Genomic DNA, 230,686 nt, shown 5'->3' on the forward strand with positions numbered 1-230,686 from the left:
TGTCCTACATGGCCTGACAAAGTTTGGCTTGAAGGCGAGCGTGACACATTAGGTTTATACCTTACTGGTCACCCAATTAATCAGTATTTAAAAGAGTTAAGACAATACACTTCTGGACGATTGAAAGACGTTCACCCAACTGATCGCGGTAAAACCGTTAAAGCTGCAGGGTTAGTTATTGCTACTCGAGTGATGATCACCAAGCGAGGCTCAAAAATGGGCTTGGTCACTCTTGATGATAAAAGTGCGCGATTAGAAGTCATGTTGTTTACTGAGGCATTTGAGAAATTTAATCATCTTTTAGAAAAAGATCGTATTTTGATTTGTGAAGGTGAAGTGAGCTTTGATGACTTTGCTGGCGGTAACCGAATGACTGCACGCAATATTATCGAAATCGGTGAGGCGAGAAGTCACTTTGCTAATGCGGTAGAAATTAATGTTACAGCTGAGGATATTAACCCTGAGTGGCTGGAAAAATTTGAACAAGCGCTTTCGCCTTGGAAAAATGGTAGCGTACCAGTAGTGATTAATTATCAGCAGCGTGAAGCCGCAGGGCAATTACGTTTAGGGGATGAGTGGCGTGTTAATCCTACCGATGAGCTGATGTTAGCAATTGAAAGCTTGGTCGGCTCGAGTAACGTTAAGATTGTTTTTTAGTGTTAACTCTGCGTAACTTTGTCGTGTTAAGTGCGATGAGTAACGCACTGGATTAATCATAGTATGTTAAAAGGGACAAGCTGATGAAAATCATTAATATCTGTGAAGCGATTAAGCAGCACACATCAGCTTTGTTACCGATTAACAGCCCAGCTGGTGCTGTTAATGCTGCTCATCATTCATCGAATAAAATTGTACTGGCATACAGCGGCGGGGTTGACTCTGAGTGTCTTTGTTACGGCTTGAGCCAGTTTGCCCAGCAAAACCCGCATATTTCATGTTTATTGGTCCATGTGCATCATGGTTTAAGCCCAAATGCAGATGAGTGGGCGCAGCACTGTGTATCACAAGCGAGTCAATATCAACTCCCTATTCAAGTAGAACATGTCTCATTGACTAAAACATCTCGTACGAGTCTTGAAGCAATCGCCCGAGATGCTCGCTACCAAGTTTTTAAAAAGTACCTTAATCCCGGTGATATTCTCTTAACGGCCCATCATCAAGATGATCAGCTTGAAACGTTATTACTAGCGTTAAAGCGTGGTCAAGGCCCGAAGGGGTTGGCAGCTATGGGGAGCATCCAAGCATTTCATCAACAAAGTTGGGTCATTAGACCTTTGCTGGGCTTTTCTCGTAGTGACATTGAGGCATTTGCAATCGATAAGTCATTAATTCATATCGAAGATGAGAGTAACTTAGACACCCAGTATGATCGAAATTTTCTGCGTCAAGATATCATTCCTAGACTAAAGCAACGTTGGCCGAGTATTGCTGCAACAGCATCTCGCAGCGCGCAGCTTTGTGCGCAGCAGCAATCTATCGTTGACGCTGAAGTGACTCAGCGACTTCCTGAATTCATTACGTACTCTCCGAGTTTTAGTTTATCAGGCCCTGGTTTAGCGCTATTAACATTCAAAGAACAATCAAGTGAATGGCAAAACTTGCTTTTACGCGGTTTTATTTTAGCTCAAGGCTACAAATTACCGTCTCAGTCGCAGCTTGAGCAAATTGTGAATCAACTATTGTACGCTGCTAATGATGCCAACGTAGATGTCCAGTGTGCCGGATATTCGATTAAACGTTTTGCTGGATGTGCCTATGTTGTACCCAAGATCAGTAAAAAGGACTTAGAGGCATCACAGAGCATTGATGCTGAGTTGCTGACTAATGCGATTCAGCGGTTAGACATGCGAACTGAAGAGGTTTGTACTGTTAAGTTATCCAGTCTATCTATAAATAATTTAGAAGGTGAGCAATCACCTCAACCTTTACATGTCTCAGTGGGAGCGAGTACTCAAGGAGCGCGACTATCGATAACGGATTTAACCTCGATTAGCATTGTCTTTACAGCGAAAGGGAGCACCCGCTGTCAACCCCACTTTAGGGATAAAGGACGAGAGCTTAAAAAGATATGGCAAGAACTTGCCGTTCCGCCTTGGATGAGGGATAAAGTAGCTTTGGTTTTTTATGGCGAAGTGTTAGTTGCCGCGATTGGCTTGTGGGTCGATAAACGCTACTTAGCTAAAGCTGATGAAATCGGTTTACTATTAAACTATAAAATGCAGGCATCAGATTAACGTTTACAAACACTTACTGCATTTCTTCAAGGTAACTTAGTATAAAACGGCAATCTTTTTACTCACTAAGAACGCTCAACGTTAAAGTGATTTGCTAATGTAGCTAAACACTAACAACAGTTTTTGTGATTTATTATCAATAGTTTAACTCTGTTAAGTTTTGTCTATTCATAACTTAGTCATTGCAAATTCTAAAACAATTTCTGCCCGCATCTTTGGCTTCATATAACGCCATATCAGCACTTTCATACAGTTTATCTTGGGTTTGTGCGCCACTTGAACTTGCCACGCCTAAGCTGCATTTAACTTGAAAAGTGCTCATTAACGGATGTGAGTCCATGGTGTTAATGATACGCTGACACAAAGGCGTCATTTCGAGTGCATTTCCTTGAGCTATAATTATAAATTCGTCACCACCAATACGAAAAGCTTGATCGGTATTTCGAATAGCGTCATTAATCAGTTCAGCAAATGAAGATAAAATCGTATCGCCAAGTTTATGTCCGTGTTGATCATTTACACTTTTAAAGTTGTCTAAATCGAGCACGACCAAAGAGATATCACCTTGGTTTCTGTTGGCTCTGGCCAATGCGCTCTTGATACTTTGTCGATAATAATAGCGATTCCCTAAGCCTGTTAACGCATCAAACATGGCTTGATTCGACATTTGACTGTACTTAGTTGCATTTAAAAATGGTTGGCAAAACAATTTTTCAATTTCATTAAGCTGTATTAATTGGTCGGGTGTTAATGGCGAGCTGAGGTAATATTTGATGCTATAAGGCTCACCAAAGCCGCTAATCACTCTTTGTTGATTAAGTCCATGACAACGACCCCAGTTTAATTTTAGCTGGTGATTCAGTTGTACACCTTGGATCGGCAATAATTGGCCTAGTGACTTGCCGTAACTGGCAAATACCGTTCTTGGCTCTAAACTTGCGTGCATTTGCTGCAAGATTTCCATCAAATTATTATCTGAGTTGTGATCTTTGCCAGCTGTGTAAGGCGCTGATTTTCCCCAGTTTTGTTCTGGATATGGCTGTGAAGCTATGGCGTAATCCATTTTTACTACCTCATTTGATGCAAATACATGCGAATGCGAAACATATAAATAAAATTGTTTTTACCTGTATCAAAATGTAAGCAAAAACTGTGCCTGATATTTTTAGTTACTAATTATCATAAGGTTATTGTTAATTGGTTTTATTGTTAATAGACTGTTTCATTGGATCGCTATTTTATTGACTCGGAGAACTCGCATTTATGGAGCACAGCATCTTTATCCATATTCTCTCAATGCTCGTGATAGCTATTGTGGCTATTTCACTGCTAAGGCGATTTGGTTTACCTCCCATTCTTGCTTACCTACTCACAGGAGTAGTGAGCGGTCCTAGCGGTTTTCATTGGTTCACCCAGCAGCAAATGCATTCAGTGGCTGAGCTTGGCGTTGTGTTATTGATGTTCAGTTTAGGGCTTGAATTCTCTGTACCTAAGTTGTGGTCAATGCGAAGAACGGTATTTGGCTTAGGTAGTGCGCAAGTGACCTTTACTGCGCTTTTAGCTGGTTTGGTGGCATTGCTATTTGGCCAAGATATGATTTCAGCCATTGTTATTGGTTCTGCAGTTGCATTGTCTTCAACGGCGATTGTATTAAAGCTGGTTAACGAGCAAGGGTGGATGCGAAGACGTCACGGCGAGCTCTCTGTCAGTGTGCTGCTCTTTCAAGATATTGCAGTGGTGCCGCTATTAATTATCTTACCTTTACTATCAACCAATGGTGAGCCGATAGGCTTTCTAGATATTGCTTGGGGTATGCTTACAGGCATTTTGGCATTCATTGGTTTGATGTCTTTCGGTAAGTGGGTGTTACCTCGAATTTTTGACGAAGTAGCTCGTTCTCGTTCAAATGAATTGTTCGTGTTATCCACCTTAGTTGTTGTATTAGTCACAGGAGCCTTTACTCAGTGGTTAGGTTTATCGATGGCGCTCGGTGCTTTTATTGCGGGTATGTTATTGGGTGAGAGTCAATATCGTCGTCAACTTGAAGCTGATATAAGACCATTTAGAGATCTCTTAATGGGTCTGTTTTTTATCTCTATCGGTATGCTGCTAGATTTTACGATTGTTGCGCAATTTTGGTGGCAAATTCTATTAATTTTAGTTGCTGTTTTAGTGACTAAAACTGTCGTGGTATTCGGTATTTTAAAGTTGGGCGGTGAACAGTTTAAAGTGGCGTTAAGTACAGCCATTAGCTTGGCACAAGTGGGTGAGTTTAGTTTTGTACTGTTAGCGTTGGCGGTTAATTATCAGCTATTAGAAACTCAAATGAGTACCATTTTTGTCATGGTGGCCGTTTTGTCTATGTCAATTGCGCCTTGGCTTATCAGAAACAGTGTTGAAATAGCGCAGGCTATCGAAGGTAAAACATCACGTAAAAAACAGATTGAAGATGAGTTTCAATTGCCGCCACCAGAAGACGGGGATTTAGTATTAATTCTTGGTTACGGCCGAGTGGGGCAAACCATCGCCCGATTTTTGAAAAAAGAAGCAGTGCCATTTGTGGTGTTAGATCTTGACCCTACGAGAGTGTCAGAAGCTAAGAATGCTGGCGAACCTGTATTTTTCGGTGACGCTTGTAAAATGGGGTTATTAAAACAAATTGGTATACGTCGTGCCAGCATGGTGGTCATTACATTTGGAGAGTCTCGCCAAGTGGAAGATTGCCTGGCACTGTCGCGCAAATTGGCGCCAGATACTAAGATTTTAGTGAGAACCACGGATGATGCAGAGCTTGATAGTTTAAAACAGATGGGCGCCACGCAGGTTATTCCCGAAAAGCTTGAAGGCAGCTTAATGCTGGTATCCCAAGTGCTATACAAATGTGGGGTGCCACTACCAAGAATTATTAAGCGATTAGAATCAGAAAGGCGTAACCATTACCAATATCTTCATGGCTTTTTTACTGGGGCTGAGACGGATATGACCTTAGAGCTACTGCATGCGGTGTCGTTAGATACTGGTTCTAATGCGGTTGGTAAGCGCATCGCTAAAATCCCTTGGTCTCAGTTAGGTGTTGAACTTAGAGCGGTAAGAAGGAAAGGCGAGGAGATAAGTCCTGCACCAGAAGACTGGGTTTTCGAGCGAAATGACATCATCATGTTGGTTGGTAAACCACGCTCAATAGAGGCTGCAGAAGAGTATTTATTGCAAGGTTGATGGTTTTTTTGAAGATGACTAATTACAGTAGAATTTTGCCATCTTCTTCCATACAATGGCTAGTTACGTTTGTTGTTGAGTAGCCATGTGGTTACTGCTTGTATGGGATAGTCATGTCGGCCAAATTGTTTAATCTTCCTATCAAAATAAGCTTAGAGTTGATTGCTAAGTTATTTTCATCAGTTCAATTACAAAAAGCGCAGAATTATCTCATTGAAGGCCGAGTGCTTGAAGTGCACGCAAGCCAAGAAAATCATAATGTTGAATCTTATGTGGCTGGCTCTGCGATCGAGCCTTATCGCCAAGACATTACTCTGGTAAATGTAAATCACAAAATCGTGATGAAATCACATTGTACTTGCCCTGTCGGCTCCAACTGTAAGCATGTTGCTGCCGCCTTGTTAGCGCTAATTGATAAAAAACCAGTTGAAGAACAACGATTAAGCCAGTGGCTGATGCAACTTGAAAAGCAAGATTTAGTGCACGCCACAGAAGAAGATGAAGAAAAAGATCGAATTATTTTCACGCTTTCTAGCGACCATCATGGCATTTTTGTCGACTTTAAGCGCAGTAAGCTAAATAAAAAACAACAGTTTAATAAGGGCAGTAAAATTGCCTTAAATGATGTTAAATATCATCTACCTTGGTGGATCAGCCCTGAAGATAGTCAGATTATTAGCTTGCTGTTATCTTCTTCAAAAAGTGCTTCAAAAATATACCTTGAGGGCGAAATTTGCGCTCTTGCATTAACAAAAATGCTTGAACTTGGTACGTGCTTCTGGGAAGAGAATCGCACACCTTTAACGTTAACTTCTAAACTGGCTCCTGATTTTGTTTGGCAAGAAACTGACGCCCGTCATACTCAAATTAGCATGAGTATGCCAGAGTTAGATAATTGGGAGTTTATCGCTACCAACCCACCAATGTTCGTTGACTTAGATTATTTAAAAGTTGGCTATTTAGACACGGATTTATCAGTAGATAAATTAAAGCTGCTGCAGCAAATGCCGCCAGTGCCATTAGATAAGGTGGATGATATTAGCGATAAAATGCTGCGTCATTTTTCACCTAAAAGTGTGCCAGTTCCCAGTGAGATTGAATTTCATGAGATAGAAGATCCGCTCAAAGTCTCGCTAACCTTTACGATGGCACAGCTAAATGACAGTCCTATCATGCAGCCTGTGCTGCAAGTCGAGTTTCTGTATGGTGATATCAGCATTGCTGGTAGAAAAAGCCGAGAAAAAATTAATCTTATCAAACAAGGTAAGGTGCAATATCAAATACATCGAGAACTTGAGTTAGAAGCTCAAGCACTTGAATGTCTTGAAAGCCTACAGTTACAGGCGATTGATAACAGTATCCTGACCTATAACAATCAACATGTTAGCTATTTTAGCCTTGGTTTAATGCCAGAGATGGTTAACGAGTGGGCGCAACTCACGACTTTTGGCATTATGACCTTAGAAGATTTAGGCTATAACGTGGAGTTTGCTGCTGACTTTGACTTAAACATTGTTGATGCAGATATTGAGGTAGATTTAGATGACGATGAAGATAGTGGTTGGTTTTCGTTATCGTTAAATGCTGATATCGAAGGGCAGAGTGTGCCGCTGTTGAGCCTTGTTGCCCGTTGGCTCCAGCAAAATGGTGAGCCTGATGATGAGCAAGAGCTTATTTTACCCGGGCCAAATGGACGGTTTGTCAAAATTAAAGCCAAAACAATTAAGCCGCTAATTTCGGTGATTCAGGAGTTATTTCAGCGAGGCGGTGGTGATGTTCTCGAAGTCCCACGTAACCGAGCTGATTTGCTTAATGAATTGTCAGAAAGCGATATTAGATTACTCAATGGTGAAAGAGTCAGGCATTTAGCGACAAAATTAGCCGAGTTTAAAGGGATTGAGTCAGTTGCATTGCCCACAGGGCTTAATGCCACTTTGCGAGACTATCAAAAACAAGGGTTTGATTGGTTGTGCTTTTTAAAAGAATATCAACTGGGCGGTATTCTTGCTGATGATATGGGCTTAGGTAAGACGTTACAGACATTGGCATTTTTATTAAAATCCAAACAGATGAAAGCGCAAAATATTGACTCGAGCAGCACGACGTCATTAACACCAAGACCGAGTCTTATCGTTTGTCCTACTAGTTTAGTGGGTAACTGGTATAAAGAAGCTCAAAAGTTTACTCCCGAGCTAAAAGTGTTGGTTATTCATGGCAACAAGCGTCAAGCATTACTCGAAAAAATCGAAGAGTTTGATGTCATTGTCACCACATACCCTCTGATTTTACGTGATGAAATGGTGTATAGCGAATATAGCTTTGAGCACATTATTTTAGATGAAGCACAACAAATCAAAAATGCGCAAGCAAAGGTGACCCAAGCGTTAAAGACTTTTAAAGGTCAATTCCGTTTGTGTTTGTCAGGCACACCGTTAGAAAATCATTTAGGTGAATTAAAGTCGTTAATGGATTTTTGTTTACCAGGATTATTAGGCCAACATGCTTACTTTAATAAAGAGTTTCGTGGCCCAATTGAGAAACAAGCTGATACTGAAAAGTCAGCTATTTTGCTAAACCGAATTGCGCCATTTTTACTACGTCGTACTAAAAACGAAGTGATGTCGGAGTTACCTGAAAAAACCATCATAGTACAAACCCTTGAACTGGAAAAAGATCAACGTAACTTATATGAAAGTATCCGCTTAGTGATGGAGAAAAAACTGCGAGAACTGTTTGCAAAACAAGGTGTTTCAAGCAGTCATATTGAGTTTTTAGATGCGTTATTAAAACTACGCCAAGCCTGTTGCGATCCTAGACTGGTTAAGTTAGAACAAGCTCAATACGTTGAAGATAATGCGAAGTTAACTTGGCTGACGCAAAACGTGCCAGAAATGGTTGAAGAAGGCCGAAAGATCCTAATCTTTAGCCAGTTCACAGGTATGCTGGCATTGATTGAACAAGAGTTTATTCATATGGGTATTCCATATAGTAAATTAACTGGTCAAACTCGACAGCGCCAAGATGAAATCGATGCGTTTCAAGAGGGGGATGTGCCGGTGTTTTTAATCAGTTTAAAAGCGGGCGGAACAGGGCTTAATTTAACCGCTGCAGATACTGTGATTCACTTTGATCCATGGTGGAACCCCGCAGCAGAAAAACAAGCGACCGATCGAGCGCACCGCATTGGTCAACTAAATCCAGTATTTGTTTATAAGCTAATTGCTCAAGGTACAGTTGAAGAGAAAATTCAAGAAATGCAGCAACATAAACAAAGTCTTGCTGACAGTATTCTCGCTGGAAGTGCCAAAAGTCAGTGGCAAGGCAATGCCGATGACTTATTGGCACTATTGAGATAATACAGCTGCTAAGATTGACTGACTAAATTATCAAGTACAGTAAAGCTTTCAATATGCTGATATTGCCAATAGAGCTGAGTTAACTCAGCTCTATTTTTTTGTGTGTTAACGAGGCAATATTGGGGCTTTCACCCATGGTGTGCAAATACTTTAACAGTACATCAAATTCAAAAATGACTTCGCCTGCCATGGGGAGGCTCTCTGCGTAGGGGTAACACTGGCGGCTATCAGCTTGATATTCTTGATGATCGAATTGAAAAAACACAATGTCGGCTCGGGTCTGCAACATGTCTATGTATAAAGATGAATAGTCTGTGATCAGTAAATCAACGTCATTGATGATTTCATAAGTATCTTGCCAATCAGAGATATTAATAATATTTGGATAGTGACTAATATCATTGGCTAAATCAGCTTCATTAGGGTGTAAGCGCAATAATAATAGCTGCTTATTGTAGACGAGTGCTTCCGATAAGCTCTCAAAATTAATGGCTTGTAGATAAGGGTTAGTGCGAGTTTCCCTATCACCCGCAATGCCACTGTCGCGCCAAGAAGGGGCGTACAATAACACCTGCGACACATTATTATTCTGTTTCAATGTTTGTATTATGGATGTTGATTTAGGGTATCGCTGATAAAAATCTGTACGAGGATTGCCCGATAACAACATATGGTGCTCGCTAATATGAAAAGCTGTAGCAAATAATGCTGAGACTAAATCGCTTGGTGCAATCATGTAATCTGGAGCAATTCTTTGCTGGTGGTATTGCGTTACGGAGACAAACTTTTGATGCAAGCTTTGAGGGTGATAAACCGAGAATAATGGGCCGTTATTGATATCATATTCAATACGTTTTAATGGCGAGCCATGCCATAAATTAATCTTGACAGCTCCATTGGCAAAGTACTGATTCACATCTCCAATATAGCTGTTATACACGTAATATTTGGCAGTAAGGGCATGGAAAATGCCTTTTATACTCCAACGATAATAAGCTTCATAACCTTGAATGGTCAGTTGAGCAATGACATCTTTGTCACCGGAAATCCAAATAGAGCGAATCGTTTTCGCTTGTTGCCAATGCAGGTATAGGTACTTACTATTATCTGCGAATTTGTTTTTGTAGCTTCCCATCACAGCCTTTTGAGTTCTTGGAAACAAGGCTGCAATAAAATAGATGGATTGAGTGACTACATACCTGATGCTGTTGACAATGTATTGGCCCAATTTATGATCCCATAACAATTGAAAAGTCCGTTAAATACAGAATAGCACTAATCAAGTTAACTGCCAGATATAAAAGAAATTTATTAAAAATGTTACCTGCCTGCGATTAAGCAGGCACTGCAAGATTATTTTTAATTTCAGTCGTTGAAATATCATCGGTACGAGTAAGATATAACACATCACATTGACTTTTTAGATGATCAAATTGACCTTCCCAGTCGTCACCGATAGCAAAAACATCGACATCAAATTTCTCTATATCGGTGCTTTTTTGTTGCCAGTTTTGCTCAGGAATGACTTTAGATACATATTTACAAGCAGCAATGATTTCACTGCGTTGCTCATAACTGAAAAATGCAGCTTTGCCTTTCATCGCATTAAATTCGTCGGTGGACACACCAACAATAAGTTGGTCACACATTTCGCTTAAACGAGCCAGTAATCTAACGTGACCAAAGTGAAATAAATCAAAAGTACCGTAAGTTATAATCGTTTTCATAATGATATTCCTTAATCGTATTCATGCGATAAATGAGTATTAGGGTTAACCTTTTATAACGATGTCCGTATTGGCTTTATTCATTTGCTGTTGCAACAGGTTGACTAAATATTGTGGTTTATTCGCTTGTTCAAATTCTATTTCAACCATTTGGACTTCTTCTATTGGGGTTGTTTCATCAAAATTAAGTTGTACTGGTCCATAAACACCATATGGCGTTGAGCTATTGATTTTGCTTTGGAATTGCGTTGAGGCACCAAACAAGTTGAGGTCTCCTTTTGCTGCACTCCAAAGTTGAGGTAATAATGCAAAACTAGGGCTAGCAATATTGAACTTGTGTACTTTAATCGGTTGATTATCATTGCTAACAACGGTGTCTGTTACTATGGGTTTTCTGGGTTTATTAATGCATGCACATAAAAATAACGTCAGTAAAAGCGGCGATAATAGGACGTATAGTATGAGTAACCCTGCACGCTGAACTAACGTATTGTATTGCGTTGGCTCTTGAACTGACTTGGCAATAAGACTGGGATCTTCAATACGAGTCCAGCTATTGGTTTGCGGGTCTATCATCAAGTCTTGCGAGATGATTTTATTGTTTACACTGAGCTGTGGTCCGACATATGAGTTAGGTAATATGATGCTGTTTTGAATGGTGCTATCTTCAATAAAGCAGTACTCACCGACAACCACGCCTTCAGTAAGCGATGCTTTTGGAGATACTTTTGTAAACTCGCCGATGGCGCCATATACATCTGTTTTTGATAAATCAGGTAATTGACATTGCGCTTCAACAATCAAATGTTGCTTGGTATTGTTTGTCGCTATCGCACGACCTTTAACGCAAAAATCACGACTGTTGATAACATATTCAGATGCTTCAACATAGGCAGCTAAACTATCTAAGTAAAAGCATTCGCCATGAAGTAACTGCGCAACACTATCTGCATGGTTAACTTCTTTCGTCTCAAGCGGCCAGTTCATTAACTCATGATGTTTCCAACCAGCAGGTAGCATCATCATTGCTGGATTACGCTGTGACATTTTTGCATGCACAAACTTTGATGGCATTAAACTGGCAAATTCAATAAAACGACCCAAACAAGGACTGCGTAACATATCTCCACGAACCACTAATGCTTGGGTGTCTTTGTTGATGCTCATGCGAGACAGCACGCTATTAACTTGCTCTTCAGGTTTGCTTAAGAAGTAATCTATTTTTAATCCCCATTGCTGACCATTTCCGAGTTGACTTTCGATTTTTTTGCGTCGCTACAGATGACTAGCTTCACGTCGGTAACACCTGCTGACGCTAAGTCTTCTAAGGTATATTCAACCAATGCTTTATTAGCAACGGGCAAAAGCGCTGGGCAGTATTGTTGATTTAAAGGGGCTAATTCATTGCCTGTACGATTTGCAAATACGATAGCTTGCATAATGTCTCCTAGTAGGCGCCGCGCGCCAAAAGTACTGCCGGAATGGTTTTCAATAACAAGCTGATATCTTCTTTTAGTGATTGCTTGTAGATATAGTCAATGTCGAGTTCTACTTGCTTATCAAAAGGGATATCTGAACGTCCGCTAACTTGCCATATGCAGGTTATACCTGGTTTAACTCCCAATCTGCGACGGTCACTTAACTGATATTGGCTTACTTCATTAGGTAGTGCAGGTCTTGGGCCAACTAGTGACATATCACCAATTAATACGTTCCAAAGTTGCGGTAATTCGTCAATTGAAGCCTTTCTTATCAGTTTTCCTATCGTGGTGATACGCGGATCTTTTTTCATCTTAAAGATTACGCCACCTTGCATTTCATTGTTTTTTTTGATTTTTTCTAGTCTTTCTTCAGCATCAATATACATTGAACGGAACTTCCACATCGTGAATGGTTGATTATTACGACCACTTCGAGTTTGTGAAAAAAGATTGCTCCTTTTGATTCAACACGGATGCATAAGGCGGTGAGTAGGAACAAAGGCGCCAATAGGATTAGCAAAATGCTAGCGGCCACAATATCAAATGTGCGTTTTGCAAATTGACCACATTTAATTCTAAAGAAATACCAGCGACGCTTATGTTGGTTGTTCACTTGGCCTAGATTAGTTGCAATGTTTGTAGGTGCTTGTTCAATAGATGCATGACTTAAACGTTTTTGCTTTAATACTCGAGCGATAAAAAGTGGGTTTCCAACCACATAACGTTTCCACATACGTGTTGGCTCTTGGGCTAAGCGCCATACCCACTCCATACCGACTTGCCTTACTGCGATTGGTGCTCTAGAAACGTTATTGGCAAAGAAATCAAATAATCCACCCACACCAACAGCAACTCCAACGCTAAGTGCTGATTTATGCTGACGTATCCAAGCCTCTTGTTTAGGTGCGCCCATGCCAACTAACAAGATGTGCGCTCCAGATTGATTGATTTGTTCAATAACTTGCTGCTCATTTTCATCGGTTAAGTAACCGTGGTGACAGCCTACAATCTCAAGGTTTGGATATTGCGCAGCCAAGTTAGCTGCGGCTTCGTCGGCAGTGTTACCTTTGCCTCCTAAGAAGAATAATTTGATGCCAATTAAGGATGCTTTCTCGCAAAGTAATGGCAGCATATCTGTGCCGTTAACATTATCTTTAAGGCCGATATGATGTAGCTGGCAAGCAATCCTAATACCGCTTCCATCAGCAAACACCTGGTCGCATTGGTTTACCGTATCGCGATAGTCAGAGTCACTCACTGCAATGTTTAAACAATCAGCATTTACGAAAGCAAATTGTTTAGTGCTAGTTGATTGTGACGAATGGATAAGTAGCTCAATACTTTCATCCATGGTGTTGTTATCGATATCGACGCCTAAAAGATTAAATTGTTTTGGGTAGTTTAATTGTGTTGAAACAACCACTAACTTGCTGATTAGGCATTTAAAAATGTTCGATACATAACCGAAGAGGCCAAATGTTGGCACTGTGTTGGGGTTAGTATTGATATGCGTAATGCCCATACGACGCTGCATTTGTTCAACTGATAAGATCCCTGGGCGCTGGTTAGCGTGGCTTGGCTCAAATACAGCGTACTCAAATGACGTACCTAACAATCCAACTTGGCCTTTTAAGACACTGAACAGCAAAGGAAGTGTCGAAAATCGGCCTTGTGAGAATGTCCGAATCGCAACTTCCTTTCCACCAGAATGAATAAAAAGTGTTTCGAAAATAGGGTGCTTGGAACAGGCAAGGAATGCCACTTTCACTACCCAAATCGGGCTTGATAAGATCAGAATGCTGCATGCCACAACCCAGTCGAAAACTAAGATGCTAATAGGCGTTTTATTTGAATGAGTGTTGTTAGGTGCAGTTTTCATATGTTGCCTCACACAGGATCGACGTAATTGATACCTTGGTAAAGCAGGAAGCGTTCCAACTTTTTAAGTTGTTGTTATTTATGTATTTATTTTGGATTTTGCTGTATTAAGGAATGGATAAAAACAGGCGATTACCATAATGAAAAAAGTCGGCTTTGCAGATTGCAAACAAGTCTGCAAAGCCAAACAGGGAAGCTTTTTCATATATCGATAATTCACTCAAGTTTATCTTGGCCTTATAAAGGCATTTTATGGTCAGTGATGCGTTTACAGTTTGTTGTCTTGCATAAACTCACTTGATACGCCATCTTTCGCAATGCGAAGTTTTTGCATCATGCTAATACATTTTTGACCGACGCCTTCGATAACCAGGTATCCCCAAGAAGGCATTACCCATTGCGCATAAGCTGCAATTAAAGTGGTTACTGTACGACCCGTTTCAGATTGCAAAATACTTGGTGATGTCGAAATCGCTTGGTTTACCAGTTTTACCGCAGCTGCACCATCACCTAAGCGAATCGCTTGTCTTGATAAATAACGTAACTGGTAAGCACGCGCGGCTTTCTCATGGCGTGAAAGTAGCGTAGGGGCGAAATCACGTGCTTTTTCAATCATCTTTTCCCACGAAGCATATTGTTTCATTAGATTTGCAGATAAACCACCATGATTTAGACGGTAATATGTTAGTGGCTCTGGTAAGCCTTCAATTTTCCAAGAGGTAGTTGCAGCAATACGTAACCAACATTCAATATCTTCAGATTGACGGAAGCTCTCATCAAAATAACAGCTATAACGTTCTGCAGTACTCATTGATTGGTAGCGAATATCATTTAATGTAGTACGGCGAATGACTGGTGCGCTGCCATTACCAACAGGGTTGCGACATAATAAGTGTGCAGCATCAATATCAGTTAGTTTTGGCATTTGATAAAAATCAATAAACTTGCCTGTGTAATCAATGAAACTTGAGCGAGAAAAGCTAACACCGATTTGTGGATCGCTTTCTAAATGTGCCACGTGACGAGCTAGTTTTTCTGAGTGCCATAAATCGTCGGAATCAATAAAAGCGATATACTCACCTAGTGCATGACGTATACCAGTGTTTCTCGCTGCTGCTAACCCTTTATTTTTAGCGTGACGAATAATGTGCACACGTGGGTCACCAACAAATTGTTTACAGATTTGGATACTGCGGTCATCGCCGCGGTCATCAATAATAAGTAATTCAAAATTATCAAATGTTTGACTCAATACAGATTCAATTGCTGATTTAACGAATTTTTCAACATTATAAACTGGCATGACGACTGAGATTCTTGGAGACATAGTGTTTTCCTTAACTGTTTATAACAGTTGATTGAGTAAAAGTGATGCGGCTGCTGTACCAGCAAAGCCAAGGCATGATGATTAAGTAAGTCACCATTACGCTGCATGCGACGGTGGTTAAATCAAACTGGCTAGCGATACTGATAACCAGAGTTAAAAGGGCGGTGATAGAGATATTTAGTTTGAAATTTAAGTGGCTGTGTCCATGTGCCAACAGTAGTTGGCTGGCTGCTTCAGCCATCGGACGAACTAAACCGCTTAAACATAAAAATACGAAAACCGAAATTGCATCTGTGCTTATCCATTGCTCGCCGTAGACAAAAGGGACATACAATGGCGCTAAACTGGTTTGTAAGATAATGATTGGCGCAGCAATTGCAGTGATTGCTATGACACTACTACGATATTTCTGCTGTGCTGACTGATCATCTGATGTTGGGTTACTGCCACAAATGTGAGAGTAAAAAGCAGTGCCAAAACTTTGTACTAGACCAAGACTGACGCCCAAGCTGACGTTGTAAGCAAAGAAGTAAACGCCAAGTGCTTCAACACCCATGAAATAGCCAATAACAAGGTAATCAATGCTCTGTCTTAGGGTATTAATTAAGTCGCTTAAACTTACTGGTACACTAAAGTTAAGTAGTGCTTTAACTTGATTGGCAGACGGCTTTTGAGTGCTTACTGGTAATTTAGTGTCTTTTTTATGGATGTATATCCAAACCAATACCATCACCACTTTTGGGATAATAATGGCCCATAATCCAAAACCGCTTAAGGCTAAGGTTGCTGTTAACACGCCGTCACCTATGGTTTGCCATAAGTTAGCACTTGCCACTTTACGCATATTGTTATTACGTAAGTTGGCCGTTGCGTACATCATCCCAAAAGGTAAAAGTAGGTAGCTTGATGCAACAAAGATAATCGGCAGCACTAATTGCGTATCTTGATAGTAATATGCAAGTGGAACACTGATTAAGCTCATTAAAGCAAATGCAATCACACAGCTGGCAAGGTTGATAAGGTTAGCGCTGGCAAGGTTGTCACTAAAGTCGCTGTCATTCATACGAATTAACGCAGCGGAAGTGATACGTCTTGTAGGAGTGCAGATTAATTCAAATAAGGTTAATACGATTGCGACTTGACCAAATATCTCTGGGGTCAATAATCGAGCCGTTATAACGCTTGCACCTAGTCTCACTACTCGACCGCTGAATTGTGCACTAGCTAACCATAAAAGGTTTTTACCTAATGAACGTATGCCTTGATTAAGCATCTCATTAAGCGCTAGCTTTTGATTCAGTGTTTGCTTCGATTGTGATTGAAGCTTAGTGATGTTCTGCATGACCGCTATCCTTGATATTAAATTGCATTTTGCTGTTTAGCATTGAGAGCAAGTTGCGTTGATACCTAGGTATTACAGTTATTGTGCCAACTTTTAAGTTGTTGATTTTGTGTTGTTTTGTTTTTGTTTGTTAAAGCTGAATATGTGAAGTTAGCATTTTGAAAGTGGAGGATTGCAGAATGCAATTTGCAATAAATCTGCTTTTTGGAGGAAATTTCACGCTGTCAGTAAGGAAGTCTGTGGCTTGATGTCTGTCTAGCTCAAGTGATGAGTACGCTAATAATTTAAAAACGCGATGGATATGAGATCATATTAGGTGACTTCATATTAGGTGACTTCATATTAGGTGACTTTATATTAAGTGACTTCATATTAAGTGATATTTAAAGATAAACTTGTGCTGGGATAGAGCGATTAACCTTGAGGTATAAATAGTGATTAAAGTAAGAGCAATAAAATTAAAAGCAGCAAAAGCAATCAAAATGAGCTTCCCAGACCTAAGGTTATTGATTGGTACATTTCTGGTATCTGGGTTTCTGATAGGTTGCGGTGAAGAGCAAGACGTTGTTGCAAAAGAACAAGTTTCGGTAGAAATGCTGGAACAGTGTGGAGAGCAGGAGTTTTTAGTTATTGCTGAAAAAGTGAGTGCTGGTGACGGCCAAGGACATGGTCCAGATATTGGCTCAGATGAATGGCAATCAGTCATTGAATTTAAACTTGGCATTAGAGGGCAGGCAGACGTGCCTGCAAGAGATGATGTTCAATGGTGCCAATTTATTCTTAAAAAGCTATAAGCATTCATTTGTTATTGAGCATCCAGTGCATCTGCTTTAGCAAATACGTCGTCAGGCTCTTCAGCGCGAAGGGCCATGCCTAATACAATAAGGCCTGGCCAAAATAAATAGGCGAGAATTTCTAAATTTTCCCCAAAGGTATACAGTCCTAGCATAAGTAAGATAGCCATGCCTACTTTGGCTAATGGGTTGCTAAAAAGGCGTATTAGCAAGGTGATAAAGGTGACTAACATAGGGATGGCTAACGCGACAGCACCTACGACCCCTTTAACAAATAGCAATCCGTACCAAGTGTGATGCGAACCTATAGGCATATACTCCACCATATGTGGGCCTCGCTCGACAATACCATGGCCAAAAACAACTGCTTCGTTCATCCACCGTTCAACAGCAATATCTGCCAAAGCTTGTCTTACTCGAGTAGAGTCGGCACGAGCCGCTTTAACTGCATCGATACTTTGCTCAATTTTAGAAATGGTGGATTCACCGATAACACCGACAAATAACATCACAGGGCTGAGCAATAAGTACAACCAAGGAGAACGCACAAAGCGTAACGTCGTAAAAAAGCCAATTAATGCAAGGTAGCAGACAATGGCAAGTCGAGACTGTGACATGAGGATCATCAGTAAACTGCCGCCGTAGCCCCATCTTCTCCATGTTGCATTTTTTCTTGTAAGGCAAAAATAAAGTACAAATTCCCTAGCATCCCCAGTGCAGGTGCCCACGGAGTAAATAGTCGCCAACGTGGTACGCCGCTCCCTGGATCAATTTCATAAAGGCTGACACTAAAAAACTCAGGCCCTGGGCCACCAATGATGCTTAAAGGGGAAACATATAAAGTGCTAGGTAAACCAGCGACCCAAGCAAATACAAACACAGGGAATAACATAATGGTATGTTTGCAAACTCGACAACTTGCGCGGTAAATAATTTCAGGTCGAATAGGTAAGCAACCGATTAAAGGGAATATCGCTAATAAAGCCCAACCTTTAGCCCAGCCAATGGAGGATTTTATAAGTTTGCCCGTGCCAAGGCCAAATTGTAGGTGGCCAACAACCAACGCAATTAACATGACCCACATGCCTAGTACCCAAACATAATGTGTGATGCTAATACGAAATGCGGGTTGGTTATCTAACTTTTTGACAAGAAGTCGCAAAAATAGAATCCAAGCAATCACAGGTGCAATGACGTAAAGCGCACCTAATAACCAGAATAAGTAACTAAAACTTATGCAGTTGTAGATGATTTTTTCGTCAACATTTTCCGTAATAATGGTTTGCGAATCCATAAAATGCTTAGTCCTACTAATGACATGAATGATGCACATATACCGCCGAAAATAATCAAAATAATGGCGAGTTTATCGGGTGATGCAGGCAAACTTGGTGCTGACAGTAACTGCAACATTGGGTAAGCGGTGTAAATATCTGATTTACCAACATCCATTTTTGCCATGGCTGAAGTTAATACTGCCGAAGCTAATTGATGTTCTCGCTGTAAGTCTGCAAGTTTCGCTGCATCGTCATTGCTGTGTTGTAAACGTTGTTCCCATTGATTGATTTGAGCAGTTAACGAGTCAACTTCTGACTGGGTCGCTTTGCGATTAGAGGCGAGTGTGATGAATTCTTGCATCATTTCAGCTCGACCATCAACGTCATCAACAGTGAGCATCATGAGTAGTTTTTCATCTTGAAAACCGATCACGGTATTAAAGCGTTTTTTCATGCTGTCTAAAATACTGTCTAGCTCTGCTTTTAATGACACTAAAACAGGATGGCGGGCACCTAATCTGCCTGCATTTTCGATATACATAGTGTTTGCAGTATTGTGTTTTTCAACTAATTGTTGGAACAATTTGTCATTATTTAGCTTTAGCAACATTGCTGCTTGGGCATCACTTAAACCCAAGTGGTTTTCGTATAAAAAGTAACTTGCATTTAACCCTTGTAATTCGGCAAGCATAGTGACTTTACTGTGTCTCAGACGTTCGATAGTAATCGCTAACTCTTTAAATTGGTCAAGTGTGACTAAGCCGCGCTCAGATTGAAAATCTAAAAGTTGCTTTTGGGTTTCTTTTACTCGAGTTGAATAACTTTTAAGGCCTTCTTTTATCCCTATTTCACGTAAAGCAATTTCGTCTGCGCGTAAATCATCTAAAATATTTTGCAACGAGCGATACATTGCCCAGCCTCGCTCTTGAGCTGCTTCTGGACTGTCAGCTTTAATACTGTATTCCATTAAGCCTGTTTGACTAGGTAGTTTTAGTTTAGGCTTTTTAATGGCTGATGTTGGAACATCAAGATAGTGAGCTGCACTTTGCATTAACAAGGTGCTCATTGAAATTGCTTTGTAGTTTTCTCGTGGATCGATGGCAGAGCTCATGTAAGGCGAAATACTAGAGGTACTTGCTTGACCTAAGCTATCAAGGCTTAAAGATGATCCCGCTGCTGCACCAGGTAAAATAAGTACCCACTTGCTTACGTATTGCGTTGGCGTGAGCATAATGAAAATGCCTGCCAGTAACCAGATGATGAGTAATGCGCCAAAACCTGTTTTAAGGTAAAGGCGTTTACGCAATTTAGGCGTCAGTTTACTGCCTTCTAATGTGGCGCGTTTTATCCAATATAAGTAAGCAAGTTCAGAGAAACTTGTTTGCTCACTCGTTTCGTCATTGTTGTCGTCGGCTTTTTCTTGTTTAGTATTTTGTTGGTCAGTGTGTTGCTGGCTATCAGCAATGGCTTTTTCAATAGCCTGTTCTATAACAGGAGCCGCTTGTTGGCTATCCGTGCTGGTTTGAGTCTTATCTTCATCATGAATTCGGCTCATTGCTGACTCCTTACAACCATCCAATAAGGGTGGTTGGTACGACTAACTCAGTCACTGTTCTTGCTATTTCGCGCATGTTGGTAACACGAGAGTCATAACATGCAAGGCCATCACCAGGAAGTAACACTGGGTTTGATTGATCATTCCAAGCGCTTTGTATTAGTCCATCAATTGAACGCTCAACAACATCAATTTGATTTGAAAGTGGATTTTTGGTTACAAGTATCACATATCGACTTGCGTTAGTTGATTGCGCACCACCCACACAGTTAGCTGCGATAGCCCCATTGAGTAAGCGAGTACCATATGGAAAACGTGTTGCTTCACGATCGACCGCTGACTGACTGTTTGAGCTAGCTGGCTGTGTTAAATTTGACATAAATACCCTGATCCCTGGAGCTGTCAATTGTGAAGGTCTAGCAAGTTGATCATTAAATGAATGTGTCGATGGAACATGAACATGATCGCCAGCCATTAATGTCATGCTGGGTACTTTTTCACCTGTTAGCATACCACGTAAATCCATATTGAAAACCTGACCATTACGGATAACTTTAATCGCAGAAATATCAGCATCAGGGCGCACACCACCTGAAGATTTTACAGCGGCACCAATACTACGATTAATAGCTTGGTCACCAGCATAATTACTACCGTCATCTTTTAGTTCTATCGGTAGTTTCTTATTGATCATGTGTTGACCAGGTTCAAATACCGCACCTGAAGTCGTAATTTCAATTGGCGCCCAGCTGATAGGTAAAATACTAATGCGCACTGCGTGAGCTAACATTAACCTTTCATCAATTAGTAGCTTATTGATATATGTATTTAGCTGTTTAAGTGTTAAGCCTTTTGCTGCAATTGCAGGTAAGTAAGGTAGATAAATATTACCATCGGCATCCACTTCAACATCTTTACTGAATTCTTCACCGTTTAGGATGTTAATCGAGATTTTGTCACCTACTGATAATGACAATGCTTGATTACTTGCATCGACAATCATGGCTTTGTCACCAAAGATTGGAGCGGTTGGAAAAGTGGTATGGTTTGAGGTAACCGCACTGACTTTTCGATTGTAAGGTGTTTGCTGACCAAAATAGTGACAGCTAGTAAGTTGTTTTTCTAAATCACAAACGTCCTGTTGCGCTGGCTGCGAAGGGGTGACGCAAGCGGTTAAACTTGCGACCATTGCGATTGAAATTAGAGTATTAATCATTTTCATTGCGTTATTCCCTTTACGTTTAGTTTAGAAAAATTTCAGTTATTGTCAGTTTTTATTAACTGGCTAAATCAGCGATGACACGTTTATCAAAATCAGACTCTTCGACAATGCTGCTGTGACGTAAAAACTCGAGTGCTAATTTTTCCGTTTCAAAGATTTCGAAAATATGATGTAAACGTGTTAGTTCAATCAGTGATCTCACTGCGGGTGTTGGCGATAACAAAACAATGTTGCCTTGATAATTGAGTGCTTGATTTCTTGCAGATATAAGCACTGATAATCCACTAGAGTCGATATATTCAAGGTGCTGCATATCGATGACTAAACGGGTATGACCTCTATCGATATAATCAACAAGTGCGGCTCTATAAGTTGGTGTGTGCGCCATAAACATTCTGATTGGTAGGGTTACTACGCTCGCATGTTGCGCTACTTTTAATTCAAATTTCATAACGTGCTCCTAGACTGTAATGATGCTTCTATATGTATTGTTTATTTGAAGCTTGTAGTCTTTAATAGCAGGTACTATGCCAACTTTTTATTCGTTTTATTTCAGTCGCTTATTGGTTGGTTTTGTTTTTTTGCTATTTGAATTTGCTGTTTGCGAAGAGGGAAATTGCTGTTTGCAACAGAGGTTTTTGATGATATTTGCAGTTTGCAATTTGCAAAATGAACGCATATCAATTGATCTGAGGCAGAACTGTGACTGGCTATTACATTTTTAAGAGGCTGGAATGCTGGTGTTTAAATATGGAGATAAAGCGCAATATTGAAGTTATGTGTTAAGTGATATAAAAGGGTAAATAAGCAGGCTTAATAAAAAGCAAATATAAATAAGAGGCAAAGAGAAGCAAGAGCTGAGAGAAGTAACAGTGTTTCGATTCTATCAATGATTAAAGGAACGAGAATACGGCATGAGAAGTTGCAATAGTGGAGTGGTGACAAATAGTAAGGCTACAAGCTTAAACAATAATGATGGAGGTCGAATTCAGTATCATTCAGCAATAAGCTTGTTCTATGTAAACTTGTAGCCAGTCTTGCTCGGGGCTGTGCAATATTTGTTGGTCATCAAATTGCTGCCTTTTCTAATGAGAGTCGCAGGTGAGTGCCTAATACGGTGGCTTTCTTGTTTACCTTGTCCATCCATTGATCCATGATCCACAGGCCTCTGCCATTAGGTCTATCGTTAGTCGGGCACTTTTTAGGTGCAGAAAGCTCAACAAACTCTGCAGTATCAAGAATATCAACGACGATATTGTCTTTGTTATTTTGCACTAACAAGGTCACATCCTCTGTGTTATCAGGGCAATGCTGCGATACATTATTAACGGCCTCCAAGATACAGAGCATTAATTTGAACCTTTGCAGAGAGGCAATTTCGTTGGCAATTAAAAAGGCCTCAACTTCATCATAAATCTGTTCAGGTGTCATGAGCTGTAAGTTTAAATTCATTTGTAAACTATTCATTGTTAGTCCTTAAAAGTGGCTATAGCACTTTATGGTTTAGGTTACTTTGCAGTAAATGATTTAGTTATCAACGTTGGCATCAATCAATCTTAATTATCTGATTTTCTTGTATTTTGGCACCACAGCTACAAAATAGCGTTAGCCTGTTCATTGCGATACTTTTCTCATTACTATGCCTGTGTAATTCATAAGCTTAGTGACTAAGTTTCGGGTGCTGTAAACAATAACAGCGACATATCATCCTGAGGTTGGTTTTGCTTCCATAGGTTTAATACATAAGTAAGGTGTTTAAGTAGTTTATTGGCAGGCAAATTTTTGGCTTCTGCACAACGCTGCTTGAAACGTGCTAAGCCAAACATGCCATGTTGTGGATTATTGACTTCATAAACACCATCTGAAAAAAGCAGTAACTGTTCGCCTGGATAAAGCTGATACTCACCGGTTGAATATTGACTGTTTTTATCAATACCAATAGGGAGGCCAGAAGGCACAGATAATGTTTGGACATCATTTTTGGAAATGATTAAAGGCATAGGGTGGCCTGCACTAGACATGTAAACCTGATGAGTTTTAATATTGATTTTACCAAGGATCACCGTGGCAAATTGGCCTAAATTAGCGGGGTCATCAAACAATAAGTTTAATCTGTGCATTAACACTTCTGGTGCAAGCTGCCAATCCATTCTTTGAGGAGATAAGCCTTGAGCTAGAGTGAAACTTAGCATTGCTGCTCTAGCGCCATGACCAGATACATCAATCACATAAAAACCAATCCACTCTTCATTAATTTTAAAACACTGAAAAATATCGCCAGCAAGTTCTGCTGCTGGTTCAAAAAAATGCTTAACATGCCAATTATCGAATGATAAATCTTCTTTGGGCAGTAAAGATTGTTGTAAAGTCGCTGCTTGCTCAAGCTCAGTTTGCTTGTTGTTTAATTCAATTTCTAACTTTTGGTTATTATCTAATATTTTTTTTGGCTTGTATTAACCTCACTGCGGCTAAAACTTTTACCTTTAAAACAGAGGCTAAAAAAGGCTTAGTAATGTAGTCATCAGCACCAGTTTCCATGGCATAAACCATATCTTCAGTTTTATCGTTGCCAGTAAGCAAAAGGAAAAAAGCGGGATTATTTGAGGCTTTTAAACGTTTACATAATTCTACACCCGTCATATTGGGCATACGCCAATCACTGATGATTAAGTCAAAATCATGCAGTTTACAGGTATCAAGTGCTGTTAACCCATCTTCACATTGAGTTATTTCAAACTCGATGTCATCAGGTTGAAAGCTTTGGAGTAAACTTGCTATGTAGTAACGCTCACTAAAAGTGTCTTCAACTAATAATATTGACAACCTTTTGGGCGTTGTACTTGCATTTTGCATAGCTGTTTCCTAAAAATATAGAGATATGTCTGATAAAAGCAATTACTGTACCTAAATTTTTTTAGTGTTTAATATCAGTGTTATAGCGTATGTTGTTGTTTAGGTTTATTCATGTTTTTTCATTTTGCGAATAATTTTTTGCAAAATGCAACAAGGTGATTCATAGTGAGTTGTGGCGTGGTTATTGTCAGCTCTGTCAGCGCTTTTTCAGCTTGAAAACATGGATTGATTTGCAAAATGCAATAGGAGAAGGAATTTGTCTTTCAGATTAAAAGCCATCATTGCGATTGGATTGATGCAATCAGCACTATTACTGATGCTAATTTATAATAGCTTAGGGGTAATAAAGACCGCGAATCAAGCCGAAATCCAACAGCAAGGTCACCTGTCCGCAATACTCGTCGCCAATAGTGTTGATGTGAATGACCCTCGCCAATCCATTCTTTTACTCAAGCAATCCCTCGAAGAACACCAAATAAGCCATATAGAATCAGTGCAAGTATTTAAAGCTGATAAACGCTTATATGCCGCTGAGCGCAATAATCTTGGTGAGTTTGCCTTAATTGAACAGCCCGTTCGTACCGATAACCTAGTACCTATTGAAGCTCAATCTAATAATGGCAGTGGGGTGTCAATAAAGGTAATGGTGAATACTGACGAGTTTGATCACAGCGTTAATGGTGTCGCGATTAAATATAGTGCCTTGATGCTGCTCGTGATTGTGCTGATATCCATTTTATCTTGGTATCAGGGACTTAACCTTATCAAACATGTGTTCAATATCCAGCGGGCATCTAAACAAGTTCTCGAAGGCGATACAGGGGTTCAAGTTAACGAGCCAGGCACTCAAGATATTACAGATACCACCAATGCCTTTAATGAAATGCTGCAATTTTTAGATCAGCAGCGCCACGATCTTCAAGGTGCCAATGTCCGATTAAATACCATTTTAGATTCTGCAGCAGACGGCTTTGTGATTATTGACACTAGCGGTGTGATAACCGAAGTCAATAAAGCGGTAAGTAGTTTATTTGGTTATCAAAAAGAAGAATTAATAGACCAGAATGTATCCATTCTCATGCCGATGGCTGATAGGTTTATGCATGATGGTTATATTCAGGATTACTTAAAAGGCGGTGACGCCAAAATTGTTGGCTTAGGTGGTGGACGAGCATTAAAAGCTCAACATAAAGAAGGCCACCTTTTTCCGATTGAGTTGTCTATTTCCAAAATGGAAATCGATGGTGATGTGTTATTTCTTGGCTTTATTAAAGACATGTCTGAACTTAAAAAGGAACAAGCATCTGCGGCTCGAACTCAATCAATTCATTTAGCAACATTAGAAGCCAGCCACGATGCGTTAATCACGATTAATATCGCCGGGCGAGTAGAAGAGTTTAATGCTGCAGCTGTGAAGTTGTTTGGCTACGAGCGTGAGGAAGCTTTAGGCGAGTTACTTGAGGATTTGATTATACCTGAAGGGTTCCATAAGGCGCATAAAAATGGCATGGATCATCATCGTAAAACCGGTGAAGGGCCAGTGTTGAATAACCGAATAGAAGTGCCAGCACATAATAAAGCAGGAGACGAATTCCCTGTGGAGTTGCGGGTTATACCGATTCAATTAGATGACGAAATGTATTACACCGCTTTCTTACGTAATATTTCAGAACAGAAATCAAAAGAAGAAGAACTGCGCCAAGCTAAAGAGCAAGCCGAAGAGGGCAGTAAGGCAAAATCTCGCTTCTTAGCAACAATGAGCCATGAGATCCGCTCACCACTTAATGCGGTGCTCGGTAGTGTTGATTTATTGCTTGATTCTAGCTTAGAGAAAGGTCAGAGGATGTACGCTAGGACGGCTAAAGAAGCTGGTTCTGTGCTGTTAAGTACCATTAATGACATTTTGGACTTTTCTAAAATTGAAGCGGGCCAAATGGTGTTGGAGCCCAAAGAGTTTGAACCTGACGAGTTAGTAGCGCAAGTATTACAAATCTTATCCCATAAAGCCCATGATAAAGGGGTTCATTTAGCCAGTTATATCAACCGAAATGTACCGCAAAAGCTGGTGGGTGATGCGCAGCGTATTAGGCAGGTAGTGCAAAACTTAGTAGATAATGCGATTAAGTTTTCTACTGAGGGCTGTATCTCTGTGGAAGTTTGGATCCCAAATCGTGATATCGATAAAGTGCAATTATGTTGTCGAGTCACTGATCAAGGTATTGGTATTGGTGATGCCTCGCAGGAGAAACTGTTTAGAGAGTTCTCTCAGGTTCATGATACTCATACCACAAGTTACGCAGGCACAGGTTTGGGTTTAGCGATTTGTTCAGAACTTGCTCGAATGATGGGCGGTAACTTAGTGGTTGAAAGTAAGCTGGGTGAAGGTAGCCAATTTACCTTATCTGTATTGTTAGATGAATCTAGTCAAGCCAGTAATCACAATGTTCGCTTACCAGAGCACCCGCGTGTACTTCTTATTCACCCCGATGAAACCTTGTGTAAACTGATTAAGAAACAGTACAGTCAATATGGTGTTGAAACGAAGTATGAGCACCATGTTAGCGATATATTTAATAGTAAAATAGTGCGTGGACGATTTGATTTAATCATGCTCGATGATGCATGTCTCTTATCTGCTAAAGAAAAAGATGTCAGTATTTTACACAGTGATTATTTATTCGAAACTGGCTATATCGCAGCTCTTGCCACTGGCGTTAATAATGATGCGCAATCACTGATAGAAAAATTGGGCATTGAAGAATCGGTGAGTAAACCGCTAAGCCGTGCAATGCTATTGAGTTTAATTAGTGGCGCGACAGCTGAAAATAAACATGAAAAGCCATTAGAGAAAGTCGCTAGTTTACCTCAAGGCTGCCGCCTATTATTAGCTGAAGATAGCCCTGCTAATCAGATGGTCGCAGGTACAATGCTCACCAATGAAGGCGCTGTAATGACCTATGCCAATAATGGCGTAGAAGCTGTTGAATTAGCACTGAGTCAAGACTTTGATTTGATATTGATGGATATCAGAATGCCTGAAATGGATGGCTTAGAGGCATGTCAAAAGATATTAGCTCATAAACCAGATCAAATTATTCTGGCGATGACTGCCAATGTATTTAGTGAAGAAATCGCTGCGTGTAAAGCCGTTGGCATGCTTGATTGTATTGGCAAACCTGTGAATAAATCTGACTTAATCTCAGGTGTGAGTCATTGGTTAGGTCAAGTAAAGCAGGCATCTTCAATGGGAATGGGGATGCAAATAGAGTTAACTCATGACAAGTCGCAAGTTGAAAATAAAGATAAAGTGACAGCTGAAATAAGCGAAAAAAATACTGAATTATCCGCCCCCAAAGTCTCTACAAATACAGACACAGATGAATTGTTCACAGAGGTTTTGTTAGATGAGGCTGTTTTTGACGAATTACTCTCAGCTGTGGGTGAAGCTAGCTTAGCCAAAATGATGCAAGTGTTTTATCACGAGACGATAATGCGGGTTAATACACTTAAAGCCTTAACGCCTCAAGGAAGTCGTCATGATATCGAAACGGAAGTGCATACCATTAAAAGTAGTGCAGGTAGTTTCGGCGCTAAGACCTTAGCTGATGTTGCTGTTAGATTAGAAGCGGCTTCAAGAACAGAAGATGAGCCTTTAGATGCGTTATTTAATGAAATTTTTGCCGTTGCTGAACAGAGTTTAAACCTGATCCAGCAACGCTTTAATATTACTCAAAAATCAGAGTAATCGAATGAATGATAAGGAATGAACAAATGGGTTTTAGTGCCATTCTTGTAGAAGACAGTATGTCCTTAGGCGCACTTTATAGTGAGTACCTTTGCGCAGAAGGGGCTGAAGTCACTCTTGTTAACTTTGGTGAAGATGCGTTAAAAGAATTAGCGCGCAAGCAACCAGACTTATTAGTATTAGATATCAAGCTACCTGACATGTCAGGAATGGATATCTTAACGAAGGTGCAAAAAGAATACCCAAATATTACCGTTATTATGATCACCGCCCATGGCACGATTGATCTCGCTGTAGATGCAATGCGTGCAGGTGCATTTGATTTTTTGATCAAACCATTCGACAGTAAACGCTTATCGATTACCGTGCGTAATGCCTTAAAGCAAAGGGATTTATTAGCGTTAGTTTCCAATTATGAGAACAGTTTACCGAAAACCAATTTTCATGGTTTTATCGGTGACTCACTGGCAATGCAAACGGTATACAACACCATTGATTGTGTTGCTAACAGTAAGGCTTCTGTGTTTGTTGTGGGTGAAAGTGGCACAGGTAAAGAAGTGTGCGCACAGGCGATTCATGAAGCTGGAATTCGAGCAGAAGCTCCATTTATTGCCTTAAATTGTGCATCAATTCCGAAAGATCTCATTGAGAGTGAAATTTTCGGCCATACCAAAGGGGCATTTACTGGTGCTGTCAGTCATCGTGATGGTGCAGCTACTCGTGCAGACGGTGGTACGTTATTTCTTGATGAACTCTGTGAAATGGATTTAGAACTGCAAAGTAAGCTGTTACGGTTCATTCAAACGGGTGTTTTTCAGCGTGTGGGTGGCAGCAAAGAAGAAAAAGTCGATGTGCGTTTTATTAGTGCAACCAACAGAGACCCTTGGAAAGAAGTGCAAGAAGGGCGTTTTAGAGAAGATTTATATTATCGTCTTCACGTTATTCCGATTGAATTACCGCCATTAAGACAACGCGGTAAAGATGTTATTGCTATTGCTAAAAAGCTATTAAAGCAATACAGCAAAGAAGAAGGCAAAAACTTTAAAGGCTTTAGCAAAGAGGTTGAACGTTGTTTTGGCCTATATTCATGGCCTGGCAATGTGCGGCAATTACAAAATATTATTCGCCAAGTCGTAGTGTTAAATGTGGCTGATGAAGTTGCGATTACCATGTTACCCGCTCAAGTGACTGCGGCTTTATCTCAAGCCAATGTTAAATCTGTCGAGGTCAGTGAACAACTTGCACAAACAGCAGTAACGAGCGCAACAGTGACAGATATTCATGCTAAACCTCAAGCGCATGCTGTTGGTGAGAGTACCGTCGCAGCGGCGACATCGGATGGTATTGTTGATAACAATATGCCAGTTAATAGTGGAATAAACGTTATTGAATCGGAAGAAGATATTCAACCTTTGTGGCTTACTGAAAAAATCACCATTGAAACCGCCATTGAACAATGTGATGGCAACATCCCCAAAGCGGCTGCTTTATTAGATGTCAGTCCTTCAACGATTTACCGTAAAAAACAGCAGTGGGAAGACAAAGGTTTGTAGGGCATTATTTAATCACTGAAGTAGTTGAACAGAGATAGAAAATAAGCAGATAGCGTAAAAGGTTCGAATAAAAAGCCCATCATATGATGGGCTTTTTAAGTGAAAACGATTTTCAGCAATTAAAAATCTCGTTCCCAACCTGCATAAAAGGTCGTTTCCCAGTCACTACTGGTATCAATTTCTGGGTATTCACTGTAACCAATGGTACCGCCGACTTTTAACTTACCTGCATAGAATGGTCTATGGTAACTGGCATCGAGTTGATATAAGCGCTCGTAACGACCTGGTGAAACTGGGTTTCCACCAGAAGGATTGCCAGTATCTACTCCATCAAAGTTAAGTTTAGCGTAACGGAATTTGGTGCTTAGGCTCTGCCCATGCTCAAGCTGAGTGATCCCGCCTAATACCACCACTCTTGAGTCATTATCATAGGTGCTGCCCAGACTGCGGCCATAATAACGATATCCACTTTTGTAAAAACCGTGCTCATACATACAGTTATAAACGTCAGATTCGACGCCACATGATGCTGCAGTATCTGAGTATTCAGCAAAAAATCGAGTGTTTAAATCGGCAATGAAAATATCAACGCCACCCATGTTTGATGCATTAATTAAACGATTTTTACCTTTGTGATAATCTTCATGAATACGCTCGTAGTAAATGCCATAAGGCACTCCCCATGCGGTATCTGACCATCTGAAATCATAACCTGCGAGCATGTTTTCTTGGCCATTTTCTTTATCGCCTTCATTAACACCGCCGTTAAACAAACCATCCCACCAGTCTGAAAGGCTATTACCATAACCTTCGCCGCCCCATTGCATGGTCCATGAAAAACCTACCTCTAGTTTAGATATAGGTTTAAAGGTACCTCGAGCGCCCCAATGCTGGGTATCAGGTACATAACGCTCACTTTCCATTTGGCTAAAGCTTGTGGTGAAAGTCCACGGGCCAATCCAATTAAGCCAAGGCGTTTCAAATGCATTACTGTTGTTACGAGAAAAGGTTATGCCTGGCATTGGACGTGCATTCGTTGTTTGTATTAAACCTGAGTCCCAACCTGGCCCCCAGTATTTTTGGACTGCACCACCAGTCACAATCCAATTGCCCAACTTAACGGCAGCAAAGCTATTATCTAATCGGGACTCGTTACCATCAATGGCATCGTAATGATAACTGGCAGCTAAGCGCCCACTAAACCAGTCTTTGGTGACTTCAGCGGTGAACTCTACTTCGGCTTTATCGCGGTAATCATTACCATAGCCAATAAAGCGAGCTTCCTCGTTTGCCCCTGATAGGCTGGCACCTAAACTGACCGTTTGATGGTCTTTGTCGTAGGCCCGCATCACCCGATGAAAAGCATCTTTTTGATGCACAGTCATTGGGCTATCAACGGCATTATCTAAATCAGATTTTATCCCTGACCACATTAGAGGGAAGGTGGTGACTGGCTGAAGGATGATACCTGTATCAGCAAGTAATTGAATATCAGCGCGAAGCGGTAAGTCGGTAGGTTCAATCCACCAAGCAGCTTGTGTTGAAAAGCTGCTAAGTAATGCTATCCCTGCTAAAAATTTTAACTTCATTAGGTACTCTTTAAGATGAACAAATACATCAACTAATAAAAAAGGCTGTTATCGTTAATGATAACAGCCTATTGAATTAGAGCACTAATACTGAAGATAATTTTTCAATTTGTTAGGTAAGTATTGAAACAAGTGATGAGTTAGATGTGAATAATGTTGCTTGTTCGCTGCTTACACAGTTTCATTTATGCTTTTTGTTGTTTCAACATAAGCATTTAACATGTTTTGTTGATTATTCATATTTGCTGCATTGACAGTTGCAGCTCTGGCATCATCATTATTCTTGATGATATAAGCTGAAGTTGCACTTATCGAATCGTCACTGCCATTGGCTACGCCTGCTAAGTCCGAGTAAAACTGATATTGGGTCTGAGCTTTTTTATAGTGGACATAGTTCTCCACTTTTTCGCCGTTATTTGGCAAGCTAGGTTGTGTTTCAGGCTCTGATTGATTTTGTGATAAGGCCATGGCTTGAGCACTTATCGTTACTGAGTCTCGTTGAATCGTATTAAGATGACTGACCGGTTCACTTGACGGCTTATTTACTGACGTATTTTGTTGAGTGCTATTGGCTGGGCTAACAGTATTCGCACTCATTTGTTGAGCGGCAGTATAAGATTGAATTTGCATGATAACCCCTGTTTAAATAATGGTGACGAAAAACTTGATGCTATGCTAATTGGTATTAGCTGTACTGAAGTTGAACAAAACAGGCTGAACAATACAGCTTGACTAATATTTTTAACCAACAATTATTAATACAAAGGAACCGTTTTACCCCAGCTAAATGGGTTGTACCACTTAGATACTGACCGCATTTCGACTATTGTTTGGGTAAAGTCACAATGAGTTTGGCAACTTGGGCATAAGCATCCGCTTAATCCATCAGGATAGTAGCGAGTATTAGTCATGATGTGTTCTTTGCAATGACTGCAGTGCACTTTGACTTCTATTATCATTTTTAGCCCCCTGACTTGTTATTATCTCGCTTGGGACATGATGTAATTAACTCCAACTTGATTATTGAGCTAGTTACATAAGTGGCAAGGCGTAGATAATGTTAGAAAACGTTTGATATTTAATCAATATTTTAACCTTGAATATGAGATGTATTAAGTGTTCTGTTTGCTAATAAGAGAAATAACACCAGCGTTGTAACAAATGTGAACACTGGCAGCGTGAATGCGGTCGATTATTTAACAATAGATCGCGTGGTTAACATTACTGTGTCTGTGAAATGGAATAAGAGTCGATTAATAAGCTGCGCTTTGATGTTGGGCTATAAATTGATTGCGATTAGTATGCCAGCTGAAATCATGATGCTTCCAGCGGTGCGATTAATCACCCGGATGGCTTTAGCTGAACGAAATACTTTTTTGGCCTGTGTGGCCATTAACGAGTAGCCCAAATTGATACTGCCAAATGCCAATGTTGAAATCAGCATGACAAGAATAACATCGTTTAATGTGGTATGTATTGGAACAAACGCAGGGAAAAAGCCAACATAAAAAATAATCGCTTTGGGATTACTTAATCCAATCATTAATCCTGTCATTAGGTTTTGATATGCCGATGTTTTTATCCCTGTGGCCATTGGGTTAGATTGACGCTGAGCTTGAAATAATTGAAAGCCTAACCAACAAAGATAAGCCGCACTGACATATTTTATGACGATAAAACTGGGCCCCATTGCATTGGCTAAAGCAGATAAGCCAAATAAAGCAGTGCAAATGAAAATATAATCAGCAATTAATACCCCTAAAAACAGCTGCATAGCCGCAAGAAGGCCATGTGAAAATGACCGTGAAATAATTGCAAATACCACTGGGCCTGGAATGATAGCCAGCACTAACATGGTAAAGAGTAGACTTAATGATTGCTGCAATTCCATGTTTATTAAGTTCCCTACTTATCGCTGTTATCAATCAAGCTGAGTGTGCTTTAAGGTATTTCGTTGCTGAATTGTACCTGTTTTTTTCGCTAGTGTATTGGAGCTATCACTCTGAATAGTGATAACATTCAGTTTGTAAAATAGACTGCAAATACTGCGATATCCCTATTCTTATTCCTATTTACCTTGGCTCCTTATATGAAGATAGTGCTACTTACTCACCAAAAAGAAATCAGTCGGGTAAATAATACTGGCAGATGCGTGACCACCATTTTAAAAGATGATGCCTTGGTCGTGGTTTGGGATAGAGTAAACCCTGATCTTCAATTACTGAATATGATTAACACGTATAAAGTGGGTTTATTGTATCCTGATAATCAACAACTCAGTGATGCGAAAGTACCAGAAGCGACGGTTCAACAATCGCTTTGCCAAATGCATACAAACGTTGAGCAAATTAAAGAACATAGGCAAGAACAGCACCAAGAGAGAAACCAAGATCAAAACCGAGAGCAAGAGCAAAAAACAAATCAAGATAAGTTTGATGCGTTAATACTCATAGACGCAACATGGCAAGAGGCACGCAAAATATATAATCGCAGTGACTACCTAAAGACGTTACAAAAAATCTCGATATCTAGCCAGCATGAGTCGATTTATCAACTTAGACGAAATCAAATTGAAGGGGATTATGTACTGCAGAATGCGCAGCACATATACTTTTAGCTTCAGGTGAGCCCCAAAAAGCTGAGCAGATAATGGCATTACTTGTTCAGCAAATTGCTGATGAGCAAAGTCATCGAAACTAATGTATTATTTAATTAAATCAGTATATTCATTATTAATTTAAGATGAGCTGCTCCACTTTCGTCGCTAATAAGCTGTTTTGTAATTTAGCTTTATTTACATTGGATTTTTTTGGGATAATCTTAGTGGCAAGCACATAGGCTTTTGCATGATTGATAGCATCGACAGCGAGTAAAGTATCTCCTTTAAAGTACCAAACTGAAAATGACGTTGGCTTGTTTTTTTCAACTTGTTTAATGACTTCGTCATAGCCTTGAGCTAAGCCAACCATTTGTAATTTAGTATCAAATTGATCAGACCAAAACCAAGGTATGGCTTGGTATGTTAACTTTTCAATATCATTCAATGTTGCTTCAATACGCATTGAATGCGCTGTTAAATAGTGATCTTTTTGATTTTGTGCAATCACCTTTGCTGCAACTTTGGCTTGTTCAACCGCGTTCTGTACTGATTCAAGCCGAATCATACGGTCATAATGTGGATTGTGATGATATGTGCAGTCACCAATTGCAAAAATATTCTCGTCACTGGTTTGCAATGAAGAGTTTACCCATATCCCAGATTTAGGTGTGCTTTTAGGTTTATCACGGCCATTTGCTTCATTATGATTAGCCTGCTCATTAGGCATATCAGATGCGAGTTTAATCCCACACGCTTTGGCAAGCTCAGTGTTAACTGTAATACCAACGCCAATCACAATGACATCCGCAATATAGCTGCTGCCATCTGCGCAGGTAATCTTATGTGCTAATGGCATATTTTTATCATCATTCAAATTTGATGTGCTGATTTGTTGAACTAACTTGTCGGTTAATACCTCAACCTGATTTTCTTGATGCAATTGGGTAAAAATTCAGACATTAGTGGGGCAGTGACTCGAGCTAAAATACGTGGCTCTCTTTCTAATACCGTCACCGTTGCACCAAGCTTTTTTAATGAAGAAGCGGTTTCTAGTCCTACATAACCGCCACCAATAATAACGACGCGTTTTTGCTCACTTGTAGCTAAGGCCTGTTTAATGCGGCTGACATCACTAACGGTTCTTAAACAAAAAGCTTCTTTACAAGCTTTTAAGCCCGAAATTGGTGGAATAAAAGGTCTTGCTCCAGTGGCTAATACGAGCTTGTCATAAGCTTGTTTTGAACCATTACTTAATGTTACTTGTTTGGCGTTTCTATTAATTTCCGTTACCGTGAGCCCCAATTTAAGGGTGATGTTTTGCTTGCGATAACTATCTGGGGATTTTAGTTGAATACTGCTGGGGTCAAGATGGTTTTCATGGCTAGCGCATTTATTCACATTATGATTAAGTAAGAAAGCTTTCGATAAAGGAGGTCTGTGGTAGGGCAAATTTGGATCTGAATCAATCAAGATAATATTACCTTGCCAACCTTGTTTTCTCAGTGAAAAAGCAAGATTAACGCCGCCATGACTTGCTCCAATGATCACACAGGTATCATTTTTGGTTAACGTCTGTATTGCATTATCAGTAAGTTGAATAGTCATATTTGGCCTGTTTAATCAAATACTGTGGTTGAAGTTAATCGTTATTGGGTTAAATGAGTGGGTCGCGACTATTGCGAAAAACTATTGCAAAAACTATCGCGCTAACACTTTTGCACGAACACTATTGCACTAACACTATGGCGCTACGGTTAATATAAGACCGTCTACGTCATCAGATAGCGTTATCTGGCAGCAAAGCCGGCTTAATTCTGTGACATTATCATCAAGCTCTAACATGTCTTTCTCGATTTCACTGATAGCACCTGTTTTATCAAGTTGATTAGAGGCCACATATACATGGCAGGTAGCGCAAGAACAAACACCGCCACAATCTCCATCAATGCCTTCAATGTTATTTTCAACTGCTAGCTCCATGACTGAACCCTGATGTCCTTCAACTGTTGTTGATTGTTCATTTGAAGTAATAAATGTAATTTTTGCCATGGTAAATTCCTTCTATATTTAGTGTGGTGTTATCGGTAAGGACTGAATATCGCATTCAGTTGCTCATAGCCGACTTTTCGCTGAAATGCGCCCCAGTCTTCGATGTTATCTTGTTGTGATAGCACCTCAATCGTGTCAACTTTATTGGTTAGTGTCGTGATGAGCGTCTTGATTATTTGCCTTGCATGGGTGGCTCCAAGACAGTTATGGGGGCCAAAACCGAAAGCGACATGAGGGTTAATTTTTCTATCTAAAATGACCTCATTTGGCTGCTCGAAAACCGAGGCATCGCGATTTGCTGAAGCCCAGCAAAGTGATATTCGTGAGTCAGCTGTCACTCCCTGCTGAGCCACATCTGTATCTTGGGTAACGACTCGGCCCATATGAGTTAACGGTGAAAAATAGCGAATTAATTCCTCGACTGCTCTGGGTATAATTTCGGGCTCTTTTCTGAGTCTAGAAAGAGATGATGGCTGACTGGCTAAGTAGGCGATGGTATTTGTGACAGCATTAATCACCGTATCTCTGCCGCCTGCAAAGGTTAATATCATCACGCCTTTAATTTGCTCTTTAGATAGCTTTTTCCCGTCGATACTGGCATTAAGTAAGGATGAGTAAAGGCTGTCGCTTGGCGTTTTTATGGCTAATTCAATTTGATTATCAATATAATCGTATAAGATTGCGGCTTTTTCGCCGTCTAACTCTGACTCGTTACTGCGAAACACATGGGAGCCCCAATTAATCCAGACTAAGGATTCTTCATAAGGTACATTTAAAAGCAAAGTGAGTGCCCGAGATTGTAGTTTTAGCGAAAATTCGCTCACAATATTGGTCGAACCATGGTGAATAACATCATCAACGAGTTCTGCAATGATTTGTTGTAATGAGTTGATATAGCCTTGTTCCAATGGTCTTTTAAACCATGGATTAAGTAAATCACGAAAATGCTTATGCTCTGGCGGGTCGAGCTCAAAAGGGATTTGCCTTGTCTCTCTAATACTGACTTCTGAAGGAACAACGATGCGTCCTGGAACTGCCCCAGATTGGAATATCTTCCAGTTATGAGCACACTTTCGTACGTCTTTTAACCCTAAAATCATCGTGACAGGATCATCCTGATCTTCAATGAACTCCACTCCTTTTGTTATACGTGCTTGTTCAAAAACATCAGGCAACTGCTCAGTACGGTTAATAGGGCATCGATTTATCTGGCGATTCTTATTCATGTCACTATTTCCCTGTGTTGGCGACTAAAAACGGTTATCTTGTTAAATTAATAGTGTTAATCCTATGGCATCAATCGATGCCTAAATACTCATATTAGGGCTAGAAGTATCAAATATTTGCACTATTGACATGGTTGCAGTGAAATAGAAGCTGTCATTACAAGCGCATTAACCATAAGAACGGATTAACGGATTAACGGATGAAACAGATGGGATAGAGTCTGTTAGTGAATACTTTTTGGCATTGACTCTCGCAAAACAAGGATTGAAAGTGGTACACAAATTAACCACCATCACGCTGAGTATATATGCCTTGATAGCAGGGTGTTTATTATTGTTTTCATATGCAGACAAGACAATTTGGCAACAATTTATTTATGCCATTGTATTTATTGTTATTCCCATTATTGGCACGCTTAGTAGTCTTTATGGTGATAAAAGAGGTATTAGCTTAGTGTTATTACTCATGGCATCGCAGGTAATTAGACCCTTGACTCCGTTTGAGTTTTTTCCTTTTCATGCGCCTTTTTCTCTTGCTTTTCCTTTTGGCCAAATTGAGCAAGGAAAGGGGTACTTATTTGATATTTTTGCCTTTGTGATGTTGCTTCTCGTTGCTTTTATGTTGAAACCCAAAAAACAATAGCTTAAAGATTAGGGCTGACGGTTGAACTTGAAGCTGGCATTAATGTCTTAAAAATGGCCAATGTTTACATAAAATATGACGTATAAAATACGAGCCTATAGTAAACAGACGTTAGAAAATGAACATTATATAAACATCAAAGGAAGGAAAATGAGTGCTATCAAAGGATTGTTATATATTGCTGCAAGCGTCGTTGTTTTGTATCCATTATGGGGATTAATTCAACCCGCAAGTTATTTGACTGAAATTGTCGAGGTTTATCCTTTTGCTGGTGATGCTAATGAAGCTCAAGTTAGAGTCGCTGCAGGATTATTATTGTTGAGTAATACCGTGATGGGCTTATCTTTAGTAAGCATTGCTGGGTTTATCGCGCGGCCAACGTCTATTCATCTATTGAAGCTTTCCGCTTTGTTACTGATTACGTATCCGTTTCTATTAACTGTCGTTGAGGTGTTTTCAGCTAAAGCACTTTCAAGTCACCTTGAGGCATCTGCTGTAACAGTAGAGTTTTCAGCAATGAAGTTGTTTTATGTGATTTTTGGTATCGGGTTATTAGGCGTATTTAAAACAATTTCACTTAATGATGTTACAAAGGTCTAAATCAAAAACAGCGTAAACCGTGAGCCACTCAATCGGTATACGCTGTTTTAAATGCTGGATAAGATTCGTCTAGCAAGCCGTCTTGCTATTTTTGATAGTTAAAGCTTTTTTGCAAACGAATATCTTCTACTGATGAGCCAAGCATTACAGTAAATTTTCCAGCCTCTGCAAGCCAATCATTTGAGTTAATATCCCAAAAAGACAGGTCTCGCTGAGTTAAAGTAAAGCTAACTTGGCCCGTTTCGCCCGCTTTGAGCCATATTTTATCAAAACCTTTTAGCTCTTTTTGTGGACGCGATACGCTGGCTTTTATGTCATGAAGATATAGTTGCGCGACTTCGGCACCATCAATGCCACTAGTATTAGTAATGTCTGCTGTAATGGTCATTGTGCCACCTTCAGCCATTGTACTTTTAGATAGCTTGATATTGTCATAACTAAATTGACTGTATGATAGGCCATGGCCAAAAGGGAATGCAGGAGCAATTTTTTGTTGCTCAAACCAGCGATAACCAATAAACACTCCTTCGGAATATAACGACTCTGTTTCATTGTAGTCATTCAACGCTATTGGTGCGGTGTCCTGTAATGACTTAGGTAAAGTGATAGGCATTTTTCCACTTGGGTTGGCATCGCCAAAGAGGATGTCACTATAAGCATGGCCCGCTTCCATTCCGCCGTACCAGCCCCAAGTAATAGCGTTAGCTTTGTCTGCCCATGGCATTTCAACTGCCGAGCCACCAATGATAAACACAACAGTATTCGGGTTAACCGCAAGGAGTTTATTGATAATCTCATCTTGTTGACCTGGAAGCTTCATATCTGGGCGATCAATGGACTCACGATCATCAGCATGGCTCAGGCCGCCAAAATACAACACGGCATCGGCATTTTTGGCTGCTGCTAAATATTCAGCTTCATCGTTATATAAACTGTTTGGCGTTTCCCAGCCTAAAGTGACTTGCTGTTGACCTTGATAAATTAATCTAATGGCATAGGTCTCATCAGCAGTGAGATCAATGACATACTCGATAATGTTGGCTGGATTTGCTTTTTGATTGACTAATACCTTGTCATTAACAGCAAGGCTAACATCGCCATCCGCTAGTATTTTTAAGGTATGCTTACCTGATTCAACAGGCTTAATATTGGCTTTTATTTCAACGTTTTGAGGCCGATTTTTGGCATCGAATTGGGGATCGGCAATCCAAGATTCACTGGTTAGCTGATTAAGTTGTTTATCGGCATAGTAGTTAATCTGCCAAGAAGGGGTGCCTGTCCAATGACGTGTCGTAAGGTAATCATTAGGAATAGGCATAAACTGACTACTTGCAGGGCGCATATGCTGAATATTAACGTTTTTTCCAGCTTGTTTAAACTTGGCCTTGAGTCCGTCTAATGGGCTGATTTCGTACAGTGCTTTTACTTCTGATGAGCCGCCACCAAAGCCGTGACGTTTATCTGCATTAGGGCCAAGCACTAAGATATTGTTAACTTTTTGGGCATCTAAAGGCAGCACTTTACCGTCATTTTTAAGCAGTACCACGCCATTAGTGGCGATGGTGCGCGCATCATCTCGGTGAGCCTGAGTATTACGCTCTCCTGACAATCGCTGTTTATCCATCATGCCAATACTTAATTGTACTCTAAGAATTCGGCGTACTTTATCATCAAGCTCTGACTCAGGCACTTTGCCAGCTTTTATCATGTTTAGCAGCGGTGTTGCGAGAAAATACTCATCATAACTTGCGACATCTGTGCCCATTTCAATATCAAGGCCATTCATCGCAGCGTCATAGGTATTAATATCGACATTCCAGTCAGTCAATAACACGCCCTCGTAGCCCCATTCACCTTTTAAGATGGTTTTAATAAGGTGATGACTTTGGTTAGCGTTAGTTCCGCGAAATTCATTATATGCTCCCATGATGGCATAAACGTTGGCCTCTTTAACAGCAGCTTCAAAAGCGGGCAGGTAAACTTCACGTAATGTGCGTTCATCGGGTTTTGCATTCACTCCAGTGCGATTTAATTCTTGAGTGTTTAGCGCATAGTGTTTGACAGTTGCACCAACATCGTTGGCTTGAATGGCTTTGACAGTGGGGACAACCAAGGCAGCAGCGAGATAAGGATCTTCACCCATGTATTCAAAATTACGACCGTAAAGAGGTAAACGAGCCAAGTTGACACCTGGGCCGAGTATCAGGTCTTTATTACGGTGGCGAGCCTCAGCGCCAAGCACGTTGCCATGTAAGCTCGCCATGTTCTGATCCCAACTTGCTGCGACAGCGGTAAGTGGCGGTAAATAGGTCGAGTAGTCATTAGTCCAGCCAGCTGGTGCCCATGAATTTCTGTCAATTTCATAGCGTACGCCGTGAGGCCCATCCGACATCCACATTTCATGAATATTGAGCCTCTCGATAGCTGGGATATGGAATTTACCCCCTGCATGCACTAAGGAGACTTTTTCTTCTAAAGTCAGTTGTGGCAGTAATCTTTCAATTTCAGCTTCTACTTTCGATAGTCGAGTCTGTAAACGCTGCTGCTCAGATTGGCTTAATACAGAAAGCGCATGGATCTGATTAGTGTTCATCCCATCTGATTGAGCGAAACTGCTGAAAGTACTGATAAGCATTGATGCCGAAAGGGAAACAACCAGGGCGTGTTTAATACCTTTTGTAAGCGCTTTCATTTTATGGCGATGTTTCATTGTCATGTCAGAGTCCTTGCTGATTATTTTTATTTAATTTGGTTATTCACTGCAGCTGATTTCGAATTAGTGGATTCGAATAACGAGATAATTTGCTCAACGCTTATGTCACATTGATAAATATATTGGCGGTTAAGCGCCCGGAACTTGGATTACTATCTATATCCGTTTGTTGATCAACTAAGGTTGAGTGCAATAAGTTTCCAGGGTAAATGACTAATCGATGTTGTTTGTAATCGACTTGATGGTATTGCTGGTAGTATTCATTACTGTCAACGAAGTATTTCCCAGGAAAGGGCGCTAACGCCTGTAAATAGGGCTCAGCAGCGCGAAAATAATTATCCATATTCGCTTGTGTAATTCGCTCATAACCTGTTGGTTGATGCTTGAAAAAAGCCGTGGCGCCATGTGTACTGTCATTAAGGTATTGTAATAATGCAAAATAATATGGTGCTGGGGTGTCAAAATGAGGAATACGCTGCAAAGTCGTTAAACTTTCCGGTGGTCGGTTTATCAATGAAAAGTAGGTCGCTTGCGGCTTGATACGCAAGTTTTTAGGGATTTTATAGACATCGTAAATCAGCTGAAATACCTGATTTAGCACTTCAATGACGTAGTCTCTAGGGAGCTTGGCTCTAACACCTGGATAGTAAGAGCCTTTATCGAGATTAAAGTCGATTTGGTTAGCATAATTCTGTAACGCTGATAAATCGGTTGTAAAGTCATCGATAACAATCACAGGCGTTTGCTGCTCACCGATATAATGGATCTCAGGGTTCAAAGGCTTGTTGATTAACACCAATGAATCGAGATTTTTCATATCTTGCGCCCGTTGACGCTGTGATTGAGAACTGGTCATACTCTACCTTTACACTTCATTTAGTGACTTAATAACGTTCCTAACTTACTCACTGCATTGCAGACTTACAGCATTTTTGACTTGCAGTAATGCTGCACGAAATCATAATGATCAGGCAAGTTTGCCACTTTTTGTTTTGCTTTTGCCTTTATTGATGCAAGGAAGTTTTCTAGCTCATCATCTTCCATCATGTCAACAATTGGGTGGTATTGCTTTGGAGCAAGACCCTGTCCCATCATGACTTGAATCCAAGAGCTCTCACCAAATAACTCATTACCATGTTTATATACTTTGCCAGATGCATCAAACATATCGATTCGGTGTTGAAGTGATGCAGGTACACTCATGTTTTTACAATAACGCCAGAATCGGCTATCAGCTCGGTCAGTGACTTTGTAATGCAAAACAATAAAGTCGCGAATATTTTCAGTTTCGGTGCGAGTTTGTTCATTAAACTCATTAATGTCTTCTTCAACGAGCCCTTGAGAAGGAAACATTTGCAATAAGCGCACAATGCCACGTTGAATTAAATGAATGCTGGTGGACTCTAGGGGTTCTAAGAACCCGGAAGATAGACCTATAGCAACACAGTTCTTATGCCAGGTTTTACGGCGGCTACCTGTGCGGAATTTGATGACACGAGGGTCTGTTAATGGTTCACCTTCGATATTGTCCATCAAGGTGGCTTTAGCTTCTTCATCGCTCATGTACTTACTGCAAAATACTAAGCCATTGCCTGTCCGACTTTGCAGTGGGATGCGCCATTGCCAGCCTGACTCTCGCGCAATTGAGCGAGTATAAGGAATCGGTTTTTCAGTGGTTTTAGTTTGCACCGCAATGGCGCTGTCGCAAGGTAACCAGTGACTCCAGTCATCAAACCCGGTATTGAGAGTCTGCTCAATTAACAAAGCTCTAAATCCAGTGCAATCAAGGAACAAATCACCCTCGATAACGTCTCCTGATTCAAGGGCTAATCCACGAATATTACCAGTATCATCATGCTGGAGGACTTCTTTAATTTTGCCCTCAATTCGGGTGATACCATGTTGCTCAGCAATACCCCTTAAGAATTTGGCGTACAAAGTGGCATCCATATGGTAGGCATGGTTGTAATCTTGATTAGGTAATACGGCAAAACGCCCCTCACGAGCCGCTAAATGCTCGGTACAGTAATCACCAATTTGGCTAACGATACCGCGTTGTTGCCCTTTGAGCCAAAAATGTTGAAATCCACATGCCCAACAGTCTTTGCCTAAAAAACCAAAGGAGTGAATATAATCTTTACCTACGTCATGCCAGTTTTCAAAAGCAATTCCGAGCTTGAAGGTCGCATTGGTCGCAGCCATGACATCTTGTTCTTTAATGCCAAGTAAACGGTGAAAGATGTGTAGCGTTGGAATCGTGGCTTCACCAACTCCAACGGTGCCTATTTGGTCTGACTCAACCAGCACCACTTCTAGGTGTTTTCCCAGTAACTTTGTTAATGCAGCTGCAGCCATCCAACCCGCAGTACCACCACCGGCAATCACGACTTTTTTAATCGGTTTGTTTGAACTTGTTGTATTTGAAGCTTGCTTTTGCATAACAAAATGTCCTTTGAATCAACTTATACCCGAGGTAATTTTATTTTCGTTGTTGATTTTGTTCGTTAAGTTGCTGTTTGTGTAAATCAAATGGCCGCACATTAGTATCACAGAGGCGATTACCGCTTGAGCTTGTTTATTAAGTCTGCTCTTAACTTACGTGCGTTTAATTCATCCAGTGGCTTAGTTTGCATGCCCTGAGCTGACTCAGGTATATGCGATACGTCATCGTCATCATGGTCAAAAATATAATGATTAAAATGCGCCTTCCAAGCTTGTCGTTGCGCTTTAGGTAAAGAGCGTAAGCTGAGCATTGCCAGTGCTAGGGCGTTATTGGGTCTTCCTAGGTAAGCGGGTGTATCTCGCCACCAATGGGTAATGAGTACATTAAAAGCTTCGATACCACTGACTTGATGCCACCACATGCTTGGAACATACAGTACATCGCCAGGCTCTAGCTCGGCAGTTTGAGCAGCGTTGAGGGCATGTTGGTATTTGGGGAATTTTTCAAAGTCAGGATTATCAAAATCCACCATACTGATTTCTTGGCCGCCGGGTGCAAATTCCATTGGGCCAGTATATAAATTACCTACTTGCTCAGGAGGGAATAAGGTAAATGTTCGCTTTCCCACAACGTTACAGGCTAGATTCTGAGGAAAATCAAAATGCGCCGCAATACGAGATTGATTGCCTAACCACACACTTGTCAGAGGATGAATCTTGTCAAATGTTAGACTGTTTTCAGCAGCAAGCCCTGGCAGAAACTGATTAATTTCTGTTGATCCCATATAAATACTGGGTGGAAAGGCATCGTCTTTATGGGTAAATAGCTTATCAATGACTTGGCGTAAGTTTAGCTGCGCTGCTTGATAGTTAAAACCATTGACTTGCTCGTTATAAAAAACACGCCCTTTATGCTCCGGGGAAACATAATAGGCGGTAACTGGTGCTTCTTGATAAAATGTCAGTAAGTATTGTGCTGCGGCTTCTGCACTTTGTTGTCCTGCTTGCACAATAGGCCAATGGGCACATGCGCCTTTAAAAATCACAGGCTCATCTGTGTTATCAATCACTTCTAAAATATGACTGATTTCAGTGTTATCAATGACCCTGACTGCCTGCTTTTTTTCCATTGACTACAACCTTTTAAATAATCCTAACGAGACATTGCTATCTATTGTGCATTTTTAAAGTTGAGTAATTGTCTGATATTGGATTGTGATGCCAATGTCATATAAATTGCGTTCAAATAGCCGTTTTGATGCAGCTCACCTAAAGTTTCGGCAGGTAAGCTTGCTAAGGTTTCTTCATTGATGGTGTAAAAACCTATCATTTGGTGTTTGGCGCCATTATCAAGTTCAATATCTAAAGTGAATGATTCAAGCAGTTCTAGCTTGATGAGTGTTTCAATGAACTGTTTACTGTCAATTAACCCATGATGGATCACTTCAAGCATTTCACCGACTTCATCTAAATACGGTGTATTACCGCCGTATGGAAAAAATAGCGGCTCACCTTCAGTTTCATTAATACGAGGATGATTAGGGTCAAGGTGAATCACACGTTGTACTTGCTCTACACCGTCTTCTTGAATAGTTTGTTGGCCGATTAAAAATGGCTGACGACGAACGGTAAGCGGGATATAAGATGCTTGCCATTTGCCATCTTGTAAAAACAAATTCTCTTTATGTTGAAAACCAAACATGGCAACAGAGTAAAACTGACCTGTATTACTGTCTTTTTGAAAAAAGATGGGATAGTGCGCTTGAACACTTCTGAATTCAGCTGGAAAAGTCACTGTATACCATAGGTTATCACCGTACTTTTCTGAGCGTTCGGTAATAATTTTAATATCTTTATGATCGACACTGTTGAGTAATACTGGTTTGTTCATGCTGACATCCTAATCAAATATTATTGGTTTTTGCTGTTTTTCAATTGTTCAAAAGAAAACAGTTATTGTTATCTTGTTGCTAAATATGGGGCAAGCCATATTGACGAATTTTATTGAGCAGCTCGCGATTGGTTGGCAGGATTTGCTTTAATCCCTGGGTTCGCTTGATATTTTCAGTAAACAATTGCTGAGCACGCTGTTGAAGCGTTGGTTTTAGGTGAGTTGGCACATGGGTCTCAAACGCCATTCCGTATAATACAAACTGAAAACTTGCAGCGGGAAATAACACGTCAGTGTGCTGAATATCATGCTTATTGGGCGTTTGGGTTCGCCATAGAGCTATCTGCTGTTGCAATGATTCTGGTATGGTCGATGACTCTCGATGATCATGCCAATAATCACTATCGCTGCGCTGACTTAATACATAATGTAACTTTAAAAATTCAATAATTTGTTGCCAATGCTGAGAAAATCGTTGATTGACTCTACTGGCAACAATATCCATAACTTGTCTATTGGCAGGTAGTTGCTGCGCTAAGGTATTGGCGCTCCATTCAACTAATGCTAATGCAGAGGCTTCTAACGGCTCAATAAAGCCCGATGCCATACCAATTGCCATACAATTGTTTTTCCAGCAAATTTTTCGGTGACCTGGTGCTATTGATAGTTTTCTAGTATCAAGGTTATCGAGGTCAACATTGACACTGGGTCTTAAGTAGTCAATCAATTGCTGTTCAGCTTGCGCTTGGTCAGTATGGCTAGATGAATACACATGGCCCACACCACGTCTTGTCGGCAAGCCAATATCCCATATCCAACCATTGGTTTGCGCGGTTGAATGAGTGCATGAAGCAATCTCAGTATCATCAGTTGGGTAAGGGACTTGAATCGCTAACGCTGAATCGTTAAATAACACTGATTTTTGACATACAAACGGTACGTGCATTTGCTCACCGAGTAGCAAAGATTTTACCCCTGTACAGTCAACAAATAAGTCTGCTGTCTGCTCGCCTGAATGTTGAGTGACTAATGAACGAATATCGCCATTCTCAGCTTTTTGAATATCGCTGACATGGTCTTGAATATGAGTCACACCGAGCTTTTCGGTACAGTGTTGTTGCAGCAACTGACTAAATTTACCCGCATTGAGATGGTAACCGTAGTTGTTTTGAAACTGGTATTCACCGGTAGTAATTTGTTTAGGTGCCAAGCCCTGCATACTCAGTTGATTTTGTTGTCCAACAGCGTCAGCAAAACTGACTTGTTGACGGTGAGGCAGCCAAAAAGGGCATAAATCAATTTCGTTAGTGCCAATTGGCAAACTGAATGGATGAAGGTAATGATCTCGGGGTTGCTTGGTTAGATCAGCGTCTGGGCTATGGGTCCAATTGATAAAACGAGAGCCTTGTTTAAAGCTTGCATCGCAGCTGATTAAGAACTCAGTTTCACTGATACCGATTTTTTCAGCGTCGTGCGCATTGAAGGCCAAGTGCCTTCACCAACACCAATAGTGGCAACATCTGGTGATTCAATTAATGTAATGTTGAGCTTAGGGGAGGGCGATAATTTGCCATTGTCAGCGTTATGTTCAGCAGCCAAAATGCCAGCGGTAATCCATCCCGCAGTGCCGCCGCCAACAATAATGATGTCTCTTATCGCGTGTTCCATAATCTGCCTATTATTGTTTTGTTTTATCGTTAAGGCTGTATTGAAATGTTTGTTACTAAGATTAATGTGGTTTTGAGTTTATTTAGCATTGAATATTTTTCAATCACTTACAAGAGGTATAGCGTAATAATTTGTATTAATAAAAATCAAAATGAAATTTAAAAAAGGTGCAACGTCCTTGTTGCTAACGGATGTAGCTTAAAAAAGAGGTGACCATAATAGTCACCTCAAACGACCTTAGTTTACATTTTGCAAAAGGTGCACACGTTAGAATGTATAACGAGCGCCAAGACTGTATCGAGCTCCTGTTTGTGTGTAGTTAAGTACTTGAGTACTTGAACGACCATGAGTTCGAGTATTCTCTTCAGTAATGTTTAACCCTTCGAAGAATACTGTTAAGCCTTCAACTGCGGCGATGTCGTAACCAATATTGAAGTCAACTTGCGAGTATTCTTCAGTGTAAGATGGGTTAGCACCTGTACCGTCTCCAGTTGAGTTCAAGAACTCATCACGCCAGTTCCAAGCAAGACGAGCTGAGAAACCGTAGTTTTCATAGATAGCAACAACGTTAGCTGTATCACTGATATTAGTTAATACGTTTTGCGGCTCATCACCTGGACGGTTTAAGTTGAAGTTGTCATAAGAATCACCCGCATTCACTAACGTGTAGTTAGCTTGCATACCGAAACCAGACTCTCCAAAGAAGTGCTGTACCGCAAACTCCCAACCATCAATAACTGAGCTGTCGCTGCTGTTAGACGGTGTGGTAATCACGAAATTTAAATCAGGGTCACCAGGGTTACCTGTAATTTCGATATTACCGTTATCAGGGTTTAACGTAACGTTTGGATCTGTTGCGCCGTAGTTATCATAAATCCACTGGCGTTGCTCAATTGCGGTTGTTGCACCTGCAGCAATGGCTTCTTGAACGTAAACACCATTTGATGGATCCGGAATGTTGTAGATATTTGAATTAACAGGGTTACTATCAATGAAGTTTGTTACGTCTTTACGGAAGTAACCAACAGAAACATAACTGCCTTCAGCGTAATACCACTCACCAGAGAAATCATAGTTAGTTGATTCAAGCGGTAATAAACTTGGGTTACCACTTTCACCACTACCACCACCACGGTTAGCGAGTGTGCCTACCGACGTACCACCTTGAATAGAGGTATAATCTGGACGACCAATGGTTTCACTGTAAGCTGCACGTAAATAGATATCTTCTACCACTTCAATGTTGAAGTTAAAGCTTGGTAGTAAGTAATCGTATGAACCTGTTTGAGTACCAAATACGCGGTTATCAGCCGTTGTACTTTCTAGAGCAATCTCAGTTTCCGCAATCCAAGTAGCTTGATCGTAAGATGATACTGCAGACTTAGATTCAACATCGGTTTTCTCGTAACGTAAACCTAAGTGAACATCAAATGGCATATCACCAAGCTCGCCTTCGTAGTTATATTGTACGTAAGCAGATTGAGATTCTTCTTGAGTGAAACGGTCAGTATCGCTAGCGTAATCAGTCGATGGGCAGAAACCATTACCACAATCACCAATCGCCGTTGAGCCATATAATTCAGCAGCACGTGCTCTTACTGCTTCAAAGTCCCATAAGAAGATAACGTCTTGTGGGTCAATAGAGGCAGAACCTTGATAATCAGAGAAGTCACCTTGTGAACCATCAAACTTGTCTTGAACACTATCTGCAGGGAACCATGAAGGGTCAAAGTCGCCTTCAGCACCTACACCACCCCAGTCATTACGTTGAACGTTAACTGATTGAGAGTGGTTATTAACGTCAGTTGCAGCGATACCGAAATCAATACTACCCGCTTCTTCAAATACGTAAGTACCGTTAATTTGTAATTGTTCAATTTCAGATTTATTGCGTGCATTACCAAATACGGAACCGGTCACGCGCATATCTTCAGGGCGAACAGCATTACCGCCACCCACAGCGAGAACGGGTACATCACCAGTAAAGTCAGTCGCTGCACTTGTACGAATAAATGCTGCTGTACTTAAGTTACTGTTACTACCGTTTTTGTTGTTTGGTGAGCGTTCAGCTTCTGAAGTATGGTAATCCAATGATAAGAATAAATTATCAGTAGCATCCCACTCTAAGTTAAAGCCTAATGAGCCACTTTCATCTCGGGTACCGTAATCACCAGCTGCCATTGATAAATCGGCGCCGCCATCAGGGTAAGTTTCAGAGTAAACAAGTGGAGAAGATACTGGGCCGTCAGACCAAGTACTTTCTTGTGTTGGTACGAAGTTAAACCATGCAGAAACATCATGAGATTGGGTATCAATATCATTTTGCATGTAGGTGTAATCTAAAGTTGCACGTAATGAATCAATTGGCTCATATTGCAGTACTAATTGACCATTTGTACGGGTACGTTGTTGCTCTTCAAAACGGTATACTGTGGTTTGAGGAACTGCATATACGTCATCTTCGCCTGGGCGGTTGATTTGATTATCATCTTTTGGAACACCACCCCATTCAGCGTTATCGCCGCCCCAATCTTGGTCAACAATACCAGGGAAACTACGCCAGCCTGTACCTACTTGAGCTTGCTGATTACCACTTTCACGTTCTTGGTAGCTTGCAGAAATAGAGATACCAAATTTGCCATCAGCAAAGGTATTTGAATATAAACCTGATAATTCAGGTGTTACAGAGCCTTCATCTGTTGATGTGTCATCAACGGCTTTAACACCAAATGTGGCTTTAAGACCTGGAGAGCTTAAAGGGCGATGAGTTAGAACATTAATGGTTGCACCGATACCACCCGTTGAGTTTTTCGCTTGGCTGGTTTTTTCAACTTCAACAGCGCTAATTGCTTCAGAAGCAATATTGGCGAAGTCGAATGAGCGCGAACCTGTGGTTACTGGCATTTGACGATTGTTCAGCATAACCAAGTTTTGGTCTGCACCGAAACCACGAACAGACACTCGGCTACCTTCACCATTTTGTCTGTCGATAGATACACCAGTAATACGTTGCAGAGATTCTGCTAAGTTACTATCCGGGAATTTACCAATATCTTCTGCGTTAATCGCATCAACGATACCGTCAGAGCTTCTTTTTAAATCCATTGATTTAATTAAGCTTCCACGAATACCAGTGACCTGAAGCACCTCGATGTTTTCATCTGCAGCGACTTCGTCTGCTGCAAATGCAGGCATCATGGTGCTTGCACTCAGTACTACCGACAAACTAGTGGCAATTCTGGTCTTTTTGAATGTTCTAGATTTCATCTAAGTCTCCCCTCGACTAGATCTCAGGCTACTACTCTCTGATTTTTTATTCGGATTACGCATTCACGTAATGTGTTTTATTCATCATTTGTAAACGCTTTTAAAAGCCTTTATGTAAAAGTTAATGTAAGCGCTTACATAAAACTAGATTAATTTGTTAACAGCGTCAACAATAATTACGACAAAAAGTCACAACTTGTTAACCTTGTTTTTGTAAATGGATAAAGTGATATTTTTTAGTTTATTGTTTTAATTGGTTTAATTTAATTTTTTGTGCTTTTTTTTGTTGAAATAAAAAAGAAATATTTTTGTGATAGCGCTTACATTTTTATTGTAAATTTTAAGGTAGGGAGTTTGGTTTGTTGCAAATTTAAAATCATCATTTTTAAATCAAGACAATATACTGATTTAACTGGTTCCGATTTAAGGTTTCTTTGCCCGTTATTTGGTGCGATTACTCATGTTTCAGCTGGCTACTTTGGGCACCTAATAAGAGACGTTAGCCTCTGGGCAACGCTGAAGCACTTTTGAGCTTCAATTAATCAGTCAGTTCGCTCTTGAGTACTAAGCCTGATAAGTGAATAACCGAAATTAACACGGTTGAAAAATAACAGTGCCAGGGCAGAGAACTTAGGTAGAGTAATCTGTGCAGAGTGCAGAGTGCAGAGTGCAGAGTGTATAACGGTAAAGCGAGTAGAAGGTTATAGGGAATAAAGCGGTAGCGAGTAAACGATAAAGGAGGGTGATATTAACACCTTTGGGTATCATGATAGGCGAGATGCCTGTTGTGCTTGTACTCATTACTACGGAAACTCTAACTGTTTAAAGGAATAGCAGAGAGGATATTGGCATAGTATTAAGGTTATCGGGGTAATATAAAACGTATAGAGAAACAGTATATGAGGGAATAGCGAGTTAGACTACTCCCTTAACGTCTTCAATTTCGAAGGTTACTTGTGTGGTGATGTCGCAGAGTCTCTCACTATCAGTTGCGGGATGAAGGTGTTTTCGACTATCGCTTTAGGGTCATTATATACATGCTTAAGCACCCAAAAAGCAGCCATTTTACCCATTTCATGGATGGGGTTGTTCACTGTGGTGAGCTTTGGTGAAATATATTGTGGAAAAGGAATATTATCGTAGCCAACAAAAGAGAGTTCTTGAGGGATTTTCATGCCTCTTTCTAAGCAAACTGCAATCGCTCCTGAAGCCATCTGATCACTGGCACATACCACCGCTGTGAAAGGCTTATCGATGGTTAATAAATGATTCATCGCATCACTGCCGCCAAATTCACGGAAGTTACCTTCATAAAATAATGTCTTATTAAAGTCGACATTGAACTCTTTTAACGCTCGTTTATGTCCGAGTAAACGGTCTTGAGCATCTAGCTTATATAACGGGCCTGAAACGTAAGCAAGATCAGTATGACCTTGACTCAAAATATGCTTGGTTGCTAAATATCCGCCCAGTTCATTATCTAAATAAACACAGCAATCACTGATTTCTTCAATATAGCGGTTAATGAGAACAATGGGAGTGTTGCCTTTATGTAGATTTATCAAGTATTCATCATCGACAGCTTCAACGTCTAGAATCAACGCATCACAGCCACGGCTCATTAAAAACTCGACACCGTCTTTTTCCTGTGATTCAACACTATGGCCAGCGGCAATAATAACGTGCTTATTGCCAGCTCGAAGCGCGGTTTCAATCTCGGTCATCATAGGGCCATAGTATGGACCATCAAGTTGAGAGACTAAGACTCCAACACTGTTTGAGCGACTAGACGCTAGTGATTGAGCGATGGTATTAGGTCGATAACCTAACTGATCCATTGCGCTTAATACTTTTTGGCGTGTTTTTTCACTGACCTTAGTATTGTTATTCATCACTCTTGATACCGTTGCCAGCGAAACACCTGCTAACACTGATACATCATATATAGTCGCCATATATCCCTATTTAATACTTGTTTTGCTAGTCAAAATCGAAAAACGCCGATAAGACTAGCATGAACCTTTTAGCATAATCATCAAAAAAACAGATAAATTGACGAATGTAACTCAATCATCAGGCCAATTTGACAGCATTTTCTTTTGATAGTGTAAATTTTATCAAGGCTGTTTGTTGTTAACTATATACAATTCTGAGTAAATTTATACTAACAGCTTTATCTATTAACCTATTGATAGTTATTCTGTAATCGCAGCATGAACCTGACTTACGGCTTTGTTATCTAAGGTATACCATTTCATTACGATGGCTACGATGATAGAGCCGGCAGCAGGGTAAAGGGTAAATGACATCAAAATACCGTGTTGTGTCGCTTCTGTTTGCTCTACATCTGCTTGATAGCCATAAAAAGCCAGTAACCAACCAGCAGCCGCGCCACCAATTGCAACACCAAGCTTAATAAAGAAAATGATTGAAGAATAAATCATGCCAGTAATTCTAACGCCTGTTTTGTATTGGCCGTAATCGACAACATCCGCCATTTTAGCCCATAGCAATGGGGTGCCCATATTGAAGGTGAAGCCCCAAATAATGAACAGCGCAAATGCCATTTCCACTTGTTCACCCGATACAAAGTAGGCTGCTATACATAACGCAGCAGCAATAATTTGAATGGTAATATAAGCTTTTACTTTACAGACTCGTTTGGCTAAAGGCTCAGCTAAGATACAGCCAAAAATATTACCTATCATTCCAAGCGTGATAAATAAGGTAATGGAGTCAGGCATATTCAAATAATACTTAACGTAATAAATCGCTAAACTGGTTTTTAATACCATACCTGATAATAACCAAATCGCAGCGATTGAAAGAATGCGCCACTGATCGTTTTGCCAGAGTAATTTAAAGTCTTTTTTGAAGCTGAGGTTTTGATCTTTAGGAGGATGTAAGCGCTCTTTGGTTCCTAAGAAGCACAAGATAAACATCACTACGCCCAAGGCACTCATTGCCGCAATCGTAAGCTGATAACCTTTAGCTTGATCACCTTGTCCGAAATATTCAACTAAAGGTAAGGTTAATGCCGACACCATTAATCCACCAATCATGGCAAACACAAAGCGATAAGACTGGACGGAAACACGTTCTTTTGGATCTGCGGTTAATACGCCACCTAATGCACAATAAGGAATATTAATGGCGGTATAAACCATCATCAGGGCGGTGTAGGTAACAAAGGCATAGATCATCTTGCCTTCTTCCGCTAAATCTGGCGTGGTGAAGGCCATAACACTGATAATACCGAAGGGCAGAGCAAACCAAATAAGGTAGGGGCGGAACTTACCCCATTTTGTTTCGGTTCTATCGGTTAATGCGCCCATTAGCGGATCGGTTATTGCGTCAATAAATCGCACAGCAAGGAACATGGTGCCGACAAATGCCGGCGAAATTCCAAAAATATCAGTATAGAAAAAGGTTAAAAATAACATCACGGTTTGAAACACGATGTTACTGGCGGTATCACCTAATCCATAGGCTATTTTCTCTTTAACGCTAATCATTGAAAACCTCTTTCGGGTTATTATTCTTTTTAAGTAGGGTTTTGAGTATTTATCGATTAATCAATGCGTTGATTAATAAAGTCACGGTAAGCTAAGCCACTGCGCTTTATGGTGCGTTTTTGTGTTTGGTAATCAACATACACTATTCCGAAGCGTTTTAAATAGCCTTCAGCCCATTCAAAGTTGTCCATTAAGCTCCAAGCAAAATAGCCATCAACTTTCACGCCTTGCTCTATAGCATTATTTACAGCGTTTAAATGGGCTTGATAATATTCCAGGCGGTCAATATCGTTAACGGAGTTATCTTCAATGTGATCGTCAATTGCCGCGCCGTTTTCAGTGATATAAATAGGAGGTAATGAGTAGGTATTATTGAGACTGGTTAATAAGTCAGTGAAGGCTTCTGGATAAATTTCCCACCCAATATCTGTTTTAGGGGCATCCTTCATATCTATTTGGACAAATTGATTGTCGCTACATGCTTGATAAACGGCGCGGGTATAAAAGTTAATGCCTAAAAAGTCGATTGGCTGACTAATGATTGCCATATCGCCTGGTTCAATGTCGGGTTTATCACCAGCTGCAAAATCGTTAATGATTGCTGGATACTCACCATCCATAATGGGTTTGATATACCACTGGTTAAAGTAGTCATCTGCAATCTGTGTCGCTTTTTTATCTTTTGCGCTTTGGGTCAGTGGATAGCAAGGCGTAAAGTTAAGCACAATACCATTAAGAGATTGGGGACTATTTTTTTGAATCACTTGCATAGCCAATCCATGTGCAAGTAATAAATGGTGCGCAGATTTACGGCCAAAAGCTTTGGTAGCAAGCCCTGGTGCATGAATACCAATTTCATAACCTAGATATGAACTACAAAAAGGTTCATTTAAGGTGGCGTAGGAATACACTCTATCACCTAAGGCTTTAGTAATTTTGTCCGCGTAGTCTTGAAAAAGGTATGCCGTATTTCGATTAAGCCAGCCACCTTCATCTTCAATATGTTGAGGTAGATCCCAGTGATATAGGGTGACGTACACTTTAATATCACGACGGTTTAATTCATCCATTAAGTTGATATAAAAGTTAACCCCATCTTGATTTAAGCTGCCATCTTGGTTAATCACTCTTCCCCACGAAAGTGATAAACGATAAGCATCGACACCTAAAGATTCGATTAAATTGACATCTTCTTTCCAAAGCGCAACGTGCTCGCAGGCTTGCTTACCGTCTGAACCATCTCGAATTTTATCTGGAGTCGCACAAAAGGTATCCCAAATACAAGGCAAGCGAGAATCTGCTGCTCCTTCAATTTGGAAAGAGGCAGTTGCCACTCCAAACGTAAATGATTTTGAGTGCATTTTAGAATTTTCGGGTAGAGAAATTTTCATATTTATTATTCACTTAATATGTTTCAGGCGTATTTGTGTCAACGAAACTTCAGCGTCTTTTACTCAGGGAAATACCTAAGTGTTTTTACAATGATTACTTACAAAAAGCGTTGACTTTCGTTATCGATATGTTAAAAATGAAAGCGCTTACATCGAGATTAGTGATTAATTAACAAAAGGTCAATAATTGATTTAGATAAATCTTGAAACAGCCTATCTGCGTACTACTAAAGGTGTACAGCTACAGTGCTTAGATAGTCATCGACCATAAATAGATAATAATTAAAGAGGGAATGACATGGCCAGTGCACCATTAAATGCAGAGTCTGCAGAAATGGGAAGTGTTCATCAAAGCGGTAACTTTAAGTTTGCGTTGATGGCATTAACCTCATTATTTTTTATGTGGGGATTTTTGACCTGCTTAAATGACATCTTAATTCCATATTTAAAAAGTATGTTTGAATTAAGTTACACCCAAGCCATGTTAGTGCAGTTTTGCTTCTTCGGTGCTTACTTTATTGTTTCCGTACCTGCTGGGGCTTTAGTTGGCAAAATAGGCTATCAAAAAGGCATTGTGACAGGGCTTGCTATTGCCTGCGTTGGCTGCTTGATGTTTTATCCATCAGCTAGCTATGCCTCTTATTGGATGTTTTTAAGCGCGTTTTTTGTATTGGCTGCTGGTATTACAATTTTACAAGTTGCAGCGAACCCTTATGTCAGTGCGTTAGGCCCAGCTGAAACCGCTTCTTCTAGACTGACGATGACCCAAGCATTCAATGCGCTTGGTACCACTGTCGCGCCGTTTTTTGGCAGTTACCTCATTCTTAGCAATATGAGTCACAGTGATGATTCAGCTGCTGTTGAAAGTGCAACCATTGAAGCCGTTCATCAAGCAAGTACTGTGCAAGTTCCTTATTTAATGTTAGCTGGTGCATTGTGTGTACTGGCGATAATTTTCTTTGTTTTAAAGCTACCTGTACTTGGTATCAGTGAACAAAACACCCAACAGTCTTCTTTTGATACGGGCAGTGCTTGGAAGTTTCCACACCTTGTTTTAGGTGCAGTAGGTATTTTTGTTTATGTGGGCGCTGAAGTGGGTATTGGTAGCTTTTTGATTAACTTTTTGACTCAGCCTGATATTGGTGGCTTTACTGAAGCGCAAGCGGCTAAATACATTGCGTATTACTTTGGTGGTGCCATGGTCGGACGCTTCATTGGCGCATTAGTCATGCAAAAAATTGCGGCGGGTAAAGTACTCGCCTTTAATGCAACTTGCGCCGTGCTATTAGTTGCAGTTGCGATGCTTGCTGAGGGCACGACTGCGATGTGGGCTCTGTTGTTGGTTGGATTATGCAATTCAATCATGTTCCCGACGATTTTCAGTTTAGCACTGACCGATTTAAAGCAACACACCAGTCAAGGTTCAGGCGTACTGTGTTTAGCCATTGTGGGTGGGGCTATTGTGCCGCTACTACAAGGCATGCTAGCTGACTCATTTGGTATTCAAATGGCGTTTATTTTACCGTTAGTTTGTTATGCCTTTATTGCCCATTATGGCCTTATTGGCAGCAAGGCAAAGCGTCCACAAGTGTAATGACACAAGTTTTTTATTAATTAATCTTCTGCGAAGGCAGATTGGATAGAAAAGGCAATATTATGGATAAGGCAACTAACGTATTCGCAAATAAGCAAATAACCTTGCCACTCACTCTGCTAGCTGTCGTGATGGGTTTATCGGCATGTGGCGAAGGTGATACAAAGAAATCAGTACCAAAGGTAAGTGATGATAAACCTGCCCCTGTAGCTGAAATGTCACAAACGACGTCCAATAAGATTGTTTCTGGGACTGTTTCTGGTGACATTTCTATTTGGCCGGAGTTAGCGATTCCATTCACAAAAGACGCTGCGCTTGAGAAGCGAATTTCTGATTTGATGGCGACAATGACACTTGAGCAGAAAGTTGCGCAGATGATCCAACCTGAGATCCGTGATATTACCGTTGAGGATATGCGTACTTATGGATTTGGCTCTTACCTTAATGGTGGTGGCGCCTATCCTAATAATGATAAACATGCCACGCCTGCAGATTGGATTAAACTCGCCGAAGATATGTACCAAGCATCTATAGATGACAGTGTTGATGGCAATGCAATTCCAACTATGTGGGGCACAGATGCCGTACACGGTCATAATAACGTTATTGGCGCTACGCTTTTCCCTCATAACATTGGTTTAGGTGCGGCGAATAATCCAGACTTAATTCGTGAAATAGCCGCCATTACCGCTAAAGAGGTAATGGTAACAGGTATTGATTGGGTATTTGCCCCCACGGTTGCTGTTGTACGTGATGATCGCTGGGGACGTACATACGAAGGCTATTCTGAAGATCCACAAATAGTTAAAGCCTACTCTCATGCTATCGTCGAAGGTCTTCAAGGCAAGGTCGGAGATGACTTTTTATCTGATCAACATGTTATTTCCACAGTGAAGCATTTCTTAGGAGATGGTGGGACTGAAAAAGGGATAGACCAAGGACAAAACCTAGATTCTGAGCAAGTGCTATTTGATATTCATGCTCAAGGTTATGTGGGTGGATTGACTGCTGGCGCTCAAACCGTCATGGCGTCGTTTAATAGCTGGCAAGGCAAGAAAATTCATGGCGAAAAATACCTACTGAATGATGTGCTTAAAGACAAAATGGGCTTTGATGGCTTTGTTGTAGGGGATTGGAATGGTCATGGACAAGTCGATGGCTGTACTAATGAGTCATGTGCGCAAGCGGCAAATGCTGGGTTGGATGTGTACATGGTACCTACAAGTGCATGGAAACCATTATATGAGAATACGATTGCCCAAGTGAGAAATGGTGAAATCCCTCAAGCAAGAATAGATGATGCAGTTAGCCGTATACTCAGAGTGAAAATTCGTGCTGGCTTGTTCGAAAAACCCAGTCCTGCTAACCGTGAAATTTCAGGTAAAACTGAACTTATTGGTGCTAAAGCACATCGTGATGTCGCCAGACAAGCAGTACGCGAATCGTTAGTTTTACTGAAAAACAATAATAATGTGTTACCACTTTCTCCAAAAATGAACGTTTTAGTCGCTGGTGATGGCGCAGATAATATTGGTAAGCAATCTGGCGGGTGGAGTATCACTTGGCAAGGCACCGATAATCTAAATGAAGACTTTCCAGGTGCAACCTCTATTTATGCTGGTATTGCTAAAGATGTGACAGCGGCTGGTGGCCAAGTAACACTTAATGTTGATGGTCAGTTTGATGCAAACAATAAACCAGATGTTGCTATTGTCGTATTCGGTGAAGAGCCTTATGCAGAAGGTAATGGTGACATTGATAACCTTGAATACCAACGTGGTGATAAACGTGATTTAGCATTACTTCGTTCACTTAAGTCTCGAGGTATTCCTGTTGTGTCTATCTTTATCAGTGGTCGTCCTATGTGGGTGAATCCTGAGCTAAATGCATCGGATGCATTTGTTGCTGCTTGGCTTCCAGGTACTGAAGGTGATGGTGTTTCACAAGTGCTATTTAGTGATAAAGACGGCAAAGTAAATCATGACTTTACCGGTAAACTTTCATTTTCGTGGCCAACTCGACCTCAGCAAACAGAAGTTAATGTCCATGATGAAAATTATCAGCCTTTATTCGCTTATGGCTATGGCCTGAAGTATGGCGAGAAGAGTGACGTGTCTAATGCGCTTTCAGAAGATAATTTTGCAGCAGAGGAGAAGTTAACTTCATTAGCATTGTTTGAACGTGCAGTAAAAGCGCCTTGGCGATTAATGATTGGTACTGAATCATCGTCCGATACTGTCAGTAGCAGCATTCAAAGTAATGATGTTGTGACGATCAGAACTTTTGATAAAGTTGTTCAAGAAGATGCTCGTTTAGTTAGTTTTAATGGTACAGGCCTTGGGTTTGTTGGATTAATCAGTAACTTTCCTCGTGATTTACGAGCATACTCAAACGCCGATTCAGCGCTGTCAGTGTTAATTAAAACCACCAATAAAGTTGAGCAGCCTGTGATGTTAGGGGTTGCATGTGACCGAGATTGCCGCGCAGATGTGGATATTGCTAATGCCTTAAATACAGCTGTAGGTGAGTGGCAAACCATCAGTGTTGATTTGAAGTGCTTTGCAAATAAAGACGTGAATTTCGGTAACATCAATACACCTTTCTATTTGGCAACCAATGGGAGCGCTGAGATTAACTTTAGCGACTTATTGATTGTGCCTAATGCGGCAGAAACAGCCACAATAACCTGCCCAGACGCCTAATATAATTTTTGTTTTGTCGGCTAGCATAATGCTAGCTGGCAAGTTATTCCTGCACTGTTGTGAACTTGCAATTAATTTTGTAGGGGATTTTGCTGGATCTTTTTTCGTGTTTTTTGAGTATTCCTTGGGGGAAAATGAAAAAAAGAGCATCAGTTTTAACTATCACAAGTGTGAGTCTCGCTGCAGCCATGTTATTAGGATGCGGCTCTGACAGTGCCACAGATGTTGTTGAAGACACGGCACCTGTCGATAACAGCGAAGAACAAGAAAACCTATGGAATTTGGTATGGAGCGATGAGTTTGATGGTACCACTATCGATTTAGACAAGTGGAACCTCGCATATAATTGTTATGGCGGAGGCAATGAGGAGCAGCAATGTTATACCCAGCGTCCCGAAAATAGCCAAGTTGCTGATGGAAAGTTAGTGATTACTGCACAGCGAGAAGATTTTAGTGGTCCTGCTGTTGCATTGGGCGATCCTAATTATGATGAAAACGATACGTCAAAACAGCAAGCGTACACATCAGCACGATTAGATTCGACGAACAAAGGTGACTGGAAATATGGCCGTTTTGAAATCCGTGCCAAAATGCCGCAAGGGCAAGGTACATGGCCAGCGATTTGGATGTTGCCAACAGATTGGGCTTATGGCCCATGGGCTGGTTCCGGCGAAATCGATATTATGGAAGCGGTTAACCTTAAAGTGGTGACTGAAGGCTCTGATCCCGAAGCTAAAATTCATGGCACTTTGCATTACGGTAAAGCCTGGCCTGGCAATGTGTACTCTGGCGCTGAATATAGCTTACCTGATGGGGCTAACCCAGCTGACGATTTTCATGTTTATGCCATTGAGTGGGAGAAGGATGAAATTCGTTGGTATGTTGATGACGTCCACTTTGCAACTCAACGTTCAACAGGTTGGTACAGTCAATACGTCGATAGTGATGGTAATCTCGCTAATGCAGCGGAAGATGCTCCTTATAATCAACCATTTCATATGATTTTAAATCTAGCAGTTGGTGGAACTTGGGCGGGTAATGTCAATAACACTGGGGTTGATGAAAGTGTTTTCCCGCAAGTATTAGAAGTGGACTACGTTAGAGTTTATGAGTGCAGTGTGTCACCCGAAACTGGGGCTGGTTGTGCCAGCGTAGGTGACAATGCTGAGATTGTTGAAGGGCATGTTGCCCCTGAAATTACTGTGCCATCAACAGATATAGGTGCGGGGCCAGAATTCATACTATATGACGAAGGACTCGCCGAGGGGTTAAGTCTTGATAGCTACAATCCTGATAATGCGGTGACATTACAAACGGTAACTGTTGAGGGAAAGGGGGAAGTGCTTCAGCTAGATAAAGTTGGCGCGACAGGTAATGCTTATTTTAGTTATCCACCTACTGCTGATTTGTCACATTGGTCAGCAAACGGCACTTTAGTTTTTGACTTAAATCTATTAAGCACAGACAACGACGTTGAGTTATTGGTCAAAATTGATAGTGGTTGGCCGAATGTTAGTGATGTGAGTGTTAGCTTACCTGAATTGAATACTTGGACAGAAATCCGTATACCTATTGCGGAACTTGTTGCCAGTGGTAATCGGTTTTCTCCAGGAAGTTTCGTTGATTTAGCATCAGTATCAAATCCCTTTGTCATTGAACCATTAGGCAATATGAGCTTACAAATCGATAATGTCCGTTATGAATATCAAGTATCAACGGCTAATGAGCTTATTATTTATGATGATGAAGTAAAAGCTCCTTTTATTATTGGTCATTATGCGGCATCAGGCAGCGTTGCAATTGAGCAACTAGACGTCGGTGCTGACCATGGCATTGTCAACCAGTTTAGTTTTAATACCGATGAGGCTGTGGTGTATTTTCAAAGTACAGGCTTGCAGCAAGATGTCAGTAGCTTTGCTGCGGTCGAATTTGATCTTAACGTCATAACAGACCCTCGCGAAGTACGCGATTTTAATATTAAAGTCGATTGTGGCCATCCATGTAGTTCAGGAGATTTTGCCATCCCAGCGCCTGAAGTTGGCGCATGGACACATTACCGTATTGCGTTAGCTGATCTCGTCGCCAATACAGGTTCAAGCTTGGTATTAACGCAAGTGGATACGCCGTTAGTTATTTTCCCTGCATGGGGCAATCAAAATGGTGTTGTAATGCAGGTGGATAACGTGCAGCTGGTTAAATAAATGGGACAATACTTTTAAGATAACAAGTGTTAGTTACAGTAGCGTCACTGGATAACTCCAGCCTTTTAGCCACCATTTTGTGGCTAAAAGGATAATAACATTCAGGTTTGAATACGAATGCAGCCAAGGGTTAGAGGCTTTCAAGCTTATCCGACTTGGCTTACTATCAAACCTGTTATTACAAATGAGTAACAATAGCGGTATTAGCAAGGCTAATGATTAATGTCTAAGACAAGCTAAATAGTTATAAATATTTACCTTGTTCAATGGCATAATGTGTTGATTATTTACGACTTAATCGTCGATATTTTCCAAGGAGTTACCTTTGAGTAGCCAGAGAATAGATCAACCTTTTGATATAACAGAAAATCAGTTACAGCAAGTTATCAGCATCGCTAAAGACGCTGGTAATGCCATTATGCAGGTGTATTCATCTTCAGACTTGCAAGTCGTCACTAAACAGGATGACAGCCCAGTCACGGCTGCTGATATTGCAAGTCATAATGTTATTGTCGCAGGACTTGAAAGTCAGTTTGCAGGTATTCCAATCATGAGTGAGGAAGCTGCAGATATTCCGTGGGAAGAACGTCAATTATGGAACACCTATTGGCTCATAGACCCACTGGATGGAACGAAAGAATTTATAAAACGAAATGGTGAATTTACTGTCAATATTGCGCTAATACATCATGGTAAAGCCATCGCTGGAGTGGTGTATGCGCCAGTCCTAGAAACGTGTTATTCAGGTATTTGCCATCAAGGTGCTTGGCTAGAACAAGGTGATAAGCGAGTTAAGCTCGATATCAGCCAACGTCCTATTAGTGAAAACCCGATTGTTGTTGGTAGTCGCTCGCACATCAGCCCTGACGTAGCAGCGTATGTCGCTAATATTGGTGAGCATGAGATGCAAAGTGTCGGCAGCTCGCTTAAATTTTGTTTAGTGGCAGAGGGTAAAGCTGATGTGTACCCAAGAATGGGGCTAACAAGTGAATGGGATACCGCGGCGGCGCAAGCAGTATTAGAAAGTGCAGGTGGACAAGTGTTACGCCACCCAGATTTAGCACCGTTAGATTACAACCAAAAAGAAGATATTTTAAACCCGTATTTTATTGCGGCATCACCGAAATGGTTTGAGCGACAGTCCTGACTTCGTCATACATGACAGCTCATTATCACTCGTTGGGTTAATGCCGTGAATCTACGTGTTAAATGATAGATTATAATTAAATGGAGAGTGAAGCTATGATGCGCATGGGTGTTGACCTTGGCGGGACAAAAATCGAGTTAGTAGCGTTAGCGGATAATGGCAGCGAGCTATTTCGTAAACGTGTTCCTACCCCAAAAAATTATCCTGGAACCTTAGATGCGATAATTGGACTCGTTTCTGAAGCTGAAGCTGAAACTCAGCAAACAGGCTCAGTTGGTGTAGGGATCCCTGGCGTTGTTTCACCTTTTACAGGATTAGTTAAAAACTCAAATTCTACTTGGATTAATGGACATCCATTAGATAAAGATTTGAGCGCCCGTCTTGATAGAGAAGTACGAGTTGCCAATGATGCTAACTGCTTTGCAGTATCAGAGTCAGTAGATGGCGCCGCAGCAGGAAAAGGCGTGGTTTTTGGCGTGATTATTGGAACGGGTTGTGGCGGTGGTTTATCTATTAATGGCAAAGTCCACGGCGGGGGGAATGGTATCGGCGGTGAATGGGGGCATAACCCATTACCTTGGATGACGCCTGATGAGTTCAACTCAACATCGTGTTTTTGTGGCAATAAAGATTGTATTGAAACCTTTATTTCGGGGACTGGCTGGGTAAGAGATTTTCGCCGAGCTGGAGGTGAGGCTGACAGTGGAATACAAATTTCACAGATGATGGCTGAAGGGCATCCCTTGGCTACTCAAGCTTTTGTTCGTTATATCGACCGTTTAGCACGCTCTCTTGCCCACTTAATCAATATGATTGACCCTGACGTTATTGTATTAGGTGGCGGGGTATCGAACATTGATGCCATTTACAAAGAGTTGCCTAAGGTGTTGCCTAAATATGTCGTCGGCCGTGAATGCGACACGATAGTGGTCAAAAACCAGTTTGGTGCGTCATCAGGTGTACGTGGCGCAGCGTGGCTATGGGGTAAAGATAGCCATTAATGAACCTTTATGATTTGTTTTTGTATTGATTATTTAGGGCATTACACTTCAAATTCAAAGCATATAAAAACATTAGCGACGCTTATCATAGGGTCGCTTTTTTATGCTTAAAGCAATTTTATGTTCATCATATTGGTGACGATATGATGTTGGTGAAATATGGAGCGTGACTGGATAACATATAGGTATTAGTAATCTATTCCTTAACAAGCTAATATATTGCTGCGAATAATCTTTGGGTATCTTAATGTTTTGGCTTAAAAAAATACTTTCACAATTAGTCATGCCTGTACCATTTACACTTTTGTGTTTGCTCATGGCTCTACTCATTTGGCGTTACTGCAGTAAACATAAAAAAGTTATTGGACAGCTGTGTCTATTTTTAGGCTTTTCAACCTTATTGGTCTTCAGTAACTCATATGTATCTGCTGCGCTATCCCATAGTTTAGAGTCAAGGTACTCAGTGAACGAAATTCCGCTGTCTTTTGCTTATGATGAAAATGAAAATTATCAATGCTATGTGATGGTGTTAGGCTCAGGCCATACTGAAAATAACGAGATCAGTGCTGTACAGCAGTTATCATCGACCGCACTTGCAAGGTTGATGGAAGGTCTACGACAGCTAGATATCGCAGACAGACCATGTACCTTAGTCGTCAGTGGTTGGAGCGGCGGAATTACCCCAACGCCCCATGCGATGATCATGAAACGTGCAGCCATTGAACTTGGGGTGCCAGCTGAAAGCATTACTATTTTTCCAACAGCGTTAGATACCATAGAAGAAGCACAAGCAATGAAGCAGCTGGTAGGAAAAACACCATTCATACTGGTTACCTCAGCGACTCATATGCCAAGATCGATAAAAATATTTAGCCAAGAAAATCTATTCCCAGTGGCTGCGCCAACGAACTTTATCAGTTCTACAGGCTATTGGTGGCGGTTTAGCGCTTCAAACTTGTTTATTTCTCAACGGTCGATTCATGAATATGTCGGGATGGAATGGCTAAAAATAAAACGGTTTTTGATTGAAACCTTTGAATAACAACCTTTAATCCTTACAAGCTAAACGTTGGCAACATGACTCAAGAAAACACATTATTAATCAGTCCATTTGGTAAGCGTAATGGTATAACCTTAACCGTGTTCGGTTCGCTAGCGTTATTTATCAGCCTAGTGTTATTTATCACTGCAAAACACCTATTTGGGATCGGCATTGTGTTATTTGGTTTTGGCAGTGTGAGTTTAATTTTAGGTATCGCTAAAATTAACCAACCTAGTGCCAGTTTTAAGTTAACACAGGCTGGAGTCGAATATTTCCATCGACGCGGTACTGTCCATATCGGGTGGAACAATATCCAGCGAATTGATGTATCAAGAGTGACTCAAAACCTTGAATTAATCGAATTGCCTTACATTGGCTTTAAGCTCAAAAAAATTAACCCCATTCTAGACAATATTTCCCCACGATTGGCGACAGGTCTGTTAACTGAGCAGCGCCCGTTATTGATGACGGCAGCGACACAAGATGAAGACTTACAAAGCTTAGAAACCTACCTAGGCGCTGAGTTTACTCCTTTGGTCGTTAATGGGGATCGTTACAGAGGCGTGTTAGCAATGTTTGGCCATCGCTGTCAGACACTTGAAAGTCATCTCGGGTTTCATTTATATATTTCTGTAGATAGCCTTGATAGGGCACCAATGGCGTTTGTGGCTTTACTAAGGGAGTGGCAGCAAGAGTTTGGTGGAGAAGGAGAAGAAGTAACGTAAACTTTGTTATTGTCTCGTGGGTGATGGTTCAAACATCACTTGAAACAACAACAAAGCTTATTAATACAGTTATCAACACATTTCAGTGAAAACTAAGCTGTCACGGCTGCAGAAAGTTGTGGGTTATCAGTTTTTTCTTCTGATGAATCACTTATCACTTTTTCATTTGAGATTAACTGATGTTCAGCGCTTTCGTCATAAGCTTTGCGGTATCCGATAAACTGACCATTATCTAAGATTTCCATACGCTTACTGTAAACTTCACCATCAAACGTACCTGTATTGGTGATTGATAATTTATCGCACGTAATATTACCTGTCATCAAGCCTGACACTGATGCTTCAACACAAATCACGCCACCAGTCACTACACCTGTTGATTCTACTGTTACGTTACCTGTTGCACGAATTTCACCGTTGATTTTGCCTGCAATCAAGACGTCCCCAACAACTTTGATATTACCCGTGACTTCACAGTCGTTTGCGATAAAACTGAGGTTGTTTGCCGGACTTTTTTACTAAACATGTAGACTCTCTTTTCGCATAATTAGGCCGCAATAAAACTGATAAGCGCGGCGAAAATGACTTTGTTATAGATATTTAACATTTAATATAGCGACAATTAAATGCAAAAAAAACAATTAAATTTTGACTGTTAGGACTTTTTTTGACGGCGGTCACTCAATTAGCCTCAATTACTCGGCTTTAGCGTGAGGTTCTGTCACGGTAATTGACTGTGCAGGGCAAGGAGATACGCATGCGCCGCAGCCAGTACAAGCATCAATATCAATAATGGGTTTAGGGATTTGACCGACTGCCATCTTAAATGTAATAGCTCTAGGATCGCATGCATCTTTGCAACTTTGACACCACACACCTTTGTAGGTCAGGCATGAATCATTGATTGACGCTTTAATTGTCCATGGCAAAGCTTGAGATACATCGAAAATCTTTTCTTCACAGACGGTTGCACACTGCTGACAAAAAGTGCATTCATCTTCAGAAAATTTAATTTCTGGAAAGCCGCCATCTCCTTTAATAAGCACTTTGGTTTCGCAAGCATCGATACAGGCATTACAACGAGTGCATTCGTCAGTAAACTCGATAGAATCTATCACCCATGGTGGACGTTGAGCATTGTCTTTTCTGCGTCTGAATAGGTTTCTACGGCTATGATTAATGGATTGGCTCATGATTTATTTCCAGCCTTACAATGATTCATTTCGTGTTTATTCTCGATAACCTTTAGGGTTTTTGGATTGCCATTGCCAACTACTTTTAACCATTGACTCAAGGGTATGAGTGGGCTGCCAATCAAGTTCTTTGTGCGCCAAACTTGCATCAGCGAAATAGGCGGCTAAATCTCCAGTACGGCGATCTGTGAAGCGATAAGGTATTGTCTTACCACTGGCTTGTTCGAATGCCGTAATTAACTCGATGACGCTATAACCTCTACCTGTACCAAGGTTGTAAGTCACAATGCCAGGATTTTCAGACAGTTTATTTAAAGCCTTGATGTGGCCTGTTGCAAGATCTTCGACATGAATATAATCTCGAACACCAGTGCCATCAGGTGTGAGGTAATCATTCCCAAAAACGTGCAATTCTTTGATATTCCCAATCGCGACTTGGCAAATAAATGGCATTAAATTGTTGGGTATATCACTGGGATCTTCGCCTATTAACCCACTTTTATGGGCACCAACAGGGTTAAAATATCGTAATACAGCAATATTCCATTGGTTATCTGCAGCGTATAAGTCAGCCAATAGCTGCTCAACCATAAGTTTAGATTGCCCATAAGGGTTGGTAGCACCTGTGGCAAAATCCTCTCGAATTGGCAGACTTTCAGGTAGGCCGTAAACAGTGGCTGATGAGCTAAAGACTAATTTTTTTACATTATGCTCAGCCATGACTTGGCAAAGTATGATGGAGCCTGTGACGTTGGTTTCATAATATTGCAACGGGTTAGTGACAGACTCGCCTACCGCTTTTAAGCCAGCAAAATGAATCACTGAGTCGATAACATGATCGGTAAAGATTTTGTGTAACAGGGCTTTATTGAGCACGCTACCTTGATAAAAAGTGCAATCTTTCCCTGTAATTTGGCGGATTCTGTCGAGCGCATTAACGTTGGCATTCGATAAATTATCAACAATGATCACTTGTTGATTGGCATCTAACAGTTCTACGACAGTATGAGAGCCGATATAGCCAACACCGCCAGTCACTAGAATTGCCATGGTTTGTCCTTAACACTGTGGAGTAAAAAGTAATTGCTCATACTATTGTACTTAACTTAGCGTGATGAATATAACTTTTGTTACTGATATCCATTCGAATAATCAGTAAATAGCAGCATTATTCTAAGATGCGCTACAAAAAAACCTGCAACATTGATAGCCTTTAACTCATTCGTCAAACTATAACTACATTTTAAGTATCTGTTTTTAAATTACTATTCTTTATCAATATTGACTTTGTAGCGAATGGTTTACGTTTTTAGCTATCAAACTGCCAATCAATAAAGTGTGAGCCTGTTAACAAATATGAAACCTTAGCTCACTATGAAGGCAGAGAAGTTTACGTAAAGTGACACTTATGAGTAAAGCAACAAATTACACAGCTAAAATCCCCGATAGTCAGGGTTATATTCAGTACACTGATGAAGAACATGATGTCTGGCATGAGTTATATCAGCGTCAGATGGTTAACATGCCAGGACGTGCATGTGATGCGTATATGCAAGGCCTTAAGGCGCTCAATATGCCGACCAACAGGGTGCCGCAATTACAAGAAATCGATAAAGTGCTAACCGAAACGACAGGCTGGAAGACCGCGGGCGTGCCGGCTTTAATTTCTTTTGGAAAATTTTTTGAATTGCTAGCGAGTAAACAGTTCCCCGTTGCCACGTTTATTCGTACCAAAGAAGAGTTTGATTACTTACAAGAACCGGATATTTTTCATGAAATTTTTGGCCATTGTCCGTTATTGACGAACCCTGCATTTGCGCGCTTTTCACATATTTATGGTCAACTAGGTCTGGCTGCATCAAAAGAAGAGCGGGTATATTTAGCTAGACTGTATTGGTTTACTGTGGAATTTGGTTTAGTCAAAAGTGCTGACGGCGGTCTTAATATTTATGGTGGGGGATTTTAAGCTCTCCTGGCGAGACCTTATATGCGTTAAGTGATGAACCTGAACGTAAGCCATTTGATTTGATAGAAGTGCTCAGAACGCCTTATCGAATCGATATTATGCAACCTATTTACTATGTGATTGACAGCGTCGACTATTTGGATGAAATCGCTCAAATGGACATTATGGCTGCAGTGACAAAAGCACGTCAGTTGGGGTTACTTGAACCTAAATTTGCCCCAAAGACGATTGCAAGTTAATACGAATAAAAGAACAAAAAAACTCAGGAGTAGTTATGTCTGATTTATCAGAGTTAAAATGTGAAGCTTGCCAAATTGATGCCCCAAAAGTGACCGAGCAAGAAATGGTCGAGTTCGGTCAAATGATCCCAGAATGGACCGTAGAGAATCGTGACGGAATTAATCAGTTAGAGCGTGTGTATAAGTTCAAGAACTTCAAGTTGGCGATGGTTTTTACCAATAAATTAGCTGAACTTGCTGAAGAAGAGTTTCATCACCCTGGTATTTTAACGGAATGGGGCAAAGTGACAGTGACTTGGTGGTCACACTCAATTAAAGGACTTCATAAAAATGATTTTATCATGGCGGCGAAAACCGACCAGTTGATAGACTAGTCAGCTTCATTATTAATTTCAGCAGGTTACGTTAACGTAACCTGCTGGAATACGTCATCTGTTACAATTCCGCTGTAAACAACACTTGCCACAAGCCGCATAACCTTTTAACGTATCGCTCACAAATAAAGAAGGATGACAATTTTCATTCAATTTTGAATGGTTATTGCCTTGAATCCTCGTATATTGCTGCAAAATGACTGATAGGGAATAGTTGTATATGCGTTTGGAAGTGAGTTGTTTAGATCGCATTGGCCTTGCGAAAGATATTCTTGAAGTATTAGAGACTTATGGCATTAATTTGATTGCAATTGATGCTAGTAACAAAGGTTTTCTCTATTTACAATTCGCTGAAATTGGGTTTGAAACCTTAAGCGAATTAATGCCACTTATTAGAAAAGTAGAAAGTGTTCATGATGTACGAACGGTATCGTTTATGCCTTCTGAGCAAGAGCATTATGCATTAAAAACCTTATTAAAAACGTTACCCGATTCGGTATTTTCTATTAATTCCAAAGGGCGTATTCGTATCGTCAATGAATCTGCATTGTTGACCTTGAATATGCAAGAGCATGAAGTTATTGATGAATCACTAAATCACTGGGTTCAAGGCTTTAACTTTTCTCGTTGGTTAACAGAAGCACCTGTCTTAGCTCAAGCTACCCGAGTACAAATTGGTAGTAACGAGTATCTAGCTGAAATGCTCCCGATTTATTTACCAGATGAAAACAATGCCAGTATCTTAGCCGGTGCAGTTGTATCACTTAAATCGCCTGCCAGAGTAGGTAAACAGTTTAATGCACTTCAAAATCAAACAACGGGTTTTGATAATGTTCTTGCTGTTAGCGATAAGATGAAAGATGTCCTGAAGCAAGCTAAACGTATGGCACAACTTGATGCGCCTTTATTGATCACTGGTGAAACGGGAACGGGTAAAGAGTTAATGGCTAAAGCAAGCCATGATGCCAGTATGCGCCGAGAACACCCGTTTATACCAATTAACTGTGCAGCTTTGCCTGATAGTGTGGCTGAGGAAGAGTTATTTGGCTTTGTCGCTAATGGACAAGTTATCAAGCGTGGTTTATTTGAAGAAGCGAAAGGCGGCACCGTCTTTTTAGATGAAATCGCCGAAATGTCAAAAGCGGCGCAAGTTAAGTTATTGCGCCTTTTACAAGATGGCACCTTCAGACGAATTGGTGGCGATGAAGAAGTCCGTGCTGATGTACGTATTATTTGTTCCACACAGAAAAACCTAGCAGAACTTTGTCAGTCTGGAGAGTTCAGAGAAGATCTATATTACCGAATTCATGTACTCAGTTACCACATGCCGTCGCTGCGCGAGCGAAAGGTTGATGTTATCCCATTAACTGAAATGTTCTTAGAGCATTACAGTCAGCAGCTATCAAGCCCACTACGCCGTATTTCAGCTTCTTGTCGTGATTACCTGTTTACCTATGCGTGGCCTGGGAATGTTCGTCAGCTTAAAAACGCTATTTTTAGAGCGGTTTCAATGTGGGATGGATCAGCTGAATTAACCGTTGAACAGCTTAAACTGCCGTCTTACGCTGAAGGTTTTGGTTATTTTGATGAAGAGTTTGAGGGTAGCCTTGATCAAGCAATGAAAGAATATGAAGCGTCATTGTTAAGGCGTTTATATCCTGCTTATCCAAGTACCCGACAATTAGCCAAAAAGTTAGGTGTTTCTCATACGGCGATTGCAAACAAACTTAGAGATTACAAAATCACTAAAAAGCGTTAGCCGTGAACTTAAGGTTCATTAGGTAAAACAGACTGTAACGATATAATGCCAGCAAAATGCTGGCATTATGGTATTTTTCAGGCATATATTGCTGATATTGCCACTATCTTGCACTGTGTATTAAAAGCTTTACAAAATCACCGTCAACTAACCAAAGTGTGATTTATCTCACGCTATATTAATTTGGCTGAGCTTAATGTATTCCTAGCGTTATAACGCTATTTTCGTTGATATTAACCCGCAATCTGTTCGGCAAATGCTTCATTAGCGTCTTAGGTACAGATTGCCAGAAATAACAATTTAAAATCTAGTATCAACTTTATTTGTTCCCTTTAGGAGTCAAAATGAAACTTGCAAGTTACAACAACGGCCGCCGTGATGGCCAACTTATGTTGGTGAGTAAAGATTTATCAAAAGCCGTTGCCGTTCCTGCTATTGCCAATACCATGCAGCAACTATTGGATGCATGGGATTTACTTAATCCTCAATTGCAAGAGCTGTATGAAGCGTTAAATGCTGGTCAAATGGATAATGCTATCGATTTTGATGAGTCACGTTGTCTGTCACCTTTACCACGTGCGTACCAGTGGGCAGATGGCAGTGCTTATGTGAATCACGTTGAGTTAGTTCGTAAGGCTCGTGGTGCTGAAATGCCTGAGTCTTTTTGGACAGATCCGTTAGTTTACCAAGGTGGCTCTGATTGCTTTATCGCACCTAAAGCGGATATTGAAATGGCAAGCGAAGAGTTTGGCATTGATTTCGAATCTGAAATTGCCGTTGTTACGGATGATGTTGCAATGGGTGTTGATACCGATAATGCAGCTAAACATATTAAATTACTGATGTTAGTGAATGATGTGTCACTGCGTAATTTAATTCCTGGTGAGTTGGCTAAAGGATTTGGTTTTTTCCAATCTAAGCCTTCTAGTGCATTTTCTCCTGTTGCGATTACCCCAGATGAGTTAGGTGATAAGTGGCAAGACAGTAAAGTTCACTTACCATTAGTCACACATTTAAACGGCGACCTATTTGGCCAACCCAATGCTGGCGTTGATATGACGTTCAACTTCAGCCAACTGGTTTCTCATGTGGCTAAAACCCGTCCATTATGCGCTGGTGCTGTGATTGGTTCAGGCACGATATCAAACTATGATCGCAGTGCAGGTTCTAGCTGTTTAGCTGAGAAACGTATGTTAGAAATCATTGCAGATGGCAAAGCTTCAACTCCATTCATGCATTTCGGTGATACTGTCAGAATCGAAATGTTTGATGAAGAAAACAACAGTATCTTTGGCTCAATAGACCAAAAAGTGGTTGAGTACAAAGGCTAGTCGTTACGGTTTAATACCCTAAAGCAATAGCGCTATGCGTTATTGCTTTTTTTATGCTCATTAGGCTGTTAGCTCAATGATGATAAGGAGATAAAATGAAACTATATGGATACTGGCGCTCAAGTGCCGCCTATCGAGTACGCATTGCACTCAATTTAAAGCAACTGGTGGCAGAACAGGTTTCTGTGCATTTAGTGAACAATGGCGGGGAGCAGCATAGCGAGATGTTTGCAGCGTTAAACCCTCAGCAATTAGTTCCCGCTTTTGTCGACTCTAACGATGACGGGGAATTTTGCCTTACTCAATCAATGGCAATTATTGAATATTTAGAAGAGCAGTATCCTCAAAGCCCACTATTGCCAATAACGCCAAAGGATAGGGCGATTGTTCGTGCAATGGCGCAATCTATTGCTTGCGAAATTCACCCATTAGATAATTTGCGTGTGTTGCAATTTTTAGTGAAAGAGATGGGTGTAGATGAAGAAGCTAAAATGAAGTGGTATCACCATTGGATCCACATTGGCTTTAAAGCATTAGAATCACAAATGAAGACTCACTCTGGCAAATATTGCTTCGGTGATACTCCTACGTTAGTGGATTTATGTTTAATCCCGCAGGTTTATAATGCTAAACGATTCAATGTTGATTTAACTGATTACCCGAACATTTTAAGAGTTTGGACGTATTGTAATCAACAAACTGCTTTTGCTGATGCCGCTCCAGAACAGCAGGCAGATGCCACTTAAACCTTGGTGACTCTTTCGCTACATAGCCAGTTAATGTTGAGCGTGTTCTACAATCACATGCTCTGATCATTTGACTGGCTGTTGCTTCTTTCTGTGCGTTATTCGTGTTTAAACTTGCTTTATATTATCCAATTTTATTGCCTATCAACTTGAAATGGCGCGTTGTTTATTAATAGCTTTGTGACATAAAATCAGTTAACTTAGCTCATTAATATTAGCATCTGTTAATGTTGCTTTTGTCAATATTGTCGTCTAGCAATTTTTGTCGAAAGAGTCGCGTTATTTATCGATCAAAATGTAAATTATTAAAGTTCTTCATTTATTAAGCCGATAAAGTGGTAGCTTTTGATTTACCGTTTTTAAATCTGCAAATTAGCATCGGTACACTGAGGTTAATTTGAATAGTACAAATAACACTCGGAATAGATCATGGATTTTGAATCTCAAATAAAACAGTGGATTACAAACGACCCAATGCGCATGAAAGCATTGGATCTTACTGCGCAAATGTTTAAAGAGCTTGAGGTTGATGATTGGTATATTGCTGCAGGTTTTGTTCGTAATTTAGTGTGGGATAAATTGCATGGCGCTGCAGAATCAGTATTAGATGATATTGACGTGATTTATTACTGCAATGAAGAAACCAGTGTTTATCGTGACAAGTTAATCGAACTTGCCTTGGCAGAAATGGCTTCATTCCCTTGGTCCGTTAAAAACCAAGCAAGAATGCACATAAAAAACCAGCATCCTGCATATACTTCTGCTAAAGATGCGATGTCTTATTGGCCTGAACTGCAAACAGCGATTGGGGTGAAGCTCGATGAGCATGGTGATATTGTCGTTGAGTCAGTGTTCGGTTTGCCTTGTCTATTTAATTTGACTGTAAATTACAATCCTAAAGCTGATGAGTCAGTGTTTATGGAGCGAGTTGCCAGCAAGCCTTGGTTTAATGAGTACCAGAATTTGTCGTTAGAGCTTTAATTCGTTTAGTTAGCATAGCTAATTCAAACATTTTGAAATAACACTTCGATGGTGACAGTCAAAACGGCTTGATTCAAGCGCTCGCTGTCTTCATCTTCACTCCATGTATATTCAGGCGTAATGCCAAAAAATAACCATTCTCTCAAATAACTTTGTCTATATGTGAGCCCAATACTGGCTTTATCAATATAATGGTAGGGCTTATTGATGCCATTTATTTTTGCTTGATAGCTAATGGCTTGTGTCTCACTAATATATTGATAAAGCTGTAAACCAGTGCCTATTTTCCAACCGTTACCTTTATTCTCATATTGTGCTGCACTATGCCAACGGAGCAAAAATTGAGGGTTAAAAGCATGCTCATAATCTAACTCTGTAGATTCACCTGTTACGCTTTTTTCCTGGTATAACTTTTGTGTAAATCGCCAAAGGCTGTTGTCCGAAATCGGTAAAGTGTAACGGTAGCGCGCTTCAATTTTAGGTTTAAAACTGGCTTTGATATTGAAACTACTTCTTTCTTTTGTATACCAGTCATATCGTAAGCCGACATCAACATCTCTTTCTTCATCAGGACGTTTAATAAAAGAGAAAGGATCATCTTCGCCCGTGGAGTCAAAAATAAGCTTTAATTTCTTGCTCATTCCCGGCAAGTTTAAACGCGCATTTAAGTTAGCTCGATACTTAAACCCCTCCTTTTCAAAATAAGAGAAGTCGTTATACCAGCGAATGATGGTGCCTGCTCGTCCATCATCCTCTATACGATCATCGACAAAAAAGCTGTCAAACCAGATAGCGGGTTCGCAAAACTTGGTATTCAAATAAGCGAATGTTTTATCTAACGGTAGTTCTGATTGTGAGCGGCTATAGCATGGAGAGTCTTCAGTAGCGCTTTGCTCACCGTTGGCTTTTGTAGCGTTTGGTTTAATTTTTGAACAGCTTCTACGGTTGAGTCGCTTGCCGTTTCTGATTTACTTTCAGCTTGCTTCGGTGCTTGCTCAAAAACCGTACTCGCTTGAGTAGAGTTAATATTGGCAAACAACAATAGCCAGCTAATTATCATAAAAATCTGTTTTGATAGGCGCGACAAAGCGATGTGATTCCAAAAAGAAAGTCGATAAATTTGATTGTATCACTTATGTAACAAATTTCTGATGGTTAACATCTTAGTGGCATAAAACAAATCTTATACCAATTAGATAGATGAAATTGTTGTCAATATGTGAATTATTTATTTTGCCTGAATATTTATGCGATACCTAGAATTGAGTGAAATTTGTTCGTTTTTAATACGATATGCTGGATTTATAGCTGTATATTAAATGCGTGTTATCTAAATCTGCTAGGTAAATGTGATCTCAGTCATTAATGTTGCTTACCTAGTTTGGTATAGGTGTTTTTGTTGATTTAGATCAATATTGTTAATCAAATACTCTGGCAGTGTAGCGGCAATTGTTAACAGTGTTTGCACAAAGCACTAATTATGTTGCGCACATGGAGTTGTCACAATGAATAAAAAAATAGCCTTAAGTATTGTCGCTGCCAGTTTATTATCTACTGGTATTTCTTCTTCTGTTTTTGCTCACCAAGCGGGTGATTTTATTTTTCGTGTAGGGGCAGTTGCTGTCGCGCCGAATGATGAAAGTCAAAATGTTGATACCCCAGACTTGGGTGATTTAGGCCAATTCTCGGTTGATGACAACACTCAAGTTGGTTTAAATTTTGGCTACATGCTGACAGATAATTGGGGAGTTGAATTATTAGCAGCAACGCCTTTTACTCATGACATCTCAATTGCTGGCATGAAAGTGGCTGAAACTAAGCATTTACCGCCAACCTTAGTTGCACAATATTACTTTGGTAATGCGCAATCTAAATTACGCCCGTATATTGGTGTAGGTGTTAACTTTACTAACTTTTTTGACAATGAAATTACCAACAGTGTTGATGGTCGTTTATCTGACTTAAGCTTGTCTAACTCTTGGGGCTTAGCTGCTCAAGTAGGCTTAGACTACAACATTAATCAAAACTGGTTAGTTAATGCTTCAGTTTGGTATGCACAGATTTCAACTGATGCAAGCTTTAACTACGCGCCAAACGGTGGTGCAGATTCAGTACCTGTGACAATTGAAACTGATATAAACCCGTGGGTTTATATGGTGAGCGTAGGTTACAAGTTCTAAGTCAGAGCGTTATTGTTATCAAAAAAAACAGGAGCTTAGCTCCTGTTTTTATTGATTGACGAGACAGTATTAAATCAACTTTTACGCCATTTTTAACTAAGGCTATTTCTTCTTTTTGTTTTTCCAGTGGCGGGTGTTGTAAATAAATTCTGGCAACATCATGGTTAACCAGGCAACCAGACGCCAGCGTTTAGTCACATATACCTTACGTTTACCTTTTTTCATTGCTGCAATTATCTGATCTGCCACTTTAGCAAGAGGCGGGAGCCATAACTTACTTTGCTGCATCGCAGCCTTATCTAATAAGCCTAATTGAATATCTGTAATGGTGATGGGTAATTTCAGGCGCTGGGCATGCATACTCAAGCCTTCAAGGTAGTTCTGTGCATACGCCTTAGATGCATGGTAAGCAACGCTTGGTCCACCTCTCAGTCCGGCAATTGAGTTAATAGCGGCAATTTGGCCATACCCTTGCTCTCGCATGAGTCGGAAAGTGGTATTACAAATAGTAGTAAAACCAGTGACATTGACGTCAATAATATCTTGCTCAAGTTGCCATGGCAGCGTCTCGTTGTAACCATTTAGCCCTGTGTTTATTAAGACCAAATGTGCGCCATCAATTCGTTGCCACTCTTGTTCTAATTGGCGAATTATCTCAACAGGCTGCTCAATATTTAACGGTAAAACGTTAACTTCAGTCTCAAGTTGTGAAGCAAACTCTTTTAATGAGTCTGGATCTTGGACAAAAAGTGTTAAAGCAACATTTTCTGCGGCCAATTTACGGGCGATTTCTTTACTAAGATGTGAGCTAGCGCCCACTATTATTGCGTTTGCTTGTGTCATGCGCTTTAAGGCTTCGAAATGATGACCTATGATAAAAACAACTGCTTTCGATAACAAGCAAGAATATTATTCAATATAAGACGTATAGACTTCTAGAAGTCTTTATGTATGATAAGGAGACTGAAATGAGCAAGGCAATGATGCGATTATTTAATGGAGTGCTTGTCGCGGTAGTGGTGCTTTTAGGATTAGGTGCATGTGCTTCGCACAATGATCTTGTCAGAGTATCAGGTGAGATCATGTATCGAGAGCGCATCGCGTTACCTGATAACGCAGTTATTAAAGTGCAACTTAAAGATGTGTCTTTGCAAGATACGAAAGCGATTGTTATGGCTGAAATGACTTCAGATGAAGTGACGACGCCCCATGCATTTACATTTGAACTTGCTCGCGATCAATTTCAGCAGGGACATACCTATGCAGTAGGTGCCCGTATTGAGGTGGAAGGTAAGCTTTGGTTTATCAATGCTCAATCTTATGTAGTTGATATTAATAGTAATGATGCTATTAATCTTATCGTAAATAAAGTCGGTAATGAGTGATAAATATCGGACGCAACACTGTTGTGTGTTGTTGATGTTTTCCAAGTACCGAATCTTATAGTGTTAAAAAGGTGCTTTGATGCCGGTTAGAATCCCAGATAATTTACCCGCTGCAGAAATCTTAGAATCAGAGAATATTTTCGTTATGTCCGAAACACGGGCTGCGAATCAAGATATTCGTCCAATGCGTGTGCTGATATTAAATTTGATGCCTAATAAAATTGAGACAGAAACTCAGTTGTTACGTTTATTAGGAAATACGCCTTTGCAAGTGGATGTGGATTTATTACGTATCCATGATAAAGCTTCAAAACACACCTCAATTGATCATATGAACACTTTTTATCGTGATTTCGAAGCGGTAAAAACACGCAATTATGATGGTCTAATTATCACTGGTGCGCCACTAGGGCAATTAGACTTTGAAGATGTTGTGTATTGGGAACACATAAAAGAAATTATCGATTGGTCTCAGCAGCATGTCACATCGGTATTGTTTTTATGCTGGGCTGCCCATGCGGGCTTGTTTCACTTATATGATTTACATCGAAAACTGCTAGAGAAGAAACGTTCTGGTGTGTTTAACCACAGTCGCTGTAATAAACCACATCCGTTATTACGTGGTTTCGATGATGAATTTTTTGCGCCTCATTCACGTTTCGCTGAAATGGATATTAATGATATTAAGCAGCATGCTGATTTAGAAGTATTGGCTGAATCAAAAGAAGCTGGAGCTTATATCGTGTTAAGTCGAAATAATCGAAACTTGTTTGTAATGGGTCATCCTGAATATCAAAAATCGACGTTAAACGACGAATATCTGCGTGATATTGAGCAAGGTCTAAATCCAAGTGTTCCCACTCACTATTATCGTGACAATAACCCTAAAAATGACGCCGTTGCCAAATGGCATAGTCATGGCAGTTTGTTAGTCAGTAATTGGCTTAATTATTATGTTTATCAGTTAACGCCGTATGATTTATCTGACATGAGTGCAATGACGCCATGGGAAAGCGGTCGTTAATGTCTCAATATTAAGTCATTCGTTTAATTAAAGGCGCCATTTAGTATGACTAAGTGGCGCTTTTAGTCTCACCTTATTACCTGAAAAATACCCAAAATAATTAGTTGTTTAGCACAAGTTAATACTTGGGATTGAAATCAAGCCCAACCAGTGTCGTGTCGTTGTTTCTTCGGTTAGGATTTTTGAATACTTAGTTAACGTAGCTGAGTCTTGCTGAGTATTACTTTTCAAACGGATCTGAAATTTAATGAGGGTATTCAATTGAATAACAAGAAACTACTCCCGCTAGCATTTGCTATTGCTGGGTTATCTGGAGCCTTGCAAGCCGCACAGCATGCTCCCACGCCACAAACGGGCGCTTTCGATTTAGTGATTGCCGATGAGCAGAAGTTAATAGAAATGCTCAAAAAATCAGGCAAAATCTCGCAAAGTGCTAGCTTAAAAGAAGCTGAAACAGCGTTAAAAACCTACCTTAAAAAACGTCAATCAGAAGCGGTACTAAATGCCGCAGCGCTCGATGCTGCAGTAGTCAGTCAGTATCCCATGACTAATGAAATTAAAGGTAAGGCTAAACATCATAAACGGCATGAAGCGTCAAAAGGACAGCTAACAGCCAATGCGATGCGAAGCCGTCCTGCGAATGTTCAAGAAGAAGTATATGAAGGTGAAACACGAGAAGCACGTGTTTTAGCGATTTTGATGGAGTTCCCTGACTTTGTGCATAATTCTATCTTACCTGATGAAACAGGTATGTATTATGAGGATTACAACCCAGACCATTATCGTCAAATCCTTTTTGGTGACGATGGTTGGGTTGCGCCGAATGGTCATCATGCTAATTCGTTTAGACAATTTTATGAAAAACAGTCAGGTGACAGTTATACCGTCACTGGCGATGTTGCTGGTTGGTATATGGCAGAAATGCCTGCGGCATTCTATGGCAACAATGTTGATGGTGATGCGAGAAGCTTAATTCGAGAAGCTTTAACAGCAGCCTCACAAGATCCTAATGTTGACTTAAATCAATTTGATATTGAAGACAGGTATGATCTTGATGGTGATGGTAATTACTGGGAGCCAGATGGATTGGTTGATCATGTGATGGTATTCCATTCAGCAGTGGGGGAGGAAGCTGGTGGTGGTCAAGTAGGTGAAGATGCTATTTGGTCACATCGTTGGAATTTAGGGGGAGTATTTGGGATCCCTGATTCTTCAAGTTCAGCGCCTTATTGGGGCGGACTAATGGGGGCTTTTGACTATACTATCGCTCCGATTGACAGTGCTGTTGGAGTCATTAGCCATGAATATGGTCATGATTTAGGGTTACCTGATGAATATGACACTCAATATACTGGCCAAGGTGAGCCGGTATCTATGTGGTCTATTATGTCATCTGGTAGTTGGGCGGGTGAAATCGGCGGCACAGAGCCCGTTGGTTTTAGTCCATTCGCAAAAGAGTATTTACAAGCAAGCCTTGGTGGAAATTGGCAACACGGTGCTGTGGTGAATTTTGATGATATTCCTCGTCGAGGTGTCGTCGGTCTATTAGATCAAGCATCCAGTAAAGGCACTAATCATGATGTGATTAGGGTGAGTCTGCCAAACAAGCAACAAGTTATCACTGTGCCAACAAGTGGTGAATATGCGTATTTTAGTGGTTCTGGAGATAATCTAGAAAACCTGATGGCCGTTTCTGTCGATTTAACTGATGCAACCACTGCTGCAGTGCAGTTTAAAACATGGTATGACATCGAGCTTGATTGGGATTATGGCTATGTGATTGCTGTTGGTAGCTTTGGTCAGATGATGCTTGAAGGCAATATCACCAGTAACACAAATCCGAATGATACTAATTTGGGTAACGGTATAACAGGTAATTCAGCGGGCTGGATTGATGCTGAATTTGATCTCACCGCGCTTGCGGGTGAGGCATTTGATTTATACGTAATGTATAAAACTGATGGCGCGGTATCCAACCCTGGTATGTACGTTGATGATTTAAACATTGTGGTCGATGAAACGATTGTTGCGACAGCGAATGCTGATGTGATGCCAGAAGTCATGATGCTAAATGGATTTGATGTATCGACGGGCGTTTCTGAAACTGAGCACTATTATTTGGTTGAGTGGCGTACTCATCATGGTGTCGACAGTGGTTTAGCGCATATCAATGTTGCTGGACAGCCAATGACCTATGAAAAGGGCATGCTCATTTGGTACGTGGATAATCAATATTCAGATAACTGGGTTGGTGTTCACCCTGGTGACGGTTTCTTAGGTGTTGTGGATGCTGATCAAAATACCTTGTCATGGAGCAATGGTAATGTTGCAACGACACGCTACCAAATCCACGATGCGACATTTAGAATCGATAGACCTGAAAAAATGTTTATCGATTTGTCTGAAGATTATGGCATCACTATGTATGACAACCGTACTCGTGCCCAACGTACTTTTAGAGATTCTCGTGATTACTCTGGCGGCGAGTTACTTGATGCTGGACGTAATATTCCTGAATACGGGTTAACAATTCGCTTATTAAATCAAAGTGAAGATCGTAGTGTTGGTGCGGTAATGATCCAAAAGTAGTGCCTCTTTGCATAAACAGCTTGAAATAAAGCTTGCAGTTAATTGCAGATGATTCACCAATAGCGAAGTTAATGAGTGGCCTTAATAAGCCACTTTACTTCTGCAAAAAGCGCTGAGATTCAGCGCTTTTTTTATTTTTCATATTTATTTTTATACGCAAGTAATCAGTTAAAAATATCAATAGTCCTGAGATTTTACCGATAAATTATGGCAACTAAGCTAGATACAGATTAATTATCTAATCGCATTAGCGTTAGCACTGATTCAAGCATAAGCCTGCGGTCTTCGCTACATTGTCATATCGAAGCAACTCACTTATGCTGATACAATCTGTTAACCCTTGTGACAGTTTAAATCTTGTTTTGCAGACCATGATTTATCACAAAGCTTAAATGGTAAGCAGGGGCATAGCGAAATCAGATGTTGAGGCGCCCATTGATTGAATTTCACCTTTGTTATTACCGAGTGCTATCGATAAGCCGATTCATTGCGTTGGTAAGCTTTATCAGTCTGGTTACTCCAGTTTATGCCAATGACAATTCAGAGCGAGCGATACAGTCAAATGATGCTCACGTCATGACATTAGATTCAGTTAAACAAGCGCTGGATAAGTTTACTGCGCCAGAGGAAAAGCTTGAGTATTTACAACAAGCTCAGCAACACCATTCGTGGAACCCAATTGATAATGCCCATATATTCAATTTAATTGCGATTGAACAAGAGGCATTAGACAAATTAGATGATGCCGTTGAATCATATTCTTTAGCGATTCAATCTGCTGAGCAAGTTGCCACTTCAGATATTTTAGTTATCAGTTATATTGAGCGTTCATTCATTAAATATTTACAGGTTAATGATAAAGAGCGCTATTGCCCTGATAGAGAATATGCACTCGAATTAGCACGCGCTATTGACTCTCCTATCGTGTTGTCCAAAGCACTCACGCAAAGCGCTTTTTGCTACACTGACACACAAGTGTTTGAGCAAGGATTACAGCGCCTTGAAGAAGCTTTGTTGATTGCCAAGAAGCACCATTTCCCTCCGAACAAGCAAGCGATGATTTATAACTCAACTGGCGCGATTTACCGCTCTAATGGATTACATAAATACGCTTATGAATACTTCAATGAAGCCTATCAGTTATGGAGTGAAGTTGACGATATTCAAGACATGTTCAATATGCTGCACAACTTGGTTGGTGAGGCGATAAAAATGTCAGACTGGGAAGCGGCTGAAATTCATGTTGTCGGCCTGTTTGACTTAGCCAAGCGGCATCCTGAATTTAACGACTTCTTATTTTTCGCTTATTTTAATGCGGGTCGGCTAAGTTATTATAATAATGATCATGAGTTGGCAATTGAGCGATTACAAAACGCTAAACAGTTAAGCTCAACCACTAATGAACAATATTTTATTGGCTTAATGTATGCCTATCTCGCTTTAGCTTATATGCAGCAAGAGCAGCCAGAGATGGCTTATGACGCTGCTGATGTATTTATAAACTCTGACACATTTGCGGCGAGCTCTTCTTTTCTCAAAACGTCAATAATGGCGCTTAAACAGTTTTCCGAACAAGAGTACTTAGCCAGCTTTAATTTGTTGATGTCGAGCTTAAATCATGAACGTTTGACCTATGCCTCCATTATGGACAAAGACGTTATCTACTCGTCGCTAGAGCACAATTCAAAAGTCGCTGAATATGAAATCCAAATCCTGGAAAATCAGCTTGCGATTAATTTACTGAAGTTAAAGTCAGAAACAGATAAGCAGCAAATATCTCAATTAACCTTAATCGTTACCAGTTTGATTATTGTGGTTTTACTTGTTGCAACGGCTTTTTTAATTCAGTCTCGCCGCTTTTTTAAACGCCGTTCGCAAACAGATTATCTTACAGGGATATCAAATCGACGTTACACCATGGAGCAGGGGAATAGGTTATTTAGTCTTGCCCTAAAACGAGCTGAGCCATTAGCGGTTATCATTTTTGATATTGATAAATTTAAAATGATTAATGACACATACGGTCATCATATCGGGGACTTAACAATTAAAGCAGCGGCACGAAAAGCAAGAAATTGGGTCAAAAAACGGATGTATTAGGCCGAATTGGTGGAGAAGAATTTTTATTAATCTTGCCTAATACCAATATAGACCAAGCAGTTGAAGTGGCTGAGCGACTTCGTAACAGTATTGAGCAGCAAACATTTACTTTTGATCATGTCGAAGTGAAATTTACCATCAGCTTAGGGGTTACTGTAAGCCAACTAAGTGAAGTCGACGGAGTTGTCATAGAGCATAGCGAGCAAGATGAATTTGCAGAGCAAGATCTTGGAACTGAAGAAAGCCTAGATTCACTATCTAAGATGATAAAACGAGCGGATGCTGGTATGTATAAAGCGAAACAAAATGGCCGTAATCAAACCTTTTCGATGTGATATTTTCCTATTGATCCAATGCGTGTTGATTTGATGGCTTTCCACTAAACGGGCATTAGCAACTCAATTAACCTTGATGCTCCTTAAAACCTGCACGTCACCACTGTTATTTCTTTCCCATCTATTTCTTCCCATCATAATCTGCAGCGATTCATTCCCCGTATAAGCTAACTCACTTTTTGACAACAATGAACTTGGCGATCCTAGTTATAAATCCCCTTAATTATTAATGGTATATCGTTTTTGTAAATTTTCAATGACAGCCGTGTTGAAATCTTAATATGAATTTGACGATTTTTTCTTGCTTTACGTTAGCGTAAACGTCACAGTGTGATAATTGAACTAGATCACATTTTACTGTGTATTAATCTCGGCCAGAATATTTGCCGGTTTACAGCGGAGAAGTTATGAGCACCACACATTCATCACCACAAGATATCGTTATCGTTGCTGCTAAGCGAACCCCAATGGGTGGCTTTCAAGGCGCATTATCAGCAGTGACATCTCCAACATTAGCCGCCAATGCGATTAAAGGGTTAGTCAGTCACACTCAGATTGATACTCATTTAATTGATGAAGTCTTAATGGGTTGTGTATTGCCTGCAGGTTTAGGACAGGCGCCAGCTCGTCAAGCGACATTAGGAGCTGAATTACCTTTAAGTGTTGGTGCAACGACCATCAATAAAGTCTGCGGTTCAGGTATGAAGACCGTGATGATGGCGCACGACTTAATCAAAGCGGGTAGTGCAGAAGTTGTTATTGCTGGTGGTATGGAAAGTATGACTCAAGCGCCTTATTTATTAGATAAGGCGCGTAGTGGAATGCGTATGGGTCATGGCAAAGTTTTGGACCACATGTTCCTCGATGGCCTTGAAGATGCTTACACAGGTGGTGCAATGGGGACTTTTGCCCAAAAAACTGCTGATGATTTTGGCTTAACTCGTGAAAAAATGGACCAATTCGCACTGAACTCTTTAGAAAAGGCTAACGCAGCGATTCAGTCTGGAGCGTTTAAAGATGAAATCGTGCCAGTGACAATTTCAAGTCGTCGAGGTGATGTCACAGTGGATACGGATGAGCAGCCAGGCAATGCGCGTCCTGAAAAAATCCCTTCACTACGTCCAGCATTTGCTAAAGACGGCACAATTACAGCCGCTAACTCAAGCTCTATTTCAGATGGTGCTGCGGCCTTAATGTTAATGAGCCGAGAAAAAGCGGAGTCATTAGGTCTCACTATTATGGCGACAATTAAAGGCCATACCACTCATTCTCAAGAACCTTCAATGTTTACCACTGCACCAGTCGGTGCCATGAACAAGCTATTCGATAAAGTAAATTGGTCTAAAGCTGATGTGGATTTATTCGAAATTAACGAAGCATTCGCCATGGTGACTATGTTAGCTATTAGCGAATTGCAACTTGACGAATCTAAAGTCAATATCAATGGCGGCGCTTGCGCATTAGGCCATCCTATTGGGTGCTCTGGGGCACGTGTACTTGTGACGTTAATTCATTCGTTAAAAGCCAAGGGCTTATCTAAAGGCGTGGCGTCATTATGTATTGGTGGCGGCGAAGCAACGGCAATGGCAATTGAAGTATAACTATCTCGCTATAACCGTTTAAGTGTAACAATCGATTAGAAAATCATTCAACAAGACTCAAGTGCTGCACGAGCTAGACAATTATTCGTAACACTAATAAGTAACAGTAATTAGTCAAAAATAACAAGCCGGCAGTACTTCACTTTCACAGAGCTTTGGGGCTCTACAGGGATTTAGGAAGCAAGATGACAGTTCAAGTGAAACATTATATCAACGGTGAATTTACCGAAGGCATGGGAACTCAACAGATTTCGGTGACCAATCCTGCAAATAACTTACCGATTGCCAATATTAATGCCGCCACGATAGAGGAAGTTAATCAAGCGATTCATAGTGCTAAAGAAGCATTTAAAACATGGAAAGAAGTGCCGGTCTCTGAACGTGCCAGAGTGATGTTGCGTTATCAACATTTGCTAAAAGAGCATCATGACGAGCTCGCAACCATACTAGCCCAAGAAACAGGTAAAACCTTTGAAGATGCTAAAGGTGATGTTTGGCGTGGCATCGAAGTCGCTGAGCACGCATGTAACATCGCCTCAATGTTAATGGGCGAAACGGTTGAAAATGTGGCAAGAAATATCGATACCTATAGTTACACGCAACCATTAGGTGTTTGTGCGGGTATTACCCCATTTAACTTCCCAGCGATGATCCCATTATGGATGTTCCCGCTGGCCATTGCGTGTGGTAATACCTTTATCTTAAAACCTTCAGAGCAAGATCCAATGACGCCACAACGCTTGGTTGAGCTATTTGTTGAAGCGGGTGCGCCAAAAGGGGTACTGCAACTGATCCATGGCGATAAAACAGCAGTTGATGTGTTGCTCAATGATAAAGAAATTAAAGCGATTTCATTTGTCGGTTCTGTCGGTGTAGGACAATACATCTATAAAACGGGTACCGATAACTTAAAACGTGTTCAAGCCTTTGCTGGTGCGAAAAACCATTGTGTGATTATGCCTGATGCGAACAAGCAGCAAGTGATTAATAACATGGTAGGCGCCTCTGTTGGTGCGGCGGGTCAACGTTGTATGGCGATTTCTGTTGCTGTATTTGTCGGCGCTGCCAAAGAGTGGATCCCTGAGCTAAAAGAAGCACTAGCAAAAGTACGCCCAGGATTATGGAATGATGAAAATGCGGCTTATGGTCCAGTCATTAGCCCTGCTGCTAAAGCGCGTGTGCTAAAACTGATTGCTCAAGGTAAAGAAGAAGGCGCTGAGTGTTTACTCGATGGCAGTGATTTTACTGTTGAAGGATATGAGTCTGGTAACTGGATTGGCCCAACCATGTTCAGCAATGTCACCACAAACATGAGCATCTACAAAGAAGAAATCTTTGGTCCTGTACTCTGTTGTATGGAAGCTGAAAGCCTTGATGAAGCGATTGACGTTGTTAATAACAGCCCTTATGGCAACGGCACTTCTATTTTTACAGCATCAGGCGGTGCAGCACGTAAATATCAACATCATATTGATGTTGGCCAAGTGGGAATTAATGTCCCTATTCCTGTGCCATTACCATTTTTCTCATTTACGGGATGGAAAGGCAGTTTCTATGGTGACCAACACGCCTATGGTAAGCAAGCGGTTCGTTTTTACACTGAAACCAAAACCATTACCTCTCGCTGGTTTGATGATGAAGTCGTCAGTGGCCCAAATATGAGTATTAATCTTAAGTAATTGATAAAGGCCTTCTGATGGGAGAAGGCCTTTTATCGACGTTGTAATAAGGCCGCAATGTTTGGCCTGCCGAGACATGCCATTCAGCAGGAAGCTGAATAACTAAACAACATACTACGCCTAAATATCTGCAAACAGAGCAATATAGCTCACACAAATCTATTGCAGAACTTTAGCTTAAGTGACCACTGATAGTGGCAATTCAAATGACCATAGAGTCATAGTAAAAAAGGATTCAAACATGAATTTTAATTTCAACGAAGACCAACGCCAGTTCGCCGATCTCGCTCGTCAATTTGCTGCTGAAGAACTCACACCATTTGCTGCAAAATGGGATGAAGAGCACTATTTTCCAAAAGATGTCATTAAAAAAGCGGGTGAGTTAGGTTTTTGCTCATTGTACTCACCAGAGTCAGAAGGTGGCATGGGTTTATCTCGCCTTGATGCTTCAATTATCTTCGAAGAATTATCTCAAGGTTGCACTGCAACAACCGCCATGTTGACCATTCATAATATGGCCACATGGATGGTAACAACTTGGGGAACCGAAACCTTACGTCAGCAATGGTCTGAAGGTTTGACGACAGGACAATTATTAGCATCTTATTGCCTAACAGAACCAGGTGCAGGTAGTGATGCCGCTTCTTTGCAAACCAAAGCGATTAAAGATGGCGATGATTACATCATTAATGGTTCGAAAATGTTTATTTCTGGCGCCGGTGAGACTGAGCTATTAGTTGTTATGTGTCGTACCGGTGACGCTGGTGCTAAAGGCATTTCAGCGATTGCGATTCCAGCTGATGCACCAGGCATCACATACGGTAAAGCAGAAGAAAAAATGGGCTGGAACGCACAGCCAACTCGATTAATCAGTTTTGAAAATGTACGTGTGCCACAAGCCAACTTGTTAGGCGATGAAGGACAAGGGTTTACCTTTGCCATGAAGGGCCTTGATGGTGGTCGCATTAATATTGCGACTTGTTCAGTTGGCACTGCGCAAGCGGCATTAGCACGCGCGACAGAATACATGAATGAGCGTAAGCAATTTGGTAAACCCATTGCCGCTTTTCAAGGGTTACAATTTAAGCTAGCGGATATGGCGACTGAGCTTGTTGCTGCAAGACAAATGGTACGTTTAGCCGCATTTAAACTTGATAACAATGACCCTGAAGCAACGGCTTATTGCGCCATGGCCAAACGTTTTGCCACCGATATTGGTTTTCAAGTGTGTGATAGTGCGCTGCAAATCCACGGTGGTTACGGATATATCCGTGAGTACCCATTGGAGCGACACTTTAGGGATGTACGTGTTCATCAAATATTGGAAGGCACCAATGAAATCATGCGTTTAATCATTGCTCGCCGTTTATTAGATGAGAATTCACACGCAATTTTATAAGTTGCCAGCTTGCTCCGCTTCGATAACGGAGCATTAACGCGCATGCACTATTGTTAAAGGATTAAATCATGACGACGACAACTGTCCAAACAGGGCCCGCTATCGTAGAAACCATTGATGGTCATACCGCCATTTTGACCTTAAATAACCCGCCAGCAAACACCTGGACATCAGCCAGTTTGATGTTGCTTAAAGATATCGTATTACGCCTAAATCAAGACAATAATATTTATGCGCTGGTGATTACAGGTCAAGGAGAGAAGTTTTTCTCAGCAGGTGCTGATTTAAAATTATTTGCCGACGGCGATAAAGGCAATGCTGCGACAATGGCCAAGTGTTTTGGAGAAGCATTTGAAACATTAAGCGCCTTTCGTGGCGTGTCTATTGCGGCTATCAATGGCTATGCTATGGGTGGCGGGCTAGAAGTGGCATTAGCGTGCGATTTACGCATTGCCGAGTCGCAAGCACAAATGGCCTTACCTGAAGCCACAGTCGGCTTGCTACCTTGTGCGGGCGGTACACAAAACTTAACGGCTTTGGTCGGGGAAGGTTGGGCAAAAAGAATGATTCTATGCGGCGAAAGAATCGATGCAGCTAAAGCCCAAACGATTGGTTTAGTAGAAGAAGTGGTTGAACAAGGTCAATCATTAACTGCTGCGATATCGCTTGCGGCAAAAGTGGCTCGTCAATCACCGAGCAGCGTGAAAGTATGTAAAACATTAATTCAAGCTGGAAGATCCATGCCTCGCACCCAAGCTTTACCCCTAGAGCGTGAGTTGTTTGTAGGATTATTTGATACCGAAGATCAGGCTGAAGGCGTCAATGCCTTTTTGGATAAACGCACTGCAAATTGGAAGAATAACTAATGAATCAAGATGTGATTTTTCAAACATTAGGAACACTATCAGGCAAGTCGATTGGTGTAGTTACGCTTAATATTGAAAAAGCGTTAAATTCACTGAATCTTGGTATGGTGCAAGCAATGACTAAGCAGTTATTAGCTTGGCAGCAAGACAATGATATTGCTTTTGTTGTACTCGATGGCGCTGGTGAGAAAGCTTTTTGTGCTGGTGGTGATGTCAGAGCAATTTATCATGCTTCTATGGTTAATCCTCAATCAATGACTCAAGAAGCGTGTGACTTTTTTAGCGAAGAATACCAACTTGACTACCTATTACATCAGTACGGAAAGCCTGTATTAGTGTGGGGAGATGGAATTGTGATGGGCGGCGGCTTAGGACTTATGGCTGGCGGCAGCCACCGAGTGTTAACTGAGCGAAGCCGTATTGCAATGCCCGAAATTACCATTGGTTTATATCCAGATGTTGGCGGTAGTTACTTCCTTAATAGAATGCCTGGTAAAACAGGATTATTCTTGGGATTAACGGCTTACAACATGACCGCTGCTGATGCCCATTACGTCGGATTAGGCAATCACTTTTTAAGTAGTGATGATAAAGAACCCTTGTTTGATGCTATAGCTGAAGTAAGTTGGAGTGATGATGTTGCTTTAAATCACTTACAACTAAGTGATTTACTTAATTCAATGCAGGAAAACGCGACAGCGAGTATGGGCGATAGTCTGCTAGCACAATACCAAGTTGAAATTGATCAACTCATGAGCGGTGAAATCGAAGAAGTGCATCATCAAATTTCAAGTTTAGATACTGAACTTGATTGGCTAAAGCGCGCACAAAAAACGGCATTAGCAGGTAGCCCGTTAAGTTGGTTTTTAATTTTTGCTCAAGCCAGTATCGGTAAAGATAAAACCTTAGCTGAGTGCTTTAAATGGGAATTAGGTATCAGTGTTAATTGCTGTTCTTACGGTGATTTTTGTGAAGGGGTACGAGCACTGTTAATCGATAAAGATCGAAATCCACAATGGCGTTTTCCTCACGCAAGTGATGTGACACCAGAGGCGGTGACACAGCTATTAACGTCACCTTGGAATAATGACAATCACCCATTAAAAGACATGTAAAAGGACATTATTATGGCAACTGTAGCATTTATTGGACTCGGTAATATGGGTGGCCCTATGGCTGTAAACTTAATTAAAGCAGGCATGACCGTGACTGTTTTTGATTTGGTTCCTGCAGCGGTAGACGCACTCACATCTCAAGGTGCGCTTAGTGCCAAAACTGCCTGTGGCGCTGCGGCTTCGGCAGATTTTGTGATAACTATGTTGCCCGCTGGAAAGCATGTTCATAGTTTGTATATTGGCGATGCTGACAATAAAGGATTGTTGGATGTTGTAGCAGAAGGTGCAGTGTTAATTGATTGTTCGACCATTGATGCTGGCACTGCGCAAACAGTGGGGGCACACGCGAAAGCAAAAGGCATTGAGTTTATGGATGCGCCTGTATCTGGTGGCACAGCTGGCGCCGCAGCGGGCACATTAACCTTTATTTGTGGTGGCTCAGATAACGCGTATCAAAAAGCACAAACGGTATTAACTGTGATGGGGGCAAACATATTCCACGCAGGAGCAACGGGTGCAGGTCAAATAGCTAAAATTTGTAATAACATGCTGTTGTCGGTATTGATGGTCGGTACGAGTGAATCTTTGCAATTGGGTATTGATAATGGTTTAGACCCTAAAGTGTTATCTGATATCATGAAAGTCAGTAGCGGTGGTAACTGGACTTTAGAGAAATATAATCCTTGTCCAGATGTCATGGACAATGTGCCATCATCAAATGATTACCAAGGTGGATTTATGGTTGATTTGATGGTGAAAGATTTAGGCTTGTCTCAGCAAGCATCATTGGCGTCAAATTCTAGTACGCCGATGGGAGCATTAGCACGTAGTTTATATGTAAACCATGCGAGACAAGGTAATGGCCGCCGCGATTTTTCAAGTATATTTGAGCAGTTTGCTCAAGCGGATAAGAAATCATAACGATTGATTTTAATAAATTAAGAAAGGATCCAGTTAATGGAAATTAAAGATAAAGTTGTTGTCATTACTGGCGGAGCAGGTGGATTAGGGCTAGCGATGGCGCAAGAGTTTGCCTCTCAAGGCGCAAGACTTGCACTTATCGATGTTGATCAAGAAAAATTAGAACGTGCTTGTGCTGATTTAGGAGCGACAACAGAAGTACAAGGTTATGCCTTAGACATTACTGATGAAGAAGACGTCGTGGCAGGTTTTAACTATATCCTTGAAGATTTTGGTCAAGTGAACGTATTAGTTAACAATGCAGGTATTCTTCGTGATGGTATGATGATCAAAGCAAAAGAAGGCCTTGTGACTGACCGTATGTCTTTTGAGCAATTTCAATCGGTCATCAATGTTAACTTAACAGGGACTTTCTTGTGTGGGCGTGAAGCGGCTGCAGCGATGATTCATTCAAAGCAAGCAGGGGTAATTATTAATATCTCTAGTATTGCTAAGGCAGGTAATATTGGTCAGTCAAATTATTCTGCATCTAAAGCTGGTGTCGCAGCAATGAGTGTTGGTTGGTCTAAAGAACTTGCGCGTTATAACATCAGAAGCGCCGCAGTTGCGCCAGGTGTAATAGCAACAGAAATGACCGCTGGTATGAAACCAGAAGCCTTGGAGCGTCTTGAAAAAATGGTGCCAGTTGGGCGTTTAGGTCAAGCACAAGAAGTGGCTGCAACAGTTAAGTTTATTGTTGAAAATGATTATGTAAATGGCCGCGTTTTTGAAATTGATGGCGGTTTAAGCATGTAATTGCTACTGACTCAGACTAAAGCCAACCCGTTAATGGTTGGCTTTTTTATTACTGCGATTATTGTTACCATCTTGGCGAGTGTTATTGACAACTCTTTTTCAGGGTATTTCACAGATTAATTAAAGGTATTGCAAAATGGATAGGCTAGAAAAAGCAATGAAGCTAACCATGCTGACAGTGGGAATTGCTGGTATTGGCGTGATTTATTTTGGCTTCTTTTATCTGCAATATAATGCTGAATTAGGCATGACAATGCCGTGGTATTTTTTGATCTCTCCTTGGGTGTGTGTTTATTTTGGACTAAGTGAACAACAACAACGCGCCACTATTGCCTGGTTTACTCGAAAATTCACCGCAAAGAAATAGTCTGTTATTCCCTTCATTTTCAGTTACTGACTGGTTCTGACCTTTAATATTCCCCATCTGTCTTTTTTGACTTAATAAATTCATGGAATTTCGCCTGTTTTATGGCGCCTTGTGGCTAAGTTAAGTTGAAAAAATAAGCTGAAATGCTATAGTACGCCGCCTATTTAATATGGCCATGCTTAACTAATTAAGGGTGGCTAGAAACCAGTGCTAACTGAGCAATAACCGCTATACTCGTTGAACGTTATAGCCGTTACATAATTCGGCACTGGTTTTTTGTTTTTATCATAACTTGAATTTTGGAATCTCATTTTGATTACTACAGCTAACATCACCATGCAGTTTGGTTCAAAGCCTCTGTTTGAAAATATCTCAGTTAAATTCGGTGGCGGTAACCGCTACGGTCTTATCGGAGCCAATGGTTGTGGTAAATCCACCTTCATGAAAATCCTAACTGGTGACCTTGAGCCGTCAAGCGGTAATGTGTCAATTGATCCAGGCGAGCGCATGGGTAAGTTGAACCAGGATCAGTTTGCTTATGAAGCTTATTCAGTGGTTGATACTGTGATCATGGGTCATAAAGAGCTATGGGAAGTTAAGCAAGAGCGTGATCGTATTTACTCATTACCAGAAATGAGTGAAGAAGACGGCATTAAAGTGGCTGAACTTGAAATGCAGTTTGCCGAAATGGACGGTTACACTGCTGAATCTCGTGCTGGTGACTTATTGATGGGCGTCGGTATTGGTGTTGACCAACACTTTGGCTTAATGAGTGAAATTGCACCAGGTTTCAAATTACGTGTGCTACTTGCACAAGCCTTGTTCTCAGACCCAGATGTATTATTACTTGATGAACCAACCAACAACTTGGACATCGATACCATTCGCTGGTTACAAGAAATGCTAAACCAACGTAATAGCACCATGGTGATTATTTCGCATGATAGATATTTCTTGAACTCTGTATGTACCCATATGGCAGATATCGATTACGGTGAACTACGTGTTTACCCTGGTAACTACGATGAATACATGATGGCAGCGCAGCAAGCTCGTGAGCGTCTACAGTCAGATAATGCCAAGAAGAAAGCACAAATTGCAGAACTTCAAGGCTTCGTAGCTCGTTTCTCGGCTAACGCATCTAAAGCAAAGCAAGCTACATCACGTGCTAAGCAAATCGATAAGATTAAAATTGAAGAAGTTAAAGCATCTAGCCGTGTGAATCCGTTTATTCGTTTCGAACAAGAGAAGAAATTGTTCCGTAACGCATTAGTGGTTGAACAGTTAGCTAAAGGCTTTGACGAAACGCCGCTATTCTCTGGTTTTGACATGATGGCTGAAGTTGGCGAGCGAATTGCTATTTTGGGTGAAAATGGCGTGGGTAAAACCACCTTGTTACGTACCTTAGTTCATGATTTACCACAAGATGCGGGTACGATTCAATGGTCAGAAAACTCAAACATTGGTTATTATGCACAGGATCATGAAGCTGATTTTGCTAATGATATGACCTTGTTTGATTGGATGAGCCAATGGCGTAAGCCTGAAGATGACGACCAAACAGTACGTGGTATTTTAGGACGTATGTTATTTGGTTCTGACGATATTAAAAAGTCAGTAAAAGTCTTATCTGGTGGTGAAAAAGGTCGCATGTATTTTGGTAAGCTTATTATGCAAAAGCCAAATATCTTGCTGCTTGATGAACCAACTAACCACATGGATATGGAATCAATTGAGTCATTAAACAACGCGTTAGAAATGTATGAAGGTACGTTGTTGTTTGTATCTCATGACCGTGCGTTTGTATCATCTCTTGCTACTCGTATTCTTGAAGTGACGCCACAAGGCATTAATGACTTTAAAGGAACTTATGATGAGTTCTTAGCAAGCAAAGGCGTTGAAGGTTAAGCTAAAGCTTTTATTTAAATAGCCGATAAACCTGTAATACTCATATAGAGTTTTACAGGTTTTTTTTGCGCGAACGATATTCTCATACTAATTTGAAAAGAAATTAAGTCGCCTTAGTTACATCAAAGCATGTAATTTATTGCGATAAATTGCATGGAGCACTTACTCTAAGGGTAAAGATACAATGAAATGGATTACCGATCTAAAAACGCTACATAAACTGCTATTGCTAATTGTCCCGCCTCTGCTGATTTGTCTGATTTATGGTGGCATGTTTGTTCACAATAAATATGAAACTAAATCAGAATTAAATACGGTACTTTCGTTAACTGAGCTCGCTGTAATTAATAGTGCATTAGTCCATGAGTTACAAAAAGAGCGTGGCATGAGTGCCGGCTATATTGGTTCACAAGGACAATCATTTGCCGATGCGCTACCTCAGCAGCGTGGGATGTCTGATAGACAAATAAGTCGTTTTAATAGCATTCCAAATGTTGATGATTTTCCTGTTCAGATTAGTGCTACCTTGAGACAAATTAGCAACCAGTTGCAGCAATTGCAGTCAATGAGACGTTCTGTTGATTCATTGACGGTTACGGTTGCTGATGAAGTGAAGTATTACACAGGTTTAAATACGGCATTGTTATCGGTTGTTGATGAAACGGCAATGCAAAGCACTGACAGTGAATTATCACTCAAGTTGGCATCATTTGGTGCGTTTTTACAGTTAAAAGAACGTGCAGGTATTGAGCGTGCTGTACTTAGCACAACCTTCGGCCAACAAGGGTTTAAAGATGGCGTTTTTAGCAGGTTTGTCACTTTAGTGTCTGAACAAAATACTTATGGTGAACGCTTTAAGGCGTTAGCGACTGCTGATTGGATATCGCAATTTGAACAAGTTTCACGATCTCGAGAAGAGTCAGCGGTGCAGCAATTACGTGATATCGCTTTTTCTCACGACGTCACTCATATCAGCGCCCAAAATCCGGAAACTTGGTTTAGCACTTCTACTGCAAGAATTAACGTGCTAACTGACTTTGAACATTTCTTAGCTGATGATTTGATTAAGTTAACTAAACTAAGATTGGATTCAGCAAACCAAATGATGTGGACATCATTACTGGCATTAACAATATCGATAGTATTGCTAGCATGGTTGAGTTTATCAGTGTCTAATTACTTGAATAAGAGCTTGAGTCACTTATTTGATAAAGTCACCCATGCGGGTAACCATTTTGATTTAAGTACGCGGATTGAGCACAAATCTGCAGATGAATTCGGCCAATTGTCAGCCGCCTTTAATGCCATGATGACTGACTTTGAAACGATAATCGCTCAAGTTAGACAAAGTGCTTCGCAAGTGGTGAGTGTGGTTGAGCAAGTTAATGGTCATACTCAGACCATGAAGCAAGATGTTGAACTTGGCTACCAAGAGGCTGAGCAAGTGGCTTCGGCTATGACTGAGATGAGTGCAACAGTCACTCAAATTGCGGCTAATGCGGTGCAAGCATCAGATGCATCTACGTCTGCCAATAAAGAGGCACATATTGGTAATAAGGGCGTTTCACAAACGACGGTATCGATAAAACATCTTGCCAGCGAAATCAGTGAAGCCTCAAATGCGATTGAGACATTAGATCAAGATGTGCAATCTATTGCGACTATTTTGGATGTCATTAGCGCGATTTCAGAGCAAACTAACTTACTGGCACTTAACGCGGCCATTGAAGCGGCAAGAGCGGGAGAGCAAGGACGAGGCTTTGCTGTTGTAGCTGATGAGGTCAGAACCTTAGCGCAACGAACACAATCATCAACGGACGATATCAAGCGGATGACTGATAGGCTTAAATCAGGTGCTCAGTTAGCCGTTAAAACCATGCAACGTGGCATGGTCAGTGCTGATGAAAGCGTTATTGAAGTGGAAAATGCGGGCAAAGAGTTGAAACAAATTGTGGCGGATGTTGATGTTATTGACAGTATGAATCAACAAATTGCTTCAGCAACTCATGAGCAAGCAGCTGTTGCCGAAGAAGTGAATCAAAATGCGATGAAAATCAGTGAGATTTATAATCAAACTCAAGAAATTGCTAATGCGTTAAGCCAACTCAATGAAACCTTACTTGAAGATGCTGCAGCGATGTCTGAACAAGTTCAGAAATTTACACTTACCCAGTAATAATCGCATTGAGTATTGTTTAAATTAAGAAAAATTGACGTAACAAAGGCCGGCACTTGTTGTCGGCTTTTTTATTTACACCATTTTATGTAAACAAATTCAGAAAAAGCTAATGTATTCTAGATTTTGATAATAAAATAAAAGGCATTAAGGTTGCTGAAATTAAGTCAAGTGCTTACATATACACTCAAAATGTACTATAGAGGTGCAATACGCTATAAAGGAATCAGTTTAATACGGCGTTGGGCATTTAAAAACGGATTAAGTTTAAATGGATTATTTAACGACAAACAAACAGGCTTGGAATGAAAGAGCAAAAGTGCATTTTGACTCATCGTTTTATGATGTTCCAAGCTTTCTTGCTGGCGAAACCACACTGACTGAAATTGAGCTCGCAGAACTCAATGATGTTGCGGATAAGTCGTTATTACATCTTCAGTGTCATTTTGGGTTAGATACGCTGTCATGGGCAAGAAGAGGGGCTAAAGTGACTGGTGTTGATTTATCAAATACAGCCATTGATAAAGCGAATGAGCTGGCTAAACAATGCCAAATAAGCGCTGATTTTGTTTGCTCAGATGTTTATAGCTATTCAGCTTATAGTCAGCATAGTTTTGATATTGTCTTCACCTCGTTTGGCGCTATTTGTTGGCTGCCTTGTTTGACTCAGTGGGCAAAAGTGATAGCAGATAATTTAAAATCCGGTGGCACCTTTTATATGGCTGAATTTCATCCTGTACAGGATGTGCTAGAGGGGTATCCGTATTTTCATCAATCCAAGCCAGATATTGTCACTGAAGGCAGTTATACTGATGTAGAAGATGATACACCGCAGACGATGGTGACTTGGGCACATTCATTGGGAGAAGTGATTAACGCTTTGATTCAAGCTGGTATTCGCATTGATAGTGTCAATGAATATCCTTATAGCCCTTATAATTGCTTTGAAAACTTAATTGAGCAGCAACCGAACCAGTTTCACTCTATTGTAAAAGGCCAATCAATTCCTTTGGTGTTTTCTATAAAAGGAACAAAAACGTAAATGTTATTTTCAACCGATCAAAAGTTAGACATTGGTAATCGTTGGTTAGGCATTTTTACTAAAGTCTCTTTAGGGATTTGTGCAGCTGTTGCACTAATGTATTGGTCATATTTTTATGTCAGCCCGAGTGTGACAGTTAAGAATAGCTCTGAATTTGTTATTGATTCAGCAGTCATTCAATTGCCACATAGTCGTCTCGATTTTGGTGAGATAAACATTGGTGAGCAAAATCGAATCTACTATGACTTAGCTCAACTTGATGGTGATTATCAGTATCAGCTAGTGCTTAAGAGTGGTGAAACCCTTGATGGACGATGTGGTTATGTGACTAATCTTGAAGTCAATAAACGTGCAGTGTTGACTCTTAATGATAACGGGAAAATCCGTTGTGATTTTTAGTATTTTATTAATATTGTCATCTCGTTAAGCTTAACCACAATTTTGAATCTGTTCATTCAAAAGCTAATTTATAACTCACTCTTATGTCGACAAACACTCTGAACACGCGCTGAAATACGGACTCCCCACACGTATTAGCAAATCAAGCTGAAGCTATGGCTGTCCGTCATTATCCTTTCTAAACGAATAAATAACAGTTTGATACACATGTTAAGTTTGTGGTGGGTCATCTGGGTGGTTGTTAATTGCTCGGGCTTGCTGTTAGTGGCATTGTCAAGATATTGGATTTCTTAAACATCCATATTCCTTTTAGCTCAATTTTAATTTTAAATTAATACTTCATCTCTATCATCCTCGCTCCCAAATTTATCTGTCTATTTTATCATCAATGCTGAGATTAATTTTACCAGTACAGAAGCATTGAATGAGTCACTTATTTATTTATCTCAATGTTTTTAATGTTGATTAACATTGAAGCTGTTAAGGATTTTTCGCTCTAATGCTACGAACTTTTACTCTTGTTATTGCTCTTTCGACGCTTTTTATTAGTCATATCGTTTTTGCTGAAGATTCGATAGAAGTCACTCCCAAATACCAACGTGCTTTCCCTATTTGGGCACAAGAAGCGATTGATTTAGGTTACGAACTCCCAAAACCTTATGGCTTTAGCATCAATTATATGACGATGGAACAGCCTTTAGTGGTCGATAGTGTTGCCTTTACAGGATTAGGGGACTTTATTGATGACAAGATTTCGATTAATGGCAGCGAAGCACTACAAGACTCTGAAACATTAACGTTTCGGGCAGACATGTGGGTGCTTCCATTTTTGAACTTGTATGGTGTTATTGGTCATACAAAAGGCAGTAGCGTCGCCAATGTGCAAGTGGATGTCGATTTACCTTTTTTCCCTGAGTTAGATCCTTTTGATTTTGAATTAAATTTTAAAGGAACAACCTATGGCGTTGGCGGCACCATTGTTGGCGGTATTGATAACTGGTTTGCGTTATTGGATGTGAATTATACCAATACAGATCTGGATATTCTCGATGGTGAAATCAGCACGATAGTTGTGTCGCCAAGGGTGGGCTATCGCACCAAAGTATATGGTAATGATCTGCAGGTATGGGTCGGTGGTATGTACCAAAACGTTGAACAGACATTCAGTGGCTACCTTAAAGATATTCTTCCTATCGGTGACTCGAGTATTGGTGATTTGATAGGTGATGGTAAATTTGAAGTTAACCAACATCTAGCTGATAAATGGAACACCTTGGTGGGGGCTCAATTACACCTTGGCGCTGGCTTTGACTTGTTGCTTGAGGGTGGTTTTGGTACTCGTACAAGCTTTATGGCCTCCATTGGGTATCGGTTTTAATACTGATGCGATTATTGATTACCAGTATCGTTATTTGGCTCATTTCCGGTTGCTCGACCGTCTCTATGGTGGATAGTTATCAGCAAAATCAGCTAATTAATGCTGGTTTTGACCGAAACCATTTAACGCTAGCGCAGGAAGGGGAATTACATTATTGGCAAGGGGGCAATGAACAGGCTCCAGTAATCATTTTACTCCATGGTTTTGGTGGTACAGGCATGACAAGTTGGTATGAAACCATGCAAGATCTTGTCGTCGATTACCATATTATTGTTCCTGATTTATTGTGGTTTGGCGATTCATATAGCCATGCTCCAGCAACCATTGAAAGCGAAACTTTGGCGATTCAACAGCTTATAAGTGAACTTAGGCTTAAACAAGTAAACCTTGTTGGTATTTCGTTCGGTGGCTTTGTGACGTTTGACTTAATGATTAAAGCGCCAGAAGTAAAAAAAGCGATGATGCTTGCCAGTCCGGGGATTGTCTTTAGTGATGCAGATATGGATGCGATGAGTGAGCGATTAGGCCAAACAACCCCTGAAGCGGTGTTTGTGCCTCAAGATAAAGAAGGTGTAAGGCATCTTTTGGAACATACCTTTGTCGCACACCCTTGGTACCCAAGCTTTATTGATGAACAAATCTATCAAACATACTTTGCGAATTACCTCGAAGAAAAACGCTCGTTGATTACCACATTACCTGCGTATCGAAATCAATTGGAACCTGCTGAATTCAGAGATAACTTGCCTCCATCTTTATTGATATGGGGTGAAAACGATCAGGTGTTTCCATTAGAGAAAGGGCATGAGTTTTCAGTTTTTCTAGATGCGCCACTTATCATTATTCCTGATGCTTCCCACGGGTTAACGAATGACTTTCCGGAGCTCATCAATCAAATGATCCGAGATTTTATAAAATGATGCAGTTTCTCAACAAAAACCTATTACTCCTTTCAATAATCACTATCGCTAGTGGCTGCTCAAGCAGTGAATGGCAAGTCAGTGCGACGCCATCTGATGTGGCAGTGGAAGCAGCGCTTGATAATGAGCCTGACAACGCATTACTCAAGGACATCAAATTACCAGAGCAAGCAGCTTTACCTTTACCGACAAGTGTTAGACCTTGTTGTGCATTTGGTAGTGGCCAGAAAGTTAAACTTGGACCGATTCCGGTGCCATTTTTTAGACATGCCAATACGATTGAGCTGGATGATATTGGTGCTCATGCGTTTGAAGCGGGAAGCTTTAGCCATCAAAAGTCGGCGCCGAATGCTGGCCGAAGTGGTGAGAATAACGGTTTGGTGTACACCCTAAAAGGTGGCTTTATTGACCTCGCTCATGTGCGTGATACTGCTGATAACGCTGTGGCTTTGTTTTACCGCATTCAGCCTTATTTAGGTGAGGCGCAAACTATTGAGCTGCCGTTTGAAATCGGTCCAAGAACCATTGAGTTAGCGGCGTTTGACGTCAGCGAGTTAACCGCTACTGAGCGCTGGGAACTGGCGGCAAGTATAGCGGTTCGTTTGGCTTACTCTATGGCAGAAGCCCATGAGATAGCTCAATACCATGGTTATCGTAGCTTTAGTCCCTGGACCGAAGATGTGTCGGCGTATTCACCTGAAGATCTTTACTCGAATATGTTAGGGGCGAAAATCGCTCTTGCAGTGCTCACCAATAATTTAGCCATGACACGTCAGCAATATAATTTTCATATGACAACGTGGATTTCTGCAACCATCGCTTGGTTAGCCCCCGTTTCTGCCCAACAAACTGATGCCATGTTTGAAGCCATTGATGGTTATTGGTGGGATTCAAACGAACCGTTACCGAATAAATTCATGCTGCTTAAACGTCACTATGAATTAGGAGATGAACAATCACCTTACATCGTGCCTAAGGGCTTGGCATTTATCAGTAAATCATGGCCAGCGATCAGCGCTCTTTATGAGCAAACGGTTGAGCCGCATGAGTTACAGCTTGCCAATCTTGTTCACGGGATTGTCATTGATGAAGTCGCAAAGCAATGGCTATTCGTAGACCCTAAATTTTCAGCCTCATTTGATCATGTGCCTGCATCGCTTTGGCAGCAAGGTTTTACACAAGAGCAGTTTCTTGAGTTATCTCGTTATAACCAAACTCGAGATCAAGCCATGTTAGCTGAACATTTAGCTAAGTACCCTAAGTTGCCATTAGCGAAACAACTGAAACAAGCTGATAGCTCAAACCAAGGACACGTTAATGAAGCTAATTAATTCTGTGGCAAGCAGATTGGCTGTTACAGTGAGCTCAAAGCGCAATCATGCTTGCAGGCGTTCAGCGTTACTTTTGCCGACTTTACCTCTGTCAATTTCACTCATGCTGAGTTTTAGTGTGTCAGCAGCACAGTCTCAATCAGTGAATGGCGCGACTAAACAGATCACAGAACAAGAGCTGCATAAGGCTAACGGTGCTGATGAAGTGCCATTTCAAGACGACAATGAAGCGCTCGGCTGGGTAGAAAATTTTTTACAAAAGCTGGGGGCTGATGGCGAATTTGACCCGAGTAAACCTATTGATTTTAGCTTTTTACCAGGGCCATTTTACAATCCTGAAATGGATTTAGGTGTTGGCATTTCTGCTGTAGGCTTGTATCAAGTTGATCCTGACGATGAGGTAAGTCAATTATCTTCGTTGGTCATTAATGGTTTAGCCTCTATTAATGGCGCATTAGGTGTGTCCATTGAAAATAAAACCTTTCTGAATGAAGATAGGCAGCGCCTATATCTCAACGCCGAATTGTCAGATATTCCCGATGTGTTTTATGGCATTGGGTATGATGAAAACTATCAAGATGAGAATCGTACTGATTTTAGTGGCAGAGTGATTAGTGCAAATCCAATGTTCCTTCAGCGGGTGTCGTCAAATTTGTTTGTTGGAGCAGGTTTTGACTTCAGTTATGCCAAAGCCAGTAGTATAGATATCTTAGAATCTGAAGTTGATATCACGCCATTAGAAGCATCATCACGCAGCGTAGGTATTAACTTATTGGCCAATTATGATAGCCGAGATAATGTACTCAATCCTGAACAGGGAAAAATTGCTCAGATAGATGTCGGTGTATATCGTAAAGACTTAGGTAGCAAAACAGATTTTGAAGTCGTTAATGCTCTATACAGCACTTATTATCCAGTTGCAGGTAGTGACGTTCTGGCATGGCAAATACGTGGTCGATTTACCCATGGTGATGTACCTTGGGATCAGCTATCTAAAGCTGGCGGCGGAGATTTACTACGAGGTTACACCTCAGGTCGTTATCGCGATAAGCAAATGCTCCTTGCTCAAGTAGAATATCGTCAAAACTTATCTGGTCGTCATGGCATGGTATATTGGGTAGGTGCTGGGGTTATTTCTGATAAATTTAGTGAATTAGCGTCATCTGATGTGCTACCCAACACGGGCATTGGTTATCGTTTTGAAGTGAAACCGCGAGTTAACCTTAGATTAGACTTGGCCTTTGGTGATGGCGACAGTGGATTTTATTTCAATGTAAATGAAGCTTTTTAGGTTTCAATCTTGTTTTTTCAAACTTGTATTTTCAATCTTCTATTTTAAAAATAGGCATCTGGATTGAGTGATGTGCATGCTATAACGTTACTCTGGATAAGTATATTTAAAGCATGGAGGCTTGATTAATGATACAAAAAGTTGGTGCAATCCTTATTAAGCTGCGGCATATTGCTCGTTGCCATTGCGGCGAAGTGAACATTGAATTGTTTCTCCCTAATGGAATAGAAAATCCCAGACGTTGTGATTGTTCTATTTGTCGCCGTAAAGGTGCCATTGTGGCTTCTGTTCCTTTAGCAAATTTAACGATTATTGCAGGCGAGCAGCATTTAACTTGCTATCAATTTAATACTCATACCGCTAAACATTACTTTTGCTCTAAATGTGGCATCTATACACATCACCAACGACGCTCCAATCCCAATGAATATGGCTATAACATTGGGTGTCTGGTTGGAGTGAACCCATATGAATTAGGCGATGTAGTGATAAATGATGGTGTAAATCATTCTGCTGACAAGTAGGATTACAATAAGCGCAAAAACAAAGCTAAGCGTTAGTGTTGTCGTTTAGTTTTAGCTATCACCCAACTTCAAGGAAGATGAATTGAGTAGAGTCAGATTAACAGGCTATATTTTAGTGGCTGATGAGGATTTATCCGCAGTAAAACAAGCCTTACCTTTGCACCGCAAGCTGACGCTAGCAGAGTCTGGCTGCGTTAGTTTTGAAGTGCTTCCTGATAACAAAAATCCCAATAAGTATAATGTCGATGAAGTGTTTACAGATCAAATGGCATTCGAAGTGCATCAAGCACGAGTGAAGCTGTCAGCTTGGGGGCGGCTTACTGTCAATGTCACTCGACATTACCAAATGAGTGATACCGAGTAATGTTTATTTAATCTCGTTTCCTACCTTGCATTGTTTTAATAATACAGTAAAAAATTCAGTGCCTTTACGTTCAGCAAAAGCGATATTCCTCTCAGGGATAGATTCTGGCTCATCATATTCAGCTAAAGCGGCTTCCATACTCGCTTCACGAATTATGTGAATCGTTGGATAAGGTGAGCGGTTGGTATAATTTGTGGGACTATCTTGTGGCTCGCCATCAAAACAATAGTCCGGGTGAAAACTGGCAAGTTGATAGACACCTTCATAGTCATTTTCGAGTAATTTAGCATTGGCTAAATCGACAAGATCGAGATAGTGATAAAAGCCTTCAAAACCTCGGGGTAAAACGAATAGTGTGGTCTCGGTATCGGGATGGTTATCTAGGTATTCACATTCTGACAGAAAGTCTTTTAGCACCTGTTTGACTTTAGTGTTTTCGCTGCAAATGTATCGGATGCTGTTATTTTCAACTTCTCGACGTGCAAATGGGCAAATATTGTATTTCATGATCACTTTATTGACCCAGTTTGCTGTTTCAATATGGTATTCGCTTTGCTCTTGCATGTTCTTTCCTGTCATATGTTCAATTCGTCATAGCGGGCTTACGCTAAAACTAACGTTCGGCGTTATAGCTAACAGCCTTACTAACAGTGTTGTTTATTCAATGTAAGACTAATCAGGTAAAGCCATCTGTATGATAGATAACACTAATAGCAGGGCCATTGAGATATTGAATATTCTTTGCTGACGCTCGTTTTTAAGCAGTTTTTTAAGGCCAATACCAAAGCTTAACCAAATTGAGGCACAAGGTAATGCCACCATAAAAAATACCACTGCAATGGTTAATACTTGCGGAATTAAAGCGTGTGAAATGTCAGTAAAGGTAGCGATGGCGCCGACAGCCATAATCCAGCCTTTAGGATTAACCCATTGAAATGCAGCAGCTTGAAAGAAGTTAAATGGTTTAGCTGTTTGTTTACCTTCTAGGTTGCTTGAGCTATTAGCGATGCGCCAAGAAAGGTAAAGTAGGTAGATGATACCAGCAACTTTAATGACTTGATGCGTCATTGGGTAGGCTTGAAAGACGGCACTCAGTCCTAAGCCAATAGCGACCACCATACTCGGGAAGCCAATAATAATCCCTAGTAAATGTGGCATGCTGCGTTTTATACCGAAATTAACGCCAGACGTCATTAACATGATGTTATTTGGGCCGGGTGTAATTCCTGCAGAAAAAGCGAATATTGCAATAGTAAAAACGAGTTCCATAAATCGGTAAAATATATCAATACGGCAGTGCTAATAGGTCATCATCTTAACGGGAATATACTGGCTAACCTAGTGTTAATTACATTTTTCGTGGATGGCGCTTTTACATTTGTACTGTAATCGTTTATAGCTTGCTAATCTTGTGTGTAGTTTTTTACTGGTAACATGACATAACTTGTTATTGAAATTGAGTCAGGTTAGGTTAGGGTTTAAGTGTTATATTGATAACGAAATTTCAATAGCTTGATACAATAAAGATAGGCTAACTTGCTGACTACAGGACTAAATGTGAATGAATAGCAAAAAATGGTGTTTATGTATAAGTCTTTTCGCTGTATTGATTTCAGGTTGTGCAACCAAAGAAGAGGTCATCAAGCCTGCTCCTAGTCGAATCACAATGGTGACTTCAGGAGATCTTGGCTTTATTTCTTCGCAAGCAAAGAGCTTTGCTTGGCACCCAACGATGTTTACTGTTCATAGTGCAAATAAACTTGATGATGCTGAATTAGTGAGACATATGCGTCAATCGATAGCAAAAATCATGGAGCAAAAGGGCTACCATTTTGCTAAAGATAATGAGAATCCAAATGTGCTTATTGGTTTTGGTATGGCGCTAGAGTCGGAAATGAGTGACGCAGAAATCATGAAAAGAGCAGGTCTCGTTGCTGGCTTATCAACATCAGGTATTGATGATGATTTTGAAAAAGGATCTGTACTGGTGGCTTTGTTTAGTCCGAATCGTATTCAACCTATTTGGAAAGTGTTAGCACAAGGGTTTACAGAGACAGGAAAACCTATCGAAGATCGTGAGATCCGCTTTGATAAATTGACTGGTATGATGCTGAACTCTATCCCTAATCATACGATGTAACGATTTTCCTGAGCGAGAAACTATTATAAAAAAGCCGCAGAGCCTATGTTCTGCGGCTTTTTATTTAGCCTATATTCAGTTTAACGTTCAATTGAAGTGTTATTCAGTGTCAACATTCACTTCGTATGATGAGAACTTACGGATATTGATAACGCCTGTGTCAAAAATGAGGTACTGACCTTTAATACCTTGCAAAACTCCCGTTACTTCAGGTGTTTTATCAAAGTTATGAGATTTTACTTTTTTAGGGAACTCGGTAATAGGGAAGCGAATACCTTGAATTTGATCATTGAGTCGCTCAATCACAAAGTCAGGATTTTGCTCTTTTATCTCTAACAGTTTTGCTTCAATTTCTGGGATTAATTGATTGGCCATATCGACTAAATCAACATCATCAGCATTACCTTTTAACATGGCTTGCCAATTGGTTTTATCATTAATCAGTTTTGCCAATTCGACTTCAACAAGGCCTGAAAGTTGGCGAGTTGAAACTTTAAAGATAGGTAACCCTTGTGTGGCGCCTTGATCTATCCAGCGAGTCGGTATTTGCGTGTAACGCGTAATGCCAACTTTGATCCCAGATGTATTAGATAAATAGACAAAGTGAGGAACAAAGCAATGACTTTGCGCCCATTCAGGTTCACGGCAAGTACCTTGATCAAAGTGACACGTTTCAGGCTTCATGATGCATAAGTCACAGCTAGCAAGCTTTGACATACACACGTAACAATGTCCCTGAGAGTAGCTTTTTTTGGTTTTCTTACCACAACTTGAGCATAAAATTTTACCCGTATGGGTCAAGGTGAGTGTTTTACCGATTAAAGGGTTTAACTCTAAGAGTGCATCCCCTACGGGTAATTGATAGTGCACTCCATTTTGCTCATCAAGCTGAGTGCGCATTTTTGATAACGTTCCTAACATCTCTAAACTCATTTTTGTTATGATTTGTTAGTAGTCTAACAGATGGTAGTCAGTAAATTTAAACGGTTTTTTAGATTGAATAGAAGGGATATCTGTTGCGCTAATATATTCATTAACGCAACAAACAAAAGGAGCTAGGCGCTTTTACTGAGTTTATCTAACACCACATCGTCACCGAGTTCATATAGTGATTCTGTGAGTTGTTCTTCCTGACTTGGATCTGATAACCCTAAACCCATGGTGGCTCTAAACAATGCAATACCACTGTGGCCTGCAGTTTCTTGCTGACTACTAAATTGCTCGATGTTAATACCAAGTGCATTTATTTTATTTGAAATTTCAAGCACTAAGCCTTCACGGTCGTAGGCTACTAAATTAAAACTTAATCGTTTAATCGGCTCTGCTATGTGGCCCGTTTTACTGTATGTACAGCTTAGCCCTTCGATACACTCCAAAGACTCAAGCAAGGTATCCCATTTTAATGCCGATACTTCTAACTGTAATATTGCGGCAAAAACGCCGTCAATATGGCGCATTTCGGAGTCGAGCCAGTTGCCGTTGTGACGACTGATAACATTTGCAATCTGTTCAACTAACCCTTTTCTATCAGGGGCTTGCAAGGTAACTAGATAACGTAACATAAAAGAAACTCCCAAATGTTTAACAAATAAATCGCCTGTAACACTACTGTCATATATACGTCATATAATTCAGCCAATTAAAATAGGCATCTAAAAAATGTCATCAATTAATCACTTAAACGTACTGATTTGAACTGACAATTGTTGAGTTGTAATCACAAACGCTTAAGGTAAATAAAACAGCTATTTATTTAGTATCACAGCGGATTAAACAATCATAGCGAAATTTCGCTGACGATTAATTATAGAGGTTCTGAATGGAAAGTCAGGTCAATCAACCTGGTTCTGAGACGAAGAGTCTGCTAGTAGGCAGAAAAGCGAATCGAAGAGCATTTACGGATAAGGCAGCTGAAGTGGGTGTAACTGTGGGTGGAACCATGGTTTTTGTCGCTTTGTTGTTGATTTTCTTTTACTTATTGTATGTTATTAAGCCAATTTTTGATGGTGCTGATGTTGAACCTGTATCAACAATCAGTTATCAAAATACCGAGACTGCCACTTTAATGGTGGGAAGTGATGAGCAAAATGAAATAGCTTATCGCGTACTGGTAAATGGCCAAGTTGATTTTTATTCAGTAGCCAGTAAACAGTTAATTGAGAGTTTTCAGCCTCCGCTTCCTGAAGGGGCGACAGTGGTTAGTAGCGCCAAAGCTAAACCAAATGAGCAACGTTTTGCGCTTGGATTAAGTACGGGAGAGGCGTTAATCGTTGGGGTTGATTTTGGCGTGACTTACCCTGATAACGTGCGAACAATTACACCACGTTTACGCTACCCATTAGGTGAAACACCGATTATGGTTGATGAAGGTCAGCCATTACATCACTTAGCCTTTGACTATATCGATAGTCGCATTGGTTTTGCATACCAAGATAATCAAGGTGCATGGAAGTTAAATCGTCTTGAAGGCGAAGAAAACATGATGACCGAAGAAATTGAATGGTATTCAGATCTGACCGTTGTTGAAGATGCGCCTAAAGATGCGTTAACGGCGTTAATGACACCTGATCATCGCCAGTTGATCCTGCCTACATCAAACAAAATCTTCATTTATGATATTCGCGACACTGATGAACCGTCATTGCTGCAAGTTATTGATGTTAAAGATGGCTCAAACAAAGTTTCTAATGTGAGCTTACTTGCTGGTGCGAGTTCGATTCTTGTTAATTACCAAGACGGTACTATCGACCAGTATTTTCAGGTTAGTAGCCGAAGTGGTCGTTTATACCAAAAAATTCGTGATTTTGAGATTGATTCACCTGTACAGACGATTGCAACTGAGTTTTATCGCAAAAGCTTTGCTGTAGTGAGTCCTGAAGGTGAGCTATCACTGCTTTATACAACCAGTCAGCGTAATTTATTCACTGAAACGTTTAATATTGCACAACCTGGAGCAATGGCATTTAGCCCACGTTCGAATGCATTAATTGTTGAAGCGAATAATAGCTTGAATGTATTTGCGGTAGACAATGACCATCCAGAAGTCTCTTGGAGTGCTTTGTGGCAAAAAGTTTGGTACGAAGGTTACCCAGAGCCACAGTATGTTTGGCAGTCAACTTCAGGCTCTGATGACTTTGAAGCAAAACTAAGCTTAATGCCGTTAGCATTCGGTACCATGAAAGCGGCATTTTACGCGATGCTTTTCGCTGTGCCATTAGCGATTGCTGGTGCAATTTATACCGCTTACTTCATGTCGCCTAAAGTCCGTAGTGTTGTTAAGCCAACCATTGAAATTATGGAAGCACTTCCTACGGTTATTTTAGGTTTCTTAGCGGGCCTTTGGTTAGCGCCGTTAATTGAAGACCATCTTCCAGGCATTTTAGTATTACTGACATTGTTACCAACCAGTATTTTACTAAGTGCATTTACTTGGAGCTGGTTACCAAACTCGTGGAAGCAACGATTACCTGAAACTTACCAAGAAATCATGCTAATACCTGTGATCTTGTTTGTAGGTTGGTTCTCATTCGAAATCAGTCCAGTGATTGAGATTGCTTTCTTTGATGGTAATACTCGCCAATTTATTACCAATGATTTAGGGATTACCTTTGACCAACGAAATGCATTTGTTGTCGGTATTGCGATGGGCTTTGCTGTTATTCCAACGATTTTCTCAATTGCTGAAGATGCTATCTTCTCAGTGCCACGTCATTTATCAAATGGCTCATTAGCGCTGGGTGCAACGAACTGGCAGACTCTGACTCGCGTGGTTCTATTGACAGCCAGTCCAGGGATCTTTTCCGCTGTGATGATGGGACTTGGTCGTGCAGTGGGAGAAACTATGATTGTACTGATGGCTACAGGTAACACCGCAATCCTTGAATGGAGTGTATTTGAAGGTATGCGGACATTAGCGGCTAACATTGCGGTAGAAATGCCTGAATCTGCCATTGGTAGTTCGCACTATCGTGTATTGTTCCTTGCGGCATTCGTCTTGTTTGTATTTACCTTTGTCTTTAACACCATTGCAGAAGTGGTACGTCAACGTCTACGTGAACGTTACAGCTCACTTTAAGGAATGAAGATGAAAATAATAATGAATATTTCGCCAATCGCTTTGAGAGGTTTGAGCAATGGGTAAGTGGGTTAAATCGGGTTCTCCATGGATTTGGATGACCGGTGGTGCAGTCAGTATCAGCTTGATTGCAGTATTAGGTTTGTTGTTATTAATTGCATGGCGTGGATTAAGTTACTTTTGGCCTGCCGATATTTATCAATGGCAACTTGAAGATAATAATGGTGTTAAATCAACCTTAATTGGTGAGATTTATGACCGTGAAGAAGTGCCTACTGAACGATTGATTTCAGCAGGTCATCAGTTTAACGAACATCCTGGTGAGTTTGTCACTCGCTATCTAGTGAAAACAGGTAACCGTGAATTCGTTGGTTTGGATTTTCGCTGGATTTTGGCTACAGACATTGTTAGTCGTGAAAAGCCTACTGATATCGCTATGTTGGAGCGTACCAAAAATGGTAACTTCTACGGCTACCCGGTTGCTGTGATTGAAAATGGTGAACGTTTACCATTATCAGGCGAGCAAATCGAAATCGCGTTAGAAGAGCACATTGACCGTGCTGTGACCATCGGCGAGCAGGCGTTAAAGCTTCAAAAGTCTGAGATTGGTTCAGTTAACTATGCTCTTGAGCGTTTACGTTTAAAAGAACGTGGTTATGAGTTAGACGGTAAATTAACCCCAGAGCGTAAAGCTGAATTAGATGCACAAACAGAAAAGCTCAATCAAGATTACTTAGTCATGGAAAAAGACTTATTCGCGTTGCGTGACCAAGCGGCAAGAGATTCTGTGATAATTCGAGACATGCGCGGTGAAGAAGTCACGCTCAAGTTAGATTCAGTATTAGACGTTAGCTACGTCAATCGTATGAACAGTTTCGATAAAGTAGTACATTGGTTTGTCGGTTTAGGTCGCTTTGTTAGCCATGACCCACGTGAAGCAAATACTGAGGGTGGGGTATTTCCAGCTATCTTTGGTACGGTATTTATGGTGATGCTGATGGCCGTTATTGTAACGCCATTTGGGGTTATCGCTGCTATTTACCTACACGAATATGCTAAAAAGGGTCCAATTACTAAGATGATCCGTATCGCGGTAATTAACTTAGCGGGTGTTCCGTCAATTGTTTACGGCGTTTTTGGCTTAGGCTTCTTTGTATACATGCTTGGTGGTTCATTAGACCAATTGTTTTATCCAGAAGCGCTACCTTCACCCACTTTTGGTTCGCCAGGTGTGATTTGGTCAGCATTAACGTTAGCGATTCTAACGCTTCCAGTGGTCATTGTATCGACTGAAGAAGGCTTAAGCCGAATCCCAAGTGCAGTGCGTCAAGGCAGTTTAGCGCTAGGTGCGACTAAGTTTGAGACCTTATGGCGAATTGTTATTCCAATGGCGAGTCCTGCAATTATGACAGGCCTTATTTTGGCTGTTGCGCGCGCAGCAGGTGAAGTTGCACCATTGATGTTAGTGGGTGTTGTTAAACTCGCACCGACTTTACCTATTGATATGAACTTTCCGTTTATCCATTTAGAACGTAAGTTTATGCATTTAGGTTTCCATATTTACGACGTTGGCTTCCAAAGTCCTAACGTAGAAGCGGCAAGACCATTAGTTTATGCCACTTCATTCTTATTAGTATCTGTGATTGTGACACTTAACTTAACAGCTATCAGTGTACGTAATCACTTACGTGAAAAATTCCGTTCGCTAGAACACTAATTAGCGATATCCTGAGGAAAAAAGAAAAATGATTTCTATTGATCAAAGCGCTATTAAATCTGAAGTTGTCGATTTAGCTAACCTACCTGCACAGGATACTGCGCTAGAAATTCGTAATTTAGATTTACGTTATGGTGATAAACAAGCTCTATTTGATGTGAGCATGAAAATCCCGAAAAACCAAGTGACAGCATTTATTGGTCCAAGTGGTTGTGGTAAATCGACGCTTTTACGTTGTATTAACCGTATGAATGACTTAGTTGAAACTTGTCATATTGACGGTGAAATTTTACTTCACGGTCAAAATATTTATGACAAGAAAGTTGATGTTGCTGCACTTCGTCGTAATGTCGGTATGGTGTTCCAGCGTCCTAACCCGTTTCCAAAATCGATTTACGAGAACGTGGTTTACGGTTTACGCCTGCAAGGGGTGAGTAACCGTCGTGAGTTAGATGAAGCCGCCGAGCGTTCATTACGCGGTGCAGCAATTTGGGATGAAGTTAAAGACCGTTTGCACGATAACGCCTTCGGATTATCTGGTGGTCAGCAACAACGTCTTGTTATTGCCCGTGCCATTGCCATTGAGCCAGAGGTATTGCTGCTTGATGAACCAACATCGGCATTGGATCCAATCTCAACGTTAACGATTGAAGAGTTAATCACGGATCTTAAATCAAAATATACTGTGGTTATCGTAACGCATAACATGCAACAGGCTGCACGTGTATCAGATCAAACGGCATTCATGTATATGGGTGAACTGATTGAATATGCTGACACTAATACTATCTTCACTACGCCACAAAAGCGTAAAACAGAAGATTACATTACCGGTCGTTACGGCTAAATTTATTGCATTAGAGCTGATGGCTTAGGTCAATATAGTAAAGAATAAGGTTGATACAGTAATGGAAAACAAAAGTTTAAATAAGCATATCTCGGGTCAATTTAACGCCGAACTTGAAGATATTCGTAACCGTGTTTTAGCCATGGGCGGCCTAGTTGAACGCCAACTAGAAGAATCTCTAGATGCACTTGCTTCTTTAGATGCTGAGCTTGCGCAAAAAGTCATTGATGGTGATCACCGTGTTAATGGCATGGAAGTGTCTATTGATGAAGAATGTACTCGTATCATCGCTAAACGCCAACCAGCAGCCAGTGATTTACGTTTGATTATCACAATCACTAAAACCATTACCGATCTTGAACGTATCGGAGATGCCTGTGTTCGTATTGCTAAAGCTGCGTTAGATAAGCGCTTGAACAATCAACAACCATTGCTAGTAAGCATTGAAAACATGGGGCGTCATGCTACTCGTACACTGCATTCAACCTTGGACGCTTTGGCCCGTATGGATGCAGATAATGCATTTGAGTTACACAAAGAAGATGCCAAATTAGATAAAGAGTATGAAGGGATTATTCGTCAATTGATGACCTATATGATGGAAGATCCTCGCTCTATCCCTGGTGTACTAGATGTTCTTTGGGCTGCTCGTGCTGTTGAGCGAGTGGGCGATCGCTGTAAAAACATCTGTGAATACATTATTTACTTCGTTAAAGGTAAAGATGTTCGCCATACTTCATACGAAGATATGGAAAAAGATCTTAACTTATAATAAGTAAGGCAAACTAACTTTGAGTGAGCTCTAGATAACTCATTAATTAATAAGCACCTTTCGAGGTGCTTTTTTATTGCGAAAATCTGAGTTCACTAACCTCGATGTCATCATATTAAGAATGACTAATTTGGACATATTGACCTTTTAAAGAATTTTTGTGTGGGTCAATATGTCTATTGTTTTTGGCTAAACGATTAACATCACAGCATTATTTTGAACTAGTTCACATTATTTTTGTTGGCATTCAAATTGCTATATTTCAGTATCCAATCCCTACGGCAAGATATATGAGATGTAAGACCAACCGTTTTAATAATTTCAACAAAATTTCAGGTGAGTTCAGTGGTGCTTTTGCGGACTTAGGCACTTTTCTTCCTTTAGTGCTTGGGCTTATTGCCCTCAATCAATTTTCCCCCAAGGCATATTCTTAGGCTTTGGTTGTTTTGCAATTTTTACTGCTTTTTATTATCGAAGACCTATTCCTATCCAACCGATGAAAGTGATAAGCGCGCTAGTGATTGCTGAAGGGTTAACCCCCGGTATGTTGCAAGCATCTGCCATGTTGATGGGGGGATCCTTCTGATATTGGCATACAGCGGTATTATTCAGTGGATGGCAAAACAATTGTCGCCTGCCATCAGTATCGGTATTCAACTCGCCATAGGTATTCAGTTGATGTGGATGGGCGGTTTCATGATGAGTGAAACATGGGGCGTAGGCTTATTGGCATTTGGTATTTTGTTTTTAAGTCGGTTTATGCCAATGCAGTATTTGGTTATGCCTTTGGTGATTTTTCTAGGCATTCTATGGCAATTATTTAGCCAATCTAGCCCGAACTTTGACTTTACTCAAACCACAGGTTGGCAATTCAGTTGGCCTGAGTCTAATGAGTGGAGTTCAGCTGCATTATTGTTAGTATTACCGCAATTAGCACTCACCTTAACTAACGCTGTCATTGCGATTTCGGCAATGGCTAAAGACAAATTCCCCGAAGACAGTGACAAGTTTACTCCACAAGCTTTTGCAAAAACTTCAGGTTGGTCAAACTTACTCATGGCGCCATTTGGCGGCGCAGCAATGTGCCATGGCGCTGGAGGACTTGCTGTTCAACATCACTTTGGTGCTAGAACATGGTTAGCACCGGCAATCTTTGGTGGAACGTGTTTATTCATAGCCATTTTTTGGGGGCAGGGCATTGCGACTGTTTTATCGTTAATTCCCCTAGCGGTGTTGGGAAGCTTGCTTGCTATTGCAGGAACGCAGCTCGCTTGGTCTAAGCGATTTATCGATGGCAAGCCCTTTTGTATTTTTGTCATTTTTTCAACGGCATTAGCGTGTTTGGCAATTAATACAGCTGTAGGGCTGGCAGTGGGCGTTGTACTCGAGTTAGGCCGAAATCAATGGCTGCAACTGAGTGCGCCTAAATAGCAGTTTTCGCTCGCTATAACTGTATGTTGATGCAGATTAAAGATGGCTTTGTAGATCTATTCGTGATTTAGCTCACAAAGCCAGCTTTGCTCATTTAGCTGTGATGAATATACGTCATGGCTTATGAGCATTGTGTGCTACCATTTTCGTCCTGATTTCTATTTGCGTGGACGTAATGAAAAACACCCTTTCTAGAGGCCTAACTAATCTGTTACCTATGGTACTCAGCCTTTGGTTATTCTGGTCTTTATTTATCTCTTTAGATGGCTTAGGTCATTTCTTGCTTGATATTGTCGAACTGGACAACGCTTTTGTTGGCACAGGGTTTATCCTGGTTGCAGTATTGGTTTTTATCTCGGGGTTACTATTCTCGTTTAGTCCGTTTGCTTGGTTATATTCATGGCTTGAACAGCAATTAATGAAGTTTCCTTTGTTTAAGTCGGTATATGGCAGTATTCGTGATATTGCAGGGTTAATGAAAAGCGATGGTAAGCCAAAAAACCAAAAGACCGTGCTGATTAAACAGGCAAACGGTGGTTATGTTGTTGGTTTTATTATGAACCAAACCGCGCCTAAACCATTAACAGACGCGCTACCAGACGGGGATTGGGTACCGGTTTTATTTCAGTTGAGTTATCAAATGGCTGGTGTTACGAGTTTAGTTAAACGAGAAGATTTAATTGAAGTTGATTGGTCGTTTGAAGATGCGATGCGCTTTAATTTAACCGCTGGAATTTCGGCAAAATCAATCACAGCCACTAACGCTAAAAAGCCTATTAAAGACAGTGCCAAAGACACATTAGTAGACAGTGAGCTTGAGGCTAAAAATAGCGACAATAAGTATTAAGCTAATCTAGATGCCAGTCTTAATACGCATTTAATTGTGAGCGGCCTTTAGCAAGGATAAAACTAATAGATGCTATTTTCGTCGATGTCTGCATATTAAGTCGCTCAGGGATAAATGGACTGCCCCTGAGCTTACTGAAAACTCGTCATTTATCCTGTTGCTTAAAGCACGACATCCTCATCACCTAGTACTAACATCTTACAGTCAACTCAAAATGTTAGTCCGAGGGCTTGCTGTTACATTAACTTGCAGAGCAAATTTAATGTTATGAACCTGTGTTTATATGTGTCTTAATTCTGACAGTTGTTAACTGCGGGTAAACTTTTGCTTAAAGCGTGTGCTGTAAGACAAAAACATCCATTAGATTGTGCTATTGTGAAGGTTAGTTTATAAGTTAATCAAAGCATTAAGTTCGACAAATAGATTTTTGAACGACTTAGCGCTTAGGTTAGCTTAGATATCTTTTCACTCCAAACTAGGAGTATTAATGTTACCTAAGGCTAGTATAAATCCGCCTGTATTTTTTTCGTCTGTCACCCTTATTACTATGATGGTTCTCCTGTGTGCTTTTTGGCCACAGCAATCCGCTGCTTTTTTCCAAACGGTTCAGTCTTGGCTGCAACTTAAAGTTGGTTGGTTTTACATCGTAGGCGTCGCAATTTTTATCATCTTTATCATGTTCGTTATGATGAGCCGTTTTGGTGATATCAAGTTAGGTCCAGATCACGCCGTCCCAGACTATAGTTACAAAAGCTGGATTGCCATGCTGTTCTCTGCAGGTATGGGAATTGGCTTGATGTTCTTTGGTGTGGCTGAGCCTGTGATGCATTTTCTTGCGCCACCTGATACCAGCCCTGAAACCATAGAAGCCGCAAAAGAAGCAATGAAAATTACCTTCTTTCATTGGGGTATTCACGCTTGGGCGATTTATGCCATTGTGGCGTTAAGTTTGGCGTATTTTTCTTATCGACATAAGTTACCACTATTACCTCGCTCTGCGCTTTATCCGTTAATTGGAGAGCGCATATATGGTCCAATCGGTCACGCAGTTGATACATTTGCAGTATTAGGCACTATGTTCGGTGTCGCGACTTCATTAGGCTTTGGTGTGTTGCAAGTTAACTCAGGCTTAAGCTATTTAATTGACGGATTGCCAAACAATATCACTGTCCAAGTGATCTTAATTATTGCCATCACTGGCGTGGCGACTTTATCGGTGTTTTCAGGCTTAGATAAAGGCGTTAAAAGGCTCAGCGAGTTAAACCTAGGGTTAGCTTTGTTACTCTTGGTTGCTGTGCTTTTACTTGGCCCGACAATTGCGTTATTGCAAGCCTTTGTGCAAAACACTGGCGGCTATTTAAGTGACATTGTGGGTAAAACATTTAACTTATATGCCTACGATCAAAAAGAAGATTGGATTGGTGGTTGGACACTACTTTATTGGGGCTGGTGGATATCATGGTCCCCATTTGTCGGTACCTTTATTGCCAGAGTAAGCCGTGGACGAACCATTCGTGAGTTTTTGATTGGGGTGTTATTTGTTCCTTCAGGAATTACTTTCCTATGGATGACGGCATTTGGTAATACCGCAATCGATGCTGTAATGAATCATGGTGCAACCTATTTGTCGGATGCTGTTTCAAGTGACGTTTCAGTAGCGCTATTTAAGTTCTTTGAACACTTACCTTTTTCGAACATCTTATCAATTATTGCCGTGTTCTTAGTGGTGACATTTTTCGTGACGTCGTCAGATTCAGGTTCGTTGGTGATTGATAACCTTACATCTGGTGGCGACAATAGTGCTCCAGTATGGCAACGAATTTTTTGGGCTATTTTACAAGGGGTTGTTGCATCGGTACTGCTAATTGCGGGTGGGTTACAAGCATTACAAACTGCGGCAATAGCCAGTGCAATGCCGTTTTTAATTGTCATGCTATTAATGTGTGTCGGCTTGTTTAGAGCCTTACAAGATGATTATTTGAAGATAAACAGTGTCCAATCTCATAATACCAGTGTGCAATTTGCTAAAGCGAATATGAGTTGGAAAGATCGCATTGATGTGCTTGTCTCTCAGCCGAGTCATCAAGATGCACAAGAGTTTTTAGATAACATCGCCAAGCCCGGTCTTGACCAAGTGAAGCAAATATTTTTGCAAAAAAATATCGCTGCTGTAATCACCCAAGATGAGCAACGTGTCAGGTTGGTTATCGGTAATGAAGATAATGATACTCTGCCATTTGCTTATGGGCTGCGGTTACGTGCGTTTAATATGAATGGTGCGGATGTTGAGTTGTTTGATAGCGAACAAGACTATTATCGTGTTGAAGTGTTTTTAGAGCACGGTGGTCAGCAGTATGATGTTATGGGGTACACCCAAGAGCAAATCATTGCAGATATTGTTAATCAATATGAACGTTATCTACACTATTTACATCTGTCGAACTCTGAATTGGTAACAGAGTAGTCATATTGGCTTTAGCGGTAATGTAAGCTTTATTAAATGCGTTTGTGATAGAAACCATTGCCCCAACGGATAACTGAGATTATCCTTGGGGTAATTTTTTAGGTTAATATTTACAATTAGCCACGAATGGTCAATAAACAAAAGTTGGAAAGTTGATGTCAGGTACTCAAAGCAAACTCGATAAAGTCTTAGCGGAAGCAAGAGAATATAAAGCCAGCCGAGAAAAGGGGTACCGCGAACAAGCGTTAAAACTCTACCCTTGGGTTTGTGGACGTTGTACACGAGAATTTACTCATAAGAACTTAAGTGAGCTTACGGTGCATCATGTTGATCATAATCATGACAACAATCCATCAGATGGCTCTAACTGGGAGTTATTGTGTCTTTATTGCCATGATAACGAGCACTCACGCTTTGAAGAGTTGATCCGTTATGGCAGTACCACAGAAGTAAAACAAGAAGCGGCGACTTACAATCCGTTTGCTGATTTGAAATCGATGATGAAAAAATAAAGTGTTCTTCGATAAAAAAAAACAAAAGGTTACCTATGGGTAACCTTTTTGCTTAGGTAAGCTTTCCTTCTGCAGCAAGCCATTTTTCTCGACTGATAACTTGCTGACTATTGCCTCCCTTCATGGTTTCCTTTCTTGCGGGAAGTAAAGCCCAAATTTGTTGCTGACGTTCTTCGCTCGCTTTACCCCAACCTACAATTTCATTGATATGCCTAAAACATCCCATACAAAAGTCGTCATCATTGAGACCGCATTTAGCGACACAAGGAGAGTGCATATAAACATCCTATACTGAATTAATAAACCTGGATTCTACTGAGCCAAATAGCATTTAGCCCTAGACAGAAAATGTAAAAATAACTAGTCTCGATAATATTTATTTTATATATATATCAGATAGTTAAATTAAACCTATAGCTGTGTCACAAGTGTTTCATTTGTAAGGCAAGCTATGGATAACTGTTGGTGTTTGTTTGTTGTTTTGCTGCTTATTTGTGTGGAGAATACCATGAATGCATGGGAAAGTTCAGCCGTTAACCGTTTGGTTCAAGTGTTATTGTTGTTAGTGAGCGTCAGCGTATTAACTGGCTGCTCTTTATTAGAGGTTAAGCTTGAAAGTGGCGTAGAGCCCTTGCCTAAAGAGCAAATTAATATGCGTATGTTCAGCCGTGAATATAGCTATAACTTTTATACAGAGGTTGAATCCAGCGCAGATTTAATTGCTAATGACACGGATGATGTGGCAATAAAATCTAATACTCTGATGTGGAAAATTTATTCAGAGCAAAGCCTACAACGCGCGATTTTTCAGGCATCCCCGATTGCAGCTATGATTGATACTTGGGTGTTTACTGAGCAAATGAACCACTATTTTACAACTGGTGCGGGACGCGAGGTTTTTGGGGGGCATCAGCATATTGCTATTGAAGCGAGTCAACGTCTATCGGCTCGATTTGCTAAAACGGCAAAGGGATTTAATGTGAGTAATTTTAAACAGCATCAGAAATTTGTTGAGCAATACGTAGCTAAAAACCCAATCAGTGATTTGACGTTTAGCCGAACCTCAGCTTTTAATGATTGGCTTGAGTTTAGTAATATATCTGAGTTTGAAGCGATAACCACATTCGGCTCTATGCCTGAAGTGATGAGTGACATGTCAGATCGTATGGCGATGACAACCCAACAAATGCCGAAAATTTTGGGCTGGAAAGCCGAACTATATGCGTTACATTCTGATGTTAATGCAGCAGATGTTGAAAAGGCACTGACAGATATCAGTCAAACTACCGTTAAATTTCAGGCATTAATGGAGCAAACCCCTGAGTTAATGACACAGCTTGCCGCTGATATGCGCACGGAACTAAGCCCGCTTATTGAGCAGTTAAGTCAAGTGACTGATGATAAGTTAATGCAGTTATCTAAAGAGCGTGCTTCATTGGCGTTAATCATTACTCACGAGCGGGAAGCACTCGTTCAAATGATTGCAGATGAGCGAGCTGCGGCGGTTCAAGATTTAGACGCATTGAGCCATAAAACCGTCGAATTAGTGTTTCAACAGATCACTGAAACCATTAAGAGTGTCATTGTGTATTTCATTTTGTTTTTAATTACAGTATTTTTCGCACCACTCGGTTTAGGTGTTTGGTTGGGTAAACGAATGGCGACCAATAAGAACAACTCGGTAGTTAACAATTAACAAGGTGAAATATTGTCTATTGCTAAAGTAAATACATCAGCAACTCATCGTCTTACTTTCAGTGAGCAGTTATCGATTCGAAGCGATTGTTTATTGTTACTTACCCCTTTGTGGCAAGTGCAGGCTTTTGAGTGTGCCGAGTTACCTTGGGAGACACAATTCCCAGAGCTGGCGAAAGCAGTTTGGCAAATTGATGACAGTGAAATTGATACAATAGACGCAGATCAAACTGCTTTAGTTGAGTGTTTATTGCCAAGTTTACAGCTTGATTTAGCATCAAATAACTTGAGCATAGATGGCTTATTTGAACTACTCACCAGTAAGGTAAAAGCTCAGGTTGAAGTTAGCGTTAATCAAATGGAAAACAAGATTGCTGAGCAGGGACTAACTGAAAGCGAGCTTAGTCATTTTAGCGCGCATATCAAAGGGCGCAAATGGCAACAAATTACTGCGTTTGCTCACTTTATTCCTGCGGATGATTTACCCATTCTTGAATGGTGTGCGGGGAAGGGGCATTTAGGGCGGTATTTAGCGAAGAAAAAAGCGACAAAGGTAACCAGCTTAGAATGGCAGCAAAGCTTATGTGAGCAAGGGCAAGCCTTTGCTGATAAATGGCATTTACCCCAAACGTTTACTTGCACTGATGTATTTGAAATAACGAATAGCCCTTTAATTAATAAACAGCATGCGGTTGCGCTGCATGCCTGTGGTGATTTGCATGTAAGGCTGATTGATTTAGCTGTACAGGCGTCGACTCGCGCTATTTCATTCTCGCCTTGTTGTTATCATTTAATCCAAGCAAGTCACTATCAGGCACTATCTGATGTAGCTAAAGACTCGGGGTTAACGTTTTCACGTCATGACTTGCAGTTGCCTTTACAGCAAAGTGTTATTGCTAACCCTAAGCAGCAGCTATTACGACATCAAGAAATAAGCTGGCGCTTGGGGTTTGATTCTTTACAAAGAGACATCACTGGTAGCGGCCGATATTTACCCATTCCCAGCGTAAAACGCAGTCAATTATCCGCAAGCTTTGATGAGTTTTGTCGATGGGCAGCCAACCAAAAGGGCGTTGCACTTAACGGGTCAATTGATTTTGATGACTACCTTATCAAAGGTGAGCACAGACAGGCATTAACGCGTCGCATCGATCTAGTCGCGCACCTATTTCGTCTAATAATAGAGCAGTGGTTATTATTAGATAGAGTGTGCTTTTTAGAACAACATGGTTATCAGGTTGAGATGTTTGAATTCTGTGCAAACAGTATTACACCCAGAAATTGTTTAATTCAGGCTAAAAAGCAGCCATAGCAGACTTCTTTGTTCGAATGGTAGCTTAACTTACTGTTTATTAATCTAAAATTTTTATGGTTTAGTATTAATTCTGATTTTTTGGGCTGTTTTTTCTGTTTTCATGTCTCAATGAAGTAGATTTAAATGGCCCGTAAAGTGGTTTTGTATTGAATATTTGGATTTTTCTTGTTCAAATGGCGGGTTAATAACAAATACCAATAAATTCGGTTGCTGATAGCGACCTTAAAGTGAGCGATTGATACGGTTTCATGAAATATTCCCGCGTTTTTATTAATAGTATGGCTTATGAACTTGCACCCCAAGTGGTGTCAAGTCTAGACCTAGAATCTCGCCTTGCGCCGCTTTATCAAAAGTTTCGTATCCCGATGGGGCAATTAGCCGCATTAACCGGTATTAAAGAACGCCGCTGGTGGCCGAAAGGTTATCGTTTATCTGATGGGGCACTTTGTGCTGCCAGAAAAGCGGTCGATGAGACAGGCATTAGTGTTAGCGACTTAGGTGCAGTGGTTTATACCGGCGTATGTCGTGACCAACATGAGCCTGCTACGGCTTGTCGAGTTGCAGCAGAGCTTGGCGTATCAAAAGATACAGCGATTTATGATATTAGTAATGCCTGCTTAGGTGTGCTGTCAGGTATCTTAGATATTGCAAACCGTATTGAGTTAGGCCAAATCAAAGCGGGCATGGTGGTATCGTGTGAATCTGCACGTGACATTGTTGAGGTGACGATTGATAACATGTTGTCAGACCCAACTATGCAAAACTTTGCCCAATCTCTTGCCACGCTAACAGGTGGTTCAGGTGCCATTGCCGTCATTTTAACCGATGGAAGCCTGCCGCTTAAAAACACTCGTCAGCATCAATTGTTAGGTGCAAGTCATTTATCGGCACCAGAGCATCACGAGCTATGTCAGTGGGGGCTACAGGAGACGAGCCAGAAGCTGTATCGTGAGTTTATGCGAACTGACGCTGTCACATTACTTAAAGAAGGTGTCGACTTAGCTAAACACACTTGGGAGCATTTCTTAACCCAACGTGATTGGTTAGTCGAACAAGTTGATAAAGTGATTTGTCACCAAGTCGGTGCTTCAAACCGCAAGCAAGTTTTAAATGCGCTTAATATCCCGCATGAAAAAGAATTCCCTACTTATGAAACCTTAGGCAATATGGGCACCGTTTCGCTGCCTGTCACTGCTGCAATTGCCCATGATCAAGGTTTTTTAAAACTTGGCGATCAAGTGAGCTTCCTAGGAATAGGTAGCGGACTCAACTGTATGATGCTTGGCATCAAGTGGTAGTTCGCTAGCTGTGTATTTAGGATTAATAAAAAAAGATTAGGAAGCATCATGTTAGAGAATTTATTACCTTTTGATAGCCATTTCTTAGACCGTAATGGCAATAAATTGCATTATGTCAACGAAGGTCAAGGTGAGCCTGTTGTTATGGTTCATGGTAATCCAAGCTGGAGTTATTATTACCGTAATTTGGTGGGTGCATTAAGCCCAACTCATCAGTGTATCGTGCCTGATCATATCGGTTGTGGTTTGTCTGATAAACCTGACGATCCAGATTATGATTATACGCTTAAAAATCGTATTGATGATTTGGAAGCTTTACTTGATCATCTAGACGTAAAAGACAACATTACCTTGGTTGTTCATGATTGGGGCGGAATGATTGGTATGGGCTATGCTGCTCGTTACCCTGACAGAATTAAGCGTTTAGTATTTTTAAATACAGCGGCTTTCCACTTGCCAGAATCAAAGCCGTTTCCTTGGGCACTTTGGGTATGTCGTGAAACTATTCTAGGTACTTTTTTAGTTCGTGGCTTTAACGCATTTTCTTCAATTGCATCATACGTAGGCGTTAAACGTAACCCAATGCCAAAAGAAGTAAGAGAAGCCTACGTTGCTCCGTTTAATAACTGGAAAAATCGTATTTCGACTTTACGGTTTGTGCAAGATATTCCATTAAAACCAGAAGACAGAAACTATGATTTGGTTTCTAGTATTGCTGATAGTTTACCGCAGTTCTCGAATGTACCGACTTTGATTTGTTGGGGTTTACAGGACTTTGTATTCGACAAGCATTTTCTTGATAAATGGCGCCAACACATGCCTCATGCCCAAGTACGTGAGTTTGATGATTGTGGCCATTACATTTTAGAAGATGCCAGTGAAGATGTGATTGGCTTAATCCAACATTTTATGGCCGAGCAACCTCAATCTTAATCTATAAAATATTGAACGTTGTAGTATCTAAGGGCATTTTAACAATGCCCTTTTTTATTAAAATGAATGCTCTATAGGTTTAAGAGATAACTAATACACTAATGAGATACTTCAGTGGTTACAGGTATCCCCAATAAGATGACATCAACATTATGACTTTACCTTCGGCCAACATTTGTCAGCACCTTCAGCATGCAGCTGTTCACTCTCCAACAGAACTTGCCGTTGCCGTGCAAACGGCATCATCGACACTGTCATATCAAGAAATCGATTTTAACCAGCTAAACGCGCAATCCGATGAAATGGCTTATCGCTTAAATGCCGATGGTATTTCAGCTGGAATGAAAGCGGTATTAATGGTGACACCAAGTATTGATTTTTTTGTACTGACGTTTGCCTTATTCAAAGCAGGAATTATTCCCATTCTGGTTGACCCTGGAATGGGCGTAAAAAACCTAAAACAATGTTTTGAAGAGTCGCAACCTGATGTTTTTATCGGTATTACGAAGGCAAATATTGCAAGGCGCATTCTTGGATGGGGTAAAGGTTCAGTTAAACAATGCCTCAATGTGGGAGACAGTCGGATCGCATGCTTTTTGGCAGGGGCGAAGGCGATAAGTGACTTACCCCAAAATACGGCCTCTGCACCTTATCCCATTGCTGCATTGGCAAAAGATGCCATGGCGGCGATATTGTTTACCAGTGGTAGCACTGGCACCCCAAAGGGGTGGTTTATAGTCACGAGATGTTTGAAGCTCAAATTCAAGCATTGAAACATGATTATGGCATTAAGCCTGGTGAGCGAGACCTAGCGACATTTCCGTTATTTTCATTATTTGGTCCAGCGCTTGGAATGGCATCGATTGTGCCAGCTATGGATGCCAGTAAACCGATTACCGCCAACCCTGATTACTTGTTTGCGGCAATTGAAAAGTATCAATGTTCAAATATGTTTGTTAACCCAGCTTTACTGGAGCGATTAGGTGAAGCAGGTGAGAATAAACAGCATAAATTACATAGCGTTAAACGCGTAATTTCAGCTGGCGCCCCAGCAACAATAGCTTCGATAAAGCGCTTCAGTCATATGCTGAGAAGCGGTGTTGAAGTGCTAAACTCTTATGGTGCTACTGAGTCGTTACCCATTAGTATGATGCCGAGTTCGGCGTTATTTGAGACCACAGAGGCAACAGATAACGGCTTAGGAATTTGTGTGGGTCACCCGATTAAAGGTGTTGAAATTGCGATTATTGATATCACCGAGAACCCGCTTAAACAGTGGGATGATAACTTGATGCTCGATAGCGGTAGCATTGGTGAAATTGTGGTAAAAGGTCCAATGGTGAGCCGCAGTTATTATCATCGTGAAAGTGCAACTGCAATCGCTAAAATCTCAGATGGTGAGCATATTCGTCATAGAATGGGCGATGTTGGCTATCTTGATGAAGAAGGGCAGTTATGGATGTGTGGCCGCAAGGCGCATCGTGTTGACCAAACTGGTTCAGATAAAAAACGTTATTTTTCTATTCCCTGTGAAAGAGTATTCAATACCCATCCGCAGGTTAAACGTTCTGCACTTGTTCCTATCAGCATAAATGGTGAAACTTTTCCTTTGTTGTGTATTGAACTAGATAAAGGCCTCGCCTGTTCAGATAGCAAAATTCTCTATAGTGACCTGCTAGCAATCGCTGAAAAGCATTCTCATACCGTGGGGATCAGTCGATTCCTTATTCATCCAGATTTTCCTGTTGATGTCCGCCATAATGCAAAAATATTTCGCGAAAAGCTGGCAGTTTGGGCACAAGCACAATGGAAGGAAGCGTAAGTGACTCAAATTGAAAATAAGCCCTTAACTCATTTGGAAGCGAACTCAATGACCTCAGTAAATAGCGCTCAGCTTCAATTAACTGATTTACTGCCTCAAGAACAAACGGCATTAGCAGCACTTAAGCAAACGGCAAACAAGGTATTTGTTACCGGAGCGGGCGGCTTTCTAGGTAAGAGTATTTGTAAACGTCTGCGCGCCGCGCAAATTGAGGTCGTAGGATTTGCCCGTGGTGATTACCCTGAACTCACTGCAATGGGTGTTGAGATGTTTAAAGGTGATCTTGCTGATTATGATGGGGTGGTTAACGCTATGAAAGGCTGCGATCTCGTGTTTCACGTTGCTTCAAAAGCCGGTGTTTGGGGAACTAGAGATAGTTATTTTGAACCTAACGTTAATGGCACCGCCAATATCATTAGGGCGAGTAAAACCCATCAAATTGACCGTATTGTGTATACCAGTACCCCAAGTGTGACTTTTGCTGGTGAAGATGAAGCAGGAATTGATGAATCAGCGCCATATGCGGCTAAATTTTTAAATTATTATGGCCACTCAAAAGCGCTAGCAGAAAAGATGATTCTTGATGCAAATAGTGAAGAGCTTAAAACCACAGCATTACGACCTCATTTAATCTGGGGGCCTGAGGATCCGCACTTGGTTCCAAGGGTGATTGAGCGTGCTAAAAAAGGCAAATTAAAACTAGTAGGCAAGCAAGATAAGTTAGTTGATACGATCTTTGTCGATAATGCTGCATTTGCACATATTCTTGCCGCTGTAGAGTTAAGTCATCAAGCAAACTGTGCTGGTAAAGCCTACTTCTTGAGTAATGATGAACCAATAACAATGGCTAATATGCTTAATAAAATTTTAGCTTGTGTTGATATCCCCCCGTTGAAAAACGAGTACCTGCAGGGGTTGCCTATGCAGCAGGAGTGGTTTTAGAAGGCTTATATGGCCTTTTAAAGAAACAGCAAGAACCGATAATGACACGATTTGTAGCAAGGCAATTATCAACCAGTCATTACTTTGATATTAGCGCAGCAAAAAACGATTTTGGGTATCAAGCGCTAATCAGTATTGATGAAGGCATGATAAGACTAAAGCAGTCGCTTTAGTCTTATGTTAATTGTCTCTAAATAAAATCAATAAGTTGAGCCAATGAACCACATTGTGCTAAGCGATTGGTTTGATAAAACGACAAGGGTTGCCGGCATACACACCATTGCCGGCGATATCTTTATTCACAACACTTCCTGCACCAATCACAGTGTTATCGTGAATGGTAATGCCTGGCAATACAGAAACATTTCCGCCTAACCAAACATCATTTCCTATCGTAATCGGCTTTCCGAATTCAGTATTGCGGCGTGCAATAGGATCAATCGGGTGTGTGGCCGTTGATAACATAACGTTAGGGCCAAACATAACATTGCTTCCTATTTTGACTTCACAGACGTCTAAAATAACCAAATTATGATTGGCATAAAAATTATCGCCGATGGTGATATTAGTGCCATAGTCACAGAAGAAGTTTGCTTCGATATGACAGTGTCCAGTGATATTAAGTAATGTTTTTAGCATGGCTTGGCGTTTATCATTATCCAATGGACTGAGCTGATTAAACTGATGACACACTAATTTTGCCTGATTTCTTGCAGCTAGAAGTACTTCATCCCACGCATCATATGCCAGGCCTGCTAGCATTTTTTGTTTCTCAGTCTGTTTTTTCATCACGATAACCTTAAGTGCGTGAATAATTTTTCTTTAGTATGACTTAAGTTTACAAACCAAACATAGACTTATGTCTGCTATACGCCGGGTGTAACTTGATTATCATAACAGTATTACTTTAACGCATTGTTTTAGCGGACTTATCGCACCTAAATTTCATGCAATAGGATGGATACTGGCAGATGAACATTAAATTCACTGAGTTATATCGTCAATTAGGGCGTCTAACCAAGGCTAAAAACCTTAAGGTTTTGGGGCTGTTTTGCATCATGCTAACAAGTATACCTTTAGCAATAGGCCAAAATCAGCCTAAGCAAGAATCCCTTCATAATCCTCTGATTGGTAGCTGGGCGCTGTTTGATGGCAAGTACCTCAATGAGAATAAACAATGGGTTGATTATAAGACACTTAATTTATCTGCTATTAAGCTTGTGTCGGCAACGCACTTTAGCTTCACGACAATGAAAAAAGAGGGCGGGAAAAAGACATTTTGGGCAAGTGCTAGTGGTCATTACGAGTTAATTAATAATCAATATACCGAGTTTCCGACGTTGAGCTCATTTGGGGTGAAGCCAGGAGAGTCCTATCGCTTTTTATTTATGTTAAAAGAAAATGAGTGGCATACACAAAGATACGATGGTGAAGATCTCGTTGAAGAGGAGATGTGGAAAAGGCTTGATTAAAGGGCTTGCGGATTTTCGTAATCTTGGCTTTACAAGTTTGAAGATATCAAAAAGTCGTTTTAGCATTGGCTAATTTATCAGCACATGTATCTTGAGTTTGACTTACCCACACCAATCACAATTCTAATGAATGGGTAAGAAGGGAGAAAAAGATGCATAAACCATCGAATTTAGCCACATTAGCCATCCACGCAGGGCACGAGAAAGATGCGCTTGGAGCGTTGGTATCGCCACTATATCAAAGTGCGACATTCGTTTTTGATAATGCAGAGCAAGGAGGAGCCCGCTTTGCGGGTGATGAAGCTGGATACATGTATACTCGTTTAGGTAACCCGACAACCAATGAGTTAGAGCGTAAAATGGCTTTGTTAGAGGGGCTGAACAAGCAGCTGCCTGTGCGTCTGGGATGGCTGCAGTATCGGCATCGCTTATGACTCATTTGGAATCAGGTGATCATCTCATTGCCTCAAACGCGATTTACGGCTGTACTTTCGCTCTATTAAGTAGTCAGTTAACCCGTTTGGGGGTTGAAACAACCTTCGTCGATTTTAGTGATCTTTTAGCCATAGAAGCGGCCATTCAACCGAATACCAAATTATTATTTTGTGAAACCCCTGTGAACCCTCACTTACAAGTGTTCGATTTGAGCGCCATCGTCGATATCGCCAAAAGCAATAACCTGATTACGATTGTCGATAACACCTTTATGACGCCATTGTTACAGCAGCCTATTAACATGGGAGTCGACATGGTCATCCACAGTGCCACAAAATATCTAAATGGTCACGGTGATGTTATTGCCGGAATAGTGTGCGGTTCTGAGGGGCATATCCACAAATTGAAGTATGAGATTTTAAAAGATTTTGGTGGCGTACTTTCGCCACATGACGCGTGGCTAATTTTGCGTGGAATAAAAACCTTAGATGTGCGATTACAAAGACATTGTGATAATGCAGAGATATTAGCTGAATACCTTAATCAGCATCAAGCTATAGCAAAGGTGTTCTATCCAGGGCTTAAGTCTCATCAAGGTCATGGATTTCTTGGCTCACAAATGAAACGTGCGGGCGGGGTGATTGCATTTGAAATAAAAGGAGACATCAAACAGGCAATCAAATTTGTCGATAGTTTGTCACTATTTACTATTGCTGTCAGTTTAGGCGATGCAGAGTCGTTAATTCAGCACCCAGCTTCTATGACTCATTCGCCATATACCCCAGAAGCCAGAGCTGCTGCCGGCATTACCGATAATCTATTGCGTATCTCTGTCGGATTGGAAAACGTAGAGGACTTGATAGAAGATATTTCACGAGCATTGAATATGTGCGCAATCGATAGCAAAGCGTAGAGATAGATACATAAACTGGGTAGATATCAAAAACTAAACTCTTTAATTGTAATAACAAACTAAGAAATAAACAGAAGTATAACAAGGGGAAATAACTAAATAAGATAGGTATTGATAAAATTGGTTGCGGGAGCTGGATTTGAACCAACGACCTTCGGGTTATGAGCCCGACGAGCTACCAAACTGCTCCATCCCGCGTCCGATTTTTATCTTTTGTTATTAAGTGGTTGCGGGAGCTGGATTTGAACCAACGACCTTCGGGTTATGAGCCCGACGAGCTACCAAACTGCTCCATCCCGCGTCCGTACTTAATAATGATAGTGGTTATATTGGTTGCGGGAGCTGGATTTGAACCAACGACCTTCGGGTTATGAGCCCGACGAGCTACCAAACTGCTCCATCCCGCGTCCGAATATAAACTATCTTGCTTAAACAGTGCGATATAGCTTAGCTATAATACCTTGTTGCTATCATTATATTGGTAATCAATTGATACCATTACAAAATTGGTTGCGGGAGCTGGATTTGAACCAACGACCTTCGGGTTATGAGCCCGACGAGCTACCAAACTGCTCCATCCCGCGTCCGTTTAAGCGGGGCGAACTATAACGAGCTAAGCTGTACTTGGCAAGTCATAATGACAATTTTATGATTGTTTGCTGGGTTAATGAGCATAAATCGATATTTTAGTCATATTCAGTCGTTTTAATCGCCAAATCCGCTATCTCTATTCTGAGTCGCTTGCCTATTGACCGAGCGATACTTGGGCTAAGGGAACGACTTATTAGTGAGAATGACCCATTTGGTGAGGTAATTTGAATTAAATTGTCTTAAAAAGATGAGTATTTATCCAATTCAACCACATTTTCTCACTTGAACTCTTGATTAGGTATATAATGCCGACTTAATTATATCTGTGAGATGATGACTGCCAATTCCATGTTAAATTTTTTTGCTGCAGCCCCTAAGGGTTTTGAATATAGCTTAGCCAATGAGCTTAAAGAGTTTGGTGCTACTGATGTTAAGGAAAGCGTTGCGGGCGTATATTTTTCTGCTCCACTTGAGCTTGCCTATAGAATTACATTGTGGACAAGACTAGCGAGTCGCATTGTCGTGGTTATCTATAAAGGGGCTTGTGAGTCAGCCGAGCAACTTTATAACGCAGCTTACTGTATTGATTGGCCGTCGCATTTTTCTAATAAGAGTACATTCAGTATCGACTTCCATGGTACGGGTGGCTTTATCAATAATACGCAATTCGGTGCATTAAAAATTAAAGATGCAGTCGTAGACCGTTTTCGTGATGATGGCGAGCGCCGTCCTGACGTTGAACGGTTAAATGCTGAATTTAGAATTGACGCCCACTTTAGAAATAATCAATTAACAGTATCGATTAACTTTTCTGGACCTTCATTGCATCAACGTGGGTATCGTGCCACAACAGGTGAAGCACCACTAAAAGAAAATCTAGCAGCGAATATGTTGGCCCGTAGTGGCTGGCAAGCCAACCCAACGGATTTGCTCGACCCATTTTGTGGTAGTGGAACAGTCGTCATTGAAGCGGCATTAATGGCGTCAGATATCGCCCCAGGTTTGCAACGTGCACGTTTTGGGTTTGAGCATTGGCAACGTCATGATGACGCAGTTTGGCAAGCCGTACTACAGGAAGCTAAAGCACGTGCTTCTTTGGGTAAGACTCGCTGCCAAGTGAAGTTTTTGCATCTGATATCGATTCTCGCTTAGTGGCATTAGCTAAGAAAAATGCTGAAAATGCCGGTGTCGCTGATTTGATCGAGTTTTCCGTTTCAGATGCGCTGAATGTCACCCCACCAGTTACTGAAGGTTTTTTAATTTCTAATCCGCCTTACGGAGAACGATTAGGTAGCATCACTGAGTTATTACAACTTTATTACCAACTTGGGGATAAGTTCAAAAAAGACTTTGGCGGATGGAAAATCGCAATGCTATGTAGTGACATCGAATTATTGTCAGCCTTGAAGCTTAAAGCCGATAAACAAATGAAGATGTTTAATGGTGCATTAGAGTGTGGCTTTAACTTGTACACTTTACACGCTAAAAGCACCCGTCGTGAAGCGCCTGTATTGCCAGAAGGCGTCGATATTGCTGATATTTCGCCAGCATTTGCTAATCGTATTAAAAAGAATATGAAGCAACTGACTAAATGGGCGAAAAAAGAGGGTATCGATAGTTACCGTATTTATGATGCCGATTTACCTGAATATAACGTTGCTATTGATAAATATGTCGATCACGTTGTGATTCAGGAGTATTCAGCGCCAGCAAGTATTCCTGAGGCTGTTACCAAACGTCGTCTTACTGATGTATTGCTTTCGCTGCCTGCTGCGTTAGGTATTGACCCTGATTTAGTTACCCTTAAAACCCGTGAACGTCAAAAAGGCACTAATCAATACCAAAAACTTGATGAGCAAAAGCTTGAGATTATTACCCAAGAATATAATGCGCGCTTTAAGTTAAACCTGACTGGCTATCTAGACACAGGCCTATTTTTAGACCATCGTTTAACGCGTAAATTGGTCGGCGAGAAATCTGCTGGCAAGCGTGTATTGAATTTGTTTTCTTATACGGGATCTGCGTCAGTCCATGCTGCACTTGGCGGTGCTAAGTCGGTAACGACCGTCGATATGTCTAATACCTATCTTGCTTGGGCAAAAGAGAATTTTGAGCTTAATAATCTCAATGTTAGACAATACCAATTTGAACAAGCTAACTGCATTCAATGGATTAAAGATTGCGACCAGCAATTTGATTTGATTTTCATTGACCCACCGACTTTTTCCAACTCTAAAAGAATGGAGGACAGTTGGGATGTTCAGCGTGACCACGCCGCTTTATTGGTTGATTTAATTAAGTTACTTAGCCCAGATGGTGAGATCATCTTCTCTAATAACAAGCGTAAGTTTAAGATGGACATCGATTTATTAAGCCAGTACAAAATGGATATTAAAAATATCGATAGCCAAACCTTGCCAATGGATTATAAGCGCAACCCGCATATCCATAACACGTGGTTAATTACGCATGCAAAATCTCCTTACGCTAAATAAATAGACGCAAAGAGGTATCGTTTGCAAAGCAAAACAACAGAAAGTCATTTGATTTTATATCACACAGATGGTTGTCATCTGTGTGAAATTGCTCAGGCTCTGGTTGAGCAATTAGGTATTCATTATCAACATATTGATATCTGCGATGATGAAAATCTCGCTGCACGCTATGGCGTGTCAATTCCAGTGGTATCTGTGGGTGATAAAGAGCTGTTTTGGCCATTTGATGAGTCACAGCTAACTGATTTTATTAGGAGCGTCGTTTGAGTTTAGTTCGTATTAATAATGGTTCTTTAGCGTATGGTTACACACCATTATTGAAAAACGCAGACTTTACCATTTTACCGGGTGAGCGTGTTTGTATTGTAGGCCGAAATGGTGCAGGTAAGTCGAGTTTAATGAAAGTATTGTCTGGTGACGTATTACTCGATGATGGTGAATTCAATATTGCCTCTGATGTCAATGTTAGCCGCTTACAGCAAGACCCGCCTAAAGCAGAAACGGGTACAGTATATAAGTATATTTCAGCTGGGCTTAAAGAGATTGGTGAACAATTAGATAGATACCACCAATTGTCACATGATGTGGCAACCGCCGATCCTGATGCGATGGAAAAAATGCTTAATCAAATGACTCGTTTACAAGAGTCACTTGATCATAACAATGGCTGGCACTTAGATTCACGTATTAAACAGAATTGTGAACTGCTAGGGCTTGACCCTGATAAGCCACTTAATGAGTTATCTGGTGGCTGGCAACGTAAGGTTGCATTAGCTCGTGCATTAGTAAGCGAGCCAGATTTATTGCTCCTTGATGAACCAACTAACCACCTTGATATTGACACCATTGAATGGCTTGAGCAGTTTTTATTAAGTTTTAAAGGCGCTATCGTATTTGTGAGCCATGACCGTGGATTTATTCACCGCATGGCAACACGGATTGTCGACCTTGACCGAGGGGTCGTCACATCTTGGCCTGGTAACTACAAAATGTACCTTGAAGGTAAGCAAGAGTGGTTACGTGTTGAAGCTGAACAAAATGCTCATTTTGATAAGAAACTGGCTGAAGAAGAAGCCTGGATTAGACAGGGCGTTAAGGCTCGTCGTACCCGTAATGAAGGCCGAGTAAGAGCGCTAAAAGCCTTACGAGTTGAGCGAAGTGAACGCTTAAATCGTCAAGGTAACGCTAAGATGAATGTCAGTGACTCAGAGCGTTCAGGTAAGTTAGTCTTCGACATTAAAAATGTAAATTACAACCTGCCTGAAAAAGACTTAGTTAAAAACTTCAGTTCAACCGTGATGCGCGGCGATAGAATTGCACTGATTGGTCCTAATGGCTGTGGTAAATCAACCTTGATTAAGTTATTGATTGAGCAGTTAACGCCACAATCTGGTGAAGTTAAAGTCGGCACTAAACTTGAGGTTGCTTACTTTGACCAGTATCGTGAAGCGCTAGATCCTGAAAAAACAGTGGAAGAAAATGTTGGCGACGGTAAAAGTACTGTCACCATTAATGGCCAAGACCGCCATATTTTGAGCTATTTACAAGACTTCTTGTTTTCACCTGCCAGAGCAAGGACGCCAGTAAAAGCCTTATCTGGTGGTGAGAAAAACCGGTTATTGTTAGCGCGCTTACTGTTACGACCTGCAAACTTAATTATTCTTGATGAACCAACCAATGACCTTGATGTTGAGACACTAGAATTGTTAGAGTCTTTGCTAACGGATTTTGAAGGTACCTTACTGATTGTAAGTCATGACCGTGAATTTATTGATAATACGGTCACCAGTAGTTGGTGGTTTGCCGGTAATGGTGCATGGCACGAATATGTTGGCGGCTATAATGATGCAGTTTCTCAAGGCGCTAAATTTTATTCTGAGGAACCTGAAGCAACATCTGTTGTCATACCATCAGCACCTGCAGAAACTAAGCAAGAAAAACCGAAGAAAGTGGCTGCTGCAGCACCGAAAAAATTATCGTTCAAGCTTCAACGGGAGTTAGATCAATTACCCGCCAAAATGGAGAAGCTTGAGCAAGAAGTAGAAGAGTTACAAAATACTGTGGCTTCGGCTGATTTTTATAGCCAACCACAAGATAAAGTCAACACAGTGTTACAAGCGTTGGCAACAAAAGAACAGGAATTGGACACTTGCTTTGAACGTTGGGAAGAACTCGAGTCATTGAAGTAAGCGCATAATAACAATAGGAATTAAAATGAAGTCGAAGTTTGATAAGGCATTATCAGTCGTTGCCTTGAGTGTGCTAGGCGCTATAGGAAGTGTTCAAGCAGCACCCGTATACGAAATCGTTAATATTGAAGATTTTGATCTCAAAGGAAATGTTGACGGAACCAGCCGTGGCTATGCATTAGCTGTTAATGCAAATAATGAATTAGTTGGCGTATCAAAAGGTAAAAAGAAATTATCTGTTGATGATGAAGACGAAGATGATGTTATTGACGTTGAAGATGGTATTGCGCCAGAAGAAGCGATTGTCTATTCGGTATTTTTACCGATTGTGGCGAATAACTTCACTTTCACTGCGGAAGAAAATGACCCTGAGTCTCCATGGAATCCAAACTTTTACAGCATTAATGGTACAACACCACCAACAGAAGTTGATGATGAAGGCGAGTTAGTGGTTAACTCTGTTGATACCTATTTTTATGGTATGAACGATTCAGAAGTGAAAGTGGGTTCATACACAGCGCCTGAAAAAACCATTGATTACGAAGGCACTGACGAAGATCAAGAGTTTTGGTATTACCGAGATTTTGAACTGCGTGGCGTGGCTGTGACCGCAGACGGTACTGAAATTGAACTTGTCCCTTCATACGAAACTTATGTTCGTGAAGAAGATGACTTTGTTGTTGAGCTAGGTGGTTGGTCAGCAGCAGCTGCCGTTAACAATAATAACTTAGTCGCAGGTTATGCAAGTACTGATATCATTGAGTACAGTGCAGGTCGTATCGATGATTGTATCGACGCAAGCCAAGACGAAGATGCTGAGTTTCCAGTTCCAGTAGAAATCTGTGTTCAGGCAGATCAATACCCATCAAACGGTACACGTAATATTTCTTACCAAACACGTGCACATGTATGGCAAATTGAAGCTGATAATACGATACCTGAGGATAACATCGTAGAACTTCCATTGGGGCTAACACCTGACGAAGATTCAACACTGAACTACATTGCTCAAGGTTTAGGTATCAATAATGATGGTGTGGTCGTCGGTCGCTCTCATACATACCGTAATGGTAAAGAAGATGACTTGTACCAGGATGCTGCCTACTGGCAAAAAGATAGCAATGGTGACTACCAATATAACTGGATTGATCCAGATATTTTCAGTGATACAGTTTATAGCTCGATTGCATACGATATTAACGATAACGGTATCGTGATTGGTAGCTTACAAAAATACATCAGTGGCTACTTACGTGAAAAGTTCTTCTATTACGATATTAATGATCCAGGTGCAGAAATTGTTATTCCTGATGACTTTCAAGACGGCATCTCAGATCTAACCAGCAAGCCTAAGTCGATTAACAATGCCGGACAAGTCGTCGGTAATATTGAAGTGACTTATGATAAAGATAAGCCACGTCCGAAAGCTGCCTTCTTGTTCAACATGAATGATAATGAATTTATCAATATCAATGACAATTTGACCTGTGAGTCAAAAGGTTATGAACAAGATGAAGACGGTAACTGGTCACGTCACCCAATTGAAGTGATTGATGGTGACGGCTCTATTCTTACCTATGGTTCTGAGTTTTATGTGGTAGAAGCAAACAGTATCAATGAAGAAGGTACGATTGTTGGTACTGCTTTTGTTCGTAAACCAGTTTACCAATATGATACTGATGGTAATTTGATTTTGGGTGAGAACGGTACACCATTATTTGAGATTGATGGTAATGGCGATCCTGTTACTTCATTCTTAACTCGTATGGTCGTACTTAAGCCAGCAGCAGGAAATCAAGAAGCCTGTACTGAGTCTGACTTAGTAGAAGACGAGCCATATGAGCGTAAAGGTGCTGCATCTTGGGCTTGGTTGTTAAGTTTACCTTTGCTTTGGTTACGTCGTCGAAAAGCAAACTAGCTTGAGCATTTTTTGAATAAAAAGTCGAGGTTTTTTCCTCGATTTTTTTTCTGTTTTTTCTCAATACGTTAATTAAAATCCCATAAATTTGTCATAAATCGACATTGATCTTGTCTAAAAAAGCGCCTATTCCTAATGATGAAGCTTTGGTATTTATCGACCCAAAAGCTTAATTAACAAAACGAGGATGTGTTAATGAAAAGACAAAAAAGAGATCGACTAGATAGAGCTTTTTCTAAAGGATTCCAAGCAGGCATTGCTGGACGCTCGAAAGAAATTTGTCCTTATGGAACTTTAGATTCTAAATCACAATGGCTAGGCGGGTGGCGTGAAGGTGTTGACGGCAGGTTAAGTGGATTGTTTAACAAATAGTAAGGAAACACATATTAAAAAAGCCCTCAAACGATGTTGAGGGCTTTAAAGTAGTATCAACCTATATCTTTATCATATTTGCTCTGAGTAAGTAGTAATGACAGCTAAAGAGACTTTAAACTGATTAGATACTTTTATTCACGGACAATTAAAAACTTGCTTAAAAAGTCGATGTATCTTTGAAAATACCGACTTTTAAATCAGTAGCGGAATAAATCTCGCGGCCATCAACTTCCATTGTTGCATCAGCAATTCCCATAACCAACTTACGATGTATTTTACGCTTTAAAGTTAACTTGTAAGTGACTTTTTTGGCATCTGGTAATACTTGACCAGTAAACTTAACTTCACCAACACCCAGTGCACGGCCTTTACCTTCAGCGCCTTCCCAGCCGAGATAAAAACCAACTAATTGCCACATGGCATCTAAACCTAAGCAACCAGGCATAACGGGATCACCATTGAAGTGGCAATCAAAAAACCATAACTCAGGTGTTATATCGAGTTCAGCGACGATTTCGCCTTTGCCAAATTCACCGCCATCTTCATTAATTTTGGTAATTCTGTCGACCATCAGCATATTATCAACAGGTAAGCGAGGTGAGTTAGGCGCAAAAGGGTACCGTTACCGCAAGCGATTAGCTCTTCTTTTGTGAAACTATTAGCTTTTACCATTTAAAAATTACCACTTATTCGAGAATAGGCAGACAAGATAGCGAACACGTGTAAGCTAAACAACTCCGATCACTAGATTATCCGTAATTTAATTAAAATTCGTTGTAAAAATGACGGTTCAATCTCTTCTTCATCTTGTCCCGCCATTTTTTCTAAGCGCTGCTGAACTAAACCATAAAGAGATTTTTCAGGAAAATCATTGTCTTCATTTCTCTGGCCTGCTTCAATGCCCATTAACAAACTGATGGCCTGATCCATATGCTCAATGGCATGAATGTGGAATTTACCATTTGCAACCGCTTCAATAATTTCAGGAGACAGGTTCAGTTGTAAAACGTTTGCTTTTGGAATAATGACGCTTTGTTCGCCGGTTAATCCACGTTGTAAACATAAGCGATAGAAACCTTCAATCTTTTCATTCACCCCACCAATTGCTTGGACATTACCAAATTGATCAAGTGCGCCAGTGACTGCAATCGATTGATTAATAGGTTGCTCCGCAATTGCTGACATTAGACAGCAATATTCTGCTAGTGAGGCGCTATCACCATCAATTTCCTGATAGGATTGTTCAAATACAATATTGGCATTCAAATGTAATGGCGCATCGCGGCCGAATATACGATACAAAGAGGCTGAAAGGATCATCATGCCTTTAGTATGAATGTTACCGCCTAATTCAGATTTTCTTTCAATATCGATAACTTCGCCGTCACCATAATGAACTGTTGTGGTAATTCTGGCTGGCTCACCGTAGCTTGCATCGTCGGTATCGACCACAGTTAATCCGTTTATTTGGCCTATCATCTCACCTGATGTTTGCAAATTAATGAAATTATCTGCAAAGTTTTGAGCGGCATAAAGCTCAGAGGTTTCGTGACGACGTTTAGCTTGTTTTATGGCTTTGGTTACTGACGTGCCGCTGACCGTTTTTGATGTTGTATAACTCGCTGCCTGAAGCATTAATTGTGATAATAAAATGCTTGATAGGCTTAAGCGTTGTTGGTGTTCAGTGAGCTTTGCACTATGCCAAAATAACGTCATTAGGGCTGAAGTTTCTAATGTAACGTCGACTTGCTTTGCGAGGCTATGTAACCACTGTAAATATTGGGCTTCAGAGTATTGGGTTAGATCTAATTCTGAATTGAGTTCAGCCAGCAAAGGGAAGTACTTTAAAAATACCGGGTCTTCAGAGCGCAAATGACTGAATAAGTTAGCATTACCCACTAAAATGATTTTACAATTAAGTGGAATAGGGGCAAGTTCACTGTTAATTTTGTAGCAATTATCTTGGAGAATTTGCATCACAAATTCCTAAAGCGCTTCGCGCTTCCATAATGACTCTACGTCGATGAATACATAATGGTGACTGGCTAATATCCCTGCCTTATATTGGCTAGACTTGTCTGTTTTAACCATTCTTCCGATTAGTTCAGCGCGGCGAATAGAGCCACTGAGGTAATGATATGACTTATTTTGGCTTGCAATAATACCAACTGATGCTGCAGGCAATGCTGTTTGCCATCGAAAACTAAAATCCAAATCCTCAGTGGGTGTTTTGCTGGCCACTAAATAGGAGTCAGATGGCGTATCAGCTTGCTCGACAATCGCTTTTATTAATAATTGACGATCGATACCCGCATAATCAGCCAAGAATAGATGTTGATTCTCAAGCTTAGTCATTAGCTGAAAAGCTTCTACAGCTCGCTCTTGACCTAATAGCAAATGGCTTAAGTAAACGGTGCTCGGTAAAGACTGAGGTAAAGTGAATTGAGGTGCAAGTTGCGACGTCGGGATCAAAGTTGTGGTCATAGCTACAAGTATTAGAAATAATTAATTGCGATTTTAGCACACTATGTCGTCATATCATCGTCATATGGCTGAAATGATTCGTATAACAATCGCTACCTATTTTAAATAAGCCTATTTATTGGCGTGGTTAACTGCGTAATGTGGGTTTGTTTTGGTTAATTATTATCTAAAAAGACGATTTGATGACCATTTGAATAATTTTTCAAAATTTACGGTTTACAATGACCGCTGATACTTATATTATTCACGGCGTTCGGAGAGATGGCAGAGTGGTCGAATGCACCGGTCTTGAAAACCGGCATGGGTTTGTAGCCCATCTAGGGTTCAAATCCCTATCTCTCCGCCATATTTAGAGAAGCCCGTTACTGCAAAGTAACGGGCTTTTTGCTTTCTGGGTTTTAAGTTAGTTCGGAATATACTTAACAGGTTTGTAGCGCATCAATGTAGGGTTCAAATCCCTATCTCTCCGCCATATTTAGAGAAGCCCTCTATTTTGTAGCGGGCTTTTTTGTGTCTGGATTCGAACTTTTAATGAAATGGTTTTAGCGTGTCAATGTAGGGTTCAAACCCATATCTCTGAACCATATGTAGAAAAGCTCGCTACTGTAAAGTAACGGGCTTTTGCTTTCTAGAACATGAGTGAGTTTGACTAGAGAGTTAAAAGGTTTGTAGCGCATCAATGTAGGGGTCAAACCCCTATCTCTGCGCCATATTTAGAAAAGCCCGTTACTGCAAAGTAACGGGCTTTTTGCTTTCTAGAATTTGAGTGAGTTTGATTAGAGAGTTAAAAGGTTTGTAGCGATCAATGTAGGGTTCAAATCCCTATCTCTTAGCCATATTTAGAAAAGCCCGCTATTTTGTAGTGGGCTTTTTGCTTTCAAAATTTGGAATTAACGGACTTTGCGTTTTTTATAAATGGCCAAATATGTGTTGGATAATGTATCTTGATTGATTAGGGTAACTATTCAAACCGTTAAAGAACTATCTAACTTATCTAGGAGCAAGTTTGTCAGTTATAAGTCAGCAATCAGCAGAGCATTATATATGGGGAAATAATTGTGATGGTTGGCATCTGGTGAAATCAAAGCAATTAAGTGTTATCCAAGAGCGTGTGCCGCCAGGTAGCTTTGAATCTCGACACTTTCACCAGAAATCAGAGCAGTTTTTTTTCGTTTTATCGGGTATAGCAACGATAGAAGTGGAAGGTGAAGTATTGACTGTTAATCCGTTGCAAGGGGTTCATGTCGGTGCTGGTAAAGCCCACCAATTAAGTAATCAACATAATAGTGAGTTGGTATTCACGGTGACCTCTACGCCGCCAAGTCATGGGGACAAGATAGAACAAGGTTAACTTTATAAAACTATTTGTAGAATGAGTCGCTTGTTATTAATTATTATTAACTTTATGTAGTTATCTGATTTTTATAGTTTATTTCTTCTTTGTCCTGAGGGGGAGTCTTATTACTCTAAAAATTGAGTGTTAACTTGTAAGTGATTGCCTATAATCGCTCTACATCATTAAGGAATAGCATTGTGATAACCCGTGGCTTAGCATTTATAGTGTTATTTTTATCGTTGAGTTTATTCTCCACGATGATTGCTGCCGAGGGAAACCCAGCTTCACACGTTTCTGGGTCTTCAATAAGTTATCAAGTTAGCCATATTAATCCCATTGTGAATGATGTCGCTTTACCCACAGAGCTTGAAACCAGCTTTAATCAAACTCACATTGAGCCTGTAAAAGATTTGCCACTTATCAGTGACATTGAGCGCTTTGATTTTCTCAATGATTTTCGCCGAGTCGTGAGTCATGATAACCGCGCAGGTATCGGCGAAAAACCCAATTACTCCCTTCTCATCGCTTTTTTTGAACCGATGATTTTTAATCGCTATATTGCTCCAATCTCAACTCCCAAGTTTGTTAATCACTGGACCAGCCAGCTGAGCTCCGCAATATCCCGTGTTTCCGGTTGGAAAGATGGCAATAGTCTGTATAGCCATAACCATCAACGTCTAGCTTAATTTCTTTGGCTTGAAATCCGATATTTATCGGAACTTTACCGTGCGCTTTTGATTATTGAACCGCGAAGCTCCTTTAAGGAATGCCATGCGTTATCAATAAGCTCGAACAGTGCCTTGTGTTTTGTATTGTCAGAGAATTTTATTGTGAACAAAAAACAACACCAACCTCTAAATCGTAATGCGATTTGGAAATATATCGTGCTGAGCGTCAGCATCGTGATTTTATTTTTAAGCGCTTTACCTTCATGGTACGGCGAACAGGCTTCAGTACATATTAAGCATCCTAACCAAACTATTGATGTTCTCGCTGTGTCGAAATATCTCACTCAGGCCGATATAGCAACAACAGCTATCCATCAAACAAATGGACAAACGATTATTGTATTACAAGATGATAATCAACAAGCTAAAGCAAAAGATGTTATGGAGCAGCACCTCATTGAGGGTGAAGTTATTGCGCTAGCGATGGAACCTTCAGCACCTGATTGGCTAACCAACTTAGGCTTTGCGCCAATCAAGTTAGGTTTGGATTTACGTGGTGGAGTGCAATTCTTACTTGATGTGGATATGGAGCCTGTTTATCACGCCCACCGGCAGGTGGTTATGGATGAGTTTCGCGCTAAAGTCAGAGGCTCAACTGGTCGCCATGTCGATGATAGCGTTTATTTAAGTTTTAGGTCGTCAGAAAGCTTACAAAAGGCGATTTCAGTTGCTCGTGAAGAGTTTCCGCAATGGCAAAGAGCAGTCAGTAATAATCAATTAATATTGAGTCAAACCGAAGAAGAAAGAGACGCGTTACGTGCATCTACAGTGCTACAAAATTTACAAATTATGCGCAGTCGAATTGAACATTTAGGGATTACTGAAGCATCGGTACAAAGACAAGGTCAATCAAGAATAAGGATTGAATTACCTGGCGTACAAGACCCAGCTGCAGCTAAGGACGTTATTGGCGCAACCGCATCATTATCATTTCATAGCTTAGTCAGTGAACGCTCACCCGGTGCATTAGTTATTAATGATGAAAATGGAAAGCCTGTTTACCTCAATAGAAACGCTATCTTCGGTGGTGAGCATATTATTGATGCGAGGGCTAGCATTGGTGAAATGGGATTGGCAGAAGTGAATTTAGTGCTCGATTCTTCAGGGGGAGAAAAATGTCACATCATTCTCGGGCAAACATTGGCCAGCCTATGGCAACGGTTTATAACGAGTACACACAAGGTCGAGATGGTACTAGCATTAAAAACAGTGAGGTCATTAGTGTTGCAACGATTCAAGCTCAGTTAGGTAGTCGTTTTCAGATCACTGGTAGTGGAAATCTTGCTGAGGCGCAGCAACTTGCCTTGTTGTTAAGTGCAGGCTCGCTAACTGCACCTGTCACCATTGTTGAAGAGCGTACCATAGGACCTACTCTTGGAGCTGAAAATGTTAAGAATGGCTTTGCTGCTTTAGCATTAGGCTTGGGATTAACACTGACGTTTATTGCATTATGGTATCGTCGCTTAGGTTGGGTTGCTAATTCAGCATTGTGCATTAACTTAGTCATGTTAGTCGGGTTAATTGCTTTAATTCCTGGCGCAGTACTCACTATGCCAGGTATCGCAGGGTTAGTACTTACTGTTGGTATGGCCGTTGATACCAATGTGCTTATTTTTGAGCGTGTTAGAGACAAAATGAAACAAGGTTACAGTTTTGCTCAATCTATAAACACAGGCTTTGATAGCGCTTTCTCTTCCATTTGGGATGCTAATTTAACCACTATGATTGTTGCTATCGCACTCTATTCGATTGGTAATGGTCCTATCCAAGGTTTTGCACTTACATTGGGATTAGGTCTTCTAACCAGTATGTTCACTGGGATCTTTTTATCTAGAGTCATCATTAATCTTATTTGGGGACGCGATCAGCGTCGTATGGTTAAAATATAATGAAAAAATTAATTGAGAGATTGTCTTTAACGGCACCAACATCAATATTGACCCAATTACGATGCTTTATGACAGGGGTATCTTTAATACTATTAGTCGTTTCAATGACGATTATGGGCGTTAAAGGGTTTAACTGGGGGCTCGATTTTACTGGTGGAGTAGTGGCTGAAGTCGCGATTGACCAAACCGTGGCAAGTAGTGAGTTAAAAGCGCATTTAGATAAAGTGCTTAAACAAGATGTGCAAGTGACTCAAGGCGCGCAAGCAGGTCAGTGGACAATCCGTTATAACCATGATGAATTACCCGATTTCAGTATTACGCAACAGCTGTTACCAGTCAGTGATTCCGTGCAAGTATACAGCAACAGTGTTGTTGGCCCACAAGTTGGACAAGAAATGGTTGAACAGGGCGGCTTAGCGGTCATTGCATGCTTATTATTAATTATGGTGTATTTGAGTATGCGGTTTGATTGGCGATTGGCATCAGGTGCTTTAATGGCGTTGATCACGGATATTGTTATCGTATTGGGCGTGTTCTCTCTATTTCAATTGGAGTTTAACTTAACGGTATTGGCGGCCTTATTGGCGGTGCTTGGTTACTCATTGAATGACTCAATCATTATTGCTGATAGAGTGAGGGAGTTGATGAGAATGCGCCCAGAATCTAAGACGGCTCCTATTATTGATGACGCTGTTAAAGCAACATTTTCAAGAACTTTAGTCACATCGGGGACAACATTAGTCACTGTATCAAGCCTTTGGCTTTTGGCTGGCGACAGCTTGCAAGGCTTCTCTGTTGCATTATTCGTCGGGATCGTTTGTGGAACCTGTTCATCTGTGGCACTAGGAGTAACGTTACCACAATGGTTTGGTTTAAAAGCGAGTGATTATATTGTGCAGCCGATAGAGGTTGAAGAAGGCTACACTTAAGGTATTGCGGCGTTAATGTTTAGCGTTAAAAAACCAGCCTTTTGGCTGGTTTTTTATGAAGACGAATGGAGTGTAACCTATCTTATTTAGGTGACTTTGCACAATTCTAGTAACCGTGGCAGATACTGCTTATCAAGCTGTGCAATATCGCTTTGTTCCGCTAACACGTCTTTTAATATGGTTTCAGTGGTAAGCGGATTAGCTAAAACAACTCTAAATACTGTGGTGTCTTTACGCAGATATTTGGCTGGTTTTATCCGTGTACGTGACACGAATGATTTACCTTGTTCACGTTGATGCTTTTGAATGAATTGGGTTAAGCCATCGAGAAGTTCATTACATGTTGTGACAAACTTAACGTCACTCCGTTCAACGGCATCATCAATAGCTTGTTGTACTGAGTGCGGTACAAATCGATAGGTTAAAATGCACAATTCAGGGTGAGTAATAAGCTCAAAGTCTCTGTGTTCGACAATACAGTCAGCAAAATAGCGGGCTTTTTCAAGGCTGTTATTGATTAAAATTTCATAGCCGTCACCGCCAATAATTTGCAAACAGGCATGGACTAACATAGCCATACCAGGTCTTGAGCCTTCAAGGGTTTGACTCCCTAAGTCCTTAGAGCCGACACGTAAAATATATTCAGCGTGATGAGCAATGGCATTGGCAAGTTCCGGATCTTTAAATAACACCATACCCGCGCCCATAGGGACGTACATTTGTTTATGGGCATCGATTGTGACAGAGTCAGCTTGTTCTATACCATCAAGCAAATAGCGATATTTGTTTGATAATAAACTTGCGCCACCCCATGCCGCGTCCACATGAAAGTGACAATCAAGTTCTCGTGCTAACTCAGCAAGCTCAGCTAAGGGATCAATATTACCTGTTTCAGTAGTACCCGCTACGCCAACAATTGCCATGACTTTTATATTGTCACTGGCTAGCTGTTTGGCTGTTTGACGCATTTTTGTAACATCAACTTTATTGTCAGCTGTGGTTGGAATACTGATGATATTATCACGACCGATCCCTAACAAATCAGCGGTTTTTCCAATGGAGTAATGGCCGCGTTCAGATACCAGTATGGCGATGTCCTCAAAACCATAATGTTTTAAGGCCTTGGGTAAACCTTCACGGTTTATGCCTTTAAAATGTCCATCTGCTTTCAATAATTGGTTGCGTGCAATCCACAGAGCGGTGATATTGGCAACGGTTCCACCAGAACAAAAGGCGCCTAAAGAGTAGTTTGCACTATGCATCCACTGTTCATAAAACGAATCATTTTGGCCAAATATAAGGTGGTGCATCATGCCCAAGACTTGGCGTTCAAGCGGGGTGAAAGCTTTTGAAGTTTCAATTTTGACCAAGTTTTGATTCAGGCCAACCATCATTTTAGACAGTGGCAGTACAAAATATGGTAATGCCGATGTCATATGACCGATAAAGCTCGGGGCAGAGGTATGTACTGAGTGAGCGACCAAGTTTTGCATGATTTCATCAGTATAATCAGAAACAAAGCGTGGGGCATCAGGGATCTGAAATGTCCTGAAGTCTTGTTCAATCAGTGATAAAGGTTTCTCTAAAGCAGCAATGCTTTTACCCAAGAATCCCGCTAAATCTTCAGAGAGCTTTTGTTCAATGATACTTAACGTTGATTCTGCATCTTCTGGTACGGTAAAAATACGTAATAGACTATCTTCAGATGCTTGGGCTTTGCGGTCGTTCTTAGTGGTCATTTAATCGTGCCATCATTTTTATTTTTCAGCCATGAATCACTCTTTTTGAAGGTGATTTCATGGCGATTATGAGGGCTAACTTTACTGCATGGATTATTTGGCAGCAAGTTTTTGCTTCAAACGGTCGTTTTTATATTGATAGTTTCAAACTTGCGGCGATATTTTGCGCAGTGTTTACCAAGTTATTATGGGCATTGGCTAAAATATCATCCAGTGGGGATAACGAAGGAATGATTGGAAATATCGCTGTCATGCCCTGAGCCAGAATATCCTCAGCACCTTGACCTAAACACCCAGCAATACCAATCACGGGGATATCTTGTTTTATCGCCTGTTGCATCACGCCCATAGGTGTTTTACCACTGAGGGTTTGACTATCCATTCTGCCTTCACCTGTGATAACAAGATTTGCCTTATCCATTTTTTCAGCTAATTTGACGGCTTGTACGACAATATCAACCCCAGGCTGTAATTTAGCGTCAAGTAATGCCATTACCCCAAATCCCATTCCGCCAGCTGCCCCTGCACCAGGAAATAAGTCTATATCGTTAACTAAGGATAACTGGCTGGTGTTGTTAACGATGGATGCAAAATGTCTAAGGGCATTGTCGAGTTCTGTTACCATTTGAGGCGTCGCCCCTTTTTGCGGGCCAAATATTGCCGAGGCGCCGTTAGGGCCACATAACGGGTTGTCAACATCACACGCCACATCGATTTGGCAATTGCTCAAAAGCGGGTGAACCTCATCAGTATTAATACTTGCCAATTGGGTTAAACCTGCTGCGCCGTAAGTTATAGCATTACCCTGGTTGGTGAGTAAGGTAAAACCAAGCGCTTGCGCCATACCTGCACCACCGTCATTGGTCGCACTGCCACCTAGTCCCAATATTATGTGGCGTATGCCACGATCAAGCGCGTCTCGGATCAACTCACCTGTGCCGTAGCTGGTGGTAAGCATCGGATTTCTGTGATCGCGTTTAATATGATGCAACCCTGAAGCCTCTGCCATTTCGATGACTGCTGTCAGTTTTTGGGGAGCGAGATTATCGCTCCCCTCTACTGAATTCTCAGCCCCTAAGATACCGTAATGCGCTGATACCGGTTGACCATCTGGCCCTGTAACCTGAAGAGTCACTAATTGCCCGTTAGTTGCGTCAACCATTGCTTGTACAGTGCCTTCGCCGCCATCGGCCATTGGTACTTTACAATATTCTGCATCAGGGAAAATTCGTTTAAATCCTTCCTCTATTGCATTAGCAACGCCTAATGCACTAAGGCTCTCTTTGAATGAGTCAGGGGCAATGACTATTTTCATAACAATTCTCTTAGGTTTTAGAAAGTCCCACTCAGCAAAGAGCTGAGTGGGACGAAAGGGTATTTATAGAAGAACGAGGCTGAGTAGGTACACTAGGGTCATTGCGGTAAGACCTTGTACTAGAGTTGCCATTGTTTGTGCTCGATAAGCTTGTTTAACACTCATGCGGCTAAATTGCGTAACAACCCAGAAAAAGCTGTCGTTAGCATGTGACACTGTCATTGCACCTGCACCAATCGCCATCACTGTGAGTACTCGTCCCATATCACTCGCTAAGCCAATATCGCCTAACAACGGAGCGACAAGCGCTGAAGTAGCAACCAAGGCAACAGTCGATGAACCTTGTGCTGATTTAAGTGCTGCAGCGACGATGAATGGCATGAAAATACCGACACCAAGTTCCGATAAGCTACTGCCAAGGTATGTACCAATTTCAGTGGCTTTAAGAACGGCGCCGAAAGCACCGCCTGCACCAGTAATTAACAAAATAGGTGCGGCTACGACTAAGCCTTGGCTAATACGCTCGCTGAATTCTTTCACTTTATCAGTGCTTTTTAGTAGCGGAATGGCTAACAACAAACCAATCATAAGTGCATTAACGGGTTGGCCCAAGAACATTAAAATATCAAATAAGCTCTCTTTACCTAATGGTGCCGACGGGAAGTTGGCTATTGAACCTAAGCAAATCAGCAGTATCGGCACAAAGATTGGTGCAAAGGCTTTAGCTGGGCTTGGCAGTTCGCCATAACTGCTTTTTAGCGCTTCATAATCTTCTAGTTTGTCATTAAGCTCTTCTGCACCTTCGCCATCGGGTTGTTCGTTTGCGAAGCGGTTTGCCCATAATGTTCCTGCAAGTGCGGCAATGGCGGCAATAAACACCCCGACAGCAATCACAAGCCCTAGCTGGTTTTCTAGCCCGAGATTACCGGCTGCAGCGATAGGACCTGGTGTAGGTGGCACAAAAGTATGGGTTGCGTATAAACCTGTAGCTAAAGCTACGCTCATTGATACACTCGATACCTTCATGCGGTTTGCCATAGATTGTTTTAATGAATTTAAAATGACAAAACCTGAATCACAAAATACTGGGATTGAGACAATATAACCAATAATGGACATGGTTAATGTTGGAAAGCGTTTTCCAAGCACTTTAATGACTACGTCAGCCATGGTGATGGCAGCGCCACTTTTTTCAAGAATAGTACCGATAATAGTACCTAGCACGATAACAAGGCCAATATAGCCTAATATGCCACCAAAGCCTGTGGTGATAGTTTTAGCAATGTCTGCACTTGGCAAACCATAAGCAAAGGCTGCTAAAAAAGAAGCTAAAATTAGTGTTAGAAAAGGGTGTAATTTAAATTTAGATGTCGCAATAACAATAAATGCAATTACGCCAATTAATATCAAAATCATGCTCATTGATAACTACTCTATTTAGGGTATTAAGGTATGTTGTTTTTGTAGGCGTATTATTGAAAAAATGATATCTATTTGCTTTGTGCTATTTCACAGAATTATTATGCATACAGGGTATTTGTTTGTGCAGGTGCACAGGTTGTGAGCTGTGATTGGTTGTTTTGGTGACTTTTGATTGTTTCAGCTGAAGAAAACTATCATGGTTTAGGCCTGAAACATGATTTGACCAAGATATAGATTAAGCAAATGCTGAAATTCTTGTAAGTTTGTTCCAGTTATGTGCTGAATTTTATCCAGTCTATATCTCAATGTGTTGCGATGAATAAACAGCACTTCAGCACAACGTTTATGATCGCCAATATGTTGAATGTAAACCGCTAAGGTTTTTTGTAATACGCCATTTTTGTCTGCATGGACGAGTTTTAAATAAGGTGCTGCTAGGGCGTCACCACGCCAATGTTGTTTCAGTCCGGTAAAGATGACTTGCAGTGCGTAATCTTCATATAAGTATTTATTTTTCTCTGGGTTAAGACTTTTGCCAATGGCAAGGGTTTCTTTCGCGGTTCGATAGGATTTTGCTATTCCTTCTACACCACCGAAGAAATGCCCTAAAGCAATGTTGAGCTTTAGCTCCATGTTGGCGGGGATACGTTGCAATAACTTATCGATACGATGGCTTTCGAGCGCTGGATCCCATTGGCGTCCATCTAAAAAGGCAGGCTTCAAAATGACTAATTGATTGAGTGAAGTCATTGCAATCAAGTTATTTCTGTCGGGATACTGCAGTAAATGCACCATTTGCTTTAGTGCTTGGTTATTATGAACCTGCTGCTGGTTTACAGATTCAATTTCGATAATGGCGACAACACGCTCTTCTTTTACGTCAATACTAAGCTGATGCCCCCAGTGAGTTAACTGATCAACGTCCTTTTCTTCGGCGCGAATGAGTTGCAAAATGAATTCTTCTTTTTGTCTATTTTGCCACTGTAGTTGATCTTGTAGATTGGCTTGTTCGACAATCATTTCTGCTGTCATTTTCAGTAGTTCGCCATACTGAGCTAACTCTGATGGGTTGCCGGTAATGCCTATCACGCCGACAATTTGCCCTTGATAATGTAGGGGAAGATTTAGCCCTGATTTAACCCCATGTAAACTTGGGGCAATCTCTTGATTAATTTCTACATTACGATTCTGGCTTATAGCCAATAACGCACCTTCATGGACAGCGCCAATTCGCTCATTTGTTCCCGATCCTAGAATAACCCCTTGAGCATTCATCACATTGATATTATGGCCAATGATTTTCATGGTTCTGTTTACAATTTTATTGGCGATAGCACTGTCAATTACATACATGAGTTACTCACAAATTGGATTAGGCTGCGATTTGATTAACGAATTGAAATAACCAATAAATCAATAAACCGTAACCGGTAATTAATGTCAATAATGTCGCAAATTTGGCAATAGGTGGTGTTTGCGATTGTTTCAAAGCAATGTGGCAAAGCGCGATTGAAAATAGACTAATCGGCGCCACAATAATACTTAAAGGCAAAATGATGATGGCACCGCTAAGCAGAATCAATGCTGAAAAGCGTGAAGGAGGGCGTTTATTGGTTAATGGTAAAGGTATTAAAGCAGCACCAATCGATAGTAATACAACGCCAAAGTAGAGAATAAACTGCGCAAAACTCTGATATTGATTAATAAAACCTATCAATGCTATGAGAGGAATAATAACCGAGATGGTTACATGTTTATGGCTAAAGCTGGACTGGACATATTGGCCAGAAAAGTAGCAGCAGGTTTGCACAACGGCATTAATGGTCACAAAAGCCATAAGTGCGATAAATACCAATAAGCTGTTGTTGGCCATGGTTGTTGTGGATGCAAACGCTGGTGCAGACAATAACAATAATGGCAAACTCGAAATGATTAGGGACTTTTTAAGCATGGTAATGTGTCTATATGTTCTCATTCCTCAGATTTTAATCAACAATGAGTAGAATAGCTTTTGTTAATTTAGCAATCGTGAGTTATTTATCGTTAAATGAGAATGTGAGCACAAAAGTAAATAGATAAAACAAAAAAGCCTGCTAAATAGCAGGCTTTTTTTAATCGTGTTATCGCTTACAACTTGTAGTTGACGCTTAACATAATCATGTGAGCAGTGTAATCGTGACTGTTGCTTCCAAAGGTCATGACATTCCAAATGTTATCAGGAGCGATATCATTTGCTGCATCATTATCTAGGTACTTTTCAATTTTATAATCAAGACGTAAAGCCATTTTCTCAGTAGCTTGGTATTGACCATATAAATTAACGTTATGCACTTTTGCAAAGTAATCACCGTAGTCTCCAGTCACACCTTGGCGTACTTGAGTGTTACTGTCTGATTCTGAGTAAGTGTAATCTAGACCTAAACGTAGACGGCTATCCATTAAGTTGTTGTAGCTTAGGTTAGCACCAACAACGTCAACGGTGTCTTCGATGTCAGCTTGCCAAGTAGGGCCAGAGAACGTGCTACTGCCAGATTGTTGTGACTCAATAACCTGATGGTTATAGAATGCATTTAGCATAACGTCTTTGTTAAACATGTAGTTTACATTAACGTCGTAACTGGTGTCTTTTGACTCAGTTAACCCAATCTCGGTATCAGTGTAGTCATCTAATGCGTAACGAACACCTAAATCAATTGTTAATGCATCGATTGGTGTATGGCTAACACGAGCTTCAACCATGCTACGATCACGATCTGCTAAATAATATTTACGTAGTAAGTCGTTATTTTCTGAAGAGGTCCATTCAGAAGCTTGGTAATCAGAACCATCTCGACTTCCGAAACTACCTTTTACCCACATGTCCCAGTTTTCAAAACTGTTTAAGCGGTAACGAGCCCAAATAGTGCTTTCTTCAGTGACTTCACGCTCTGAGTAACTGCGCTCATCACGTTTATAATCAACACCACCGTCTAACTTCATACCACGGTTAATGCGATAGTCAGCACCAATTTTTGCACGGTGAGTTGTTTGATCATAAGGGGTGTTATAAGCGACTTGGCCGTTAACATCATTAATGCTGATTTGAGTCCATTCTTCAATATTCGTGTTGTTTTCACGGTCAGAGTAGTCGTAACTACCCGATACTCGAACAGAGCGGTTAACGCGGCTGACTGCTTTTAATGTCATGCCGGTTAAATCAACTTTAGCATCAACAGATTCAGTTGGCACACTATAGCCATAACCAGACGTTACCACGTCTTGATCTTGGCTCATTTGACCGAACATCAAGCGACCGCTAACAGCAGTACCATTTTCAGTGTATTGACCTAGCAGCGACACGATATGTGATTCGTTATCAGGATCAAGTGCCATATAGCCACGAGTCTGAGCACCAAAAGTCGGATTAAATGCATTATCGTAGCTTAATTCAGCATTATCATTTTTAAAGATAGAGCCATCGTAGTTTAAGCTTGTGAACCAGTTTTTACCGCTAAATTTGATACCAGCATTGATGGTATCAGTTGTGTAGTCAACAGGCTCTGCAATCATCATTGACTGATTGAAGAAGCTACCTGAAGCTGTCTTAGTGCCGGTTTTTTCTTCACGTTGATAATTAACGTAAGTGGTCAACATTGATTCAGTTTGATATTCAAAACCAAGGCCTGCACGTTCGCGTTTCAAAGAAAGCTCAAATGGGTTAAGGCTACTATATAGCTCTGACATACCGTCAGTTGAACCTGCAGTGACCCAGTTATCTGGTAATGTGAGGTCTGAACCGCCAATACCTTGATACGGAGACATAACAGTGTTTGAGCTGTAAGTCGCTAATGAGCGGTAATTTAGGTTGAAGTTGTACTGGCCTAATTTACCAACATTTACATCCAAACGGCCATTATCTAAGCCAAGATCTGTTGCTTCAACTTTCGCTCTATAACCCGATTCTCCGATGTAATTAACATCAGCATCTAATTTAGGCGCGATTTCATTGTCACTACCAAAAGCATTAGCTGAGTGAATATCATCTTCACTGTTATAACCAACGCCAACACCAACACTTCCAGTAACACCCGTTTCTACAGCACAACCTTTACAGACCCATTTATCAAATTTAACTTTATCTGTATTGGCATTGCCGACACCGTAACCATCTGCTGCCATTGCAAATCCAGCATTGGCAACTAACGCTAAGGTGATAATATTCAGTTTAAATTTCATAGTCGTACATCCTTAACGCTGAAGTAATTTGCCAGAAGGGTGGTTTGAACCATGTACTTGGCTATGACAATTTAAGCAACTGCGGCCACCAGTAAAGGCATTATCACCAACATTAGAACCCATACCTGTGTTCCCTAAATATGCATTGCTAGCATGGCCATCGCTGGCATGACATTGCTGACATAGTTGTGGTGCACGAGTTTTTAGCATTCCTTCGTTTACGCTGCCATGTGGATTATGACAAGTGACACAATTTTCTGTCACTGGAGCATGTTCCCATAGTTTAGGGCCGCGTTTTTCAGCGTGACATGAGTAACAGGTCTCGTTCACACTTGGTTTAACCAAGTCTGAATCAGCCATGCTGCCATGTGGATTATGACAATCACTACATGTCATTTGATTCCATTTCATTGGATGACTAGAGCGTTTGTTCATGTCAGTTTTTTGCTTGGTATGACAACTTGTACACACTTCCATTTCTGTCTTTTTATCCAGAATAGGGTCGTTAGCAGTGTGAACACTGTGACAAGATGCACAAGCAACATCAGCATTGTCGTGATGGCTGGTATTCCAAGACATACGTTCGTCATCTAAATGACAACCCATACAAACACTGTTTTGTTTTTCAGGAGATAACGTTGAGTCTGGGCCAAAAGCAATGACAGGTTCATTACCGCCACGGTTATGTTTACCCATTGGGCCGTGACATGCTTCACATTGAAGACCTGCCATTGGGCTTTTTGAAGAGTCAATTGCACCGTGAACGCCTTTAAATAGGTCCATCACTTTTTCCGAGCGTCTATGACACATTAAGCAAGAGTCAGCCCCTTTTGGTGAGTAACTCCTTCTTCGAACTTTTTGTCTAATACAGCTTCGACTTCTTCAGGTGTCATTTTGGCATCCCATTTCGACGCATAGGCCGAATGAGACATCCCAAGAGATAGCAGTGCAATTGCCATAAAGGTTGGGATTAAAGAGTTTAATTTCATTTTAATTTTCATAGTAAGGCTTCCCAATCTATCCATGATGTAGATGTATTTATAGTTGTAAAAGGGAGAAGCGAGCTTCTCCCTGATATTACAATTACATGTTCACCGCAGTGTGATCGAAGATAGTTGGCTTATGACATCCCATACAGAACTCAAGTTGAGCTGAAGCATTGGCATCATCGTAAGAACCATTTACAACAGCGCCTTGGCCTTCTGCGTGAGCTTTAATTTCATCGAAGCCATGACAAGAAGCACAAGTGGCTGTGATTGGCGTTGTGTATTCGCCAGCTGAAGTAGCTAATGCGCCTTTCTGTTTGAATGCATCAAGATTGAAGTCATTATGACATTGCGCACAATCACTGATGATACCTTCCTCGCCATGAACACTATGAAGTTTCATTTCAAGTGCACCTTGATTACCACCTGAAGCGTATGTGCCATCAGGAGTATGACAAGTCACACAAGCATCAACACCTACAACTACTTCACCTTCGTCATTTTCGCGACCTAATTGTTCAGTCATGACAAAACCTGCATGGTAGCCTTTGTGAATTTCAAATGTTTCACCGTGACAGTTTTCACAGGTATTAAAGGCGACTGAATCAGTATGACGCATGCTTGGAGCTTCGCCTGAGAAAGTGCCAAATACTAAGTCTGCTTTCATACTTGTTGTAGCAATATCTTCACCACAATCAACCGCCTCAGTACCGTCGTTACACATTTCTAAACCAACGAAAGTAAATGCAGTGTCAGTATCTTGGATGCCAGCAGGTGAGTACTCATCAAACGGGAGGGCTGGTAGGGTGTATTGTAATGCACCTGCTTCTACAGAAACATTTTCACCTAATTCACCATTTCTAACCAAGTCGTAAGCGACTTTTGCTTGTCCGTTTCCTGGGCTTGCGTTGTAACCCATGATTGGGAAGTTTGGACCCACGTTAGTGATAGTCTCAATACGTTGGATTTTGCTTACGAGAGTTGATGCATCAATTGCAGTACCCGCAGCATCAGTAATCGTGACAGACAGCGTGGCTGTTTTGTCTGAATTAACGATTAATGAAGATGTCATGCCGTACATATCAATGAAGGCTTTTTCTGTACGAAATCGCCAGTGTGAATCTCTTCTGTCCAGCTAGCATTATGACATGCGATACAGTTTGAGTTATCAGACTGTTGTGAATGACCTTCACCCGCTTTGAAGTCAATGTTCGTGTGACAACTTGTACAAGTTTCCATTGTTGGAATACGTGTCCAGTTACCCCATTCAGTTAACTCTTCTGATTCAATGTGACAGCTTTGACAGTTGTCTTGAACGATAGCGTGTGCAGTTTCGGCAGTATAATCATTACGGCCCCACACTTTATTTGAGTTATGAACGTTATGAACTAAGTGAGCGAATGCCACTTCAGGTTTACCGCGGCCATCTGCCCATTCTTGGGTATGACAAGTAATACACGTTTCAACCGTAGTGGCTTTGTGGTAAATCTTTTCACCTTCAGCGTGACATGCTGCACACGCTTCGTGAGATACGATATTTTTAGTGTATAGCGCTTCGTAACCTTCACCGTCGAAATCAGCAACAATTTCACTGACCGGTACTTCTGTAACACCATCTAATAACGTTGAAGCTTCTGCAACAACATTAAAACGTTGAGTTAATTCTGAATTGAATGTATCTGTATCGAAGCTTTCGAAAGTGAAGTCGTAGCTACCATTTTTGTTATCAACAAAAGTAGAGGTTGAGCCAAGCTTCTGCCAGTTCGCGCTGTTTCCTGCGCCGCTAGCGCCTGCAGGGATAAGCTGAGCTGCATTTTCAATTGAAAAGTCTTTTAATCCGACTACTGCTTCATCATCTTCATTAGTCGCATAAACTTTAACTGTAGGGATATTGTCGGCATAAGTCACTGACAGCACTTCTAAATTAAGCTGCTCAATTGCTTCTGCTGGTGTTCCACCAGGAAGACCAGGGTTGCCATCTTTACCATCATCACCGTCACTGCCACAGCCTGTTAAGGCTACGCTGACTGCACTTGCTACAAGCATTAGTGCTATTTTTGAATTTTTTTGTTCATCATTTGTCCCTGCGTATTAAGACATTGCTTAAATTTGACTTGGCTTATTTAGTGCCTAGATACATAGTCTTTTGAGTCAATTCAGCTTTTTGGGTTTTAAATTCATCACTTACAAGGTTAATCCACAACAAGATAAAAATCTTTAAATCTAGACTGATACTGTGAAGCAGATCGGTCTATTTATAAAGAGGTATAATATTTGTCGTTCTAACTCGCTTTAAATCAGTAAAAAGCAAAAAGAGCCGCACATTGGCGACTCTTTATTTTGCTAATTAACCTTTACTGTCCACCCCAATTAGAGTGTGCTTCAAGGATTTGTCCATCGTTATGACAAGTTGAACATGTTTCAACCACATTCAATGCATCATAGTCAGCTTCTGGAACACCTAATGAATCAATCGTACCGACAACACCGCCATTAGTTTCAATGTGTTGGATAGTTGATTCGCTTAAACCATATGGAGGTACGTGACAACTAACACAAGCTGCAGTTTGTGGAGATACAACTAACAATCCATTGTCATCTTTACCAAATGCAACTGGTGTAGATTCAGCAGTGATGTTTTGGATAGAGAATCCATCTTCACCATGACACGCCTGACATTCAGTTTTCTTGAAGAATAACGAACCGCTTGAGTCATAAACGTAATGCTTCGAGTGAACTTTAAATGCTAGGTTAGAAGATTCACCACCTGATGTTGCACGGGTACCATTATGACAAGAAGCACAGCCATCAATGTCATTGGTATAACGGTGAGTGATTTCAGTCGTGTGACATTGCTGACAATCTGCCATTTCTGCATGTTGCATACGTGGTGATTCTTCAACAACTGTACCATCTAAGTTGAAGTAATAAGTGTCGGAGGTTACGTAAGGAGCACTCTGATCACCAGCATCTAAATCTTCTTCGTTACAGTACTCGATGACGCCTCTGTGAGAACAAACATGAAGTTGACTGCTTAGTACGATAGTTGAACCTGCATCAATCAATGTTGCGATATCAAAGCTATCAGCACTGACCGTAGAGGTAATAGAACCATCCGCTTCTTCTACAAAGGTGTCGTAACCTACTTTTTGGTAGTTCACTAAGAAGTCATCAGTTAATACACCATTAATGACGATAGCACTGTTGAATCCACCATATTGGTATGGGCGAGGATCAATTTGGTTAATCGCAACTAATTCTTCACCATTTTTCACTGTGAAGTTTACTTTAATTTCTGATTCATCATCGGCAACAGTCATAGAGTTGAATTCAACTTTGAGTGTTGTTGCTAAGAAATTACTGTTTAATGCGTAATGGGCTTCATTTGCTCCACGAGCGCGTTCGCCGTCTTTATGACAAGTTAAACAGTTATTGCCTTGTTGATGTGAAGCAGGAACACCGGCAGCTTCAGCAGCAGGGCTTGGGCTATGACAGCTCCAACATGCAGTGGTATCAACATCAGCTTTCCAGCTATCAGTTAAGTTAAACTCTTCATTTGGATTATGACAAGTTAAACAGTTTGATGTCATTTGTGGGTAAACACCCGCGTCAGAGAAGTTAGCTTCAGTATGGATACTGTGAACCATACCTTTGATTGAACCATCGTATTCATACGCTTCACCAATTGCATTACCTTCGCTATCGGTATCCTGTTTGCTATAGCTGTTGTAATCAGTGTGACAGAAAGAACATGCTTCTTCTGTATTATGTTTACTGCCATGCATTGATAATTCACCAGCTTGATCAGCACGGTGACAGGTTTGACAATCTGAATTTGCAAGAATTTGTAGTGGTTTTTCAACTTCTACATCAGTTGCTGGTACCCAATAGAAGAAACTATTGTTAACTAACGTTTGTGATTCGTTGTTGGTTGTTTTGATAGACATGTAAACGCCGTTGGTTGCGTCTGCCATGTAGTCGTATTTATCTAGAGTGTCGATTGCTTTATCAATTGTAATTGAATAGCTACCATCTTTATTGTCAACGAAGCAATCTTCACATTCACTTTTACTACCGTCAAAGTAGCTAGAGCCTGTGAAGTAACCATCGCCTTTGTCTTTATTGAAGTAACTTAACCAAATTTGTCTATCGACACTTGGATTAACAATTTCGTCTTCACCTGGCTCATTTGCAGAACCAACTCGTCCGAAAGATATCGTGGCGATATCAGCAAGTGTTAGACCTGTAAGAGCAACACCGTTTGCATCAGCTAATTTAAAATCAACAGTTAGGAATTGATTTTCATCAACGCTTGCTGTGGTAATTGTGCTCGTTAACGCTGAAACAGAACCAATTGGTTTGCCTACAACACCGTCTTCACCATCACTACCGTCGGTACCGTCACTGCCACAACCGGATAAAGCGAAGGCCATTAAGCCAGCACTAAATACCGCTTTAGCAGTAGTATTGAAATTGAATTTTTTCATCATTGTTCCCTGCAAGAGATTTTTATTCGTACTTGATTCTTCATCATAAAATCAAGTGTATGGACATTATCCAAGCTTTTAATAAGCCTCTTTATTTTATTCACTTAGTTCTATAATCACTGTGATTAAGATCTTAGTATGCCTAAAGAGGTATTTTGAAATCTGCAATTTGCAAGTTGGCATATTGAAAATGTTATGCCGGCGGGAGTGTTATTGCTCATCCGTTGCAATATTGTAGTTTTTCAGTGTTTTATTAAGCTGTTAGGAATATTCAATTTCAGTAAGCATAACGAATAAATCCATTATTCAATGTACCATCACATACATTACTTACGTCTAAAATTGCCATTACTAATAATAGGTCTTTTAGTTAAAAAATGTATGCATAATCAGGTGATTTTTGGCTGATTTTAATGGTCAACTACAAGCTTTTTAAGGAAATTGTGATGTAGATCTCATATTTTTTGCGCGATTAATGATGAGCGGCCAAATCAATACACTTTTGAAATGAATTTAGTATTGAAATTTAAAGTTATTGCATAAACATGCATTTACCTTAGTTGTGATAAATTATGTGCAAATTGGGCAATGATTGTGCAAACAGTCATGTTCATATCGAATGAGCCATAATTTCGCTTGATCATGGCAGGGGCTTAGGGGATAATCCTGCCGTTCACATTAAAAGAAGCGTTTAATGTGAAATCTATGGTGACCTTAGGGTCCCCTCGCAATGATAACTTGTGAACTCGGCCAGGCCCGGAAGGGAGCAACCGCAGCAGGTGACTCATGTGCCGAGGTGTGGCTCTAGGGGAACCTCCAAATCCTCTCTTTATTATCTTCTTTATTACGTTTTATCTTTTACTAGCCAGTTTTTAATATTTGTATCTATTAACACCAATTATGTGTTTTCTACGCTTGGTAATGCTGCAACTTTAGCTTTTGCTTCAGCCTCTTCTTCAGCTAAACGTCTTTTTAAGTTCGATTTTAAAAATTCTCTAGACTTCTCTAATGCGGCCTGTATTTCTTTTTTCATATTTTGAAGTTCATTATAATCTTCAAAAAAATACGTATCGACTAGATGTCTGATATAGCGAACAGGCAACTGATTTAACGTCACGCAGCATAAGTCGGCAAGGTATTCTTCTGGCAGTTCCTCCATTAACCCTTCATCTCTTAATATTTCCATTAATAAGACTTCATAATAATTGCGAATATCAACCTGCATATTTTACTCCGATGGCGCTACTTTTATATCAGTTTGCAACTAGATTGAGTTGGCTGCAATAAAAAGTTGGCTATGGCGTTGGGTTAATTCAGTTTCATCGCGGCTATAACCACCACCGATAACTGCCGCGATTGGGATTTGAGCCTTTTTTGCAGTAGATAAAATTATTGTATCTCTGACTAAAATTCCAGCGGTTGAAATGTTGAGATAGCCTAGATCATCGTCAATGTGGATATCTACGCCTGCATCATAAAGGATTAAATCTGGTTGATGGATATTAATAAGGTAGGGAACAACTTCTGTTATTGTCTCGATAAATTGATCATCATTGGTATATTTGTGAAATTCAACATCGTGATCTGATTTTGCTTTTCGCGCTGGGAAGTTTTTAAGGCAATGAAATGAGCAAGTAACAATATTAGTATTATTACTGGCTAATGTGGCAGTGCCGTCTCCTTGGTGTACATCACAGTCAATGATCAACACTTTACTGGCTTTACCTGAATTGATCATAGTCGATGCGGCTAATATCAAATCGTTGAAAATACAGAAGCCACTACCGAAATCTTGGTGGGCATGATGGTAACCACCACTTAAGTGTAAAGCGACGCCATTTTCGATTGCCAATTTAGCGCAAAGTACAGTGCCATTAACTGCATGTAAGGTCCTGTCTACTAATGATTCACTCCAAGGAAACCAATCCGCCTCATTTGTTTTGTATCGAGTGTGTTAGCTAAAAAGCCATCTACATAATCGGGATCATGAACTTGTTTTAGTTGGTCTATGCAAATTTTAGTAGGAGAGTGAAAGTCTTTTGTATTGGCTATGCCGCTTGATATTAAATATTGCTGCAATAATTGATATTTCGTGGTTGGAAAACGGTGCGCACTCGGTAACACCAGCTTAGAGTAGCTGGTGTGATAAACAAGTGGTATGCCCAAATGTAAAACCGAAAGCGCAGAGGGGATGAAGAAAAGTTATAGCTGTTTAATCGCCCAGCTCATAAATTCTTTACGAGTTTCTTCATCAGCTTGAAGCCACCAATATTGAAGCATTTGCTCAGGATGTGTTCCTGTTTGGCTATCGGCGTTAACTTTTGCACTGCTTGTTTTAGTCGTGTTAACTTCATTTGCACTAGTGGCTACAGCAGGTGCTGTTGCTGCAACAGTCGCACTAGGTGTAACTTTAGCGACAGGTAAAGATTTTGTATTACTATCCGTTGCTGAAGCAGACAAGGTATCAATATCTTCGCCTTGATTACCGTTGAACAAATTGGAAATAAAACTACTCTCTTTATAATCTGTTTGAGTTACTGTATATGATACTGCGCCGTTATCTTTTCGAGAAATTACGACTTGAGGGTCTTTGGCAAAGGCTTTAGGCTTTTTGACATAGTCGCCGTCGATAGGCTTTAACTGATACTCGTAATCGCCATCAACCTTGATATCGATAATAAATGGTGAAGATTTAATAAAACTTTGGCTATCACTGAAATCATCATCAACCATATCATGATAACGAATTGCAATTTTGTGCTGGCCGTTATCTAACTCAAGGTTAGTTTTATGCGAGAACATATTGGTATCAATTTCTTTGCCGTCTAAAGCAAGATATTCAAAAGACATAGGAATGGAGAGATTTGCTGCAATAACAGAAGTTGAAGTGACAAAAGCCAGTAATGTCGCACTCAGCGGCAGTGTAAATTTCATTGTTGCTCCTTAACGATTTGTATTTCGATTCGGTCGTTCAAACATTTGAATCCTATCTTCAATATAGCTAATTGCTTGACGGCACTTTCCTAATCTGCGGTGCAGAGAAAGGATTTCATTTTGTATCGTGATTTTGTCAGCACTGTGACAGTTTGCAAGCTTAGTTTCCATTTCTGCAATTTTTTGTTCAAAAGTTGTAGCCCAATTCAAATGTTTATTAAGCTCTTGGTAAATCTGGTGGCTATTTTTCATCACATTATTAGCTATCCATGCAAATCCACTGTCGGCATGTTGCTGCTGTTGTTTCTTCGCATATCTAGCACGGTTGTTGGCACGTTTTTGTTCAGCTGTTTTTACATTAATATTGGTCGTCACTAAAGCTCGACGTAATGCAGTAAAGCGGTCTTGTATTCTTTGGCAACTTAACTCGATAATTTTGATGTCTAATTTTAGAGAAAGTTGCTTTTCTAATTGAACAATATCTTTTTTAAGTTGTTGGATACAGGGTGTGAGCTGAGCACCTTGCTGAATAAATAATTGCGAATTAAATCTTTCAATGTCTTGCAGCATTTTCTTCTGTTGTGAAGGCAATTGCTGGTCATGATTTAACGCATCTCGTTCAAGTGTATTGAGCTGCTGCTTTAATTGATGAATTAGTTGATTTGTATTTCTCATAACCATGCTGTCCAAGCAAGATTAGCTGCAATTGCTAGTACGACAATAATAAAGAGTGGTTTGACAAAGGGAATTCCGAATCGTATTGCTGATTTCGCGCCAATGAATGAGCCCGCCATCATACACACTCCCATCCATAGACCCAGTATCCAGTCAACTTCACCTAAAAGGGCAAAAATAACGAGTGCAGTGACATTACTGACAAACGTCATGACCCTAGCAAGGGCGCAACTGTTTAATAAAGGTAGCTTGTGCAGCCTGATACTACTTACTGTCCAAAAGGCACCAATACCAGGACCAGCAAAACCATCGTAGCAACCTAGTAGAGTCCCTTGAGCTGCTTGTTTCGTTTTACATGGCGATTGCGTAGGCGCAACAGAAATATTATCTCCCATTGCTTTTGGACTGAGTAAGGTATAAAACGCGATGCTGATGATAACCAATGGAAGAATTTTTTCGAGCCAAGCGGCGTCGATTAAATACACTAAAATGCTGCCTAATACAGCACCTATAAAAGTGGTAATAAAGGCGGTTCGCCAAAATCTAAGTTTGATGAGTTGCTGCTTATAATAAGTATATCCTGCGGTCAATGAGCCGAAACATGCTGCCAGCTTATTTGTGCCTAAGGCTAAATGAGGCGGAATGCCCATAGTCAGTAGTGCGGGAATTGATAACAATCCACCACCTCCTACTACGGCATCAATAAAACCAGCGACTAATCCAATAACAGCCAAAAACGCCCAATGGCTAGGATCTAACAGAAATTCCAAATAAATACCTATTCTATAACTTTACGAAATGGCGGAAGTGCATCAAGTAATGATTTACCATAACGCTTAGTAATAAGACGCCTATCTAAAATGGTGACGCGACCATAATCATCTTCTTTACGGAGTAATCTACCACAACTTTGGATCAATTTGCGTGATGCATCTGGAATGGTGAGCTGTAAAAATGGATTACCACCTTTACTCTTAATGTATTCTGCATGCGCTTGTTCAACTGGTGAAGTTGGCACTGCAAAGGGTAATTTGGTAATAATCAGATTGGTAAGGTAATCACCGGGTAAATCTAACCCTTCTGAAAACTTCCTGTACCGAAAATAATACTGGGCTTACCTTGGTCACAGCGGAGCTTGTGTTGCTCTAAAATTTGTTGCCTTGGCATGGTTCCTTGCACAAACAGCTGGTCTTTGGCTATTTTACCATTGACCTTATCTGTTACTTTTTCCATTTGCCAATAAGAGGCAAACAGTACTAATGTCGCCATTTCGTCTTCTACGAGTGCGATAACTTGTTCTGCTAGTTCATCTGTAAAAGCATCTTCAGTGGGCTCATTTTCCATTTGTGGAATAAACAATGTCGCATTATTTTGATAATCAAAGGGTGATAACAAGGCTAAAAAACGACTACCATCATTTAGGGACAACCCGACTTGCTGAGCGAAATGATTGAAATTATTTAAGGCTCTTAATGTTGCGCTACACAATATAACGCCTGCAGCTTTTTGCCAGAGCATATGCTCAAGCATAAAACCGACCTCAATTGGAGATGCGCAAAATAGGTAATCTTGTTGTTTACCGGTAATGAGCTCTGCCCAGCGAGCCATTGGCGCCCCTTTTTTGGAATCCTCTTTTGCGAGCATTTTCCAGAGTTTTGCGAGATTTTCTAACCTTTGCAGTATAAAGCCGGCCTCTGATAAAGCAGCTTCTGATTGATGCTTTGGTAGTTCACCATCTTTGATAGCTTCATTCAGTACACTTTGGATCTTGGTAAATTGTTTTACTGCAAGATTTGATGTAGTTGCTAAGTTTTCTGCTTGTATTAGTAAAGACTCTGGAAGCTTGCCATTTTCGAATCGTAAACGCGTTTCTGGGTTGGCAAAAAGTTTAGGCTGTGTGTCGCAAAAATGGGCAACTTGATTAAGCTGAGTCACTAAATCGCCAATGTGATCGAGCATTGCTTGCACAGGGGCAATAATATGTGTGGTTTTAAGTTGATTTTGAAGTTTGGAGCAGGTCTTTGACGCCTTTTCAAGCCAATCACTCGCGCCCCTCAATGTTGCTTGAGCACTTGAAAAATCTCTTGCTACCGTCGGCAAGTGATGAGCCTCATCGATGACATAAAACATGTCTTCAGGTTCTGGCAAAATCACGCCACCGCCTAACTCTAGATCGGCAAACAGCAAACTGTGATTAACAATAAGTACATCCCAGGTTTCGACATCTTCACGAGCTTTATGAAAAGGGCAGTGATGATGGCTCGACATTTGCCGATGACAACTGTGCTTATCACAGCAAATTTGCTGCCATAAAAAGTCAGGAATAGGCTTTTTTAATGTATCAATCTCGCCGTTCCACTTATTGTCGTTAAAATCTTGATGTAGGGCTTTGAGGAGATCTATTTGACTTTGATCTGGTTTAGTTTGCCACATTGCCATCTGAGATGTGTCTTCAGGACCTATCATGGCAGCGAGTTTAGCTAAACATACGTAACGCTGGCGGCCTTTAACTAAACCGAATTTAAAATCAACGCCAGATTGTTGCAAAAAGAAAGGTAAATCCTTGTGCAATAACTGCTCCTGCAAAGCTACTGTTGCTGTCGCGATACAGACCTTTTTCTTACTTGCCAAAGCTAATGGAATCGTTCCGAGAATATAAGAAAGGGATTTACCAATACCAGTTCCTGCTTCACAAACCAAAATGCGTCGTTGTTTATCATAGTCACCAGCTAGGGTTTTTGATATTTCTGCCACCATAAAGTTTTGCTCTCTGCGAGAACGAAAATTTGGCATCGCAGTCGCAATATCTTTATAGATAGTGCGGATCTGGGTTTTGATATGATCCGTTAGCATGTAGGGTCCATTAGCAATCTTTACTTACTAATTCTGTATTAGCTGTTATATGCTGTACATAATAACAGTGATTTTAGTTGTTCGAAATATATAATCTAGCTAAAAGCTAAGCGAAGACTTTTAGCGACAGGATTCAAATTGGATAATGAAGGGCTCGATCTTAGATGTTATGAATATCTATGGCTATGACCTTATTCAGTTAATCACACTCAATATGTAAAGTAATCTTGTTAATCCATGGACACTCAATTGCAAAAAACACCCTAAAAGGGCTCGTACTCACCCGACACGCCATTTATCGACATGGCCGATTACTATTGCAGTATTTTATAAAAACAGCTGACGGTCCTGCAATCATTGAGGTGGAGCAGTTTGATGTTATTTGCTTTTGTAAGCAGATAGATTCTGAGTTCATTTTAAGTCATTTTAGTACTGGTATAAGAATTGAGCCGGTAAGCCTAAAAAATTTTAATTACGAAGATGTGTCTTGTGTTTATGTAAAATCAACAACGATGTTAAAACAGGTGCTGCGCATTGCTAATGACGCTGGTATTGAAATTTATGAAGCAGATATTAGACCTGAACAACGTTTTTTAATAGAAAGATTTATAGCATTACAAGCTGAATTTGCCATTAATGCTCCTTTATCACAGCCGCCGTATAACACTGATAATCATCCAAGGACTTACACTTACTTAGCAAGCAAAGCCAGAAGAACAGAAGTTAATGTGCCTGTCTCAATGGTGTCTTTAGATTTTGAATGCAGCCCAACTGGTGAACTGTATTCTGTTGGTTTATATGGTTCACATTCAGCGCTAGATGAGCAAACCGACCTTTATCAGAAAGTCATCATGGTAGGAGAGTCTGAATCAATAGATAACAAAAAGTTTGATAGCGACAAATTAAGCGATGATGACATTCACTGGGTGAGCGATGAAGTCTCATTAATTAAAGCTCTGATAACTTGGTTCAAAGAGTATGACCCTGATGTCATTATTGGTTGGGCGGTGGTGACCTTTGATTTGGCGCTACTGTATAAGCGTTGTCAAATACATCAAATAGCATTATTAATCGGTCGCGATGAACAAGCGCTGACTTGGAAGGTGGAAGATAAGTATCGTCCTGAGACACTATCGCTGCCTGGACGGGTTGTACTTGATGGTATTGATTGGATAAAAGCGGCTTTTTATCAATTCGAGCGTTATTCACTAGAGCATGTTTCTCAGCACTTATTAAACGAAGGCAAGGCCATTGATCATGTTGAAAATCGTGGGCAAGAAATATGTCACCTTTTTGAGCACAACAAACAAGCATTAGCTTTTTATAACTTAACTGATTGTAGATTAGTGTGGGATATCTTTAAAAAGACCCAATTACTGGCTTTTGCATTAGAAAGAGCAAAATTAACGGGTCTTGAGTTTGGGCGAGTAGGTGCCTCGGTCGCTGCATTTAATAACTTGTACTTACCGCATCTTCATAGAAGTGGTTTTGTTGCACCAGCGAGAGCGGCCAGCAATGGTTTAGAATCTCCAGGTGGCTATGTCATGGACTCCATTCCAGGTTTTTATAAAGATGTATTAGTCCTCGATTTTAAAAGTTTGTACCCTTCAATAATACGTACCTTCTTAATTGACCCTAAAAGTCTTGTTGAAGCAAAATTCAACCCTTTAGAAGATGATGTTGACGGCTTTTTGGAAGCTAAGTTTAATCGTCATAATGCAATTTTACCTGGTCTTATTGCTAGTCTTTCTTTGCAAAGAGAAAAAGCAAAACAAGATAATGATAAACCTCTTTCTCAAGCAATTAAAATTATCATGAACTCTTTATATGGCGTTTTAGGCTCAAAAGGGTGCGTTTTTCATGACGCTAAACTGGCAAGTTCTATCACAATGCGTGGCCATCAAATTATGAAACAAACGAAAGTTTGGATTGAAGAATTGGGTTATAAGGTTATTTATGGTGATACAGACTCAACATTTGTGTGGTTGGGTGAAAAGCATCAAGTAAAAGATATCAACAAGCTAGGAGAGCAACTAGCGCATGATATGACAGTTAAGTGGCAACAGCGTTGTATGGATGAATACGCTTTAACTAGTCATTTGGAGCTAGAATTCGAAAGTCATTTTAGTCAGTTTGTTATGCCGACCTTAAGAGGGTCAGAAGCTGGCAGTAAAAAGCGTTACGTCGGCGCATCAAAGGATGCCGAAGGGCAACTCTCTCTTACTTTCAAAGGGATGGAGCAAGTAAGAAGTGATTGGAGTCCGTTAGCGAGAAGGATCCAATACCATTTGTATTTTTTATTGTTTTCTAATGGTGACGTTAAATCTTATCTATACGAGCAACTTGAGCAATTGGCTTTGGGTCAATTCGATAATGAGTTGATATTTAGAAAGCGATTGAAACGTCATGTAGAAGAATATACCGCTAAATCCTCACCACACGTTAAAGCTGCCATTAGGCTTTGCCAGATCACAGGTGATAAGAATAAAGGTAGAAGAGGAGCGTTAATTGAGTACCGAATGACACTGAATGGTGCTCAGCCTATTACTGCTGTAAATGAGTCAATAGATTATGACTATTACATCGAAAAGCAGATAAAGCCGATAGCGGAGCCAGTTTTAGCCTTATTAGGGGAAGGGTTTGATAGTCTTAGCAGTCATCAGATAATGTTAATTTAGTGTTATTTGATATTGCGTTTGTGGTTATTCGTTACTATTTTTGAATAGTTTGGTAGTTGATTGTACTGTTTGATGTGTGCATTTAGTATATTCATACGGAAATTGCGCTCATTTCTTTGTTTCGTGATATTTCAGCATGCTAGCCTTTGTTGAAAGGATAATACAAACAAAATGGACTGTTACCAGCAACAATGATGAATTTAAAATGGGAAGGTTTAGCTCGATGAAAAAGACTTTAATCGCTTCGACACTAGCAGCAGTGATGTTCGTACCAACAGCTTCAGCAATTGAAATCTATAAAGATGACAAGAACTCAGTAGAAATTGGTGGCTTCATTGATGCACGTGTTTATCACGGTCAAGACACTACAGAAGTAGTCAATGGTGCATCACGCATTAACTTTGGTTTTGATCGCCAAATGGGCGATGGTTGGAATGCGTTTGCTAAACTAGAGTGGGGCGTAAATCCATTTGGTGACAGTGAAATTATTTATAACAATGACCAACTTTCTTATGAGAATGGTGACTTCTTATCGAACCGTTTAGGCTATGTAGGTGTAAACCATGATACATACGGTACGCTGACGATTGGTAAGCAATGGGGTGCTTGGTACGACGTCGTTTATAACACTAACTACGGTTTTGTTTGGGATGGTGATGCTTCTGGTACTTACACATATAACAAAGGTGATGGTTCTGTAAACGGTACAGGTCGTGGTGATAAAACGGTTCAATACCGTAATGCATTTGGTGACTTCAGCTTTGCAGTTCAAGCTCAGTTAAAACAAGATGAGTTTGATGTATTAGAAGATGGAAGTATTGGTGACGAACCAGTGGCTCCGTTGATCAGTGCTCAACAAACTGTTGCGACAATTGAATATAACAACACATATGGCTTAGCCCTTACTTACCAAGCTACCGATAATTTTGTTGTGACTGCCGGTGTGAACGTTGGTGAGTTCAAAGGTGAAACTGTCGAAAACGAAAAAATCGAAGAAACTGACATCATTTATGGCTTTGGTTTGACATATGGCGGTGGCTGGGATGCTGAAGGCTTATATGCTGCTGCAAACTACAGTAAACAAGAATTCCACGATACTGACAATTTAGGTCGCTTAATTTCTGAAGCATATGGTGTTGAGACGTTAGTATCATACCGCTTTGATAACAACATCCGTGCATTTCTTTCATACAACATCTTAGATGCTGGTGACGAATATAAAGCAGAATACAACGGTGATACTTTCAAACGTCAATTCACGGTTGCTGGTTTGCATTACATCTGGGATGCAAACACTGTAATTTATATTGAAGGTCGTATCGATAACAGTGATTTCACTGGCTCAAAAGAAGCTGAAATGAAACTATCAGATGATGATGGTATCGGTTTCGGTATCAGATATACGCTTTAGTAGTTTAATCACTGATAAAAAGCACCCGAAAGGGTGCTTTTTTTTGTTTAGAATAAAAAAGATGAAGTTAAATGTTAAAACTTTGTACCAGTAAGTATGTGTTTCACCATTTGCAATGAAATGAAGCTGTTTAAATACCGTTCATTTGAAAACAAAATGTTAATAAGCTTAGTTCTGATTGTTAATAAATAAAACTGTTACCTATCAATGTCTTATGGTTTGGTGGTAGTTATATCATCTGATACTGTCCACTAAAATGGACAGATTAACTACCATTATCAAGTAAACTCTCGTTATGTTAATGAAACATATGTTGAATTAATGTTTCATTTGTGATTTTATTGCTCTTGAAATGTAGTGGCGGTGTAATTCGCACACATTCACCAGCTCGGTTTTACCGAGTTTGGAAAATAAGAAAGATATAAGTCCAGGGAGATTGACAATGCATAAGAATTTATTAGCTAAATCAGTGCGTCTAGCAATGATTAGCGGTGCGGCTGCGGCAGCATTCACCACTCCAGTAGCATTTGCTGCTGAAGAAGGTGAAAAAGTTGAACGCATCGAAGTTACCGGTTCACGAATCAAACGTGTTGACATGGAAGGTGCTAACCCTGTCCAAGTTATTACACGAGAAGATCTTGTTGAATCAGGTATTTCTAACATCGGTGATATCTTACAAGAAATTCCTGCAGTTGCTGGTGCAGCAACTAACACTGCTATTAACAACGGTGGTTCTGGTGCAGTACGTGTTTCTTTACGTGGTTTAGGTAGCGCAAGAACATTGGTACTTGTTAACGGCCGTCGTATGGTTAACTCAGGTACTGGTGCTAACGCATCTGCTGACTTAAGTACTATTCCAGTTGCAATCATTAAACGTGTTGAAGTGTTAAAAGATGGTGCTTCAGCTGTTTATGGTTCTGATGCAATTGCTGGTGTTGTAAACATCATCACTCGTAATGATTTTGAAGGTTTCGAAGCTAACGTTTCTTATGACGGTTCTACTGAGAACTGGGATGGCGAAACTAAAACTGTAGATTTCACAGTTGGTGTAAGTAGTGACAAAGCAAATGCGGTAGTAAGTGCATATTACACAGAGCAAACAGAGCAAATGTCTGGTGACCGTGATTGGTCAGCTTTTGAATATGACTTAAACCCAGCCACTGGCGAGTTAGATAAAGGCGGTTCTTCTGCGCCACCATGGGGTCGTTATAACGGCGTAAATAATGGCATTGATGACGCAACTTGTAATTCATTTACTCATGGCGCAGCAAATGGCCCAGGTCAATCTGACCCTTCTGATTTCACAAACCCTACAGGATATGATTGCTGGGATTGGGATAAAGATACTTATAACTATGCACCTGCAAACTATCACTTAACGCCTCAAGAGCGTTACGGTATGTATGCATCTGCTGAATATCGCTTTAATGATTCTGTGCGTTTCTTCTCTGAAGTCTCATTTAACCGTCGTACATCTAAAACTAAACTTGCTCCATTACCATTAGCACCTCTTGCATTCTTCGGTTGGACAGATGCAACTTATTCTGCTGACAACTATTGGAACCAACAGTTAGGTCCTAAAAATGACAATGGCGAGACAGTTGATATTGCTGATTGGCGTCGTCGTATGGTTGAAACTGGTGGACGTGATTCAACATTCGAAGTTGATACTGTACGTGGTGTATTTGGTATCGCTGGTGAGTTTGCTGACACTTGGGGTTATGAAGTGTCTTACGTTTACGGTCAAAACTCATCTAGCACAGCCGGTGCAGGTGGTGTTAACTTTGAAAAAGTTAGCTTAGCTGTAGGTCCATCGTTTATGGATGCAAATGGCGATATTGTTTGTGGTACTGCTGATGCTCCTATCGCTGATTGTGTTTCTTTAAATACATTTGGTATTCCAGGTACAGATACTCAAGTATCTCAAGAAATGCTTGATTATATTACGTTCGAAGCACATGACTTAGGTTCTAATGAACAAACAGTGTTAAGTGCTAGTGTATTTGGTGATGCATTCGAGCTTCCTGCTGGTCCAGTAGGTATGGTATTTGGTGCTGAGCACCGTGAAGAAGAAGGCGCAGATTTACCAGATGCATTAATTGCACTTGGTATTACTAGTGGTTCAAGCCGCCAAAAAACTCAAGGTAGCTACGAAGTTGATGAGCTTTATGCAGAAATGAACTTCCCATTACTATCTGGTGTAGTTGGTGCTGAAAGCTTAGAAATTGATGGTGCTATCCGTTATTCTGATTACAGTACATTTGGTGACACAACTAACTATAAACTTGGTCTTCGTTGGCTTCCAATTGATGGATTAATGTTCCGTGGTACTGTTTCTACAGCATTCCGTGCACCATCTACGAGTGAGTTGTTCGCTGGTAACTCTGATAACAGTCCTTTAGTTTCAGATAAGTGTGCTACAAACCCGACTCCTTTCTGTATCGCTGATGGCGTTCCTGCAGGCGGTTTTGAGCCTATTGGTGACCAATTATCTTCAACTCTAGGTGGTAATGAAGATTTAACACCTGAAGAGGCAGATACTGTAACTATCGGTGCTGTTTGGAGCCCAAGTTTTGTTGATAATTTATCATTTACGCTCGATTACTGGGATATCGATTTAGATAACGCAATTTCTACAATTGGTGAACAGTTAATTTTAGATAAATGTGCTGAAGAAGGTACTTATTGTGACTTAATTACTCGTTATGGACCTGAATTCCCTGGTTTATATGGTAACTCAAGTGATATTGATAATCGTAACATTAACGTGGGTGGAGTACATTCATCAGGTTATGATTTCAATGCTCAATACAGTATTGAAACTGGTATCGGTGATTTAAGCTTCGTTCTAGATACTACATACTATGACACATACGAAATCACTCAAGCTGATGGTTCAACGATTGAAAACGCTGGTTGGTTCCGTCGTACAAGTGGTGATGGTAACTTCCCTGAGTGGAAAACTAACTTCAACATTAACTTAGCACAAGATAACTGGTCAGCTAACTGGAAGATCCGTTACATTGGTGAAGCATTAGAGCCATTTGATGCTAACAATGATGGTTCTACAGATCTTGATGATTTAAGTGATTCTCGTACAGTTGATAGTCAAACGGTACATGATGCACGCTTTACTTATTACTTTGATAACGTAAGTACTACTATTGGAGTCAGCAACGTATTTGACCAAGACCCACCATATGCGGCGACTGGTTTCAATGACAATACTGACCCACGTACATATGCTACAACTGGTAGACACTTGTACTTAGGTGTTGGCGTTAAGTTCTAAAATTAGTTTTTAAATAAATTTAGTAAGTAAATCTGATAGACATGGTTTGAAAAACCATGTCTTTTTTCAATTTAATGGAGTAAATCATGGATAAATTTACAGCTTTAATCTTGTTGATTTTATTATCTGGCTGCGCAGCACAGAATACTGATGATACCGTCAGTTACAATGATGAAGACTTAGTATGTGAATATGTAGCGAAAACAGGGAGTAATTTGAAAAGAAAAACTTGTATGACGCGCGAGTTATCAGACGAACTTAGAAAAGAGAGTGAACAAGATTTACGAGAAGCATGGAGAAAAGGACAAACACAAGCTCATACTAATATATGATCAATCATTTTTTTGACAAAAATCCTAATACGAACTCGTATTGGGATTTTTTGTTTTTATATTTATATTAGTTTTATTCTATTTTAGATGAACTTAGTTATTTACCTTATAAATTAAATGACTTTATAATTGATAAAATTCAAGCTAGTCACCAAGATTCCAACTCTATTTCAGTCTCACTTTGCTTAAAAATACAACGTTCGACTAATCAAGAGCGTTTAACACGTCTTTCCAGTAGTTTTTGATGTTCTCAAATGTTGACACAGGTCAACATTTTGTGAAATGATGCGAGCGGGTCTATGCCTTAGCAGGTATAGAATAGGGAAGAAAAAACTAACAATCACAAGAGAAAGATAGACTTAGCAGTATCAGTCAGGATTAACAATATAATCCTAGTTGTTACTCATTAGTTAAGCTTTCTAAATCACTATAAATTGGTTGGGAACTATGTCCAAGGTAAGCAATAGAACAAAAATCGCTACTGCACTTGTTGGCGCGCTTGCATTAGCTAGCAGCAACTTCGTGATTGCAGATCCTCTAAGCGATGTACAAAAAGCTGATAGCAAAATTCATGCCGATGCAGCTGCATCTCAAAACAAAGTAGATAAATATTTTGATCAAGCACAAGACATGCTTTTCGAGTATGGCTCAGTAGCTGACGAACGTGAATCACTAAAATCTTACAACGATTACGTTGCAGGCTTAGTTGCAGACCAAGAAGCAACAATGAAACTGATCCAAGACGATATCGACGGTGTTGATGCTCTTAGACAAGGTGTTGTTCCTTTAATGTTTAAAATGGTTGAAGCATTAGAGCAATTTATTGCTTTAGACTTGCCATTCAATCAAGACGCACGTGAAGCTCGTGTTCAACGCTTAAAGGATACTCTTAACAGCGCTGAAGTAACACTAGCTGAAAAATATCGTCTAATTCTTGACGCATATAACATTGAACGTGAATACGGCTCAAAGTTAATTGCTGAAACAGGTCAATTAGAGCTAGATGGCAAAGAAGTCTTAGTAGATTTCTTAAACTTTGGCCGTGTTAGCTTGTATGCGCAAAGCCAAGACCAAAAGTCGGCTTGGATGTATAACGAAGAATCTAAAAGCTGGGATAAGTTAGAAGATAGCTATCTTCGTAACTTAAGCAAAGCAATTAAACAGGCTCGTGGACAAGGTGCTCCTGATTCTATTCGCCTTACCAATCCCTGCTGCGGAGGCTGCGCAATAATGAAAAAGTTTATTACTACAGCAATCGTTGCTGCAACTTTGTCTCTAACTTCAGGAATGGTTAGTGCTGCTGATGCACCAAAGACGATTGACCAATTATTAAAACAAGTACAAACAGATCGTGCTAACGCGAATAAGACTAACAAAAAGCGTGAAGCTGAATTTTTAAATGAGCGTGGCGATAAAGCCGCTCTTTTAAAGCGTGAAAAAGCTGCTTTGGCTGCTGAAGTTCAACGTGGTAAAGATTTAGCTCAAGCTTTCACTGACAACGAACGTAAAATCGCTCAGTTAGAAGAAGATCGTAAAATTGCTTCTGGTGACTTAGGTGAAATGTTCGGTGTAGTTAAAGGTGAAGCTGGTGATTTCGCTGGTAAGTTAGTTGCTTCTAACATTACTGCTCAGTTCCCAGGCCGTGACGCATTTATTGCTGAACTAGGTGCTCGTAAAGAACTTCCAAAAATTGACGAGTTAGAGCAATTCTGGGAAGCACAACTTTTTGAAATGGTTGAATCTGGCAAAGTTGTTAATTTCGACGCTGAAGTAACAGGTTTGGACGGTAACGTTCATACAACTACAGTTACTCGTGTTGGTGCATACAACTTACTTGCTGATGGCCAATATGTTGTTTACAACGCTGATTTAGGCTTGATTCAAGAACTATCTCAACAACCTGGTAGTGCACAAGTTTCTAGCGTTAAATCATTCACTAGCGCAACTTCTGGTTACGAAAAATTATTCGTTGACCCGGCTCGTGGTGTTCTACTAAGCGTGTTCACACAAAAAGCGACTATTGAAGAGCGTATTGAAGCTGGTGGACCAATTGGTTACATCATTATCGGTATTCTTGTTCTTGGTGCGTTGATTTCTATCGAACGTCTAGTAACGCTTTACATCGTAGGTTCACAAGTTAAAGCACAACGTAAGAACATTGATAATCCTGGTAACAACGCGTTAGGTCGTGTACTTAAAGTTTACCAAGAAAACAAAGATGTTGATGTTGAAACACTTGAACTTAAGCTTGACGAAGCTATTCTGAAAGAAACACCAGCTTTAGAAGCTCGTATTTCAATCATTAAAGTACTGGCAGCTATCGCTCCAATGATGGGTCTACTAGGTACAGTAACTGGTATGATCGCAACCTTCCAAACAATTCAATTGTTCGGTACAGGTGACCCACGCTTAATGGCTGGTGGTATTTCTATGGCATTGATGACAACCGTTCAAGGTCTAGTTGCTGCACTTCCATTGATGCTTATGCATGCAATCGTTGTAGCTCGTAGTAAAACAGTTGTTCAAGTTCTTGAAGAGCAAAGTGCTGGTATTATCGCAGTACATGCTGAGAAGAGGGCTGACTAATGATGCTAATCCTGATGGATGTTTGGGACTCTGTCAGGGGCTTCATGGCCACCGGAGGAGATATCCTCTGGTTGGTTGCAGGTGTTTTATTCTTAATGTGGGTATTGATGCTCGAGCGCTTTTGGTACGTCAATTGGGTAGCACCAAAAGAGCATAAAGGCATTATCGACTTATGGAATAATCGAGAGGATTCTACCTCTTGGTATGCGCACCGTATCCGTGAAGCTTGGATGTCCCAAGCAAAACAAGATATGAATGCTCGTATGCTGATGATCAAAACCTTAGTAGCAATCTGTCCTATGATAGGTCTACTAGGAACCGTAACCGGTATGATAGCAGTGTTCGATGTGATGGCAGTTCATGGTACGAGTAACGCTCGTATGATGGCGGCTGGTATTTCAATGGCAACCATGCCAACGATGGCAGGAATGGTTGCAGCATTATCTGGTGTATTTTTTAGCACTCGATTAGATGCAAAAATGAAAATCAGTCTTGAAAAGCTTAAAGATAGCTTGCCGCACCACTAGAGAGAGTATTTAAAATGGCACGTAAAAAGCATTTAAATGTAGAAGAAGAAGCACAAGTAGACATGACTCCGATGCTCGACATCGTATTCATTATGCTTATCTTCTTTATTGTGACGACTTCGTTCATTAAGCCATCAGGCCTTGATTACAAGAAACCTGAAGCTTCTACGGCGACACAACAAAAATCTGCGAACATCTTTATTGGTGTTAGTAAGACTGGCGTTATCAAAATGGAAAACCGTCAGGTTGACATTGAGCGTGTAACAGCAAACGTTGAGCGTATGTTAGCTGAAGCACCTGAAGCGGCGGTATTAATCGAAGCAGACCAAGAAGCCGAACATGGCCTTGTTGTTAAAGTAATGGACAACGTTAAGAAAGCGGGTATCGATAAAATTTCGATTTCAGCGGGGAAAGACTAATATGCTGAGAGCAATAGTATCACTCATTTTAGGTGCTGCTGTTACTTTCGCCTTGTTTATCTTCATGGCCTTCTTGGTCGGTGGCGGCGCTAAGCGCGCCGACACCAAAACTGATTCTCCTATTATTGAGATCAGTATGGAGAAGCAGGATACGAAAGTTCAGGATAAGCCAAGGGTCAAACCTAAGCCGCCAGCGCCACCTGAGCAACCGCCTAAGCCGGAAACTACTCCGCCAGATACGTCATCAGATATTGATACGAATATGGCATTTAACATGAGTGGTGTAGTGGCTGGTGGTGCGAGCACAGGCTTTAAACTCGGTAATATGATGACGCGTGACGGCGATGCAACACCAATTGTACGTATTGATCCTCAGTACCCAATTGCTGCTGCTCGTGATGGTAAAGAAGGTTATGTACAACTTTCGTTTACTATTAACGAACTAGGCGGAATCGAAGACGTTAAAGTTATTAAAGCAGAACCTAAGCGTATTTTCGACAGAGAAGCAGTTAGAGCTCTGAAGAAATGGAAATACAAGCCTAAAATCATTGATGGTAAGGCGATGAAGGTTCCTGGCATGACAGTTCAACTTGACTTCACTCTAGATAAAGGAGGTAGATAATGCGTAAAGTAAATACAATAGCTAGTGCATTAATGCTGACTTTATGTAGTACTTCTTTATTGGCTGTTTCAACCGCGCAAGCTGCTGAAAAATGTCCAATCGAAGAGCGTCAATCAAGAGCTGTTGGTGCAAGTGCTGGTAAAAAAGTTCAAAGAGCATTTGAAAGATATACAGAAGGTCAACTTGACGAAGCCATTGAGATCTTACTCGAAGTCAATACAAAAAATGATTTCGACAAAGCTTATATTGGTCGCATGATTGGCTCTTTCTATGCTGAAAAAGGTCAAATGAGTACCGCTATTAAGTACTTAAAGACTGCTGTAGATGCTGATATTCTTGGTGGTACAGATCACGCTGCAACATTACGTTTGTATGCTGATTTATTACTTCAAGAAAAACAGTTTAAGGAAGCGATTCCTTACTACTACAAGTGGATGGATTTTACTTGTAAAGTTGACCCAATAGTATACCGCCGTGTTGGTATTGCTTACAGTGAACTTAAGCAGTGGGATAAAGTACTTGAAGTGGCTGACAAAGGTCTTTCCTTGATGGAAAAACCTGATAAAGGCCTTTATCAAATGAAATTGACTTCATACTTCAACCAAAAGAAGTATAAAGAGGCTGTAAAAGTACTAGAGATTATGGTGCCTTTATTCCAAGACGATAAACGTCTATGGGTTCAGCTTGCTCAGTTCTATTTGATGACTGAAGATTATACTAAATCTTTAGCAACTTATGATTTAGCTTATAAAAATGGTTTTCTTGAGACAGATGGTAACATCACTCGTTTAGCTCAACTTATGTCGCAAAATGGTGCGCCTTATAATGCTGCTAAAATTTATGAAAAGCATATGAAGTCTGGTTTGATTAAAGAGTCTGAAAAGTCTATTAAAATCTTAGCTGGTTTCTATCATAACGCTAAAGAGTTCAAGCAAGCAGCTAAACTCTATGGTCAAGCTGCTGAGTTAACAGGAGATGCTGAGTTATACCTTAAACAAGGTAAAATCTTAGCTATCGCTGAACAGCCTAAAGCTGCAATTCCAGTGTTTGAAAAAGCACTTGCAGCTGGTTTAGATGAGCCTGGTGATGCTGAACTTGAGCTAACGTTAGCTCACTTAAGCCTAAAGCAATACAAATCTGCTTATAAACGTGCAAATCGAGCTGCTAAACACAGTAAGACAAAACGTAGCGCAAATAGCTATATTTCTTATATTAAAGAAAAAGCACGTATCAACAACATTACTTTGTAAGTTTGTTGATATCGAAAAGCCCCTTATGGGGCTTTTTTTACTTTTCATTTATGGTTTATGTCTTAGGTAACTTGTTATTCTAAGTTACAATTTACCGTTAGAGTTATTCACTAAATTTAGATAAATTACACATAATAACTACAAAGTATCGGATCATTTTTTGGTAATAGGTTTATTACCATCCATAGGGAAATTATTATGCAAAAAACGCTACTCGCCGTATCAGTTTCATCACTTATGTTGTTGCAAGCTTGCAGTGAACCCGAAGCAACCTCAGCTCCTGCTAATACTGTGACAACAGAAACTGCAGCCAAAGCGGTTACAGAGCAATCAGCTGAAGATATTTACAAAGCAATGGCTGACAATTATTTTAATGATGTACTTGCTTTAGAGCCTATCTACGCAACCTATGTTGGTGTTAATGATTACAATGACCAATTTGGTGGCGCGTTAACAGAAGAATATTTAAAACAGCGTCATGAGCTGAATTCAAAATACTTAAAACAAGCCAAAGCAATAGATGCTGATAAGTTACCTAAAAATCTGCAACTCAGCTTCGATATGTTTATTTATGATAGGCATATGGATCTTGTTGCTGAAAGTTATCCGGAACATTTCATGCCGATGAATCAGTTCTATAGCACTGTGATTAGCATGGTGCAATTGGGTAGTGGTGAAAGTGCGCAACCTTTTAAAACGGTAGAAGATTATCAAAACTGGTTAGGTCGCTTATCTGGCTTCATCAATTGGGTTAAGTTAGCTCAAGTAAGAATGGATGAAGGTATTAAGAGCAAAGTTGTACTGCCTAAAGTGCTTGTAGAAAGAATAATTCCACAACTTGATGCTCAGTTAGTTGAAACTGCAAGCGATAGTTTATTTTACACGCCAATTTCGTCTTTACCTGAAGACTTCAGTGACCAAGATAAAGCTGCGTTAACCAAGGGATATACTGCCCTTATCCAAGATGAGCTTCTACCGTCACTGACCCAATTAAGAGATTATTTCAAAGACACCTATTTACCGCATGCTCGCGCATCTGACGGTTGGTGGGGATTACCGAATGGCAAGGAATGGTATCAGACATTAGCTAATCGTCACACAACAACGACCATGCCTGTTGACGAAATCCATCAAATTGGTCTTTCTGAGGTAAGTCGAATTTTATCTGAAATGGATAAAGTGCGAGAGCAAGTTGGTTTTGAAGGCGATTTAACAGCATTTTTTGCATCGCTATCAAGCGAACCTGAATATTTCTTTGAAGATAGACAAGGTTTAATTGATGGGTACATGGCATTAAAAGACAGTATTAATAAAGAGCTGCCTAAGTACTTTAATGTCATGCCAAAAGCTGACTACATTGTTAAACCTGTTGAAAGCTTTAGAGAAAAATCAGCAGCAGGTGCTTCATATCAGTCGCCTGCGGTTGATGGTTCTCGTCCGGGTGTGTTTTATATCAATACTTATAATTTGAAGGCTCAACCTAAATGGGGTATGACGACTTTATCACTGCATGAAGCAGCTCCTGGACATCATTTCCAAATTGCGATTAAGCAAGAGTTAACTGGAATCCCTGAATTTCAACGCTTTCAGGGCTATACTGCTTTTGAAGAAGGTTGGGCGTTATACGCTGAGTACTTAGGTATAGAAATGGGGTTATTTAAAGACCCGTATCAATATTTCGGTAAATTATCTGATGAAATGCTAAGAGCGATGCGTCTTGTTGTTGATACAGGCTTACATTCAAAAGGCTGGAGTCGTGAGCAAGCTATCCAGTATATGAAAGATAACTCTCCAATGGCAGAATCAGATATTGTTGCTGAAGTTGAGCGCTATATGGCGATTCCCGGACAAGCACTTTCGTATAAGATTGGTCAGCTTACTATATTAAAATTACGAGCTGATGCAGAGTCAGAATTAGGTGACAAGTTTGATCTTAAAGGTTTTCATGATCAAATCTTAACCACTGGTTCATTGCCTATGGCTGTGATGGAGAAAAAGATAGCACGTTGGGTCGAATCTGAATTGGCAAAATAACGAATAACTGTTAGCTTGTTAGTTGAATATATATAGGGAGTTTTACTCCCTATATTTTTAGCAATTTTATCTACAATTAGTAGGAGTACATCATGGTACAGGCAACTGCACGACACCTTTTAGTTAGCTCAGAAGAGCAATGTGAGCAATTGAAACAAGAAATTCTAGCGGGTGCCGATTTCGCTGAAATTGCAAAAGCAAATTCTTCATGCCCATCTGGAGCACAAGGTGGAGAGTTAGGTTCTTTTGGGCCAGGAATGATGGTTCGTGAATTTGACGAGGTTGTTTTTAGTGCGCCATTAAACGAAGTTCAAGGACCAGTGAAAACACAATTTGGGTATCACCTTCTTGAAGTAACAAGCCGCGGTTAATTTAACTCTTAATCGTCGAAGGCAGCTTTGGCTGCCTTTTTTATTTTTTGTTACTCAATAAATTTAATCAATGGAATTGATAAATGATTGCATTATATACAGATAGGTTAGTCATTAGAACAATTCAGCAAAACGACTGGTCAAATGTGCTAGCAATTAATTCTGATCAAACTGTGTTAACACATATTCGGCCTGTTACCTCTACTGCGGATATTGAGTCGACTTTTAAGCAACGGTTGGAACCATGGTCATACGATTCAGGTGAGTGGTTAACCTTAATCATTGAAACAATACAAGATAAGACGTTTGTAGGCTTAACCGGTTTTTATAAAGAGTCCGACGCGATGAATCGTGCTGAAGTAGGTTACTTAATAAGTCCCAACCAACAAGGTTTAGGTTACGGCACTGAAAGTTTAAAAGCGGTTATCGATTGGGGAATACACGAATTCAATATTCAAAAGTTTATCGGTTATTGTGCTGTCGATAACATTGGATCGGCTCAGGTAATGCGCAAGTGTGGATTTATCCAAGAAGGGTTATTAAGACAGAACCATAAGATTGGTGACAGGCAAATAGATGAATACCTGTTTGGATTGCTTCAATCTGATATTAGGATTTAAACAATCAAGGTTAAATGAAATAAATTGCGAATTTTACGCCATACATAAATAAGCCATAAAATCACTTCTTAAACTCGGGCTTTTATCACATAATTACCAATACAATTGAAAACTATTCTCGTTTCCACTTATAAAACATGATCTAGGTAAAGGTATTGCGTAAATGGCTAATATAAAATTAATCAATTATAAAATTTTGCACGCAAGGTGGATGTCTAATGAAGCTCAGTGAACTCAATCCTGGGGATACGGCTAAGATCGCTGAAATCGGTCAACTTTCTTTACCTCAAACAGTAAAGCGGAAGTTGTTATCTATGGGGATTACACCTCATACAGCGTTCACAATGTTACGCCGAGCACCAATGGGGAGTGGTGTAGAGTTAGAGTTACGCGGTAGCCGTTTATGCATGCGTCGCGATTTAGCAGATATCATTGAGGTGGTAGTAGCACATGACTAAAGAATTTCATTGCGTCACTGTAGGTAATCCAAATGCAGGTAAATCAACTTTATTTAATGCATTAACAGGCGCGAATCAGCAAGTTGGTAACTGGTCAGGTGTTACAGTTGAAAAGAAAACAGGCTATTTCACGTTAGATAATACCAATGTTCATCTTACTGACTTACCAGGTATTTATGACTTGTTGCCAGCTGGCAACAGCTGTGATTGCTCCCTTGATGAGCAAATTGCTCAACAATATTTAGCAGATCAAAGAGTTGATGGGATTATTAACCTTGTTGATGCAACTAACATTGAACGCCATTTGTATTTAACTGTGCAACTAAGAGAACTTGGTGTTCCTATGGTTGTGGTGTTAAACAAAATCGATGCAGCTAAAAAGCTTAGTATTGAAGCTGATATCGAACGAATGAGCCAAGAGTTAGGTTGCCCTGTTGTTGCCGTTTGCTCTAGAGACGAATCAGATATAAAGCAAGTTCAAGATCAAGTGCTGAGTTTATTAAAAGGTGAGGTCACTGAATCTCCACTGGTACTAGATTACGATGAGTCCATTGAGTCCGGTGTTAAAACGTTACAACAACATGCTGAAAACTTGAGCCGTGGCCGTGCACTAGCCATGCTGGGTAATGGCAATGGCTGTGGACAATGTGATAGTACCAGCCTTAAAGATGTAGTAAACAACTGTACTCAAATCGCTGAACAGTCAGGTACCGACATTGAGGTACTTGTTGCCACGACAAGGTTTGATTTTGTTCAAAAAGTATTTGATGCATCAGTGAGCGTCGGTGAGCATGAAAGTGCAAGCGACAAACTAGATAAAATCATTCTTCACCCAGTGCTTGGTGTGCCAGTCTTTTTGCTGGTGATGTACTTAATGTTCATGTTTAGTATCAACGTTGGTAGCGCCTTTATTGATTTCTTTGATATTACTGCTGGTGCAGTATTTGTCGACCAATTTGGCGCCTTATTAGAATCTATTGGCTCACCTTTGTGGTTAGTAACTATTTTGGCTGGCGGTATTGGTCAAGGTATACAAACTGTGGCAACCTTTATTCCAGTTATTGCCGCATTGTTCCTCGCATTGTCAGTACTTGAAGCATCTGGTTATATGTCTAGAGCTGCTTTTGTCGTTGATGGTTTAATGCGTCGTATTGGACTGCCTGGAAAAGCGTTTGTTCCAATGATTGTAGGGTTTGGTTGTTCCGTTCCTGCCATTATGGCGACACGTACACTAGGCAGCGAGCGAGAAAGAATTGTCACAGGCATGATGGCACCATTTATGTCTTGTGGTGCTCGTTTGCCTGTATACGCCTTATTTGCTGCAGCATTTTTTCCAGACTCGGGTCAAAATCTTGTATTTTTACTTTACATCATTGGTATTTTAGCCGCAATTGGTACCGGCTTATTACTGCGTAGTACAGTATTGCCAGGTACCAGTAGTGCTGTGGTGATGGAATTACCAAGTTATGAAATGCCAAAGGCGAAAGCGGTTTTTTCACGTACGACCAAACGTACTAAAAGCTTTATCCTAGGCGCAGGTAAGACGATTGTTATTGTTGTAACACTACTGAACTTTGTGAATGCCATTGGTACCGATGGTAGTTTCGGTCATGAAGACAGTAAAGAATCGGTATTGAGTGTTCTGAGCCAAAAAGTCACGCCGTTATTCTCTCCTATGGGAGTAGAGCAAGATAACTGGCCGGCAACAGTAGGTATTATTACAGGTATCTTTGCTAAAGAAGCCGTTGTTGGAACGCTTAATAGTTTATATTCAGATCCAACAGAAGGTGATGAAGAGCTTGCAAGTCTATCTGAAAGCTTCTCAGAAGCATGGGATACCATTCCTGAAAACTTATTCGGCATTGCACCAGAAGATCCATTGTCGATTGATGTAGGTAATGTAGAAAATATCGATGAAGCTGCAGAAGAGCAGGGGTTGATCGTTCAACCTTCAGTGCACTACAAGCTGGTTTTAGCACTAAGGTAGCTGCTTTTGCTTACTTGTTATTTGTTTTACTTTACACACCATGTGTTGCAGCAATGGGAGCATTAGTCAATGAGTTCGGCTCTAAATGGGCGCGTTTTGCAGCGCTATGGACCTTTGGTTTAGCATATGGCAGTGCCACTGTTGTATATCAAGGTGCAAATATAGCCAAGCACCCTGTTCAATCAATTGGCTGGATTTCATTCTTCAGTATTGCATTGGTTGGGTTTTATTTCTGGCTTAAAAAGCAGGGTAAGAAAAATCAACAGATTATTCCTGGTGTGCGAGTCATTACCGAATAAGCATAAATAATGTTCAAATCAAAACCAGCATTTTAGTAAATGCTGGTTTTTTGTTTTCTGATGATTATTTTTATCAAACAGGCATTGTAACTCACGTAAAACTGTAGGATCATCGAAGGTCTGAAAATTTAACCACCGTGCACTAAGAGGAACTCTATGAGTCAAGTGGACAACGAAGTACGTCCAAGTAACTTCATTCGTAATATCATTGATGAAGACTTAAAAAGCGGAAAGCACGATAGCGTGCATACACGTTTCCCGCCGGAGCCAAATGGTTTTTTACATATTGGTCACGCAAAGTCTATTTGTTTAAATTTTGGTATTGCAAAAGATTATCAGGGTCAATGTAATTTGCGCTTTGATGATACGAACCCAGAAAAAGAAGATATCGACTACGTTCACTCAATTCAGGATGACGTACGCTGGTTAGGGTTCGATTGGGCGGGTGAAATTCGTTATTCATCTAACTATTTTGATCAACTTCATCAATATGCGTTGGAGTTAATTAATAAAGGGCTTGCCTATGTGTGTTTTTTGAATGCAGAAGAAACACGTGAGTACCGTGGTACGTTAAAAGAGCCAGGTAAAAATAGTCCTTACCGTGATACCAGTGTTGAAGAAAACGTAGCGCTGTTTGAAAAAATGCGCTTAGGTGAATTCAAAGAAGGTGAGTGCGCTTTACGTGCTAAAATTGATATGGCTTCACCATTTATGTGTATGCGTGATCCCGTTATCTATCGGATCCGTTTTGCACATCATCATCAAACTGCTGACAAATGGTGCATTTATCCAATGTACGATTTTACGCATTGTATCTCAGATGCTATCGAAAATATCACTCACTCTTTATGTACTTTAGAGTTTCAAGATAACCGACGTCTATATGATTGGGTATTAGATCATTTAGATGATTTCAATCAACCAAACCGCACGCGTCAATATGAATTTTCAAGACTAAACCTTGAATATACCTTGATGTCGAAGCGTAAATTAAATGACTTGGTTGAAAGAAACTTAGTGAATGGTTGGGATGACCCTAGAATGCCAACGATTGCTGGACTTCGTCGTCGTGGCTATACTCCTGCATCTATTCGTGAGTTTTGTCAGCGTATTGGCGTAACAAAACAAGAGAACTTGATTGAAGGCGGGGTGCTTGATGCCTGTATTCGTGAAGAGTTAAATGAGCATGCACCACGAGCAATGGCTGTATTAAAGCCAATTAAAGTGATAATTGAAAATTATCCTTCGGATTCACCAGAAACAATTAATGCCCCTATGCACCCGAATAAGCCTGAGATGGGTACTCGTGAATTGGCATTTGGTAAAGAATTGTTTATTGATGCTGAAGATTTCCGTGAGTCTGCAAATAAGCATTTCAAACGTTTAGTGTTAGGTAAGGAAGTTCGTTTACGTAACGCTTATGTGATTAAAGCTGAACGTTTTGATCAAGATGAAGACGGTAATGTGACTACTGTTTACTGTACTTACGACAATGAGACATTAGGTAAAAATCCTAGCGATGGTCGTAAAGTAAAAGGCGTGATTCATTGGGTTGAAGCTTCAACGGCTAAGCAAGCAGAGTTCCGCCTTTACAATAGATTATTTACTGAAGCAACGCCTGCAGCATTTGATACTGTAGATGAGGTGATTAACCCTGAATCTTTAGTTGTCGTAAATGGTGTAGTTGAAGCAGGTCTTGTAAATGCTGAAGTTGAGAAGGCTTATCAATTTGAGCGAGAAGGTTACTTCTGTGCAGATAACAAAGATTCAACAGCTGAGCATTTAGTTTTCAATTTAACAGTGCCTTTACGTGACTCTTTTGCATAAATTATAAAATGACATGTTGTCATATTTAAAAGCCAAGGTGTTGACCTTGGCTTTTTTGTTTTTACTCGTTAATTAAATCCAAAGGGTATTATTGATTGGATGAAATCAAGTGTAATGGTCTGTCATTGCTCAAGTAGGCTTCATCAACTTGATCTAATTTATTATAACGAATCATCTGCTGTATGCCGTCAATGTAAGCTTGCCCGCGTTCTGAATATTTATCTAGCGTAGAAGCCAATTGTATTCCCGTAATAGGTTGGTCATCGGCTCTTAAATCTCGTCTAAGCTCTCTAAGCTTAATATAGGCTGCGTTAGTGTTAATATTTAGCATATATCCTTCTACAGAAGCTTGCGGTGTATCAAACCTTGCTAGACCATAGTTTCCTAACTCTTTTCGTTGCTGCTTAGGGATCATTCCGTTACCACTAAAATCCCACTGTCCGAAAAAGGCATTACCTTCAACGGTAAACCGGGATGTTGCCCAACCACTTTCTTCTGCAGCTTGAGCTAATACAAGCGATGGCGGCATGATATCGACGCGCTTTAATAATTGCTGTCTTTGTTCTTCTGTTAGTGCACTGTCTTGGTCAGTGATTACTTTATATTTAACTGCGATATCGATGAGTGATTTATCATCAAGTGAAGCTTGCTCGACAGTTTGTCGTTCGTTAAGAATGTTCTCATTACTGATTAAAATCAGTGGCGCCATTAATCTGAAAAATACCATCTTTTTCATCTGCACTGGAATTTCATTGGACGTTTGCTGCCACTTCTCACTGACTCGCTCAAAGGTTAGGCGAGGGACTTCTCGTACACCCGCTTTCCAGCTTTCGGTATTGTAATTAAGTGAGTCAAAAAGGCTAATTAGTTCATCTAATGAATTTAAGCTAATGTCTTTGGCTGATTGATGTGATTTTGATTGCACCGATTTTGATTGAACCGATGTCGTTTCAGCAACAGGTTTTGAATTTGAAGTTGTTGGCTTAATTTCAGACTGAACCCTTCCTTCATCGGTTGAGGATTTTACCCAATAATTAATGGCGAAAAGTCCAAACAACAACAGTGCGACAAACAGAATTTTTTGGTAAGTATTTTTAGTCATGTGTTCCCTTAACGATAGGGCTTATTGTGCCGCTATAGATAAAAATTGATCGTCTATTACATGGCAATTAAGAGCGACGCATTCTCAAGCGAATAAACTAATGTTTTATCCACACAATAAAAAAGGCGCCAATGCGCCTTTAATTATAGTCGATTTGTGACTATTGCATCATTGGGCCGAAACCCATGCTCCAAAGAATAACACTACTACCCATTAGACCAACTAATAATACCAAGCCCGCAGTCACTACTGAGCTTGCGTAAATAAAGCCTTTTTCTTCCGGGATATTCATTATGATCGGGACTCCGGCATATAGCAGATAAACAGAGTAAGCTAAGCCTGCTAAGCCAACGAGCATAATAAACCATAGCACTGGATAAAGTACTGAAATACCTACCATAAATAAAGGTGTCGCAGTGTAGGCGGCCAGCTCCAACGCTTGAGTAAAGGTTGGCGTGGCATCGAATGTTTTTGCCATCCAATAAGATAGGTAGGCAAGTGCAAGCACGCCACCGATTAAGCCAAAATACATACCGACAGACATGAACATTGCGCTTTGCGGTGTTAAAAATAAAGGTTCACCATTAGCTGGATGCCAGCCAATGTAGGCAGTAGCAATATAGCTACATACAGAAGGAATTAAAGCGATAAGTAAAATATGACTTAGACTGCTTTTTACAGCTTCGTGATTGCGTTCAATTGTCTTCCACTCTTCCTTTGGATGAGTGTATAGCCCCATTAAGTGATTTAATATCATTGTTATTATCCTTGTTTAGCATTCATACATAGCTCGCCAAACTTCAGACGAACTGATCATAGCCCCATATATCAATCGCCTTAATCAGTCCCACACATACCAGCTTAAATGACTCTGCTTTTTGAGTGATTTAAGCCAATAATAACTTCATCCCTATAGAAGTTTATCCATTAAAGGCAATCGAAATACAACTTTAGCAACTATTGTTACGAAGATGTATAGACTATTTATTGAACATAAGCATCCATTCGTCAAGCTCTAATACGCTTTTATCTGTAGAAATCTTGCTATTACAGGTAAAATAGCTGCAAATCCAGTCGACTACTTAAATCATTCATGCAGCAATTACTTGAGCCAATTAAGGCGTTTTTAAAATGTGATACACCACAGTTATGGGTAGATGAAGCCAAAAAGCCTGAAAACTTGTCTTTGCTTTTAAGAGATCACTTACTATGTGAATTAAAAGCCGCTCAAAGTGCTATGTTTTTAATTCGCAAATACGCCGTAGATAAAGACAGCGCAACCCAGCTTAGTGGGTGGATCAAGCCTTACGAAGAATTTGCTTATAAAAAGCAAGGGTCCTTAGAGACACTTACAGGTAAAAGTAATATTTCAAAGCAAGTTACGGTCAGAGCTGATTGTGACTACGGCCAAGATTTAGTGGATAAAATGGTGCTGCTGATTAAGGAGGAATTACATCACTTCTATCAAGTGTTAGAACTCATGGATGCGAAAAACATTCCTTATGAATTATTAGAAGCTGGGCGATATGCGAAAGGAATGATGAAGCATGTGAAAACTTTTGAACCTGACGCGCTCGTTGATAAATTAATCATAGGGGCATTTATTGAAGCGCGTTCTTGCGAACGTTTCGCTAAAATCGCACCCTATTTAGATGCAGATTTGGAAAGGTTTTATATTTCTTTGTTACGTTCAGAAGCCCGTCATTATCAGGACTATTTATCTTTAGCGCAAACTATAAGTAAAACTGATATCAATGAACGAGTAGCATATTTTGCAAATGTTGAAGCAGAGCTTATTCAATCGAATGATGAAGACTTCAAGTTTCATAGTGGTGTACCACATAATCTAGTCTCGAATTAACGCATTAATCTTAAATATCTTGAATTGAGCCGAATTAAGGCCTGTATTGACTATCGCTGAGTTGTAAAAGGCAGTTGTTGTAACATCGCACTGTCTTTTTTTATGATAAGAATACTGCCTTGTTCGTACCAATCGCCGACGACGATACGCTGTTTATGATTGTCGAGTTCATGAATTGCAGGTCTGTGAGTATGGCCGTGGATCATGCGAGTTGTATTGGTTTTAGTCAATAATTCACTAACCGCTGATGGTTCAACATCCATAATCTCGTAGGTTTTTTGTTGGTTACTGTTTCGACTTTTTTGTCTTATGTTTGCAGCAATTTTTTGTCTAGTCGATTTAGGAAGGTGACGATAAATCCACTTTACAATAGTAGAATTACGAAAGCGTCGAAAACGTTGATAGGCTTTATCTAATGTACATAGACTATCGCCGTGAAGAACCACGGTTTGAATGCCATATAAATTAAGTATGTTAATTTCTGGCAATAAAATCATCCCAGAGCGACAAGCAAACTCATTACCTATCATAAAGTCACGATTGCCATGGATGAAGTAAACAGGCAGTTTGGTTGAGACTGATTTAATATGTGCGGCTATTTCATCGGTATACGGCTCAGCAATATCATCACTGGTCCATACTTCAAATAAATCACCGATAATATATAAAGCTTCAACCTCAGAGAGGTCTGAGTTGAGATATTCAATGAAGGCTTTGGAAATATCAGGACGATCTGCACTTAAATGCAAATCGCCCATAAATACAGTATGCACTAGCGTTTATTCAGCCACGCTTACACTGTTGATAACCACAGCTTCTAATGGCACGTCTTGATGCATGCCACGGTTGCCAGTGCTGACACCTTTAATTTTTTCAACGATGTCTAAACCTTCAACAACTTCAGCAAACACACAGTAACCCCAGCCTTGGCCTGTTTCTGCTTTGAAATCTAAGAAAGTGTTGTCACTGACGTTGATAAAGAATTGTGCTGTAGCAGAATGAGGATCTGAAGTACGAGCCATAGCAAGAGTACCAATCTTGTTTGATAAACCGTTATTCGCTTCGTTCTTAATCGCTGCTTTAGGAGTTTTCTGAACCATGTCTTCGGTAAATCCACCACCTTGAACCATGAAACCATCAATTACACGGTGAAAAATCGTCCCATCATAAAAACCATCTTTAACGTACTGCATGAAGTTTTCAGAAGTTAAAGGCGCTTTTTCTGTATTTAGTGCAACTTTAATGTCGCCCATATTGGTGTGTAAAGTGATCATATTAAAATACCTTGATAAAAATTGTTGCGGGATTCTAACTTATCTAACGTGAGGCTTAAAGTGCAGTATTCAAAACAGTATTGCTCATGATAGACTTTATCCCAATTATATTGGTATCAAAACGAGTAAAAGAGAACCATCGATGTTGAAAATTTACAATAGTATGAGTCGTGATAAGCAAGAATTTAAGCCGATTAACCCTGGAAAAATTGACATGTATGTATGTGGTATCACCATCTACGATTTATGTCATATTGGCCATGGTCGTACTTTTGTTTCTTTCGATATGATCGTTCGTTATTTACGTTACCGCGGCTACGAAGTGAATTACCTGCGTAATATCACCGATGTTGATGACAAGATTATTAAGCGTGCCGCTGAAAACAATGAAAGTTGTGATTCGTTAACTGAGCGATTAATTGGTGAAATGCATAATGATTTTGATGCATTGAACATGATGCGACCTAATTTTGAGCCAAGAGCAACGTTACATATCGAAGAAATCATCGAGATGGTTCAAAAGCTGATTGCTAAAGATCATGCTTACGTATCTGAAAGTGGCGATGTGCTATTTAGCGTTTCTTCATTTCCTGAGTATGGACGTTTATCTGGTCAAAATCTTGAGCAATTACAAGCTGGCGCACGAGTAGAAGTTGAAGATACAAAGCGTGATCCTATGGATTTCGTATTGTGGAAAATGTCAAAGCCAGGAGAACCTACTTGGGAGTCGCCATGGGGACCAGGTCGTCCTGGATGGCATATCGAATGTTCTGCGATGAACAGTAAGCATTTAGGCGAGCATTTTGACATCCATGGTGGTGGCAGTGACTTGCAGTTCCCACACCATGAAAATGAGATTGCTCAGTCTTGCTGTGCCCACGGTTCACAATACGTGAATTACTGGATGCATACTGGCATGGTCATGGTTGATAAAGAAAAAATGTCCAAGTCATTAGGTAATTTTTTCACTATTCGTGATGTATTAGCCCATTATGATCCTGAAACAGTACGTTATTTCTTATTGTCAGGTCATTACCGCAGTCAATTGAACTATTCAGAAGACAATTTAAAACAAGCCAAATCGGCTCTTGAACGTATTTATACTTCACTTAAAGGGCTTGACCTTACGGTTGAGGCAGCACCAGCTACAGAATTTATTAATAAATTTACTGTAGCAATGGACGATGACTTTAATACACCAGAAGCTTACTCTGTAATCTTTGATATGGTGCGTGAAATTAACCGCTTGAAATTGGTGGATATGGCTCAGGCAAGTGCATTGGGTGTGAGCCTTAAGTCACTGACAGATGTGTTGGGTATTATCAACCGTGATGTTGATGCATTCTTCCAAGGTGACGGTAGCGATGATGAAGTGGCAGAGATAGAAGCGCTGATAGTTGAGCGTAATCGAGCCCGTGCAGAGAAAGACTGGCCAGCTGCTGACGCTGCTCGCGATAGACTAAATGCATTAAATGTCGTACTTGAAGACGGTGAAGAAGGCACAACTTGGCGAAAGAAGTCGTAGTTAAGTCCTTGTGATAAAAAAGCCTGCTATTTTTAGCAGGCTTTTTTGTTTATAGGCTTATTATCAGTAGGCTTTGAGTCAAAACAAAGCAAGCTTAATTATTAAGCATTTACAGTTAATCGTGATACTGTTCGGCAGCATAAAGCGTATTTTCAAGTAGACTTGCGATTGTCATTGGGCCAACACCGCCAGGTACCGGTGTAATGAACGCAGCTTTTTCTGCTGCAATATCAAACTCAACGTCACCAACTAAACGACCATCTTCAAGTCGGTTAATCCCTACATCAATAACTATGGCACCAGGCTTAATCCACTCTCCTGGAATAAAGCCTGGCTTTCCTACAGCGACAACCAGTAAATCAGCTTGACGTACTTTTTGTTCTAGATTTTTTGTAAAACGATGACAAGTTGTTGTAGTGCAACCCGCTAGGAGTAATTCAAGTGTCATAGGGCGGCCAACAATGTTTGAAGCGCCAACAATGGTTGCATCCAAGCCATAGGTATCTACGCCCGTAGATTTTATTAAGGTAATGATGCCTTTTGGCGTACATGAACGTAATACAGGAATACGTTGTGCTAAGCGGCCAACATTATAAGGGTGAAACCCATCAACATCTTTATCAGGTCTGATACGCTCAATCACTTTTGAATCTTCAATATGAGCGGGTAAGGGAAGTTGTACCAAAATTCCATCAATCTTAGGATCTTCATTACATTGATCGATTAAGGCTAATAGTTCTGCTTCAGTTGTACTTGTTTCAAGGTCATATGAGTAAGATTCGAAGCCAACTTCTTCACAAGCGCGGCGTTTACTACCTACATAAACTTGAGACGCTGCATCAGCGCCGACTAGGATAACCGCGAGGCCCGGAATACGCTTGCCAGCAGTTTTGCGTTCCAGCACTTTTTCTTTTAACGTGCTACGAATAGATTGTGCGATCGCTTTGCCATCAATATTTTGGGCAGTCATGGGGGTATAGTTTCCTTTATATGGCGCGATGATATATGAATTTTAACGAGGCGTATTCTATCAGTCAGCCATAGTTCTGTCATGATTATTGACTTAGTGATTTATTGAAAACAGAATTTTTTGTGTGTAAAAACAGCAGCTGAACAAGTTTGTAAAAAAAATCGTTGACGATAGTAAAGTGACTCGTTAATATGCGCTCCGTTCTCGCAGTTAAGGCATTAAGTTAATGCATAAACCTTGATTAGCAAGACTTCTCGGTGATTAGCGCAGCCCGGTAGCGCATCTGCTTTGGGAGCAGAGGGTCAGAGGTTCGAATCCTCTATCACCGACCAAATTTCTATTTGTAAAGTTAACGCTTTATGAATAAGCTGGGAAAGTTAAACTGAAAACCAAATCAGTTTACTATTTATCTAGCAGGTATACAAAATAAGTATGTAAGCCAAGCGCCACTAGCTCAGCTGGATAGAGCAACGCCCTTCTAAGGCGTGGGTCTCAGGTTCGAATCCTGAGTGGCGTACCAAATTATGGTGATTGTAGCTCAGTTGGTAGAGCCCCGGATTGTGATTCCGGTTGTCGTGGGTTCGAGCCCCATCAGTCACCCCAAATTATGCATTAAAATTGCACGATTGTAGAGAAAGCGACCTTAGGTCGCTTTTTTTATGTCTAAAATCCCCATATAACCGCATTTTCAGGCTCGACTCTATTGTAATCGGTCGCTATAATGTCGCGTCTTGATAAATATCTAATACGAATTACTACAGGTAATAGCGCTGAAAAGCTGCTGTATCATGCTTTTATTAGTAAACATTAATAATCAAGAAACGAATATTTAATAGTTGAGCTTTCGACTATTACAAAGGACGTCAGACATATTTCGAGGTAAAACAATGCAAGTTTCTGTTGAAACAACTCAAGGCCTAGAACGTCGCCTAACAATTTCTGTTCCTGCTGAACAAATTGAGAAATTAGTTAAAGACAATTTAATACGTGAAGCGAAGCGTGCAAAGATTTCTGGTTTCCGTCCAGGTAAAGTACCAGTTTCTGTCATCAAGCAACGCTACGGCGCTGCTATTCGTCAAGATGTCACTGGTGAAGTTATGCAACGCAACTTTATCGAAGCTATCATGGCTGAAAAGTTAAACCCAGCAGGCGCACCAGTTTTTGCTCCAGGTAAAACTGAAGGCGAAAACTTTGAGTTCGTTGCAACGTTTGAAATCTACCCAGAAGTAGCATTAACGGGTCTAGACGCAATTGAAGTTGAACAACCACAAGCGGAAGTTAATGACGCTGACGTTGACACTATGATTGAAACACTTCGCAAGCAACACGCTACTTTCGCAGCCGTTGAAACTGCTGCAGAAGAAGGCAATAAAGTTAAAATGAACTTTGTTGGTTCTGTTGATGGTGAAGAGTTTGAAGGCGGAAAAGCTGACGACTTCGAATTAGAACTTGGTAGCAACCGTATGATCCCTGGTTTCGAAACTGGTGTTATCGGTCATAAAGCAGGTGATGAATTCGAAATCGAAGTGACTTTCCCTGAAGACTACCATGCTGAAAACTTAAAAGGTAAAGCGGCTAAGTTCGTTATTACACTTACTGAAGTTCAGTCTGCAGAATTACCAGAAGTTAACGATGAGTTCGCTTCTTTATTCGGTATCGCTGAAGGTGGTTTAGACGCACTTAAAGCTGAAATCCGTAAAAACATGACTCGTGAACTTGAGCAAGCGCTAAAAGCAAATGTGAAAGAGCAAGTTATCGAAGGCTTATTATCAGCTAACGAAATCACTATCCCTAAAGCACTAGTAGACGGTGAAGTTAACGTTCTTCGTCAACAAGCTATGCAACGCTTTGGTGGCCAAACTGAGAACATGCCTGAGCTTCCTGCTGATTTATTCACAGAGCAAGCTGAGCGTCGCGTTAAAATTGGTTTACTTCTTGGCGAAGTTATCAAAACTAACGAGCTTCAAGCTGAAGACGAACGTGTTCAAGGTCTTATTGCTTCAATGGCTTCAGCTTATGAAGATCCAAGTGAAGTGGTTGAATACTACAATGGCAACAAAGAGCTTATGCAAAACATGCGCAACGTAGCGCTTGAAGAGCAAGCTGTTGAAGTTTTACTAAAATCTGCGAAAGTGACGACTAAAGACGTCGAATTTGAAGAATTTATGAACAAGGCAACAGGTAAAGCGTAACCATCGCTTGACTTGATTGGCGGTTCGCCATTTATAATGGCTCGTATGAGGTTCCTCATACGAGCCATTTTTATTTTAGGGAAATATAAAATGCATAAAGCGCCAGAATCTGTACTCAATGCTCTTGTACCTATGGTTGTTGAACAAACTGCTAAAGGTGAGCGTTCATATGATATTTACTCTCGTTTATTAAAAGAGCGAGTAATTTTCTTGGTTGGTCAGGTTGAAGAACACATGGCTAACCTGATCGTGGCGCAGTTACTGTTCCTAGAATCAGAAAGCCCAGATAAAGATATTTCAATCTACATTAATTCGCCAGGTGGTTCTGTCACTGCAGGTATGGCAATTTACGATACAATGCAGTTCATTAAACCGAACGTAAGCACTGTATGTATTGGTCAAGCTTGCAGCATGGGCGCATTCTTATTAGCGGGTGGCGCCAAAGGTAAGCGTCATTGTTTGCCGAATTCTCGAGTCATGATTCACCAGCCTTTGGGCGGTTTCCAAGGCCAAGCGTCTGACATTGCAATTCATGCTCAAGAAATCTTAGGCATTAAGAATAAATTAAATGAAATGTTAGTTGAACACACTGGGCAACCATTAGATGTTATCGAGCGTGATACAGACCGTGATAACTTCATGAGTGCACAAGAAGCTGCTGATTATGGTTTAGTTGATTCAGTTTTTGAAAAGCGTAGCTGATTTTTAGGCCTGAGTACGCTATTCTGTGATGAATAGCGTATAAAAAATATTTAACTGTTTCTGTGTAGTACAAATAATACACAGAGAGTGTATCTAAAGACAGTGAACAGGCTGCAACAGAGGTAGGGTAATGGGCGATAATAAAAGTACCGGTGACAGTGGCAAACTACTGTACTGCTCTTTTTGCGGAAAAAGCCAACATGAAGTAAGAAAGCTAATCGCTGGACCTTCGGTATATGTTTGTGATGAATGTGTTGAGTTATGTAATGACATCATTCGTGAAGAAATTAAAGAGATCTCGCCAAAGCGTGATCAAGACAAGTTGCCAACACCACACGAATTGCGTGAGCACTTAGATGATTACGTTATTGGTCAGAACCAAGCTAAAAAGGTACTGTCAGTTGCCGTTTATAACCATTATAAACGTTTACGCAATGGCACGCCGATTGAAGGTGTTGAACTAGGTAAAAGTAATATCTTGCTTATTGGACCAACGGGTAGTGGTAAAACACTGCTAGCTGAGACGTTAGCTCGTTCATTAGATGTGCCATTTACTATGGCTGATGCAACGACACTAACTGAAGCGGGTTACGTAGGTGAAGATGTTGAAAACATCATTCAGAAGCTACTGCAAAAGTGTGATTATGACGTTGAGAAAGCGGAGCGCGGTATCGTCTATATCGATGAAATCGATAAAATCAGCCGCAAATCTGACAACCCATCAATTACCCGTGATGTATCTGGTGAAGGTGTTCAGCAAGCTTTGCTTAAGCTAATTGAAGGTACTGTTGCTTCTGTGCCTCCTCAAGGTGGACGTAAACATCCACAGCAGGAGTTCTTGCAAGTAGATACGTCTAAAATCCTATTTATTTGTGGTGGTGCATTTGCTGGGCTAGAAAAAGTTATTGAACAACGTGGGCTAACTGGAACAGGTATTGGCTTTGGCGCTGAAGTTAAGGGTGAAGCTGATAAAGTCACTATTTCTCAGACGTTAGGCAAAGTTGAGCCTGAGGACTTGATTAAGTTTGGCTTAATCCCTGAGTTTATTGGCCGTTTACCTGTTGTTGCTACGCTAACTGAATTAGATGAAGCAGCGCTAGTACAGATTCTTTCTCAACCTAAAAATGCACTAACAAAACAATATGGTGCATTGTTTGAGATGGAAGAGGTTGAACTTGAGTTCCGTGAAGATGCTTTAAAAGCCATTGCTCATAAAGCGATGACGCGTAAAACCGGTGCTCGTGGCCTTCGTTCAATCATTGAAGATATCTTACTTGATACTATGTATGATATTCCTTCAGTTGAGGGCGTAATTAAAGCTGTTGTCGATGAATCTGTCGTCAAAGGCGAGTCTGCCCCCATCTTGATTTACGAAAATGCTGACAACCAAGTTGCTGGTGGCGAGCAATAATTCGTCGCTTTTGCTAATAGTTGAAAAATAAGGAGTCCATTGGGCTCCTTTTTTCGTATTGCCCATTGAAACTCTTAGAAACATCCCAATATACTGATTATATAATCCATTCATCAAACGGAATCGAACTATGACCCAAGAGCGTGAAGCGCATATCGAACTCCCCGTGCTGCCACTTCGAGATGTAGTGGTTTATCCCCATATGGTAATTCCGCTATTCGTCGGACGAGAGAAATCTATTCGATGCCTTGAATCAGCGATGGAACAAGATAAGCAAATATTACTGGTCGCCCAGCGGGAAGCTGATTTAGACGAGCCAGCAAAAGACGATATTTTTGAAATTGGTACCGTTGCATCTATTTTACAGTTATTAAAATTACCTGACGGCACGGTTAAAGTGCTAGTTGAAGGTGGTCAGCGTGCTAAAGTCACTGAGTACACACAAGAAGATGAATTCTTTGTCGCAAACGTAACAATGTTAGCGTCTGAAGAGTTAGCTGATAAAGAAGAAGAAGTGCTGGTTCGAAGTGCTATTAGCCAATTTGAAGGCTACATCAAGCTAAATAAAAAATTCCACCAGAAGTACTGACATCTTTAACTGGTATTGAAGAAGCTGCCCGTCTTGCTGATACTATGGCAGCTCATATGCCGCTAAAGCTTGAAGACAAACAGTCAGTGCTTGAAATGATCAATGTTGGCGAACGTCTTGAATATTTAATGGCAATGATGGAAGGCGAGATAGATTTACTTCAAGTTGAAAAACGCATTCGTGGCCGTGTTAAAAAGCAGATGGAAAAAAGCCAACGTGAGTATTACTTGAATGAGCAAATGAAAGCCATTCAAAAAGAACTTGGCGATCTTGATGAAGGTCAAGATGAGTTTGAAGTTTTAGGCCGCAAGATTGAAGAAGCCAAAATGCCGGCTGAAGCAAAAGAAAAAGCGGAAGCTGAGCTTAATAAGTTAAAAATGATGTCGCCAATGTCAGCAGAAGCGACAGTGGTAAGAAGTTACGTAGACTGGATGACGTCTGTACCTTGGAGTCAGCGTTCAAAAATCAAACGTGACTTGTCAAAAGCTGAAGCTATTTTAGATACCGATCATCACGGGTTAGAGAAAGTAAAAGAACGCATTCTTGAATACCTTGCCGTGCAAAGTCGAGTTAAACAATTAAAAGGACCAATCCTTTGCTTAGTAGGGCCTCCAGGTGTTGGTAAAACGTCATTAGGCCAATCAATTGCTAAAGCAACAGGACGTAAATATGTTCGCGTTGCCTTAGGTGGCGTACGCGACGAAGCTGAAATTCGTGGTCATCGTCGAACTTACATTGGTTCTATGCCAGGTAAAGTGATCCAAAAAATGGCCAAAGTGGGTGTTAAAAACCCATTATTCTTATTAGATGAAATCGATAAGATGAGCTCAGATATGCGTGGTGACCCATCATCAGCGCTACTTGAAGTACTAGACCCTGAGCAAAACGCAGCGTTTAATGATCATTACTTAGAAGTTGATTACGACTTATCTGACGTGATGTTTGTGGCGACATCGAACTCAATGGATATTCCTGGACCGTTATTGGACCGTATGGAAGTAATTCGTTTATCGGGTTATACCGAAGATGAAAAATTGAATATCGCTAAAAAGCATTTATTGACTAAGCAAATCGAGCGAAACGGGTTAAAACCAAAAGAAATTAATATCGATGATAGCGCCATTATTGGCATGATCCGTTACTACACTAGAGAAGCTGGTGTCCGTTCACTAGAGCGCGAGCTATCAAAAGTGTGCCGTAAAGTCGTTAAGATGATTCTTTTAGATAAATCTGTTAAAACTGTCGAAGTGAATCAAGACAACTTGAAATCATTCCTCGGTGTGCAGCGCTTTGATTACGGTAAAGCTGAGTCTAATAATCAAATTGGTCAAGTGACTGGTTTAGCTTGGACGCAAGTTGGTGGCGATTTACTGACTATTGAAGCGACGTCTGTGTCAGGTAAAGGCAAACTTGCTTATACTGGCTCACTTGGTGATGTTATGCAGGAGTCTATTCAAGCTGCGATGACAGTTGTTCGTGCTCGCGCTGAACAATTAGGCATTAACAGTGACTTTTACGAAAAACGTGATATCCACGTGCATGTTCCTGAAGGGGCAACGCCTAAAGATGGACCATCTGCGGGTGCTGCAATGTGTACTGCGTTGGTATCAAGCTTAACGGGTAATCCGGTTAAGAGTGATGTGGCCATGACAGGTGAAATTACCCTAAGAGGGGAAGTTCTACCTATCGGCGGTTTGAAGGAAAAGTTACTTGCAGCACATCGTGGCGGCATAAAAGTTGTACTTATTCCTAAAGAAAATGAGCGTGATTTGGAAGAAATTCCAGCCAATGTCATTGCCGATCTTAAGATTCACCCAGTCAGATGGGTCGATGAAGTACTTGAATTGGCCTTAGAAAAGCCAGTAAAAGGCTTTGAAGTGGTTAAAAAGTAGCTAATTAGCAAAAAAAGTTGCTTTGAACCTAAAAAAATGAAAAAAGGGGCTTAACAATCTGTAAAGCTGTGGTAGCCTAGATAAGTGGAGAGTCAGTTAGCACCAAACCCTTGGCGCAACTGACTTTGAGCTGTATCCAAGTACATTTTTTGGTTTTCCAACTAAGTTTGGTGTGGTATCAAACTTATAACAAAAAAGCCTCCGCAGACCGCTCTAAAGACGGATTTGGTTGCGGCGCGAAAATAAACATTCAAGGGGATGACATGAACAAATCTGAACTAATCGAGAAAATCGCTTCTGGTGCTGACATTTCTAAAGCTGGCGCAGGCCGTGCATTAGATTCTTTCATTGGTGCTGTTACTGAAGCACTTAAAGAAGGCGATAAAATTTCTCTAGTTGGTTTTGGTACTTTTGAAGTACGTCAGCGTGCTGAGCGTACTGGCCGTAACCCACAAACTGGTGCAGAAATTAAGATTGCTGCGGCTAACATCCCAGCTTTCAAAGCGGGTAAAGCTCTAAAAGACGCTGTTAACTAAGAATAGTTAATATCGTTGCCTTTTGTAAGGCATAGTTAAAAAGCACTGTTTTGGCAGTGCTTTTTACGAAAAGATTATTAAGAATAACAATGTTAATTTTAATAATCGGAGGAATTGGGTCATACCCGAGGTAGCGTCTGATAACTCCATATAAATTACAAGAAGGCGCATCCCCAAGTGGTGCGCCTTTTTATTTTTTTAATCGCAACAAGCGAGAATTCAGATGTTAGAAAAAATTCGTGAAGGCTCACAAGGCGTTGTCGCTAAAAGTATTTTAGTGTTAGTGATCCTTTCGTTCGCATTTGCTGGTGTAAGTAGTTACCTAGGTACATCAACTGATGTAGCTGCTGCCGTTGTTAATGGCGACGACATTACCGCAAATGAACTAGAACAAGCTTATCAAAATGAACGTGGCCGTTTAGAGCAACAGCTTGGCGAAATGTTTGATGCATTATCTGCTGATGATACGTACATGAACGGTATCAAGCAGAACGTATTAGACCGCCTGATCGCTGATAAGTTAATGACTCAAGCAGCTGAAGATTTAGGTCTTCGTGTTTCTGATGAACAAATTAAACAAGCGATTGTTAACGAACCAGCATTCCAAACCGATGGTGTGTTTGATAACGAGCGCTACTTAGCAGTATTACGTCAGCTTGGTTATCAAACTAATAGCTTCCGTGACATGATGCGTACCGATATGACTCGTCGTCAGTTATTGACTTCGTTAGTGGGCAGTGAATTCGTGTTGGATGGTGAAGCTAAGCAACTTGCTGAAATTCAAGGCCAAACTCGTGATATTCGTTATTTAGTCGTTGATTCTTCTCCTTACTTAGTTGCGGCAAGTGTGACGGATGAAGAGATCAAAGCTTACTATGATAGCAACTTGATGCAGTTTATGGATCAAGAAAAAGTGAGCTTAGAATATGTTGAGTTAAATGCAGCTGAACTTGCTAAAGGGATGGATACGTCTGTCGATGAAGCACGTACATACTACGAAGAAAACAAACAACAATATCAAACAGCTGAAAAACGTTTAGCGGCTCATATTCTATTTGCTTCTGGTGATGATAGTGCTGATGAAGCAAAGGCTGAAGCAAGCTTAGCTAAATTACAAGCTGGTGAAGACTTTGCAGAAGTTGCAAAAACTGATTCAGATGATCAGTTTAGTGCAGAGCAAGGCGGTCAACTTGATTGGTTCGAGCAAGGTGTGATGGACCCAGCATTCGATGAAGCACTGTTTGCACTAAAACAAGGTGATTACTCACAGATTGTTAAAAGTGAATTCGGTTACCACATCGTTAAGCTACTTGATATTCAATCTGGTGCAGCAGCACCGTTTGAAGAAGTTCAAGATAAAATTGTTGCTGATTTACAAAACAAGAAAGCAGTTGATGAGTTCTATAGCTTACAAAGCATTCTTGCTGATACTAGCTACGAAGTGCCAGATACGTTAGATGAAACAGCTAAAGCATTAGGTACGACTGTTCAGTCGACTGGGTTGTTTTCTCGTGACAATGCTCCGGCTAACCTAAGTAGCCCTGATTTAGTTCGCACTGCATTTTCTGACGAAGTGATTACCAGTGGCATGAACAGTGAAGTGATTGAACTTGCTCCTAATCATGTGGTTGTTATCCGTTTATTGAAGCATCAAGATGCGGGCACGTTACCATTAGCGGATGTTAAGTCTGGTATTGAAGCGCGCTTGCTTCAAGATAAAGCGAACCTTCAGGCGAGTGAAAAAGCCAATGAGTATCTTGCTAAACTTAAAGCTGGCGAAGAAATCACTGATGTGACTATTGCGACTAAAGCGCAATTAGCCAGATTCAATCAAGATATCGATCAAGCTATTACGACGAAGGCTTTCCAAATGCCTGCTCCTGAAGCAAGCAGTGTATCATTTGATACAGCAGCTTTAGCGAATGGCTTTGCGGTAATTGCACTTGATAAAGTGAATGCTGCACAAGGGATTGATAGCAACGTTATTGATTCAATTAAGCAACGTTTAGCTCCGCAATACAGTGAAGCTGATTACCGCTCTGTCATTGCTGCGCTTAAATCAAAAGCAAAAATTGAGTACCCAGTTGCTGAATAAAACCGGGTATTAACATTAAAAAGCCAAGGTTATCCTTGGCTTTTTTTGGTTTTTATTTAATTATTTTTGGTATGTATTTTATTTTACAGCTAGATGAGAAGGATGCTCATGAACATTGCGCTATTCGATTTTGATGGCACGATCACCGAAAACGATACCTATACTCCTTTTATCCATTTAAGTGCACCCAAATGGCGTCGTATAGTATGCTCAGTATTGTTGTTCCCAGTAATCTTAATGTATAAAAGTAAACTATTAGGTGGCTCGAGAACACGTTCTATCGTCAGTTTTTTTGCTTTCTGTGGGCGTAATAAGAAAGAAATTTATCAACAAGGTGCTGCCTACGCACACACACTCGATAAACACGTCATGTCGCAAGCTTATGAGCGTCTGCAGTGGCATAAAGCGCAGGGTGATACCATTGTTATTGTTTCAGCTTCTCTTGATGCTTATTTAGGTCCCTGGTGCGAAAAACATCAATATCATCTTATTTGTGCGACACTAAATACCAAAGGTAAACGTTTAACCGGCATGTATAAAGGTGGTGACTGCTCAGGCTCTGAAAAGGCTCGGCGTGTTAAATCTAAATTTAATCTGGACCTTTTTGATACAGTTTATGCCTATGGAGATACGATTGAAGACAAGCAGATGCTAGCACTAGCAGATTTCGGTTTTTTAAATTGGCAACAGATTCAACAGTAAAATACGTTACTCGAGTTAAATCATTAAGATGCACAATAATCAGAAGGAATCAGTTTTAGTCAATGGAAACAATTAATCAAAGATTTGAAAAGGTGTTAGCACACATTGATGAAAACCTGTCAAAGCCGCTAGCTTTATCTGTACTGTCTGATATTGCTAAGGTGCCTGAATATCATTTTGATTTTATTTTTTTGAGTTTATTTCACACGTCATCATCTGAATATATTGCTTTACTGAGAAACCTTGAAGCTGGGCAACAATTAGGCTTTGATAAATCAATTTCAATTAAAGAGGTCGCTGTGTCTGTGGGCTATCAAAGTGAAACGGCCTTTATTACAGACTTTACACAAGCCATTGGTCAATCACCGCAAGCTTTTCAACGTCAACCTAATTGGGGGCAATTTTTTCAAAAGCAGCAACCGCTAAAAACGTTATCAGAAGGGCATAATGATTTAACTGCTGCTGATGTGAATGTCGACAACTGTAAACTTGATAAGATTGATCTCGCAATGATTAGCCATCAGGCTGAAGCACAGTATTTACCGCAAACTATTCAGGCGATGAGAGCATTTCGTCAAGCCAATCAACTGTCTCCTACAAGCAGTAGAACATTCAACTTTGTATATCAAAGCAAACCGAAATCAACAGAGCAATTGCATATTGATATTGCAGTGAGTATCAACACACTAGAGAAGCAACGCATAGGGCCTGCTATCAATGACTCTGAGTATTTTTATTACTCTTGTATACCTGAAGGAAAGTATGCTTCTTTTATACATCTAGGGTCTGATAAAGAGCTAGAGCGTAAATTAAAGTATCTTTATGGAGCATGGTTGAGTTCAACAAATCAACGATTAAAAAATGTGCCATTGATATTTGAACAGCTTAATATCACAGAGCCTTCAAAACAGGCCACACGAGTTTATTTAGGCCTTGATTAACTGCTAGATGAATTTAATGTGCGGTGATTCTCATCATTTCGGCACAAATCCACGCCATGTATGTTGCCCAAGCATAGCCAAATACTGAAAACATGATGGCAACGGGTGCTAACGAACGATGAAATGCCATTGCAACCACAGGTGAAGAGGCTGCTCCACCGATACAGCATTGGCTTGCCATCGCCATATAAGCAACCGGTGCTTTCATCAATAACCCCGCAATAATGACCACCAGTGCATGGATGGTTAACCATATGAACCCGATAGCAAAATAGATTGGGAAGTCATCAATCATGGTTAAATCCATTTGTAGTCCCATATTGGCTATCAGAAAGTAAAGCATCACAGTGGATACTTTAGAGGCGCCCAGATCTTCAAGATGACGGATTCGAGTATTAGATAATATGACGCTCACTGTGGTGACTAAAATAACAACCCAAAAAAGCTAGAGGTAAAACTGTATTTTTCAGTTGCAGGATAATGTTCAGCGAAAAATGGGGCGAGTATATCTGCCCCAAAATGTGCGAGTCCAGTTACACCAAAAGCAACACAAAAAATTTGCATATAGCTATGTAAACTTGGGAGTTGCAGTTTAGTCTTTGAAGCGTTTTCAGTGACATTGACTAGTTGATTAAATTGACTGGCATCAGCGCCTATTGTTTTATCAATGGCTTTAGCGTGATTGGCACAAATTAATAAAAATGACATCCATATTGCTGAGTAAACCACATTGACAGAAATCATAATGGCGAATAGATTATCATCGACTTCGTACACTTCTTTCATCGCCAGTTGATTAGCCGTTCCGCCTACCCAGTTTCCAGCAAGTGTTGCCATACCACGCCAAGCCGCATCTGCACCAACCCAATTAATACTCTCTGGGGCGATATAAGAAAACAACAATAAGGTTAATGGACCGCCAATAATGACGCCAAAGCTGCCTAATAAAAACAAGATAACAATCTTAGGCCCAAGCAATAAAATTGCTTTAATGTCGACACTGATTATCAACAAGGCTAAACAAGCTGGCATAAGATAATTAGATGAAATGGAGTTGAGTTGACTGTGGCTGGTATCAACAATATTGAGGGTATTAAGTAGTGAAGGGAGGACATAGCACATCACCATCACAGGGATAAATCGATATACTTGACGCCATATAGGATGTGATGAAGTACTGGTAAAAAATACCAAGCCAATAATGGTTGCCAATAAGCCAAAAATAACGGGGTCTTGAGTGATCATTATCGTGCAGGCAACCTTTAAAAGTGAGGCTTATTGGTTACAGAATCTAATAAACTCTTCCAATAAAGCAGTAAGGGGCTCTTCGTTGCGGTATGTTGACCAATATTTACGTTGAAAATCCCAATTCGCTAATTGTAATTCAACAATTTCACCACGCTTTATTTCTTCTTTAACAGCCAGATATGGCAAGACGCTGACGCCAATACCTGTACCTATCGCGCGTTTTATCGCTCCCATCGTATTCATTGATAATTCGTGCTGAATGTTGATTCTAGCGCTTTTCAGTAGTTGTGTATTACGTAATCTCGATACTGACATGGTTTCATCCAGAATCCATAATTGTTCTGATAGCACCTCTGCAGTGATATTTTCATTAATAATAGGATTATCACAACTTGTTACTAGGCAAATTTTATCTTTAATCCATTGCTCATACTGAAGGTTATTAAGCCCAGGTTTGGCATCTACAAATCCTAAATCTAGCTCTTTTTCTGAGACCATTTTTTCAATCGTTAAACTGTTATTAATAACCAGTTTTATATCAACCAAAGGATGTAGCTTTTTAAACTGCGGAATTTTACGAGATAAAATATAGTTACCGGCGGTTTTACTACTGCCGACTTTAATTGTGCCACCGACTGCATTACGTTCTGCAAACATTTGCTCTAACTGCGTCCCTTTAGACAGCATCTCATTGGCATAGGGCAAAATGACCTCACCATTATCATTAATAGTCAGTCCGTTACTGCTACGCTCAAATAATCGAGTCCCAAGAGAGCTTTCAAGCTCTTTTAACGCCATGCTCACCGCAGGGACAGACATATGTAGCATTTGTGCTGCTTTCGAGATCTGTCCATTACTATGAATAGCTTTAAAAATGGTTAATTGTTTGAGGGTGATTTTCATCAATTATGCACCGTCTTTAAATGATATAAGTGATTATAACTGAGTATTTAAAAACCATCCTAAAATCAGACATTAGCATGTCTTTTTTGTAACCTCGCTCAAGTTTTCGTAAAAACTTTTAACTTAAAATGCAGCGCTAGAAAAGGGAGGGGTTCCAGCGCTGTTAAAAGTCATTAAAAGTCGTATCTAATACCGACTGTGAAAATATTGTCGTCTTCTAAATCAATAACGGGACCTGTATTTTCAACCCGATATTCACCTTCATATTTAGCGTAATGAGCAAATACCATTGTCGACTTCGCGAAGCGGTAGTCAGCACCAATTACAAACGAACTAATATCGACATCAGTAGCACGGTTATATTCATTTGAAGAGGCAGCACTATTTTTAAAATACTTGCCGAAGCCAGCTTCATCTTTGCCAATTTCAGCTTTTAGATTAACGCCATTGATATTATATATGGCACTAAGGAAGTAAGAGTTACCTTCTTTATAACTGTAAGCTTGGCTTTGAGTATTTTGGAATAATCCACCTAATTTCACGTTGCCAAGTTTAACCTGCGCCACGCCTCGATAAGCGTCTACGCCGCCAATAGTGTTATATGCTGCTGCGAGGTAATAAGCCTGCTTTTTGAGTTTCTTGTCACCTGCGATAAGACTTATTGCATACTGTTGCTCGTTATAATCAGTCCGAGCACCGTTTTCATCATATTCAGCATAATTATCATCCAATAAATAAGTTGCATTAAAAGTAATTAAATCGGCGACTTTAGGAGAGTAATAAGTTATTCCATCAGCTTTACGAACTTGGCCTGCAATCATACGGTTATAAGCTGCGTTAGTTAGTGCAAATGCTTCTGCAGTACCTTTGGAGGTTTTCATGACAGTATCGTTTCGACCAACTAACACTGTACCTAGATTTGTTTTTAAACCTAAATAGGTATTTCTTGGTTTGAATAAGTCATCATTACCTTCATTTGTTGCTGCGTTAACTTGTAACTCGACGCGATAAAGTAACTCAATATCATTAGCAATTGTTTCACTGCCATGAACGCCTAATCTAGAAAAATTATTTTCAAGCACAGTGCCAGATTTTCCATTCTGTGTTGTTGCCCCGTTATCCGATTCTGTCAGTGCCATTTCTAAACGGCCATAAAATTGTGGAGAATCAGCCAGTGCAGCAGATGAGCTTGCAGATAACATTGTTAATAGTGCTAGTGATAATGTCGTTTTTTTCATGTTCAATCCCATGTTCTATAAATAAATTTTATATAAGTCTTATTTTGAAAAACGTTATGACTTAGTTAATTAGTGAATTAAATTTTTATTATGTGATTCTTGTTAAGTGCCTAATCTGTTTTTCTATTTGTATAAATAATCAAAAAGATTTTCGGACTTTGGCTTGCTAAATTTGCTGATTAATATCGTAGAGATTTCAAATTTTATTTATTTGAACGTGGGTCACAGCTGTTTATTTTTTGTTGCGGTTTAAGGAGAACTGAACAGGTTTTCATAAAAACTTAACCAAATATTAAATTTGATGAAGATCGAAGTTTTGCTACCTCTTAGTGAGTAATCTTGCTGCAACAAAAAGCGAGATATAAAAAACTCATAAAGGAACGACACATGAAACTTAAATACTTAGCTTCGGCAGTAGCAGTGATGATGCTTACGTCTGGTAGTGCAATTGCAAAAAATGATTTAGCCTCTTTTCATACTGAAATGGGTGATTGTCAAACTTGTCACGTCACTGGAAAGATGAAAGACATTAAGAAATCAATGACGGATAGCCAGACTCATGAAAATGCCCAATGTCAGGACTGCCATGGTAGCTATGCTGATTTAGTCAATGACAAGTTAGCGTTTGATCCTCATGCATCTCATCTTGGCGACATTAACTGTACGTCTTGTCACACAGGGCACGCTAAACCTGAACTAACTTGTAATAACTGCCATAACTTTGAAATGGAAATGCCATTTGCCGATGCTAAAGAGAAGAAAAAGTGGGATGGCGATTGGAACCAAGACAAAATCCAAAAAGCCATTGATAAAGGCCCAGTAGAAACGGTTGATGTGATTGTTGTTGGCGGCGGTTCTGCTGGATTTAACGCTGCAATTTCAGCCAAAATGGCAGGCGCGAATGTCGTATTGTTTGAAAAAGCACCTTATACAGGGGGAACTCAATGTTAGCAGCTGGTGGTATCAATGCTGTCGGTACTCCTCAACAAAAAGCGAAAGGCATCGAAGATTCTGTTGATTGGTATGCAGAAGATGCAATGAAAGGTGGTCGCTATAAAAACGACCCTAAACTGGTACAAATATTAGCTGAAGAGTCTGCTGGTGCTGTTGCTTGGCTTGAGTCTTTAGGTGCAAATATGGATGACTTAAAACGTTCTGGAGGCGCACGTGTTGAACGTACTCATCGTCCTTCAGGTGGTGCATCTGTTGGCCCACATATTATTGATACTTTACGTGTTGCAGCAAAAGAGCGTGATATTCCTGTACGTGTTAACTCTCGTATAGAAAAAATTGTGTTAAATGACGATAAATCAGTCGCTGGGGTTGTGGTGCATGGCCGTCATTCTGGTTATAACATGGTTGCTGCGGATTCTGTTGTGTTAGCAACGGGTGGCTACGGTATGAACAAAAAAATGGTGGCTTATTATCGTCCAACCATGAAAGACATGACCAGCTCAAACAACGTGACCGCAACGGGTGACGGTGTATTACTGGCTAAAGAAATTGGCGCATCGATGACTGACATTGACTGGGTTCAGGCGCATCCTACCATTGGTAAAGATAGCCGTATTCTTATCTCAGAAACCGTGCGTGGTGTGGGCGCTATTATGGTGAATACAGATGGACAACGCTTTATCAGTGAATTAACAACTCGCGACCGTGCATCTGATGCGATTTTGAAGCAAAAAGATCAATATGCTTGGTTGGTATTTGACGAGCAGTTAGTTGAGAAAAAGAAAATGGTCCGTGGTTACGAGCATTTAGGAATGCTAAGTAAAGCAAATACCATTGAAGAACTTGCGAAAATAACAGGTATGAAGGATTTACCTAAAACAGCAGCTGATTACAACAAGTATCAAGCAAGTGGTAAAGACGAGGCTTTTGGTCGTGAAGATATGCCAATTAACTTAACTAAAGCACCATTTTACGCTGTTAAAGTTGCACCTGGTATCCATCACACTATGGGTGGCGTTGCGGTCGATACCGATGCAAACGTGCTTAACTTGCAAAGCTGGAAAATGGATGGTTTATTTGCTGCTGGTGAGGTGACAGGTGGTTTACACGGCCATAACCGTTTAGGCGGAAACGCTATTGCTGAAACTGTGGTATTTGGACGTAAAGCTGGCGAAAATGCAGCTAAACACGCACTTGAAAAGAAATAGCAATTAACTAGATTCATCATCCCTAAATCCCCACAAGGCCAAGTCTCATCAGCTTGGCCTTTTTATTTAAGAGCGTAAACTTGAGTGTCAGCGGCTAATGATTTCTATTATTGTTTCAGAAAGTGTTTTGTGATTTGTTTGTTTTTAAGTTAACTGCGTTATACAAGTAGGTGTAAATGAGTATAATAATTTTAAGGTAATTGACTACCTTGATAAGATTACAATCGATAAAATGGAATGAAGTACGATATGGATATTAACTATTTAGCAATGCTATTGATGGCTTTGCAACCTTTCATTATTTATTACACTGTCTACAAATCAAACGAAAAATCAAAGTCTGATAATGAGTTTCATCAATCCTTTATTACCATTCCTCCCAGTTTTTCATTCTTTTATTTTGAGCAATTTGGTTATGCGTTTGCCATATTAACTGTTGTGGCGCTGTTAGGTATCGCACTTAGTCAAATCATACGTAAAACGGCAGGTAACGCTGTAGAAGTAAAAAGTCTGCTTGTTTTTGGTACAGCTTGGTTTTGTAACTTTGGTATCGGCTACATAATAATAAGTTTTTTTCTGGTGCTTCAGATACTTCAAACTCTTCGGAAGTCGCAACGCCTTTATTGTCTCTAGATAGCGTATTTAGCGCACTAGGTGTTTCGCTATGCATGTTTATCGGGGTCATCATTTGGACCTTGAGTCGAGCGTTAGAAGTGTATAAAACCAATGAAACTGAATTTTCAGATCTGTTGATCATGCCTTTTGCGGCATTAGGTGGGTTTAGCCCTGTATTCGGTGACTATTTTATTATCAGTTTACTACTCAACTTTTGTTTTATATTTGCTGTGTCTAAAGTGTCGATAGAAGCTCATAACGATCCTTCAATGGGGGGCGTTGGTTTTTTCTATATGTATTTATTTATGATGGGAGCGGGTGGGTGTGTGCTCGTAAAACTAGGGATGTTTATTAGCCAGTTATTTTAAAAAAATCAGCCTCATTTGAGGCTGATTTTTTAATTGTCAGCATTAGGTTAACCCCTGCTGTTATTTAACATTCTCTCGACGTTAAATTATAAGCTGATGACATCAAACGTTACGTTAGGGTTTACGTCTGCATCATAATCAATACCGTCTATACCGAAGCCGAACAGTTTCAAGAACTCTTCTTTATATTCGTTATAATCTGTTAATTCAGCTAAATTTTCAGTGGTTACATCAGCCCACAAGTCGCGGCAATGTTTTTGAATCTCTTCGCGTAATTCCCAATCATCAAGACGTAAGCGATTACTGTCATCTGTTGCTGCAGCTTGCCCGTCTTCACGGAATAAGCGTTCGCTAAACATGCGATAAATTTGATCCATACAGCCTTCATGCACACCTTCTTCACGCATCTTTTTAAAGACCATGGCAATATAAAGCGGCATAACAGGAATTGCAGAACTTGCTTGAGTCACTACACTTTTAAGTACAGCAACATTAGCAGAACCGCCAGTCGCAGATAACTTTGTATTCAGTGCATGTGCAGCTCTATCTAAATCCATTTTGGCTTTACCCAATGCACCGTGCCAGTATATAGGCCATGTGATTTCAGTACCGATATAGCTGTAAGCAACTGTTTTACAATTATCGGTTAATACACCAGCTTCGCTAAGTGCATTCATCCATAATTCCCAGTCTTCTCCACCCATTACCGTAACGGTGTCGGCAATTTCTTGCTCAGTAGCTGGCTCTACAGATGTTTCAATAATGGTGTTTTTATTGGTGTCTACAGCCGTTGCTGTATAAGTTTCACCAATTGGTTTAAGGCTTGAACGGATGACTTCGCCAGTATCAGGTAGTTTACGAACTGGTGATGCCAGTGAATAAACGACCATATCAATTTGGCCTAAGTCTTGTTTGATAAGCTCAATGACTTTTTGCTTAGCTTCGTGACTGAACGCATCACAGTTAATGCTTTTTGAATACAGGCCTTCAGCTTTAGCAAATTTATCGAAATAAGCTGAATTATACCAACCAGCTGTACCTGGTTTCGTTTCGGTGCTTGGTTTTTCAAAGAATACACCGATGGTGGCTGCGTCACTACCAAAAGCTGAGGCAATACGTGATGATAAGCCATAACCACTTGAAGAACCGACAACTAATACTTTTTTAGGGCCGTTGGCAATTTTACCTTTGGCTTTGGTTAGTTCAATTTGTTCTTTGACGTTTGCTTCACATCCTAGTGGGTGAGTTGTGGTGCAAATAAAGCCGCGTGTTTTTGGTTTAATAATCATAATTTTTCTTTTTCCTTTAACATTGGCCTTAGGATAAATAGTTAGCCATCGAAATGGCACTTATTTTTAGTAAAAAAGCCAAAATAACTCAGTGGTTGGAGCAGTTTATCGCTTTGCGGTTAACTGAGCTTGCTCAGCAATGAGTCTTCGAGTGTATTCTTCTTGCGGGTTTTCAAATAATTCTGCAGTGGTATTTTTTTCAATCAATACCCCTTTATTGAGCACCATCACCTTGTCGCTAAAGTGTCGGACGACATTAAGGTTGTGGGTCACGAAAATATAAGATAACCCCATCTCTTTTTGTAGCTTTAACAGCAGGTTTAAAATTTGCGAACGCACCGATAAATCGAGTGAGGTTAATGCTTCATCAGCAATAATAATTTTAGGATTAAGCATTAATGCCCTAGCAACTGCGACCCGCTGTTTTTGTCCTTCCGATACCATATGAGGGTAAAAACTGGCGTGCTCTGGCAATAAACCGACTTTTCGTAACGTATCGACGACCTGAGCGATTCGTTCTGCTCTTGGCATTGCCGTATTAAATCTAAGTGGTTCTTCAAGTAGCTCACCAATGGTCAACCTCGGGTTGAGTGATGTATTAGGGTCTTGAAAAATCATTCGAATCAATCTACAACGCTGTTTTAAGTTTTTAGCTTCTAGCGCTTCGCCTTCAAACTCTATGGTTCCGCCAGAACGTGATTCTGCTCCAACTAACATACGAGCCAAGGTGCTTTTACCTGAGCTGACCTCACCAACAATGGCGAGTGTTTGGCCTCGTTCTAATTCAAATGAGACAGGGGACAGCGCATGGTTGTACTGAGCTTTAAAGCGCTTGTAGCCCGTAAAATAGCGCTTACTTAGTTCGGTTACTTTAAGTAATGGCGTTGTCATCTTCTATCTCATTCTTGTATGGAAAGTGGCAGGCATAATAGCGGTCTTTTTCGTGAGTAAGACTCGGCTGTATTACACATTGGCGCTCAGCATCTGGACATCTAGGTCCGAGCCGACAACCGGCAGGTAAGTGCTGCAATGAAGGGGATGAACCTGGCATAGAAGGTAAATATGATTTGTGTTTTAACTTGCCAGTATGTTCAGGCAAGTTTTTGAATAAAGCCTTTGTATATGGATGATAAGGGGAGGTAACTAACTCAGCTACCGGCCCCGTTTCCATAATTTGACCACTATACAAAATACTGATGCGATCGCACCATTTAACTAGCGTTTCTAATTCATGGCTAACCAGTAGAATTGAAACGTTTTGCAATTGGTTAAGCTGGGACAATAAACGGAAGATTTGCGCTTGAGTACTAAGCTCCATCGAGTTTGTTGGTTCGTCGGCAATTAACAAACGTGGATGATTTGCGACAGCCATTGCAATCATGACTTTTTGGCATTCACCTTCCGATAGCTCCCAAGGGTAGCTTTTCATAATGCGTTTAGGGTGTTTTATACCCACTTTATGCAACCACTTTTGCGCCGTTAATCGCGTGTCTTTAGCACGTCGCCAAAAGGGTACCGCTTTATTGGGGGTTAACGACTCGATTAATTGACTGCCAATGGTTTTCACCGGATCTAAACTACCTGATGGGTCTTGAAATATCATCGTCATATCAGAGCCCATTAGGTTGCGGCGCTGTTTTGTCGACATTTCCATGAGGTTTTGCCCATCCCACATCATACGATCTGCAATGATGTTCCAGTTCGGACTAAGTACTCCGAGTACGGCTTTTGCTAACAAGCTTCGGCCAGAACCAGACTCTCCAACTAAACCATGAATTTCACCAGGGTTAATGGTTAAACTGACCTTTTCAAGGACTTTGACTTTGCCCTGTGGCGTATCAAGCTCAATGGTGAGATTTCTGATATCGAGTAATGGCATAAGCTTAGTTTCTTATCGGCGCTAGTGCCGAGCGTAGTCCGTCACCCACTAAGTTGATGGATAAAACGGTAAACAAAATGGCAAGGCCTGGAATGGTGATTGTCCAAGGTGCAATGAGCAAACTGCTTAACCCTTGAAAAATCATTGAGCCCCATTCAGAGCTTGGGGCTTGAGCACCAAGGTTTAAAAAGCCTAATGCAGCAATATCAAGAATCGCCACCGATATCGCAATGGTGGTTTGTATGATCACCACTTCCCATACATTGGGCATAATGACGTACCAGAAAATTTGCAGTGAACTTGCACCATCCAACCTTGCAGCAGTGACGTACTCTTTTTGCAGTTCTTCATGAACCGCCTGGTGAATAGCCCTTACAAACTGTGGTGTTAATGCGATACCAACAGCCCAAAAAACATTGCTTAAACCAGGGCCTGTAACTGCCACCACCAAGATAGCAAGTAGGAGTGATGGGATGGACAGTAGTGCATCAAATAGATGGCCAAGGATACTGGATTTTAATCCACGCATCATGCCTGACAAAGAGCCAATAATAAACCCCACGACTAATGCGCAGACAACAACGATAAGCGACATACCAAAAGTCAGTCGAACGCCATGTAAAATTCGGCTGAATAAGTCTCTGCCTAAGTCGTCAGTGCCGAGAAAATGGGAAACATGGCCTGTTGGATCCCAAGACGGTGGTAGTAATATCGCATTTGGATTTTGCATCTCAGGTTGAAAAGGAGCCAGCAAAGGGCCAAGGGCGACAAGTATCAATAAGAAAATAACAGCCCACAAACCTGCAACAGCAAAGGGGTTACTAGCGAATGAACGCCATAACTCCCTTAAGGGGGAAGTGATCTGTTCCTCTTTATAGAGGTGATTAATTGGCATACATTTCTTTCCTATTAATTGGGTTAATAGAGGTATGCACAAGTTCGATCATAATACTTAAAAAGATAATCAATAACGAAACCGATAAAATCCCAGCTTGTATCACTGTGTAATCGCGCTGGTAAATTCCATTGATAAGCCAAGAACCTACACCAGGCCATGAGAATATAACTTCAACAACGATACCATAGCTGGCAAATGAACCGAGCATTAACCCAAAGGCTTTCAGAACTGGAATAAGCGCATTGGGAAGGGCGTGCTTGATTAAAATACGGTAAGTATTTAACCCACGAGCCTCAGCTGCGCGGATATACGTTTGAGTCATAACAGTCATCATTGCTTGGCGAGTAATGCGAATGACGACAGTAAAGGGTAAGACTGCTAACGTTACTGCAGGTAATATGATATGTAAAAGTGCATCTTTAAAAGCTGACATACGATAGCTTTCTTCTGACAATAAAATATCAATCAACATGATCCGAGTAACGGGTTCTATTTCATATAGTAAATTTATCTGCCCGGAAATGGGTAACCACTCAAGCTGCACCCCAAACCATAGAGATAATGTCAATCCTAACCAGAATACAGGTATTGAATAGCCTGTTAGTGTTACGGCTAAAATACTACGTTGAATCGACTTACTTTTACTTAAAGACGCCAATACCCCCAAAGGGACGCCAAAGCAGATCGCAATGACTCCAGCAAACATAGACAACTCAAACGAGGCGGGTAAAACGGCACTCAATTCGTCTGCGACACTTTGTTGAGAGTTGATAGATATACCGAAATTGCCACTTAAGCGCTGACTTAGGTAAGCAATAAATTGACTCAGTTGGTTACCATCGAGATTAAAATCTTCAGTGGCCTGAATTTGTTGCTCGGCTGTCGGAGTTTGAATACCTGTTAATGCATAACTTTTGTCTACAGGGAACATACCTGTGGCAAAAAATAGCACTGCCATCATGACTAATGAAGTGGCAAAAAATAGATTAATTCGTCGGAGTAGGTAGCGCCACATTAGCGAGTTTTCTCCTCATTAACTAATTGCACATTGGAGAAAGACATTCCGCCGTATGGGTTGACATTTTTAACCGCAACGTCGGTATTCTTAAGCAGTAGCTTCTGTGCATGAGCAAGATTTACCATAGGAACATTCTTGGTGATTAACGTCTCAGCTTGTCTATAAAGCTGCTTACGCTCTGACATCACGCGTGTTTCTTTTGCTTTGGCTAATATATTATCTAGTTCTGCAGAACACCAGCGAGAACGGTTATTGTTCGATTCTAATGCGCTGCAACTTAATAGAGGGGTAAAAAAGTTATCTGGATCAGTATTATCGGCATTCCAGCCAATCAGTACGGAATCATAATCACTGGAAATTAACTTCTGAGTAAATACACTCCAGTCATAGCTGACAATATTGACTTTAACACCGATATTGGCAAGGTCTGCTTGAATCAATTCGGCTGTTTTTAGTGCATTAGGATTGTAAATCCGCACCACTGGCATCGCCCAAATATCAAATGTTAAGTCCGTTACTCCTGCTTCATCCAGTAAATATTTGGCTTTTTCTGGATCAAAATCATTAGCATCTTCAATTTCTGAATAAGCCCAGGATGCTGGTGGTAAAATACCTGTCGCGGCAACAGCTGTGTCATGGTACACCACATTAAGGATATTCTGTTTATCTACAGCATGGGCTAAAGCCTGGCGAACTCTGACATCATCTAAAGGAGGCTTTTGGGTGTTAAATGCCCAAAATGCAACATTAAGCCCTGGTTTTGTACTGACCTCTAGGTGCTTATGTTTGCTTATGACTTTAAGCTCATTGGCTTTAGGCAGGGCTGAGACTTGGCAGTCTTGAGTAATAATCTTGGCTAACCTTGCTTCGCTTTTAGGAGTAATATCAAATACAAGTAAATCTATTTCTGCATTTTTTCCCCAGTAATACTGATTGCGTTTAAAGCGAATGTAATCGTTTTTGACGTATTCAGCTAAATAAAACGGCCCAGTGCCAATGGCAAAATAATCTAGATTTTCAGGTGTGCCAGCCTCGAGTTGTTGCTCAGCATATTCAGCAGATAAAATTACGGCAAAGTCCGTGGCAAGATTAGATAAAAAAGAGGCATCTTTATAGGCAAGGTGAAAGATGACTTCATGGTCATTCACTTTTTCAATGTCAGTTACTAAGGTGGAAAAGTCGATACTTTGGAAAAAAGGATAACCGGTACGACTGACGAGATGGTAGGGATGTTCAATATTGATGATTCGCTCAAAAGAGAAAATGACATCATCCGCATTCATGTTGCGAGACGGGTTAAACAGTTCATTATATTGAAACTGTACGTTTTCACGTAAAGTGAAGTGATAACGTAAACCATCTTCTGATACGCGCCAGTCAGTGGCAAGAGATGGGATGTAATCAGAAGAGTCATTGTTGTATTCAATTAGGCGGTTATATAGCTGATGTGAACTTGCATCAATCGTCGTGCCTGATGTAATTAGTTGCGGGTTAAATGTTTCTGGATTACCTTCAGAGCAATAAACTATCCCTGACGGAACATTAAGCTCACCACAAGCTGTGACTAAAAAAGATAGTACACAGAGAAATGCTAATGGATTCCAGCGTTCTGTATTTACACGCATTTTTTCATCATTTTATTTAGACTATAAGTGTCTATTTTAGCAGTGTTAATAACTTGGGAGCAAATATCATATTAAGCCTTCTCCAACAGATTATATTTTTTTAATATCCCACGTAGTTGATGATAGCTTAAGCCTAGTAACTCAGCTGTTTTCTTTTGATTAAATTGGCTTTCAGAAAGAGCACTTTTTAATAATTCAACTTCGTAGTTTTCTGTGTGTTCCTTAAAGTTAATCGGGAAGGTTACTTTATTGTCTGCAGCATTATTGTTTGAAGTACTAGGCTCCACATTAGTACCTTGTTCAGATGATGTTGGTGCATCATCAATCATATTTGGCTTAGCGATAGGTTCTTGTTGACGCTCTCGTGTTCTAACACGTTTTGTCGGGCGGTAAGGGGAAGCAAATGGATCTAAAATAATATGGTCAATTTCATCCCCTTCTGAGCCACGACGATAAACGCTTCGCTCGACCACGTTTTTAAGCTCGCGAATATTACCCGGCCATCGGTGACTCATTAGTTGCTCAATAGCGACAGGACTAAAACCACCAAAAAAGTCTAAATCAAGTTGTCTTGCCATACTGACAGCAAAATATTCCGCTAACGGCATAATATCTTCTGTACGACAGCGAAGCGGAGGTAAGGTAATAACGTCAAACGCCAGTCTATCGAGTAAATCTGCGCGAAACTCACCATTTTCCGCCAAGGTTGGTAAGTCTTCATTTGCCGCACAAATTAAACGAACATTGGTTTGTACTGTTTTACTGCCACCAACACGTTCAAATTCACCATACTCAATTACACGTAATAGCTTTTCTTGAATAAGACCAGAGGTATTAGCAAGCTCATCTAAAAATAACGTACCATCATCCGCACGTTCAAATCGGCCTTCATGTTTACCCTTAGCCCCAGTAAAAGCACCAGATTCATGGCCAAACAACTCACTTTCTAATAAAGATTCACTTAAAGAAGAACAGTTTAGTTTAATGAACTCTTGATCCCAGCGTGCAGATAGGTAATGTAAACGCTCGGCAATTAACTCTTTACCTGTACCACGTTCACCGATGATTAATACGGGTTTAGAAAGTGGGGCAACTTTAGACACGTGTTCTAAAACTTCTAACAAAGCATTAGATTGTCCGATAAGATTGTCTTGCTCAAATTGTCTAGTCACTGTAATTTTTAGTCTAATACGCTAACAAGTGGTGAAAATCATAATAGTTGGCTAACGCACTAAAATAAAGAAAAAGTTAATTTTTTGGTTATATCATTGAAATATAATGTTTTTGTAAAGTTGGCACAGGTTGTGAATAATAAACTTCGACACTAACAAAATATTTGAGGGAAACATTATGGGAATCTTCTCACGCTTTGCAGATATCATTAATTCAAACATCAGCGCTTTATTAGATAAAGCAGAAGATCCAGAAAAAATGGTACGCCTGATTATTCAGGAAATGGAAGACACGCTGGTAGAGGTTCGTTCAACGTCTGCAAAAGTATTAGCAGAAAAGAAAGAATTACTCCGCCGTATTAGCCGAGTACAAGAACAAGTTATCGACTGGCAAGCAAAAGCAGAACTTGCTTTATCTAAAGATAGAGAAGACCTTGCGAAAGCGGCACTGGTTGAGAAACAAAAAACAGTGACCATGCTAGAAACACTTGAAATGGAGCTTCAAGTAGTTGAAGAGCATATTGCCCGTCTTAAGCAAGAAGTTGAACAACTTCAAGAGAAGCTTAATGATGCAAGAGCACGTCAAAAAACGATTATTATGCGCAAGCAAACTGCCTCTTCACGTCTAGAAGTGAAAAAGCAGCTTGATTCGAGCAAAATTGACGATGCGATGGCGAAGTTTGAAAACTACGAGCGCCGTGTAGAAGGCTTAGAGTCACAAGTAGAAGCTTATGACCTAGGTAAAAAAGGTAATCTGGCTGATGAATTCGCCGCATTAGAAGCTGAAGACTCTGTTAATGAAGAGCTTGAAGCGTTAAAAGCGAAGGTTAAAGCAAAGTCAGCGCCTAAATCAAAAACTAAATCAGACAAGTAAACTTTTTTCAGAGGTGAGTTATGGATATGGATCTTCTTATTGCCCCAATTATCATTTTTTTAGTAATTGTGGCACCTATCTGGTTGGTTCTTCATTATCGCAGCAAGCGACAAGTGAGCCAGGGGCTCACTGAGGCGGAGTTTACTCAACTAAATGATTTAATTGCCCAAGCAGATAAAATGGGTCAGCGAATCGAAACATTGGAAGCTATTTTAGATACAGAAGCACCAGAATGGAGGGGAAAAGATGAGCAAAGCTAACGGTCGTACTTTATACCGTATTCCCAAAACTGGTAAGGTTTCAGGTGTATGTGCAGGGATTGCCGATTACTTCAACTTTGAAACCTGGTTAGTGCGTGTATTGGCCATCTCAATATTCTTATTGGGTGGCGGAGGTCCGGTAATCGTCATATACATAGCACTATGGATGATTTTGGACATTAAACCAGAAGATACAACACATGCGAAAAACCACAAGGATATTGGAGTGAAAAAGAAGGTTTGGCAGGCTGGAGAACCCGCTAAACGAGCTTTACATGAAGTGAATAGTCAGTTTTATGCTTTAGAAATAAGACTGCAACGACTAGAACGCCATGTGACTTCTGATAATTTTGATTTAAAAAGAGAAATCAATAACTTGTAGTTTGCTGTATCAAGGTTGTTTTAGTTTAATCTAGTCGTAAGGCGCGTTTAAAAATATTGGTAATTAAGTTCATCATTATTGGCCTCGACTAATCATTCCAATGGGCGGTTTACCGCCCTTGAGTTTTTCTGCTTTTACCTTAATGTTATATTAATTCTTAACAACTTCTTGCAGCTGATGAATGCTATTTCATTGAATTTTGAGAGACAATATGAGCTTTATTGATCGTTCTATCAGTAAAATTTCTAAAAAGACCCAGCAAATTGTTCACCGAAGCACAGATAGGCATGTTCGTCTCGCTGTTACGGGATTATCTGGTGCAGGTAAAACAGCGTTTATTACTGGCTTAGTCAATCAGATGTTGCATGCGGGCAGTAATGTTAAAAATAACCCATTACCTTTATGGCAAGTGTCTCGAGAAAATAGGTTGATTGGTATTAAGCGAGCAATGCAGCCTGATCTTGCGATTGCTAGTTTTGATTATCAAGGGGCGATAAATGCGCTCACGCAATCACCAGCACAGTGGCCTGCATCAACCAGAAATATCTCTGAGCTTAGGTTAGCGATTAAATATCGTCCAAGAAAAGGGTTACTTGCTAAGTTAACCGAAACCGCCACCTTATATGTGGATATTGTTGATTATCCTGGAGAGTGGCTGCTCGATTTACCTATGCTTAAGCAACCGTATTCGCAATGGGTAGAATCACAAATTCAAGTAAAGAGTCGTTTGCAACATTCTGAACATTTTGTAGATTTTGAAGTTGCGCTCAATGCTCTAGCGCTCACCGAGACAGCTGATGAGCATAAATTAAAGCAAATTTCTGATTTATATCAAAAACTATTACTTGATTTGGTTCATCAACATGGTTTTTATCTTGCGCAGCCTGGCCGTATGTTACTGCCAGGTGAGTTTGCTGACACTCCGCTGCTGGCATTTTTCCCATTGATTAATTTAAGCTCGGATCAATTAGCGACACTTGAATCTGCTCCAGAAAACAGCTATTTCCAAGTGTTAAAAAACCGATATCAAGAATATGTATCCGTTGTTGTAAAGCCATTTTATCGTGATTATTTTGCCAGCTTCGATCGTCAATTAGTGTTGGTGGATTGTTTTAATGGCTTAAACAGTGGTAAAGCTCAATTTAAAGATATGGGCAATGCGCTAAATAGTATTGTTGAAAGCTTTCATTTTGGTCAATCAAGCCTGCTGAAGCGGTTGTTTTCTCCTAAAATTGATAAGTTATTATTTGCTGCGAGTAAAGTGGATAGAGTGACACGTGATCAACAAGGTCATGTGCTTAACTTATTGGGTGACTTATTAAAACACAGCCAACATTTTGCCAATTATGAGGGCTGCGAAGTCGAAACTATGGCGATTAGTGCAATTAAAGCCACACAACATGGCATGGTCACAACAGCAAGTGGCGAGCAAGAAGTGGTTAGGGGATTGGATCAAGGCAATAAGCTGCTAACAATATTCCCAGGTGAAGTGCCGCAAACCCTACCAGATGATAATTTTTGGCACCAGCAAGGGTTTAACTTTGTGTCATTTAATCCACCTAAAATTACTCAGTCATCAATCTCAGACCCGCGTTTTGAGCATATTCGTTTAGATCACTTGCTGCAGTTTTTACTAGGGGACAAATTACAATAATGAACCAGCCAAACGAGACGAAATCGAACACTCCATTAAAAAAACAACAGGTTTTTAGTTCTGATTCTGTTGAAGGGCAAACTGATGTAAAGCCAAGTCAATCCTTTGAAGAAGTTGAGTTTATTTGTGAAAATGCACTGACGGAATTGGCTGAAGATATTGATATCCTTGAGGCTAAGTCATCACCCAAGCGCTGGTCGTTACTTGCAAAGCTTTCTTTAGTCGGCATGTTAGCTATGGTGATTGTTCAAACAATTTTAGGCTTGAATAATGCGCTTACACAAAGCCCATGGCTATTTGGGTTTTATATGTCTGTTACGGGCGTTGTTTGCGCGTGGGCTCTGAGCATTACGCTGTCGGAATGGCGAAAACTGACAGCACTGCGAGGGGTTGCAGATGCTCAAGAAGTCGGTGAGCGCCTAGGTCAAAGTATGCAAAGAGGTGAAGCTAAGGGCTTCATCGACCCCTTGATTCAGCAATACCCTGACTCTAAAGGTAAGCAACAATACCTTGCGATAAATTCTCAGGAACATAATGACGCTGAAATGGTCATGCTGTTTGATGACTTAGTGGTGATTGAGCGTGATGAGCAAGCAAAACAAGTTGTGAGCCGCTTTGCTGCTGAATCTGCACTGTTGCTAGCTGCAAGTCCACTTGCCGTTTTGGATATGGCAATTATATTGTGGCGTAATCAACGAATGATTAATGCAATCGCAGATATTTACGGTATCGAACTTGGCTACTGGAGCAGAATAAAACTTATCAGAAGTATCATCGTCAATATTGTGTATGCGGGTACAACAGAAGTCGTAACGGATTTAGGTACACAGCTACTATCCGTTGAAATGACCGGAAAACTCTCAGCAAGACTTGCACAAGGTTTAGGGGGGCTTGCTAACCGCTAGATTGGGATATCAGGCGATGAATCTATGTCGTCCTCTTAAATTTAAAGAGGCTAACCGACCTAAGCTTGGGCAGATACATCAGCAGCTTCTGGGTGAATTGAAGCGTTTTTCGACTTCGGTTCTCAGCTCTTCGAAAGACAAAGTCGAATCAGAGCCACGTTAACGGACAAAAATAGGATTAAGTTGGGTGAAATTTGACCTGTTGTGATTTTTGACTACAGTTTTATGACAGTTATTTAGTTGTTACTTAAGTAGCTGCAGTGTCGATCAAGGAATTAAGGAAGCAGATCGACTTAATATAGGACTAAAGGAGTTCAACATGAAACACTCATTTTTAGTGGGCGTTATATGCGCCTGCGCACTTTCTGTGATGTACCAATCCCCCTTACATGCAAAGCAAGTGGATAGCACTGCTAAACAGGTTGCTGCTCAACATGACACTGTTAAGCAGACTAGTTCAAAAATGGCTAAGGTTAATATCAATAAAGCCAGCGCGGCTGAATTACAGCAGTTGAAAGGGATTGGCGAATCTAAGGCAAAGGCCATTATCGATTACCGTGCTAAAAATGGTAAGTTCAGTAATCTTAATCAATTGACTCAAGTAGCGGGTATTGGTGACAAGCTGGTGGAACAAAATGCGAAACAAATCAGTTTTTAACTCGCTTTAAAAAAGCACAAAAGTAAAAGGGAGCGTTTGCTCCCTTTTTTATCGCTAATTTATGACCAATTTAATTTGTTTATTGTCGCTGAAAGGGCTGACTTATTGAGCATTAAGCTGCTGACCATTAACATCCTTTGCATCATCGCCCATTAAATATAAATATACTGGCATGATGTCTTGAGCTGTTTTTAAGGTTAATGGATCTTCCCCAGGATAAGCTTTTGCTCTCATTTCTGTGCGAGTTGCACCAGGGTTAATACTATTAACACGAACATTGGTACCTTCACACTCATGTGCTAAAACTTCCATCATGCCTTCAGTAGCAAATTTTGAAAAAGCATATGGCCCCCAATAAGCTCGCCCTTTACGGCCAACACTACTAGAAGTAAACACCAATGAAGCAGAAGGGGCAGAGCGCATAATTGGCAGTAATGCTTTAGTCATAATCACTTGGGATATAACGTTAATTTTCATCACATCTTCAAGAGACGCTAAGTCAATGTGCTCAAACGGACCTAAAGCGCCCAATAAGCTGGCATTATGTAGTACGCCATCAAGGTGACCAAATTGTTCAGCGATGGTATCAGCCATATCTTTATAGTTTTGCTCTGTGGCTCCTTTTAAGTCTAAAGGGACGATGGCAGGTTTTGGATAACCAGCTTGTTCTATTTCATCATAAACGGCTTCTAATTTTTTGACTGTTTTACCTAGTAATATGACAGTAGCACCATGTTTTGCAAAATTAATTGCTGCAACACGACCTATCCCAGCACCAGCGCCAGTAACAAGAATTGTTTTATTTTTTAGTAAATCTTTTTTAGCTTGATATTCCAACATGGTTCAATTTTTCCTTCGGCCGCAAAAGCACGTCAAATCTAGATTCGAACAAAAGATAAACGTTCGTTTTAAACAAATGACTGATAAATGTTAACGTGTAGCACTTTCGCATGTAACAAATATGTAGCTAACTCAATAATTTTACGTTAACTTGAGATGAGTTAAGGACAAAAATATGTCCTTATGGTCATGTGTTTACGCTATTGTGACCAATTTTTGGGGAAATTAAAATTATTACAACAAGATTTGGGGAAAAAAGATGAAAAGACTCATATTGGGTGTTGCTATTGCATCTGCTCTTGGGCTCAGCGGCTGTAGTGAAGATAGTACAAATGAAGCAAAAGATTCTGTCGAGCCACTCATTCCATTCTCTCAAATGGTATTTGATCCTGCAGCAGGTGAAGTGCCATTACCAAATGACCTTTTATTTAACGGTACAACAGATGGTACGTTAGCGATTCCTGGTGAAGACGGTATTGACTATGTTGACCCAACTCTTGCCTTAGGTGCATTAGATGGTTGGTCTACAACATCTCCAATTTCAATCACAGTTGATCTTGCGACTGATAATTCAGGTGAGATGTTAACAATCGATGCTGCTTCTGTTTTCCAAGCTGGCGCTGTGCGTCTATTTGAAGCAACTGTTGGTGGCGCATTATCAACTGATCCAGAGTGTTCAGATGCGTTAACACTTTCAGCATGTAAGATTGGCGCAGAACTTCAGTTTGGCGTTGACTTCATCGCGCAAGCTTCAGGTAACACAATTGCCATTGTGCCGCTTAAAGCCTTAAAACCTAATCAATCATATATTTATGCAACGACGGATCTTATTCAAGATTCTGCAGGTCGTTCTATTGAACCATCAAGTACTTATACATTACTGAAACTCGATATTGACACTAAGCCGTTAGAAACTGATGAGCAACTTTTACTTCAAGGTTTAGTGAATAGCTACGAGAAAGGGTTAGCTGCTGAACACGGTGTAGATGCTGAAACTGTTTCTTATTCAGGTTTATTCACTACGCAGTCTGTTGCAGATGTTTACGAGACAACTAAATTGTTAATGGCTTCAAGCGATCCATACAAGCCTGCATTTGTTCAGCCTCCAATGCCAATGGATAACGGATTCGGTGGTGTGGTTACTGTGGCGCAAGCGGCTGGTTTAACGGTTGAAGATGGCCTTGCTTATGTCGTTTCTGATATAGCAGAAATTTATACTGCAGTAGTTCGTATGCCTATTTACGGTGATTGTTCTTCTGCAAGTTGTACAATTCCGATTGTTGATGGTGCACCTACAGCGCCAAATGGTCGTTGGCATGCTTATGGTGATAGTCCTGTTTCAGTATTATTAGCACTTGATTCTGGCTCAATGAGTGTTGCTAACTTTAGTTCTCAAGCTGTCGCTCAAGGCGTTGACCCAGCTGCTGCGCTGCAAAATCCTGCGCTTATGGCAGGTAAAATTTGGAAGTTAGACGACGGTACTGATGCCGATCCAACTAAACATTTAACCAAGTTTAACCCTATCCCAGCGATAATGGGCTATGAAGACGTTACAGTTCAGATCACCTTACCAAATGCGGCTAAATTGGCGGCATTTAGTGCACAAGCTGGATTACCTTTTGCTGCACCGACGAATGGTTGGCCAACGGTTATGGCTTTACATGGTCTTGGTGGAACTAAGCAAATGGCATTAGCGTACGCTGGTACTTATGCTGCAGCTGGTGTTGCGACGATTGCGATTGATATGCCACTTCATGGCGATCGCTCATACGATGCAACAGGTAATGGCGTTTATGACATCTCGGCAACGAGCGAGTTGTTTGGTCCTCAGTATGCCAACGGTAACCCATTAGTTTTTGTCAATGTGGCGAGTACGCTTACTGTGCGTGATAACTTCCGTCAAGCAACCCTTGATCATTTAAGTTTACGTCTACTGTTAACTGGTATGTATACAGAAATTGCTCAAGCGGGTGGTCAGCAAGTATTTGATATCAGTAAAATCAGTGCTCAAGGCTTAAGCTTAGGTGGCATTGTAGGTACGACGTTATCAACGTACGCTTCAACTGGTTTAGTTGACCCTACAACGGGTACTGAATTACCTAATGCTTATGGTATTAATGCGGCATCATTAGTGGCACCAGCAGGTGGTCTAGCAGGTTCATTTGCGGGGTCAGCTACTTTTGGACCAGTATTATTTGATACTGTGACAGGTACTGAAGCATTCATGGAGTTAGTTGAAGAAGCTAATGAAGCGGGCTATGAGCCTGGTACACCTGAGTATGAAGCACTAGTTCAAGCCGTTTACTCTGCCTTCATTCCAACATTCGCTTTCGCAGTACAAACGGCGGTTGACTCAGCAGACCCATTAAACCATGCAGCAGCACTTGCTGATACACAATTACCTGTGCACCTTATTGAAGTCGCAGGAGATGGTGCGGGTAACTTACCTGATCAAGTATTACCTAATATGGTTGAAGGTTTCCCATTATCAGGTACTGAGCCGTTAATCTCTGGTTTAGGTCTAGGTTGTGTCAGTTCAACTAATGCAGGTTCTGGTGTTGTTCGTTTCGCTAAAGGTCATCACAGCTCGCTAGTGAGCCCTGATGAAATTGATGGCGTTACTGATGGCATGGCTGCACTAGCAACAGTTGAAATGCAATCTCAAGTTGCTGCTTTTGCCAAGACTGCAGGCTTAGGGGCTGCGACGATTCTTGTTGATAATCCTGATGTGCTTGTACCTTGTAGCTAATTAATGATATTTCATCGTTAATTGATTAAAAACCCAGCACTAGCTGGGTTTTTTATTGTCTACATGGTTTAAGTTCCTGCTAAGATAGCGCTAATAACGTTTTTCTTTATGGAGTGTATTTTGGAGTTTTTATCTGAGTACGGCATGTTTCTCGCTAAAGCCGTCACTATCGTTGTCGCCATCCTTGCAGTTGTCATTGTTGTTTTAGCTAGCAGCATGAAACAAAAAGCAGACAAAGGTGAGCTAAAGTTAACGAATATGACCGATGAGCTTAAACAGCTAGAAAAAGAGTTAAAGGAAGAACTGCTCTCTAAAAAACAATACAAGGCTTACGAAAAGCAACTAAAAGCTGACGAAAAAGCGGCTGAAAAAGATGAAACAACGCCGTCAAAGGTGTTTGTTATCGACTTTAAAGGCAGCATTGATGCTGGGGAAGTTGCTTCTTTACGTGAGGAAATCACTGCGATTTTAACCATAGCAGAAAAAGATGATCAAGTATTAGTAAATGTCGAAAGTGGCGGTGGCATGGTCCATGGCTATGGGTTGGCATCAAGTCAGCTAGATAGATTAAAACAAGCCAATATTCCACTGACAATTTGTATTGATAAAGTGGCTGCCAGTGGTGGTTACATGATGGCATGTGTCGCAGATAAAGTTTATGCCGCTCCTTTTGCTATCGTTGGTTCTATTGGCGTTGTTGCGCAATTACCAAACTTTAGTCGTTTACTTAAAAAACATGATATCGACTATGAGCAGCATACAGCAGGTGACTTCAAACGCACATTAACTGTGTTTGGTGAGAATACAGATGAGGGTCGCGAGAAGTTTCAAGAAGAGCTTGAAGAAACCCATGTTTTATTCAAAGAGTTTGTGAGCAAATATCGCCCCGAAATGGATATTGCTAAGGTCGCAACTGGTGAGCATTGGTATGGTCAGCAAGCTATTGAGTTAGGGTTAATTGATGCTATTTCTACCAGTGATGACGTTATTTTGAGTTTAGTTAAAGAGCATCAAGTTATTAAAATTAAATATCAAATGAAGAAAAAGCTTGCTGATAAAATCGCACATGGAGCGTCATTATCGGTTGATGGTGTTATTAATCGTTTGATGGAACGCGAAAGCACAATTAAATAACAAGGGTATAAATGCAACAAGAGTCAGGATATAAAGCCAATATGAAGGTGGGTGACCAATGTTATCCCGCTTTTGAATTGAGAAATTTACTGAACTTTATTGAAACTCACCTCGGTGAGAGTGTTGCTAATGAAATATACCAGCAACTGGGCTTAGGGCCATTGGAACTCAGCGCTATGCAGTTTGTTTATGTATGGCAAGTTGAGTTTGCGATGGAGCAATTACGCACTTTAAGCCCAGATCATGAAATCGGCGCTAGACTAGGGGCAAGTTACCAAGTTTCAACGCTCGATGTATTACTTCCTTTCTTTGACCAGTTCACTACCTTGGGTGAATGCTTAACGTTTGTCATTAAAAATCCCGATCTTGCTGGCAGTTTCTCCGATACACTTATACGAGTAGAAGACTCAACACTTTGGGTACGCTGGCTTAACACGGGTAAAGTCTCTGCAGATAAATTTTCTTTTCAGTTTCAACATAGCGTATGTGCGTTATTGGGTGCTGCAAGGCAACTCGTTAAAGGGTCAGTAAATATTGACGAAATTCATTTTGCCTCTTCGCCGCATGCCACAGTTTTTTTAAGCCAAATTACTGGGGCGCAAATGACGTTTGATTGTGATTTTTTTGAATGGGGGATCAACCTTGATGTGTTGAACACGCCGCTTGATTATCAATTTGATCAACTTTCTCAAATAGCGGTACCTGATGGTATTTCTTTCATTGACGAGGTGTTAACTCATATACGAGTTTGTATGCCGACTCCCCCAAATTAGAACCCTTTGCATCAACCATGCATATGAGTGATCGAAGCCTAAGGCGAAAGCTATCCGCTGCTGGCACGACTTATCAAAAATTAGTCGATCAAGTGAGATGCCAAGCAGCAATTAACCTTATTTTAGCTGATGAACTGTCTATTGAAGATATTGCTGAAACCCTTGGTTATGGCGATGTTAGTCATTTTAGGCAGAGTTTTAAGCATTGGTTAGGTTATCCTCCTGGACATTTTTTAAGGCTTAACCAGTTACACATGGAGTAATCCCGTTTTACTCACAAAGCCCAATGGTCGGCGACATACTGTCTATCCAACGTTTAATTAACTCCGTTCCCTCGGTATGAATGATTTCTCGTCCTATTGGTGGCATCCTATCTTTTGGCGCATTTAAGCGCTGGCGATAATGAACAATTGAGCGCTCTCCATTTCCGGGAACAATATCGTAAGCCAAACCATTTGGCCCACCATCCCAGCCTGGAGGTTGCTTACATACACCGTATTCGAATGAGGTATGGTCGACGTTATAATTCAGTCTTAAACCAGAAATACTGGCAAAGCCGCCCTCGTGATGACAATGAGCACAATTGATATCTAAATAACCTTTGGCACGATTTGTTAAAGAGGCGGAACTATCATGCAAAGGGTATGACTTATCGACTGTGTCGAGTGCCGGCATTCTGCTGAGTAACTCTTTTTCAACCCATAAGATTAATTGATTTTGTATACCCGTTTGTGTTGCTATTTCTCGGTTGAGTAAGTGAGCTTTAAGACCGATAGGACGAATAATACTGGTGTCCAAATGTGTTGTTTGATGACAAATTTTACACTCAACTTTACTGGGGATAGCGTAGTCAAAGCTAATGGACTCGCCTTGATTATTGAGGGTATGTGCCACTTTAGCGCCTGCAATTATTAATTCGGCTTTATCATCTGCCTGCCATTGGTAAGCAAGGGCAGTCCAGCCTGTTTCTCGATGGATTAATAGTCTTGTTTCGATTAACTTTTCGTTATCTTCGCCTGTTGCTTGTGTATCAAAAGGCAAAGCGAATGTTTTAACTAACACGCTGCCTATTGGCAAATCAAAAACCTGCTCTTGCATGTAAGTTAATTGCTGGTTGTCAGGTAAGAATAGGAAACGGTATTTACTGGCATAATTGGAGAATAATTCCGTTGATAATTGATATGCTATTCCAGGTTCTGTCGGTGATTGAGTGGGGGTACTGGGGTCGGTAAACAAGCCGTAATCACTTAATAGAGGGCAGTCTTTAGCCATTAACGCCGCCCAATTGACCTCAGTACTGGTTTGCAAACACACATCATCAGAATCATCTGGTTGAGCGGGAGTCGTTGGTGTTGTATCTGGGAGTGATGGGGTTGTTGAGCTGGTATCTGTGTCACTTGAGTTTGAGCCGCCACAAGCAATTAATGTAAAAGCGGTCATTATGATTAACAGCTTTATGAATAATTTTTTCTGAATGAATAAAGGACAATGCGGCATCGAGAGTATCCTAGTGTTAGCGGTGGCTTGAATTGGATGTTGCTGGTTCAATGTTGCTGGTTTAATGCAGTGGGTTAATAAATGGCGGATGAAAAGAAGAGGATGAAACTCGCTCATCCTCTATAGATTACTGCTAGTCTAAGAACAAGACGCAGCAGGTAGTCGCTTGATCCATTCGCTAATAAGAGCCACACCTTCATCATGGGACAAGCTACGACCAATTTCTGGCATTCTATCACCTGGGTCATTGGTCTCCATACGGAAGTGCAAGATACTCTCTTCAGGCTTACCTGGCACAACATCATAGCCTAAACTGCCACCGCCATAGGCAACAGGAGACTTACACGTGCCGTGCGAGAAACCTGCGTCATCGTCATAACTTCTCCAATACTCTAATTTTAGACCTGTATTAGATGCATTACCTTCGGGGCGATGACAATGCGCACAGTTAATGTCTAAGTAACCTTTAGCTGCTGCCATGAGTTCAGTATCTGACATTGATGCAATATTTAAGTCATCGCCATCTTGATATTCTGGAACTTTATCTACATCGGCTAAGTTAGGTACCCCTTGTAATATTCCTGCTGCTTGCCATTTAGATAGCTGGTTCATGACGCCATCACTGTAGGCATAATCACGATTTAAGTGACGAGCTTTTGGACCAATAGGCATGAATACCGCATTACTGTTGGCATCAGGTTTGAATTGGTGGCACTGCTTACATTGATTCATGCTCGGTACAACATAATCAAAGTTTAACATTTCTCCATTATGCGTGACTTGCTTACCTTGGATAGCACCAGCTTTTGCCAACATGGCATCAGATTTATCGGCTTTCCATACATAAGGTAGGGCGCTCCAACCTGTTTCGCGATGGATAAGCAATCGGGTTTCAATCACATCTTCATTCGCAAAGCCGCGGTTATTAGTATTTTGCGGTAAGGCAAACGTTTTACTGATGACAGTCCCTACAGGGAAGTCAAAAGACTCATTCTCTGTGTAATCGG

Annotated in this window: 176 protein-coding genes, 8 tRNA genes, 1 other RNA gene and 19 pseudogenes (2 of these 204 only partly in view); 117 read left to right on the plus strand and 87 right to left on the minus strand. The window is 40.5% G+C overall.

Annotated elements, in window-relative coordinates:
- Window positions 1-657 carry the 3' end of a DNA polymerase III subunit alpha gene (gene dnaE, locus ACGEDC_RS15665; RefSeq protein WP_192022423.1) on the plus strand. 2,817 nt of this gene lie to the left of the window's left edge, so the window shows 657 of its 3,474 coding nt (coding positions 2,818-3,474); its start codon lies beyond the left edge, outside the window; it ends in the stop codon at window positions 655-657.
- 83 nt (window positions 658-740) lie between these two features.
- Window positions 741-2,234 carry a tRNA lysidine(34) synthetase TilS gene (gene tilS / locus ACGEDC_RS15670; protein ID WP_394494330.1) on the plus strand — a complete coding sequence of 498 codons (1,494 nt, stop codon included), beginning with the start codon at window positions 741-743 and terminating at the stop codon, window positions 2,232-2,234.
- 175 nt (window positions 2,235-2,409) lie between these two features.
- On the opposite strand, the gene ACGEDC_RS15675 is transcribed toward tilS, so the two are convergent.
- A complete protein-coding gene (locus ACGEDC_RS15675; RefSeq protein ID WP_394494333.1) occupies window positions 2,410-3,297 on the minus strand; it encodes a GGDEF domain-containing protein in 888 nt (295 codons plus the stop codon).
- A gap of 200 nt (window positions 3,298-3,497) precedes the next feature.
- On the opposite strand from ACGEDC_RS15675, the gene ACGEDC_RS15680 reads away from it, so the two are divergent.
- Both ACGEDC_RS15680 and ACGEDC_RS15685 read left to right on the plus strand, forming a co-directional pair.
- Entirely contained in the window at window positions 3,498-5,450 is a 1,953-nt protein-coding gene (locus ACGEDC_RS15680) for a monovalent cation:proton antiporter-2 (CPA2) family protein (RefSeq protein WP_394494335.1), read from the plus strand.
- Window positions 5,451-5,563: 113 nt separating this feature from the next.
- Window positions 5,564-8,806 carry an SNF2-related protein gene (locus ACGEDC_RS15685; RefSeq protein ID WP_394494338.1) on the plus strand — a complete coding sequence of 1,081 codons (3,243 nt, stop codon included), beginning with the start codon at window positions 5,564-5,566 and terminating at the stop codon, window positions 8,804-8,806.
- Between the two features lie 79 nt (window positions 8,807-8,885).
- Here the strand turns inward: ACGEDC_RS15685 and ACGEDC_RS15690 are convergent, their stop codons facing one another.
- The 8 genes from ACGEDC_RS15690 to ACGEDC_RS15725 form a co-directional block, all read right to left on the minus strand.
- A complete protein-coding gene (locus ACGEDC_RS15690; RefSeq protein WP_394494340.1) occupies window positions 8,886-10,034 on the minus strand; it encodes a CDP-glycerol glycerophosphotransferase family protein in 1,149 nt (382 codons plus the stop codon).
- Window positions 10,035-10,140: 106 nt separating this feature from the next.
- Window positions 10,141-10,533 carry a glycerol-3-phosphate cytidylyltransferase gene (gene tagD, locus ACGEDC_RS15695; protein WP_055023069.1) on the minus strand — a complete coding sequence of 131 codons (393 nt, stop codon included), beginning with the start codon at window positions 10,531-10,533 and terminating at the stop codon, window positions 10,141-10,143.
- A gap of 45 nt (window positions 10,534-10,578) precedes the next feature.
- Window positions 10,579-11,700 carry a hypothetical protein gene (locus tag ACGEDC_RS15700; protein ID WP_394494343.1) on the minus strand — a complete coding sequence of 374 codons (1,122 nt, stop codon included), beginning with the start codon at window positions 11,698-11,700 and terminating at the stop codon, window positions 10,579-10,581.
- A gap of 56 nt (window positions 11,701-11,756) precedes the next feature.
- Window positions 11,757-11,972 (minus strand): sugar phosphate nucleotidyltransferase, encoded by a 216-nt coding sequence (locus ACGEDC_RS15705; protein ID WP_394494346.1) that lies wholly within the window; start codon window positions 11,970-11,972, stop codon window positions 11,757-11,759.
- 8 nt (window positions 11,973-11,980) lie between these two features.
- Window positions 11,981-12,418, minus strand: a complete 438-nt coding sequence (locus tag ACGEDC_RS15710; protein WP_394494348.1) for a sugar transferase — start codon at window positions 12,416-12,418, stop codon at window positions 11,981-11,983.
- A complete protein-coding gene (locus ACGEDC_RS15715) occupies window positions 12,373-13,893 on the minus strand; it encodes a WecB/TagA/CpsF family glycosyltransferase (RefSeq protein ID WP_394494351.1) in 1,521 nt (506 codons plus the stop codon). The genes ACGEDC_RS15710 and ACGEDC_RS15715 overlap by 46 nt, the downstream gene beginning before the upstream one ends.
- Before the next feature lie 267 nt (window positions 13,894-14,160).
- The gene (locus ACGEDC_RS15720) at window positions 14,161-15,219 is read right to left on the minus strand and encodes a glycosyltransferase family 2 protein (protein WP_192022430.1); all 1,059 of its coding nucleotides are present in this window, start codon (window positions 15,217-15,219) and stop codon (window positions 14,161-14,163) included.
- 10 nt (window positions 15,220-15,229) lie between these two features.
- Complete coding sequence (locus ACGEDC_RS15725) at window positions 15,230-16,561, minus strand: oligosaccharide flippase family protein (protein WP_192022431.1); 1,332 nt, start codon at window positions 16,559-16,561, stop codon at window positions 15,230-15,232.
- 434 nt (window positions 16,562-16,995) lie between these two features.
- Between ACGEDC_RS15725 and ACGEDC_RS15730 the strand changes: the two genes are divergently transcribed.
- Window positions 16,996-17,355 (plus strand): hypothetical protein, encoded by a 360-nt coding sequence (locus tag ACGEDC_RS15730; protein WP_394494355.1) that lies wholly within the window; start codon window positions 16,996-16,998, stop codon window positions 17,353-17,355.
- Window positions 17,356-17,366: 11 nt separating this feature from the next.
- Here the strand turns inward: ACGEDC_RS15730 and ACGEDC_RS15735 are convergent, their stop codons facing one another.
- From ACGEDC_RS15735 to ACGEDC_RS15770, 8 genes are all read right to left on the minus strand, one after another.
- Window positions 17,367-17,972 carry a hypothetical protein gene (locus ACGEDC_RS15735; RefSeq protein ID WP_394494357.1) on the minus strand — a complete coding sequence of 202 codons (606 nt, stop codon included), beginning with the start codon at window positions 17,970-17,972 and terminating at the stop codon, window positions 17,367-17,369.
- A gap of 8 nt (window positions 17,973-17,980) precedes the next feature.
- Complete coding sequence (locus ACGEDC_RS15740; RefSeq protein WP_394494359.1) at window positions 17,981-18,649, minus strand: hypothetical protein; 669 nt, start codon at window positions 18,647-18,649, stop codon at window positions 17,981-17,983.
- Complete coding sequence (locus ACGEDC_RS15745) at window positions 18,589-20,187, minus strand: GumC family protein (RefSeq protein ID WP_225442201.1); 1,599 nt, start codon at window positions 20,185-20,187, stop codon at window positions 18,589-18,591. The genes ACGEDC_RS15740 and ACGEDC_RS15745 overlap by 61 nt, the downstream gene beginning before the upstream one ends.
- Before the next feature lie 10 nt (window positions 20,188-20,197).
- Window positions 20,198-21,409 (minus strand): polysaccharide biosynthesis/export family protein, encoded by a 1,212-nt coding sequence (locus ACGEDC_RS15750; RefSeq protein WP_055023062.1) that lies wholly within the window; start codon window positions 21,407-21,409, stop codon window positions 20,198-20,200.
- A gap of 55 nt (window positions 21,410-21,464) precedes the next feature.
- A complete protein-coding gene (locus tag ACGEDC_RS15755) occupies window positions 21,465-21,860 on the minus strand; it encodes an STAS domain-containing protein (RefSeq protein ID WP_055023061.1) in 396 nt (131 codons plus the stop codon).
- A 617-nt stretch (window positions 21,861-22,477) separates the two neighbouring features.
- The gene (locus tag ACGEDC_RS15760) at window positions 22,478-22,876 is read right to left on the minus strand and encodes an ATP-binding protein (RefSeq protein WP_080915337.1); all 399 of its coding nucleotides are present in this window, start codon (window positions 22,874-22,876) and stop codon (window positions 22,478-22,480) included.
- Window positions 22,877-23,076: 200 nt separating this feature from the next.
- The gene (locus ACGEDC_RS15765) at window positions 23,077-23,637 is read right to left on the minus strand and encodes a PP2C family protein-serine/threonine phosphatase (RefSeq protein WP_394494363.1); all 561 of its coding nucleotides are present in this window, start codon (window positions 23,635-23,637) and stop codon (window positions 23,077-23,079) included.
- 199 nt (window positions 23,638-23,836) lie between these two features.
- Window positions 23,837-24,262: a response regulator gene (locus ACGEDC_RS15770; RefSeq protein WP_394494365.1), complete on the minus strand. Its 426-nt coding sequence runs from the start codon at window positions 24,260-24,262 to the stop codon at window positions 23,837-23,839.
- Window positions 24,263-24,518: 256 nt separating this feature from the next.
- Here ACGEDC_RS15770 and ACGEDC_RS15775 point away from each other — a divergent pair, with 256 nt between their 5' ends.
- The gene (locus ACGEDC_RS15775) at window positions 24,519-28,007 is read left to right on the plus strand and encodes a PAS domain S-box protein (RefSeq protein WP_394494367.1); all 3,489 of its coding nucleotides are present in this window, start codon (window positions 24,519-24,521) and stop codon (window positions 28,005-28,007) included.
- A gap of 26 nt (window positions 28,008-28,033) precedes the next feature.
- A complete protein-coding gene (locus ACGEDC_RS15780; RefSeq protein WP_394494369.1) occupies window positions 28,034-29,560 on the plus strand; it encodes a sigma-54-dependent transcriptional regulator in 1,527 nt (508 codons plus the stop codon).
- Window positions 29,561-29,679: 119 nt separating this feature from the next.
- Here the strand turns inward: ACGEDC_RS15780 and ACGEDC_RS15785 are convergent, their stop codons facing one another.
- From ACGEDC_RS15785 to ACGEDC_RS15800, 4 genes are all read right to left on the minus strand, one after another.
- Entirely contained in the window at window positions 29,680-31,149 is a 1,470-nt protein-coding gene (locus ACGEDC_RS15785; RefSeq protein ID WP_065109161.1) for a capsule assembly Wzi family protein, read from the minus strand.
- 171 nt (window positions 31,150-31,320) lie between these two features.
- Window positions 31,321-31,779 carry a hypothetical protein gene (locus ACGEDC_RS15790; protein WP_394494371.1) on the minus strand — a complete coding sequence of 153 codons (459 nt, stop codon included), beginning with the start codon at window positions 31,777-31,779 and terminating at the stop codon, window positions 31,321-31,323.
- Between the two features lie 125 nt (window positions 31,780-31,904).
- Window positions 31,905-32,060, minus strand: coding sequence for a hypothetical protein (locus ACGEDC_RS15795; protein WP_156669144.1), 156 nt, complete (start codon window positions 32,058-32,060; stop codon window positions 31,905-31,907).
- 368 nt (window positions 32,061-32,428) lie between these two features.
- Window positions 32,429-33,040, minus strand: a complete 612-nt coding sequence (locus tag ACGEDC_RS15800) for a LysE family translocator (protein ID WP_394494374.1) — start codon at window positions 33,038-33,040, stop codon at window positions 32,429-32,431.
- A gap of 198 nt (window positions 33,041-33,238) precedes the next feature.
- On the opposite strand from ACGEDC_RS15800, the gene ACGEDC_RS15805 reads away from it, so the two are divergent.
- Window positions 33,239-33,766: a DTW domain-containing protein gene (locus ACGEDC_RS15805; protein WP_394494376.1), complete on the plus strand. Its 528-nt coding sequence runs from the start codon at window positions 33,239-33,241 to the stop codon at window positions 33,764-33,766.
- A gap of 115 nt (window positions 33,767-33,881) precedes the next feature.
- Here the strand turns inward: ACGEDC_RS15805 and ACGEDC_RS15810 are convergent, their stop codons facing one another.
- From ACGEDC_RS15810 to ACGEDC_RS15825, 4 genes are all read right to left on the minus strand, one after another.
- Window positions 33,882-34,604, minus strand: coding sequence for an oxidoreductase C-terminal domain-containing protein (locus tag ACGEDC_RS15810; protein ID WP_394494378.1), 723 nt, complete (start codon window positions 34,602-34,604; stop codon window positions 33,882-33,884).
- Between the two features lie 53 nt (window positions 34,605-34,657).
- The gene (locus ACGEDC_RS15815; protein ID WP_394494380.1) at window positions 34,658-35,353 is read right to left on the minus strand and encodes an NAD(P)/FAD-dependent oxidoreductase; all 696 of its coding nucleotides are present in this window, start codon (window positions 35,351-35,353) and stop codon (window positions 34,658-34,660) included.
- A 135-nt stretch (window positions 35,354-35,488) separates the two neighbouring features.
- Complete coding sequence (locus tag ACGEDC_RS15820; protein ID WP_394494382.1) at window positions 35,489-35,797, minus strand: 2Fe-2S iron-sulfur cluster-binding protein; 309 nt, start codon at window positions 35,795-35,797, stop codon at window positions 35,489-35,491.
- 29 nt (window positions 35,798-35,826) lie between these two features.
- A complete protein-coding gene (locus tag ACGEDC_RS15825) occupies window positions 35,827-37,023 on the minus strand; it encodes a cytochrome P450 (protein ID WP_394494384.1) in 1,197 nt (398 codons plus the stop codon).
- A gap of 271 nt (window positions 37,024-37,294) precedes the next feature.
- Here ACGEDC_RS15825 and ACGEDC_RS15830 point away from each other — a divergent pair, with 271 nt between their 5' ends.
- Entirely contained in the window at window positions 37,295-37,666 is a 372-nt protein-coding gene (locus ACGEDC_RS15830) for a hypothetical protein (protein ID WP_394494386.1), read from the plus strand.
- A 150-nt stretch (window positions 37,667-37,816) separates the two neighbouring features.
- A complete protein-coding gene (locus tag ACGEDC_RS15835; RefSeq protein ID WP_282166913.1) occupies window positions 37,817-38,266 on the plus strand; it encodes a hypothetical protein in 450 nt (149 codons plus the stop codon).
- 85 nt (window positions 38,267-38,351) lie between these two features.
- Here ACGEDC_RS15835 and ACGEDC_RS15840 read toward each other — a convergent pair whose 3' ends face one another.
- The 10 genes and pseudogenes from ACGEDC_RS15840 to ACGEDC_RS15885 form a co-directional block, all read right to left on the minus strand.
- Window positions 38,352-40,982: a glycoside hydrolase family 3 C-terminal domain-containing protein gene (locus ACGEDC_RS15840; RefSeq protein ID WP_394494389.1), complete on the minus strand. Its 2,631-nt coding sequence runs from the start codon at window positions 40,980-40,982 to the stop codon at window positions 38,352-38,354.
- A gap of 97 nt (window positions 40,983-41,079) precedes the next feature.
- Window positions 41,080-41,835 carry a DUF6445 family protein gene (locus ACGEDC_RS15845; RefSeq protein ID WP_394494391.1) on the minus strand — a complete coding sequence of 252 codons (756 nt, stop codon included), beginning with the start codon at window positions 41,833-41,835 and terminating at the stop codon, window positions 41,080-41,082.
- Between the two features lie 65 nt (window positions 41,836-41,900).
- Complete coding sequence (locus tag ACGEDC_RS15850; RefSeq protein WP_394494393.1) at window positions 41,901-43,418, minus strand: tryptophan halogenase family protein; 1,518 nt, start codon at window positions 43,416-43,418, stop codon at window positions 41,901-41,903.
- A 119-nt stretch (window positions 43,419-43,537) separates the two neighbouring features.
- Complete coding sequence (locus ACGEDC_RS15855; protein WP_080915351.1) at window positions 43,538-44,551, minus strand: cupin-like domain-containing protein; 1,014 nt, start codon at window positions 44,549-44,551, stop codon at window positions 43,538-43,540.
- Window positions 44,552-44,592: 41 nt separating this feature from the next.
- Window positions 44,593-45,312: a SapC family protein gene (locus ACGEDC_RS15860; protein ID WP_192022444.1), complete on the minus strand. Its 720-nt coding sequence runs from the start codon at window positions 45,310-45,312 to the stop codon at window positions 44,593-44,595.
- A 79-nt stretch (window positions 45,313-45,391) separates the two neighbouring features.
- Window positions 45,392-46,980 (minus strand): annotated as a pseudogene (locus ACGEDC_RS15865) (tryptophan halogenase family protein).
- Window positions 46,981-47,247: 267 nt separating this feature from the next.
- Window positions 47,248-50,247 carry a TonB-dependent receptor gene (locus ACGEDC_RS15870; protein WP_065109172.1) on the minus strand — a complete coding sequence of 1,000 codons (3,000 nt, stop codon included), beginning with the start codon at window positions 50,245-50,247 and terminating at the stop codon, window positions 47,248-47,250.
- 950 nt (window positions 50,248-51,197) lie between these two features.
- Window positions 51,198-52,202 (minus strand): LacI family DNA-binding transcriptional regulator, encoded by a 1,005-nt coding sequence (locus ACGEDC_RS15875; RefSeq protein WP_394494397.1) that lies wholly within the window; start codon window positions 52,200-52,202, stop codon window positions 51,198-51,200.
- A 240-nt stretch (window positions 52,203-52,442) separates the two neighbouring features.
- Window positions 52,443-53,762: a glycoside-pentoside-hexuronide (GPH):cation symporter gene (locus ACGEDC_RS15880; protein WP_394494399.1), complete on the minus strand. Its 1,320-nt coding sequence runs from the start codon at window positions 53,760-53,762 to the stop codon at window positions 52,443-52,445.
- 56 nt (window positions 53,763-53,818) lie between these two features.
- On the minus strand, window positions 53,819-55,153 hold the full coding sequence (locus tag ACGEDC_RS15885; RefSeq protein ID WP_394494401.1) for a GH1 family beta-glucosidase: 1,335 nt from the start codon (window positions 55,151-55,153) through the stop codon (window positions 53,819-53,821).
- Window positions 55,154-55,451: 298 nt separating this feature from the next.
- Here ACGEDC_RS15885 and ACGEDC_RS15890 point away from each other — a divergent pair, with 298 nt between their 5' ends.
- The 7 genes from ACGEDC_RS15890 to ACGEDC_RS15920 all read left to right on the plus strand — a co-directional run bounded on the left by ACGEDC_RS15890 (window position 55,452) and on the right by ACGEDC_RS15920 (window position 65,565).
- Complete coding sequence (locus ACGEDC_RS15890; RefSeq protein ID WP_394494403.1) at window positions 55,452-56,747, plus strand: sugar MFS transporter; 1,296 nt, start codon at window positions 55,452-55,454, stop codon at window positions 56,745-56,747.
- 62 nt (window positions 56,748-56,809) lie between these two features.
- On the plus strand, window positions 56,810-59,449 hold the full coding sequence (locus ACGEDC_RS15895) for a glycoside hydrolase family 3 protein (protein ID WP_394494405.1): 2,640 nt from the start codon (window positions 56,810-56,812) through the stop codon (window positions 59,447-59,449).
- Window positions 59,450-59,583: 134 nt separating this feature from the next.
- Window positions 59,584-61,650, plus strand: coding sequence for a family 16 glycosylhydrolase (locus ACGEDC_RS15900; RefSeq protein ID WP_394494407.1), 2,067 nt, complete (start codon window positions 59,584-59,586; stop codon window positions 61,648-61,650).
- A 325-nt stretch (window positions 61,651-61,975) separates the two neighbouring features.
- Window positions 61,976-62,797 carry a 3'(2'),5'-bisphosphate nucleotidase CysQ gene (gene cysQ / locus ACGEDC_RS15905; protein WP_247663127.1) on the plus strand — a complete coding sequence of 274 codons (822 nt, stop codon included), beginning with the start codon at window positions 61,976-61,978 and terminating at the stop codon, window positions 62,795-62,797.
- Window positions 62,798-62,892: 95 nt separating this feature from the next.
- The gene (mak, locus tag ACGEDC_RS15910) at window positions 62,893-63,798 is read left to right on the plus strand and encodes a fructokinase (RefSeq protein ID WP_394494410.1); all 906 of its coding nucleotides are present in this window, start codon (window positions 62,893-62,895) and stop codon (window positions 63,796-63,798) included.
- A gap of 463 nt (window positions 63,799-64,261) precedes the next feature.
- On the plus strand, window positions 64,262-64,840 hold the full coding sequence (locus tag ACGEDC_RS15915) for a YdcF family protein (RefSeq protein ID WP_345742582.1): 579 nt from the start codon (window positions 64,262-64,264) through the stop codon (window positions 64,838-64,840).
- A 35-nt stretch (window positions 64,841-64,875) separates the two neighbouring features.
- Window positions 64,876-65,565: a DUF2982 domain-containing protein gene (locus tag ACGEDC_RS15920; protein ID WP_080915360.1), complete on the plus strand. Its 690-nt coding sequence runs from the start codon at window positions 64,876-64,878 to the stop codon at window positions 65,563-65,565.
- Between the two features lie 92 nt (window positions 65,566-65,657).
- On the opposite strand, the gene ACGEDC_RS15925 is transcribed toward ACGEDC_RS15920, so the two are convergent.
- From ACGEDC_RS15925 to galE, 3 genes are all read right to left on the minus strand, one after another.
- Window positions 65,658-66,053: a bactofilin family protein gene (locus tag ACGEDC_RS15925; protein WP_394498372.1), complete on the minus strand. Its 396-nt coding sequence runs from the start codon at window positions 66,051-66,053 to the stop codon at window positions 65,658-65,660.
- Window positions 66,054-66,260: 207 nt separating this feature from the next.
- Entirely contained in the window at window positions 66,261-66,758 is a 498-nt protein-coding gene (gene napF, locus ACGEDC_RS15930) for a ferredoxin-type protein NapF (RefSeq protein WP_080915361.1), read from the minus strand.
- A gap of 36 nt (window positions 66,759-66,794) precedes the next feature.
- Window positions 66,795-67,808: a UDP-glucose 4-epimerase GalE gene (gene galE, locus ACGEDC_RS15935; RefSeq protein ID WP_394494413.1), complete on the minus strand. Its 1,014-nt coding sequence runs from the start codon at window positions 67,806-67,808 to the stop codon at window positions 66,795-66,797.
- 358 nt (window positions 67,809-68,166) lie between these two features.
- On the opposite strand from galE, the pseudogene phhA reads away from it, so the two are divergent.
- From phhA to ACGEDC_RS15965, 6 genes and pseudogenes are all read left to right on the plus strand, one after another.
- Window positions 68,167-68,963 (plus strand): annotated as a pseudogene (phhA, locus tag ACGEDC_RS15940) (phenylalanine 4-monooxygenase).
- A gap of 35 nt (window positions 68,964-68,998) precedes the next feature.
- Complete coding sequence (locus ACGEDC_RS15945) at window positions 68,999-69,337, plus strand: 4a-hydroxytetrahydrobiopterin dehydratase (RefSeq protein WP_080915364.1); 339 nt, start codon at window positions 68,999-69,001, stop codon at window positions 69,335-69,337.
- 220 nt (window positions 69,338-69,557) lie between these two features.
- The gene (gene tyrR, locus ACGEDC_RS15950) at window positions 69,558-71,096 is read left to right on the plus strand and encodes a transcriptional regulator TyrR (protein ID WP_119968714.1); all 1,539 of its coding nucleotides are present in this window, start codon (window positions 69,558-69,560) and stop codon (window positions 71,094-71,096) included.
- A 344-nt stretch (window positions 71,097-71,440) separates the two neighbouring features.
- Entirely contained in the window at window positions 71,441-72,427 is a 987-nt protein-coding gene (locus ACGEDC_RS15955; RefSeq protein ID WP_065109183.1) for a fumarylacetoacetate hydrolase family protein, read from the plus strand.
- A 95-nt stretch (window positions 72,428-72,522) separates the two neighbouring features.
- Complete coding sequence (gene maiA, locus ACGEDC_RS15960; protein ID WP_394494416.1) at window positions 72,523-73,173, plus strand: maleylacetoacetate isomerase; 651 nt, start codon at window positions 72,523-72,525, stop codon at window positions 73,171-73,173.
- A gap of 429 nt (window positions 73,174-73,602) precedes the next feature.
- Window positions 73,603-74,154, plus strand: a complete 552-nt coding sequence (locus tag ACGEDC_RS15965) for a nucleotidyltransferase family protein (protein WP_394494418.1) — start codon at window positions 73,603-73,605, stop codon at window positions 74,152-74,154.
- A 23-nt stretch (window positions 74,155-74,177) separates the two neighbouring features.
- On the opposite strand, the gene ACGEDC_RS15970 is transcribed toward ACGEDC_RS15965, so the two are convergent.
- Entirely contained in the window at window positions 74,178-74,972 is a 795-nt protein-coding gene (locus tag ACGEDC_RS15970; protein ID WP_394494420.1) for a hypothetical protein, read from the minus strand.
- A gap of 17 nt (window positions 74,973-74,989) precedes the next feature.
- Window positions 74,990-75,214, minus strand: coding sequence for a hypothetical protein (locus ACGEDC_RS15975; protein WP_394494422.1), 225 nt, complete (start codon window positions 75,212-75,214; stop codon window positions 74,990-74,992).
- Window positions 75,215-75,659: 445 nt separating this feature from the next.
- Between ACGEDC_RS15975 and ompW the strand changes: the two genes are divergently transcribed.
- The gene (gene ompW / locus ACGEDC_RS15980; protein WP_055023024.1) at window positions 75,660-76,334 is read left to right on the plus strand and encodes an outer membrane protein OmpW; all 675 of its coding nucleotides are present in this window, start codon (window positions 75,660-75,662) and stop codon (window positions 76,332-76,334) included.
- A gap of 102 nt (window positions 76,335-76,436) precedes the next feature.
- Here ompW and ACGEDC_RS15985 read toward each other — a convergent pair whose 3' ends face one another.
- Window positions 76,437-77,177: an SDR family NAD(P)-dependent oxidoreductase gene (locus ACGEDC_RS15985; RefSeq protein WP_394494424.1), complete on the minus strand. Its 741-nt coding sequence runs from the start codon at window positions 77,175-77,177 to the stop codon at window positions 76,437-76,439.
- Window positions 77,178-77,302: 125 nt separating this feature from the next.
- Here ACGEDC_RS15985 and ACGEDC_RS15990 point away from each other — a divergent pair, with 125 nt between their 5' ends.
- The 22 genes and pseudogenes from ACGEDC_RS15990 to ACGEDC_RS16095 all read left to right on the plus strand — a co-directional run bounded on the left by ACGEDC_RS15990 (window position 77,303) and on the right by ACGEDC_RS16095 (window position 103,843).
- On the plus strand, window positions 77,303-77,719 hold the full coding sequence (locus ACGEDC_RS15990; protein ID WP_394494426.1) for a YbaY family lipoprotein: 417 nt from the start codon (window positions 77,303-77,305) through the stop codon (window positions 77,717-77,719).
- Window positions 77,720-77,798: 79 nt separating this feature from the next.
- A complete protein-coding gene (gene metA / locus ACGEDC_RS15995) occupies window positions 77,799-78,743 on the plus strand; it encodes a homoserine O-acetyltransferase MetA (protein WP_394494428.1) in 945 nt (314 codons plus the stop codon).
- A 261-nt stretch (window positions 78,744-79,004) separates the two neighbouring features.
- Entirely contained in the window at window positions 79,005-81,332 is a 2,328-nt protein-coding gene (locus ACGEDC_RS16000; protein ID WP_394494430.1) for an immune inhibitor A domain-containing protein, read from the plus strand.
- Between the two features lie 1,917 nt (window positions 81,333-83,249).
- Window positions 83,250-83,767, plus strand: a pseudogene (locus ACGEDC_RS16005) (GGDEF domain-containing protein).
- 407 nt (window positions 83,768-84,174) lie between these two features.
- Window positions 84,175-85,368 (plus strand): thiolase family protein, encoded by a 1,194-nt coding sequence (locus tag ACGEDC_RS16010; RefSeq protein WP_394494432.1) that lies wholly within the window; start codon window positions 84,175-84,177, stop codon window positions 85,366-85,368.
- 185 nt (window positions 85,369-85,553) lie between these two features.
- On the plus strand, window positions 85,554-87,047 hold the full coding sequence (locus ACGEDC_RS16015; RefSeq protein WP_394494434.1) for a CoA-acylating methylmalonate-semialdehyde dehydrogenase: 1,494 nt from the start codon (window positions 85,554-85,556) through the stop codon (window positions 87,045-87,047).
- A gap of 241 nt (window positions 87,048-87,288) precedes the next feature.
- Complete coding sequence (locus ACGEDC_RS16020) at window positions 87,289-88,446, plus strand: acyl-CoA dehydrogenase family protein (protein ID WP_394494436.1); 1,158 nt, start codon at window positions 87,289-87,291, stop codon at window positions 88,444-88,446.
- 68 nt (window positions 88,447-88,514) lie between these two features.
- Window positions 88,515-89,312: an enoyl-CoA hydratase gene (locus ACGEDC_RS16025; protein WP_394494438.1), complete on the plus strand. Its 798-nt coding sequence runs from the start codon at window positions 88,515-88,517 to the stop codon at window positions 89,310-89,312.
- Window positions 89,312-90,427, plus strand: a complete 1,116-nt coding sequence (locus ACGEDC_RS16030; RefSeq protein ID WP_394494440.1) for an enoyl-CoA hydratase/isomerase family protein — start codon at window positions 89,312-89,314, stop codon at window positions 90,425-90,427. The genes ACGEDC_RS16025 and ACGEDC_RS16030 overlap by 1 nt, the downstream gene beginning before the upstream one ends.
- 12 nt (window positions 90,428-90,439) lie before the next feature.
- Window positions 90,440-91,348 carry a 3-hydroxyisobutyrate dehydrogenase gene (mmsB, locus tag ACGEDC_RS16035; protein WP_080915377.1) on the plus strand — a complete coding sequence of 303 codons (909 nt, stop codon included), beginning with the start codon at window positions 90,440-90,442 and terminating at the stop codon, window positions 91,346-91,348.
- 36 nt (window positions 91,349-91,384) lie between these two features.
- Window positions 91,385-92,143, plus strand: coding sequence for an SDR family oxidoreductase (locus ACGEDC_RS16040; protein ID WP_055023012.1), 759 nt, complete (start codon window positions 91,385-91,387; stop codon window positions 92,141-92,143).
- A 136-nt stretch (window positions 92,144-92,279) separates the two neighbouring features.
- Window positions 92,280-92,510, plus strand: a complete 231-nt coding sequence (locus ACGEDC_RS16045; RefSeq protein ID WP_394494443.1) for a hypothetical protein — start codon at window positions 92,280-92,282, stop codon at window positions 92,508-92,510.
- A gap of 312 nt (window positions 92,511-92,822) precedes the next feature.
- Window positions 92,823-94,418, plus strand: coding sequence for an ABC-F family ATPase (locus ACGEDC_RS16050; RefSeq protein ID WP_082419856.1), 1,596 nt, complete (start codon window positions 92,823-92,825; stop codon window positions 94,416-94,418).
- A 184-nt stretch (window positions 94,419-94,602) separates the two neighbouring features.
- Entirely contained in the window at window positions 94,603-96,594 is a 1,992-nt protein-coding gene (locus ACGEDC_RS16055) for a methyl-accepting chemotaxis protein (protein WP_394494445.1), read from the plus strand.
- A 271-nt stretch (window positions 96,595-96,865) separates the two neighbouring features.
- Window positions 96,866-97,636, plus strand: a complete 771-nt coding sequence (locus ACGEDC_RS16060) for a class I SAM-dependent methyltransferase (protein ID WP_394494447.1) — start codon at window positions 96,866-96,868, stop codon at window positions 97,634-97,636.
- A complete protein-coding gene (locus tag ACGEDC_RS16065) occupies window positions 97,637-98,035 on the plus strand; it encodes a hypothetical protein (RefSeq protein ID WP_394494449.1) in 399 nt (132 codons plus the stop codon).
- Between the two features lie 499 nt (window positions 98,036-98,534).
- Complete coding sequence (locus ACGEDC_RS16070) at window positions 98,535-99,413, plus strand: virulence protein (protein WP_119968706.1); 879 nt, start codon at window positions 98,535-98,537, stop codon at window positions 99,411-99,413.
- 5 nt (window positions 99,414-99,418) lie between these two features.
- Window positions 99,419-100,333, plus strand: coding sequence for an alpha/beta fold hydrolase (locus ACGEDC_RS16075; RefSeq protein ID WP_394494451.1), 915 nt, complete (start codon window positions 99,419-99,421; stop codon window positions 100,331-100,333).
- On the plus strand, window positions 100,330-101,664 hold the full coding sequence (locus tag ACGEDC_RS16080) for a DUF4056 domain-containing protein (protein ID WP_394494453.1): 1,335 nt from the start codon (window positions 100,330-100,332) through the stop codon (window positions 101,662-101,664). The genes ACGEDC_RS16075 and ACGEDC_RS16080 overlap by 4 nt, the downstream gene beginning before the upstream one ends.
- On the plus strand, window positions 101,651-102,955 hold the full coding sequence (locus tag ACGEDC_RS16085; RefSeq protein WP_394494455.1) for a BamA/TamA family outer membrane protein: 1,305 nt from the start codon (window positions 101,651-101,653) through the stop codon (window positions 102,953-102,955). The genes ACGEDC_RS16080 and ACGEDC_RS16085 overlap by 14 nt, the downstream gene beginning before the upstream one ends.
- Before the next feature lie 128 nt (window positions 102,956-103,083).
- Window positions 103,084-103,479, plus strand: a complete 396-nt coding sequence (locus ACGEDC_RS16090) for a GFA family protein (RefSeq protein ID WP_394494457.1) — start codon at window positions 103,084-103,086, stop codon at window positions 103,477-103,479.
- Between the two features lie 82 nt (window positions 103,480-103,561).
- Window positions 103,562-103,843: a putative quinol monooxygenase gene (locus ACGEDC_RS16095; protein WP_055023004.1), complete on the plus strand. Its 282-nt coding sequence runs from the start codon at window positions 103,562-103,564 to the stop codon at window positions 103,841-103,843.
- A 3-nt stretch (window positions 103,844-103,846) separates the two neighbouring features.
- Here the strand turns inward: ACGEDC_RS16095 and ACGEDC_RS16100 are convergent, their stop codons facing one another.
- Together ACGEDC_RS16100 and ACGEDC_RS16105 are read right to left on the minus strand one after the other, a co-directional pair.
- Window positions 103,847-104,407, minus strand: coding sequence for a DUF1415 domain-containing protein (locus ACGEDC_RS16100; protein WP_394494459.1), 561 nt, complete (start codon window positions 104,405-104,407; stop codon window positions 103,847-103,849).
- Between the two features lie 108 nt (window positions 104,408-104,515).
- Complete coding sequence (locus ACGEDC_RS16105) at window positions 104,516-105,112, minus strand: LysE family translocator (protein WP_394494461.1); 597 nt, start codon at window positions 105,110-105,112, stop codon at window positions 104,516-104,518.
- A 292-nt stretch (window positions 105,113-105,404) separates the two neighbouring features.
- On the opposite strand from ACGEDC_RS16105, the gene ACGEDC_RS16110 reads away from it, so the two are divergent.
- On the plus strand, window positions 105,405-105,983 hold the full coding sequence (locus tag ACGEDC_RS16110; RefSeq protein WP_394494463.1) for a DUF4136 domain-containing protein: 579 nt from the start codon (window positions 105,405-105,407) through the stop codon (window positions 105,981-105,983).
- A gap of 99 nt (window positions 105,984-106,082) precedes the next feature.
- Here the strand turns inward: ACGEDC_RS16110 and ACGEDC_RS16115 are convergent, their stop codons facing one another.
- Window positions 106,083-106,904, minus strand: a complete 822-nt coding sequence (locus ACGEDC_RS16115) for a DUF2797 domain-containing protein (protein WP_394494465.1) — start codon at window positions 106,902-106,904, stop codon at window positions 106,083-106,085.
- Between the two features lie 134 nt (window positions 106,905-107,038).
- On the minus strand, window positions 107,039-107,545 hold the full coding sequence (locus ACGEDC_RS16120; protein ID WP_055022999.1) for a glycine cleavage system protein R: 507 nt from the start codon (window positions 107,543-107,545) through the stop codon (window positions 107,039-107,041).
- A 257-nt stretch (window positions 107,546-107,802) separates the two neighbouring features.
- Between ACGEDC_RS16120 and ACGEDC_RS16125 the strand changes: the two genes are divergently transcribed.
- The 8 genes and pseudogenes from ACGEDC_RS16125 to ACGEDC_RS16160 all read left to right on the plus strand — a co-directional run bounded on the left by ACGEDC_RS16125 (window position 107,803) and on the right by ACGEDC_RS16160 (window position 118,648).
- Entirely contained in the window at window positions 107,803-110,058 is a 2,256-nt protein-coding gene (locus ACGEDC_RS16125; RefSeq protein ID WP_394494468.1) for an ABC transporter permease subunit, read from the plus strand.
- A 58-nt stretch (window positions 110,059-110,116) separates the two neighbouring features.
- Window positions 110,117-111,775 carry a phosphate ABC transporter permease PstA gene (pstA, locus tag ACGEDC_RS16130; protein WP_394494470.1) on the plus strand — a complete coding sequence of 553 codons (1,659 nt, stop codon included), beginning with the start codon at window positions 110,117-110,119 and terminating at the stop codon, window positions 111,773-111,775.
- Between the two features lie 28 nt (window positions 111,776-111,803).
- Window positions 111,804-112,622: a phosphate ABC transporter ATP-binding protein PstB gene (gene pstB, locus ACGEDC_RS16135; protein WP_055022996.1), complete on the plus strand. Its 819-nt coding sequence runs from the start codon at window positions 111,804-111,806 to the stop codon at window positions 112,620-112,622.
- 61 nt (window positions 112,623-112,683) lie between these two features.
- The gene (gene phoU / locus ACGEDC_RS16140; RefSeq protein WP_055022995.1) at window positions 112,684-113,394 is read left to right on the plus strand and encodes a phosphate signaling complex protein PhoU; all 711 of its coding nucleotides are present in this window, start codon (window positions 112,684-112,686) and stop codon (window positions 113,392-113,394) included.
- 290 nt (window positions 113,395-113,684) lie between these two features.
- Window positions 113,685-114,825, plus strand: a pseudogene (locus ACGEDC_RS16145) (putative sulfate/molybdate transporter).
- A gap of 175 nt (window positions 114,826-115,000) precedes the next feature.
- Window positions 115,001-115,672 carry a DUF502 domain-containing protein gene (locus ACGEDC_RS16150; RefSeq protein ID WP_394494473.1) on the plus strand — a complete coding sequence of 224 codons (672 nt, stop codon included), beginning with the start codon at window positions 115,001-115,003 and terminating at the stop codon, window positions 115,670-115,672.
- Window positions 115,673-116,159: 487 nt separating this feature from the next.
- Window positions 116,160-118,136: a BCCT family transporter gene (locus ACGEDC_RS16155; RefSeq protein ID WP_080915393.1), complete on the plus strand. Its 1,977-nt coding sequence runs from the start codon at window positions 116,160-116,162 to the stop codon at window positions 118,134-118,136.
- A gap of 155 nt (window positions 118,137-118,291) precedes the next feature.
- Window positions 118,292-118,648 (plus strand): YajD family HNH nuclease, encoded by a 357-nt coding sequence (locus ACGEDC_RS16160; protein ID WP_055022992.1) that lies wholly within the window; start codon window positions 118,292-118,294, stop codon window positions 118,646-118,648.
- 52 nt (window positions 118,649-118,700) lie between these two features.
- On the opposite strand, the gene ACGEDC_RS16165 is transcribed toward ACGEDC_RS16160, so the two are convergent.
- A complete protein-coding gene (locus ACGEDC_RS16165; protein WP_153914820.1) occupies window positions 118,701-118,925 on the minus strand; it encodes a DUF1289 domain-containing protein in 225 nt (74 codons plus the stop codon).
- A gap of 231 nt (window positions 118,926-119,156) precedes the next feature.
- On the opposite strand from ACGEDC_RS16165, the gene ACGEDC_RS16170 reads away from it, so the two are divergent.
- From ACGEDC_RS16170 to oleD, 6 genes and pseudogenes are all read left to right on the plus strand, one after another.
- Window positions 119,157-120,344: a chemotaxis protein gene (locus tag ACGEDC_RS16170; protein ID WP_394494476.1), complete on the plus strand. Its 1,188-nt coding sequence runs from the start codon at window positions 119,157-119,159 to the stop codon at window positions 120,342-120,344.
- A gap of 12 nt (window positions 120,345-120,356) precedes the next feature.
- Window positions 120,357-121,655, plus strand: a complete 1,299-nt coding sequence (locus ACGEDC_RS16175) for a methyltransferase (protein WP_394494478.1) — start codon at window positions 120,357-120,359, stop codon at window positions 121,653-121,655.
- Window positions 121,656-121,906: 251 nt separating this feature from the next.
- The gene (locus ACGEDC_RS16180) at window positions 121,907-122,956 is read left to right on the plus strand and encodes a 3-oxoacyl-ACP synthase III (protein ID WP_055022990.1); all 1,050 of its coding nucleotides are present in this window, start codon (window positions 121,907-121,909) and stop codon (window positions 122,954-122,956) included.
- A gap of 48 nt (window positions 122,957-123,004) precedes the next feature.
- A complete protein-coding gene (locus ACGEDC_RS16185; RefSeq protein ID WP_055022989.1) occupies window positions 123,005-123,889 on the plus strand; it encodes an alpha/beta fold hydrolase in 885 nt (294 codons plus the stop codon).
- Window positions 123,890-124,041: 152 nt separating this feature from the next.
- A pseudogene (gene oleC, locus ACGEDC_RS16190) lies at window positions 124,042-125,711 on the plus strand (olefin beta-lactone synthetase).
- Between the two features lie 48 nt (window positions 125,712-125,759).
- Window positions 125,760-126,826, plus strand: a pseudogene (gene oleD, locus ACGEDC_RS16195) (2-alkyl-3-oxoalkanoate reductase).
- 58 nt (window positions 126,827-126,884) lie between these two features.
- Here oleD and ACGEDC_RS16200 read toward each other — a convergent pair.
- Window positions 126,885-127,442 (minus strand): sugar O-acetyltransferase, encoded by a 558-nt coding sequence (locus tag ACGEDC_RS16200; RefSeq protein WP_394494481.1) that lies wholly within the window; start codon window positions 127,440-127,442, stop codon window positions 126,885-126,887.
- Between the two features lie 182 nt (window positions 127,443-127,624).
- On the opposite strand from ACGEDC_RS16200, the gene ACGEDC_RS16205 reads away from it, so the two are divergent.
- Both ACGEDC_RS16205 and ACGEDC_RS16210 read left to right on the plus strand, forming a co-directional pair.
- Window positions 127,625-128,125, plus strand: coding sequence for a hypothetical protein (locus ACGEDC_RS16205; RefSeq protein WP_394494483.1), 501 nt, complete (start codon window positions 127,625-127,627; stop codon window positions 128,123-128,125).
- 152 nt (window positions 128,126-128,277) lie between these two features.
- Window positions 128,278-129,473, plus strand: a pseudogene (locus tag ACGEDC_RS16210) (trans-sulfuration enzyme family protein).
- A gap of 121 nt (window positions 129,474-129,594) precedes the next feature.
- On the opposite strand, the gene ACGEDC_RS16215 reads toward ACGEDC_RS16210, so the two are convergent.
- The 4 genes from ACGEDC_RS16215 to ACGEDC_RS16230 all read right to left on the minus strand — a co-directional run bounded on the left by ACGEDC_RS16215 (window position 129,595) and on the right by ACGEDC_RS16230 (window position 130,057).
- Window positions 129,595-129,671: transfer RNA gene (locus tag ACGEDC_RS16215), tRNA-Met, on the minus strand.
- Window positions 129,672-129,697: 26 nt separating this feature from the next.
- Window positions 129,698-129,774: transfer RNA gene (locus tag ACGEDC_RS16220), tRNA-Met, on the minus strand.
- 29 nt (window positions 129,775-129,803) lie between these two features.
- A tRNA-Met gene (locus tag ACGEDC_RS16225) sits at window positions 129,804-129,880 on the minus strand.
- A 100-nt stretch (window positions 129,881-129,980) separates the two neighbouring features.
- Window positions 129,981-130,057, minus strand: a tRNA-Met gene (locus tag ACGEDC_RS16230).
- Between the two features lie 355 nt (window positions 130,058-130,412).
- On the opposite strand from ACGEDC_RS16230, the pseudogene rlmKL reads away from it, so the two are divergent.
- The 5 genes and pseudogenes from rlmKL (at window position 130,413) to rmf (ending at window position 137,038) form a co-directional block, all read left to right on the plus strand.
- A pseudogene (gene rlmKL, locus ACGEDC_RS16235) lies at window positions 130,413-132,559 on the plus strand (bifunctional 23S rRNA (guanine(2069)-N(7))-methyltransferase RlmK/23S rRNA (guanine(2445)-N(2))-methyltransferase RlmL).
- A gap of 21 nt (window positions 132,560-132,580) precedes the next feature.
- Window positions 132,581-132,826 carry a glutaredoxin family protein gene (locus tag ACGEDC_RS16240; protein WP_055022984.1) on the plus strand — a complete coding sequence of 82 codons (246 nt, stop codon included), beginning with the start codon at window positions 132,581-132,583 and terminating at the stop codon, window positions 132,824-132,826.
- Window positions 132,823-134,748, plus strand: a complete 1,926-nt coding sequence (locus ACGEDC_RS16245; protein ID WP_065109210.1) for an ABC transporter ATP-binding protein — start codon at window positions 132,823-132,825, stop codon at window positions 134,746-134,748. The genes ACGEDC_RS16240 and ACGEDC_RS16245 overlap by 4 nt, the downstream gene beginning before the upstream one ends.
- A gap of 25 nt (window positions 134,749-134,773) precedes the next feature.
- Window positions 134,774-136,666 (plus strand): DUF3466 family protein, encoded by a 1,893-nt coding sequence (locus ACGEDC_RS16250; protein ID WP_394494486.1) that lies wholly within the window; start codon window positions 134,774-134,776, stop codon window positions 136,664-136,666.
- A 195-nt stretch (window positions 136,667-136,861) separates the two neighbouring features.
- Window positions 136,862-137,038, plus strand: a complete 177-nt coding sequence (gene rmf / locus ACGEDC_RS16255; RefSeq protein WP_055022981.1) for a ribosome modulation factor — start codon at window positions 136,862-136,864, stop codon at window positions 137,036-137,038.
- Window positions 137,039-137,198: 160 nt separating this feature from the next.
- Here the strand turns inward: rmf and fabA are convergent.
- Window positions 137,199-137,713, minus strand: a pseudogene (gene fabA, locus ACGEDC_RS16260) (bifunctional 3-hydroxydecanoyl-ACP dehydratase/trans-2-decenoyl-ACP isomerase).
- Window positions 137,714-137,785: 72 nt separating this feature from the next.
- Window positions 137,786-139,525: pseudogene (locus tag ACGEDC_RS16265) on the minus strand (S16 family serine protease).
- Between the two features lie 255 nt (window positions 139,526-139,780).
- Between ACGEDC_RS16265 and ACGEDC_RS16270 the strand changes: the two are divergent.
- The 5 genes and pseudogenes from ACGEDC_RS16270 (at window position 139,781) to secF (ending at window position 144,407) form a co-directional block, all read left to right on the plus strand.
- Window positions 139,781-139,871 (plus strand) — tRNA-Ser (locus tag ACGEDC_RS16270).
- A 660-nt stretch (window positions 139,872-140,531) separates the two neighbouring features.
- A complete protein-coding gene (locus ACGEDC_RS16275) occupies window positions 140,532-140,876 on the plus strand; it encodes a cupin domain-containing protein (protein ID WP_065108405.1) in 345 nt (114 codons plus the stop codon).
- Between the two features lie 182 nt (window positions 140,877-141,058).
- Window positions 141,059-141,547: a hypothetical protein gene (locus tag ACGEDC_RS16280; RefSeq protein ID WP_394494489.1), complete on the plus strand. Its 489-nt coding sequence runs from the start codon at window positions 141,059-141,061 to the stop codon at window positions 141,545-141,547.
- Between the two features lie 144 nt (window positions 141,548-141,691).
- Window positions 141,692-143,478 (plus strand): annotated as a pseudogene (gene secD / locus ACGEDC_RS16285) (protein translocase subunit SecD).
- Window positions 143,478-144,407 (plus strand): protein translocase subunit SecF, encoded by a 930-nt coding sequence (gene secF / locus ACGEDC_RS16290; RefSeq protein WP_394494491.1) that lies wholly within the window; start codon window positions 143,478-143,480, stop codon window positions 144,405-144,407. The pseudogene secD and the gene secF overlap by 1 nt, the downstream one beginning before the upstream one ends.
- An 86-nt stretch (window positions 144,408-144,493) precedes the next feature.
- Here secF and panP read toward each other — a convergent pair whose 3' ends face one another.
- The 9 genes and pseudogenes from panP to ACGEDC_RS16335 all read right to left on the minus strand — a co-directional run bounded on the left by panP (window position 144,494) and on the right by ACGEDC_RS16335 (window position 158,574).
- Window positions 144,494-146,146 carry a pyridoxal-dependent aspartate 1-decarboxylase PanP gene (panP, locus tag ACGEDC_RS16295; RefSeq protein ID WP_394494493.1) on the minus strand — a complete coding sequence of 551 codons (1,653 nt, stop codon included), beginning with the start codon at window positions 146,144-146,146 and terminating at the stop codon, window positions 144,494-144,496.
- Window positions 146,147-146,276: 130 nt separating this feature from the next.
- Window positions 146,277-147,461, minus strand: a complete 1,185-nt coding sequence (locus ACGEDC_RS16300; protein WP_394494495.1) for a glycerate kinase — start codon at window positions 147,459-147,461, stop codon at window positions 146,277-146,279.
- 63 nt (window positions 147,462-147,524) lie between these two features.
- Complete coding sequence (locus tag ACGEDC_RS16305) at window positions 147,525-148,883, minus strand: GntP family permease (protein WP_394494497.1); 1,359 nt, start codon at window positions 148,881-148,883, stop codon at window positions 147,525-147,527.
- 201 nt (window positions 148,884-149,084) lie between these two features.
- Window positions 149,085-150,236, minus strand: coding sequence for a sugar diacid recognition domain-containing protein (locus ACGEDC_RS16310; protein WP_394494499.1), 1,152 nt, complete (start codon window positions 150,234-150,236; stop codon window positions 149,085-149,087).
- A 19-nt stretch (window positions 150,237-150,255) separates the two neighbouring features.
- On the minus strand, window positions 150,256-150,834 hold the full coding sequence (locus ACGEDC_RS16315) for a hypothetical protein (protein WP_394494501.1): 579 nt from the start codon (window positions 150,832-150,834) through the stop codon (window positions 150,256-150,258).
- Window positions 150,835-151,010: 176 nt separating this feature from the next.
- On the minus strand, window positions 151,011-153,098 hold the full coding sequence (locus ACGEDC_RS16320; protein ID WP_055023913.1) for an MtrB/PioB family decaheme-associated outer membrane protein: 2,088 nt from the start codon (window positions 153,096-153,098) through the stop codon (window positions 151,011-151,013).
- A 12-nt stretch (window positions 153,099-153,110) separates the two neighbouring features.
- A pseudogene (locus tag ACGEDC_RS16325) lies at window positions 153,111-154,057 on the minus strand (DmsE family decaheme c-type cytochrome).
- A gap of 124 nt (window positions 154,058-154,181) precedes the next feature.
- Window positions 154,182-156,130: pseudogene (locus ACGEDC_RS16330) on the minus strand (OmcA/MtrC family decaheme c-type cytochrome).
- A 308-nt stretch (window positions 156,131-156,438) separates the two neighbouring features.
- The gene (locus ACGEDC_RS16335) at window positions 156,439-158,574 is read right to left on the minus strand and encodes an OmcA/MtrC family decaheme c-type cytochrome (RefSeq protein WP_394494504.1); all 2,136 of its coding nucleotides are present in this window, start codon (window positions 158,572-158,574) and stop codon (window positions 156,439-156,441) included.
- Between the two features lie 711 nt (window positions 158,575-159,285).
- Here ACGEDC_RS16335 and ffs point away from each other — a divergent pair.
- An RNA gene (ffs, locus tag ACGEDC_RS16340) (signal recognition particle sRNA small type) lies at window positions 159,286-159,382 on the plus strand.
- A gap of 87 nt (window positions 159,383-159,469) precedes the next feature.
- On the opposite strand, the gene ACGEDC_RS16345 is transcribed toward ffs, so the two are convergent.
- The 6 genes and pseudogenes from ACGEDC_RS16345 to dinG all read right to left on the minus strand — a co-directional run bounded on the left by ACGEDC_RS16345 (window position 159,470) and on the right by dinG (window position 165,033).
- The gene (locus tag ACGEDC_RS16345; protein WP_211028244.1) at window positions 159,470-159,796 is read right to left on the minus strand and encodes a late competence development ComFB family protein; all 327 of its coding nucleotides are present in this window, start codon (window positions 159,794-159,796) and stop codon (window positions 159,470-159,472) included.
- 39 nt (window positions 159,797-159,835) lie between these two features.
- Window positions 159,836-160,737, minus strand: a pseudogene (locus ACGEDC_RS16350) (histone deacetylase family protein).
- A gap of 36 nt (window positions 160,738-160,773) precedes the next feature.
- On the minus strand, window positions 160,774-161,505 hold the full coding sequence (locus ACGEDC_RS16355; RefSeq protein ID WP_394494506.1) for a DUF2057 domain-containing protein: 732 nt from the start codon (window positions 161,503-161,505) through the stop codon (window positions 160,774-160,776).
- 9 nt (window positions 161,506-161,514) lie between these two features.
- Entirely contained in the window at window positions 161,515-162,180 is a 666-nt protein-coding gene (locus tag ACGEDC_RS16360; protein ID WP_372037887.1) for a primosomal replication protein, read from the minus strand.
- Window positions 162,177-162,950 carry a sulfite exporter TauE/SafE family protein gene (locus tag ACGEDC_RS16365; RefSeq protein ID WP_055023905.1) on the minus strand — a complete coding sequence of 258 codons (774 nt, stop codon included), beginning with the start codon at window positions 162,948-162,950 and terminating at the stop codon, window positions 162,177-162,179. The genes ACGEDC_RS16360 and ACGEDC_RS16365 overlap by 4 nt, the downstream gene beginning before the upstream one ends.
- Before the next feature lie 8 nt (window positions 162,951-162,958).
- Window positions 162,959-165,033: pseudogene (dinG, locus tag ACGEDC_RS16370) on the minus strand (ATP-dependent DNA helicase DinG).
- 248 nt (window positions 165,034-165,281) lie between these two features.
- On the opposite strand from dinG, the gene ACGEDC_RS16375 reads away from it, so the two are divergent.
- From ACGEDC_RS16375 to glnS, 16 genes and pseudogenes are all read left to right on the plus strand, one after another.
- Window positions 165,282-167,711 carry a DNA polymerase II gene (locus ACGEDC_RS16375; protein ID WP_394498374.1) on the plus strand — a complete coding sequence of 810 codons (2,430 nt, stop codon included), beginning with the start codon at window positions 165,282-165,284 and terminating at the stop codon, window positions 167,709-167,711.
- 223 nt (window positions 167,712-167,934) lie between these two features.
- A complete protein-coding gene (locus ACGEDC_RS16380; protein WP_394494509.1) occupies window positions 167,935-169,122 on the plus strand; it encodes a porin in 1,188 nt (395 codons plus the stop codon).
- 442 nt (window positions 169,123-169,564) lie between these two features.
- Complete coding sequence (locus ACGEDC_RS16385) at window positions 169,565-172,414, plus strand: TonB-dependent receptor (RefSeq protein WP_055023901.1); 2,850 nt, start codon at window positions 169,565-169,567, stop codon at window positions 172,412-172,414.
- Between the two features lie 86 nt (window positions 172,415-172,500).
- On the plus strand, window positions 172,501-172,746 hold the full coding sequence (locus tag ACGEDC_RS16390) for a hypothetical protein (protein WP_065108389.1): 246 nt from the start codon (window positions 172,501-172,503) through the stop codon (window positions 172,744-172,746).
- Between the two features lie 447 nt (window positions 172,747-173,193).
- Window positions 173,194-173,977: pseudogene (locus ACGEDC_RS16395) on the plus strand (DUF3450 domain-containing protein).
- Window positions 173,977-175,332 (plus strand): MotA/TolQ/ExbB proton channel family protein, encoded by a 1,356-nt coding sequence (locus ACGEDC_RS16400; RefSeq protein WP_055023898.1) that lies wholly within the window; start codon window positions 173,977-173,979, stop codon window positions 175,330-175,332. Before ACGEDC_RS16395 ends, ACGEDC_RS16400 begins: the two are co-directional and overlap by 1 nt.
- Entirely contained in the window at window positions 175,332-175,859 is a 528-nt protein-coding gene (locus ACGEDC_RS16405; protein WP_080915420.1) for a MotA/TolQ/ExbB proton channel family protein, read from the plus strand. The genes ACGEDC_RS16400 and ACGEDC_RS16405 overlap by 1 nt, the downstream gene beginning before the upstream one ends.
- Before the next feature lie 14 nt (window positions 175,860-175,873).
- Window positions 175,874-176,278 (plus strand): ExbD/TolR family protein, encoded by a 405-nt coding sequence (locus ACGEDC_RS16410; protein ID WP_055023897.1) that lies wholly within the window; start codon window positions 175,874-175,876, stop codon window positions 176,276-176,278.
- Between the two features lies 1 nt (window position 176,279).
- Window positions 176,280-176,900: an energy transducer TonB gene (locus ACGEDC_RS16415; protein WP_055023896.1), complete on the plus strand. Its 621-nt coding sequence runs from the start codon at window positions 176,280-176,282 to the stop codon at window positions 176,898-176,900.
- Entirely contained in the window at window positions 176,900-178,150 is a 1,251-nt protein-coding gene (locus tag ACGEDC_RS16420) for a tetratricopeptide repeat protein (protein WP_055023895.1), read from the plus strand. The genes ACGEDC_RS16415 and ACGEDC_RS16420 overlap by 1 nt, the downstream gene beginning before the upstream one ends.
- A gap of 198 nt (window positions 178,151-178,348) precedes the next feature.
- Window positions 178,349-180,184, plus strand: coding sequence for a DUF885 domain-containing protein (locus ACGEDC_RS16425; protein WP_394494513.1), 1,836 nt, complete (start codon window positions 178,349-178,351; stop codon window positions 180,182-180,184).
- 92 nt (window positions 180,185-180,276) lie between these two features.
- Window positions 180,277-180,555 (plus strand): peptidylprolyl isomerase, encoded by a 279-nt coding sequence (locus tag ACGEDC_RS16430; protein ID WP_055023893.1) that lies wholly within the window; start codon window positions 180,277-180,279, stop codon window positions 180,553-180,555.
- An 83-nt stretch (window positions 180,556-180,638) separates the two neighbouring features.
- Window positions 180,639-181,175, plus strand: coding sequence for a GNAT family N-acetyltransferase (locus ACGEDC_RS16435; protein ID WP_211028231.1), 537 nt, complete (start codon window positions 180,639-180,641; stop codon window positions 181,173-181,175).
- 218 nt (window positions 181,176-181,393) lie between these two features.
- Window positions 181,394-181,633, plus strand: a complete 240-nt coding sequence (locus ACGEDC_RS16440; RefSeq protein ID WP_055023891.1) for a FeoA family protein — start codon at window positions 181,394-181,396, stop codon at window positions 181,631-181,633.
- Window positions 181,626-183,919: pseudogene (feoB, locus tag ACGEDC_RS16445) on the plus strand (Fe(2+) transporter permease subunit FeoB). The gene ACGEDC_RS16440 and the pseudogene feoB overlap by 8 nt, the downstream one beginning before the upstream one ends.
- 156 nt (window positions 183,920-184,075) lie before the next feature.
- Window positions 184,076-185,746 carry a glutamine--tRNA ligase gene (gene glnS / locus ACGEDC_RS16450; protein WP_394494516.1) on the plus strand — a complete coding sequence of 557 codons (1,671 nt, stop codon included), beginning with the start codon at window positions 184,076-184,078 and terminating at the stop codon, window positions 185,744-185,746.
- 88 nt (window positions 185,747-185,834) lie between these two features.
- Here glnS and ACGEDC_RS16455 read toward each other — a convergent pair whose 3' ends face one another.
- On the minus strand, window positions 185,835-186,848 hold the full coding sequence (locus tag ACGEDC_RS16455; protein ID WP_394494518.1) for a glucosaminidase domain-containing protein: 1,014 nt from the start codon (window positions 186,846-186,848) through the stop codon (window positions 185,835-185,837).
- Between the two features lie 160 nt (window positions 186,849-187,008).
- Window positions 187,009-187,605, minus strand: coding sequence for a Yip1 family protein (locus tag ACGEDC_RS16460; RefSeq protein WP_055023887.1), 597 nt, complete (start codon window positions 187,603-187,605; stop codon window positions 187,009-187,011).
- A gap of 336 nt (window positions 187,606-187,941) precedes the next feature.
- Here ACGEDC_RS16460 and miaE point away from each other — a divergent pair, with 336 nt between their 5' ends.
- Window positions 187,942-188,709, plus strand: coding sequence for a tRNA isopentenyl-2-thiomethyl-A-37 hydroxylase MiaE (gene miaE, locus ACGEDC_RS16465; protein WP_394494519.1), 768 nt, complete (start codon window positions 187,942-187,944; stop codon window positions 188,707-188,709).
- A gap of 50 nt (window positions 188,710-188,759) precedes the next feature.
- On the opposite strand, the gene ACGEDC_RS16470 is transcribed toward miaE, so the two are convergent.
- Both ACGEDC_RS16470 and ACGEDC_RS16475 read right to left on the minus strand, forming a co-directional pair.
- Window positions 188,760-189,482: a UDP-2,3-diacylglucosamine diphosphatase gene (locus ACGEDC_RS16470; RefSeq protein ID WP_394494521.1), complete on the minus strand. Its 723-nt coding sequence runs from the start codon at window positions 189,480-189,482 to the stop codon at window positions 188,760-188,762.
- Between the two features lie 6 nt (window positions 189,483-189,488).
- A complete protein-coding gene (locus ACGEDC_RS16475) occupies window positions 189,489-189,983 on the minus strand; it encodes a peptidylprolyl isomerase (RefSeq protein WP_055023884.1) in 495 nt (164 codons plus the stop codon).
- Window positions 189,984-190,125: 142 nt separating this feature from the next.
- Here ACGEDC_RS16475 and cysS point away from each other — a divergent pair, with 142 nt between their 5' ends.
- Complete coding sequence (gene cysS, locus ACGEDC_RS16480) at window positions 190,126-191,508, plus strand: cysteine--tRNA ligase (protein WP_394494523.1); 1,383 nt, start codon at window positions 190,126-190,128, stop codon at window positions 191,506-191,508.
- 115 nt (window positions 191,509-191,623) lie between these two features.
- On the opposite strand, the gene folD is transcribed toward cysS, so the two are convergent.
- Window positions 191,624-192,478 (minus strand): bifunctional methylenetetrahydrofolate dehydrogenase/methenyltetrahydrofolate cyclohydrolase FolD, encoded by an 855-nt coding sequence (gene folD, locus ACGEDC_RS16485; protein WP_080915429.1) that lies wholly within the window; start codon window positions 192,476-192,478, stop codon window positions 191,624-191,626.
- Between the two features lie 255 nt (window positions 192,479-192,733).
- Between folD and ACGEDC_RS16490 the strand changes: the two genes are divergently transcribed.
- The 11 genes and pseudogenes from ACGEDC_RS16490 (at window position 192,734) to ACGEDC_RS16540 (ending at window position 203,538) form a co-directional block, all read left to right on the plus strand.
- A tRNA-Pro gene (locus ACGEDC_RS16490) sits at window positions 192,734-192,810 on the plus strand.
- Window positions 192,811-192,921: 111 nt separating this feature from the next.
- A tRNA-Arg gene (locus tag ACGEDC_RS16495) sits at window positions 192,922-192,998 on the plus strand.
- A gap of 7 nt (window positions 192,999-193,005) precedes the next feature.
- Window positions 193,006-193,081: transfer RNA gene (locus tag ACGEDC_RS16500), tRNA-His, on the plus strand.
- A 284-nt stretch (window positions 193,082-193,365) separates the two neighbouring features.
- Window positions 193,366-194,670 carry a trigger factor gene (gene tig, locus ACGEDC_RS16505; protein WP_282167200.1) on the plus strand — a complete coding sequence of 435 codons (1,305 nt, stop codon included), beginning with the start codon at window positions 193,366-193,368 and terminating at the stop codon, window positions 194,668-194,670.
- Between the two features lie 90 nt (window positions 194,671-194,760).
- The gene (gene clpP / locus ACGEDC_RS16510; protein WP_394494526.1) at window positions 194,761-195,372 is read left to right on the plus strand and encodes an ATP-dependent Clp endopeptidase proteolytic subunit ClpP; all 612 of its coding nucleotides are present in this window, start codon (window positions 194,761-194,763) and stop codon (window positions 195,370-195,372) included.
- 130 nt (window positions 195,373-195,502) lie between these two features.
- Window positions 195,503-196,783: an ATP-dependent protease ATP-binding subunit ClpX gene (gene clpX / locus ACGEDC_RS16515; RefSeq protein ID WP_055023879.1), complete on the plus strand. Its 1,281-nt coding sequence runs from the start codon at window positions 195,503-195,505 to the stop codon at window positions 196,781-196,783.
- A 130-nt stretch (window positions 196,784-196,913) separates the two neighbouring features.
- Window positions 196,914-199,264, plus strand: a pseudogene (lon, locus tag ACGEDC_RS16520) (endopeptidase La).
- Between the two features lie 263 nt (window positions 199,265-199,527).
- The gene (locus ACGEDC_RS16525; protein ID WP_055023877.1) at window positions 199,528-199,800 is read left to right on the plus strand and encodes an HU family DNA-binding protein; all 273 of its coding nucleotides are present in this window, start codon (window positions 199,528-199,530) and stop codon (window positions 199,798-199,800) included.
- A 223-nt stretch (window positions 199,801-200,023) separates the two neighbouring features.
- Window positions 200,024-201,895: a SurA N-terminal domain-containing protein gene (locus ACGEDC_RS16530; RefSeq protein ID WP_394494529.1), complete on the plus strand. Its 1,872-nt coding sequence runs from the start codon at window positions 200,024-200,026 to the stop codon at window positions 201,893-201,895.
- Window positions 201,896-202,003: 108 nt separating this feature from the next.
- Window positions 202,004-202,597: an HAD-IB family hydrolase gene (locus ACGEDC_RS16535; protein ID WP_394494531.1), complete on the plus strand. Its 594-nt coding sequence runs from the start codon at window positions 202,004-202,006 to the stop codon at window positions 202,595-202,597.
- A 62-nt stretch (window positions 202,598-202,659) separates the two neighbouring features.
- On the plus strand, window positions 202,660-203,538 hold the full coding sequence (locus tag ACGEDC_RS16540) for an AraC family transcriptional regulator (RefSeq protein ID WP_394494533.1): 879 nt from the start codon (window positions 202,660-202,662) through the stop codon (window positions 203,536-203,538).
- 13 nt (window positions 203,539-203,551) lie between these two features.
- On the opposite strand, the gene ACGEDC_RS16545 is transcribed toward ACGEDC_RS16540, so the two are convergent.
- The 4 genes from ACGEDC_RS16545 to ACGEDC_RS16560 form a co-directional block, all read right to left on the minus strand.
- The gene (locus ACGEDC_RS16545) at window positions 203,552-203,953 is read right to left on the minus strand and encodes a DUF819 family protein (protein WP_394494535.1); all 402 of its coding nucleotides are present in this window, start codon (window positions 203,951-203,953) and stop codon (window positions 203,552-203,554) included.
- 8 nt (window positions 203,954-203,961) lie between these two features.
- Window positions 203,962-204,783 carry a DUF819 domain-containing protein gene (locus ACGEDC_RS16550; RefSeq protein ID WP_394494537.1) on the minus strand — a complete coding sequence of 274 codons (822 nt, stop codon included), beginning with the start codon at window positions 204,781-204,783 and terminating at the stop codon, window positions 203,962-203,964.
- Window positions 204,784-204,813: 30 nt separating this feature from the next.
- Complete coding sequence (locus ACGEDC_RS16555; protein ID WP_394494542.1) at window positions 204,814-205,689, minus strand: LysR family transcriptional regulator; 876 nt, start codon at window positions 205,687-205,689, stop codon at window positions 204,814-204,816.
- Window positions 205,690-205,862: 173 nt separating this feature from the next.
- Window positions 205,863-206,927: a porin gene (locus tag ACGEDC_RS16560; RefSeq protein ID WP_394494544.1), complete on the minus strand. Its 1,065-nt coding sequence runs from the start codon at window positions 206,925-206,927 to the stop codon at window positions 205,863-205,865.
- Window positions 206,928-207,314: 387 nt separating this feature from the next.
- Here ACGEDC_RS16560 and ACGEDC_RS16565 point away from each other — a divergent pair, with 387 nt between their 5' ends.
- The 4 genes from ACGEDC_RS16565 to ACGEDC_RS16580 all read left to right on the plus strand — a co-directional run bounded on the left by ACGEDC_RS16565 (window position 207,315) and on the right by ACGEDC_RS16580 (window position 210,072).
- Window positions 207,315-207,878, plus strand: a complete 564-nt coding sequence (locus ACGEDC_RS16565) for a cytochrome c3 family protein (RefSeq protein ID WP_394494546.1) — start codon at window positions 207,315-207,317, stop codon at window positions 207,876-207,878.
- Window positions 207,872-209,089: a flavocytochrome c gene (locus ACGEDC_RS16570; protein ID WP_394494548.1), complete on the plus strand. Its 1,218-nt coding sequence runs from the start codon at window positions 207,872-207,874 to the stop codon at window positions 209,087-209,089. Before ACGEDC_RS16565 ends, ACGEDC_RS16570 begins: the two co-directional genes overlap by 7 nt.
- Before the next feature lie 249 nt (window positions 209,090-209,338).
- Window positions 209,339-209,722 (plus strand): hypothetical protein, encoded by a 384-nt coding sequence (locus tag ACGEDC_RS16575; RefSeq protein ID WP_394494550.1) that lies wholly within the window; start codon window positions 209,339-209,341, stop codon window positions 209,720-209,722.
- Window positions 209,723-209,757: 35 nt separating this feature from the next.
- A complete protein-coding gene (locus tag ACGEDC_RS16580; RefSeq protein WP_394494552.1) occupies window positions 209,758-210,072 on the plus strand; it encodes a hypothetical protein in 315 nt (104 codons plus the stop codon).
- A gap of 86 nt (window positions 210,073-210,158) precedes the next feature.
- Here the strand turns inward: ACGEDC_RS16580 and fabV are convergent, their stop codons facing one another.
- The 7 genes from fabV to pspF form a co-directional block, all read right to left on the minus strand.
- A complete protein-coding gene (gene fabV, locus ACGEDC_RS16585) occupies window positions 210,159-211,361 on the minus strand; it encodes an enoyl-ACP reductase FabV (RefSeq protein ID WP_065108371.1) in 1,203 nt (400 codons plus the stop codon).
- Window positions 211,362-211,466: 105 nt separating this feature from the next.
- A complete protein-coding gene (locus ACGEDC_RS16590) occupies window positions 211,467-212,252 on the minus strand; it encodes an ATP-binding cassette domain-containing protein (protein WP_065108370.1) in 786 nt (261 codons plus the stop codon).
- Complete coding sequence (locus tag ACGEDC_RS16595; RefSeq protein ID WP_394494555.1) at window positions 212,233-213,240, minus strand: oligopeptide/dipeptide ABC transporter ATP-binding protein; 1,008 nt, start codon at window positions 213,238-213,240, stop codon at window positions 212,233-212,235. Before ACGEDC_RS16595 ends, ACGEDC_RS16590 begins: the two co-directional genes overlap by 20 nt.
- A 4-nt stretch (window positions 213,241-213,244) precedes the next feature.
- Window positions 213,245-214,135, minus strand: coding sequence for an ABC transporter permease subunit (locus ACGEDC_RS16600; protein WP_394494557.1), 891 nt, complete (start codon window positions 214,133-214,135; stop codon window positions 213,245-213,247).
- Complete coding sequence (locus tag ACGEDC_RS16605) at window positions 214,125-215,153, minus strand: ABC transporter permease subunit (protein ID WP_394494559.1); 1,029 nt, start codon at window positions 215,151-215,153, stop codon at window positions 214,125-214,127. The genes ACGEDC_RS16600 and ACGEDC_RS16605 overlap by 11 nt, the downstream gene beginning before the upstream one ends.
- The gene (locus ACGEDC_RS16610; RefSeq protein WP_394494561.1) at window positions 215,153-216,781 is read right to left on the minus strand and encodes an ABC transporter substrate-binding protein; all 1,629 of its coding nucleotides are present in this window, start codon (window positions 216,779-216,781) and stop codon (window positions 215,153-215,155) included. Before ACGEDC_RS16610 ends, ACGEDC_RS16605 begins: the two co-directional genes overlap by 1 nt.
- Window positions 216,782-216,852: 71 nt before the next feature.
- Complete coding sequence (gene pspF / locus ACGEDC_RS16615; protein WP_394494563.1) at window positions 216,853-217,953, minus strand: phage shock protein operon transcriptional activator; 1,101 nt, start codon at window positions 217,951-217,953, stop codon at window positions 216,853-216,855.
- Between the two features lie 178 nt (window positions 217,954-218,131).
- On the opposite strand from pspF, the gene pspA reads away from it, so the two are divergent.
- The 6 genes and pseudogenes from pspA (at window position 218,132) to ACGEDC_RS16645 (ending at window position 222,686) form a co-directional block, all read left to right on the plus strand.
- Complete coding sequence (gene pspA, locus ACGEDC_RS16620; RefSeq protein WP_055023861.1) at window positions 218,132-218,827, plus strand: phage shock protein PspA; 696 nt, start codon at window positions 218,132-218,134, stop codon at window positions 218,825-218,827.
- A gap of 20 nt (window positions 218,828-218,847) precedes the next feature.
- Window positions 218,848-219,087: an envelope stress response membrane protein PspB gene (pspB, locus tag ACGEDC_RS16625; protein ID WP_119968372.1), complete on the plus strand. Its 240-nt coding sequence runs from the start codon at window positions 218,848-218,850 to the stop codon at window positions 219,085-219,087.
- Window positions 219,074-219,469 (plus strand): envelope stress response membrane protein PspC, encoded by a 396-nt coding sequence (pspC, locus tag ACGEDC_RS16630; RefSeq protein ID WP_055023860.1) that lies wholly within the window; start codon window positions 219,074-219,076, stop codon window positions 219,467-219,469. Before pspB ends, pspC begins: the two co-directional genes overlap by 14 nt.
- 211 nt (window positions 219,470-219,680) lie before the next feature.
- Complete coding sequence (locus tag ACGEDC_RS16635; protein ID WP_394494567.1) at window positions 219,681-221,123, plus strand: YcjX family protein; 1,443 nt, start codon at window positions 219,681-219,683, stop codon at window positions 221,121-221,123.
- Window positions 221,123-222,191 (plus strand): annotated as a pseudogene (locus ACGEDC_RS16640) (TIGR01620 family protein). Before ACGEDC_RS16635 ends, ACGEDC_RS16640 begins: the two are co-directional and overlap by 1 nt.
- A 156-nt stretch (window positions 222,192-222,347) precedes the next feature.
- Entirely contained in the window at window positions 222,348-222,686 is a 339-nt protein-coding gene (locus ACGEDC_RS16645) for a ComEA family DNA-binding protein (RefSeq protein WP_394494569.1), read from the plus strand.
- A gap of 102 nt (window positions 222,687-222,788) precedes the next feature.
- On the opposite strand, the gene ACGEDC_RS16650 is transcribed toward ACGEDC_RS16645, so the two are convergent.
- The gene (locus ACGEDC_RS16650) at window positions 222,789-223,526 is read right to left on the minus strand and encodes a YciK family oxidoreductase (RefSeq protein ID WP_065108362.1); all 738 of its coding nucleotides are present in this window, start codon (window positions 223,524-223,526) and stop codon (window positions 222,789-222,791) included.
- A gap of 259 nt (window positions 223,527-223,785) precedes the next feature.
- Here ACGEDC_RS16650 and ACGEDC_RS16655 point away from each other — a divergent pair, with 259 nt between their 5' ends.
- The 4 genes from ACGEDC_RS16655 to ACGEDC_RS16670 all read left to right on the plus strand — a co-directional run bounded on the left by ACGEDC_RS16655 (window position 223,786) and on the right by ACGEDC_RS16670 (window position 228,445).
- Window positions 223,786-226,275, plus strand: coding sequence for a VolA/Pla-1 family phospholipase (locus ACGEDC_RS16655; RefSeq protein WP_192022505.1), 2,490 nt, complete (start codon window positions 223,786-223,788; stop codon window positions 226,273-226,275).
- Between the two features lie 120 nt (window positions 226,276-226,395).
- A complete protein-coding gene (gene sohB, locus ACGEDC_RS16660) occupies window positions 226,396-227,409 on the plus strand; it encodes a protease SohB (RefSeq protein WP_080915446.1) in 1,014 nt (337 codons plus the stop codon).
- Window positions 227,410-227,420: 11 nt separating this feature from the next.
- Window positions 227,421-228,182, plus strand: a complete 762-nt coding sequence (locus ACGEDC_RS16665; RefSeq protein WP_394494573.1) for an AraC family transcriptional regulator ligand-binding domain-containing protein — start codon at window positions 227,421-227,423, stop codon at window positions 228,180-228,182.
- A gap of 23 nt (window positions 228,183-228,205) precedes the next feature.
- Window positions 228,206-228,445: a helix-turn-helix transcriptional regulator gene (locus tag ACGEDC_RS16670; protein ID WP_394494575.1), complete on the plus strand. Its 240-nt coding sequence runs from the start codon at window positions 228,206-228,208 to the stop codon at window positions 228,443-228,445.
- A 7-nt stretch (window positions 228,446-228,452) separates the two neighbouring features.
- On the opposite strand, the gene ACGEDC_RS16675 is transcribed toward ACGEDC_RS16670, so the two are convergent.
- Together ACGEDC_RS16675 and ACGEDC_RS16680 are read right to left on the minus strand one after the other, a co-directional pair.
- Entirely contained in the window at window positions 228,453-229,622 is a 1,170-nt protein-coding gene (locus ACGEDC_RS16675) for an SO2930 family diheme c-type cytochrome (protein WP_394494577.1), read from the minus strand.
- 195 nt (window positions 229,623-229,817) lie between these two features.
- Window positions 229,818-230,686, minus strand: the end of a protein-coding gene (locus tag ACGEDC_RS16680; protein WP_394494579.1) for a parallel beta-helix domain-containing protein. It continues 1,780 nt past the right edge of the window; 869 of the gene's 2,649 nt are visible here — the last part of the coding sequence; its start codon lies off the right edge, out of view; the stop codon is at window positions 229,818-229,820.

Origin of the sequence: Shewanella sp. ENK2, from assembly GCF_043568515.1 — a bacterium.
Classification (GTDB): Bacteria; Pseudomonadota; Gammaproteobacteria; order Enterobacterales; family Shewanellaceae; genus Shewanella; species Shewanella japonica.

Coding starts and splice junctions, on each gene's coding strand:
- tilS (WP_394494330.1), top strand. CDS start 741: ATGAAAATCATTAATATCTGTGAAGCGATTAAGCAGCACACATCAGCT.
- ACGEDC_RS15675 (WP_394494333.1), bottom strand. CDS start 3,297: ATGGATTACGCCATAGCTTCACAGCCATATCCAGAACAAAACTGGGGA.
- ACGEDC_RS15680 (WP_394494335.1), top strand. CDS start 3,498: ATGGAGCACAGCATCTTTATCCATATTCTCTCAATGCTCGTGATAGCT.
- ACGEDC_RS15685 (WP_394494338.1), top strand. CDS start 5,564: ATGTCGGCCAAATTGTTTAATCTTCCTATCAAAATAAGCTTAGAGTTG.
- tagD (WP_055023069.1), bottom strand. CDS start 10,533: ATGAAAACGATTATAACTTACGGTACTTTTGATTTATTTCACTTTGGT.
- ACGEDC_RS15700 (WP_394494343.1), bottom strand. CDS start 11,700: ATGAGCATCAACAAAGACACCCAAGCATTAGTGGTTCGTGGAGATATG.
- ACGEDC_RS15705 (WP_394494346.1), bottom strand. CDS start 11,972: ATGCAAGCTATCGTATTTGCAAATCGTACAGGCAATGAATTAGCCCCT.
- ACGEDC_RS15710 (WP_394494348.1), bottom strand. CDS start 12,418: ATGTGGAAGTTCCGTTCAATGTATATTGATGCTGAAGAAAGACTAGAA.
- ACGEDC_RS15715 (WP_394494351.1), bottom strand. CDS start 13,893: ATGAAAACTGCACCTAACAACACTCATTCAAATAAAACGCCTATTAGC.
- ACGEDC_RS15720 (WP_192022430.1), bottom strand. CDS start 15,219: ATGTCTCCAAGAATCTCAGTCGTCATGCCAGTTTATAATGTTGAAAAA.
- ACGEDC_RS15725 (WP_192022431.1), bottom strand. CDS start 16,561: ATGCAGAACATCACTAAGCTTCAATCACAATCGAAGCAAACACTGAAT.
- ACGEDC_RS15735 (WP_394494357.1), bottom strand. CDS start 17,972: ATGTCACAGTCTCGACTTGCCATTGTCTGCTACCTTGCATTAATTGGC.
- ACGEDC_RS15740 (WP_394494359.1), bottom strand. CDS start 18,649: ATGGATTCGCAAACCATTATTACGGAAAATGTTGACGAAAAAATCATC.
- ACGEDC_RS15745 (WP_225442201.1), bottom strand. CDS start 20,187: ATGAGCCGAATTCATGATGAAGATAAGACTCAAACCAGCACGGATAGC.
- ACGEDC_RS15750 (WP_055023062.1), bottom strand. CDS start 21,409: ATGAAAATGATTAATACTCTAATTTCAATCGCAATGGTCGCAAGTTTA.
- ACGEDC_RS15755 (WP_055023061.1), bottom strand. CDS start 21,860: ATGAAATTTGAATTAAAAGTAGCGCAACATGCGAGCGTAGTAACCCTA.
- ACGEDC_RS15760 (WP_080915337.1), bottom strand. CDS start 22,876: ATGAATAGTTTACAAATGAATTTAAACTTACAGCTCATGACACCTGAA.
- ACGEDC_RS15770 (WP_394494365.1), bottom strand. CDS start 24,262: ATGCAAAATGCAAGTACAACGCCCAAAAGGTTGTCAATATTATTAGTT.
- ACGEDC_RS15780 (WP_394494369.1), top strand. CDS start 28,034: ATGGGTTTTAGTGCCATTCTTGTAGAAGACAGTATGTCCTTAGGCGCA.
- ACGEDC_RS15785 (WP_065109161.1), bottom strand. CDS start 31,149: ATGAAGTTAAAATTTTTAGCAGGGATAGCATTACTTAGCAGCTTTTCA.
- ACGEDC_RS15790 (WP_394494371.1), bottom strand. CDS start 31,779: ATGCAAATTCAATCTTATACTGCCGCTCAACAAATGAGTGCGAATACT.
- ACGEDC_RS15795 (WP_156669144.1), bottom strand. CDS start 32,060: ATGACTAATACTCGCTACTATCCTGATGGATTAAGCGGATGCTTATGC.
- ACGEDC_RS15800 (WP_394494374.1), bottom strand. CDS start 33,040: ATGGAATTGCAGCAATCATTAAGTCTACTCTTTACCATGTTAGTGCTG.
- ACGEDC_RS15805 (WP_394494376.1), top strand. CDS start 33,239: ATGAAGATAGTGCTACTTACTCACCAAAAAGAAATCAGTCGGGTAAAT.
- ACGEDC_RS15810 (WP_394494378.1), bottom strand. CDS start 34,604: ATGCCATTAGCACATAAGATTACCTGCGCAGATGGCAGCAGCTATATT.
- ACGEDC_RS15815 (WP_394494380.1), bottom strand. CDS start 35,353: ATGACTATTCAACTTACTGATAATGCAATACAGACGTTAACCAAAAAT.
- ACGEDC_RS15820 (WP_394494382.1), bottom strand. CDS start 35,797: ATGGCAAAAATTACATTTATTACTTCAAATGAACAATCAACAACAGTT.
- ACGEDC_RS15825 (WP_394494384.1), bottom strand. CDS start 37,023: ATGAATAAGAATCGCCAGATAAATCGATGCCCTATTAACCGTACTGAG.
- ACGEDC_RS15835 (WP_282166913.1), top strand. CDS start 37,817: ATGAGTGCTATCAAAGGATTGTTATATATTGCTGCAAGCGTCGTTGTT.
- ACGEDC_RS15840 (WP_394494389.1), bottom strand. CDS start 40,982: ATGACAATGAAACATCGCCATAAAATGAAAGCGCTTACAAAAGGTATT.
- ACGEDC_RS15845 (WP_394494391.1), bottom strand. CDS start 41,835: ATGACCAGTTCTCAATCACAGCGTCAACGGGCGCAAGATATGAAAAAT.
- ACGEDC_RS15850 (WP_394494393.1), bottom strand. CDS start 43,418: ATGCAAAAGCAAGCTTCAAATACAACAAGTTCAAACAAACCGATTAAA.
- ACGEDC_RS15855 (WP_080915351.1), bottom strand. CDS start 44,551: ATGGAAAAAAAGCAGGCAGTCAGGGTCATTGATAACACTGAAATCAGT.
- ACGEDC_RS15860 (WP_192022444.1), bottom strand. CDS start 45,312: ATGAACAAACCAGTATTACTCAACAGTGTCGATCATAAAGATATTAAA.
- ACGEDC_RS15870 (WP_065109172.1), bottom strand. CDS start 50,247: ATGAAATCTAGAACATTCAAAAAGACCAGAATTGCCACTAGTTTGTCG.
- ACGEDC_RS15875 (WP_394494397.1), bottom strand. CDS start 52,202: ATGGCGACTATATATGATGTATCAGTGTTAGCAGGTGTTTCGCTGGCA.
- ACGEDC_RS15880 (WP_394494399.1), bottom strand. CDS start 53,762: ATGATTAGCGTTAAAGAGAAAATAGCCTATGGATTAGGTGATACCGCC.
- ACGEDC_RS15885 (WP_394494401.1), bottom strand. CDS start 55,153: ATGAAAATTTCTCTACCCGAAAATTCTAAAATGCACTCAAAATCATTT.
- ACGEDC_RS15890 (WP_394494403.1), top strand. CDS start 55,452: ATGGCCAGTGCACCATTAAATGCAGAGTCTGCAGAAATGGGAAGTGTT.
- ACGEDC_RS15895 (WP_394494405.1), top strand. CDS start 56,810: ATGGATAAGGCAACTAACGTATTCGCAAATAAGCAAATAACCTTGCCA.
- ACGEDC_RS15900 (WP_394494407.1), top strand. CDS start 59,584: ATGAAAAAAAGAGCATCAGTTTTAACTATCACAAGTGTGAGTCTCGCT.
- mak (WP_394494410.1), top strand. CDS start 62,893: ATGATGCGCATGGGTGTTGACCTTGGCGGGACAAAAATCGAGTTAGTA.
- ACGEDC_RS15920 (WP_080915360.1), top strand. CDS start 64,876: ATGACTCAAGAAAACACATTATTAATCAGTCCATTTGGTAAGCGTAAT.
- napF (WP_080915361.1), bottom strand. CDS start 66,758: ATGAGCCAATCCATTAATCATAGCCGTAGAAACCTATTCAGACGCAGA.
- galE (WP_394494413.1), bottom strand. CDS start 67,808: ATGGCAATTCTAGTGACTGGCGGTGTTGGCTATATCGGCTCTCATACT.
- ACGEDC_RS15945 (WP_080915364.1), top strand. CDS start 68,999: ATGTCTGATTTATCAGAGTTAAAATGTGAAGCTTGCCAAATTGATGCC.
- tyrR (WP_119968714.1), top strand. CDS start 69,558: ATGCGTTTGGAAGTGAGTTGTTTAGATCGCATTGGCCTTGCGAAAGAT.
- ACGEDC_RS15955 (WP_065109183.1), top strand. CDS start 71,441: ATGAAACTTGCAAGTTACAACAACGGCCGCCGTGATGGCCAACTTATG.
- maiA (WP_394494416.1), top strand. CDS start 72,523: ATGAAACTATATGGATACTGGCGCTCAAGTGCCGCCTATCGAGTACGC.
- ACGEDC_RS15965 (WP_394494418.1), top strand. CDS start 73,603: ATGGATTTTGAATCTCAAATAAAACAGTGGATTACAAACGACCCAATG.
- ACGEDC_RS15975 (WP_394494422.1), bottom strand. CDS start 75,214: ATGATAATTAGCTGGCTATTGTTGTTTGCCAATATTAACTCTACTCAA.
- ompW (WP_055023024.1), top strand. CDS start 75,660: ATGAATAAAAAAATAGCCTTAAGTATTGTCGCTGCCAGTTTATTATCT.
- ACGEDC_RS15985 (WP_394494424.1), bottom strand. CDS start 77,177: ATGACACAAGCAAACGCAATAATAGTGGGCGCTAGCTCACATCTTAGT.
- ACGEDC_RS15990 (WP_394494426.1), top strand. CDS start 77,303: ATGAGCAAGGCAATGATGCGATTATTTAATGGAGTGCTTGTCGCGGTA.
- metA (WP_394494428.1), top strand. CDS start 77,799: ATGCCGGTTAGAATCCCAGATAATTTACCCGCTGCAGAAATCTTAGAA.
- ACGEDC_RS16010 (WP_394494432.1), top strand. CDS start 84,175: ATGAGCACCACACATTCATCACCACAAGATATCGTTATCGTTGCTGCT.
- ACGEDC_RS16015 (WP_394494434.1), top strand. CDS start 85,554: ATGACAGTTCAAGTGAAACATTATATCAACGGTGAATTTACCGAAGGC.
- ACGEDC_RS16020 (WP_394494436.1), top strand. CDS start 87,289: ATGAATTTTAATTTCAACGAAGACCAACGCCAGTTCGCCGATCTCGCT.
- ACGEDC_RS16025 (WP_394494438.1), top strand. CDS start 88,515: ATGACGACGACAACTGTCCAAACAGGGCCCGCTATCGTAGAAACCATT.
- ACGEDC_RS16030 (WP_394494440.1), top strand. CDS start 89,312: ATGAATCAAGATGTGATTTTTCAAACATTAGGAACACTATCAGGCAAG.
- mmsB (WP_080915377.1), top strand. CDS start 90,440: ATGGCAACTGTAGCATTTATTGGACTCGGTAATATGGGTGGCCCTATG.
- ACGEDC_RS16040 (WP_055023012.1), top strand. CDS start 91,385: ATGGAAATTAAAGATAAAGTTGTTGTCATTACTGGCGGAGCAGGTGGA.
- ACGEDC_RS16045 (WP_394494443.1), top strand. CDS start 92,280: ATGGATAGGCTAGAAAAAGCAATGAAGCTAACCATGCTGACAGTGGGA.
- ACGEDC_RS16055 (WP_394494445.1), top strand. CDS start 94,603: ATGAAATGGATTACCGATCTAAAAACGCTACATAAACTGCTATTGCTA.
- ACGEDC_RS16060 (WP_394494447.1), top strand. CDS start 96,866: ATGGATTATTTAACGACAAACAAACAGGCTTGGAATGAAAGAGCAAAA.
- ACGEDC_RS16065 (WP_394494449.1), top strand. CDS start 97,637: ATGTTATTTTCAACCGATCAAAAGTTAGACATTGGTAATCGTTGGTTA.
- ACGEDC_RS16070 (WP_119968706.1), top strand. CDS start 98,535: ATGCTACGAACTTTTACTCTTGTTATTGCTCTTTCGACGCTTTTTATT.
- ACGEDC_RS16075 (WP_394494451.1), top strand. CDS start 99,419: ATGCGATTATTGATTACCAGTATCGTTATTTGGCTCATTTCCGGTTGC.
- ACGEDC_RS16080 (WP_394494453.1), top strand. CDS start 100,330: ATGATGCAGTTTCTCAACAAAAACCTATTACTCCTTTCAATAATCACT.
- ACGEDC_RS16085 (WP_394494455.1), top strand. CDS start 101,651: ATGAAGCTAATTAATTCTGTGGCAAGCAGATTGGCTGTTACAGTGAGC.
- ACGEDC_RS16090 (WP_394494457.1), top strand. CDS start 103,084: ATGATACAAAAAGTTGGTGCAATCCTTATTAAGCTGCGGCATATTGCT.
- ACGEDC_RS16100 (WP_394494459.1), bottom strand. CDS start 104,407: ATGCAAGAGCAAAGCGAATACCATATTGAAACAGCAAACTGGGTCAAT.
- ACGEDC_RS16105 (WP_394494461.1), bottom strand. CDS start 105,112: ATGGAACTCGTTTTTACTATTGCAATATTCGCTTTTTCTGCAGGAATT.
- ACGEDC_RS16110 (WP_394494463.1), top strand. CDS start 105,405: ATGAATAGCAAAAAATGGTGTTTATGTATAAGTCTTTTCGCTGTATTG.
- ACGEDC_RS16115 (WP_394494465.1), bottom strand. CDS start 106,904: ATGTTAGGAACGTTATCAAAAATGCGCACTCAGCTTGATGAGCAAAAT.
- ACGEDC_RS16120 (WP_055022999.1), bottom strand. CDS start 107,545: ATGTTACGTTATCTAGTTACCTTGCAAGCCCCTGATAGAAAAGGGTTA.
- ACGEDC_RS16125 (WP_394494468.1), top strand. CDS start 107,803: ATGGAAAGTCAGGTCAATCAACCTGGTTCTGAGACGAAGAGTCTGCTA.
- pstA (WP_394494470.1), top strand. CDS start 110,117: ATGGGTAAGTGGGTTAAATCGGGTTCTCCATGGATTTGGATGACCGGT.
- pstB (WP_055022996.1), top strand. CDS start 111,804: ATGATTTCTATTGATCAAAGCGCTATTAAATCTGAAGTTGTCGATTTA.
- phoU (WP_055022995.1), top strand. CDS start 112,684: ATGGAAAACAAAAGTTTAAATAAGCATATCTCGGGTCAATTTAACGCC.
- ACGEDC_RS16150 (WP_394494473.1), top strand. CDS start 115,001: ATGAAAAACACCCTTTCTAGAGGCCTAACTAATCTGTTACCTATGGTA.
- ACGEDC_RS16155 (WP_080915393.1), top strand. CDS start 116,160: ATGTTACCTAAGGCTAGTATAAATCCGCCTGTATTTTTTTCGTCTGTC.
- ACGEDC_RS16160 (WP_055022992.1), top strand. CDS start 118,292: ATGTCAGGTACTCAAAGCAAACTCGATAAAGTCTTAGCGGAAGCAAGA.
- ACGEDC_RS16165 (WP_153914820.1), bottom strand. CDS start 118,925: ATGCACTCTCCTTGTGTCGCTAAATGCGGTCTCAATGATGACGACTTT.
- ACGEDC_RS16170 (WP_394494476.1), top strand. CDS start 119,157: ATGAATGCATGGGAAAGTTCAGCCGTTAACCGTTTGGTTCAAGTGTTA.
- ACGEDC_RS16180 (WP_055022990.1), top strand. CDS start 121,907: ATGAAATATTCCCGCGTTTTTATTAATAGTATGGCTTATGAACTTGCA.
- ACGEDC_RS16185 (WP_055022989.1), top strand. CDS start 123,005: ATGTTAGAGAATTTATTACCTTTTGATAGCCATTTCTTAGACCGTAAT.
- ACGEDC_RS16200 (WP_394494481.1), bottom strand. CDS start 127,442: ATGAAAAAACAGACTGAGAAACAAAAAATGCTAGCAGGCCTGGCATAT.
- ACGEDC_RS16205 (WP_394494483.1), top strand. CDS start 127,625: ATGAACATTAAATTCACTGAGTTATATCGTCAATTAGGGCGTCTAACC.
- ACGEDC_RS16250 (WP_394494486.1), top strand. CDS start 134,774: ATGAAGTCGAAGTTTGATAAGGCATTATCAGTCGTTGCCTTGAGTGTG.
- rmf (WP_055022981.1), top strand. CDS start 136,862: ATGAAAAGACAAAAAAGAGATCGACTAGATAGAGCTTTTTCTAAAGGA.
- secF (WP_394494491.1), top strand. CDS start 143,478: ATGAAAAAATTAATTGAGAGATTGTCTTTAACGGCACCAACATCAATA.
- panP (WP_394494493.1), bottom strand. CDS start 146,146: ATGACCACTAAGAACGACCGCAAAGCCCAAGCATCTGAAGATAGTCTA.
- ACGEDC_RS16300 (WP_394494495.1), bottom strand. CDS start 147,461: ATGAAAATAGTCATTGCCCCTGACTCATTCAAAGAGAGCCTTAGTGCA.
- ACGEDC_RS16305 (WP_394494497.1), bottom strand. CDS start 148,883: ATGAGCATGATTTTGATATTAATTGGCGTAATTGCATTTATTGTTATT.
- ACGEDC_RS16310 (WP_394494499.1), bottom strand. CDS start 150,236: ATGTATGTAATTGACAGTGCTATCGCCAATAAAATTGTAAACAGAACC.
- ACGEDC_RS16315 (WP_394494501.1), bottom strand. CDS start 150,834: ATGCTTAAAAAGTCCCTAATCATTTCGAGTTTGCCATTATTGTTATTG.
- ACGEDC_RS16320 (WP_055023913.1), bottom strand. CDS start 153,098: ATGAAATTTAAACTGAATATTATCACCTTAGCGTTAGTTGCCAATGCT.
- ACGEDC_RS16335 (WP_394494504.1), bottom strand. CDS start 158,574: ATGATGAAAAAATTCAATTTCAATACTACTGCTAAAGCGGTATTTAGT.
- ACGEDC_RS16345 (WP_211028244.1), bottom strand. CDS start 159,796: ATGCAGGTTGATATTCGCAATTATTATGAAGTCTTATTAATGGAAATA.
- ACGEDC_RS16355 (WP_394494506.1), bottom strand. CDS start 161,505: ATGAAATTTACACTGCCGCTGAGTGCGACATTACTGGCTTTTGTCACT.
- ACGEDC_RS16360 (WP_372037887.1), bottom strand. CDS start 162,180: ATGAGAAATACAAATCAACTAATTCATCAATTAAAGCAGCAGCTCAAT.
- ACGEDC_RS16380 (WP_394494509.1), top strand. CDS start 167,935: ATGAAAAAGACTTTAATCGCTTCGACACTAGCAGCAGTGATGTTCGTA.
- ACGEDC_RS16385 (WP_055023901.1), top strand. CDS start 169,565: ATGCATAAGAATTTATTAGCTAAATCAGTGCGTCTAGCAATGATTAGC.
- ACGEDC_RS16390 (WP_065108389.1), top strand. CDS start 172,501: ATGGATAAATTTACAGCTTTAATCTTGTTGATTTTATTATCTGGCTGC.
- ACGEDC_RS16400 (WP_055023898.1), top strand. CDS start 173,977: ATGAAAAAGTTTATTACTACAGCAATCGTTGCTGCAACTTTGTCTCTA.
- ACGEDC_RS16405 (WP_080915420.1), top strand. CDS start 175,332: ATGATGCTAATCCTGATGGATGTTTGGGACTCTGTCAGGGGCTTCATG.
- ACGEDC_RS16410 (WP_055023897.1), top strand. CDS start 175,874: ATGGCACGTAAAAAGCATTTAAATGTAGAAGAAGAAGCACAAGTAGAC.
- ACGEDC_RS16415 (WP_055023896.1), top strand. CDS start 176,280: ATGCTGAGAGCAATAGTATCACTCATTTTAGGTGCTGCTGTTACTTTC.
- ACGEDC_RS16420 (WP_055023895.1), top strand. CDS start 176,900: ATGCGTAAAGTAAATACAATAGCTAGTGCATTAATGCTGACTTTATGT.
- ACGEDC_RS16425 (WP_394494513.1), top strand. CDS start 178,349: ATGCAAAAAACGCTACTCGCCGTATCAGTTTCATCACTTATGTTGTTG.
- ACGEDC_RS16430 (WP_055023893.1), top strand. CDS start 180,277: ATGGTACAGGCAACTGCACGACACCTTTTAGTTAGCTCAGAAGAGCAA.
- ACGEDC_RS16435 (WP_211028231.1), top strand. CDS start 180,639: ATGATTGCATTATATACAGATAGGTTAGTCATTAGAACAATTCAGCAA.
- ACGEDC_RS16440 (WP_055023891.1), top strand. CDS start 181,394: ATGAAGCTCAGTGAACTCAATCCTGGGGATACGGCTAAGATCGCTGAA.
- glnS (WP_394494516.1), top strand. CDS start 184,076: ATGAGTCAAGTGGACAACGAAGTACGTCCAAGTAACTTCATTCGTAAT.
- ACGEDC_RS16455 (WP_394494518.1), bottom strand. CDS start 186,848: ATGACTAAAAATACTTACCAAAAAATTCTGTTTGTCGCACTGTTGTTG.
- ACGEDC_RS16460 (WP_055023887.1), bottom strand. CDS start 187,605: ATGATATTAAATCACTTAATGGGGCTATACACTCATCCAAAGGAAGAG.
- miaE (WP_394494519.1), top strand. CDS start 187,942: ATGCAGCAATTACTTGAGCCAATTAAGGCGTTTTTAAAATGTGATACA.
- ACGEDC_RS16475 (WP_055023884.1), bottom strand. CDS start 189,983: ATGATCACTTTACACACCAATATGGGCGACATTAAAGTTGCACTAAAT.
- cysS (WP_394494523.1), top strand. CDS start 190,126: ATGTTGAAAATTTACAATAGTATGAGTCGTGATAAGCAAGAATTTAAG.
- folD (WP_080915429.1), bottom strand. CDS start 192,478: ATGACTGCCCAAAATATTGATGGCAAAGCGATCGCACAATCTATTCGT.
- tig (WP_282167200.1), top strand. CDS start 193,366: ATGCAAGTTTCTGTTGAAACAACTCAAGGCCTAGAACGTCGCCTAACA.
- clpP (WP_394494526.1), top strand. CDS start 194,761: ATGCATAAAGCGCCAGAATCTGTACTCAATGCTCTTGTACCTATGGTT.
- clpX (WP_055023879.1), top strand. CDS start 195,503: ATGGGCGATAATAAAAGTACCGGTGACAGTGGCAAACTACTGTACTGC.
- ACGEDC_RS16525 (WP_055023877.1), top strand. CDS start 199,528: ATGAACAAATCTGAACTAATCGAGAAAATCGCTTCTGGTGCTGACATT.
- ACGEDC_RS16530 (WP_394494529.1), top strand. CDS start 200,024: ATGTTAGAAAAAATTCGTGAAGGCTCACAAGGCGTTGTCGCTAAAAGT.
- ACGEDC_RS16535 (WP_394494531.1), top strand. CDS start 202,004: ATGAACATTGCGCTATTCGATTTTGATGGCACGATCACCGAAAACGAT.
- ACGEDC_RS16540 (WP_394494533.1), top strand. CDS start 202,660: ATGGAAACAATTAATCAAAGATTTGAAAAGGTGTTAGCACACATTGAT.
- ACGEDC_RS16550 (WP_394494537.1), bottom strand. CDS start 204,783: ATGATCACTCAAGACCCCGTTATTTTTGGCTTATTGGCAACCATTATT.
- ACGEDC_RS16555 (WP_394494542.1), bottom strand. CDS start 205,689: ATGAAAATCACCCTCAAACAATTAACCATTTTTAAAGCTATTCATAGT.
- ACGEDC_RS16560 (WP_394494544.1), bottom strand. CDS start 206,927: ATGAAAAAAACGACATTATCACTAGCACTATTAACAATGTTATCTGCA.
- ACGEDC_RS16565 (WP_394494546.1), top strand. CDS start 207,315: ATGAAACTTAAATACTTAGCTTCGGCAGTAGCAGTGATGATGCTTACG.
- ACGEDC_RS16570 (WP_394494548.1), top strand. CDS start 207,872: ATGTTAGCAGCTGGTGGTATCAATGCTGTCGGTACTCCTCAACAAAAA.
- ACGEDC_RS16575 (WP_394494550.1), top strand. CDS start 209,339: ATGGATATTAACTATTTAGCAATGCTATTGATGGCTTTGCAACCTTTC.
- ACGEDC_RS16580 (WP_394494552.1), top strand. CDS start 209,758: ATGTTTATCGGGGTCATCATTTGGACCTTGAGTCGAGCGTTAGAAGTG.
- fabV (WP_065108371.1), bottom strand. CDS start 211,361: ATGATTATTAAACCAAAAACACGCGGCTTTATTTGCACCACAACTCAC.
- ACGEDC_RS16590 (WP_065108370.1), bottom strand. CDS start 212,252: ATGACAACGCCATTACTTAAAGTAACCGAACTAAGTAAGCGCTATTTT.
- ACGEDC_RS16595 (WP_394494555.1), bottom strand. CDS start 213,240: ATGCCATTACTCGATATCAGAAATCTCACCATTGAGCTTGATACGCCA.
- ACGEDC_RS16600 (WP_394494557.1), bottom strand. CDS start 214,135: ATGCCAATTAATCACCTCTATAAAGAGGAACAGATCACTTCCCCCTTA.
- ACGEDC_RS16605 (WP_394494559.1), bottom strand. CDS start 215,153: ATGTGGCGCTACCTACTCCGACGAATTAATCTATTTTTTGCCACTTCA.
- ACGEDC_RS16610 (WP_394494561.1), bottom strand. CDS start 216,781: ATGCGTGTAAATACAGAACGCTGGAATCCATTAGCATTTCTCTGTGTA.
- pspA (WP_055023861.1), top strand. CDS start 218,132: ATGGGAATCTTCTCACGCTTTGCAGATATCATTAATTCAAACATCAGC.
- pspB (WP_119968372.1), top strand. CDS start 218,848: ATGGATATGGATCTTCTTATTGCCCCAATTATCATTTTTTTAGTAATT.
- pspC (WP_055023860.1), top strand. CDS start 219,074: ATGAGCAAAGCTAACGGTCGTACTTTATACCGTATTCCCAAAACTGGT.
- ACGEDC_RS16635 (WP_394494567.1), top strand. CDS start 219,681: ATGAGCTTTATTGATCGTTCTATCAGTAAAATTTCTAAAAAGACCCAG.
- ACGEDC_RS16645 (WP_394494569.1), top strand. CDS start 222,348: ATGAAACACTCATTTTTAGTGGGCGTTATATGCGCCTGCGCACTTTCT.
- ACGEDC_RS16650 (WP_065108362.1), bottom strand. CDS start 223,526: ATGTTGGAATATCAAGCTAAAAAAGATTTACTAAAAAATAAAACAATT.
- ACGEDC_RS16655 (WP_192022505.1), top strand. CDS start 223,786: ATGAAAAGACTCATATTGGGTGTTGCTATTGCATCTGCTCTTGGGCTC.
- ACGEDC_RS16665 (WP_394494573.1), top strand. CDS start 227,421: ATGCAACAAGAGTCAGGATATAAAGCCAATATGAAGGTGGGTGACCAA.
- ACGEDC_RS16670 (WP_394494575.1), top strand. CDS start 228,206: ATGAGTGATCGAAGCCTAAGGCGAAAGCTATCCGCTGCTGGCACGACT.
- ACGEDC_RS16675 (WP_394494577.1), bottom strand. CDS start 229,622: ATGACCGCTTTTACATTAATTGCTTGTGGCGGCTCAAACTCAAGTGAC.